204 protein-coding genes and 14 pseudogenes are annotated in these 225,345 nt (G+C 69.7%); 105 read left to right on the top strand and 113 right to left on the bottom strand.

The window, feature by feature from the left end; genetic code table 11:
• From AC5L35_RS27465 to AC5L35_RS27445, 5 genes and pseudogenes are all read left to right on the top strand, one after another.
• Window positions 1-249, top strand: a pseudogene (locus tag AC5L35_RS27465) (cytochrome ubiquinol oxidase subunit I); the annotation flags it as partial.
• A 261-nt stretch (window positions 250-510) separates the two neighbouring features.
• The gene (locus AC5L35_RS27460; RefSeq protein WP_495062590.1) at window positions 511-975 is read left to right on the top strand and encodes a hypothetical protein; all 465 of its coding nucleotides are present in this window, start codon (window positions 511-513) and stop codon (window positions 973-975) included.
• Window positions 976-1,594: 619 nt separating this feature from the next.
• A complete protein-coding gene (locus tag AC5L35_RS27455) occupies window positions 1,595-2,251 on the top strand; it encodes a TetR/AcrR family transcriptional regulator (protein ID WP_495062599.1) in 657 nt (218 codons plus the stop codon).
• Between the two features lie 1,252 nt (window positions 2,252-3,503).
• Window positions 3,504-4,040 (top strand): peptide-methionine (S)-S-oxide reductase MsrA, encoded by a 537-nt coding sequence (gene msrA, locus AC5L35_RS27450; RefSeq protein ID WP_495062589.1) that lies wholly within the window; start codon window positions 3,504-3,506, stop codon window positions 4,038-4,040.
• Window positions 4,041-4,407: 367 nt separating this feature from the next.
• Window positions 4,408-4,887 (top strand): carboxymuconolactone decarboxylase family protein, encoded by a 480-nt coding sequence (locus AC5L35_RS27445; RefSeq protein WP_495062588.1) that lies wholly within the window; start codon window positions 4,408-4,410, stop codon window positions 4,885-4,887.
• Window positions 4,888-5,256: 369 nt separating this feature from the next.
• Here AC5L35_RS27445 and AC5L35_RS27440 read toward each other — a convergent pair whose 3' ends face one another.
• The 7 genes from AC5L35_RS27440 to tal form a co-directional block, all read right to left on the bottom strand.
• Window positions 5,257-6,126 (bottom strand): alpha/beta fold hydrolase, encoded by an 870-nt coding sequence (locus AC5L35_RS27440; RefSeq protein WP_495062587.1) that lies wholly within the window; start codon window positions 6,124-6,126, stop codon window positions 5,257-5,259.
• A gap of 229 nt (window positions 6,127-6,355) precedes the next feature.
• Window positions 6,356-6,817, bottom strand: coding sequence for an OsmC family protein (locus AC5L35_RS27435; protein ID WP_495062586.1), 462 nt, complete (start codon window positions 6,815-6,817; stop codon window positions 6,356-6,358).
• A 474-nt stretch (window positions 6,818-7,291) separates the two neighbouring features.
• The gene (locus AC5L35_RS27430; protein WP_495062585.1) at window positions 7,292-8,446 is read right to left on the bottom strand and encodes an acyl-CoA dehydrogenase family protein; all 1,155 of its coding nucleotides are present in this window, start codon (window positions 8,444-8,446) and stop codon (window positions 7,292-7,294) included.
• A 413-nt stretch (window positions 8,447-8,859) separates the two neighbouring features.
• On the bottom strand, window positions 8,860-9,243 hold the full coding sequence (locus tag AC5L35_RS27425) for a cupin domain-containing protein (RefSeq protein WP_495062584.1): 384 nt from the start codon (window positions 9,241-9,243) through the stop codon (window positions 8,860-8,862).
• A 117-nt stretch (window positions 9,244-9,360) separates the two neighbouring features.
• A complete protein-coding gene (locus AC5L35_RS27420; RefSeq protein WP_495062583.1) occupies window positions 9,361-10,302 on the bottom strand; it encodes an NADP-dependent oxidoreductase in 942 nt (313 codons plus the stop codon).
• A gap of 311 nt (window positions 10,303-10,613) precedes the next feature.
• Window positions 10,614-11,207, bottom strand: coding sequence for a Dps family protein (locus tag AC5L35_RS27415; protein WP_495062582.1), 594 nt, complete (start codon window positions 11,205-11,207; stop codon window positions 10,614-10,616).
• A 100-nt stretch (window positions 11,208-11,307) separates the two neighbouring features.
• The gene (gene tal, locus AC5L35_RS27410) at window positions 11,308-12,432 is read right to left on the bottom strand and encodes a transaldolase (RefSeq protein ID WP_495062581.1); all 1,125 of its coding nucleotides are present in this window, start codon (window positions 12,430-12,432) and stop codon (window positions 11,308-11,310) included.
• A gap of 851 nt (window positions 12,433-13,283) precedes the next feature.
• Between tal and AC5L35_RS27405 the strand changes: the two are divergent.
• Window positions 13,284-13,749, top strand: a pseudogene (locus tag AC5L35_RS27405) (transposase); the annotation flags it as partial.
• Between the two features lie 145 nt (window positions 13,750-13,894).
• Here AC5L35_RS27405 and AC5L35_RS27400 read toward each other — a convergent pair.
• Window positions 13,895-14,383 (bottom strand): DUF417 family protein, encoded by a 489-nt coding sequence (locus tag AC5L35_RS27400; RefSeq protein ID WP_495062580.1) that lies wholly within the window; start codon window positions 14,381-14,383, stop codon window positions 13,895-13,897.
• A gap of 911 nt (window positions 14,384-15,294) precedes the next feature.
• On the opposite strand from AC5L35_RS27400, the gene AC5L35_RS27395 reads away from it, so the two are divergent.
• Window positions 15,295-16,065, top strand: coding sequence for an SDR family NAD(P)-dependent oxidoreductase (locus tag AC5L35_RS27395; protein WP_495062579.1), 771 nt, complete (start codon window positions 15,295-15,297; stop codon window positions 16,063-16,065).
• Between the two features lie 76 nt (window positions 16,066-16,141).
• Here AC5L35_RS27395 and AC5L35_RS27390 read toward each other — a convergent pair.
• Window positions 16,142-16,309, bottom strand: a pseudogene (locus AC5L35_RS27390) (integrase core domain-containing protein); the annotation flags it as partial.
• Between the two features lie 1,289 nt (window positions 16,310-17,598).
• On the opposite strand from AC5L35_RS27390, the gene AC5L35_RS27385 reads away from it, so the two are divergent.
• From AC5L35_RS27385 to AC5L35_RS27370, 4 genes and pseudogenes are all read left to right on the top strand, one after another.
• Window positions 17,599-17,892 (top strand): TetR family transcriptional regulator C-terminal domain-containing protein, encoded by a 294-nt coding sequence (locus tag AC5L35_RS27385; RefSeq protein WP_495062578.1) that lies wholly within the window; start codon window positions 17,599-17,601, stop codon window positions 17,890-17,892.
• Between the two features lie 490 nt (window positions 17,893-18,382).
• Window positions 18,383-19,036, top strand: coding sequence for a TetR/AcrR family transcriptional regulator (locus AC5L35_RS27380; RefSeq protein ID WP_495062577.1), 654 nt, complete (start codon window positions 18,383-18,385; stop codon window positions 19,034-19,036).
• A 752-nt stretch (window positions 19,037-19,788) separates the two neighbouring features.
• Window positions 19,789-20,370, top strand: a complete 582-nt coding sequence (msrB, locus tag AC5L35_RS27375) for a peptide-methionine (R)-S-oxide reductase MsrB (protein WP_495062598.1) — start codon at window positions 19,789-19,791, stop codon at window positions 20,368-20,370.
• Between the two features lie 20 nt (window positions 20,371-20,390).
• Window positions 20,391-20,687: pseudogene (locus AC5L35_RS27370) on the top strand (NADP-dependent oxidoreductase); the annotation flags it as partial.
• Between the two features lie 788 nt (window positions 20,688-21,475).
• Here the strand turns inward: AC5L35_RS27370 and rpsM are convergent.
• The 3 genes from rpsM to AC5L35_RS27355 form a co-directional block, all read right to left on the bottom strand.
• Window positions 21,476-21,856, bottom strand: a complete 381-nt coding sequence (gene rpsM / locus AC5L35_RS27365; RefSeq protein WP_495062576.1) for a 30S ribosomal protein S13 — start codon at window positions 21,854-21,856, stop codon at window positions 21,476-21,478.
• 597 nt (window positions 21,857-22,453) lie between these two features.
• Window positions 22,454-22,654 (bottom strand): hypothetical protein, encoded by a 201-nt coding sequence (locus tag AC5L35_RS27360; RefSeq protein WP_495062575.1) that lies wholly within the window; start codon window positions 22,652-22,654, stop codon window positions 22,454-22,456.
• Complete coding sequence (locus AC5L35_RS27355) at window positions 22,651-22,863, bottom strand: hypothetical protein (RefSeq protein ID WP_495062574.1); 213 nt, start codon at window positions 22,861-22,863, stop codon at window positions 22,651-22,653. Before AC5L35_RS27355 ends, AC5L35_RS27360 begins: the two co-directional genes overlap by 4 nt.
• 92 nt (window positions 22,864-22,955) lie before the next feature.
• Here AC5L35_RS27355 and AC5L35_RS27350 point away from each other — a divergent pair, with 92 nt between their 5' ends.
• From AC5L35_RS27350 to AC5L35_RS27335, 4 genes are all read left to right on the top strand, one after another.
• Entirely contained in the window at window positions 22,956-23,354 is a 399-nt protein-coding gene (locus AC5L35_RS27350) for a VOC family protein (protein ID WP_495062573.1), read from the top strand.
• Between the two features lie 66 nt (window positions 23,355-23,420).
• Window positions 23,421-23,762 carry a YciI family protein gene (locus AC5L35_RS27345; protein ID WP_495062572.1) on the top strand — a complete coding sequence of 114 codons (342 nt, stop codon included), beginning with the start codon at window positions 23,421-23,423 and terminating at the stop codon, window positions 23,760-23,762.
• A 13-nt stretch (window positions 23,763-23,775) separates the two neighbouring features.
• Entirely contained in the window at window positions 23,776-25,008 is a 1,233-nt protein-coding gene (locus AC5L35_RS27340; protein WP_495062571.1) for an RNA polymerase sigma factor, read from the top strand.
• Between the two features lie 588 nt (window positions 25,009-25,596).
• Window positions 25,597-26,472, top strand: coding sequence for a slipin family protein (locus AC5L35_RS27335; RefSeq protein ID WP_495062597.1), 876 nt, complete (start codon window positions 25,597-25,599; stop codon window positions 26,470-26,472).
• Between the two features lie 5 nt (window positions 26,473-26,477).
• Here AC5L35_RS27335 and AC5L35_RS27330 read toward each other — a convergent pair whose 3' ends face one another.
• Window positions 26,478-26,663 carry a DUF1707 SHOCT-like domain-containing protein gene (locus AC5L35_RS27330; RefSeq protein WP_495062570.1) on the bottom strand — a complete coding sequence of 62 codons (186 nt, stop codon included), beginning with the start codon at window positions 26,661-26,663 and terminating at the stop codon, window positions 26,478-26,480.
• Between the two features lie 334 nt (window positions 26,664-26,997).
• Between AC5L35_RS27330 and AC5L35_RS27325 the strand changes: the two genes are divergently transcribed.
• The gene (locus tag AC5L35_RS27325; protein WP_495062569.1) at window positions 26,998-28,428 is read left to right on the top strand and encodes a DUF2254 domain-containing protein; all 1,431 of its coding nucleotides are present in this window, start codon (window positions 26,998-27,000) and stop codon (window positions 28,426-28,428) included.
• Window positions 28,429-28,741: 313 nt separating this feature from the next.
• Here the strand turns inward: AC5L35_RS27325 and AC5L35_RS27320 are convergent, their stop codons facing one another.
• Window positions 28,742-28,963, bottom strand: coding sequence for a LapA family protein (locus AC5L35_RS27320; RefSeq protein ID WP_495062568.1), 222 nt, complete (start codon window positions 28,961-28,963; stop codon window positions 28,742-28,744).
• Window positions 28,964-29,320: 357 nt separating this feature from the next.
• Between AC5L35_RS27320 and AC5L35_RS27315 the strand changes: the two genes are divergently transcribed.
• Window positions 29,321-30,526 (top strand): MarP family serine protease, encoded by a 1,206-nt coding sequence (locus tag AC5L35_RS27315; RefSeq protein ID WP_495062567.1) that lies wholly within the window; start codon window positions 29,321-29,323, stop codon window positions 30,524-30,526.
• Between the two features lie 19 nt (window positions 30,527-30,545).
• On the opposite strand, the gene AC5L35_RS27310 is transcribed toward AC5L35_RS27315, so the two are convergent.
• The 3 genes from AC5L35_RS27310 to AC5L35_RS27300 form a co-directional block, all read right to left on the bottom strand.
• The gene (locus AC5L35_RS27310) at window positions 30,546-30,854 is read right to left on the bottom strand and encodes a hypothetical protein (RefSeq protein WP_495062566.1); all 309 of its coding nucleotides are present in this window, start codon (window positions 30,852-30,854) and stop codon (window positions 30,546-30,548) included.
• Window positions 30,855-31,218: 364 nt separating this feature from the next.
• A complete protein-coding gene (locus AC5L35_RS27305) occupies window positions 31,219-33,489 on the bottom strand; it encodes an MMPL family transporter (protein WP_495062565.1) in 2,271 nt (756 codons plus the stop codon).
• A complete protein-coding gene (locus AC5L35_RS27300) occupies window positions 33,482-34,117 on the bottom strand; it encodes a hypothetical protein (RefSeq protein WP_495062564.1) in 636 nt (211 codons plus the stop codon). Before AC5L35_RS27300 ends, AC5L35_RS27305 begins: the two co-directional genes overlap by 8 nt.
• 95 nt (window positions 34,118-34,212) lie before the next feature.
• Here AC5L35_RS27300 and AC5L35_RS27295 point away from each other — a divergent pair, with 95 nt between their 5' ends.
• Window positions 34,213-34,635 carry a hypothetical protein gene (locus AC5L35_RS27295; protein WP_495062563.1) on the top strand — a complete coding sequence of 141 codons (423 nt, stop codon included), beginning with the start codon at window positions 34,213-34,215 and terminating at the stop codon, window positions 34,633-34,635.
• A 35-nt stretch (window positions 34,636-34,670) separates the two neighbouring features.
• Here AC5L35_RS27295 and AC5L35_RS27290 read toward each other — a convergent pair whose 3' ends face one another.
• Both AC5L35_RS27290 and AC5L35_RS27285 read right to left on the bottom strand, forming a co-directional pair.
• On the bottom strand, window positions 34,671-35,303 hold the full coding sequence (locus AC5L35_RS27290; RefSeq protein ID WP_495062562.1) for a hypothetical protein: 633 nt from the start codon (window positions 35,301-35,303) through the stop codon (window positions 34,671-34,673).
• A 192-nt stretch (window positions 35,304-35,495) separates the two neighbouring features.
• On the bottom strand, window positions 35,496-36,092 hold the full coding sequence (locus AC5L35_RS27285; protein WP_495062561.1) for a copper chaperone PCu(A)C domain-containing protein: 597 nt from the start codon (window positions 36,090-36,092) through the stop codon (window positions 35,496-35,498).
• A 355-nt stretch (window positions 36,093-36,447) separates the two neighbouring features.
• Here AC5L35_RS27285 and AC5L35_RS27280 point away from each other — a divergent pair, with 355 nt between their 5' ends.
• The 3 genes from AC5L35_RS27280 (at window position 36,448) to AC5L35_RS27270 (ending at window position 40,233) form a co-directional block, all read left to right on the top strand.
• Complete coding sequence (locus AC5L35_RS27280) at window positions 36,448-36,675, top strand: hypothetical protein (protein ID WP_495062560.1); 228 nt, start codon at window positions 36,448-36,450, stop codon at window positions 36,673-36,675.
• Window positions 36,676-37,351: 676 nt separating this feature from the next.
• Window positions 37,352-38,398, top strand: a complete 1,047-nt coding sequence (locus AC5L35_RS27275) for a glucose 1-dehydrogenase (protein WP_495062559.1) — start codon at window positions 37,352-37,354, stop codon at window positions 38,396-38,398.
• Window positions 38,399-38,400: 2 nt separating this feature from the next.
• Window positions 38,401-40,233 (top strand): glycoside hydrolase family 15 protein, encoded by a 1,833-nt coding sequence (locus AC5L35_RS27270; RefSeq protein WP_495062558.1) that lies wholly within the window; start codon window positions 38,401-38,403, stop codon window positions 40,231-40,233.
• Window positions 40,234-40,237: 4 nt separating this feature from the next.
• On the opposite strand, the pseudogene AC5L35_RS27265 reads toward AC5L35_RS27270, so the two are convergent.
• Window positions 40,238-41,163, bottom strand: a pseudogene (locus tag AC5L35_RS27265) (NAD(P)/FAD-dependent oxidoreductase); the annotation flags it as partial.
• Between the two features lie 238 nt (window positions 41,164-41,401).
• Between AC5L35_RS27265 and AC5L35_RS27260 the strand changes: the two are divergent.
• The 3 genes from AC5L35_RS27260 to AC5L35_RS27250 all read left to right on the top strand — a co-directional run bounded on the left by AC5L35_RS27260 (window position 41,402) and on the right by AC5L35_RS27250 (window position 43,751).
• The gene (locus AC5L35_RS27260; RefSeq protein WP_495062557.1) at window positions 41,402-41,620 is read left to right on the top strand and encodes a hypothetical protein; all 219 of its coding nucleotides are present in this window, start codon (window positions 41,402-41,404) and stop codon (window positions 41,618-41,620) included.
• A gap of 62 nt (window positions 41,621-41,682) precedes the next feature.
• Window positions 41,683-42,372: a response regulator gene (locus tag AC5L35_RS27255; RefSeq protein WP_495062556.1), complete on the top strand. Its 690-nt coding sequence runs from the start codon at window positions 41,683-41,685 to the stop codon at window positions 42,370-42,372.
• Window positions 42,369-43,751: a sensor histidine kinase gene (locus AC5L35_RS27250; protein WP_495062555.1), complete on the top strand. Its 1,383-nt coding sequence runs from the start codon at window positions 42,369-42,371 to the stop codon at window positions 43,749-43,751. The genes AC5L35_RS27255 and AC5L35_RS27250 overlap by 4 nt, the downstream gene beginning before the upstream one ends.
• A gap of 260 nt (window positions 43,752-44,011) precedes the next feature.
• Here the strand turns inward: AC5L35_RS27250 and AC5L35_RS27245 are convergent, their stop codons facing one another.
• Together AC5L35_RS27245 and AC5L35_RS27240 are read right to left on the bottom strand one after the other, a co-directional pair.
• Window positions 44,012-44,344, bottom strand: coding sequence for an STAS domain-containing protein (locus AC5L35_RS27245; RefSeq protein ID WP_495062596.1), 333 nt, complete (start codon window positions 44,342-44,344; stop codon window positions 44,012-44,014).
• A 130-nt stretch (window positions 44,345-44,474) separates the two neighbouring features.
• The gene (locus AC5L35_RS27240) at window positions 44,475-46,319 is read right to left on the bottom strand and encodes a chloride channel protein (RefSeq protein WP_495062554.1); all 1,845 of its coding nucleotides are present in this window, start codon (window positions 46,317-46,319) and stop codon (window positions 44,475-44,477) included.
• Window positions 46,320-46,420: 101 nt separating this feature from the next.
• Here AC5L35_RS27240 and AC5L35_RS27235 point away from each other — a divergent pair, with 101 nt between their 5' ends.
• On the top strand, window positions 46,421-46,921 hold the full coding sequence (locus AC5L35_RS27235; RefSeq protein ID WP_495062553.1) for a MarR family winged helix-turn-helix transcriptional regulator: 501 nt from the start codon (window positions 46,421-46,423) through the stop codon (window positions 46,919-46,921).
• Window positions 46,922-46,932: 11 nt separating this feature from the next.
• Here the strand turns inward: AC5L35_RS27235 and AC5L35_RS27230 are convergent, their stop codons facing one another.
• From AC5L35_RS27230 to AC5L35_RS27220, 3 genes are all read right to left on the bottom strand, one after another.
• Window positions 46,933-48,585 carry an ABC transporter permease gene (locus tag AC5L35_RS27230; protein WP_495062552.1) on the bottom strand — a complete coding sequence of 551 codons (1,653 nt, stop codon included), beginning with the start codon at window positions 48,583-48,585 and terminating at the stop codon, window positions 46,933-46,935.
• Window positions 48,582-49,508, bottom strand: a complete 927-nt coding sequence (locus AC5L35_RS27225) for an ABC transporter ATP-binding protein (RefSeq protein WP_495062551.1) — start codon at window positions 49,506-49,508, stop codon at window positions 48,582-48,584. Before AC5L35_RS27225 ends, AC5L35_RS27230 begins: the two co-directional genes overlap by 4 nt.
• Before the next feature lie 395 nt (window positions 49,509-49,903).
• Complete coding sequence (locus AC5L35_RS27220; RefSeq protein WP_495062550.1) at window positions 49,904-51,901, bottom strand: acyltransferase family protein; 1,998 nt, start codon at window positions 51,899-51,901, stop codon at window positions 49,904-49,906.
• A gap of 238 nt (window positions 51,902-52,139) precedes the next feature.
• Here AC5L35_RS27220 and nhaA point away from each other — a divergent pair, with 238 nt between their 5' ends.
• Both nhaA and AC5L35_RS27210 read left to right on the top strand, forming a co-directional pair.
• Window positions 52,140-53,447, top strand: coding sequence for a Na+/H+ antiporter NhaA (nhaA, locus tag AC5L35_RS27215; protein WP_495062549.1), 1,308 nt, complete (start codon window positions 52,140-52,142; stop codon window positions 53,445-53,447).
• Between the two features lie 76 nt (window positions 53,448-53,523).
• Window positions 53,524-54,000: a general stress protein gene (locus AC5L35_RS27210; protein ID WP_495062548.1), complete on the top strand. Its 477-nt coding sequence runs from the start codon at window positions 53,524-53,526 to the stop codon at window positions 53,998-54,000.
• A gap of 537 nt (window positions 54,001-54,537) precedes the next feature.
• Here the strand turns inward: AC5L35_RS27210 and AC5L35_RS27205 are convergent.
• Both AC5L35_RS27205 and AC5L35_RS27200 read right to left on the bottom strand, forming a co-directional pair.
• The gene (locus tag AC5L35_RS27205) at window positions 54,538-54,729 is read right to left on the bottom strand and encodes a hypothetical protein (protein WP_495062547.1); all 192 of its coding nucleotides are present in this window, start codon (window positions 54,727-54,729) and stop codon (window positions 54,538-54,540) included.
• A 218-nt stretch (window positions 54,730-54,947) separates the two neighbouring features.
• A complete protein-coding gene (locus tag AC5L35_RS27200; RefSeq protein WP_495062546.1) occupies window positions 54,948-55,133 on the bottom strand; it encodes a hypothetical protein in 186 nt (61 codons plus the stop codon).
• 464 nt (window positions 55,134-55,597) lie between these two features.
• On the opposite strand from AC5L35_RS27200, the gene AC5L35_RS27195 reads away from it, so the two are divergent.
• From AC5L35_RS27195 to AC5L35_RS27170, 6 genes are all read left to right on the top strand, one after another.
• A complete protein-coding gene (locus tag AC5L35_RS27195; protein ID WP_495062545.1) occupies window positions 55,598-55,831 on the top strand; it encodes a hypothetical protein in 234 nt (77 codons plus the stop codon).
• A gap of 111 nt (window positions 55,832-55,942) precedes the next feature.
• The gene (locus AC5L35_RS27190; RefSeq protein WP_495062595.1) at window positions 55,943-56,497 is read left to right on the top strand and encodes a universal stress protein; all 555 of its coding nucleotides are present in this window, start codon (window positions 55,943-55,945) and stop codon (window positions 56,495-56,497) included.
• Between the two features lie 483 nt (window positions 56,498-56,980).
• Window positions 56,981-57,433, top strand: a complete 453-nt coding sequence (locus tag AC5L35_RS27185) for a TraR/DksA family transcriptional regulator (protein WP_495062544.1) — start codon at window positions 56,981-56,983, stop codon at window positions 57,431-57,433.
• 471 nt (window positions 57,434-57,904) lie between these two features.
• Window positions 57,905-58,492: an SPFH domain-containing protein gene (locus AC5L35_RS27180; RefSeq protein WP_495062543.1), complete on the top strand. Its 588-nt coding sequence runs from the start codon at window positions 57,905-57,907 to the stop codon at window positions 58,490-58,492.
• Between the two features lie 48 nt (window positions 58,493-58,540).
• Complete coding sequence (locus AC5L35_RS27175) at window positions 58,541-58,726, top strand: cation:proton antiporter regulatory subunit (protein ID WP_495062542.1); 186 nt, start codon at window positions 58,541-58,543, stop codon at window positions 58,724-58,726.
• Window positions 58,659-58,820, top strand: a complete 162-nt coding sequence (locus AC5L35_RS27170; protein ID WP_495062602.1) for a hypothetical protein — start codon at window positions 58,659-58,661, stop codon at window positions 58,818-58,820. The genes AC5L35_RS27175 and AC5L35_RS27170 overlap by 68 nt, the downstream gene beginning before the upstream one ends.
• 416 nt (window positions 58,821-59,236) lie before the next feature.
• Here AC5L35_RS27170 and AC5L35_RS27165 read toward each other — a convergent pair whose 3' ends face one another.
• Together AC5L35_RS27165 and AC5L35_RS27160 are read right to left on the bottom strand one after the other, a co-directional pair.
• A complete protein-coding gene (locus AC5L35_RS27165) occupies window positions 59,237-59,878 on the bottom strand; it encodes a trimeric intracellular cation channel family protein (protein WP_495062541.1) in 642 nt (213 codons plus the stop codon).
• A gap of 149 nt (window positions 59,879-60,027) precedes the next feature.
• The gene (locus AC5L35_RS27160; RefSeq protein WP_495062540.1) at window positions 60,028-60,591 is read right to left on the bottom strand and encodes a DODA-type extradiol aromatic ring-opening family dioxygenase; all 564 of its coding nucleotides are present in this window, start codon (window positions 60,589-60,591) and stop codon (window positions 60,028-60,030) included.
• A 271-nt stretch (window positions 60,592-60,862) separates the two neighbouring features.
• Between AC5L35_RS27160 and AC5L35_RS27155 the strand changes: the two genes are divergently transcribed.
• Window positions 60,863-62,125, top strand: a complete 1,263-nt coding sequence (locus tag AC5L35_RS27155; RefSeq protein WP_495062539.1) for an NAD(P)/FAD-dependent oxidoreductase — start codon at window positions 60,863-60,865, stop codon at window positions 62,123-62,125.
• On the opposite strand, the gene AC5L35_RS27150 is transcribed toward AC5L35_RS27155, so the two are convergent.
• From AC5L35_RS27150 to AC5L35_RS27125, 6 genes are all read right to left on the bottom strand, one after another.
• The gene (locus tag AC5L35_RS27150) at window positions 62,109-63,338 is read right to left on the bottom strand and encodes a PucR family transcriptional regulator (RefSeq protein ID WP_495062538.1); all 1,230 of its coding nucleotides are present in this window, start codon (window positions 63,336-63,338) and stop codon (window positions 62,109-62,111) included. The two genes, AC5L35_RS27155 and AC5L35_RS27150, sit on opposite strands and share 17 nt — an antisense overlap.
• Window positions 63,339-63,631: 293 nt before the next feature.
• Complete coding sequence (locus AC5L35_RS27145; protein ID WP_495062537.1) at window positions 63,632-64,849, bottom strand: PucR family transcriptional regulator; 1,218 nt, start codon at window positions 64,847-64,849, stop codon at window positions 63,632-63,634.
• 137 nt (window positions 64,850-64,986) lie between these two features.
• A complete protein-coding gene (locus AC5L35_RS27140; protein WP_495062536.1) occupies window positions 64,987-65,766 on the bottom strand; it encodes a universal stress protein in 780 nt (259 codons plus the stop codon).
• Complete coding sequence (locus AC5L35_RS27135) at window positions 65,763-66,695, bottom strand: slipin family protein (RefSeq protein ID WP_495062535.1); 933 nt, start codon at window positions 66,693-66,695, stop codon at window positions 65,763-65,765. The genes AC5L35_RS27140 and AC5L35_RS27135 overlap by 4 nt, the downstream gene beginning before the upstream one ends.
• Window positions 66,696-66,783: 88 nt before the next feature.
• A complete protein-coding gene (locus AC5L35_RS27130; RefSeq protein WP_495062534.1) occupies window positions 66,784-67,065 on the bottom strand; it encodes a DUF3040 domain-containing protein in 282 nt (93 codons plus the stop codon).
• 114 nt (window positions 67,066-67,179) lie between these two features.
• Window positions 67,180-67,635, bottom strand: a complete 456-nt coding sequence (locus AC5L35_RS27125; RefSeq protein ID WP_495062533.1) for a GreA/GreB family elongation factor — start codon at window positions 67,633-67,635, stop codon at window positions 67,180-67,182.
• A 935-nt stretch (window positions 67,636-68,570) separates the two neighbouring features.
• On the opposite strand from AC5L35_RS27125, the gene AC5L35_RS27120 reads away from it, so the two are divergent.
• From AC5L35_RS27120 to AC5L35_RS27110, 3 genes and pseudogenes are all read left to right on the top strand, one after another.
• Window positions 68,571-68,870 (top strand): DUF3040 domain-containing protein, encoded by a 300-nt coding sequence (locus AC5L35_RS27120; RefSeq protein WP_495062532.1) that lies wholly within the window; start codon window positions 68,571-68,573, stop codon window positions 68,868-68,870.
• 220 nt (window positions 68,871-69,090) lie between these two features.
• Window positions 69,091-69,306, top strand: a pseudogene (locus AC5L35_RS27115) (cytochrome ubiquinol oxidase subunit I); the annotation flags it as partial.
• A 94-nt stretch (window positions 69,307-69,400) separates the two neighbouring features.
• Entirely contained in the window at window positions 69,401-69,754 is a 354-nt protein-coding gene (locus tag AC5L35_RS27110) for a DUF488 domain-containing protein (protein ID WP_495062531.1), read from the top strand.
• Window positions 69,755-70,165: 411 nt separating this feature from the next.
• Here AC5L35_RS27110 and arfA read toward each other — a convergent pair whose 3' ends face one another.
• The 4 genes from arfA to AC5L35_RS27090 all read right to left on the bottom strand — a co-directional run bounded on the left by arfA (window position 70,166) and on the right by AC5L35_RS27090 (window position 74,960).
• Window positions 70,166-71,701: an arabinosylfuranosidase ArfA gene (arfA, locus tag AC5L35_RS27105; protein ID WP_495062530.1), complete on the bottom strand. Its 1,536-nt coding sequence runs from the start codon at window positions 71,699-71,701 to the stop codon at window positions 70,166-70,168.
• A gap of 28 nt (window positions 71,702-71,729) precedes the next feature.
• Complete coding sequence (locus AC5L35_RS27100; protein ID WP_495062529.1) at window positions 71,730-72,653, bottom strand: carbohydrate ABC transporter permease; 924 nt, start codon at window positions 72,651-72,653, stop codon at window positions 71,730-71,732.
• A complete protein-coding gene (locus AC5L35_RS27095) occupies window positions 72,650-73,585 on the bottom strand; it encodes a carbohydrate ABC transporter permease (RefSeq protein ID WP_495062528.1) in 936 nt (311 codons plus the stop codon). The genes AC5L35_RS27100 and AC5L35_RS27095 overlap by 4 nt, the downstream gene beginning before the upstream one ends.
• A gap of 73 nt (window positions 73,586-73,658) precedes the next feature.
• Window positions 73,659-74,960 (bottom strand): extracellular solute-binding protein, encoded by a 1,302-nt coding sequence (locus AC5L35_RS27090; RefSeq protein WP_495062527.1) that lies wholly within the window; start codon window positions 74,958-74,960, stop codon window positions 73,659-73,661.
• A gap of 40 nt (window positions 74,961-75,000) precedes the next feature.
• On the opposite strand from AC5L35_RS27090, the gene AC5L35_RS27085 reads away from it, so the two are divergent.
• Window positions 75,001-76,059 (top strand): LacI family DNA-binding transcriptional regulator, encoded by a 1,059-nt coding sequence (locus tag AC5L35_RS27085; RefSeq protein WP_495062526.1) that lies wholly within the window; start codon window positions 75,001-75,003, stop codon window positions 76,057-76,059.
• Between the two features lie 317 nt (window positions 76,060-76,376).
• The gene (locus tag AC5L35_RS27080) at window positions 76,377-77,534 is read left to right on the top strand and encodes a mandelate racemase/muconate lactonizing enzyme family protein (RefSeq protein WP_495062525.1); all 1,158 of its coding nucleotides are present in this window, start codon (window positions 76,377-76,379) and stop codon (window positions 77,532-77,534) included.
• Window positions 77,535-77,614: 80 nt separating this feature from the next.
• Here AC5L35_RS27080 and AC5L35_RS27075 read toward each other — a convergent pair whose 3' ends face one another.
• The 3 genes from AC5L35_RS27075 to AC5L35_RS27065 form a co-directional block, all read right to left on the bottom strand.
• On the bottom strand, window positions 77,615-78,436 hold the full coding sequence (locus tag AC5L35_RS27075) for a carbohydrate ABC transporter permease (protein WP_495062594.1): 822 nt from the start codon (window positions 78,434-78,436) through the stop codon (window positions 77,615-77,617).
• Between the two features lie 91 nt (window positions 78,437-78,527).
• On the bottom strand, window positions 78,528-79,421 hold the full coding sequence (locus tag AC5L35_RS27070; protein WP_495062524.1) for a carbohydrate ABC transporter permease: 894 nt from the start codon (window positions 79,419-79,421) through the stop codon (window positions 78,528-78,530).
• A complete protein-coding gene (locus tag AC5L35_RS27065; protein WP_495062523.1) occupies window positions 79,418-80,740 on the bottom strand; it encodes an extracellular solute-binding protein in 1,323 nt (440 codons plus the stop codon). The genes AC5L35_RS27070 and AC5L35_RS27065 overlap by 4 nt, the downstream gene beginning before the upstream one ends.
• Window positions 80,741-82,036: 1,296 nt before the next feature.
• On the opposite strand from AC5L35_RS27065, the gene AC5L35_RS27060 reads away from it, so the two are divergent.
• From AC5L35_RS27060 to AC5L35_RS27050, 3 genes are read left to right on the top strand one after another with little or no spacing between them, the layout of a single operon-like run.
• Window positions 82,037-83,002: an ABC transporter substrate-binding protein gene (locus AC5L35_RS27060; protein ID WP_495062522.1), complete on the top strand. Its 966-nt coding sequence runs from the start codon at window positions 82,037-82,039 to the stop codon at window positions 83,000-83,002.
• 5 nt (window positions 83,003-83,007) lie between these two features.
• Window positions 83,008-84,540 (top strand): sugar ABC transporter ATP-binding protein, encoded by a 1,533-nt coding sequence (locus AC5L35_RS27055; RefSeq protein WP_495062521.1) that lies wholly within the window; start codon window positions 83,008-83,010, stop codon window positions 84,538-84,540.
• Window positions 84,537-85,529 carry an ABC transporter permease subunit gene (locus AC5L35_RS27050; protein ID WP_495062520.1) on the top strand — a complete coding sequence of 331 codons (993 nt, stop codon included), beginning with the start codon at window positions 84,537-84,539 and terminating at the stop codon, window positions 85,527-85,529. Before AC5L35_RS27055 ends, AC5L35_RS27050 begins: the two co-directional genes overlap by 4 nt.
• A gap of 129 nt (window positions 85,530-85,658) precedes the next feature.
• Here the strand turns inward: AC5L35_RS27050 and AC5L35_RS27045 are convergent, their stop codons facing one another.
• From AC5L35_RS27045 to AC5L35_RS27015, 7 genes and pseudogenes are all read right to left on the bottom strand, one after another.
• Entirely contained in the window at window positions 85,659-86,912 is a 1,254-nt protein-coding gene (locus AC5L35_RS27045) for an MFS transporter (protein WP_495062519.1), read from the bottom strand.
• 62 nt (window positions 86,913-86,974) lie between these two features.
• Window positions 86,975-88,093, bottom strand: a complete 1,119-nt coding sequence (locus AC5L35_RS27040) for a mandelate racemase/muconate lactonizing enzyme family protein (RefSeq protein ID WP_495062518.1) — start codon at window positions 88,091-88,093, stop codon at window positions 86,975-86,977.
• A gap of 29 nt (window positions 88,094-88,122) precedes the next feature.
• Window positions 88,123-89,424, bottom strand: coding sequence for an MFS transporter (locus tag AC5L35_RS27035; RefSeq protein ID WP_495062517.1), 1,302 nt, complete (start codon window positions 89,422-89,424; stop codon window positions 88,123-88,125).
• 31 nt (window positions 89,425-89,455) lie between these two features.
• Window positions 89,456-90,199, bottom strand: coding sequence for an MBL fold metallo-hydrolase (locus tag AC5L35_RS27030; RefSeq protein ID WP_495062516.1), 744 nt, complete (start codon window positions 90,197-90,199; stop codon window positions 89,456-89,458).
• A 16-nt stretch (window positions 90,200-90,215) separates the two neighbouring features.
• The gene (locus AC5L35_RS27025; protein ID WP_495062515.1) at window positions 90,216-90,569 is read right to left on the bottom strand and encodes a YciI family protein; all 354 of its coding nucleotides are present in this window, start codon (window positions 90,567-90,569) and stop codon (window positions 90,216-90,218) included.
• Window positions 90,570-90,696: 127 nt separating this feature from the next.
• The gene (locus AC5L35_RS27020; RefSeq protein WP_495062593.1) at window positions 90,697-91,512 is read right to left on the bottom strand and encodes a LacI family DNA-binding transcriptional regulator; all 816 of its coding nucleotides are present in this window, start codon (window positions 91,510-91,512) and stop codon (window positions 90,697-90,699) included.
• A 48-nt stretch (window positions 91,513-91,560) separates the two neighbouring features.
• Window positions 91,561-91,719, bottom strand: a pseudogene (locus AC5L35_RS27015) (LacI family DNA-binding transcriptional regulator); the annotation flags it as partial.
• A gap of 237 nt (window positions 91,720-91,956) precedes the next feature.
• Here AC5L35_RS27015 and AC5L35_RS27010 point away from each other — a divergent pair.
• Window positions 91,957-92,292, top strand: a complete 336-nt coding sequence (locus AC5L35_RS27010) for a hypothetical protein (protein ID WP_495062514.1) — start codon at window positions 91,957-91,959, stop codon at window positions 92,290-92,292.
• Window positions 92,293-92,354: 62 nt separating this feature from the next.
• Here AC5L35_RS27010 and AC5L35_RS27005 read toward each other — a convergent pair whose 3' ends face one another.
• Together AC5L35_RS27005 and AC5L35_RS27000 are read right to left on the bottom strand one after the other, a co-directional pair.
• Window positions 92,355-92,774, bottom strand: a complete 420-nt coding sequence (locus AC5L35_RS27005; protein WP_495062513.1) for a cupin domain-containing protein — start codon at window positions 92,772-92,774, stop codon at window positions 92,355-92,357.
• A 148-nt stretch (window positions 92,775-92,922) separates the two neighbouring features.
• Window positions 92,923-93,753, bottom strand: coding sequence for an NAD-dependent epimerase/dehydratase family protein (locus AC5L35_RS27000; protein WP_495062512.1), 831 nt, complete (start codon window positions 93,751-93,753; stop codon window positions 92,923-92,925).
• An 86-nt stretch (window positions 93,754-93,839) separates the two neighbouring features.
• On the opposite strand from AC5L35_RS27000, the gene sigJ reads away from it, so the two are divergent.
• Entirely contained in the window at window positions 93,840-94,727 is an 888-nt protein-coding gene (gene sigJ, locus AC5L35_RS26995; protein ID WP_495062511.1) for an RNA polymerase sigma factor SigJ, read from the top strand.
• A gap of 170 nt (window positions 94,728-94,897) precedes the next feature.
• Window positions 94,898-95,800 carry an RNA polymerase sigma-70 factor gene (locus AC5L35_RS26990; RefSeq protein WP_495062510.1) on the top strand — a complete coding sequence of 301 codons (903 nt, stop codon included), beginning with the start codon at window positions 94,898-94,900 and terminating at the stop codon, window positions 95,798-95,800.
• 243 nt (window positions 95,801-96,043) lie between these two features.
• Here AC5L35_RS26990 and AC5L35_RS26985 read toward each other — a convergent pair whose 3' ends face one another.
• From AC5L35_RS26985 to AC5L35_RS26960, 6 genes are all read right to left on the bottom strand, one after another.
• Complete coding sequence (locus AC5L35_RS26985; RefSeq protein WP_495062509.1) at window positions 96,044-96,910, bottom strand: fumarylacetoacetate hydrolase family protein; 867 nt, start codon at window positions 96,908-96,910, stop codon at window positions 96,044-96,046.
• Window positions 96,837-97,865 carry an ABC transporter substrate-binding protein gene (locus tag AC5L35_RS26980; RefSeq protein ID WP_495062508.1) on the bottom strand — a complete coding sequence of 343 codons (1,029 nt, stop codon included), beginning with the start codon at window positions 97,863-97,865 and terminating at the stop codon, window positions 96,837-96,839. Before AC5L35_RS26980 ends, AC5L35_RS26985 begins: the two co-directional genes overlap by 74 nt.
• Before the next feature lie 48 nt (window positions 97,866-97,913).
• Entirely contained in the window at window positions 97,914-98,780 is an 867-nt protein-coding gene (locus AC5L35_RS26975; protein ID WP_495062507.1) for an ABC transporter permease, read from the bottom strand.
• A gap of 70 nt (window positions 98,781-98,850) precedes the next feature.
• On the bottom strand, window positions 98,851-99,708 hold the full coding sequence (locus tag AC5L35_RS26970) for an ABC transporter permease (RefSeq protein WP_495062506.1): 858 nt from the start codon (window positions 99,706-99,708) through the stop codon (window positions 98,851-98,853).
• Window positions 99,705-100,436 (bottom strand): ABC transporter ATP-binding protein, encoded by a 732-nt coding sequence (locus tag AC5L35_RS26965; protein ID WP_495062505.1) that lies wholly within the window; start codon window positions 100,434-100,436, stop codon window positions 99,705-99,707. The genes AC5L35_RS26970 and AC5L35_RS26965 overlap by 4 nt, the downstream gene beginning before the upstream one ends.
• Window positions 100,437-100,673: 237 nt before the next feature.
• Window positions 100,674-101,345 carry a GntR family transcriptional regulator gene (locus AC5L35_RS26960; protein WP_495062504.1) on the bottom strand — a complete coding sequence of 224 codons (672 nt, stop codon included), beginning with the start codon at window positions 101,343-101,345 and terminating at the stop codon, window positions 100,674-100,676.
• A gap of 297 nt (window positions 101,346-101,642) precedes the next feature.
• Between AC5L35_RS26960 and AC5L35_RS26955 the strand changes: the two genes are divergently transcribed.
• Complete coding sequence (locus AC5L35_RS26955; protein ID WP_495062503.1) at window positions 101,643-102,950, top strand: LLM class flavin-dependent oxidoreductase; 1,308 nt, start codon at window positions 101,643-101,645, stop codon at window positions 102,948-102,950.
• An 85-nt stretch (window positions 102,951-103,035) separates the two neighbouring features.
• Window positions 103,036-103,602: a hemerythrin domain-containing protein gene (locus tag AC5L35_RS26950; protein ID WP_495062502.1), complete on the top strand. Its 567-nt coding sequence runs from the start codon at window positions 103,036-103,038 to the stop codon at window positions 103,600-103,602.
• 179 nt (window positions 103,603-103,781) lie between these two features.
• On the opposite strand, the gene AC5L35_RS26945 is transcribed toward AC5L35_RS26950, so the two are convergent.
• The 4 genes and pseudogenes from AC5L35_RS26945 to AC5L35_RS26930 all read right to left on the bottom strand — a co-directional run bounded on the left by AC5L35_RS26945 (window position 103,782) and on the right by AC5L35_RS26930 (window position 106,634).
• Complete coding sequence (locus AC5L35_RS26945; RefSeq protein WP_495062501.1) at window positions 103,782-104,972, bottom strand: cytochrome P450 family protein; 1,191 nt, start codon at window positions 104,970-104,972, stop codon at window positions 103,782-103,784.
• 290 nt (window positions 104,973-105,262) lie between these two features.
• Window positions 105,263-105,436 (bottom strand): hypothetical protein, encoded by a 174-nt coding sequence (locus AC5L35_RS26940; protein ID WP_495062601.1) that lies wholly within the window; start codon window positions 105,434-105,436, stop codon window positions 105,263-105,265.
• A 58-nt stretch (window positions 105,437-105,494) separates the two neighbouring features.
• A pseudogene (locus AC5L35_RS26935) lies at window positions 105,495-105,662 on the bottom strand (DUF6444 domain-containing protein); the annotation flags it as partial.
• A 132-nt stretch (window positions 105,663-105,794) separates the two neighbouring features.
• Window positions 105,795-106,634, bottom strand: a complete 840-nt coding sequence (locus AC5L35_RS26930) for an oxidoreductase (protein WP_495062500.1) — start codon at window positions 106,632-106,634, stop codon at window positions 105,795-105,797.
• A 100-nt stretch (window positions 106,635-106,734) separates the two neighbouring features.
• On the opposite strand from AC5L35_RS26930, the gene AC5L35_RS26925 reads away from it, so the two are divergent.
• The 3 genes and pseudogenes from AC5L35_RS26925 to AC5L35_RS26915 all read left to right on the top strand — a co-directional run.
• Window positions 106,735-107,637 carry a LysR family transcriptional regulator gene (locus AC5L35_RS26925; RefSeq protein WP_495062499.1) on the top strand — a complete coding sequence of 301 codons (903 nt, stop codon included), beginning with the start codon at window positions 106,735-106,737 and terminating at the stop codon, window positions 107,635-107,637.
• A gap of 374 nt (window positions 107,638-108,011) precedes the next feature.
• A pseudogene (locus AC5L35_RS26920) lies at window positions 108,012-108,353 on the top strand (aldo/keto reductase); the annotation flags it as partial.
• 29 nt (window positions 108,354-108,382) lie between these two features.
• A pseudogene (locus AC5L35_RS26915) lies at window positions 108,383-108,544 on the top strand (aldo/keto reductase); the annotation flags it as partial.
• A 118-nt stretch (window positions 108,545-108,662) separates the two neighbouring features.
• Here the strand turns inward: AC5L35_RS26915 and AC5L35_RS26910 are convergent.
• Window positions 108,663-109,448 carry an IclR family transcriptional regulator gene (locus AC5L35_RS26910; RefSeq protein WP_495062498.1) on the bottom strand — a complete coding sequence of 262 codons (786 nt, stop codon included), beginning with the start codon at window positions 109,446-109,448 and terminating at the stop codon, window positions 108,663-108,665.
• Between the two features lie 117 nt (window positions 109,449-109,565).
• Here AC5L35_RS26910 and AC5L35_RS26905 point away from each other — a divergent pair, with 117 nt between their 5' ends.
• Window positions 109,566-110,504, top strand: a complete 939-nt coding sequence (locus AC5L35_RS26905; RefSeq protein ID WP_495062497.1) for an alpha/beta hydrolase fold domain-containing protein — start codon at window positions 109,566-109,568, stop codon at window positions 110,502-110,504.
• Here the strand turns inward: AC5L35_RS26905 and AC5L35_RS26900 are convergent.
• Window positions 110,492-110,686: a hypothetical protein gene (locus AC5L35_RS26900; RefSeq protein WP_495062496.1), complete on the bottom strand. Its 195-nt coding sequence runs from the start codon at window positions 110,684-110,686 to the stop codon at window positions 110,492-110,494. The two genes, AC5L35_RS26905 and AC5L35_RS26900, sit on opposite strands and share 13 nt — an antisense overlap.
• 108 nt (window positions 110,687-110,794) lie before the next feature.
• Here AC5L35_RS26900 and AC5L35_RS26895 point away from each other — a divergent pair, with 108 nt between their 5' ends.
• The 6 genes from AC5L35_RS26895 to AC5L35_RS26870 all read left to right on the top strand — a co-directional run bounded on the left by AC5L35_RS26895 (window position 110,795) and on the right by AC5L35_RS26870 (window position 116,442).
• Entirely contained in the window at window positions 110,795-111,832 is a 1,038-nt protein-coding gene (locus AC5L35_RS26895; RefSeq protein WP_495062495.1) for a methyltransferase, read from the top strand.
• A 265-nt stretch (window positions 111,833-112,097) separates the two neighbouring features.
• Window positions 112,098-112,268 (top strand): hypothetical protein, encoded by a 171-nt coding sequence (locus AC5L35_RS26890; protein ID WP_495062494.1) that lies wholly within the window; start codon window positions 112,098-112,100, stop codon window positions 112,266-112,268.
• Between the two features lie 55 nt (window positions 112,269-112,323).
• Window positions 112,324-112,545, top strand: coding sequence for a hypothetical protein (locus AC5L35_RS26885; protein ID WP_495062493.1), 222 nt, complete (start codon window positions 112,324-112,326; stop codon window positions 112,543-112,545).
• 492 nt (window positions 112,546-113,037) lie between these two features.
• Window positions 113,038-114,153 (top strand): hypothetical protein, encoded by a 1,116-nt coding sequence (locus AC5L35_RS26880; RefSeq protein ID WP_495062492.1) that lies wholly within the window; start codon window positions 113,038-113,040, stop codon window positions 114,151-114,153.
• Window positions 114,153-115,703 carry a substrate-binding domain-containing protein gene (locus AC5L35_RS26875; RefSeq protein WP_495062491.1) on the top strand — a complete coding sequence of 517 codons (1,551 nt, stop codon included), beginning with the start codon at window positions 114,153-114,155 and terminating at the stop codon, window positions 115,701-115,703. Before AC5L35_RS26880 ends, AC5L35_RS26875 begins: the two co-directional genes overlap by 1 nt.
• Entirely contained in the window at window positions 115,690-116,442 is a 753-nt protein-coding gene (locus AC5L35_RS26870) for a hypothetical protein (protein ID WP_495062490.1), read from the top strand. Before AC5L35_RS26875 ends, AC5L35_RS26870 begins: the two co-directional genes overlap by 14 nt.
• A gap of 4 nt (window positions 116,443-116,446) precedes the next feature.
• Here AC5L35_RS26870 and AC5L35_RS26865 read toward each other — a convergent pair whose 3' ends face one another.
• Together AC5L35_RS26865 and AC5L35_RS26860 are read right to left on the bottom strand one after the other, a co-directional pair.
• Window positions 116,447-116,698, bottom strand: a complete 252-nt coding sequence (locus tag AC5L35_RS26865; protein ID WP_495062489.1) for an SRPBCC family protein — start codon at window positions 116,696-116,698, stop codon at window positions 116,447-116,449.
• A gap of 234 nt (window positions 116,699-116,932) precedes the next feature.
• A pseudogene (locus AC5L35_RS26860) lies at window positions 116,933-117,110 on the bottom strand (sigma factor); the annotation flags it as partial.
• Between the two features lie 207 nt (window positions 117,111-117,317).
• On the opposite strand from AC5L35_RS26860, the gene AC5L35_RS26855 reads away from it, so the two are divergent.
• The 4 genes and pseudogenes from AC5L35_RS26855 to AC5L35_RS26840 all read left to right on the top strand — a co-directional run.
• Entirely contained in the window at window positions 117,318-118,583 is a 1,266-nt protein-coding gene (locus AC5L35_RS26855; protein ID WP_495062488.1) for an NAD(P)/FAD-dependent oxidoreductase, read from the top strand.
• 332 nt (window positions 118,584-118,915) lie between these two features.
• Complete coding sequence (locus AC5L35_RS26850) at window positions 118,916-120,139, top strand: cytochrome P450 (RefSeq protein ID WP_495062592.1); 1,224 nt, start codon at window positions 118,916-118,918, stop codon at window positions 120,137-120,139.
• A gap of 7 nt (window positions 120,140-120,146) precedes the next feature.
• Entirely contained in the window at window positions 120,147-120,344 is a 198-nt protein-coding gene (locus AC5L35_RS26845) for a ferredoxin (protein ID WP_495062487.1), read from the top strand.
• A 340-nt stretch (window positions 120,345-120,684) separates the two neighbouring features.
• Window positions 120,685-120,885: pseudogene (locus tag AC5L35_RS26840) on the top strand (transposase); the annotation flags it as partial.
• An 84-nt stretch (window positions 120,886-120,969) separates the two neighbouring features.
• Here the strand turns inward: AC5L35_RS26840 and AC5L35_RS26835 are convergent.
• From AC5L35_RS26835 to AC5L35_RS26820, 4 genes are all read right to left on the bottom strand, one after another.
• Window positions 120,970-121,182, bottom strand: a complete 213-nt coding sequence (locus tag AC5L35_RS26835; RefSeq protein WP_495062591.1) for a hypothetical protein — start codon at window positions 121,180-121,182, stop codon at window positions 120,970-120,972.
• Between the two features lie 288 nt (window positions 121,183-121,470).
• Window positions 121,471-122,547: an LLM class flavin-dependent oxidoreductase gene (locus tag AC5L35_RS26830; RefSeq protein WP_495062486.1), complete on the bottom strand. Its 1,077-nt coding sequence runs from the start codon at window positions 122,545-122,547 to the stop codon at window positions 121,471-121,473.
• Between the two features lie 114 nt (window positions 122,548-122,661).
• Entirely contained in the window at window positions 122,662-123,135 is a 474-nt protein-coding gene (locus tag AC5L35_RS26825; protein ID WP_495062485.1) for a MarR family winged helix-turn-helix transcriptional regulator, read from the bottom strand.
• Between the two features lie 596 nt (window positions 123,136-123,731).
• Window positions 123,732-124,565, bottom strand: coding sequence for a helix-turn-helix transcriptional regulator (locus AC5L35_RS26820; protein ID WP_495062484.1), 834 nt, complete (start codon window positions 124,563-124,565; stop codon window positions 123,732-123,734).
• A 301-nt stretch (window positions 124,566-124,866) separates the two neighbouring features.
• Here AC5L35_RS26820 and AC5L35_RS26815 point away from each other — a divergent pair, with 301 nt between their 5' ends.
• The 4 genes from AC5L35_RS26815 to AC5L35_RS26800 all read left to right on the top strand — a co-directional run bounded on the left by AC5L35_RS26815 (window position 124,867) and on the right by AC5L35_RS26800 (window position 130,227).
• A complete protein-coding gene (locus tag AC5L35_RS26815) occupies window positions 124,867-126,390 on the top strand; it encodes a GMC family oxidoreductase (protein ID WP_495062483.1) in 1,524 nt (507 codons plus the stop codon).
• Window positions 126,391-126,580: 190 nt separating this feature from the next.
• Complete coding sequence (locus AC5L35_RS26810; RefSeq protein ID WP_495062482.1) at window positions 126,581-128,149, top strand: AMP-binding protein; 1,569 nt, start codon at window positions 126,581-126,583, stop codon at window positions 128,147-128,149.
• Window positions 128,150-128,296: 147 nt separating this feature from the next.
• On the top strand, window positions 128,297-129,130 hold the full coding sequence (locus AC5L35_RS26805) for a crotonase/enoyl-CoA hydratase family protein (protein ID WP_495062481.1): 834 nt from the start codon (window positions 128,297-128,299) through the stop codon (window positions 129,128-129,130).
• Window positions 129,131-129,495: 365 nt separating this feature from the next.
• On the top strand, window positions 129,496-130,227 hold the full coding sequence (locus tag AC5L35_RS26800) for a TDT family transporter (protein ID WP_495062480.1): 732 nt from the start codon (window positions 129,496-129,498) through the stop codon (window positions 130,225-130,227).
• Window positions 130,228-130,434: 207 nt separating this feature from the next.
• On the opposite strand, the gene AC5L35_RS26795 is transcribed toward AC5L35_RS26800, so the two are convergent.
• Entirely contained in the window at window positions 130,435-131,055 is a 621-nt protein-coding gene (locus AC5L35_RS26795) for a hypothetical protein (protein WP_495062479.1), read from the bottom strand.
• Between the two features lie 92 nt (window positions 131,056-131,147).
• Here AC5L35_RS26795 and AC5L35_RS26790 point away from each other — a divergent pair, with 92 nt between their 5' ends.
• Window positions 131,148-131,633, top strand: a complete 486-nt coding sequence (locus AC5L35_RS26790; RefSeq protein WP_495062478.1) for a nitroreductase family deazaflavin-dependent oxidoreductase — start codon at window positions 131,148-131,150, stop codon at window positions 131,631-131,633.
• A gap of 310 nt (window positions 131,634-131,943) precedes the next feature.
• Window positions 131,944-132,234: a hypothetical protein gene (locus AC5L35_RS26785; RefSeq protein WP_495062477.1), complete on the top strand. Its 291-nt coding sequence runs from the start codon at window positions 131,944-131,946 to the stop codon at window positions 132,232-132,234.
• Window positions 132,235-132,320: 86 nt separating this feature from the next.
• Here the strand turns inward: AC5L35_RS26785 and AC5L35_RS26780 are convergent, their stop codons facing one another.
• The 9 genes and pseudogenes from AC5L35_RS26780 to AC5L35_RS26740 form a co-directional block, all read right to left on the bottom strand.
• Window positions 132,321-132,776, bottom strand: coding sequence for a hypothetical protein (locus AC5L35_RS26780; RefSeq protein WP_495062476.1), 456 nt, complete (start codon window positions 132,774-132,776; stop codon window positions 132,321-132,323).
• A gap of 917 nt (window positions 132,777-133,693) precedes the next feature.
• Window positions 133,694-134,101: an acyl-CoA thioesterase gene (locus tag AC5L35_RS26775; RefSeq protein WP_495062475.1), complete on the bottom strand. Its 408-nt coding sequence runs from the start codon at window positions 134,099-134,101 to the stop codon at window positions 133,694-133,696.
• The gene (locus tag AC5L35_RS26770) at window positions 134,098-135,690 is read right to left on the bottom strand and encodes a long-chain-fatty-acid--CoA ligase (protein ID WP_495062474.1); all 1,593 of its coding nucleotides are present in this window, start codon (window positions 135,688-135,690) and stop codon (window positions 134,098-134,100) included. The genes AC5L35_RS26775 and AC5L35_RS26770 overlap by 4 nt, the downstream gene beginning before the upstream one ends.
• A gap of 1 nt (window position 135,691) precedes the next feature.
• Window positions 135,692-137,116: a hypothetical protein gene (locus AC5L35_RS26765; RefSeq protein WP_495062473.1), complete on the bottom strand. Its 1,425-nt coding sequence runs from the start codon at window positions 137,114-137,116 to the stop codon at window positions 135,692-135,694.
• Between the two features lie 75 nt (window positions 137,117-137,191).
• Window positions 137,192-138,133, bottom strand: coding sequence for a PaaX family transcriptional regulator (locus AC5L35_RS26760; protein ID WP_495062472.1), 942 nt, complete (start codon window positions 138,131-138,133; stop codon window positions 137,192-137,194).
• 414 nt (window positions 138,134-138,547) lie between these two features.
• A complete protein-coding gene (locus AC5L35_RS26755; protein ID WP_495062471.1) occupies window positions 138,548-138,730 on the bottom strand; it encodes a YegP family protein in 183 nt (60 codons plus the stop codon).
• A gap of 581 nt (window positions 138,731-139,311) precedes the next feature.
• Window positions 139,312-139,965, bottom strand: a complete 654-nt coding sequence (locus tag AC5L35_RS26750; protein WP_495062470.1) for a response regulator — start codon at window positions 139,963-139,965, stop codon at window positions 139,312-139,314.
• Window positions 139,966-140,155: 190 nt separating this feature from the next.
• Window positions 140,156-140,500: pseudogene (locus AC5L35_RS26745) on the bottom strand (sensor histidine kinase); the annotation flags it as partial.
• Window positions 140,501-141,257: 757 nt separating this feature from the next.
• Window positions 141,258-143,906 (bottom strand): helix-turn-helix transcriptional regulator, encoded by a 2,649-nt coding sequence (locus AC5L35_RS26740; protein WP_495062469.1) that lies wholly within the window; start codon window positions 143,904-143,906, stop codon window positions 141,258-141,260.
• A gap of 109 nt (window positions 143,907-144,015) precedes the next feature.
• Here AC5L35_RS26740 and AC5L35_RS26735 point away from each other — a divergent pair, with 109 nt between their 5' ends.
• From AC5L35_RS26735 to AC5L35_RS26715, 5 genes are all read left to right on the top strand, one after another.
• Window positions 144,016-145,551, top strand: coding sequence for an MFS transporter (locus tag AC5L35_RS26735; RefSeq protein ID WP_495062468.1), 1,536 nt, complete (start codon window positions 144,016-144,018; stop codon window positions 145,549-145,551).
• A 47-nt stretch (window positions 145,552-145,598) separates the two neighbouring features.
• Window positions 145,599-146,225 (top strand): DsbA family protein, encoded by a 627-nt coding sequence (locus AC5L35_RS26730; RefSeq protein ID WP_495062467.1) that lies wholly within the window; start codon window positions 145,599-145,601, stop codon window positions 146,223-146,225.
• Window positions 146,226-146,342: 117 nt separating this feature from the next.
• Window positions 146,343-147,386, top strand: a complete 1,044-nt coding sequence (locus tag AC5L35_RS26725) for a Rieske 2Fe-2S domain-containing protein (protein WP_495062466.1) — start codon at window positions 146,343-146,345, stop codon at window positions 147,384-147,386.
• A gap of 89 nt (window positions 147,387-147,475) precedes the next feature.
• Window positions 147,476-147,775 carry a hypothetical protein gene (locus AC5L35_RS26720; RefSeq protein ID WP_495062465.1) on the top strand — a complete coding sequence of 100 codons (300 nt, stop codon included), beginning with the start codon at window positions 147,476-147,478 and terminating at the stop codon, window positions 147,773-147,775.
• Window positions 147,772-148,584, top strand: a complete 813-nt coding sequence (locus tag AC5L35_RS26715) for a hypothetical protein (RefSeq protein WP_495062464.1) — start codon at window positions 147,772-147,774, stop codon at window positions 148,582-148,584. The genes AC5L35_RS26720 and AC5L35_RS26715 overlap by 4 nt, the downstream gene beginning before the upstream one ends.
• A gap of 8 nt (window positions 148,585-148,592) precedes the next feature.
• Here the strand turns inward: AC5L35_RS26715 and AC5L35_RS26710 are convergent, their stop codons facing one another.
• From AC5L35_RS26710 to AC5L35_RS26695, 4 genes are all read right to left on the bottom strand, one after another.
• Complete coding sequence (locus tag AC5L35_RS26710) at window positions 148,593-149,582, bottom strand: alpha/beta hydrolase (protein ID WP_495062463.1); 990 nt, start codon at window positions 149,580-149,582, stop codon at window positions 148,593-148,595.
• Window positions 149,583-149,727: 145 nt separating this feature from the next.
• A complete protein-coding gene (locus tag AC5L35_RS26705) occupies window positions 149,728-150,489 on the bottom strand; it encodes a helix-turn-helix domain-containing protein (protein WP_495062462.1) in 762 nt (253 codons plus the stop codon).
• Between the two features lie 129 nt (window positions 150,490-150,618).
• The gene (locus AC5L35_RS26700) at window positions 150,619-150,774 is read right to left on the bottom strand and encodes a hypothetical protein (protein ID WP_495062461.1); all 156 of its coding nucleotides are present in this window, start codon (window positions 150,772-150,774) and stop codon (window positions 150,619-150,621) included.
• 29 nt (window positions 150,775-150,803) lie between these two features.
• A complete protein-coding gene (locus tag AC5L35_RS26695; protein ID WP_495062460.1) occupies window positions 150,804-151,565 on the bottom strand; it encodes a hypothetical protein in 762 nt (253 codons plus the stop codon).
• Between the two features lie 233 nt (window positions 151,566-151,798).
• On the opposite strand from AC5L35_RS26695, the gene AC5L35_RS26690 reads away from it, so the two are divergent.
• Window positions 151,799-152,467, top strand: a complete 669-nt coding sequence (locus tag AC5L35_RS26690; protein ID WP_495062459.1) for a DUF3159 domain-containing protein — start codon at window positions 151,799-151,801, stop codon at window positions 152,465-152,467.
• An 86-nt stretch (window positions 152,468-152,553) separates the two neighbouring features.
• Window positions 152,554-153,291, top strand: a complete 738-nt coding sequence (locus AC5L35_RS26685) for a MerR family transcriptional regulator (protein ID WP_495062458.1) — start codon at window positions 152,554-152,556, stop codon at window positions 153,289-153,291.
• Window positions 153,292-153,326: 35 nt separating this feature from the next.
• On the opposite strand, the gene AC5L35_RS26680 is transcribed toward AC5L35_RS26685, so the two are convergent.
• A complete protein-coding gene (locus AC5L35_RS26680) occupies window positions 153,327-155,261 on the bottom strand; it encodes a S9 family peptidase (RefSeq protein ID WP_495062457.1) in 1,935 nt (644 codons plus the stop codon).
• A gap of 193 nt (window positions 155,262-155,454) precedes the next feature.
• On the opposite strand from AC5L35_RS26680, the gene AC5L35_RS26675 reads away from it, so the two are divergent.
• Together AC5L35_RS26675 and AC5L35_RS26670 are read left to right on the top strand one after the other, a co-directional pair.
• Window positions 155,455-157,374: a S9 family peptidase gene (locus AC5L35_RS26675; protein ID WP_495062456.1), complete on the top strand. Its 1,920-nt coding sequence runs from the start codon at window positions 155,455-155,457 to the stop codon at window positions 157,372-157,374.
• Between the two features lie 91 nt (window positions 157,375-157,465).
• Complete coding sequence (locus tag AC5L35_RS26670; protein WP_495062455.1) at window positions 157,466-159,094, top strand: alpha/beta hydrolase; 1,629 nt, start codon at window positions 157,466-157,468, stop codon at window positions 159,092-159,094.
• An 86-nt stretch (window positions 159,095-159,180) separates the two neighbouring features.
• Here AC5L35_RS26670 and AC5L35_RS26665 read toward each other — a convergent pair whose 3' ends face one another.
• The 3 genes from AC5L35_RS26665 to AC5L35_RS26655 form a co-directional block, all read right to left on the bottom strand.
• Window positions 159,181-159,951 (bottom strand): SDR family oxidoreductase, encoded by a 771-nt coding sequence (locus AC5L35_RS26665; protein ID WP_495062454.1) that lies wholly within the window; start codon window positions 159,949-159,951, stop codon window positions 159,181-159,183.
• The gene (locus tag AC5L35_RS26660) at window positions 159,951-160,442 is read right to left on the bottom strand and encodes a VC0807 family protein (RefSeq protein WP_495062453.1); all 492 of its coding nucleotides are present in this window, start codon (window positions 160,440-160,442) and stop codon (window positions 159,951-159,953) included. The genes AC5L35_RS26665 and AC5L35_RS26660 overlap by 1 nt, the downstream gene beginning before the upstream one ends.
• Window positions 160,443-160,523: 81 nt before the next feature.
• Entirely contained in the window at window positions 160,524-161,078 is a 555-nt protein-coding gene (locus AC5L35_RS26655) for a TetR/AcrR family transcriptional regulator (RefSeq protein WP_495062452.1), read from the bottom strand.
• Between the two features lie 262 nt (window positions 161,079-161,340).
• Between AC5L35_RS26655 and AC5L35_RS26650 the strand changes: the two genes are divergently transcribed.
• Window positions 161,341-161,613, top strand: a complete 273-nt coding sequence (locus AC5L35_RS26650) for an alpha/beta fold hydrolase (RefSeq protein ID WP_495062451.1) — start codon at window positions 161,341-161,343, stop codon at window positions 161,611-161,613.
• Between the two features lie 7 nt (window positions 161,614-161,620).
• The gene (locus AC5L35_RS26645) at window positions 161,621-162,490 is read left to right on the top strand and encodes a VOC family protein (protein WP_495062450.1); all 870 of its coding nucleotides are present in this window, start codon (window positions 161,621-161,623) and stop codon (window positions 162,488-162,490) included.
• A gap of 216 nt (window positions 162,491-162,706) precedes the next feature.
• Here AC5L35_RS26645 and AC5L35_RS26640 read toward each other — a convergent pair whose 3' ends face one another.
• Window positions 162,707-162,916, bottom strand: a complete 210-nt coding sequence (locus AC5L35_RS26640; RefSeq protein ID WP_495062449.1) for a hypothetical protein — start codon at window positions 162,914-162,916, stop codon at window positions 162,707-162,709.
• Window position 162,917: 1 nt separating this feature from the next.
• Entirely contained in the window at window positions 162,918-163,511 is a 594-nt protein-coding gene (locus AC5L35_RS26635) for a hypothetical protein (protein WP_495062448.1), read from the bottom strand.
• Window positions 163,512-164,278: 767 nt separating this feature from the next.
• Here AC5L35_RS26635 and AC5L35_RS26630 point away from each other — a divergent pair.
• From AC5L35_RS26630 to AC5L35_RS26610, 5 genes are read left to right on the top strand one after another with little or no spacing between them, the layout of a single operon-like run.
• The gene (locus tag AC5L35_RS26630; protein WP_495062447.1) at window positions 164,279-164,512 is read left to right on the top strand and encodes an alpha/beta fold hydrolase; all 234 of its coding nucleotides are present in this window, start codon (window positions 164,279-164,281) and stop codon (window positions 164,510-164,512) included.
• Window positions 164,509-166,149 (top strand): FAD-dependent monooxygenase, encoded by a 1,641-nt coding sequence (locus tag AC5L35_RS26625; RefSeq protein WP_495062446.1) that lies wholly within the window; start codon window positions 164,509-164,511, stop codon window positions 166,147-166,149. The genes AC5L35_RS26630 and AC5L35_RS26625 overlap by 4 nt, the downstream gene beginning before the upstream one ends.
• A 19-nt stretch (window positions 166,150-166,168) precedes the next feature.
• Window positions 166,169-168,271 (top strand): hydantoinase/oxoprolinase family protein, encoded by a 2,103-nt coding sequence (locus AC5L35_RS26620; RefSeq protein ID WP_495062445.1) that lies wholly within the window; start codon window positions 166,169-166,171, stop codon window positions 168,269-168,271.
• An 11-nt stretch (window positions 168,272-168,282) separates the two neighbouring features.
• Window positions 168,283-170,604, top strand: a complete 2,322-nt coding sequence (locus AC5L35_RS26615) for a hydantoinase B/oxoprolinase family protein (protein ID WP_495062444.1) — start codon at window positions 168,283-168,285, stop codon at window positions 170,602-170,604.
• A gap of 57 nt (window positions 170,605-170,661) precedes the next feature.
• The gene (locus tag AC5L35_RS26610; protein WP_495062443.1) at window positions 170,662-171,408 is read left to right on the top strand and encodes a TetR/AcrR family transcriptional regulator; all 747 of its coding nucleotides are present in this window, start codon (window positions 170,662-170,664) and stop codon (window positions 171,406-171,408) included.
• A gap of 175 nt (window positions 171,409-171,583) precedes the next feature.
• Here AC5L35_RS26610 and AC5L35_RS26605 read toward each other — a convergent pair whose 3' ends face one another.
• The 4 genes from AC5L35_RS26605 to AC5L35_RS26590 all read right to left on the bottom strand — a co-directional run bounded on the left by AC5L35_RS26605 (window position 171,584) and on the right by AC5L35_RS26590 (window position 174,889).
• Window positions 171,584-171,949 (bottom strand): transglycosylase family protein, encoded by a 366-nt coding sequence (locus AC5L35_RS26605; RefSeq protein ID WP_495062442.1) that lies wholly within the window; start codon window positions 171,947-171,949, stop codon window positions 171,584-171,586.
• A gap of 546 nt (window positions 171,950-172,495) precedes the next feature.
• On the bottom strand, window positions 172,496-173,485 hold the full coding sequence (locus tag AC5L35_RS26600; RefSeq protein ID WP_495062441.1) for an LLM class flavin-dependent oxidoreductase: 990 nt from the start codon (window positions 173,483-173,485) through the stop codon (window positions 172,496-172,498).
• Window positions 173,486-173,521: 36 nt separating this feature from the next.
• Window positions 173,522-174,427 (bottom strand): SMP-30/gluconolactonase/LRE family protein, encoded by a 906-nt coding sequence (locus AC5L35_RS26595; protein WP_495062440.1) that lies wholly within the window; start codon window positions 174,425-174,427, stop codon window positions 173,522-173,524.
• A gap of 111 nt (window positions 174,428-174,538) precedes the next feature.
• Window positions 174,539-174,889 carry a hypothetical protein gene (locus AC5L35_RS26590; RefSeq protein ID WP_495062439.1) on the bottom strand — a complete coding sequence of 117 codons (351 nt, stop codon included), beginning with the start codon at window positions 174,887-174,889 and terminating at the stop codon, window positions 174,539-174,541.
• Between the two features lie 171 nt (window positions 174,890-175,060).
• Here AC5L35_RS26590 and AC5L35_RS26585 point away from each other — a divergent pair, with 171 nt between their 5' ends.
• On the top strand, window positions 175,061-176,086 hold the full coding sequence (locus AC5L35_RS26585; RefSeq protein ID WP_495062438.1) for an aldo/keto reductase: 1,026 nt from the start codon (window positions 175,061-175,063) through the stop codon (window positions 176,084-176,086).
• A 151-nt stretch (window positions 176,087-176,237) separates the two neighbouring features.
• Window positions 176,238-176,966, top strand: coding sequence for an SDR family NAD(P)-dependent oxidoreductase (locus AC5L35_RS26580; RefSeq protein WP_495062437.1), 729 nt, complete (start codon window positions 176,238-176,240; stop codon window positions 176,964-176,966).
• On the opposite strand, the gene AC5L35_RS26575 is transcribed toward AC5L35_RS26580, so the two are convergent.
• From AC5L35_RS26575 to AC5L35_RS26530, 10 genes are read right to left on the bottom strand one after another with little or no spacing between them, the layout of a single operon-like run.
• The gene (locus tag AC5L35_RS26575; RefSeq protein ID WP_495062436.1) at window positions 176,931-177,974 is read right to left on the bottom strand and encodes a beta-ketoacyl-ACP synthase III; all 1,044 of its coding nucleotides are present in this window, start codon (window positions 177,972-177,974) and stop codon (window positions 176,931-176,933) included. The two genes, AC5L35_RS26580 and AC5L35_RS26575, sit on opposite strands and share 36 nt — an antisense overlap.
• The gene (locus AC5L35_RS26570; protein ID WP_495062435.1) at window positions 177,971-179,338 is read right to left on the bottom strand and encodes an FAD-dependent oxidoreductase; all 1,368 of its coding nucleotides are present in this window, start codon (window positions 179,336-179,338) and stop codon (window positions 177,971-177,973) included. The genes AC5L35_RS26575 and AC5L35_RS26570 overlap by 4 nt, the downstream gene beginning before the upstream one ends.
• Window positions 179,335-180,999, bottom strand: a complete 1,665-nt coding sequence (locus AC5L35_RS26565) for an AMP-dependent synthetase/ligase (protein WP_495062434.1) — start codon at window positions 180,997-180,999, stop codon at window positions 179,335-179,337. Before AC5L35_RS26565 ends, AC5L35_RS26570 begins: the two co-directional genes overlap by 4 nt.
• Before the next feature lie 10 nt (window positions 181,000-181,009).
• Window positions 181,010-181,477 (bottom strand): acyl-CoA thioesterase, encoded by a 468-nt coding sequence (locus AC5L35_RS26560; protein ID WP_495062433.1) that lies wholly within the window; start codon window positions 181,475-181,477, stop codon window positions 181,010-181,012.
• A complete protein-coding gene (locus AC5L35_RS26555; protein WP_495062432.1) occupies window positions 181,474-182,385 on the bottom strand; it encodes an acyl-ACP desaturase in 912 nt (303 codons plus the stop codon). The genes AC5L35_RS26560 and AC5L35_RS26555 overlap by 4 nt, the downstream gene beginning before the upstream one ends.
• A gap of 14 nt (window positions 182,386-182,399) precedes the next feature.
• Window positions 182,400-183,254 (bottom strand): SAM-dependent methyltransferase, encoded by an 855-nt coding sequence (locus AC5L35_RS26550; RefSeq protein WP_495062431.1) that lies wholly within the window; start codon window positions 183,252-183,254, stop codon window positions 182,400-182,402.
• Window positions 183,251-183,520 carry an acyl carrier protein gene (locus AC5L35_RS26545; protein ID WP_495062430.1) on the bottom strand — a complete coding sequence of 90 codons (270 nt, stop codon included), beginning with the start codon at window positions 183,518-183,520 and terminating at the stop codon, window positions 183,251-183,253. The genes AC5L35_RS26550 and AC5L35_RS26545 overlap by 4 nt, the downstream gene beginning before the upstream one ends.
• Window positions 183,517-184,008: a PaaI family thioesterase gene (locus tag AC5L35_RS26540; protein WP_495062429.1), complete on the bottom strand. Its 492-nt coding sequence runs from the start codon at window positions 184,006-184,008 to the stop codon at window positions 183,517-183,519. The genes AC5L35_RS26545 and AC5L35_RS26540 overlap by 4 nt, the downstream gene beginning before the upstream one ends.
• Window positions 184,005-184,826, bottom strand: a complete 822-nt coding sequence (locus tag AC5L35_RS26535) for a ferritin-like domain-containing protein (protein ID WP_495062428.1) — start codon at window positions 184,824-184,826, stop codon at window positions 184,005-184,007. Before AC5L35_RS26535 ends, AC5L35_RS26540 begins: the two co-directional genes overlap by 4 nt.
• A complete protein-coding gene (locus AC5L35_RS26530) occupies window positions 184,823-186,535 on the bottom strand; it encodes an AMP-binding protein (protein ID WP_495062427.1) in 1,713 nt (570 codons plus the stop codon). Before AC5L35_RS26530 ends, AC5L35_RS26535 begins: the two co-directional genes overlap by 4 nt.
• Window positions 186,536-186,877: 342 nt before the next feature.
• On the opposite strand from AC5L35_RS26530, the gene AC5L35_RS26525 reads away from it, so the two are divergent.
• Window positions 186,878-188,008 carry a cytochrome P450 gene (locus tag AC5L35_RS26525; protein ID WP_495062426.1) on the top strand — a complete coding sequence of 377 codons (1,131 nt, stop codon included), beginning with the start codon at window positions 186,878-186,880 and terminating at the stop codon, window positions 188,006-188,008.
• An 18-nt stretch (window positions 188,009-188,026) separates the two neighbouring features.
• Here the strand turns inward: AC5L35_RS26525 and AC5L35_RS26520 are convergent, their stop codons facing one another.
• From AC5L35_RS26520 to AC5L35_RS26495, 6 genes are all read right to left on the bottom strand, one after another.
• A complete protein-coding gene (locus tag AC5L35_RS26520; protein WP_495062425.1) occupies window positions 188,027-188,854 on the bottom strand; it encodes a metallophosphoesterase in 828 nt (275 codons plus the stop codon).
• A gap of 47 nt (window positions 188,855-188,901) precedes the next feature.
• Window positions 188,902-189,777: a carbohydrate ABC transporter permease gene (locus AC5L35_RS26515; RefSeq protein WP_495062424.1), complete on the bottom strand. Its 876-nt coding sequence runs from the start codon at window positions 189,775-189,777 to the stop codon at window positions 188,902-188,904.
• A gap of 10 nt (window positions 189,778-189,787) precedes the next feature.
• Window positions 189,788-190,735, bottom strand: coding sequence for a carbohydrate ABC transporter permease (locus tag AC5L35_RS26510; RefSeq protein ID WP_495062423.1), 948 nt, complete (start codon window positions 190,733-190,735; stop codon window positions 189,788-189,790).
• 4 nt (window positions 190,736-190,739) lie between these two features.
• A complete protein-coding gene (locus tag AC5L35_RS26505; RefSeq protein WP_495062422.1) occupies window positions 190,740-192,119 on the bottom strand; it encodes an ABC transporter substrate-binding protein in 1,380 nt (459 codons plus the stop codon).
• Between the two features lie 13 nt (window positions 192,120-192,132).
• Window positions 192,133-193,296, bottom strand: a complete 1,164-nt coding sequence (locus AC5L35_RS26500) for an ABC transporter ATP-binding protein (RefSeq protein WP_495062421.1) — start codon at window positions 193,294-193,296, stop codon at window positions 192,133-192,135.
• 211 nt (window positions 193,297-193,507) lie between these two features.
• Window positions 193,508-194,458 carry a PDR/VanB family oxidoreductase gene (locus AC5L35_RS26495; protein WP_495062420.1) on the bottom strand — a complete coding sequence of 317 codons (951 nt, stop codon included), beginning with the start codon at window positions 194,456-194,458 and terminating at the stop codon, window positions 193,508-193,510.
• A gap of 240 nt (window positions 194,459-194,698) precedes the next feature.
• Here AC5L35_RS26495 and AC5L35_RS26490 point away from each other — a divergent pair, with 240 nt between their 5' ends.
• Window positions 194,699-195,640 (top strand): LysR family transcriptional regulator, encoded by a 942-nt coding sequence (locus AC5L35_RS26490; RefSeq protein ID WP_495062419.1) that lies wholly within the window; start codon window positions 194,699-194,701, stop codon window positions 195,638-195,640.
• 126 nt (window positions 195,641-195,766) lie between these two features.
• Complete coding sequence (locus AC5L35_RS26485; RefSeq protein WP_495062418.1) at window positions 195,767-196,651, top strand: MBL fold metallo-hydrolase; 885 nt, start codon at window positions 195,767-195,769, stop codon at window positions 196,649-196,651.
• Window positions 196,652-196,679: 28 nt separating this feature from the next.
• Here AC5L35_RS26485 and AC5L35_RS26480 read toward each other — a convergent pair whose 3' ends face one another.
• Window positions 196,680-197,210: a PaaI family thioesterase gene (locus tag AC5L35_RS26480; RefSeq protein ID WP_495062417.1), complete on the bottom strand. Its 531-nt coding sequence runs from the start codon at window positions 197,208-197,210 to the stop codon at window positions 196,680-196,682.
• A 270-nt stretch (window positions 197,211-197,480) separates the two neighbouring features.
• On the opposite strand from AC5L35_RS26480, the gene AC5L35_RS26475 reads away from it, so the two are divergent.
• The 11 genes from AC5L35_RS26475 to AC5L35_RS26425 all read left to right on the top strand — a co-directional run bounded on the left by AC5L35_RS26475 (window position 197,481) and on the right by AC5L35_RS26425 (window position 216,327).
• On the top strand, window positions 197,481-198,686 hold the full coding sequence (locus tag AC5L35_RS26475; protein ID WP_495062416.1) for an NAD(P)/FAD-dependent oxidoreductase: 1,206 nt from the start codon (window positions 197,481-197,483) through the stop codon (window positions 198,684-198,686).
• Entirely contained in the window at window positions 198,683-199,300 is a 618-nt protein-coding gene (locus AC5L35_RS26470; protein ID WP_495062415.1) for an SGNH/GDSL hydrolase family protein, read from the top strand. Before AC5L35_RS26475 ends, AC5L35_RS26470 begins: the two co-directional genes overlap by 4 nt.
• 112 nt (window positions 199,301-199,412) lie before the next feature.
• The gene (locus AC5L35_RS26465) at window positions 199,413-205,844 is read left to right on the top strand and encodes a beta-ketoacyl synthase N-terminal-like domain-containing protein (RefSeq protein WP_495062414.1); all 6,432 of its coding nucleotides are present in this window, start codon (window positions 199,413-199,415) and stop codon (window positions 205,842-205,844) included.
• Complete coding sequence (locus AC5L35_RS26460; RefSeq protein WP_495062413.1) at window positions 205,841-208,207, top strand: hotdog family protein; 2,367 nt, start codon at window positions 205,841-205,843, stop codon at window positions 208,205-208,207. Before AC5L35_RS26465 ends, AC5L35_RS26460 begins: the two co-directional genes overlap by 4 nt.
• Window positions 208,201-209,796: a PfaD family polyunsaturated fatty acid/polyketide biosynthesis protein gene (locus AC5L35_RS26455; protein ID WP_495062412.1), complete on the top strand. Its 1,596-nt coding sequence runs from the start codon at window positions 208,201-208,203 to the stop codon at window positions 209,794-209,796. The genes AC5L35_RS26460 and AC5L35_RS26455 overlap by 7 nt, the downstream gene beginning before the upstream one ends.
• Complete coding sequence (gene accD / locus AC5L35_RS26450; protein WP_495062411.1) at window positions 209,793-211,529, top strand: acetyl-CoA carboxylase, carboxyltransferase subunit beta; 1,737 nt, start codon at window positions 209,793-209,795, stop codon at window positions 211,527-211,529. Before AC5L35_RS26455 ends, accD begins: the two co-directional genes overlap by 4 nt.
• Window positions 211,526-212,059 (top strand): acetyl-CoA carboxylase biotin carboxyl carrier protein, encoded by a 534-nt coding sequence (locus tag AC5L35_RS26445; RefSeq protein ID WP_495062410.1) that lies wholly within the window; start codon window positions 211,526-211,528, stop codon window positions 212,057-212,059. The genes accD and AC5L35_RS26445 overlap by 4 nt, the downstream gene beginning before the upstream one ends.
• 7 nt (window positions 212,060-212,066) lie before the next feature.
• Window positions 212,067-213,434 carry an acetyl-CoA carboxylase biotin carboxylase subunit gene (locus AC5L35_RS26440; protein WP_495062409.1) on the top strand — a complete coding sequence of 456 codons (1,368 nt, stop codon included), beginning with the start codon at window positions 212,067-212,069 and terminating at the stop codon, window positions 213,432-213,434.
• Entirely contained in the window at window positions 213,431-214,678 is a 1,248-nt protein-coding gene (locus AC5L35_RS26435; protein ID WP_495062408.1) for a cytochrome P450, read from the top strand. Before AC5L35_RS26440 ends, AC5L35_RS26435 begins: the two co-directional genes overlap by 4 nt.
• Window positions 214,675-215,919, top strand: a complete 1,245-nt coding sequence (locus AC5L35_RS26430) for a cytochrome P450 (protein ID WP_495062407.1) — start codon at window positions 214,675-214,677, stop codon at window positions 215,917-215,919. Before AC5L35_RS26435 ends, AC5L35_RS26430 begins: the two co-directional genes overlap by 4 nt.
• 252 nt (window positions 215,920-216,171) lie before the next feature.
• Window positions 216,172-216,327, top strand: coding sequence for a hypothetical protein (locus AC5L35_RS26425; RefSeq protein WP_495062600.1), 156 nt, complete (start codon window positions 216,172-216,174; stop codon window positions 216,325-216,327).
• Between the two features lie 150 nt (window positions 216,328-216,477).
• Here AC5L35_RS26425 and AC5L35_RS26420 read toward each other — a convergent pair.
• Window positions 216,478-216,615: pseudogene (locus AC5L35_RS26420) on the bottom strand (hypothetical protein); the annotation flags it as partial.
• Window positions 216,616-216,799: 184 nt separating this feature from the next.
• On the opposite strand from AC5L35_RS26420, the gene AC5L35_RS26415 reads away from it, so the two are divergent.
• Window positions 216,800-217,546 carry an SDR family NAD(P)-dependent oxidoreductase gene (locus AC5L35_RS26415; RefSeq protein WP_495062406.1) on the top strand — a complete coding sequence of 249 codons (747 nt, stop codon included), beginning with the start codon at window positions 216,800-216,802 and terminating at the stop codon, window positions 217,544-217,546.
• 23 nt (window positions 217,547-217,569) lie between these two features.
• The gene (locus AC5L35_RS26410) at window positions 217,570-218,454 is read left to right on the top strand and encodes a TIGR03620 family F420-dependent LLM class oxidoreductase (RefSeq protein ID WP_495062405.1); all 885 of its coding nucleotides are present in this window, start codon (window positions 217,570-217,572) and stop codon (window positions 218,452-218,454) included.
• A gap of 59 nt (window positions 218,455-218,513) precedes the next feature.
• Here AC5L35_RS26410 and AC5L35_RS26405 read toward each other — a convergent pair whose 3' ends face one another.
• Both AC5L35_RS26405 and AC5L35_RS26400 read right to left on the bottom strand, forming a co-directional pair.
• A complete protein-coding gene (locus AC5L35_RS26405) occupies window positions 218,514-219,026 on the bottom strand; it encodes a DUF6924 domain-containing protein (protein ID WP_495062404.1) in 513 nt (170 codons plus the stop codon).
• 345 nt (window positions 219,027-219,371) lie between these two features.
• On the bottom strand, window positions 219,372-219,749 hold the full coding sequence (locus tag AC5L35_RS26400) for an aldo/keto reductase (protein ID WP_495062403.1): 378 nt from the start codon (window positions 219,747-219,749) through the stop codon (window positions 219,372-219,374).
• Window positions 219,750-220,049: 300 nt separating this feature from the next.
• On the opposite strand from AC5L35_RS26400, the gene AC5L35_RS26395 reads away from it, so the two are divergent.
• The 4 genes from AC5L35_RS26395 (at window position 220,050) to AC5L35_RS26380 (ending at window position 225,217) form a co-directional block, all read left to right on the top strand.
• Window positions 220,050-220,652, top strand: a complete 603-nt coding sequence (locus AC5L35_RS26395; RefSeq protein ID WP_495062402.1) for a CGNR zinc finger domain-containing protein — start codon at window positions 220,050-220,052, stop codon at window positions 220,650-220,652.
• A 559-nt stretch (window positions 220,653-221,211) separates the two neighbouring features.
• On the top strand, window positions 221,212-222,447 hold the full coding sequence (locus AC5L35_RS26390; protein WP_495062401.1) for a branched-chain amino acid ABC transporter substrate-binding protein: 1,236 nt from the start codon (window positions 221,212-221,214) through the stop codon (window positions 222,445-222,447).
• Window positions 222,448-222,530: 83 nt separating this feature from the next.
• A complete protein-coding gene (locus AC5L35_RS26385; RefSeq protein WP_495062400.1) occupies window positions 222,531-223,460 on the top strand; it encodes a branched-chain amino acid ABC transporter permease in 930 nt (309 codons plus the stop codon).
• Window positions 223,457-225,217 (top strand): branched-chain amino acid ABC transporter permease, encoded by a 1,761-nt coding sequence (locus AC5L35_RS26380; protein ID WP_495062399.1) that lies wholly within the window; start codon window positions 223,457-223,459, stop codon window positions 225,215-225,217. Before AC5L35_RS26385 ends, AC5L35_RS26380 begins: the two co-directional genes overlap by 4 nt.
• Window positions 225,218-225,345 lie beyond the last annotated feature (128 nt).

The raw sequence follows: 225,345 nt of genomic DNA, 5'->3' as shown, positions 1-225,345 counted from the left end.
ACCGTCGACGACCCGTGGGGCTTCGGCAACTCGCTGGAGTGGGCCACGAGCTGCCCGCCGCCGCGACACAACTTCACCGAGCTGCCGCGGATCCGCTCGGAGCGTCCGGCGTTCGAGCTGCACTACCCACACATGGTGGAGCGCTACCGCCGCGAGGCGCACGCCGGCCGCCGGGCATTGCCCTCCGAAGTAGCGGCTCAGGCCACGGCGCGGGAAACGCAACCCACCTCGGACCCGCGTTCACGCTGACGGAGAGACGCGGTGCGCGCCGCGCAATCACCAGGCTGGCGCACGGCGGTCCGGCCCCGACGCCTCTGGCGGGAGCGGCAAATCTGATCCCTGGGGCGCTACTGCGAGGATCTGGTTGCCAAATGCCGCCCGGCGGATGACATCCGCCGCACTGCGATCAATCGCATGTTCGACAGCCCTGGAGTCGTTGACCCCATCCCTGTCCCGTTGCCGACCACCTGCGCGATCACGGGACTTCACCTTACGAGTGGAGGATCTTTCTTGTCCGCCGACGAGAGCGACTGCGGAGTACGCGCCGACCTCGCGCACCTTCTGGAGCTATGGGACATGCTGCCCGCGTGGAGGCACCCTGACTACTGGAAGGAGCTCGCGGCTACGGGCTGCGCGACGGGCGAGGACTACCTGCTCGAGAAGGTACACGGGGTTCGGCACCTCGCCGAAGAATATCTGAAGTCCGATCGGAACGACCGAACGTCCTACGAGCTCCAGTACATCGGCCAACATGTGCTGTCGGTCTTCAACCGCGAGAACCAAGCCATGTTCGACGTGCTCGACAAGTTGGCACCCAGCGTCACATGCGAAGCCGGTCACTTTGGGCGGCGTTGGGCTATAGATGCGGTCGACACGGCGTGGCGTCTTTACGTGCCTGCTGCAGGGAAGTCGAACCGGGAAGAGCGTGCCCAGACGGGTAACCTGCCGCCCTGGCTTGACCATGCCGCTGACTGAGCGACGTTGCACGCAGGTTTGAGTTCGGGATGGGCGCGGCTCTGACAACCGCTACCCGGCCGAGTGCACCCCGCCGCCGCGGAGGCCCTCAACCGGATAATTGGTCAGGACGATGATCACTCAGCGCGGTGGGCCTTGAGCTCGTACGCCGGGGTGGAGATCGGTGCCGACGGACCATCGCAGATGGCCCTGGAGGTTGCCGATTCCATCCCTTGTTCGCGCGGCTCGTGAACCACGGCGCGCGAGTTCTCGTCGAGGGTAGGCGGATTCGTTATGGCCAACTCCGTGCGCGTGGTCTCACGGAGAGTGAGTTACTTGTACAGTACTGTACTGTTTGGTCCAGTTGAAGGGGTTTCGACGCCGGTCACCGATCGGAGTGCCGTGCCCCTCGCTGCCCTGCGGACGCCTCGGGCGATACCCCAGGAGCAAGTAGAACTGACGAATAACTGCAGGTCTCGGCTTTGAGATGACCGTCAACCGTTCGAATCGTCGAGCCCTGGACGGTGCATCCGAGGCGACGTGGCGCTCCGCGGACTGCCTAGTCTCTTCTGGACTAGGCAGTCCGTGATATCGTGTTCAGGGCAAAGAGTCAAGTCGTCGGGCTAGGATCACTTCCGTGATGAGTGCCAGAGCCGAGCCTCCCGCGCGGCGGCGCCTGACCGCCCGCGGTGCCCTCACCCGCGAGCGCATTGTCCGCGCCGCGGCTGATCTCATGCACGCCAACGGGGTCGCCGGCACGACCATGGACCAGGTGATCGAGGCCTCCGGCACCAGCAAGTCGCAGCTCTACCACTACTTTGACGACAAGGACGCTCTGGTCGTCGCGGTGATCAAGATGCAGACCGCGCGGGTGATGGAGCGACAAGAGCCCCACCTCGAACAATTCAGCTCACTGCAGGGCTTGCGGCGATGGCGCGATGCCATCGTTCGCTTCGTCGAGGAACGCCACGGAGCGTACGGCTGCGAGATCGGCTCGCTCGCTAGTGAGCTCGCGGATCGTTCCGAGCCGGCCCGGATCCTGATCGACGCCACATTCCGTACCTGGGAGTCGTATCTTGCTGCAGGGCTCCGCCGGATGCAGGAACGCGGCGAACTCGATACCGAGACCGACGTGGCTGCGCTCGCCACCGGGATCATGGCGGCCTACCAGGGCGGCTACCTCCTCTCGCAAGCCGGACGAAGCGCGCAGCCGATAGCGCTGGCGCTCGACCTCGCGATCCGCAATGTGGAGGCGCTCGCGCCACAGCGGAAACGCGCATCCGGCGCAGCAAGCTGATCGGTTCGGGGTCTGGACCCCTTCGACATGGCGACCTGACAGTCCAGGTTTGGTAGCGCGATTGGCGACCGGCCGAGGCAAGCCGGGCCGCCGCGCGAATCCGGTACCGCCGTTGCCGCGGATCGGCGAGGACCGCAGATGAGAACTGGCTCTGCCCTTGCGGGAGGATACGCCGGCCTTGCCCGCGGCGTGCGCGGCCTGTGGCTGCGCCGACCGGTATGACGCCAGCATGGACTGGAACGGGGTGCACCACGGGCTCGTCTCCGGCGAACTCGCGGACCGCGCGGAGCGCGCCTGGATCTTGATCAACGCCGCGTTCCGCACGTAGCGGTCTTACTTGGCGGCCGGACTGAGCCAAATGCAGAAGCGGGCGGACGTCGGCGGGCAGGCCGACCCCTCCGGGCTCGCTGCCGCGACCATGGCCGCTTTCCACGTGACTACCTGCTCTCCCAGGAGGCGCGCAGCTCGCCGCTGATGGGGGCGGCGATCGGCCGTGTCGAGGTTCGGCTGGCCCTCAGCGGCTTCGCCCCGAGGGTGGCGAGCTGAAGCTCTCACGCTCCCTGGACGCCGTCACGACCGGACTTGACAGTCCAGTAGTGCTTCGCCAATAGTCGACTGGACCAGGTCGCCGCAGGACTCTACGCGGGCGTCGGTCGGCTGCGCTGTCGGGCCGCGAAGATCGCAGATAGGAACTCAGATGGCTTGTACGAGGGGAATCGTCGCCCATCGTCGCGGCGTGCGCGACCCGCGACTGCCTCCCTTACCGAATGGCGCGGGTATGGACTGGACGGTCGGGAATGGCGAGGTCACCCCTGTGATCGACACGGCCGGGTGGAGCTTCGAGATCGACGGTCTCGGCGACAAGTCGGGTCGGAGGAGCTGGGAGGACATCCGCTTGCTGTCGGGCGCACGCCGCCGAAGTGCAGGGGCGGGACACCACGATCGTCTTCACTCGCGCTGCGCCGGACGGGCAGGTCCGCCCACCGGACGCCTCATGGCGGAGGACGTTGCATCCATATCATCAGAGCGCAAGCTGGCCTGTCCGCCTGGCCTGTGCGTCAACAGGATTACGACCTGGGCGCGACAGCGACGTACATCCCCGGATCGCTGGAGCAAGTCGGCCGACCGCGACGTACTCGTCCGCTGAGCCCGCCCCGCGGACGACCTGATCCTCGGCGTGTAGCTGACACACGTGACGCTGAGAAATCTAGCTCGACAACGCATAGGTCAACTAACTAGAAAGGAATCGACGATGACCGAGCAGCAGAAGGCAGTCCTCGCTGGGGGCTGCTTCTGGGGGATGCAGGACCTCATACGCTCCCGCCCCGGCGTGTTGGCCACCCGCGTGGGCTACACCGGTGGCAACACCCCCAACGCCACCTACCGCAACCACGGCTCGCACGCCGAGGCCATCGAGATCATCTACGACCCGTCCGCCACCACCTACCGAGACCTGCTGGAGTTCTTCTTCCAGATCCACGACCCGAGCACGAAGAACCGCCAGGGCAACGACAGAGGAGCGTCATACCGCTCGGCGATCTTCTACCTCGACGACGAGCAACGTCGCGTCGCGGAGGACACAATCGCCGACGTCGACGCCTCGGGTCTGTGGCCAGGCAAGGTGGTCACCGAGGTCACGCCGGCCGGGCCCTTCTGGGAGGCCGAGCCCGAGCACCAGGACTACCTGCTGCATTACCCCAATGGCTACACCTGCCACTTCCCGCGGCCGGGATGGCTGCTACCACGGCGCAGCGACGCAATGTCGGAGTCGGCGTCGCAGTCGTCCTGACGTTCGCGACACCCGCCGAGCCGAAGTCCGACCGTGGGCCGTGCTGCACCGCCGCATCGTGGCGGGCGACGGGGCACCGACCCTCACGTCGGCCGAATGGACCCACCGGTGGCCGCGGTTTCGCCTCTCCAGGGTTCCACAGGCGCGCCTGTGGACTGGCTTGCCGACGACGAAATGGAGCGCCTCCTCCGAGCGACCATGGAGGCAGTTCGGGCAGCGTTGCACCGGGGGATCTGGTGGGCATTGGCCCCCGACGGAGGTGCGGTGGCCCGCAGCACGGTGGCAGGCGACCAGCTGGTGGTACTCAAACGAGCAGGCCCAGGAGGCAGTTCGGAAGACGGCCGGAGAGCAGGGAGAGGACATGGGTATGAGTGACGACGTGCAGATCCACACCACGCGGCTGGATGCCACGGCCAACGCGGAGCTGATGGCACTGGCCAAGGCCGGCGCCGCCGCTTTCGGCTATACCGCGGAACTCGCCCTGAACCAGCAGCTGGCCCAGCTGCTGCGACTGCGAGTGGCCCAGATCAACAACTGCGCCTACTGCCTCAACGTGCACTACGGCGCTGCTCGCGAGGCCGGCATCCAGCAGGCAAAGATCGACTTGCTCACCACGTGGTGGGAGACAAAGCTGTTCAGCGACCCCGAACGGGCCGCGCTGCAGTACGCCGAGGCTCTCACACGCGCTGCCGACACCACGGTCGCTCGAGCGTTCCAGCAGTATCACGACGCGCTGGCCGCCTACTTCGATGAGCCCGCAATGCTTGAGATCGTGGCGGTGGTCATCAACATGAACATCTGGACCCGGCTCAAGCTCGCGGAGGGGGCGATGCCCTCGACCGGCTGAGATGCGTGGAGCGGCGCGATCCTTCGGACGAGACCGACTTGTCCCAGGCCTGCCGGCCCAGCTCGGCTGCTGGGTGCTCGGAGTCTCTGAGTCCGGGAACTACGACTGGCGAGCGCATGCACCGTCACCGAGGAACGGTGCGTCAGGGAGTAGGCGGCTCGGGCGTCTACCGGCGAATGTTCCGACCACTGCCCCTTGCCGGTGGCCGTGCGCAGACGGATGTCGTCGAGGGTGGTGGTGCCACCCTCAGTCCCTCAGCACCCTTGGCCGCACCCTCGACGGACGCTGGCCCGCGTCGCCGCTCCCTTGCGTGTCGGCGCTCTCTCCACTACATCTCCATCCGCCGCAGGTCCACCACCCACACTGGCGCTACCCGGCGCGTGCGGTCTTCCACCAATCCTGGATCGCCGCGTTCACGTCCTCAGGGCGTTCGACCTGCACCCAGTGGCCACCTCCCGGCATGACAACCGCACGAGAGGCAGGATGCTGGAAGGTCGTCTTCTCGTACGCCGCTCTGGCCGAGTTCCTGTGGATGACCAGCACGGGAACGGTGCGCCGGGCGAGGTAGTGGTCCGTCTCCGGCCGGAACGCGATCGGAGCGTGGTCCCAGAGCGCTGCGAAGCCCGCCCGGATCATCGCGGGTGACACCGAGTCCACCCGGCGGAGCACCAGGGTGCGCAGCCACTCGGGCGTCTGATCGGTGAAGCTGGCCTGGCTGAAGAACCACGACTTCACGACTTCGTCGGGGTGCTCCCCGGCCAGTTGCTCCCTCGTCCTCTCGACCCTGACGCGACCCGCCTCGTCCGCCGCGTAGGACGCGTCGAGGACAACGACACCGAGCACGTGCTTCGGCCGCTCCACCGCCATCGAGGAAGCGATCGCCCCACCGAGCGAGTGACCGACGACCAGAGCGGGCTCGCCGGCGACCTGCTCGATGACGGCCGTCAGATCATCGAGCTGCCGATCCATGTCGTACCCGTCGGCCGGCGCGGAGTGCCCGTACCCGCGCAGGTCGTAGCCGATTACGCGGAAGTTCTGCTGCAGCAACGGAATGAGCCACGAGTAGTCGATCGAGTCAGCGGTCCAGCCGTGCACGAGCACGACCGGCGTTCCGGCTCCCGTAGCCGTATAGAAAAGTGTTGAGTCACCAGTCTCGAGATAAGGCATGCCGAATTTTCCGTCTTCCGGATATGCACCTAAGGGCCGTTCGGTCGGCGGCCGCGACCGGGTTCCGAGCATGATGGCGACCCGGGTCCATACCCTGATTCGTACTCAAGTTCTCCCGCCTTTCACGCTGAGTGAAGGGGCGGTGTCCGAGCAGGTCCTCGAGCGTCAAATCCTGACGAGCATGAGAATGGACGCCAGCGTCGGAACAGTTTGTGTCATGACGTCTCCGGCACTGATCCAGCCCCCCGCAGCAGCGGACATGCAGCGCGGCGCTCGTTCCGGAGATCGGCAGGCACCTGCCTCAGGACAAGGGCGTTGTCGAGGCGGAGAGCTCACTCGGCCCGTTCGTGATGTCGGTCCGGACACTCCACGCGAACTGGAGCAGCAGGGTGACCGGGGAGTTCTCCACGATGTTGATCATGGTCTGGAAGTCCTGTTCGGGGATCTCCTCCGACAACCGGACAGTGCGATGCAGATAGCGCGACGCCCCGACCACCCTCGGCTCGTGGTACGCGACGTCCACGGTGATGTCGCCGGCGTAGTCGTACTTGCGATCCGCATAACCGCGCAGCGTGATGGCCGTACACGAGGCAAGCGCCATCATCAAGTACTCGGTCGGGGTAGGTCCCGCGCCTGGCGCACCGGCACCCGGGTCGTCGGCCAGGCCCACGAACTCTCCCGCCCGGACCTCGGTCTCGAGCCGACTGGTGGCCAGCAGCGTCGCTCGCGCGGTCGCGACGACTCGATCATTTTCCGGGCTCATGCCCGCTCCTTTCGATCGGCGACCAGCCCCGACTTCCGACTCTTCCCGGAGACCTTCGGCCATTGACGTTCGCTGCAACACAACCCTCGCGGGGGCCCTGTCGCTCTCCCACCTTGCGGCCCCACATCCAGCTTCATCCCAGCCGTTCCGGCGGCCCCGTCAGTCACCGCTATCGATTTCATTGGAATAGCTCTCTGTATCAGTCCTCGCGCCTAACGGGCGAGCATGGCGCTCGAAGGCGCGTCAGGCGCCTGCCACTCCTGGTGCCCCCTCCCCACCGCACGTGCCGGCTCCACACGGGACCAGAACGCGGCAGTGCCCTGCACCTCTGCTCGCGGGGCTCCAATTCGGCCGGCGCGCTAACCATCCACGCGGACGGACGCTGCTCATGCGTCTCCTGTCCTGGCTCAGTGGACGGCCGCCCGAAAGTGCCGCCGGGGGATCTACCCCGGCGTACGCAACGACATGACTCGGCTATAGCAGCCCGAGTGCGGAGCGGCCAATGAAGTCGTGCACCGCCTCGCTGTTGGGCGGATGGAACGCCCCGGCGCGGACATCGCGGTAGAGCCGCTCCAGCTCACCGCGCCGGTGCAGCGAGCCGGCACCGACGATCTCCATCGCCAGCTCGGTGGCCTGACGCGCAGCGCGGGTGGCGTTCTCCTTCGCCGCGAACAGCCGAGGCAAGGTCCGCTCGCCGTAGTCGACCCCCGCGGTCAGGCCCGCGGTCAGCTCGTCCAACTGCGCCGTCGCCCCCTCCAGGACCAGCTCGGCCTCCGCCGCCAGGTACTGCACGAAGGGTTTAGTAGCCACCGGCGCATCACCGGTGCTCCTGGTCGTGCGCCGCCGCGCGGTGTCCAGCGCCAGATCCAGCGCCCGGCGGCCGACGCCCAGGTAGACGTTGCCCAACATGGGCAACACCCACGGCAGGATGGCGAAGACGAACCCGTCCGGCACCGCACCCACATCGAAGATCCCGACGACCCGCTCGTGCGGAACGAACACGTTGTCCAGGTGCGTGTCGTGGCTGGCCGTCGCGCGCAAGCCGAGGGTGTCCCAGGTGGGCACGGTGCGCGCGCCCTCGCTGTCACGCGCGACGAACCCGTGGACCACCTTGGGATGCTCCGGGTCGCTGTCGTCGCGGGCGTGGATGCCCAGCCAGTCCCAGGCAGGGGAGAGGGACGTGAACACCTTGTGCCCGCTGACCCGGTAGCCGCCCGCAACCGGGACCGCCGCCGTCAACGAGTCGAACAGACCCATGTCGTTGCCGGGCTCACCGTGACCGGCAGCAAAGACCTTGCCTGCCACGATGTCTTCGACCAGCCAGTCCACCCCGGCATCCCCGGCCCGGGCGAGGTCCGCCGTCGGCCCGGTCCAGTACAGATGCATGTTGATGCCCACCCCGGTAGCCGGCGCCCAGTAGCCCAGCCGCCGCTGTTCCCGGTTGAGCTCCGCGAGATCGAGCCCCAGCCCGCCACGATCGACGGGAATGGCAGCCCGCAAGTATCCGGCCTCGCGCAGGTCTGCCAAGTCCTCAGCGAAAAAGGCGTTCTCCCGATCGTAGCCACCCGCACGCGAGTGCAACGTCTTGAGCAGATCACCGGACAACACCGGACCGGAGTCATGAAACATGACTGTCGTCTCCTTCGGTCACTGGGGATTCATTTCGGCAGCCGTGCGCGATAAGACACGCGTACGGCTGAATGCAAGCAGGACTCACAGCGTTTTTCGCAGCATCGGGCTCAGGCGGGTCGGCGGTTTTCGAGGGGGTTGGCGGCAATGCGCCCGGCCATGTCCCTCTTGCCGACCGATGCGCCGGCGACGCTGTCTGCCTTGCGCCCCGGCCTGCTCGGTCTGTCGGATTCAGCTGTCCGACGGACCATTCGCCAGTCGTCTGACCAGGGGCGTCGCTTGATCGCGGCAAGTGGCACAGACCTCAACGCCGGAACTGTCAGAAGTCGCCCTCGGCCCGGCACGTGCTCGTCGATCGCGGTGGCGGGATGTCGAGCGACGGCCGAACACGCGGATAAGTGAGGCCCTGGTGACTACCGAGTCGGCGCAGGAATCCGCAGGCTCGCCTTCTCCGCGAGCTCCTCATCGGAAACCATTGTGATCATCTCGACTCCAGGAGCGCACAGCATGACCACGACGAAGCGGCTCGTCCGGTCGGCCAGCAGGTTTGCGACCGTGTAGTGGATGACATCGCCGCCCGGTTCCCAGAAGGCCTCTCCCGCCTTGATCGGATAAGGTGCCTGACCCTCGAGCTCGAACAACATCTCCCCCTCCAGCATATAGCCGAAAACGGGGCCGGAGTGACGGTGAGGACCGAGACCGGGGTCACCCGGGGGCAGCTCGAGGACCCGGACCATCGCGGAGGAACCCTGCGCGATGAACGGCGCCACGACCTCCAGTAGATCCTGCTGGCTCATGTTGGTAGAAGTGGACATTCATCTCCTTCGTAATAGCGCTCGCCTTCGGCGTATCTCCGTCGAGTTGGCGAACTCCCCGCCGTCACATCTGCCGCCGGAGGTTCAACCACACAGAGGTCAGTCCCGGACGACCAGCACGGTCTTGCCTGGGCGAGACCTGCGGACGGCGCCGCTCTCGTAAGCGGCCCGACCCTCGGTCAGGGGAAACGTCGCGGCCACGCTGACTTTCAACTTGCCGGTGTCGATCATGTGGGCTATGCGGGCAAGGCCGTCCCGCTCCGCCGTCACGATGAAGAACTGAGCGCTGACGCCGTACTTGTCGGCCAACTCCTGCGAGGGAGGCTCCTGGAGGGTGATCAGACGCCCGCCACGACGCAGCGCCGCGAACAGGGCTTCCGGTACGTCCCGGCCGACAGCGTTGATCACGACGTCGAAGACGCCCGTCTCCGCGTCGAGCGACTCCGCGTCGGTGGTGATCACGCGCTCGGCACCCAGGCCGAGGACGTATCCCACGTCGGGGGTATGCACTGTGGATGTGACACCGGCTCCCAGCGCGGTCGCCAGCTGGGTGACGAAGGCGCCGACACCGCCGGCGCCACCGTGTACCAGCACGTGCTGGCCCGGTTGGACTGCCGCATGCTCGACGAGGGCCTGCCAGGCGGTCAGCGCCGGGAGCACGGCGGCCGCCGCGACGACGTGCGACACCGTGCGCGGCCGGGCGGCCATGCTCGTGACCGGCACGCTGACGTACTCCGCCGCGGCGCCGTCCCGGTCGAACGGCACCAGTCCGTACACCTCGTCACCGACCGAGAATCCGGTGACACCGTCGCCGACCTCGGCCACGACCCCGGAGAACTCGTGGGACGGGATGACCGGAGTGCGGTCGGCACCCCCGGAGGCCCACGTCTCGGGCCAGGCCAGTTCATCGAATGTGATCGCCGCCGCGTGGACCGCGATCAACACCTCGCCATCCTCCGGAGTCGGCCGCGGCGCCGACTCGTACACCAGCACTTCAGGACCACCCTGAGTGTGCGCCCGCATCGCCGTCATGCTTTCCATGATTCAGCCCTCCTCGTGTCCTTCGCGCGCATCCAGCATTTTGAGAACACCGAACCCTTCGCCGAACGGCGGGTCGAGTTCGGTTGCGCCACCGGGGCTGGGGCGAGTTGGGTCATGACGCCTTCTCAGGAGAGACGGTGCGGTTTCGAGGGACAACTGCCTCGACGAACGTCGCGACCGCCGCCGTACGCGGCTGCTCACGGTGCCCTGCACCGCACGCCATCGGTCGCAGGATCGGCTCCGCAACAGCGACAGCCAGGCGACGACGCCGTGCGAAGCACACCGGGGACGGAACCAGCACGATTGGACCTTCAGATGCGCACGAGAGGCGCGTCGACCAGATGCTCGGCCAGGAACCAGCACTGCAGCTCTCCGGTACGGATGACCTGCGAAACGAGCAAGTCGTTGGTTCCATCGTCGCCTAGCTCCGCGCTCTTGGCAGCCGCCTTGTGGGCGTCGATCAAGATGCGTTCATGCGCGTCGAGCAGCCGAGAGAGCATCGCCGGAACCTGCTCGACACCATCCGGCGGTCGCGGAATGCCGCTCAGCTCAGCTGCATGGCGGGGATCGCCTACCGCAACGGCACCTAGGCTCTGGATGCGTTCGGCGATCGCGTCGATAAGAGCGAGCTGCTCGTCAGCGTGCTTGTCGAGCAGGAGGTGGAGCTGGTAGAAGGTCGCACCTCGGACATTCCAGTGGCTCTTCTTGTAAAGCGCGTGAAGAATCTGAGTGTCCGCTAATGTCCGGTTGAGCTTTTCGCCCGCGTACATGCGCGCGTCATAGGACAATCCGACGGGGAACTGCTTCACGGTCCCAAACTTCTGGATCTCGCCTCCCCCGTGTTGATGCAGCCCCGGCTGGCTCGACGGTGAGACTCGATCCGTTCCGTCCTGAGTTGCGGTCATCGGTGGACCTCCTCCACATTCACGGTTCGTACTGACACTCTTTGGGAATGATCTCGTTTGGCTTCGTACACCCACCAGCGCCCAGCCACGGCGCGAGCCTTTACTCGGCCGCCGCTTCCATGGACCGCCTGACGGTCTCGTGCAGCTCCGCCCAGGAGCGGGTGAACCGATCAACGCCGTCACGTTCCAGGACCGTGAAGACTTCCGCGAGATCGACACCTGTGGCAGCTATCGCGTCGATCATCTCACGGGCCTCGGGGGCACGGCCGGTAACTGCGTCGCCGTTGTCGGCTCTCCGGAGTGAGCCGTGATCGGCAAAGGCGCTCAGCGTTGCTTCGGGCATCGTGTTCACGGTTCCGGGAACCGCGAGCTCGGTGACATACAGCGTGTCCGGGTAGGCAGGATTCTTCACGCCCGTCGAAGCCCAGAGCGGCCGCTGAACCCGAGCGCCATTTGCCGCGAGGCGCTCCCAGCGCGGACCGGCAAACGTCTCCCGGAATGCTTGATAAGCAAGTCTCGAGTTCGCGATACCGGCCATGCCCCGCAACGCGAGTGCTTCATCCGACCCGATCTGTTCGAGGCGTTTGTCCACCTCAGCGTCGACACGCGAGACGAAGAGACTCGCGACCGAGTGGACTCCGGACACAGGCGCGCCGTCGTCGAGTGCCCGCTCGAGGCCGGCGAGGTACGCCGCCATCACCTCCCGGTACCGCTCCACCGAGAAGATGAGCGTGACGTTGATGTCGATGCCAAGCGCGAGAGCTTCCGTGATGGCCGGCAGGCTCGCCCTCGTCGCAGGAATCTTCACGTAGAGATTCGGGTGGCCGACCGCTCGCATGAGGCTCACGGCCTCGAGGACCGTCTCCTCACAGTTGCCGGCCAGATCGGGGTTGACCTCGAGTGACACCCGTCCTTCCACACCGTCGCTCGCCTCCCAGACGCCGCGGAACAACTCGCAGGCCTGCTGGACATCCACGACCATGAGCTTTCGAACAGCGTCTCCGACCGTCACCCCACGCTGAGCGAGCTCCCGGATCTGCGGCGTATAGACCCCTCGGTGCGCGAGCGCAGCCGCGAAGATGGTCGGGTTGGTGGTGACACCGACGACGTGCTTGTCGTCGATGAGTCGCCGAAGATCGCCGCTGACCAGGCGATCACGCGACAGGTCGTCGAGCCAGATCGAAACACCCGCCGCGGTGAGCGCAGCAAGTCGGTCGTCTGCCACGTGAATTCCTCTCTGGACTCTGGAATCTCCGGGGGCGCTGGCCTCCGCCCTGGCATTCCGGCCGGGCTTGCGGCCGTCCACGACTTCCCCGTCGGGTACGACTCAGCGCTCCGTCGATCCACTCAGGGCGGGACGAGGCCCTCGTAGATGCAGTCGGCATCAGAACTAGACTGCTTGTTCCAGACTATGGCATCAGACAGGTGGCCTACAGGAGGCCTAACAGTGGCGCACGTCACAGCGCTCAGGCGTCCTCCAACCAGCGTGTGAGGCATCTCGGTGGCCGCGCACCCAACCCGCTCACCTGCATGAACCAGGGGACGCGGGCCTGGCCTCCCAGCAACGGTGAGGACCCGGGCATACGCCCATGGGACCGGCGACGCTCCGATTCGATCGTCCGCCCTGCTGCCGCGCTCTCCCATCCACGTCGGAGAGCGATACGTCGATGGACCATCTAGCACCAACGAAGCGGGCGGAGGGTGCTGTTGGCGTCCAGGTCTGCCGAACTGAGGTGGCGGACCCACGACCGAGCTGCTGGGGGGGCACCGCAGCGGGTCGTCCCGCTTGTCCGGATACCTATCGCCGGCTATCGCCCCATGCTGGAGGTGATCGATATGGGTCGCAGATGGACGAGAGTCGGGCGCACGTTGGCGTTGACCGTTTAGTTCAACGCTGCGCACACGACCTGGGTGGGCTGGGCGCACCGTTCGGACGGTGGCGTCGGACTCGACATGCTGGCGGCTGCTCGACCAGGCCCTCGCGCAGATCCCTGACGCGCACCGCCACGGCAGCCACCGGGACCGGCGCCGGTCTGGCCGAGCTCACCGAGCGTGCTCCCCTCCGCCGCGATGCAGGGCTACCCCGAGCGCACGAGGATCATCGTCCGCCGAGAGCACCCGCACTCCGGCGCGCAGCTGGACCTGACGGAGACCCACGACGGCTGGCGCCACACCTGCTTCGCCACCGACACCCGGTTCGGACAGCTCGCCTCCCTCGACGCCCGCCACCGCGCCCACCCCCAGGTCGAAGACCGCATCCGCACCGCGAAAGACACCGGCCTGAGCCACTCCTCATCCCGGACCTTCGCGATCAACGCCGCCTGGCTCACGGTCGTGCTGCTCGCGGTCGACCTGCTCGCCTGGACCCAACAGCTCGCCCTCAACGGGCCTCTCGCGAAAGCCGAACCCAAGACGCTGCGCTACCGGCCGCACGTCGCTGCCCGGATCACCCGCGGTCAGCGCCGGACTGGGTCCGGATCCAGCAGTCCTGGCCCTGGGCCCACCAGCTCGCGAGGCGTTCGCCCGCCTGCACGCGCTGCCCGTCCGGTGCGGACTGAGACCCGTTCCCGACCCGACGATTCATCTTGGGGCACCCGGCAGAAACAGCAAGCCCGGCACTCCCGCACGCCCGGACCCGGAAACGAACAGCAGCGCGCCCGAGAGGATCAACCAACGCCGTCTCCCCATCAGGTCGGCTGGCCCGTCGGTCCGCCGGCCGACCCGCCGGCCTGATCGTGAACAGCAACCCGATGACTACGCGACCTGCCTGCGGCCATGGCGTCACCCGCGGTCAATAACGAAGCGCCGAGGAAGACGATGTCCTTGACCAAGAACTGCCCTGCCGGAGACAATCTGGGATCCCTGTGCCGATCCTCCCACGCTTCCGGGGTCGTCACCAAGAAGCTGAGCGTCGTGGCAAACATCCCCGCCGCTGCCGCGCTACCGAGGGCGGACGCTCTACTGGAGAGCGGCTTCGCAGCGATCAGTGCGCCGATCACGATCTCAACGACGCCGATGAACCTTGCCAGTTCTCGTTCGCCGAACCTGGTCGCGAGTCGTGAGAAGGGAGGACTCCCATTGATCAGCGGACGAATGTTCTCGACCTCGAAGTCCTCGAACTTGAGCCGGCCGATCGCCGCGAGATTTAATGCAAGACCGTACCGGATGGTCGCCATTCCGATGGCCTGGCCCCTATCGACGGCCGCTCTTCGAAACTTCATGTACCTCCCCTTTCCTCGCCTTGCCGAGATATGCGAACCATATCGCCCAGAACGTTTCGTGGCGCCCTAGCGCGGATCAAAACTTGACGCTTCAGTCCTGCGGGGCGCCGACCTGCGATCGACCTCAATCTGCGTTAGTCGGATGACAGTGAACCTTGATCCGCATCCTGCGAGATCAAAGCGCCACCTTGATGCCGACGAACCGCTGGCCAACCGTATCCATCAGCTCCGGGACATCGTCCTGCCCGGGGCGCGCACGCAGCCGGTCGTGGTGACGAAATTGACGGCACCCAGGATCGTGCCCAGTCCTCCGACGACCAAGCCGATGATCCACAGGTCTGACCCCACCGCTGGGAACGGCCGTCGGGTCGGGTAGGACGAGTGAACGCGTCGCTTGGTCGCCCAGCCGACTATCGCCGCCCCGTGAACGGACTGTCAAGTCCATCACCGGGACGCGTCGGCGTCCGAGATCGATCACGCACGCCAGGCCGTCGACCGCCGTTTGTCTCTTATCTCCTGGTCTATCGCCGGTGGACGCGGGCGTCGCCGCACGCATGCTGTTGCGAACAACCTCCCGTACTGGACTTGACAGTCCTACTTCGGCTGGGTAAGAAGCTCCTGCGCGGCTTAGTCAGCATGTCGATCCTCGACGCTGGCTACTGCTGGCGTGTGGCGTGGCCGGCGGCTCATAGCTGGCATCCGGCGCCGGCACTCGCGTTGGCTGCGCAGTCACGCGGCTGGACGGGTTGCGCCGGCTGAACTAATCGACGACAGCGGCGGCACAGCACACCTGCCTTCGTTACTGGCAGTTCGTGTCGTCTGTATCTGCGCCTCGATCACGGATGGGCGCGAGGAGGGACAGGACGATGACTGAGGGGTTCGAGGGTCAGAAGCTCGTCGTAGTCGGGGGGAGCAGCGGTATGGGTCGTGCCGCCGCGCTCGATGTAGTTGCGGGCGGCGGTAGCGCCGTGATCATCGGGCGTGATCGAGGGCGCGTGGAAGACACGGTGAGAAACCTGTCGCCGGGCAAAGCATGGGGTATCACCGCCGATATCACGCGGCGCGATGAAGTGGAGAATGTGCAAAAGCAGCTATCGGGTGAACATGCGGACGCCACGCTCCTGGTGAATGCTGCCGGGTTCTTCATCCCTCGCGAATTTGTTGCCTACGACCCGGCCTTCTATGACTCTTATCTCGAGCTGAATCGTGCGCTGTTCTTTCTGACACAGACCGTGGTGAACGGAATGATCGCGGGCGGCCGGGGCGGTTCGATCGTGAACATCGGGAGCATGTGGGCGCATCAGGCGATCGGCCTCACGCCCTCGGCCGGGTACTCGATGGCCAAGGCCGGGCTCCACGCGCTCACCCACAACCTTGCGATCGAGCTCGCCTCACACGGCATTCGCGTCAACGCGGTCGCGCCGGCGGTCGTCGCCACCCCACTGTACGAAGGGTTCATCCCGCCGGAGCAGGTACAGGAGACGCTCGACAGCTTCAGCGGGCTGCATCCGCTGGGGCGTGTCGGCTCCGCGCAGGACGTCGCCTCGGCGATCACCTTCCTGTTGTCCGGCCATGCGGCCTGGGTGACCGGCGCGATTCTCAACGTCGACGGCGGGGTCATGGCGGGCCGGAACTAGGTGTACTGATCGGACAGGGTCCTCCTTGTGCGAGAGGGCGGCCAGGAGGGGGTACACCCGCCCGCACGGCCCGGCCGACGCTGCTCAACCTGGTGATCGGCGGGCGGGCTCCGCAGGCGGTGTGGGGTCGGTAGTGGCTGTACTCGTGGATCCAGCTGGGTAGGGCTTCTCGACGGTGTGACTCGTCGGCGTAGAGCCTGCGGAAGGCGCACCCGTCGACGAGTGTGCGGTGGAACCACTCGATGTTCGTCAAGTCGCCGAGCTGCTCGGCTCTGTGGCTGGTCGAGGGAGGTCGGCGTAGATCTTCTGCCGAGGTAGCGCTTCAGGTAGCGGATGATCTCTCGTTTGCTGAGGCCTTCGGCAGCGGTGTAGAGGGCGCTGTTCGCGGCGCGGTTGCCTCCTCGATGTCACCGGCAACTCTGCTACTAAGTGCTCGATGGACAGTCCCGTGAGTCTCGCTTGAGGCGGCGCCGACCCTCGCGACACAACCTCATGCCCTGTCGATTGGAGCGACGCCGGCGCGGCTGCGTCGGCTGCTGGTTGTCGGACCGGTCGGGAACCAACAGCACGATCGCCACAGCGGTCCAGCGAGCCCGGCGTGCAGACACGCCTCTGGTCTTCGAGTCCAGCATCAGTGCGCTGGTACCAGACTTGACAGTCTGAGACCTCTCGGTAATCTAGGACCAGCTGGTCCAGTCTTGAGAGGAGGCGAGGTGGCGCCGTGCGTCGACGGCTGCGCCGCAGGATGTTGCCCCCGGTCGGTGGCGCATGTGTCACACAGTGCAGTGCCGACAGTATTCATGAAGACAGCTCTCGCCTCTTGAGGTCAACGCTTGGGAGGCTTCGACTCGGCACCCAGCGAGCTGGCCGGCTATGGCCAGACCTGATCCCGTCCAGCGCCGTCCGCAGCGAGCGGTCTGGTAGTGGCGCACCCATCGCTGAGACGGATGATTTCGCATTGGCCGCCTCGTCGGCAGGGGAGAGCCGTCGTCTTCCGTCAGGGATGGCGCTGGATCGGCACAGCAGGTCTGATTCTGTGGTTGATGCAAGAGGCTTCCCTGCCTTGGCGCGCCATGCGGACAATTAAGCGGTGCGGATACCGGTCCGGCTCCCTTCGGCGGCATCGAATCTCCTCGGTGACGGCGTTGGTCGAGTGCGGCGGCCGACGAGTTGTCGTAGCGCGTCTGGTCGCGATGCTCCCGAAGGTCCACGCATGCAGTTGCCGTGCGGCACCGCTTGTCGCTCGACAGCCCTCCTGGACCCGGATTGGTTGAAAGCCACTCCTGTTCGCGGCAGGTACGGTCGGAGGGGAGTCGCCGAGCGGCAGCTCGGGACCGCCGGCCTTGCTCGGCTCATTCGCACCCTGCAGCTACAGGTCAGAGATTGGCACATGGACAACCCGGGTGATCGAGCTTGAGGTCATGGGAGTTCTTCGAGCAGGAACCGTACCCGCTGCGCCTGGACTCCCTCGAGTCACTTGGGCGCTGGCGTGACGTCGTCCTACGTAGGGTGCGGGAGCGCTATGACGACCGGGTGGGAGAGGACACCGCGGCGGGTGAGTCGGTTGGCCGTACAGACCCCGAGCGCAGCAGCTTGCCGGATGTGTCGCTTCGGACCTGGTATTTCTGTCTCGTGGCCGGCCTGAGCCGGATGCGGGAGCGGGGCGAGTTGCGGCCTGAGGCCGATCCCGCTGCGCTGGCCACGGGGATCATCGCGGCCGTTGAGGGTGGCTATTTGCTTGCCCGGGCCGCGCGGAGCGTGCGGCCGATGGAGCTCGCATTCGACATGGCTCTCGAGCATGTTCGATACTTCGCCGAGCCGGTCTGAGTGGCTTGGTTGCAACAGCAACGTGACGCGGCACCCAGGCCACTGCATGCGATAGCCAGAGCTTGATCTTGCATTAGGAAGGAGCGGCTCGCGGATTTCGCGCCCCTCCGTGTATGTCCGGTTCAGCCCGCGAGACGGCGGCGAGATGGAGCCGATCGACACCCGTCTCGACTCAACACAGCCAAAGGCAGCGGCCGGCTCGACGGTAAGCACGCGTCCGCAGCGGTCGGTCGGGTGCTGACTACCACGACGTGCATGGCGCCAGGGTCGAAGGTCACCAGGGTTGACCTCGGCCGTCCGGCGTGGTGGGGTGCGAAATCGTTGGGGGGGGTTCCCGCCGGTCGGAGGTGCGGATCCGACCCACACGCATGGGGGCCGTCCCCGCGCCCTTCGTTGGCCATGTCCACGCATCAGCGCGGACTGCTGCAGTTGGACCCAATGTTCAGAATGACTGTTCTGCTGCACCCTTTGCTTGGTAACGTCCCTTCTTGTGGCGCATTCGGACAGCGGGGGTCAGTCGCCGCGACTTACTGCGCGCGGCGCGGCCACCCGAGCGCGCATCCTGCAGGCTGCTGCAGATCTGATGCACGCCAAGGGCGTGGCTGCAACGACCTTGGATGACGTCCGAGTGGCCAGTGGCACCAGCAAGTCGCAGCTCTACCAGCATTTCAGCGACAAAGACGCCTTGGTGCGTGAGGTCATCTCATTGCAGGCCGGTCGGGTGCTTGAGCGGCAGCGTCGGCGGCTGGAGCGGTTGAGCTCCTTACGCGGGCTCGAACTCTGGCGAGACGCGATGGTGCAGCGCAACGCCCTCCGTAACGGTGCATACGGCTGTGAGCTGGGCTCACTTGTGAACGAACTCGCCGATCGGGACGAGGAGTCGCGAGTCGCGTTGGCTGCCCACCTTCGTACCTGGAAGGCCCTGCTCGCTGCCGGGCTCGCGCGGATGCGTGAGAACGGCGAGCTAGGTCCGGACGCTGATCCCGGATGGCTGGCCACGGGGATAATGGCTGCCGTGCAGGGCGGTTACCTGCTCGCGCAGGCGGAGCGCGACGTCAGGCCGATGGAGATTGCCTTAGATATGGCGCTGGACCGCGTCCGCGGGCATGCATCCGGATCGACCGCCGACGCCAACCAGATGTGACGCTCGGCTCGGCGACCGATCAAGAGGAACGGGCGTCTGCTGACCAACAATAACCGACGCTGACGCGACAGCCGCCATCGGCTCGCTGAGCCCGGTTGCCTGGCGTTCGCAGCCGCCTCGACGACGAGCGCAGCCATGTGCTCCTGGAGCCCTATGCGTCGCAAGAGGTGCCGGACGCTCATTGCGTGATCGACCACTTCAAGAATCTCGTGCAGGGCGAGATCATTCCGCGGCTCGAGACCCGCGAATTCGAAAGAATTCGACGTCACCGGGTGAGCGGCGTCCCCAGCGCGAGCAGACGATGACGATCGCGGTGTTGCACCCAAGGCCCCGCCGCGTCAGGGGGTCGGACGAGCAGTAGTCCGGCACGCCCGAAGGGCGCGCTCGAACAAAGTATGATTCTCATCATAATGGAGTGAATCGTGTCGCGGTAGGCGGCTCGCACGTTCCGCTCGATGCCGAACCGGGGCTGTGGGGCCTCGTCCAGACCCTTTGGGTCCTGTCGGCGGCCTGTTCAGGAACCCGGGCCTGGAGACGGTGACGAGGCCACCGGCGCCAACATCGTCAAGGTGGCTCTGGAGGCCCTGCTCAAGCAGATCGCGGTCGACGCCGGCCTCGAGGGCGGCGTCGCGGCGGAGGAGGTCCGCGGGTTCACCACCGGCGAGGGCCTCGACGCCCGCTACAGGCCCCTCTATAATCGGACTAGGCAGTCCAGTCGAGCTGGCTGGCTGCCTGCCACCCGGCACCAGCGGTTGCGATCAGGAGCGGGGTGCGTCTCTGGTTGGCCAGGGGCGACCCCTCATCGCGGTGCCAGCTACAGCGAAAACGGAGGAGATGACTTGGAGTCGAAGTACGGTAAATCACCAGAGGCCATCGCTCGATTGACCTCTGAGCAGTTCCGCGTCACCCAGGAGGGCGCAACCGAACGCGCCTTCAGCAATGCTTACTGGGACAACAAGGAGCCGGGCATTTATGTGGACATCGTCTCCGGGGAGCCGCTCTTTGCTTCTCTCGACAAGTACGATAGCCATACCGGCTGGCCGAGCTTCACAAAGCCGATCGTCCAGCGCAATGTGGCGGAGCGCGATGACCGGAGCTACGGGATGCGCAGGGTCGAGGTCCGATCCGCTCATGCGGACAGTCATTTGGGACACGTCTTCGACGATGGCCCGCGCGACATGGGTGGGCGCCGTTACTGCCTCAACTCCGCCGCACTCCGGTTTGTGCCCGTAGCTGACCTAGAGCGCGAAGGGTACGGTGAGTACAGCGATCTATTCGGCGCCGAAAAAGAGGGTGACACCGTGGACCCGCCGGCCGGCGTAAGTGAATCTTAGAGTCGCAGCGCTGCGAGACCGGCTATGGCACGACGGGGCTGTCGGTGGGTCAGCGGGTGCCGATCTCGGGTCTGACCGCGTGGCAGGGGTTGTTCGTGCACGGCCGCGTCCAGGTGGGGCAGAGCGTTCTCGTGCACGGTGCGGCCGGTGGAGTCGGTTCGATGGTGACGCAGCTCGCGTGTGAGGCGGGTGCCTACGTCATCGGTACCGGACGTGCTGCCGACCCTCAGACGGCGCTCGACTTCGGCGCGCAGGAGTTCGTCGACATTCAGCACGACGGGTTGGAAGACGTCGGCCGGGTCGATCTGGTGTTCGAGGGGAAGACCGTCATCCGCGTTCGCGGGTAAGGACCGGCGACGCGATCGCCGGGCGGTAGATCGGCATGGCGAGCTTGGCGTCCTGTAACCAACTGATGGAGGTCAAGCTCGTCGCCGAGATACAGCCCGCGAGTAGAGCACGCGGACCGTAACGCGGCGCTCGACGACGACATCTCATTGGACGTTCGGTCGTTGCGATCGGACGTCAAATATTCTGCGGGAGATGTCGAACCTCGGATACCTTCTCGAGCAGGCAGTCCTGACCGATCGCAGAGCCCGTGGCCGCGAGGTCCTTCCCCCGTAGTCATCAGGGTGTCGTCGGTGGGCAGGAAAGCTCCTCCACTCGCAGGGTGATGTGGCCGTGACCGCGCAGGTGTTCGGCAGCGGGACGGGGATGAACTGAACGACAACGGGGGCTGCCGATCAGATTTGCCGCTCCCGCCAGAAGCGTCGGGGCCGGACCACCGCGCGCCAGCCTGGTGATTCGGCGGCGCGCACCGCGTCTCCGTCAGCGTGAACGCGGGTCCCAATAGGTGTCCGAGAGGTGGAAGTCGAGCGGCGGCGACGCGAGCAGGACGCCCGTGAGCCCACCCAACAGGAACGTGACCAGGAAGCCCAGTTCCACAGCGTCCTGATCCAGTTCACGAACTCACGTCGCGGTGGACGGGGCGTCGCGCCAGCACTGTTCCGGTCTCACGGCCGCCATGCAACGCCGCACCCACCCCTCCGCCGCGGCCGCCCTCGAGCGGGCTACTCAGCGACGGCAGCGCAGCGGATACCGGGCGGCACTACTTCTTACCTGTCTTCTTCCTGCCGGCGACCGTCTTCTTCGGCCCCTTGCGGGTGCGGGCATTGGTCTTGGTGCGCTGGCCGCGCACCGGCAGGCCCCGGCGGTGCCGGATCCCCTGGTAAGTGCCGATCTCGATCTTGCGTCGGATGTCGGCCTGCACCTCGCGGCGCAGGTCGCCCTCGACGCGGAGGTTGGTCTCGATGTACTCGCGGAGTGCGGCGAGGTCCTCGTCGGTCAGGTCCTTCGACCGCAGATCCTTGTCGATCCCGGTGGCCTTGAGGATCTCCAGCGACCGGGTACGCCCGATGCCGAAGATGTAGGTGAGTGCGATCTCCATCCGCTTGTCACGGGGGAGGTCGACGCCGGAGAGTCGTGCCATGCGGCGATGTGCTCCTTAATCGGTTCTGTCAGGTCTGCCGAACGTCCCGCCCTGGTCCGACTCGTCTGCTCCGGGCCTCGGCTCGGAGGTGTGGGTGGACCGGGTCCGGTGGCCTGGTAGGTGCCGTTCGGCTCCTCAACGTTGCTCGCCTGTGCGGGCGGCGTGCCCCGGAGGCCGCGACGTGCGGGCCGTCAGCCCTGGCGCTGCTTTGGACGCAAGCTCATAGATCATCCGCGACGCTGCGGTGCTGAAAGTGACCATCGAGCTGCCGTAACGGATTCTCCTGATCCCACTCGCGCTCGAACGACGTGATTATCTGAGGAAAAAACCGGACTGTCAAGTCCATTGCTTGAGGCGCTGCGCCTGGTAGCGCCTGGATTGGAGCGGGTCGGCGCCTACCGGCGGCGACCTCCGCTTGCCCTGAAAGGCGAGGTGAGGCGGCTGCACCGCGGTCGAGATGCCGCTTGACCCGCGTCGGCGGGTGAAGGTCGCACGGTCCTACCTTCTGGCCTTGGCGGTCCAGACCTCAACCGAGTAGGGATGCGCTGTGCAGCCTGGACCACGGACGCCATGGGCCGTCGACGAGAGCCGTAGGTGTCATGTGCTGCCTGTGGTCAGCCCCGACCCGACGCGGGAGCGCTTCGGGCCAGCCTCCAGCGCGGTAGTCACCACGAGCTCGGCCGCTCCTCGGGCGACCTCGCTGATCATGCTCTGCAGCACTGATCCGAACGCCTGGCCGGCCTGGCACCCCAGGTCGAAGGTGCCGCAGTCGTCCGGAGCTTGCAGAGGGACGATCACGGCGTCGGTCCCAGCAGGCGATAGCCGGAGGTGTCGGCTTGGACGCTGGCGCGGGGGAGTGGAACGCGCACCTGCCAGTCCTGCCTCGACCAGCGCAGCGTGGCGTCCACCCGGGACAGCCCACCCAGCGTGCGGGCTTGCGGGGTGTCGGCCAGCAACGAGACGACGACGAACTCGCCCTGCGCCGCGGTGGTGAGCGCTCTCCACAAGATTTCTGGCGGGTGTCGTATCGGGCGTTCTCCCGAACGTCTTGCTGGTAGGGCCCGGCTCGGGTCTCCTGCTGACGACACGAGGAGTGGTGATGTCCCCGACGATGAACGCGATCGACATCGTGGTGTCCGACCTGGAAGCGACGATGGCCTTCTACCGGCGACTCGGGCTCGAGTTCGAGATCGACGCGCACATGCCCGAGCACGCCCAGTGCGACCTGCCCAACGGCCTGCATCTCATGCTCGACACCGAGAACCTCCGGGGCAAGACCATCACCGACTGGAGCCCCGCCGCCGGTGGTCCCCGCGCCTTCTTCGCCTTCGAGTTCCGCGCCCCGTCGGATGTCGACGACAAGTACGCAGAGCTGGTTCAGGCCGGTTACCGCAGGCTGCAGGAGCCGTGGGACGCCTTCTGGGGCATGCGCTACGCCACCGTGGCCGACCCGGACGGCAACGGCATCGACCTGTACGCCACCCTGCCCGCCGGCTGACCATTCACCCCGGGTCACCCCGGCCGGTACTGCCCGAAACACGTCATCCGGAGAAAGGTGAGGCGCATGAAGTACGTGCTGATGTTCATCGAGACCGAGCAGTACGCCAAGGACCTCCAGGCCATGAGTGACGGCGAGCGGGGAGCAGCCTACGAGAAGGTGGGACGGTGGTTCGCCGAACACGCCGCCACGATCACCCACCACACCCACCTCCAGCCCGCGCACACCGCCACCACGCTCCGGCTGGAGGGTGGCAGTTCCGAGATCACCGACGGCCCGTTCGTCGAGGGCAAGGAGATCGTCAGCGGGTTCGTCGAGATCGAGGTCGCCGACCTCGACGAGGCCCTCGCGGTGGCCAGGTCCTGGCCCGCCTGCCCGATCGTCGAGATCCGCCCCGCCGCCTCGTAAGTAGGACGGGGCGATGGCAGAGGCCCACGACGAGCTCGCCCGCGTCGTCCGTGACAATGCGGGCCGGCTCGCCGCATCCCTGATGCACCTGCTCGGGGACTTCGCTGCCGCCGAGGACCTTGTACAGGACGCCATCGAGACGGCGCTGCAGCGCTGGCCGGACGAGGGCATCCCCGACCGCCCCGACGCCTGGCTGTTCACGGTGGCCCGCCGCCGTGGCCTCGACGTGCTGCGTCGCGAGAGCCGCTACCGCGAGAAGCTCGCTCAGCTGCGGTGGCCGATCTCGTCCGAGCCCGACGACCGGCTTCGGCTGATCTTCACCTGCTGCCACCCGGCCCTGCCCCGACAGGCCCAGGTCGCTCTCACCCTGCGCGCCGTGTGCGGGCTCACCACCGCCCAGATCGCCGCCGCGTTCCTCGTGCCCGAGACCACCGTCGCCCAACGCATCACCCGTGCCAAACGGAAGATCGCCGACGCCGGGATCCCGTACCGCATCCCCTCCGACGCCGAGCTGCCCGCCCGGCTCGACGAGGTCCTCACCGTCGTCTACCTCCTCTTCAACGAGGGCTACCTCTCCTCCACCCCCGACGGCCCCCACTCCCGGCTGCTGGCCGAAGACGCGGAATGGCTGGCCGCCTCGCTGGCCTGGACGCTGCCCCGCGAGCCCGAGGTCCTCGGACTCCTGGCATTGATCCGCCTCCACGAAGCCCGCACCGAGGCACGATTCGACCCCCACGGCCAGCTTGTGCTGCTGCGCGACCAGGACCGCAGCCGGTGGGACCACGACGCCATTCATGCCGCCACCCAACTACTGGCCCGCGCGGCGTCCCACCACCGGCCCGGGCAGTACCAACTGCAGGCCGCGATTCTCGCGTGCCACGCCGAGGCGCAGCGCTGGGAGGACACCGACTGGGCGCAAGTCGTCGTGCTCTACGACATGCTGTTGCACGCCGCCCCCACCCCGATCATCCGCCTCAACCGCACCATCGCACTGCGCTACATCACCGGACCGGCCGCTGCGCTCACCGAACTGGAAACCCTCGCCCCGGCCCTCGAACGCCATCACCTCTACCACGCCACCCGCGCTGAGCTGCTCCGCGAACTCGGCCGCCCCCAGCAGGCTCGACTCGCCAACCAGCGAGCCCTCGAACTCACAACAAACCCCGCACAACGCAAGCTCCTGGAGCAGCGCATCGAACAACCGGGCGAGGGAAGCGCGGGCCACCTCACCAGTGGCGCCTGCTGATCCGCCGCCGATGACCCGCAGTATCGGGGAGTAGGGGTCCCGCGGTTGTTCTGGAAGGTGGCTGCTTGGATCGCGGGGCTTTGCGTGACGGCTGAGGATCTCTGTCCGCTCGTCGCGGCGGACGGTTTCCCGGTCCTCGCTCCAGTGGGCGCCCGTTCACGCGAATGGTGGATCCGCCTGGACGGCCTCGGGTCGGCCACTCCGCATGATGGCGTGCACTGCAGGCCCCCGTTCGTCCTGTGGTGAGCAGTACGGCGGGCTTCGCCGCGGTCGGCTCCGGGCCCGAGCAGCACGCCCCGGGGCGTGAAGGTCCACCGTGCGTGGCGTGCGAAGCGGACAAGACGTATCATCTGGACAGGTGCGCCGGGAAGCCTGGTCGGCAGTAGCTGGCTGTCGCGCGAAAGGTACCGGCCATGAGCACCTCGTCTCCCGTCTCTGATCGGGATGACGGACGCCGGTGTCGCCGCGGTCCGCGGCCCGGCGCGTCGTCGACACCACACGAACGAGTCCTCGCCTGGTCCTGCCGTGCTGCTTCCTGTCGAACTGGCCCGACCGGATTCACTGGAACTTCGAAGGAAGTGGGAACCAATGCTCACCACCATTCTGATCGTCGTCGTCGTGCTGGTGCTTCTGCTGCTTTCCAGCAGCGTGCGGATGGTGCAGCAGTACCAGCGGGGGGTGGTGCTGCGGTTCGGGCGGCTACTGCCCGCCGTACGCCAGCCAGGTCTGCGCTTGATGGTTCCGATCGCGGACCGGATGGTGAAGGTGCCGATCCAGACCATCGTCATGGACGTCGATCCGCAGGGCGCGATCACCAAGGACAACGTGACCCTCAGCGTCGACGCGGTGGTGTACTTCCGCGTCGCCGACCCGGTGAAGGCCGTGGTCAACGTGGAGAACTACCTCGGGGCCATCTCGCAGGTCGCCCGGACATCGTTGCGTTCGGTGATCGGGCGAGCCGACCTCGACACCTTGCTTTCGGACCGCGAACAGGTCAACGCGGAGTTGCGGGCCGTGATTGACACCCCTACCGAGGACTGGGGGATCAGTGTCGACCGTGTCGAGATCAAGGACATCGCGCTGCCCGAAGGCATGCGTCGATCGATGTCACGCCAGGCGGAGGCCGAGCGGGACCGGCGCGCCCGCGTGATCGCGGCCGATGGCGAGTTCCAGGCCTCGGCCAAGCTCGCCGATGCCGCACGCGCGATGGGTGTCCCATCGGGAGCACTCCAGCTCCGCCTCCTGCAGACTGTGAGCGACGTGGCCTCGGACAAGAACAGCACGCTGGTCATGCCGCTGCCGGTAGAGGTGCTGCGGTTCTTCGAGCAGGCCACCAGCTCGGGCGGCGACTGGACAGGCGCCGCACCGGGCGACGCTCCACTGCGGCCGGCTGCGCCCAGCGCCGACGCTTCCGGGAACGCGGTGGAGCGCCTGCGCACGGACGGCGACGGGGCCAGGCAGTAGGGCCGTCACCAGAGGTCGCGGGGAAGATCCTCGGTCAGATCATCGAGCTCGCCGCGAGTTCGTGCTGCGTAGGCCGCCTGCGTGCGTTCGTCGAACTCGACGATCGTGAGGCGCCCGTCCCGCAGCGCCCGTTCGAGCCGCCGGACGGCGATCTGCCGCTCGGCGTCCGACACGCGAAGGTCCCGTTGCACGCTCGCTCCGTCCTACTGGAATGGATCGAGGATAGTGACACCCTCGTCGACGGGCGGCCGACACCGATGGCTCCTCTGACGGCCGGCTGAATCGGGACGGTCCGAACAGTCCTTGTCACGACGCTGCTGACGGTTGTCTGACGGTTCGCGGTCACCGAGGGCGAACGGCGTACCAGCGGGTACCCACTCGACAGTGCCATCGTCAGCTGTTCGTGCCCAGCAGTTGACGCTCCGGCCGCCGGCCAGAGGTCCCCCTTCCTCTCTGGCCGGCGGCCACCTTGGCTACCGATGCAGCGCACTTGTGTATCCGGCGGCACCCGGGGTACCGGTGAACATGGCCCACGGCCCCGGGCACTCCCGCCACACACGCAGACGTGCCCCCCGCCGCGGTTCGGCGGCGTCGCTGCGAGCGCTGACAAGACTGCGGTGGATCTGGTCCTCGTTCTGGTTCATCCCGGCCCTGCTGTGCCTGGGCGCCGCGGTGCTGGCCGAGGTGCTGGTCACGACATCGGAGACCGGATCTCGACTGGATCTCGGTCCGCTCAGCCCGCTGTTCTACCGCGTCGGCCCCACCGGGAGCCGCGACCTACTGGGCGCGATCGCCGGTTCCATGCTCGCGGTCGCGGCGACCACCTTCTCCATCACCATCGCCGTGCTCGCGCTGACGTCCTCGACGTACGGGGCGAGGCTGGTGCGGAACTTCATGACGGACCGCGTCAACCAGGCGGTCCTCGGCGTCTTCGTGGCGACGTTCCTCTACTCGCTCCTCGTGCTGCGCTCCATCCGCACGGTGGACACGTCCGCCGACGGTTCCGACGGGGACACGCGGGACTTCGTCCCTCATCTCGCGGTCAACGTGGCTGTGGTCATGGCCGTCGTCTCGATCGGTTTTCTGGTCTGGTTCATCCACCACATCAGCGACTCCATCCAGGTATGGAGGCTGACGGCCCGGGTCCGCGAGGAGCTGTGGGGGACGGTGAATCGCCTCTACCCGGAGCAGATCGGAGCGGACGCCACCGACGTGGCTCACGAGGGGGCAGCTCTCCCGGCCCTCGCGGGCGGAGCTCTTGTGCATGCCAAGCGGGCTGGATACGTGGTGGGGATCAAGCGGGACGGGCTCCTGGCCGCGGCCCGCAGGCACGACGTCGCCGTCCTGCTGTCCGTTCGGCCGGGAGGGTTCTGTGTCGAGGGAACCGAACTCGCGTCGGTGCACCCCGAAGATCGTGTGGATGCGCGGGTCCTTCGCGACGTGGCGGCCACGATCACCCTTGCTGATTCGCGGAGCCCGGAGCAGGACGTCGAGTTCGCCACGCAACAGCTGGTCGAGATGGCCATCCGGGCGCTGTCTCCGGGGACCAACGATCCCTACACGGCGACGAACGCGCTCGACGGCCTCGCGTCGGGGCTCTGTCTGCTCGTGTCCCGCCGCATACCGTCGGCGGCTCGCTACGACGAGGACGGTGAGCTGCGCGTGGTCGCCCCGGCGGTCCAGCCTCGCGACCTGGTGGACCTCGTGTTCGATGCCGTCCGGGTGTACGCGCTGGAGCACCCCGCCGTCCTGCACGGCGCAGTGGATCTCGCCGATCGGATCGCCCTCGCCGGTGACCGCTGCATCGGCGACTCGCTCGTTGTCCAGCTCGACCTGCTCCTGGACGCCTACACGCGCACGGACCCGCCGCCACCCGACCTGGCCCGGCTGCGCGACCGCGTTGAACAGGTACGGCGCCGGTGCGGGTCATCCGACCGGCTGGACCCGTCGCGGTGAGCGACCGAGGTCGCCGGGACCGGAGGTTCCCCGTGTCCCGGCGACCTCGGTCGGGTGTCGGGGGTCCCGCGCCTGACGTCACCGGACGACGAACAGCAGCGTCCGGGTGGCCGGTCCAGCAGTGTTCACTTCCGGGCGATGCGGCCCGTCACCTCACGGACTCAGGACTCGGCGTCCTCTTCGTGGCGCCGTCCCGGTGTCAGGTTTCCCGCCGTTCCGCGTCAGCCGACTGACGACCGGCCGACGTTGTCGGTGTCGCATCGTCGGGCCGGTAACGGGCTGATGCCGGGCGTGATCACCGACCAGGGCAGGCTCACTGCACCCGATCCGTGCCCTTGTGCGCAGCCCGGCGTAGCTGGAGCATCCGCGCGGCGCCGGGGAGTGCCACGAGCAGCATCCCCGCGATCGCGGCGAAGAGCAGCGCGACGCCCGTCGGCAGGGCGCCGGTCCAACTCAGGAATATGATCTGCACCGGTGCTCTGTTCTGCAGGATGAAGATCAGCAGAAATATCAGCACTACCGCGGAGAGGATCATCCCGACCCAGAGTCCGCCCGTCCGGCTCCGTAAGGGTGCGTCTTTCGAGCCCCTCGGGCCCGGACCTCTCACCCGTCGGAAGGGCGATGTCTTCTCACTCATCAACACCCCGCTCCTCTCGACTCCTGAACAGGGGCGTGCAAACGGTTACCCCGCAGCGTAGGCGGCCGGGGCCGGGTCGACCCTTGCGTCGGACTTGCATTTCCCCCGGCTTCTCGGACACGCAATTCCGGAGTGTCCGTGCCGTTGCGGGCGGGCATACCGATGTGCACGGGCCGGGACATGGCGCGGCGCCGTCTGGACGTGAAGGTCGAGCGGCACGACGGCAAGCGATGCCGAGAAAGGGAAGGTGACCCTGTGGGATCCGGCGGGCTCTCTCCCAACCTGCTCGACGCGGTGCTCCTGCTGTTGCTCGCATACGTGGTGGTCCGTGGCTGGCGGCAGGGGGCGCTGTCCCAGGTCGCCGCGTTCGGCGGCTTCGTGCTCGGGCTGCTGGCCGGAGTGTGGGCGGCGCCCCGGATCGCCGGCGTGTTCGTCGCCGAACCCGGACCGGGGCCGGCCATCCTCACTCTCGGCATCCTGCTGGTCGTGGTGCTGATCGGCCAGGGCATCGGGTTGGCCGTGGGTCGGCGCCTGCGCGGAACCGCGCAGCGCGTCGGTGTCGGCAAGGTCGATCGCGGCGCGGGTGTGGCTGTCGGAGCCGCCGGGTTCGTGTTCGTCGTCTGGCTGGTGTCGAACGTGCTCGCGCAGGGACCGGTTCCCGTCCTCGCACAGCAGATTCGCGGTTCGCAGGCGGTCCAGGCCATCGACGCAGTGCTGCCACCCGCTCCTGACGTCGTCGGCCGGATCACCGCGTATCTCGATGACCAGGGCTTCCCGCAGGTGTTCACCGGTCCTGGTCGTGGGGGAATCGCTTCGTCGCCGGTCCCGGCGACGGCTGACGAAGCGGTTCGGGCAGCAGCTGCCGCTGGGCAGCCGAGCACCGTGCAGATCAGCACTGCCGGTTGCGGCGGAGTGGCCGGAGCGGGTTCCGGCTTCGTGATCCGGCCCGGGTTCGTCGTCACGAACGCGCACGTCGTCGCGGGTTTCGACCTGTTGCGGGTGAGGGACGCCGCGGGTGAGCATGCCGCGGTCGCGGTTCACGTCGATCCCGCCCTCGACCTCGCTGTGCTTGCCACCCCCGGAGTTCAGGGCCCCGCGATCGGTTGGGCGGGTGACGCCGTCACCACCGGTGCGCAGGGCGCGACGCTCGGGTTTCCCGGGGGGCAGTCCGAGATGGTGGTACGGCCGGCGACGGTGCGGGGGCGCCTCGATGCTGTGGGCCGCGACATCTATGGGAGGAGCAGGGTGGAGCGGGACATCCTTGCCCTCTCGGCTTCCGTCGAGCGTGGAGACTCGGGTGGGCCGTTCGTCACCAGTGACGGCCTCGTCGGCGGCGTCGTCTTCGCCGGTGACCCTGGCGGTGACACCGGTTACGCGCTCACAGCGGGAGAGGCCCGTCCCGTCGTCGAGGACGCGATCGTCCGCAACGAGGAGGTCGACGTCGGCGCCTGCCGCTTCTGATCCGGCGGCCAGGATCTCCTCAGAGCCATCCTCCCGGCCCGCTGTTCGGCCCGTCGGACCGGTTCCGACCCGGCTTGGCTGCCTCTCCACGGGAGACGTGCACGAGGTAGACGAACATCCCGGCGACGGCGACCAGGACGAGGACCGCGATCGATCCGGTGAGGGCGGCCAGCCCCAGGACGATCGACACCAGGACCCACAGAGGTTCCTCTGTCCCGGTGGGTGTGCTGTCGCGCCGTGACTTCAGCGCCTCGTGGTGCGCCGTGCTGTTGCTGTGCCTCTCGGGCCTCGGGTTCGGGGCCGCATCGTCGGGTTGAGCAGTCGTCATGGTCGTCACCTCCTGCCTTCCGGCATACCCGGCGGATTGCCGTCAGCGGCCAGTTCGTGCTGGATCGTCATGATGTCGTCAGGTTTCCCGAGCAGCTGATGACAGGGGGAGACGCATCCTGACGCTGCGATGTGGTGGTCGGCGGCTGCGCTCGCCTGACAGCTCAGGACCGGATGCTTCGCCCCAACCGGTTCGGGAGTCGGGCTCCCCAGCCGCGCTCACCGCTCCGGTCATCCTTCGGCGCAGTGCCGCCGACCACCTGATCCATTTCTAGCGCCGATCCGATCGTCGGACGAGAGGAAATGGACAATCGTCAGTGCTTCGTCAGGCGAGGCCTCCTCGCTTCGGTCAGAGCGCGCGGGGATCATCTCGATGGAGCGGCGCGGGAGCCTCTGAGTCGTCGTCCGGGCCAGCCGCTGGCTCTGCCGACGAGCGAGACCAACGCGGGAACGAGGAGAGAGCGGATGACGAATGCGTCGATCAGAACACCGACCGCGACGGCGAACGCGAGCTCCTCGAACGGTCCGACGGGGATCAGCGCCACCATGGCGAAGCTCGCCGCCAGGGTGACTCCGGCGGCGTTGATCGCCCGTGTGGAGCGAGGTACCGCCACCGCCACGGCCTCGCGCAGGGTGCGGTGTCGTGCCTCCTCCCAGATGTAGCCCACGCTGAAGATGTTGTAGTCGGAGCCCAGGGAGATGAGCAGCACTGCCGCGGCGAAGGGGACATAGAAGGTGAGGCCGTCACGGCCGAGGACATCCTGGAAGAACCATGTGGTCAGGCCGAGAGAAGCGCCGACGGCAAGCACACTGGTGGCGAGGAGGTAGAGCGGGGCGACGAGGGCTCGCAGGAACCAGACGAGCAGCAGCAGGTCGACCAGGATGACCGCGATCGCCACCCGCTCGAGGTCGGCCACCGCGGTGTCGACCAGGGAGAGGCCGAGCGCGGTGTCGCCTGCATAGGAGACGGTGGCGTCCGGCAGGCCCGCAGCGGCGAGCAGCGCGGGCATCCGCTCGCGGACCTCGCGCAGCCCGTCGATCGCCTCGGCGCCGAGTGGGTCGCTGTCCAGGCTCACGAGGAAGCGCACGGCGCCGCCGCCCGGTGCGGTGAAGAGCCCGAGCGCGAGGGGCAGTGGTTGGTCGCCGGGGCCGAGCACCCCGGCCACGGGCGGCTGCTCCTCCAGCAGCCGCTCGAGCTCGGCCACCTGCGCGGTGCGGCCGGCGATGCCGGGCTCCGCGACGACCAGGGCGGTCGGAGCGATGATCCCCGGCGTGAAACCCGAGGCGGCGCCTTCCGCGGCCACCCGCACCAGGTCGTCGGCCGGGAGCGCACTGATCGGGGACACCGCGGCTCGCAGCCCGGTCAGCGGCAGCGACGCGGCCAGGAGGAGCGCCAGCACCGCGGCGGTGACGGCAGCGGCCACCGGCCGCCGCCCGATGGTCCGAAGGAAGCGCGTGGGAACGGCCGTGTGCCCGGGGCTCGACGGGCCCGGTGCCGGCGGGTTGTCCGGGTCCACGGGGGTGGGGGCGGACCTGGTCGCCGGCCAGAACGTCCAGCGGCCCAGGATGGCCATCAGCGCGGGCACGACGGTCGTCGAGACGATGAGCCCGACCAGCACCGTGATCGCCAGACCCGGTCCGAAGGCCTGGAACAGGGCGGACTCGGCCACCATCAGCGTCGCCACCCCCGCGGCCACGGTCAGGCCGGCAACCATGACGATCGGCAGGTACTCCGCCACCCCCTCGCGCACGGCGTCGCGGCCGTTGCGACCCTCGCGCAGCCTCCGCTGCACACCGGACAGGAAGAAGATCGAGTAGTCCGTGCTGATCCCGAGCATCAGGGCGACGACCACCGGCTCCAGCTGGCTCGGTGCCGAGACGCCGGTGATCTCGCCGACGTACCCGATCGCCCGGTCGGCGAGCAGGTAGCCGACTGCCGCTGTGATGAGCGTGACTACCGGCGCCACCACCGAGCGGAAGTGGAGTCCGACGATGAGCGCGATCACGGCGAGCGTGGCGAGCTCCACCACCGGCAGCGACTCGGTCACGATCCGGCCCTGCGCCGCCTGCAGCGGGATGGTTCCCGTGGCGCCGACGAAGCCACCTTCTGTCTGGTCCAGGCCGGCTGCATAGTCCCGCGCGATGACGTCCTGCTCGCCGAGATTCGCCGTGGGGGCGATGAACAGGTACGTGATGATCGTCGTGTTCTGCTCGCCTGCTTCCGGGAACAGCGCCGGGAGGTTCACCAGTGGGTAGGCCAGCAGCAGTTCGCTGTCCGGTGCGCCGCCGGCGTCGAGGGTTCGTTTGTTGATCTCGAGTGCACGCAGTACCGAGTCGGCCTGGGTGAAGGCATCGAGTCCGCTGGGGTCGCGCTGCACCACGACGGTCCGGCTGAGCAGTGGCAGACCGAACCTGTCGATGGCGTCGAGCTGGGCCTGGACGGCCGGGTTCCCTCTGCCGACCAGTCCGGCCAGACCGCCCCCCGAGCTGCCGAGCCCCGGTAGCAGCATCACCGCGGCGACCGTCGCTGCCGCGATCGCGGCGAGGACGGCCCACGGAGCGGCAACCACCGCGGCGGCGAAGCGACGGGTGGCGGCGCGCCGGAGTCGGCCGCGGACAGCCGCCGGCTCATTCACGGGGTGGGCCGGCGGCAGATCCGATCCAGCCGGGGGGCAGGATCCCGAGGCGACGGAGCTCAGCCGCAGCGAGGTGCGAGTGATGGCCTCGGGCGATGTCGCGCCAGGGCTGGGCGCTGACCTGGTGCAGCTCGGGACAGGGGATGTGGTGCGCCGCAGCTCGGGCCAGGTGCTCGACGAGCGCCGGTTCGGCCGGCCCGTCGAGCATCCGGCGCAGTTGCCGGAGCTCGCGCCGGCGGGCGAGCCGCAGCGGCGCGTAGAGCAGGACGAGCGGTACGACCGGGATCGCGACGATCACGATGCCGATCAGCACACCGAGCGCCCGCAGGTCGGCCCGGACGGTGGTGGCGCTGGTGCGCACCTCGGCCGCCGTGTCCCCGATGCCAGCCGCCAACCGGCCCGCGTCGTCGCCGACGAACGGAACCTGGCCGAGGAGCCCGACCCCCTGCGCGGCCTGGTCGAGGGCGTGGGCTCCCTCCAGCAGGGCCCGGTGGATCTCGGCCAGCCCCGCCACGTACGCGCCGGTGACCGCGCCGAGTGCCGCGAACACCAGGGCCGCTACCGCTGCCGCAACGTCACACCACCACACCGCGCGCCGGCTGGGGATCAGCGTGACCTGCGACAGCACGGCACCTCCGGCTCGCGTGGACCTGCGCTGACACTGGCACGCGCCTACGCTGCCCGCCATCGGAAGAGCGCGCGCCCGCGACGGCCGGGGGACTCATGACTGACGACGGCAGCGTGATGCGTCGCTCACGCAGGCGCAGGCTCTTCCTCGGGTCGATGCTGCTCGCGGTGCTGGCAGTCGGGCTGCTGTCGGGCTATCTGCTCCGCGTGGCTACCGAGCCTGCCGCGCCCGTCGCACCCCCGAGCGTGCCGCCTGCCGCTCCCGCCGAGCTCCCGCCACCCTCCGCACCCTGCATCGCGGTGGCAGATCGTGGCGACGAACTGCTCGCCCAGCTCGACCGTGCCGCCGCGGCGATGGCCGCGCTGGACCCTGGCGCTCTCCGGACCGTGGTGGGCGAGGTGGAGCGACTGCGCACGGAGATGCGGCGGGCAGCGGAAGCGTGCGAGTCCCAGGCAAGCCGGCCACCGGCCACCGGCGCCGCGCCTCCGGTGGACGGGGCCCCGAGCGTCCCGGGCTGAGCTGCGCGGGAAGCGGGTGTCCCGCCGGGTGCCGGTCAGGACGGGTTTCCGATCGTCCTCAGCTGCCGGCAGGAGTCGGCCTGCTCGAAGGCCGGTCGTAGCCGGGGATCACCGGAGATCTCGCCCACCGCCTGTGCGCTGTTGCCCACCGAGCCCACGACGTTGCCCGCGGCGGCGACGGCCTGCCCGAGGTCGGTCACGTTGCTCGGGTCGGCTGCCTCGAGCCGCGCACGGGCGTCGGTGAGGTCCTTCCTCAGGTCGGTGACCTGGTCACGCACGTCCTGTGCGAGCGCCTCACCGCCCTCGACCGGAGGTGGACCGGCGGTGTTCACCTCCTGGAGGGCCTGTTCGCTCCGTTGCAGTGCGTCGTTGATGTACGTGAGATAGGTCTGCCGGGTCGCCGCCGCGTCGGTGAAGTCCATCGGCGGTGGGGTCCGCAGCGTGCCGACCACAGGGACGAGTGCGCTGCAGACCGTACCGGTCCACGCGACAGCCGGTTCGTCCACGGGCCCTGGCGCCATGGGTGCCGGCGCAGGTTGCGGGACCGGCGCCGGCGCGGCGGGCACGTTGTCGCCCGCGCATCCGGCGAGTGCGAGGCCGGCAGCGGCCGCCAGCGCGGCGAGCGCGCCGGCACGGGGGGCACGTCCTCGGTGCGATGCGATGTTCATGATCACTTCCTCCTGGTCGGTGCTGCCCTTGCGGCGCCCGCCATGTCGTCGTCTGCGGCTGCTGCCACAGGGTGATTGCTCTCCCGCAGCGGAATGCGTGACGACTGAGGCGTTCCCGGCCCTGGCGGCACCTACCTGGCGGTCGTGTTACGAAGGTCGCCGTTCACCCCCGGATGGGACCGGCCACGTTCCTCACGCGCCCTCGATCGGTTCGCGCCGAGGAAAGTCGGGGGTGTCGACCGGCACCTCGACGAGCACGTTCCCGGCCCGCTCGAAGCCGAACACCACCGGATAGGTCAGACCGGAACGGAGCGGCTCGCGGAGCCCGGCCAGCGCGATCAAGGCCGCGTCGTCCTCGTAGGGGACCTCCACGGAGGCCAACGGACCGGTCTGTCCCGCGGTCAGCGTCTGGTCGCCCGGGATCCTGACGCCGTCGGCGACCACGATCCCGCTGGTGGCGATCGGGCTGGACACCCGCACGAGTCGGTCGGCCTCCCGGCCTTCGTTGACGATCGTGACTGCCAGGGGAGCGATTTCCCCGACCCCGTAGACCTCGTCACCGGCCACCGGGGGGTCGAACAAGAACTCGACGTCGAGTACCGAGATGTTGCCGACCCGCCCCCCCGCGTCCGAGATCGCGGGCTGGACGGTCTGCGCGTTCTGGCCGGCACCGCACGCGGCGGCGACCGGCGAGAGGGCGAGCAGGCTCGTGACGAGCGCGATGCACGAGCGCCGTCGGACGCGGACGGAGGTAGACGTCGGATGTGAGGTTCTCAGCGGTTCGTCCATGCCTGGTGCACTACCCGCGGCAGGGCACCTGACTCCGCCGTGGACCTGACGGTGTCCTGTCAGCTGGAGCCCAGTACTCCGGGCGGGTCACCTGCCCGCAAGGTGCACCGCGACAGGGGCGGAGACCCCGTCCAGCGTCAGGTAACTGATCAGCGCCGCGAGCCCGCTGACGATGACACGGCCGCCACCCGAACTTCGGGGCGGCCCCTGATGGCATCGTCGATTCCGACCGCGTCGCGCAGGACCGTTCGGCTCGGCGCGCAGTGCCCTGCCCACGGTTTGCCGGGCGCTCGCGGGGTAGCCCGTGAACGCAGGGGCGAGTGCCCCGCTGCGGGCTGGGGGTGCCGGTGCCGACGTGGCTCGCGGGATTGTGGGCCTGGTCGCCGTCGCGGCGTTGGTTCCGGGCGCAGCAATCGCGTGGTGGGTGCGGGTCACACCGAAGATCATTGCCGGGATCATGGCCTTCGGCGCTGGAGTCCTGATCGCCGCCCTGGCGTTCGGGCTCGTCGAGGAAGCCGTCCGGCAGGGCGGCGCGACCGCCACGATCATCGGGCTCCTGCCGGGGCCGTGGTGTACGTGGTGACCAACACCCTCCTGGACCCGCGCACGGCACCGCAAGCGCTCGGCAGAACCAGCAACTCTCGGAGGAGGAGCTTGGAAGCGGCGCCGCATCGCCATCGGCGCCCTGCTCGATGGCGTCCGAGGTGGCGTCGGCACGAGCGGTAGACATTGGTGTGCCTGCGAGCGAGCCGTGCGGCAGCAATGGCGGTTGCGCCGGGCGCTCCCATCACCATCGCGGCGACGCCCACCGCATCGACGCCCTTGCCGACCAGTTCGACGACCTGTTGAAATTCCACAATTCTCCTCATGCTTCAGGCCACCGGCCGGTGTGGGCCTTGGCCAGCCGCCGGGGGAACCGTGAGGTGGGTACCCCGCCGCCTCCTGCAGCCCGATCCCGACGAGCTGCTGGCGCAGTCGAGTCCGTACTCGCTCTCGGGGAGGCCACTCGGTCGGAGCTGGGCTGCCCGAGATGCTGATGTCATTCGGTCGAGCTGGCCCGAGAGGACGAACCGCGCGACCTGAGCACAGCCCATCCTCTGATCGATGACTGCCTGTTGCGAAATGCCGGAGGCCTGCATCTACTGATCGTCAGCAAATCGTCAGGGTGCGTTCCGCTTGGCGACGCTCATTCGTTTCATCCAGTTCTCCTGTGCTCACGCATCGGGTTTCGAAGGAGCCGGGCCGGGAAATGCTCAACTGTGAAAGCACTTACTGTCGTCCCGGGCAGTCCAGACTCCACCGCCGTCCGTGAGGTTCCCGAGCCGCCGGATTCCGACGGTGCGGTACTCGTCGACACCCTTGCCGTCGGCATCTGTGGCACTGACCACGAGATCATGGCCGGTGGGTACGGGGAGGCGCCGCCGGGTGCGGACCATCTGGTGATCGGGCACGAGTCCCTCGGCCGAGTGGCCGAGGCACCGGACGGGTCGGACTTGGAGGCCGGCGACCTGGTGGTGGGGATCGTGCGCCGACCCGACCCTGTGCCGTGTGCGAACTGTGCGGTCGGGGAGTGGGACATGTGCCGCAACGGCCGCTACACCGAGCGCGGCATCAAGGGTTTGCACGGCTATGCCAGTGAGCGGTTCCGGCTGCACCCGGAGTTCGCCGTCCGCCTCGACGCGCCAGGGTTGCACAGTGTCGGGGTGCTGTTGGAGCCGACCACGGTGGTGGCGAAGGCCTGGGAGCACCTGGAGCACATCGGCCACCGGGCCGCCTGGTCTCCCCGCCGGGTTCTGGTGACGGGGGCCGGGCCCGTCGGGCTACTGGCGGCACTGCTCGGGGTCCAACGTGGCCTGGACGTGCAGGTGCTCGACCGCGTCGAGACCGGGCCGAAGCCGAAACTGGTCGCCGACCTCGGCGCCGACTACTGCACCGACGTGGCCGAGGTGGACGCGGAGGCGGACATCGTCATCGAGTGCACCGGAGCGGCTCCGCTGGTGGCGGAGGTGATGGAGCACAACGGGCACAACGCTGTCGTGTGCCTGACCGGGGTGTCGCCGACGGGGCGGTCGGTCGACCTCGACATCGGCGCCCTGAACCGGGGGATCGTACTGCAGAACGATGTGATCTTCGGGTCTGTGAACGCCAACCGCCGACACTACGAGCAGGCCGCGCGGGCGCTCGCGAGCGCGGACATCGGCTGGCTGGAGCGGATGATCACCCGCCGGTTGTCGCTGGCCCGGTTCCAAGACGCACTGGACGAGCGTGGTGACGACGTCAAGGTCGTGCTGGACATGGAGGCGTGACGGTGGCTGGCCCCATTGAGGACTATGCCCTGCTCGGGGACCTGCAGACCGCGGCGCTGGTGGGCAGGGACGGTTCGATCGACTGGCTCTGCCTGCCCCGGTTCGACTCGCCGGCCTGCTTCGCTGCGCTGCTCCACGACGAGACGGCGGGGCGCTGGTTGCTCGCCCCTGCGTCCGGAGGCCGATCGACGCGACGACGCTACCGAGGGGAATCCCTCGTCCTCGACACTGAGTGGGACACCACCGACGGCACGGTGCGGATCACCGACTGCATGCCGCCACGCGGTGAGGCGGCCGACCTCGTCCGGGTCGTCCAGGGCATCTCCGGTGCCGTACGTGTGCGGATGGAGCTGCGGCTGCGGTTCGACTACGGGCACGTCGTGCCATGGGTCCGCCGGGCCGGCCACCAGCTGGCCGCTGTCGCGGGTCCGGATGCGGTCTGGCTGCGGACGCCGGTGGAGCTGCACGGGCACGACGTGATGACCACTGCTGAGTTCGTCGTCCACGCGGGGGAGACCGTTCCGTTCGTACTCACCCACGCGGCGTCGCACCATCCGCAGCCGCGCCCGGTGGAGGCGACCGCTGCGATCGAGGGCGCTGAGGCCTACTGGTCGGAGTGGATGGCGCGGTGCACCTACCGTGGGCCCTACCCAGCCGCTGTGCGTCGCTCGCTGCTCACGCTCAAGGCACTCACCTACGCCCCTACCGGCGGTATTGCCGCCGCGGCCACCACGTCGTTGCCCGAGCAGCTCGGCGGCTCGCGGAACTGGGACTACCGGTACTGCTGGTTGCGTGACGCCACCCTCACGCTGCAGGCGCTGGTCGGTACGGGCTATCTCGAAGAGGCCACGGCCTGGCGGGACTGGCTGTTGCGCGCCGTGGCCGGTGACCCCGGGGACCTGCGCATCATGTACGGGCTCGACGGGACCCGCCGCCTGCCGGAATACCACCTGGACTGGCTCGCCGGGTACGAGGGGGCTTCACCGGTACGGGTTGGTAACGCCGCCGCGGGCCAGTTCCAGCTCGATGTGTGGGGCGAGGTCCTCGACGGGCTGCACCACGCCAGGACAGCCGGGATTCAGGGTCTCGACGCCGCGTGGGACCTGCAGCGCGCACTGCTGGACTTCCTCGAGGGCCACTGGCGGGACCCCGACGAGAGCTTGTGGGAGATGCGCGGGGGCCGGCGGCAGTTCGTGCACTCGAAGGTCATGGCGTGGGCCGGGGTCGACCGGGGCGTACGCGCAGTGGAGCAGTTCAGCCTTCCTGGCCCGGCGGACCGATGGAAGGCGCTGCGGGAGGAGATCCGTGACGAGGTGCTCGAATACGGCTTCGACACAGATCGAGGGACTTTCACCCAGTTCTACGGCAGCCGCGGCCTCGACGCGGCGCTGCTGCTCATCCCCAGGTCCGGGTTCCTGCCGTGGGACGACCCACGCGTCGTGGGAACGGTTGACGCCGTCGCCCGTGAACTCGGGCGGGACGGTCTCCTGCTGCGCTATCGGCCTGAAACAGACGACGTCGATGGGCTGCCCGGCGGCGAGGGAGCGTTCCTCGTTTGCTCCTTCTGGCTGGTCGACGCCCTTGTGGGAGCTGGCCGCGTCGACGACGCCCGTAGCCGGTTCGAGCGCTTGCTCGACCTCCGCAACGATGTTGGGCTCCTCTCCGAGGAGTACGACACCGACGCAGGCCGTCAGGTCGGCAACACCCCGCAGGCGTTCAGCCACGTCGGGCTGGTGACGAGTGCCCGGCAGCTGGCTGCCGTCATGGCGGTTCCGGACGCGGCGCCTGCGTCCGGAGCACAGGGCGCCCGCACTGTCTTCGCCCCACGGCCGTGAGCGGTCAGGTCGCACCGCCGCCTGCGGCATGCGCGACCTCTGGCGTCGACGTCTCCAACGGGACGTGGGGGGACCGGACGAGTCCCAGCTGTACGGTCTGGCGTGGAAGCAGTGCATCGAGCATCCAGTCCGCGGTGACACGTAGCCGGTTCCGGGCATCGAGACCAGGTGGTATCCGCGCGTCACCGCCTTGGCCGGGAGACCGGACAGCGGGATGTGCAACGGGTTCGCCGCAGCATCGCGCCCGCCGAGCTCGACGACGAAGCCCAGGTCGACCACGAGCCTGCCCTTCTCCGTGGGCAGGCCGACCTGTTCGACGAGCGGGTCGGGGCGTACCCCGACGCACCAGACCACCGTCCGGGTGGTCACCTGTTCGCCGGTCGTCAGCCGGACGCCGTCGGCGCAAGCCTCCTCGACCGACTCCCCGGTGCACACCTCCACGCCGCGCTGACGCAGCACCCTGTCGGCCGTCCGCGAGAGTCGCTCGTCGAGCTCGGGCAGTACTCGGGGTGCGAGGTCGAGCAGCATCCATCGCGTGCGCTCGCCGTGCAGGCTTCGGTGGGTCCGCGCGAGCGCATCGGTGAGCAGGGCGCCTTGCGCGGCGACCTCGGTGCCGGTGTAGCCGGCGCCCACGACGACGAACGTGCAGCGCGCCCTCCGCTCGCGTGGATCGCGCGCCGTTGCGGCGAGCTCGACCTGACGGGTGACGTGGTCGCGCAGGTAGAGCGCCTCCGGGATGCCGCGGAAGCCGTGCGCGTGCTCGGCTACGCCAGGGATCGGCAGGAGCTTGTTGACGCTGCCGGTGGCCAGCACGAGCCGGTCGTAGCCGATCTCGCCGCGACCTCCCTCCGGATCCGTCCAGCCGACGCGGCGTCGTTGCAGGTCGATGGCGTCGACCTCGCCCAGGACGAGCCGCGCGCCGGCCAAGGTCCCGAACAGCGGGCGCACGTGGGGTACCGACATCCGTCAGGAGATCGTCAGGATGTCCGCGTGTCGGCCCTACGAGGCGGGCCACGTGCAACTGCCCTCTCGGACGGACGGCGACCCGGTGACCCGGCGTCCGACCTGACGGTCGGCTTGCAAACCGGCTCCCGGCCCCCGGAACCGCGCCACGATGTCGCGTTTTCGGTGAGGATCGCGTGCACAGCATGCGATCAGAGGAGCTGCCATGCGTCGACACCCGAACCTGCTGGACGCCCGCCGCAGCAAGGTCGCCGAGCACCTGGCGGTCGAGTTCGACGGCCTCCTCCCGGAGGTCGCGGTCGAGGCGGAGGTCGAGGCTGCGGAACTGGAGCTGCGCGGCCAGGTCCCGGCGGGTGCATGGGAGGAGATGCTCCACCGGTTGGCTGGTCATCGGTTGCGCGAACGTGCCGGGGCGGGACGATGAGTGCCACCACAGCGCGCCACGACGGAGCTGGATCTGCTGCGCAAGGGGGAGGAGGACCGGAGGTGGGGACTCGACTCCTGCTGGTGGAGGACGACGAGCGGATCCGGTTGGCTCTCGGGCTCGCGCTCGAGGACGAGGGCTGTCAGGTGGTGGAGGCAGCGTCCGGGGAGGAAGCCCTGGAGTTGCTGTCGTCCACGAGCGTGGACGTCGTCCTGCTCGACCTCATGCTGCCCGGGGTGGACGGCCTGGAGGTCTGCCGGACCCTACGGGCACAGGGCGACCTGCCCATCATCATCGTCACGGCGAGAACCGATACGGCCGACGTGATCACCGGGTTGGAAGCCGGCGCGGACGACTACGTCAGCAAACCGCTGATCGCCAGTGAGCTCGCCGCGCGCATCCGGGCACTGCTGCGCCGCCGTCAGCCCGGGGACAGCACCGGCCGGTTGGCTCTGCGGATCGGGGAGATCGAGATCTACCCCGAGGAGGACGTCGTCCGCCGAGCGGGTACCGAGGTGCATCTGACCAGGACGGAGTTCAGACTCCTGGTTGAGCTCGCCGGGGCTGCCGGGCGGGTCGTCACGCGGGAGGAGCTGCTCAAACGTGTGTGGGGCTACGACTACTTCGGCGACACCCGTCTGTTGGACGTCCACATTCGCCGGTTGCGCCGCAAGATCGAGCGAGATCCGGACGACCCGGAGTGCGTGCTGACGGTGCGCGGACGCGGGTACAAGGCCTGCTCCGCGGGGTGAGTCGAGGAACCGGTGGAATCCGGTGGCGCAGCCTGCGCTGGCGCGTGGCCGCGGCATTCGGGTTGGGCGCACTCCTGCTCACCGGGGCCCTCGCCGCCGTGACCTGGAATCTGGCGTCGGGGTACATGCTGCAGCAGCGGGAGTCGAGCGCCACGCGACAGGCCGAGGTGAATGTTCGGCTGGTCGAGAGCTCCCTCCGTACCCACGACGAGGGACTCGAGGACCTGCTCACGGGGTTGACCACCGACTCCGACTCGACCGTGCTGCTCAGGCGCCCGCAGGGATGGCTCACCAGCGGGCGTCAGATCGATCCCGCCCTCCTGCCAGGAGCGTTGCTGCAGCTGGCGGAGGCAGGGGTCCCGGCCAGGCAGCGGCTACTCGTCGAGCGGGTGCCGGTTGCTGCGGTCGCCCTTCCGGTGAACAGCGAGAACGTCGTCTACGTCGAGCTGTTCCCGCTGTCCGAGCTGGACAGGACGTTCCGGTTCCTGAGCTCGGTGCTGGTGGCCGCCGTCGCAGCCAGCGGACTGCTGGGTATCGCGATCGGGTCGTGGGCGAGCCGACGTGCTCTGCGCCCGTTGACCGAGCTGACCGCCGCCGCATCCCGCGTGGCAGCAGGTGAGTTGTGGGCCAGGCTGCCGGAGCAGGACGACCCGGACCTCGCCCCCCTCGCATCGGCGTTCAACAACACTGCGGAGGCGCTGGAGGCCAGGGTCCGCCGCGACGCCCGGTTCGCCGGAGACGTGAGCCATGAGCTGCGGTCGCCGCTGACGACCATGGCCAACGCCGGCGAGGTGTTGCGGCGGCGCCGTGGCGAGCTCTCGGACACCGCTGACCGCGCCCTGGAGCTTCTCCTGTCCGAAGTGACCCGCTTCCAGGGGATGGTCGTGGACCTGCTGGAGATCACTCGCGAGGACCAGTACTCCATCGACGGCAGCGGGGAAGCCGTGGACCTGGGGGAGCTGGTGCGCAACGTCATCGATCCGCGGCCCGCCGCCCGGCCCGTCATCGAGGTCGATGCACCGTCACCGGTCGTGCAGGGAGATCGGCGGCGACTCGATCGTGTCGTCGCGAACCTGCTGGACAACGCCGACAAGTACGCAGGCGGCGCGGTCCGGGTGGCCGTGATGCGGCGCGGCTCCTGCGCCCGGCTCGAGGTCGACGACGCCGGATCGGGGGTTCCCGAGGAGCTTCGCGAGCAGGTGTTCGAGAGGTTCACCCGAGGTGCCCTGGCCGGGCGCCGCGGGCAGGGAGACGGCAGCGGCCTCGGCCTGGCGCTCGTGGCGCAGCACGTCCGACGCTCTGGCGGCGCGGTGTGGGTCGAGGATCGGCCGGGAGGCGGCGCGCGGTTCGTCGTCGAGCTTCCGGAGGTCGAGCGATGAGACGGCACCGGTTCGTCGTCGGGGTCCTCGTGGCGCTGCTGGGGGTAGCGGGCTGTGGGGTCACGGCCCAGTCGACGCCAGTTCCGTTGACGGAGACGTCGAGCCCGCCGGTCCTCGTCCCGACGGTCACCCACCGGCCCGGTCCGGCCCCGCAGTCGCCCCGTCGCGAGTCAGCGCCGGGACCTCCGAGTGCGTCGGACCCGTCCTCGGCAGTAGTGACCACGTCACCTCCGGCCGTGCCGTCCGAGCGGTGAGGTGAGCTACCCGGGAAGTGGTAGGTGACGCGAGTCCGGCGCCGCCTCGGAGGAGAGCAGGTCTGTGAGGTTGCTCAGTTCGATCGCCCTGCGCACCACGCCCTGCGCGCCCTGGATCACCAGCGTTCGGTTCTCGGTCCGGAGCGCCTCGCGCGTCCCCGCGAGCGCGGCCAGGCCCGCGCAGTCGAGGAAGGACGTCTCGGCGAGGTCGATCACGAGTGTCTTTCTGGTGCTGTGTGCCGCCCTGAGCAGTCGTCGCCCGAACCGTGGTGCGGTGCAGAGATCGACCTCTCCCCACACTGTCGCAGTCGTCCGATCGACCGTCGTCCGAAGCTCCACTCCGTGGCCGTCGGCGTCGTGGCAGGTCACGGTGTCCCCTCCTTCGTCGACGACTCCACCTTCCTCCGACGGAGGCTCCGGACCGGGCCGGCTCGCTGACGAAACCCTGACGATCCGCGCCCCGTGCTGCTCAGGGGCTCTCCGTGACCGCCGGGCGCGGAGGCCGGGCAACCGATGTGCGTGACGCGGATCCCCCTCGGACCCCCCGATCCGGTTCCTCAGCGGTGCACGCGGCGAGCACGTCGCGATGGTCCAACCAGCCGACGGGCGCCTCTCCGGGTGCGGGTGTGACGGGTAGGCCCGTGGCGTCGTGGTCGTGCAACGCGATGGCCGCACTGCGCAGGCTGGCGTCCGGTCGCAGCTCGGGGAGGGCGACTGCCAGGTCTCCTGCGACGGGCTCGTGGTCGGCGGCGAGGTCGAGGTCGTCGACGGCGGCCGCGGCGACCACACCGCGGTAGCCGTCCGTGTCGTGCACCGGCAGGGCGCCGTAGCGGGCGCTCCCGAGCCGGGCGACGATCTCGCGCGGGCTCGCGCCTGCATCGAGCGGCTCCGGCGGTGGCCGCATCGCATCGGCGACGGTGAGGCGTTGCAGCGGGTCGCCGGACGTCGCGGCACCGGGATCGGTGTCGGAGTCGATGTCCACGCCGCGGCGCAGCAGCTTGAGTGTGTAGATCGTGCGACCGGAGACGAGGTGACTCACGCCGGTGGCGAGGGCGACGGCCGCCATCAGCGGGAGGATGATCGAGTACTCGCCGGTGAGCTCGAAGACGATGACGAGCGCGGCGATCGGGGCGTGGCTCGCCCCGGCGAACACCGCGGCCATCCCGACCAGCCCGTAGGCCCCCGGCGCGATGTGGAGGGCGGGGAACGCCGCTTGCACGGCCAGCCCGAAGGCGGTGCCGGCCGTCGCTCCAATGAACAGGGACGGTGCGAACACTCCTCCCGAGCCGCCGATGCCGATCGTGAGACTCGTGGCCAGCATCTTGCCGATCGTCAGGACCAGCAGGAACCCGAGCGCGTAGCGGCCGGCGACGCCGGCCTGGAGGACGGGGTATCCGACGCCGTACATCTGGGGCAGGACGAGCAGCAGCGCCCCGAGCAGCAATCCGCCGACAGCGGGCCGCAGCCACTCCGGGCCGCGCCAGGCCCAGTCGCAGGCGTCCTCGACGGCGTAGAGCACGCGGGCGAACGCCCACCCGACCAGGCCGGCCAGCAGCCCGAGCGCCGCGTAGAAGAGGTACTCGAGTGGAGAGTGCAGCGCGAACGCGGGCAGCTGCAGGAACGGCGCGCTGCCGAGGATGGAGCGGGCGACCACGGCGGCGGTCACCGACGACAGCACGACGACGCCGAAGGCCTCGGCGGTGAAGGCACGCAGGATGATCTCGAGGGCGAAGAACACGCCCGCGACAGGCGCGTTGAACGTCGCGGAGATGCCGCCTGCGGCCCCGCAGGCCACGAGCAGCTGCAGCCGGTGCGGTGGCACCCGCAGCAGCTGACCGAGGGACGAGCCGATCGCCGACCCGATCTGGACGATCGGCCCTTCCCGTCCGACCGAACCTCCCGAGCCGATGCACAGTGCCGACGCCAGCGACTTGACGACCGCGACCCGCGCCGGGATCCGCCCGCCCTTGCGCGCGACCGCGTACATGACCTCGGGCACACCGTGGCCGCGCGCCTCGCGCGCGAACCGGTGCACGAGCGGACCGTAGATGAGGCCGCCGACCACGGGGGCGAGCAGCAGGAACCATGGTCCGAGCGCGGGGAGGAGCGGGTTCGGCGCCCGACCTGCTGCGCTGTAGTCGGCGTGGCCGCTGAACAGCTCGGTGAAGCCGAGGATCAGGTACCGGAAGGCCACCGCGCCGAGACCGGCGCACGCGCCGACGAGCACGGCCATGCCCACGAGGCCGGCGGGAGCGCCGCGCACCTGTTCCGGTACGGCGCGCAGGACCCACCGGCCAGGGCGATGACCTGCCATCGGAGCGAGAGCGGTGTCTTGTTGCACAGGCATATCTTTGCATCGGGCAAAGACATGGGCCGGTCGTCTGGTGCGACATCACACCGTGAGAGGCTCCGCAGGTGACCGAGTCCAGCGGAACGGAGCGCGGCTGCGACTCCGAACGTGGTGGTGAGCTCGTCGACGCGGTGATGCGCGCCAGCCGTGTTCTCGTCGCGGTCGCTGCCCGATCCCTGTCCGCCGCCGGGGACGTCAGCCTGCCCCAGTACCGCGTCCTGGTGCTGCTCGCGACCCAGGGCCCCCAGCGGGCCATCGACCTGGCCGCTGCGCTCGGGGTCAACCCGTCGTCGGCGACCCGCCTGATCGACCGGCTCGTCCGGGCCGGACTGGTGCGGCGGCAGCGACTGTCCGCCGACCGCCGGTCCTACCGGGTCGGTCTCTCGGCGGAGGGGCGGGCCCTCGTCGCCGAGGTCACGCAACGACGCCGCGCGGAGTTCGAGCGGCTGCTCGCGAGCCTGCCCGTGCACCAGCACGAGCTCGTGATCGACGCGCTGAGCGCGATCGCGGACGCGGCGGGCGAGGCCCCGGAGCGCGACCTCGCGGTCGGGCTCGGTTGGAACTGAGTCATGACGAGTTACCCGGTGAGGTCCCGGCGCGTGTAGCCGAGTACACCCAGCCCTCCGAGAACCGCGGCCACCGCGCACATCCCAGCCGCTCCCGCCCAGTCGGGGGAGGCCTGCGGAACCCCGGCGACGTGCGCGAACGGGGAGAGCCGGGACACCCACTCCGGGGCACCGCTGCTGCGCGCGAGCACGTGCAGGAGAAACCCGCCGGCAGCGGGTAGCGCCCCGACCGCGAGGACGGCGCGCGGTACCCAGCCCAGCGCGAGCACCGCGGCCCCGATGCACAGCAGCGCCACCGGGGCGACGTTGAGGGAACCGGCGAGCGCGTCCCCCACATCGAGCCGTGCTCCGACCGTGGCGGCGCCGGTCCACATCGCGAGTCCCGCCGCGGCGAGCAGCAGCACCGTGCCGGCCGTCGCCACGGCGATGTCGATGGAGACGAGCCGGATGCGGGAGACAGGTAACGCGAACAGCAGCACCGCGCGACGGCTTGTCTCGTCCGCCGCGGTGGCGGCAATCCGCGCGGCGCCGTAGAGCCCGGCAGGGATCGCGAGAAGACTGAACAGAGCTGCCGCGAACCCTTCGGCCGAGCCCAGCGCGACGAAGCCGGCGCCGGCGGCCAGTTCGGCGAACCGGGGGTTACCGGTGAGGAACTCGGTGATCGAGACGGTGAGCGTGCCGATGAGCAGGTAGTAGGCGAGCACCCCGACCGTCCACCCGATGAACGGCGGGCGGGCACGGCGCGCTGCGAATGCGCCCACCGAGCCCAGCAGTCGCGTGCGTGGGCGACGGTCGTTCGATACCTCGAACAACCCGGCCCGATTGTCGCGGCGTCCGGCGACAGTGCGCGCAGCCCCGGCCAGAAGCAGCGCGACCGCAACGAGCAGCACGAGCGGAGCGGGCCGGTCGGCCGCGTAGGGCTGCACCTCACCGAGGATTCCGAACGGCGTCACCCACCGCAGCCAGGCCAGCGTCTCGGTTCCGTCGGCGACCATCCGCATCAGCAGCGCGACGGCCAGCGCAGCGACAGACGTGCCGGTAGCGGCAGCCCGGGCGGGCAGAACCTGCGCGGCCAGCACACCGAACGCGGCGAACCAGAGCCCGATGCCCGCGATCCCGGCGCCGTGCAGCAGCCCACCCATGGCCGTGGTCCCTGCGGCCAGCAGCGCCACGGTCACGGCGGCTCCGACCGCGGCGGCCACGGCAGCCAGTACTGCGAGGTACCGGGTGACCAGGTCGGCGAGGCGTACCCGTCCGGCGAGCAGCAGGTCCCACCGGCCGGCGTCCTCCTCGCCCCGGGTGATCCGGGTGGCGACGAGCAGTGCCCAAGCGCCGACCAGGACAGCGACCGGCGTGCCCGTGCGCCACACGGTGAACCCGCCCGGGTCGTCCAGCGCGAGCGGTGGGCCGAACATGACCCGGATCGCCGGGTTCGCCGCGAGAGCTTGCAGCGCCGGGCCGTCCAGTGCCCCGGCGAAGGTGCTCTGGTACTGGACGGCGACCAGAGCGGACATCCCCGCCGCCGTGACGATCAGGACGGCGGCGCCGCGCCGGATCTGGCGCAGGACCAGAGTGGTCACCGCCGAGCGCACCGCACCCGGGGGCGCCGTGACGATGCGCGGCGCCGGGGTGGATGGCCTGTTGCCGACCGCCTCGGTGGTCATGACGCGGTCCCGCCGTAGTAGTCGAGGAAGATCTCCTCGAGGGTCGGTTCTCGCATCGCGACCGCGGTGACGTCAGCCGTGGCGAGCGCACGCAACACCGATGCGGGTGGACCGGCCAAGGAGAACCGCAACCGGGACCCACCCAGGTCCTCGACCCCGAGCACCCCGGACACCCCCGTGAGGTCCGGCGGCGGGCCGGTGAAGGAGGCTTCCACCTCGGTGCGGCGCAGCCGGCGCAGCTCGGCGATCCGGGCCACCTCGACAAGCTTTCCCTGGCGCAGGATCGCGACGCGGTCACACACGGCGTCGACCTCGGCGAGCTGGTGGGAGCTGAGGAACACCGTCTGGTTCCGCGTTCGCGCCTCGCCCACGCAGTGTCGGAACTCCCGTTCCATCAGCGGATCCAGACCGCTCGTGGGCTCGTCGAGGATCAGCAGCGGGGCCTGGGTCGCAAACGCGGCCACCAGTGCCACCTTCTGCCTGTTACCCGTGGAGTACGTCGCAGCAGGTTTGCCGAGATCAAGGTCGAACCGGTTCACGAGTTCCGCCCGGTAGGCGGGGTCGATACCGGGGCCGACCCGGCCCAACAGCTCCAGGATCTCCGCGCCGGTCAGGTTCGGCCAGAGAGCCACGTCCGCGGGCACGTAGGCCAGGTGCCGGTGGGCGCGGCGGACGTCGGCGGCGTCGACACCGAACACCTGGGCGGTACCTGCCGAGGGTCGGATCAGCCCGAGCAGCAGGCGGATCGTGGTGGACTTCCCGGCTCCGTTCGGCCCGAGGAACCCGAACACCTCGCCGGGCTCCACCGACAGCGACAGATCCGCGACCGCCGTGGTGCGGCCGAACCGCTTGGTCAACCCGGTGGTTTCGATGGCCGGCCCACGCGTAGTGCTGGATGGGCACGGGGTTGGTGCAGCGGACATGAGAAACCTCGATCTCGGACAGCCGACAACGACTGCCGACCAGGCTTCCCGGCGCACCTGAACGGGGAAGCTACTCCGCCCGCCGACTGCCCACCACCCTTCCGTAGAAAGAGCTGACCACTCTTCGGCGGACGTGATGTATATTGAGCCCGCCGGTGAAGGGAATCCGAAGTGTGGATAAGAAGAGCTTCATGCGGTGATACAATTCTTCCTTTTGGTGTGCCACCTGGTCGGTGATGTTATACTGAACCGTGCTCAGCTCTTTTTTCTGATTGCGGTAGCTATAGTCGTTGGAACGTTCTTCATGCAAGGCTGGCGAGCGGCGGTATTTGCACTTCTCGGCACCGCTATTGTCGGTGGCGGCCTGCTGCTGGTGGCTCGTCGAGGCGCTCGCCCTACCAGCCGAGGGCGGCGTGGACCTGGTCGGCGAGCAGGTCCGCCATCGACGTGCTGTAGGTGGCGGTGAGGTGGTTGTCGTCGAGGTAGACCAGCACGTTGCCGATCACCGCTGGGCAGCGGCCGGGATCGCATACGGCGTCCGCGATGTCGACGAACGTGACGTTGGACGGTAGGTCCGGTAGAGCGGTCCAGGGTGGGACCGGGGCGTAGACCTCGCTGCGGGCTATCCCGCACTCGTCCACGCTGTCGAGCCGGTTCTGGACGCAGTCGGGGATGGAGTGGTCGAAGCGGGGGTTGTCGCGCAGGGCCATGACGGGGATCCCCTGGGCGTCGAGGCGGCGCCACTGCTCCACGAACCCCTGCGGGGTCTGCTCGGTGAGGCCGGCCCGTACGTCACGGCTGGCCAGCGTGACGACGGCGTCGGGCCGCAGGGTGGTGATCTCGTCGGCGGCGGCGGCGTTCCAGGCGAGGCAGTCGGCCTCCTCGGGCACCACCTCGGACGCGGTGGAGAACGGGCAGGCGCCCCGGATGATGGTGATGAGCTGCCAGTTGTTCCGCTGCGCGATGGGGATCAGTGCGCCGGTGAGCTGCTGGGCGTGGGAGTCACCCACGACGACGATCCGCCGGGCAGGTGGCGCGGTGGTGTCCTGGCCCTCGGCGGGCTCGACGGCGGGGAGCGGTTGGCTGCACACGTCCATCGGGAACGCGGCCATCGGGGCACAGTTCCAGTGTTCGATACGAACCCAGTCCTCGAAGACCGAGACAGGCGGGGGGAGCAGCGGTGCGGGCTCGACCGCTCCGTTGAGGAGCGCGTGTGCCCCGGGATGGGCCCCGTCGCCCAGCTCCGCTGCCGACTCGCCGTGCTGGGTGCCGATGACCTGCCAGACGGCGACGAGCAGCAGCAGCACCGCCGACGTGCCGACGGCGCCGGACCAGTAGCCGGTGCGGACGCGGGAGGGGCGCTTCAGCACCGGTCGCTCCACGAGGTGGTGGGTGAGGACCGCGAGGACGACGGAGACCCCGATGACGAGTGCTCCGCCGCCCAGTCCGACCGTCTCCTCCTGGCGTGCTGCCAGGTAGAGGATCAGCACCGGCCAGTGCCACAGGTACAGCGCGTAGGAGATGTCACCGACGTACCGGGCGGGCCGGCCGGCGAGAAGTCGGTCCGCCGCGCCGGGCGCGCCGGTGTGCCCGGCCAGGAGCACGAGTGCCGCGCATCCGGTCGGCCACAGTGCCGCGAAACCGGGGAACACACTTCCCACCGGGAGCGCGATCCCACACACCACGAGCCCCAGCACGCCGGCCCAGCCGGCAGCGAGGCGAGCGCGCGCGGAGAGGACGATCCGGTCCGCATGCAGGGCGAGCAGCCCGCCCAGCGCGAACTCCCAGAGCCGGGTCAGCGTGTGGAAGTAGGCCAGCGGCTGCTGCAGCGCGGTCAGCTCCACCGAGTAGGCCAGCGACGACACGAAGACGCCCAGCAGCACGAGTGTGGTGTTTCGGCGGAACTGTTCGACGGCGCCGCGGGACGCGAGTGCCACGAGCGCGATCAGCGGCGGCCAGATCAGGAAGAACTGGCCCTGGATGGACAGGGACCAGAAGTGCTGCACGACGCTCGTCATGTTGTTGCGCGCGGCGTAGTCGACCGAGTCGGCGGCCAGCTGCCAGTTCTCCAGGTACAGCGCCGCCGCGGCAAGCTCGCGTACGGTCTGCGGCCAGCGTCCGGCGGGAAGTACCACCGCACTCGCCACGACTGTGCCGGCCAGCACGATCGCGGCGGCGGGGGTGAGTCGCATCAGCGTGCGGCTCCACCGTCGCGGAACATCCACGGCACCGCGTTCGGCCGCTCGCACCAACTGCCCGGTCAGGAGGAAGCCCGACAGCAGGAAGAACACGTCGACGCCGCCGGACACCCGGTTGATCCAGACGTGGTAGACCACGACCAGAACCACGGCCAGAGCACGTAGCCCCTGCAGCTCCGGCCGGTAGGTCGACACCGGTCTCCCGGCGGCGACGCCCCGGGAGTCCGGCAGGTCTTGCGGCGTCACACATGCCCCCCGTCGGCGATGAGCAGTCATTCTAGGAACCGTCTGCCGCGGGTATCTCCGGCGAGGAGTCGTGGCCGGCTTCGTCACTACGTCACCACATGACGCTGCGGGAGCGACTAGGGTCGTCAGCGGTGTGCCGGGAAGTCTGGTCGGCGTTTCTGTCGTCGACCCTTCCTGGAGAAGTTTCGTGGGTGTTCCCAGTCCTGCCGGTCCATCACTGCTCGGCCGCGGTAGCTGGCGCGAGGTCCGCCGCATCGGCGACATCCTCAGGACGGAGACCGTCGGTGGAGTGCTGCTGGTCGCCGCCGCAGTCCTTGCGCTGGCCTGGGCGAACTCGCCGTGGGCAGCCAGCTACCAGGCATTGAGCGCGCTGCGGGTCGGTCCGTCGGTGATCCACCTGGATCTGACGCTGGCGCAGTGGGCCGCCGACGGCCTGCTCGCGATCTTCTTCTTCGTCGCGGGGCTGGAGCTCAAGCGCGAGTTCGTCGCCGGCGATCTGCGCGACCCCCGTCGGGCCACGCTTCCGGTGGCCGCGGCCGTGGGAGGAATGGCCGCTCCCGCCCTGATCTACCTGGCGATCAACGCGAGCGCGGGAGACGGCGCACTCATCGGCTGGGCGATCCCCACCGCCACCGACATCGCGTTCGCGCTGGCCGTTCTCGCGGTGATCAGTACACACCTGCCCGCCGCGTTGCGAACCTTCCTGCTCACTCTGGCGGTTGTCGACGACCTCCTCGCGATCACGATCATCGCGGTGTTCTACACGAGCTCCCTGCAGGTGGTGCCACTCCTGCTGTCGCTGATCCCGCTCGGTCTGTTCGCCCTCCTCGTCCAGCGCCGCGTGCGCTCGTGGTGGCTGTTGCTGCCCCTGGCGGCGCTGACCTGGGTGCTGGTGCACGAGTCGGGCGTGCACGCCACGGTCGCCGGGGTGCTCCTCGGGTTCGCCGTGCCGGTCATCCGTCGCGCCGACGGGCCGGGGCCCGGGCTGGCCGAGCACTTCGAGCACCGGTTCCGTCCGTTGTCGTCAGGAGTGGCGGTGCCGGTGTTCGCGTTCTTCGCCGCCGGGGTGTCGGTCGCGGGAGCCGGCGGACTGGGGGAAACAGTCGGAGACGCGGTCACCCTGGGCATCGTCGGCGGGCTGGTTGCGGGCAAGGCCGTGGGTGTTCTCGGGTCCACCTGGCTCGTGCAGCGCTTCACCCGTGCCCAGCTTGCCGAGGGACTGAGCTGGTGGGACGTCCTCGGCTTGGCTTTGCTCGCAGGGATCGGGTTCACCGTGTCGCTGCTCATCGGGGAGCTGGCCTTCGGCGCCGGCAGCGAGCGCGACGAACACGTCAAGATCGGCGTCCTCATGGGATCGCTGATCTCCGCGCTGCTCGCCACTGTCGTGCTCCGGGTCCGGAACCGGCACTACCGCCGGATGTGCACGGAAGAGGAACGCGACACCGACGCCGACGGTGTGCCCGACGTCTACGAGGCGGACCAGGCACGCGACTGAGGGGGGTGGGGATTCGCAAGGTGATCGCATGGCAGGAGCGGCTCCGGCGTCGGCGTCGGGGAGTATCAACCGGGGCATGAACGAGACAAGAGTGATCATTGCTTCCTACGCGGACTTCGACAGAGCGCAGTGGGTCGTGGACGCTCTTGCGGATCGCGGTTTCCCGGTTGATCGGCTTGCGATCGTCGGTGCAGGTCTGAAGCTCAGGGAGCAGGGGAGAGGCCCACGCGGTCGGGGGCGGGCCATGTTGGACGGCATGGTCGCCGGAGCCGTCGTTGGCGCGATAGTCGGCTGGCTGCTCGGGTTGTTGAACCTCGTGGCTTCGTTGGCGACCGCGGTGGTTTTCGGGCTGTGGGGATTGATGCTGGGGGCTGTGTTCGGCGCCGGGTTCGGAGCGTTGGCCAGCGCGTGGGCGGGTGATGACGGATCTTCCGCTGCGCTCGTGCTCCGCGCTCAGCGCTACGATCTGCTCGCCACCCAGGACGCGGCAGCCGAGGCGTCGCGAGGGATCGAGGACCTCGAGCAAGACTCTCGGGCGGCGATCCGCTCCTGACGGGGGCGATGGCGGTGGCGTGTCGCAGACTCCGGCTGATCGGTTGTTGCCGCGGCGCCCTGGGCGCTCTGCCGGGCCGTGCAGAGGTTGTGCCGATGTCACGGGATCACGCGCGGTACGGATCCGTGACGTCAGGCGCGGGACAGCCGGGTTCCCTGGTCGTTACTCCCGCACCGATCATGATGGTCCGCGTCGGCATGCGCGTGCCGTTCTGTGGACGACCACCGGTCACTGCAATCTGGGCGGGAACGCCTTGGCCCTGGATGTCCATCGATCTGCATTGGGGACCGCGCGGGGACCACACGTCGTACGTCCGCCTGCTCGCGAGCCGCTGGAAGGGCCTCGTGCGCTCACGATGCACGCCTTTGACGTGCGTAAACGGCTACCCGCACGTCCTGGGGGTCAAGGGGTCGCAGGTTCGATCGAGAACGAGCGCCACACGGCTTCAGCCCCAGGCGACAGGCGATCCCACCAGCACAGCATCTCCGCAGGTAGAAATGCTGATGGACGGCTCCCCCGACGAAAGGGAACCGCCCATCATGCCGTCGGGACGACAGGATTCATGGTTTCTTGCTGAGTGACTATGTGAGTGACTGTCGGGTCGATGTGGGGAAACAGGTCGTCCATCGCGGTGGTGCCCTCGTCGAGCACGGCCTGCAGCTGATGGCGGTAGACCCGCTCGGTGACCGCGGTGCCGCTGTGTCCGACGAGACGGGAGATGTCCTCCATCCAGACTCCTGACGCCGAGAGCAGGGACACGAAACCGTGGCGGAGTGCGCGAGTCGCCGGCGTGATGTGACGGTCTTGGTGTCGCCGCCGGCGCGGACGGAGCGGTAGACCCCCACTGAGGGGGGTATCGGCGGGCTGGCGTCCGGACGCCCCTCGGGGTCGACCTCGCGCCAGTGCAGCGCCCGATTCTTCGGTTCGGGCGCCGGTCAGAAGCGACATCACGATGTATGCGTGGAGGGGGAATCCTCCGCTGCGGCCAGGACCGCTTCGGCTTGCTCGAAGGTCAGCGACTTCGACGGCCGCCCCTGGAGCCCGGTCGGTACGTCGCACAGGGACACCACGTTCCGCTTCACCTTGTCGCCTGCCATCGCGTGTCGCATCGTGCGGTTGAGCAGCGAGTGCATGAGCCGGAGCGTGCGCGTGCTGACCCTGCGAGATTCCGCGCTCAACCAATGGTCGACATCGTCCGCCGAGAGGTCGCGGAGCCGGTGTGCCCCGAGCGGCGCAATGATGTGCGTCTCCGGCGATGGTGTTGTAGTTCGCGGTCGTGCTCTCCGACCGGCCCACAAGTCCGAACGCGAGCCAGTCCCGCACGGCGGCGGCGGCGGTGTAGTTCGGGGCTACCGTGACTGTGGTACGTGGCCGCACACGCCGCGGCCGGCACCATACCGGCGCTTGTTGCAGGCTGTCGGCAAATCTGGCCGGGGCGAGTTGGCCGACGGCAGCGGTGCCGGCGAGCTCGCGGGTAAGGCACATTGGATTGTAAGCGGGACCGGCGCCCAGCCGGATCGGCCGGAGACAGATGCAACTCGGTGACTAGTTGCATCCGAGCGAGAAGGACGAAGATCCGATGCATTGTTTCAACTGCATGACCGCCAGCACCGACCCGTCATTCGGCGCGGGGCCGGTGGTCGCGCTGTGCGCCTACTGTGGTGCTGCAGTCTGCGACCACCACGCCCGCACCACCCGCGTGCGCCCCCCGCGGATCGGCCTGAACGCCCGGACGACGCACGGCGCCCGGCGAATCCTGTGCACGCAGTGCGCCGGTGCCGCTGCCACCGCCAGCATCACCCCGCACCCGCATGTCGCCGCTGCCCCGTGACGGCACCGGCGCGAGGCGTCAGCGCCGCGTGGTCGTTCTCGACGCCGAGGCGAAACTCACGCCCCGCCAAACCTCGCACGCTGGCACACAGGTGGAGACAGCGAGGCTGACCTGGATGAACGCGATCGAGCACGGCGCCGGCAGGTTCGACGAACCCTCGGTGGTCGTCGGGTTGACGGGACTCGCACCGCCCTGGATGCGTTTCGGTGGGCCGAGGCGCGGCTGCGCTGCCTCCCCCTGCGGATCCTGCACGCCGCACCGCATGCCGCCGGTCACGCCCGTTCGAGCGTGCGACGGGGGGCCCACGACATCCTGGCCCGCGCTTTCACCGTCGCCCGCCGCATCGAGCCCGGACTGTCCGTCGCGACCCGCATCACGGAGCGCCCACCTGTCGAGTCCCTGCTGGAGGCGGCTGAGGTCGCCCGACTCCTCGTCGTCGGCGTGGGTGGTGGGGAACGGCTGCAGGAGCTCCTCATCGGTTCGGTCGCGTTGGATGTCAGCGGGCGCGCGGGCTGTCCGGTCACCGTTGTCCGTGGCCACCGCGCGAAAGCGGGCGGGCGCCCCGTGCTCGTCGGTGTGGACACACCTGCGGTCGATGGTGCGGCGCTGGCCGTGGCCTTCGCCGACGCCCGGCACCATACCGGACGTTGTGGATCACCGGGTTGATCGTGTCCGGGCTTCCGGCACGAGGGACCGCCACGCAGCCGGATCGCAGGGGAGCGGCTGGCGGGTGGGCGAGTCGGGTTCGCGTAGCCCGTGCACGGCCGGCCGTTCACGCGCTCGCCGAGGCGAGCGCGGGTGTGAGGCGGTGCATCGTCGGTCCTGATCTTCCGCGTCGGCGAGCGTCGGAAGGTTGCCGCCGGGACCTCGCCGATGTCCATACTGCCGGTCGTAGGCAATCTGCTCCGGGCGTTCTTGGCCGGGGTCGGCCCCTGCCTTCGCACACGGGCTCACGGCAGAGTGCCGGTAGGCCCGGGTGCGCGCTGGTGCGCGCCCCGCGCGAAGACGAACGTGCGTCCGCGATCCCGACTGGAGGCGAGAATGGCTCGACCGCGTTCTGCCCACAGATCCACCCCTGCCCTGCAGACCGGCCTCCCGGAGCGGCCCCCGGATTCCCTGACGTCCCGGCTTCCCGGCCTGCGTGCCGGGTTGGAACAGCAGCGTCGCTTCCGCCTCGAACAGCTCACCACGCTCGAGGCGAACGGCGGGACGCAGGAGCGCCCGGCACGGGCCGGCCTGATCGACGGCCGGAATCAGGAAGCGGTACAGGCCATGCGTGAGGTGGATGCCCTCGTCGCGGACGGCGCTCGACGAGCACTGGCCGACATCGAGCTGGCCCTGGTTCGGATGGATACCGGGCGGTACGGCCACTGCCGATCGTGTGGCGCCCGTATTCCGCTCGTCGTGCTCGAGGTGATCCCCAAGACCACGCTGTGCCTCGCGTGCCAAGGCGGCAGCGACCGCAGCGACGGTCAGTCCAGACCCGTCGCCTCCTGCGTGAACCGGGCCCCGGCGCGGCCGGAGGCCCGCCGTCAGCGGCGGCGACGACGCGCGGTGCCAGTGGCAGCCGGGCGCGGTAAGCCGCTCGGCGGGACGCGGTGAGGCGCTACCGAGGCCCCGCCACCGGACGATGTCGGCGCGGCGGCTGACCTCTCACCCCATCCGTCCAGCCCGATCGAGCCGGCGGGGTGCCGGACCACCAGCTGTCATCAGCCGACGTAATCGCCGCGGTTTGCCAGCGTCCGGCATGCTCGGCCTCGGCGCGGTCCGCGAGGTCGAGGACAGCCGGGGGCGCGCGCGGGCGGTGGTCCCGTGACTGCCGGGTATCGGCAAGTTCGGTGGGGTCAAGTCGACCGATGGCAGCCGGTGCCGCCGGGCTCGCGGACGGGCATCGTGGGAGGTGAGTCGGACCAGGTCTCAGGGCCCTGTGGTCATTGTGCGAGCCGTGCGCGGAGTCGTCGCCTGGTCGCCGATGTCCGTCACGATGCGCCGCGTGCGGGGTCGTAGAGCCATCCGAGGAGGGTCGGGGCGCCGTCCGCGGCGGTGGGGCCGGCATTGGAGGAGACGATGGCGATGAGCGAAACCTTGCTCGCGTGGATGGTGGCGGGCGCCCTGGTCCTGGCGGTCCTTGCCGTGAACTCGTTTCGCGTCGTTCCCGCAGACGAGCGTCTCGTCCGGTTCCGGCGCGGCCGCAGGAGCCATCGATCGAAGGGTCCCGGGCTCGTGGTCGTGCTGCCTGTCATCGACCGCGGAATTCGGGTGCCGCTGGGCAGGACCTGGGCTGATGTGATGTGGCTGGAGGCCAAGACCAGGGACGGAGTGTCCGTGACGGTCAACGGCGCCGCGCTCGTCTCCGTGTTCGACCCGGGTCGGTACGCCCTTGCCACCGACTCGCCGGAGTCGGCGACCACCGACGCGTTGGAGGTCGAGATCGGGCGGTACGTCGCCGAGCGTGACCTGGTCGAGTTGCCCGAGTCGGCAGACCAGCACGACGAGCTGACGTCGAAGGTCAACGCCAGGACTCGCGAGTGGGGTGTCGAGGTCTCGCGCGTGGAATTCAGCAGGATCGAGATCCGCCTCGACGCCGACCTGATCCGCTGGGCCGAGCATCTCGCGGCCCGGGTGTCACCTGCCGCTCGGCAGCTCCGGCAGGCAGCGTGACGGGACGCCGCGTCCCGGGACCCGAAACTGCGAGAGGGAGGCAGCGAAGTGGACATCACCTACAGCACCTTTCCGGGCGTCGGCAGTGTGCACCAGTTCCGTACCCGTGCCGGGCAGTGGTTCGGCGTTCTGGCCGACCGGGCTGGGCGGCGCTCACTGCTGATCTATGACGCCGACGATCCCGACGACGCACGTCCCGGTGCAGACCATCGTCATGGAGCACGACGAGGCTGACCGGATAGCCGAGACCCTGCACAGCCGTTCCCTGCCCCACCGGCTCGCCGATGTGGAACGCCGACCGGCCGAGCTCACCGGGATGGCGCGTTGACCGGAATCGTGTCCGGCAGAACCCGGCTCCCGGTCCCGGTCCCGGGAGCGACGGGCCCTGACAACGAGACGTCATCTGCGGTGCCCTTGCCTGGGCTTTGGAGGGTTGGCCACCGCGATCATCGTGCTCGGCGCCACGCCTCCTCGCGCGGCCGGCCCGCGACACGTTGCAGGGCCCCCGTCGCGTGCTCAGCCATCGACTACCTCGCACGATGTCCGTCCGTGGCGGGCCAGGCAGGAGTGGCCGTCAGCGAAGAACGCCCCGGCAGATTGCTGAAACCCGGCAACCCGCCCGCCAGCCCCCATGGCCGCCGGTCGCGTACACCTCCGCCAGCTTCGCCCGGTCATCCAATCCCCATCCTGGACACCGGAACCCGGGTCCGGCCGTGGTCGGCACTGGCCCGGCTGGCCACCGACTCACTGCTCGTCCGGCACGCCGCGGGCACCGGGTGGGCCCGGTGCGTTGAGCTTGAAAATGACGCCGAGCATCCGGATGGCAAAGCAGATCGTGGCCGCGACCAGCGCAGCCGGCAGGCCATAGACTCCCGCGTGTATGGTGGCGACCGTGAGCGCGGCGGCGATCAGGGCCGGGATCGCGTACAGGTCGCTGTGCAGCACCGACGGGACCTGCCGGACGAGGATGTCGCGGATCGTGCCCCCGCCCACCCCGGTCACAGCACCGAGAATGATGGCCGGTCCCACGTCGAGCCCGAAGGCCATGGCCTTGCTGGCCCCGATCACCGCGAACACGCTCAATCCGACCGCGTCAAGCACGTTGATCGGCTTGTCCAGCCGGTTCAGCCGCTGGCTGAGTGCGAACGCCACCAGCCCGCCGCCAATGGCCAACGCCAGATAGCGCCAGTCGCGGAAGGTGGCCGGCGGCACGTCGCCGATCAAGACGTCGCGGATGATGCCACCGCCCAGCGCAGTGATCGCCCCGAGCGCGACGACGCCGACGATGTCGAGCCGGGCGGCCCGCACCGCGGTCAACGCGCCGTTGAGCCCGAACGCGAAGGTGCCGATCAGATCCAGCGCCAGCAACAGCGGCTCGGTTGGCATTCGCGATGTCTACTCCTGGGCGGCGCCCTGCCGCGACAGCCCGGCCTTCCCGGCGGCGCGGCGGCACCGACCCCGCTGCACCGTCCGGCGCCCCTACCAGTTCGTCTCGCAGGATCAGCGACGACCGCGGAGGACGATTGGACAGCAGGTCATATGTTCGAGGAGTCGACTGGCACCTCCGTCGGGAACGCCGGAGCGCCGGGAAGCTGACCGTCGATGGGACAGGACAGCCCCAGGGTGTAGGCGGTCATCGACAGCGACCCGTAGGCGTACCCATCCACCAGGACTTCGGTACCGCCGCCGGCGGCGCCGGCGAGGCCGGCCAAGTACAGCAGCGGAATGAAGTGGTCGGGGGTCGGTACCGCCCGCCGGTACTCGCGGTGGGCGTCCAGCGTCGCGGCCTCGGTCGGTGCATCGAGCATCACCGCCTTGGCGGCCTCGTCGAACCGTTCGGCCCGGTCGTAGCCGTCGTCGGTCATGTGACGGCTCATGCCCCTCAGGTTGTGCACCACGTTTCCGCTGGCCACGACGAGCACCCCGCGTTCCCGCAGCGCCGCCAGCTTCGCCCCCAGCTCCAGGTGGTAGTCGAACGGCTTGTTCGCGTTGATGCTCAGCTGCACGACGGGGATGTCAGCGGCCGGGAACGCGTGTGTCAGCACCGACCAGGTGCCGTGGTCGATGCCGCAGGAGTCGAGGTCCTCCCCGACCCACATCGGGTGCACCACCAGATGACGGCCTTGAACATGTTGTTCTCCATCCTCGTGGTTCTCCGGCGAAGACGGGTATCCACTGGGCCGGCCGCCATTCGGCGCCGCACCGCTCCCGTCGGGACGTGCTGGGGCCGGCCATCGCCGGGGCCGTGGCGTGCAGGCCCCTCATGTTTCCTGGCACGGCCGTCGGGTACTGCTCGTGCGCGACGGGGCGAGACGCGAGGAGGTGAGTGCTACGAACGCGACGGGTACGACGCGGCCGAGGGTGGTCATAGTGGGCGGCGGGTTCGCCGGCATCTCCGCGGTCCGCGAGCTGAGCGGCATCGACGCCGATGTACTGCTGCTCGACCGCGATCTTTACACGACGTTCCAGCCCCTCCTGTACCAGGTGGCGGCCGGCACGCTCAACGCTGGCGACATCACCTATGCGCTGCGGTCTTTCGCCGGCCGCTTCCGCAACGCCCGCTTCCGACGGGCGTGCGTCACCGGGCTGGACCCTGTGGGCCGGCGTGTGCGGCTCGACGACGGCGCCGAGGTCGGCTACGACTACCTGATCCTCGCCTGCGGGGTGACCGCCAACTTCTTCGGCATCCCCGGCGCCGCGGAGCACGCGCGCACCACCTACACCCGCGCGGCGGCGATCGAGGTCCGCGACCGGGTGCTGGGCAACCTGGAGGCCTACGCGCAGGGCCGCGAGGGTGCCGTCGAGCCGGTCGCCGTGATCGTCGGGGGTGGCCCGACCGGGGTCGAGATGGCCGGCGCACTGGCCGAGCTGTGCAACGCCGGCCTCGCGTACGCCTACCCGGAGATCGACCCGGAGCGGGTGCGTGTGGTGCTGGTCGAGATGCTCGACCACGTACTGGCGCCGTTCGACCCGACATTGCGTGAGTACGCGGCCGACGCCCTGCGCGAGCGGGGCGTGGACCTGCGGCTTGGCGTCGCGGTGAAGGAGGTCTGCCCCAACTGCGTGGTGCTCGCCGACGGCGAGCACCTGCCTTCGGCGGCCACGATCTGGGCCACCGGGGTGAAGGTCGACGACGGAGTCTCACGGTGGGGGCTGCCTCAGGGGCGCGGCGGACGGATCCAGATCGGGCCCGACCTGCGGGTGGACGGCCACCCCGACATCTTCGCCGTGGGCGATGTCGCCGCCGATCGCGACAGGCCGCTGCCGCAGCTGGCGCGTCCCGCCATCGACGGCGGCCGGCACGCCGGGGCGCAGGTCCGGCGCCTACTGGCGGGTGAACCCACCAGGGTGTTCGACTATCGGGACCGCGGTATCTCCGCGACGATCGGGCGCAGCGATGCCGTCATCCAGCTGCCGTTCGGAGTGAGGTTGCGCGGGATGGTCGCGTGGATCGGTTGGGTGGGCCTGCATGTGGTCCTGCTGATGGGTGGCCGCAACCGCCTGGCCACGATGGTCAACCTCGCCGCGCGGTACCTGACCTGGCGACGCGCGCCCAACGTCATCGTCGGGGACCCTGCCCTGATGAGCAGTGGTTCTCATTTCGGCAGGAGTCGCACTAGCGGTCCACCGTGAAGTCACGCTCCGGCCAGCCCAGCAGCCTTGCCCCGAGCACCGCGGCGTGGACGGTGAAACGTTGCGCGGGGTCCGTGGGGTCGAATCCGGTGATCGTCTTGATCCGGTCGAGGCGGTAGGTAACGGCGCGGACGGACAGGTGCAGCCTGCGCGCCGTCTCCGTGGTGACGCTGCCCGAGGCGAAGTAGGCGTCGAGGGTCGCGAGGAGTGGTTCGACCCCGCCGCGCGCGTGCACCAGCTGACCCAGCACGGACTGGACCAGGTCGGAAATAGCGGGCTGGTCGCGGAGCAGCACCCGGTAGATGAGCAGTTGCTCGGACTGGATCAGCGGGCTGTCGAGACGTAACCGCACCGCCATCGTGAGACCCTCGCGGGCTTCCTCGTAGGACCGGGCAATTCCGTACGACCCGAGATAGGGGCGACCGACCGTGACACGCCACGGCCGTCCGCGGGAACGCTCAAGCTCCTTGAGTAGGAGATCACCGAGTGTCTTCGGGCCAGTTCGTGCCCCGGCAACATCCGTGTCGGCCGGGGTGATGGCAACGATCCAGCCGTCCTTGGTGGCGACCAGGACGTCGCGGTCGCCGGCCCACCGCACGACGGCGCGCTCTACTGAGTTGATCGTCGCTTCGGTCTCGTTGAGCCGGCCCGATGGTGCGGCCAGCGCGACCTGATGCGGTCGGGTCATGTCGAGCCCGAACGGTTCTGCGCGCTCCACGAGCCGGCCGACGTCGGCGTCGCCGCGCAGCAGGTCCTCGATGAACTCGCGTCGCAGAGTCTCCTCCCACCGCACCATCTGGCGGCGGGCTTCGGTGTACGCCTCGACCAGGCGCGCGACGGCCTCGTCCACCACGTGCAGCACGGCGGCGGCCGCGGCCCGTACGACCTCGCTGTCGCGGGAGCGGACGACCGCTGGAAGTTGCTGCCACAGCCGCCGCGCCGCCGACAGGTACAGCTGCACGACACTGCCCGCCGACACGCCCAACTCGGCAGCCCGCCGCCCCATGAGCCCGACGGCATCGAGCTCGACGGCACCGGGCTTCCGACCGGAAACCGCGGCATCGGCGAGAAGCGGAAGGTAGTCGCCGAGGAGCTCGATCGGGACGTCGCCAACCTCGCGGCAGGCGCCCCGGGCGACGTCCGTCAACCACGAGTCGCCCTCGGAGCGGAGATCGCCTCCAGCGCGCCGTTGCGCGGTGTTGCTGTCGGTCACGGCGCCTCCTGCCCACACTCGGTCGGCCGGCGACAAGTCGACAAGCCCCTGACGGCTGCCTCCCGCGCCGGCGCGAGGGCCGCCCGCCGTTCGCAACCTACTCCTTGGTTCGCGGCCGGAGCCCGCGTGAACCTCGGGCCGGTTACCGCGGGATCGGGCGGCGAAAAACCGACAGCTTTCGCGCGGGACGTCCACAGCGGCGATGGAGCGTCAGGACCGCGCGGTCTGCGATCCGCCCGCCGCGGTCGAGGACGGACATCCCGTGGACCGTCTCGGGTTCGCCGGGTTCGTCTTCAGCTCAGGTCGTGCTTCGGCCAGCCCAGGAGTTTCGCCCCGAGCGCGGCGGCGTTGACGGTGAACCGCTGTGCGGGGTCGGTGGGGTCGTGGCCGGTGAGCGTTTTGATCCGGTCGAGGCGGTAGGTGACCGCGCGGACGGACAGATGAAGGCGGCGTGCGGCTTCTGTGATGACGCACCCGGCGGCGAAGTAGGCGTCGAGGGTGGTCAGGAGCGGTTCGGCTCCGCCGCGGGCGTGGACCAGCCCGCCCAACACCGTCCCGACGAGGTCGGCGATCGCGGGTTGATCGCGCAGGAGCACGCGGTAGATCAGCAGCTGCTCGGCGTGGATCACCGGCGTGTCCAGGTTCAGCCGCTCCGCCATCGTCAGTCCTTCGCGGGCTTCCTCATAGGAGCGGGCAATTCCGTACGAGCCGGGGTAGGGCCGTCCGACCGTGACACGCCATGGTCGTCCTCGGGTCGAGCGGCTCAGTTCGGCGAGCATGAGGGCGCCGAGCATGTTCGGCCCGGTTCGGGGCTTGCGCATTTCTGTGTCGGGAGGTGCGACGACAACGATCCGGCCGTCCTTCGTCGCGACGAGGACGTCGCGGTCGCCGACCTCTTGCACGATCGTGTGTTCCAGGGAGCTGATCCCGGGTGTGGCCTCGTCGAGGCGACCGGTCGGCGCGGCCAGCGCGACCTGGTGCGGGCGGATCATGTCCAGGCCGAAGGGTTCGGCCCGTTCCACGAGCCGTCCGACGTCGGCGTCGCCGCGCAGCAGGTCCTCGATGAACTCGCGGCGCAGCGTCTCCTCCCAGCGGGCCGTCTGGCGGCGGGCGTCGGCGTACCCCTCGGCCAGACTGGCAACGGCGCCGTCGACGACGCGCAGAACCGCGGCGGTGGCAACCCGCACCGCCTGGTTGTCGCGGGAGCGGACCACCATGGGCAGTTGTTGCCACAGCCGTCGGGCCGCCGAGAGGTACAGCTGGACCGCGGTGCCCGCGGACACCCCGAGTTCGGCGGCCCTCCTGCCGAGCATGCCCACCGCTTCGAGCTCGGAGGGATGTGGCTCGCGGCCTGCGATGGCGGCGTCGGCCAACAAGAGCAGGTAGTCGCCGAGCAGTTCCACCGGCGCGCCACCGGCGTCCCGGCTGGCCGACTCGGCCACCTCGTTCAGCCATGCCGGGTGACCGTTCTGCGTGTCGGCACGCGTGCGTTCCTGGTGGCGGTCGGTCACTTCTGTGCTCCCGTCCTGCTGGACGTCGGTCCCAGTGCCGAGTTTGCCCAGGCGCGGTTGGCTCGCCAACTGCTTCGGTACTCGGTCGTGGACAGAGGACCGATCCTGTGCGGGCTCACGCGGCTCGGCCGAGGCGCTCACGAGGCCCGCCCGTGATGCAGCGCTGTGGGTGGCTCTGCCGCCGTTGCGCAGTCGTGACGAACGATCGCGATCGGGCAGTGGGCGTGGTGCAGGACGGTCTGGCTGACCGAGCCGAGTACCGCACCGCGGATGGACCCACGGACCCGTGAGCCGACGACGACGAGCGCGGCACCGCGCGATGCGGTGATCAGGGACTGAGCCGGGTCGCCGGGCGCGAGTGCGGTGACGACGGGCACGTCGGTGTACTCGTCGCGCCACCGGGCGAGACCCTTTTCTGTGGCCCGGTGCGCGAGGGCCTCGGCCATCGTCGGGCTGCCGGCGGCGCTGGTGTTGTCCGCGGGGCGGACGACGACGACCGGGCAGGAGGCGTGCGCGGCGACGTGAGCGGAGACCGATCCGGCCAGCAGGCCGCGCAAGCCGGATCGACCATGGCTGCCCACGACGAGCAGCCGGGCGCCGCGGGCTTCGTCGAGCAACGTCCACCCTGCTGACCCGTGCGTCAGTCGTGTCGACACGGCGATGTCGGAGGCCACCGACCGGGCGCGGGCCGTTGCGTCCACGAGCAGCAGCTCGGCTGCGGTGCGCGCCGCGATGAGGCTGTCGATCGGCGGGACGATCCCGTCGGGGTCCGTGGGTAGCGGGGGGCGGGCAGCATGCACGACCCGCAGCGAGCGGCCTCGGGTTGCGGCCTCGGCAGCCGCCCAGTCCACCGCGTCGCCGGCGATGCCGTCGTCGTCGACTGCGACGACGACACCCTGTTCCCCGCCCCGGTTCATCGGCCGGCGACGGCGGGCACCGCCGATGCTGGCAGCGGGGTTGTGGTCGCTTGCCCGTCCATTGCGGGTGTCTCACTCGCCCGGTCGTGCTGCCGGCCTTGGACCAGGCCGTCGGTCGAGGCCGGCGCCGATGCCGCGATCGCCTCGGTCGAGGCCGCTGCTACAGCGACCTCGGGGGGAGTTGCTCGTTCGAGGAACCGCAGCAGCTCCACGGGGAAGGGCAGCACCAGGGTGGAGTTCTTCTCCGCGGCGACCTCGACCACGGTCTGCAGCAGACGCAGCTGCAACGCGGCCGGGTGTGCGGTCATCACTTCGGCGGCTTGGGCCAGTTTCTCGGAGGCCTGCAGCTCACCCTCGGCGGTGATCACCCTGGAGCGTCGTTCGCGTTCGGCCTCGGCCTGGCGCGACATGGACCGCTTCATCGACTCGGGCAGCGCGACGTCCTTGATCTCGACGCGATCGATGTGGACACCCCAGTCCAAGGCCGGGCTGTCGATCATGAGTTCCAAGCCCTGGTTGAGCCGCTCCCGGTTGGACAGGAGGTCGTCCAGGTCGCTCTTGCCGATGATCGAGCGCAGGGAGGCCTGCGCGACCTGGCCGATGGCGTGGTCGTAGTTCTGCACGTCGACGACCACCTTCACCGGGTCGATGACTCGGTAGTAGACGACGGCGTCGACCTTGACCGTGACGTTGTCGCGGGTGATGCCTTCTTGGGCAGGGATCGGCAGGGTGACGATCTGCATGTTGACCTTGTGTAGGCGATCCGCGAACGGGGCGATCAGTGCGAGCCCAGGCCCGCGGATCGCCGCGCGCAGCCGGCCGAAGCGCAGAACGACACCGCGCTCGAACTGGGTGATGACACGAACGCTCGATCCCAACAGCAGTAGGCCCACTGCCAGTGCTGCGATCAGGACATACATGATGATCATCTCGTCCTCCGATACTCCTAGCGGTTGGGTTTGCGGTGCGCTCCTCGGCGTGTGACGCCCACGGCGAGGGGTTGTGCTTCGCGACCTGTTACGGGGTGTGCCGGTTGGTGTCGGCGGACTGGTGCCGCCCAGCCCAGATGAACAATCCGGTCGAGGTCGCGACCGCCACTGCGCCCGCCAACGACCCGACGACCAGCAGGAAGACGGTGAGTAGGGCCGCGGCCACGACCATGAGGCTGACTCCCAGCTGGTGCGGATGGCGCGACAAGCGGGTCTGACCGGCCGCGAAGGCGCGGGTGAAGTCGGGATCGTCGGCCATGCATTGGCGCTCGACCTCACGCAGTGTCTTCAGCTCGTGATCACTGAGCACGGTCCACCTCCTCGAGATGGGGCACCCGCCCGGTCATATCCAGATTCCGGGCTCCGGCAAACATATCGTAACACGATACAATTGGTCGAGAGGCAGTTGTGAGCCGGACGGCATTCATGCGGTGCGCGGGCGGCGCCGCCGGTAGGGGACTGCATTCACCAGCGTGACGATCATCCTTTCGCCCCCCGGGAGCAGGTACGCACGTTGTTCCCCCGCCTTGGCCCCGCACAGTGCCGTGCCCAGCGGCGAGTCGGGCGAGTAGACCGGGAGGCCGCCTGTGGCGGATTCCTCGCGGTCGGCCATCAGGAAGGTCTCGGTGATGTCGTCGGCCTCGAAGCGCACGGTCAGCACCATGCCGGGCTCGGCGACGCCGTCATCGGGTGGCTCGTGCCCGACGGCTGCAGTGGAGATGAGTTCTTGAAGCTGCCGGATCCTGAGTGCCCGCTGTTCTCGGTCGGTCTGTCCGCGGTGTGCGCCCGTCGCCCGCTCCATCCGCAGCAGCGCGAGTTCGATCCGGGCCCGGTCGTACGTTTCCGCGGTCAGCCAGGCTCGCTGAGAGTCGATCGGCATCAGTGGTTCCTCCTTTGATCAGGGTTGGGGGGCGATGACGGGATGCGGATGGGCCCTCATCCCATGCGTCCGAGTCGGATGGACCGGCTGAAGGGGATGTCCGTGGTGTGATCGGCACGGTTGGCAGGGTGCTCGACCGGATCGTCGGCGCGTCCAGGCCGGGGCGGGACCGGGACCGACCGTCGCACGATGTGATCGGCGAGCCGCACCGCGGCGCATCGCACCGTCCCCGGCACCGACTCATCGCCGGTTTCCAACTCCTGGCTCACAGTGCTCAGGAGCTCCGCCGACAGCGGCGCCAGCTCGTCGTCGGCCGGGGCGCTCGCTGGCTCCACGCGGAGAAGCTGAACGGCCGACCAGCATGCGCGGGCATCAGCCTGGTCGATTGGTGGCCGACGAATCGGGCGAGCCATTGATTTCCTCTCTGGACGGCGGCACGCGATCGTGGGCGGTCCGCAGTGAATGACGCTGAGGCGCGAGGCGCCGACCTGAACGACCGGAACTGGTGCGATGTCCGCACAGCAAGTCGCACGATCGGCGTGTCCGAGCCCGTCACCTACAACCTTGGCTGGCGCAGGCGCCGTTGGCACTGGCTACCACCGGCCGACAACCCAGGGCGCAGCTTGCCGGTATCCGGCAGTTTCGGTGTCGGTCTCGGTCCGCGAGGACCGGACGAGTGGCGCTGCAGCCCTCACCGGCGCCCTCGCCAGCCGGCGGCGCGCGGCTGCCGGGAGTCGGCAACCGGGTGGGGGTCAAGTCGGCCGACCGCAGCCGGTGCCCCCGGCGCGTGGGCGAGGCAGGATGGGCTGAGCCTGACCGCGCCCCGGCGGGGAGTGTCATCGAACGAGGCGTGAGCGCAGTCGCCGCGTGATCGGCGATCGCGAGCCCACGCCGTGCCGGGTGCCGGGTCGAGTCGCCGTCTGAGGAGGTTCGTCATGCTCAGTGACCGGGAGCGCGAGACGCTGCGCGAGGTTCAGGACCGTTTCGTCTCCGAGGACCCGCGCTTCGCCGCATCCTTCAAAGCAGTCCGGCCAGACGCATCGATTTACTCCGTCCAATGGGTATACACCCTGCCGAGCTGGGCATATACGACCGCGATGATCGTCGCAGTGGCGTTCGGGGTGCTCATGCTGATCGCGGGGGCACCGGGGACCGCGCTGGCCTTCGCAGCGCTGGCCACAGCGATTTCCCTGCTGCGCCGTCGCCGGGACCAGACCGTCCAGCGGGGCTCGTGATGTCCTCGCTCGGGTCGGTAGTTCCCGTGCCTCCGGGTCGTCCTCTGGGCTGTTCCTGTTCGGCGGGATCACCGTGATGTCAGGCTTCCTGACCCCAGGGGGCGCACCCGATTCCGGCTGGACCGGCTACGTCCCGCTGTCCGGGCAGTGCGCTCGCCCGGCGCCGGCGCCGACCTGTGGAACACCGGCCTCATCGTCGCTGGTCTCGGCACGATCCTGAGCTACGTCCTGCCCGCCGCCGCGGCACAACTTCACCGAGCTACCGCGGATTCGCTCGGAGCGTCCGGCGTTCGAGCTGCACTACCCGCACATGGTCGAGCGGTTCCGCGAGGGGGCCCACGTTGGGGGACGGTCGGGCCACTCCAGGGCCGCTCCATCGGAAATCGCGGCCTACGCCGTGCAACACGACATCGAGGAGGGGTCCCGTGCGCAGTGACATGACCTTCGCCGAGCGTGTCTGGGAAAACGAAGGCGGACTTCTACGGCCTCCGGAGAGGGCGACGCCCTCGCAGGGTCCTACGAGTGTGCGGGTGCGCCGCATCTACGGCCCGGTGACCGAGGAGGACGGTATCCGCGTGTTGGTCGATCGTCTCTGGCCACGCGGGATGAGCCGAGCCAGAGCCGAGATCGACGAATGGTGCCGCAACATCGCTCCGTCGACCGCGCTGCGTCGCTGGTACGGCCACGACGCGCAGCGTTTCACCGAGTTCCGTTGCCGATATCGACTCGAACTCGGGACCGGTGAGCAGGCCGCCGCCCTGCTCCACCTGACCGAGCTGGCCGACGGGCTGACCTTGACGCTCCTTACCGCCAGCAGGGATCCTTCGATCAGCGAGGCCGTGGTCCTCGCGGAACTCCTCGAGCAGGGGCCGCGGTCGCGCTGATCGGTCTGACCGAGTGGAACACTGCTCGCCCTGCTGGCGCCCGGTGGCATTCCCGTCCTCGTGCTGGTCGACGCCCGAATCTCGAGGCCACTTTGCCGATATGCGGCGCTGGCCCTATCACGCTCGCCCGCTGGCGACAGCGTCCGCCAGAGTCCGGCTCCGTGCGCGGGACAGCAGGATGATCGGCAGATCGGCACCACACCGTAAGAGCGTGAGCTCCGCGAGCTCGTCAGAGGCGAGTCACACCTCGGCGACTTCACGGCCGCCTCCGCCATGACGCGCGCGGTGAACCTCGCGCGTCATGGCGGACGATGCGCGTAGCTCACCGCTGGCGGCGGCGCCCAGAAGGGTTGGCATCGACATGGGCGCTGGAGCGGCCGAGTTCTGCGGTGAACCGTCCTGGAGGGGCCATCAGACGCGGGCGAGCTGGACGACCGCCCAGGACAGCGGCGGCAGCGTCAGCCCCGCGGTGCCGTCCTCGACCTGCACGCCGTCCAGCGGCCGCAGCGCTACGTGGTCGGGGTGCTGCTCGTCGTTGGAGGTGTGCCGGTCCTGGCCCTCGGCTGCGGCGAGCACCGCGGCGTGCTGCACGCGCAGCTCCCCGAAGCCGCGCACGCCGGCCTCGACGGTGGCCGGTTCGGCCTGGTCGCGGTTGGCCAGGAACAGCGTGACGACGCCCGCCTCGGCGTCCCAGGTGCCGGACGCGTCCACGAGGTCGACGTCGCCGAACCGGGGTGTCTCGTAGCGGTCGCTGTGGACCCGGACGTCCAGGATGTCCCCGGTCGCGCGCCGGCGGACCTGCTCGAACGGGTGCGCGATCGTCTGCTTCCACGCCGGCCCGCCGGGCTCGCTGCGCAGCAGCCCGATCACGTTCACCAGCTGCGCCTGGCAGGCCACCGTGACGCGGTCGCCGTGGCGGAGCAGGGAGTTCAGCAGCGTGCCGACGACCACCGCGTCGGTGACCGAGTACTCGTCCTCGATCACCCGCGGCGCCACCTCCCACTCGCTCTCGCCCTTGGCGATCGCGGACGCACGGTGGCGCGACTGGTACCAGACGTTCCACTCGTCGAACGAGATGTCGATCCGCTTGCGGTGCTTCCCGCGGGCGCGCACGGCGTCGGCGGTGGCCACGACGGACTCGATGAAGACGTCCATGTCGCGGGCGGAGGCGAGGAAGTCGCCCGCGCTGTGCGGGCCGTCGTCGTGCTCCTGGTAGTAGGCGTGCGCGGAGATGTAGTCGACCTGGTCGTAGGTCTCCTCCAGCACCACCCGCTCCCACTCGCCGAACGTCGGCATGGCGTACTTCGAGCTGCCGCACGCGACCAGCTCGATGCTCGGGTCGACCAGCCGCATGGCGCGCGCGGTCTCGGCGGCCAGCCGGCCGTACTCGGCGGCGGTCTTGTGGCCCACCTGCCACGGGCCGTCCATCTCGTTGCCCAGGCACCACAGCTTGATGTCGAACGGATCGGCGTCGCCGTGGGCGCGGCGCAGGTCGGAGTACTTGGTGCCGCCCGGGTGGTTGGCGTACTCCAGGATGTCGCACGCCTCCTGGACGCCGCGGGTGCCCAGGTTGACCGCCATCATCGGCTCGGTACCCGCGGCGCGGGTCCAGCGGGAGAACTCGCCCAGGCCGAACTCGTTGGTCTCGATCGAGCGCCACGCCCGGTCCAGGCGCCGCGGCCGCTGGTCCTTCGGGCCGACACCGTCCTCCCAGTAGTACCCGGAGACGAAGTTGCCGCCGGGGTAGCGCACGACGGTGGGGCCGAGCTCGCGCACCAGGTCCAGAACGTCGGTGCGCAGGCCGTCCGCGTCGGCCTTCGGGTGGCCGGGCTCGTAGATGCCCGTGTAGACGCCGCGGCCCATGTGCTCGACGAACGAGCCGAACAGGCGACGGGGCACGGGGGCGATCGTGAAGTCGGGATCGATGGTCAGGCGTGCGCTGGGCAAGGCGTTCCTTCCTGGATGGTCGTGCGACTCACGTTCCGCCGAGGCCGGTGGTGGCGACCCCGCGGATGATCTGGCGCTGGAACAGCATGAACACGACGATCAGCGGCAGTCCTGCGAGGATCGCCGAGGCCATCACCTGCGCGTAGCGAACCCCGAACGCGCTCTGCACCTGCACCAGCCCCACCGGGAGCGTCATCAGGCCAGGGTCGGAGGTGATGATGAACGGCCACAGGAAGTTGTTCCACGCGTGGATGAACACGAAGATCGACACGGCGGCGAGGATCGACCGTGACAGCGGCAGCACGATCTGCAGGAAGATCCGCAGCGAGCCGGCGCCGTCAACGCGGGCAGCCTCCTCCACCTCGCGCGGGATGCCGTCGAAGAACTTCTTGAGGATGAACACCATCGCCGGCAGCACCAGCTGCGGCAGGATGATGCCGGCGTAGGTGTCGGCCAGGCCCATCGCCAGCATCTGCCGGTACAGCGGCACGATCAGGATCTGCGGCGGCACCATGATCCCCGCGATCGTCAACGCGAACAGCGCGTTGCGGCCCCGGAACCGGGTGCGGGAGAAGCCGTACGCGGCCGCCGCCGACAGCGCCACCGTCAGCACCGTGACCACGAGCGCGACCACCGTGCTGTTGACGAACCAGGTCACCAGGTTCCCGTTGGCGAGCACCGAGGCGTAGGCCTGCAGCGTGAACCCGCGCTCGGGGATGACCTCGAGCGGCACGGTGGTGGTGTCGGCCTCCTGCTTGAGCGAGGTGAGCAGCGCCCACACCAGCGGCGCCAACCAGAGCACCGCCACCACCAGCAGCGCGGTGATGATCCCGGCGCGGGCCAGTGGGGTGTAGCGCCGCACGTCCGCGGGGCCGTCGTCGGAGCGCGGACGACGGGCCCGCGGCAGGAGCGGGGTCGTGGCGGGGTTCGCGGTGTCGGGCGCGGTGGTCACAGTTCACTCCTGCGGCTGAGCCGGGCCTGGACGAGGGCGATCAGGATGATCAGCACGAAGAACATGTAGGAGATGGCCGAGGCGTAGCCCAAGCGATAGTCCACGAACCCGGTGTCGTAGACGTACTGCAGGATCGGCGTCGCCGACCCGCCCGGCCCGCCGTTGGCCTGGAACAGGATGTAGGCCTGGTCGAACAGCTTCAGCGAGGCGAGCACCTGCAGCACCACCACGAGGCCCGTCGTGCGGTTCAGCAGCGGCAGCGTGATCGAGAAGAGCCGCCGCCAGCCGCCGGCACCGTCGATCTCCGCGGCCTCGTACAGCTGCGCGGGGATCGCCTGCAGGGCGGCGAGGTAGAGCAGGAAGTTGAAGCCGACCGTCCACCAGACGGTGAGGATGACGACCGACCACAGGCCGATGTCCGGCTCGGTGAGCCATCCCACCGCCGGCAGGCCCAGCCCGGACAGGACCCCGTTGAGCAGGCCGTAGTCACCGGAGAACAGCCACTGCCAGATCAGGGCGACGGTGGCCACCGGCAGTAGGAACGGCGCGAAGTAGGCGAAGCGCCAGAACCACTGCCCGCGGACTCCGGTCTGCACCAGCAGCGCCATCACCAGCGCGACCGCCACCAGCGGGATCGTGGTGCCGATCGTGAACAGCACCGTGACGCCGAGCGTGCGCCAGACCTCGGGGTCGGAGAACAGCCGCACGTAGTTGGCCAGCCCGACGAACTGCGACTCGCTGCGCACCAGGCTGGTGTCGAAGAAGCTCAGGCCCAGGCCGTAGACCAGTGGCCACAGCACGAACGCGGCGTAGACCAGCAGGAACGGCAGGACGAACCAGATCCCGCCGCGGCCGCCGACGAGGCTGGGTCCCTTGCCGGCGGCGGTGCCCGGCGCGACGCGGTCCGGAGCGGCGACCGTCCCCGCCGTCATCCGAAGACCTCGCTACGCTCGGTCGAGGGCTGCGCCGAGTCGCTGTATCGATGGTTCACTCGCTGACGCTCGTTCACAGTGGGCTCCCGAAGGTGATCTGCTCGTCGAGCCAGCCGATCAGGTCGTCGGCGCCCTGCTCCGGTGTCAGCGCCCGGGTCGCCACCCCCTGCAGGCTCTGCCCGGCCCGCGACATCAGCGTCGACCCGGATCCGGAGAAGTAGGTCTCGGGATCGAACTCCACCACCTGCGCCGCCTCTCGGTAGTTCGAAATCGGCTGCTCCGCCCGGTACTCCGGACTCGCCGCCACCGCGGACAGCGCCGGGATGTGGCCGCCGCCCGTCGCCCAGACGAGGCTGTTGCGCAACATCGACACCGCCATGTCGTACGCCGCCGCGCGGGCAGCGGGATCGACGCTGGCCTGCGTCGGCAGCACGAAGCTGTGGCTGTCCGCCCGCACGAACGGCGTATCCCCGAACAAGGCGGGGAACTGCGTCATCGAGAACGGGATCTCCGCCTCGCGGGCCGAGGTCACCTCCCACGGTCCGACGAACAGGAACCCGGCCTGCTGGCTCGCGAAGGCCGCGGGCGCCGACTGCCCGTCGAGGGTAGGCGAGCAGATCGTCCCGTCGCACATGTCCCGCAGGAACGTCATCGCCTGGACTGCCGCGTCCCGGTCCACCTCGGCCGGCCCGCCATCGGGCAGCAGCATCTGCCCGCCGAGCTGGCGGAACAGCGACCAGAACACCATCCACACGTGGGAGCTCTCGCCGATGCCGAGCGAGATCCCGATGGAGCCGGTGACCTCGGCGGCGCGCCGGCCCGCGTCGAGCATCTGCTCGGCGCTGGTGATCGGCGCCAGCGTGCCGTCCGGGGCGAGCAGTCCGGCCCGCTCGCAGATGTCGGTGTTGTAGTAGAGGACGAGCGGGTGGGTGTCGAGTGGCAACGCCCTCAGCCGGCCGTCGACCAGCACCCGGTCCAGGACGGGCTGCGGGAACTCCTCGATGCTGACGCCCCGGGCCGCGAGCTCGTCCAGGTCCCACTCGTCGAGCAGGTCGCGCCCGAACGTCGCCAGCCGGGAGGCGTGCAGCGTGGCCAGGTCGGGCGCCCGGCCGCCCGCGCACGCCATCGCCAGCTTCGTGTAGTAGGGCGGGCCCCAGTCGAGCGTGGTGTCGGTGACGCGGACACCGGGCGCTTCGGCCCGGAAGTCGTTGACGAGCTCCACCATGAGCTCGCCGTCACTGCCTCCGAAGAAGTTCCAGTACGCCAGGTCGACGGCGCCTCCTGGGCCTCGCGCGCACGAGGACAGAACGGCAGCGCCGGCGCCGAGGGCGGTCGCGCGCAGCAGGGTGCGGCGCGAGAGGCGGTGCGTCGTCATTGACCACTCCCCTTTACATCGTGGTAATACCCTCTCCAGGGTGCCCTTGGCTGTCAAGAGCATCGCCGCAGGGGAGACTGGAACCGTGGGGACGCAACGGCGACCGGTGACGATGCGCGACGTCGCGGTCGCCGCGGGCGTATCACCGAAGACCGTCTCCAACGTCGTGAACGACTACGTCCACGTGCGCCCTGAGACCCGCACCCACGTCCAGCGCTACGTCGAGGAGCTCGGATACCGCCCGCAGGCCGTCGGCCGGCAGCTGCGCAAAGGTCGCACGGGCGCTATCGCACTGGCCGTCCCGCACGTCGACATGCCCTACTTCGCCGACCTCGCCGCCCTACTGGTCAGCGCTGCGCGCGAGCACGGGCTCACGGTCGTGGTCGAGCAGACCGACGGCAACATCGAGCGCGAGCGCCAGGTTGCCGCGGGCTCGCCCGTCCGGTTCGCCGACGCGCTGATCTTCAGTCCGCTCTCGATGCCCCCGTCCGAGCTTGCCGCGCTCCGGCACGACACCCCGATGGTGCTGCTCGGCGAGCACGGAGCGGGCGCGCAGGCCGACCGCGTCGACATCGACAGCACCGCCATCGGCCGCAGCGCCACGACCCATCTGGCGGTGTCGGGGCGTCGGCGGATCGCCGTGATCGGTCACCAGCAGGATCGGGCGAAGTCGGCGATGGAGCAGCGGATACTCGGCTACGCGCAAGCGCTCCGGGCGGCGGACCTGCCGGTGGAGCACTCGCTGATCCGGACCGTGCCGGAGTGGGACCGCCAGGACGGCTCCGACGCCGTCGACGCCCTGCTCGCCGAGCACCCGGACGTCGACGCAGTGTTCGCTGCGAACGACGTGCTCGCCATCGGCGCCTTGAGCGCCTTGCACCGCCACGGCCGCCGCGTGCCGGACGACGTCGCCCTCGTCGGCGTCGACGACGTGCCCGAGTCGCGTTTCACCACCCCCGCGCTCACCACCGTGGCGATCGACCGCGCGTTCGTGGTCGAGTCGGCGCTGGGGATGATCATCTCGCGGCTGGCCGAGCCCGACCTGCCGCCCCGCAGTGTCACCACACCGCACCGGCTGGTGGTGCGCGCGAGCAGCTGAGCGCGGCAGCCGGGTCCGCGTCCCGATGCCGTCCGGTGCACCGAGCGCAGGTGCTGATCAACGGGCTCGACGGACCGATCATGTTGCTGCAGTATCAGTGCCCGGCAGCACGCTCGGTTCGGCGGCCCTTCCCGACCTCGGTTACGGCCCCGCGATCAGCAACGTCACCTCCGTCATCCTGCTGGTCGTGTCGATCGCCCGGGGCCGTCGGTTCCGACGCGCTCTCGCTGTCGCTGTGACGGCGACGGTGTCGGTGTCGGTGTGTGTCGGTGTGTGTCGGTGTGGCGAGCCTGAGGTGTCCCCGAGTGAGGAGTGGGATGAAGATCATCGACGTGGTTCCGTGGCTGGTCGGGTCCGATGGCACGGGATGGGGCGAGTACCTGTTCGTGGAGGTGCGCACGGACGAGGGGATCAGCGGCTGGGGCGAGATCACCACGACCACGCCCACGGCCAACCGTGGCATCGCGGCAATGGTCAGGCAGGTGAAGGACCTGCTCGCGGGCGACGACCCGGCGCGTATCGAGGACACCTGGCACAAGGTCTTCCGGGCCTTCACCTACATGGGCAGCCGCGGAGCGGGCACGAACGTCACGAGCGCGATCGACATCGCGCTGTGGGACATCCGCGGCAAGGTCCTCGGCCTGCCGGTCTTCGACCTGCTCGGCGGCCGGGTCCGGGACCACCTGCTGATCTACACGCACCCGAACCAGCGCCGGTTCGGCACCCGGGAGGGGGTGGTCGAGGAGATCCGCGCGATCGTCGACTCCGGCCACACCGGCATCAAGTTCGACCCGTTCCCCCACCAACCCGGGGTGCCGCTGGCCGACGACCGCTACCTCGGGGGCGGGATGAGCCGCGCCGAGGAGCGGCAGGCCATGGAGTTGACCGCGCTCATCCGGGAGACGGCCGGCCCCGACGTCGAACTCCTCATCGATGCGCACGGCCGGTTCGACGTGCCCACCGCGATCCGGCTGGGCCAGGCACTGGACGAGGTCGGCGACATCCACTGGTACGAGGAGCCGGTGCCGCCGGAGAGCTACCATGCCCTCCAGCAGGTGCGCGAGCGTGTGCGCGTGCCGATCTCGGTCGGTGAACGCCTGCACACCCGGTGGGACTTCGTCCCGATCCTGGAGAAGGGGCTTGCCGACTTCGTCATGCCCGACGTGACCTGGACCGGCGGAATCTCGGAGCTGAAGAAGATCGCCACGATGGCCGAGGCCTACTACGTGCCGGTCTCGCCGCACGACGCGGCGGGCCCGGTCAACCTCGTGGCAGGCGGGCACGTGATGGCGACGGTGCCGAACTTCTACCGGATCGAGTCGAGCAGGCACGACCTGAGCGGCTACAACCAGTTCCTGACCACGCCTCTGGACAACAGCGGCGGTCTGCTCAGACTCCCCTCGGGACCAGGGCTGGGGCTCGACTTCGACACGGACCACATGCGCGCGAACGCACGGGACGGGTTCCACGGCTGATCCGGGAGTTGGCTACGACGGGGGCCGACGCTCCTGATCGTCAGCAGCGCTGCCCCGCACCCGGCGTCACATATTGTCCGTCACTTGGAGAAGCCGGCGGTCATCCCGGCCTGCAGGTGCCGCCGCCCGATCACGTACAGCGCGAGGATCGGCATTGTCGCGAGCACGACGGACGCCAGCACTGCGGGGACGTTGATCCCGTACTCGCCCTGGAACGCCCAGAGCGCGAGCGGGAGCACCCGCAGCTCGGAGCTCTGGGTGAGTACGAGCGGCAGCAGGAACGCGTTCCACACCTGCAGGCCCTGGTAGATCGACACCGTGATGAGTGCCGGTCGGGTCAGCGGGAACGCCAGCCGCCACATCGAGGCCCACTCGCTGGCCCCGTCCATCCGCATCGACTCGAACAGCTCGTTCGGCACGTCACGGATGAAGTTGGCCAGGATCAGCACCGTCAGCGGGATGGCGAACGCGATCGAGGGCAGGATCAGCGCGAGATGGCTGTCGTAGAGGCTCAGCCGGATGATGATCAGGTAGACCGGGATGATCACGGCCTGCAGCGGGAAGGCCAGCCCCATCAGGAAGACGGTGTTGGTGAACCGCAGGAACCGGCCGCGGCCGCCGCGGACGATCGCGAACGCCGCCATGAACGAGACCAGCACCGCGGGCACCGTCGCGCCGATGGTCACGATCACGGAGTTCGCGAAGTACCTCATGAAGTCGGCCTCGAGCACCGCCTGGTAGTTCTCCAGGGTCGGCTCGGCGGGCAGCATCGGGTTGCTCGTGTAGTAGGCCGACTGCGGTTTGAAGCTCGTGATGACGACCCAGTAGATCGGGATGATGATGATCGCGAGCAGCAGGAAGCTCGCGACGCCCGCGAGGTAGTTGGGCCGCTCCGCGGTCACGGAGCGCCGTTGCGGCGGCTGCGCCTTCCGCGGAACGGGGACGGACGCCGCCGGGCGTGTGTCGGCGGTGGCGCTGGTCGGTGCGGCCACGTCAGGCCCCTTCCATCCGGCTCTCGTTCGCGTCCTTGCCGCCAACGCGCTGGATGCCCATTGCGAGCAGCACCGCGACCACGACGATGATCAGCGCGATCACGCTCGCCGGGCCCATCATGTTGCCGCGGAACCCCCGCAGGTACATGTCGAGCGCCAGCACCCGGGTGGCGTCGCTCGGGCCCCCCAGGGTGAGCACGAAGATCAGGTCGAACAGCGTCATCGACCCCGCCACGATCAGTGTCGAAGACGTGATCAACGTGTACTTCAGCTGTGGCAGCGTGATCGAGAAGAACTGCCGCACCCGCCCGGCGCCGTCGATCCGGGCCGCCTCGTAGAGCGACGCAGGGATCTGGCGCACCGCGCCCTGGTAGATCAGCGAGTGGAACGGGATGAACTGCCAGGAGATGACGAAGACCACGGTGGCGATCGCCAGCACGGGGTCGCCCAGCCAGTTCTGCACCAGCAACGGGACCCCGAGCGAGGCACCGAGACCGAAGTTGGGGTCCAGCAGCGCCTTGTACGTGATCGCGATCGCCGCCGAGCTCAGCAGCAGAGGGGTGAAGTACAGCACCGCGAGCACCGCGCGGTAGCGCTGCCCGCCCGCGAGGAACACGCCCACGAGGATGCTCATCGGGGTCTGTACCAGCCAGGACAGGGCCATGATCAGGAACGTGACGCCGAGCGCGTGCACCAGGGCGGGGTCGGCGAGCACCGACACCCAGTTGTCGAACCCGGTGGGCGTGATCTCGCCGATGCCGTTCCAGCTGGTGAAGCTCAGTACGAGAACGCCGATGAGCGGGATGATCCCGAACGCCGTGAAGAACAGCAGCGCCGGCAGCACCAGCCAGGTGAGCGACCCGTGCTGCCGGGCACCGATCGAACCGCTGGTCACGAGGAGGGGACCGCGTTCATGTTGGTGGCGAACTGCTCCGGGGTGATCGACAGCGAGAACAGCTGCTCGATGTTGTTGAGCATCACGTCGGCGGGGCCGGGCAGCAGCGCCTGATCCCAGGAGTGCACCCACGACTGCGCCTGGGTGGCCGAGTCGTAGACGAACTTCTGGAACTGCGCGTCGGGTCCGGAGAACCTGCTGTCGACGCCGTTGACGATCGGTACGGCGCCGCTGGCGACCCATCCGTCGATGTCGGCGTCGGTGAGCAGACCGTTGGCGAAGTAGTCCCGGGCGATGGCCTTCTGCTCCTCGGAGGCCTGGGAGGACAGCGACAGGAACGAGGCCGGGTTGCCGACCCCGGTGCTCGGGTCACCCGCGCCGCCCTCGATCGCCGGGAACTGGGTCCAGCCGAGCTTGCCGCTCGAGACGAAGTCGCCGCCCTCCTCCTTCATCGAGCCGTAGGTCCAGGCGCCGTGCAGCATCATCGCGGCCCGGCCCTGGTGCAGCAGCGCCTGGTCGGCGTTGGCGTCGGCGGCGATCGACTGGAAGCCGTTGACGAACCCGCCGGCCCGGACGAGGTCCTGCACCTTCGTCAGGCCGGCGATCGCGGCCGGGTTCGACCAGGCGTTCGGCTCGCCCGCCGCGATGGCGTCGAAGACCTCGGCGCCGCCCTGGCGGTCGAACAGGAACTCCAGCCACATCATGTTGGTCCAGCGGGACTGCCCGGCGAGCGAGAACGGCGCAACACCGGCGTTGTTGAACACCGGCACGAGCGCCATGAGCTCGCCCCACGTGGTGGGCGGCTGTGCGCCGACCCGCTCGAACAGCTCCTTGTTGTAGTACATGACGATCGGCGACACCTGCTCGCACGGCACCGCGTAGATCCGCCCGTCGACCGTCGCCGCGTCGAAGGAGGTCTCGAAGCGCTTCGACTTGGCCTCGGGGTTCTGGGCGAACCAGTCGGTGAGATCGTCCACCTGGCCGTTGCGCACGTAGTCGCGCAGGCCACCGCCGCCCCACGTCCAGATGACCGTGGGCGCCTGGTTCGCGCCGACCGCGGTACGGATCCGGGTCTTGTACGCGTCGTTCTCGAAGAACGTGGCCGCGAGCTGACCGTCGGGGTGCGCGGCGTTGAAGGCGTCGACCGAGGCTTTGCGGAGGCCTTCCTGAGGCTGGCCGGTGAGGTACCAGATGCTGGCCTCACCAGCGGCAACCTGGCCCGGGCCAGTGGTTCCGCAGGAGGCCAGCGCGCTCGCACCGATCGGTGCGGCCATCGCCAGAGCCAGGAACGAACGTCGGGAAACCCGCTTCTGATCCACGTTGATCTCCGTTGCTGCGGGCCGCCTCGTTCCGGCCTCTCGAGAGGGGCCGTCGGACGACAGTGTCGGAAACTTTCGAAACAGCGATGTGCGGACCGGACCATAGTGAGAGCGCGATCACAGCGTCAAGAGTCGACCTTCCGGACAAGTTTTCCTCGAAATTCTCGACGACCGTTGCCGAGGCCGAGCCCCTGCGGGCAGCCTGGGCAGGACCCGCAGGGGCTCAGGAAGCTCGTCCGCGGTGGGCGGCGTGGTCTGGGCCTGGCTGTCATCCCCGGCACGCCGGCGAGGGCAGGCCTGGGCGGCATGGCCGCCGCGATCAGGACGGCGCCGACCTGGGAGCGGCCCAGACCGGCGAGCTCGGCGACTGGCCAGTCCTGCGTCCACTCCGGGCGCGGGCGGCGGCGGGCGACCGAGAGCAGCAGCCGGCACCGCTGATCGGCCGTTGCCAGACGGCCGGCCGCCGACCGTAGGTCGTTGAGCAGCGCCGCCGGGATCTGGCAAGCGACGGAGACGAGGAGCGCGGCCCGCTCGCCGCCATCGAGGATGTGCCTCACATGATCGCTGTGGTCGTCACTCCAACGGTTTCGCCGTGCTCGGCATTACCGCCGCACGGCGTGGGAGGCAGAGACTGTGCCGCGACCCGGATACGTCCGCAGAGACGGGGAGATGCCACGTCAGGACGGTCGTGGGCCGGGGGGATCGCGTCGGTTTCGTCATTGTCCGGTATGGGTGGAGCAAATGTGGAGCGCGGCATTGCGCCGAACTGGCCTGCGCGACGCTGAGATGCGTTGTACTGCACCACGCCAAGCAGCGAATTCTCTGTTTTCTCAGGTCAGCGCGACCTGTTGACCGTACTGGGGGTCAATGGGTCGCAGGTTCAGATCCTGTCGTCCCGACGGCATGATGGGCGGTTCCCTTTCGTCGGGGGAGCCGCCCATCAGCATTTCTACCTGCGGGAATGTGGATGCCAGGATAGCTGCGACTCGCACTCCGAATGATCTGGAGCGCGCGGCTCCGGGGACCAACTGAGGACCGCGGTCCGTTCTGCCGCGAGGGAACCGGCGTCCGCCCGGACGATCGCATCGGCGCGGTGCTCGCGGCCGTGCGGCGCAACGGCACCTGCTGGGTGGGTGGCACCGCCTGGCGCGGGCGTCGCTTCATGTGCATCGCCGACTCGAACGCGGCAACGGAGCCCAAGATCGACTGCTCGTGGCCGTGCTCCGAGCAGTCGATCTTGTCCGATGTGTGGGTTAACATCGCCTCTCGCAACGGCGCGAGCAGGGGGTACGAGCGATGAGGCTGCGGCAGCGGTTGCTGGTGGCGAGCGGATTGGTGCTGGCATGCACGGTGGCCACCGCCTGTAGCGAGGGCGACCCAGTCAGCACCGACCGTGGCGGCGAGCCCGGCGCCGGCGTCAAGACCATCGGGCTGATGGTCCAGGATCTGTCCAACCCGTTCTTCCAGTCGATGGCCAACGGCGTGCAGACCGGGGCGGAGAAGATCGGCGCCACCGTCAACGTGCAGGACGGGCGGCAGGACCTCGGCGCCCAGAACGAGCAGATCGACGCGTTCATCCAGCAGCAGACCGACGTGCTGCTGATCAACGCTGTCGACTCCGACGGTATCGGGCCAGCGGTCGAGCGGGCCAAGGCGGCCGGGATCAAGGTGGTCGCGGTCGACGTCGCCGCACGTGGTGCCGAGGCGCAGGTCACCCTGGACAACACCGCGGCCGGCAACCTCGCCTGCACCTACCTGGCCGACCAGATCGGCGGCGCAGGCAACATACTGTTGATCAACGGCACGCCGATCTCGTCGGTGCAGGACCGGGTCACCGGCTGCAAGCAGGCGCTGCAGGGCTACCCGCAGATCACGATCGTCGCCGAGCAGAACGGCGACAACGGGCGCGCGGAGGCGTTGACGATCGCCACCGACATGCTCACCGCACACCCGGACGTGAAGGGCGTATTCGGGATCAACGACCCGACGGCGTTGGGTGCCACCCTCGCCGCGCAGCAGGCCGGCCTTGGTGGCCTGGTGATCGTCGGCGTCGACGCATCCCCGGAGGCGGTGGCCGAGCTGCAGAAGCCCGACTCGATGTTCCGCGCGACCGCGGCCCAGGACCCCAACACCCAGGGCGCGATCGCGCTGGAGATGGCCCAGAAGCTGTTCGCGGGCGAGGCCCTGGAGGAGCAGTCCGTGCTCGTGCCCACCGAGATGATCACCCGGGAGAACCTGGCGCAGTACAAGGGCTGGCAGTAGGCCCGATGACCGCCCTGGTCGTCATGAAGGGCGTCACCAAGTCCTTCGGTGGCGTCCCCGCCCTACGCGGCGTCGACTTCGACCTGCGCGCCGGTGAGGTCCACGCCCTCATGGGGGAGAACGGCGCCGGCAAGTCGACGCTGATGAAGGTGCTCGCGGGTGTCCACGCCCCGGACGCAGGCACGATCCGGATCGACGGGGAGCCGGTCACGGTCTCGTCCCCGATCGAGGCGGCCGCGCTCGGGATCGCGATCATCCACCAGGAGCTCAACACCGTCCCCGACATGACGGTGGCCGAGAACCTGGCGCTGGGCGCCGAACCGCGCACGCGCTGGGGCGGCCTCGACCGCAGGCGGGTGCTGCGCGACGCCACCGACAAGCTGGCCCGCGTCCGCGCCGATATCGACCCCCGGCTGCCGATGCGCCGGCTGTCCGTCGGACACCAGCAGATGGTCGAGATCGCCCGCGCCCTCGCCGAGGACGCTCGGATCCTCGTGCTCGACGAGCCCACCGCGGCGCTGTCGGACCGGGAGGCGCGGCAGCTCTTCAGCCTGATCGACGAGATGCGGGCCGCCGGGATGGGGCTGGTCTACATCAGCCACCGGATGGAGGAGGTCTGGCAGCTCGCCGACCGGGTCACCGTTTTCCGCGACGGCCGCTCGGTCGGCACCAGCGAGAAGGCCGACATCACTCCGGAGCGGGTGGTCACCCAGATGATCGGGCGCAACGTCGAGGAGCTCTACGTCCACGACGACCGCACGCCCGGCGAGGTCGTGCTCCGCGTCGAGGGCCTCACCGACGGCGCCGGGATCGGGCCCGTCGACCTGCAGCTACGGGCCGGCGAGGTGGTAGGGATGGTCGGCCTGATCGGCGCGGGCCGCACCGAGATCGCCCGGATGATCTACGGCGCCGACCGCGCCCGGGGCGGCACCGTCGAGCTGGACGGCACGCTCCTGGACAACCGCTCTCCCGCCACCAGCATCCGCGACGGCATCGGGCTGCTCCCGGAGAGCCGCAAGGAACAGGCGCTGTTCCCGCTGATGTCGATCCGCGACAACCTCGTGGTCTCCGCGCTCGGCGGGCTCTCCCGGCTCGGGGTCCTGCGCCGCCGCGCCATCGGGGGCGCCGCCCGCCACCAGATGGACGCCCTGCGCATCCGCACCGCGCCGTGGCAGGACGTGGGGCACCTGTCCGGCGGCAACCAGCAGAAGGTGGTGCTCGGCCGCTGGCTCACCGTCGGCCCGCGCGTACTGATCCTCGACGAGCCCACCCGCGGCGTCGACATCGGCGCCAAGTACGAGATCTACCGGATCATCAATGAGCAGGTCGGGCACGGCGTCGCCGTGCTCGTGGTCTCCTCCGACCTTCCCGAGGCGCTCGGCATCAGCGACCGGGTGCTGGTGGTGCGCGGCGGCCGGATAGTCGCCGAGCTCGACCGGTCGGAGGCCACCGAGGAGGCCGTGATGCTGCACGCCACCGGGGTGGCCGGGTCCGACACAGAGGCGAGCAGCGACCAGAACGGAGGCACCCCCGCATGACCCGGACCGTCCCGACGGGCACGTCCGCGCTCGAGAAGTCCGGGCGCACCCGGCCCAGCTTCGGTCAGGTATGGGACCGCTACGGCATCATCATCGTGCTGCTCGCAATGGTCGCCCTCATGGCGGTGATCGCGCCCAACTTCTGGAGTCTCAGCAACGGCTTCAACGTCGCCCGCGCCGTCTCGATCAACGCGGTGCTGGCCGCCGGCATGACGCTCGTGATCCTCACCGGCGGCATCGACCTGTCGGTCGGGTCGATCATCGGCGTTGCCGGGGTGACGTCCGTGCTGCTGTGGAACGGCGGCACGCCCGCCCTCGTCGCCGTGCTCGGCGGGATCCTGGTCGGTGCAGCAGCCGGGATGCTCAACGGCCTGCTCGTGGCCTACCTCGCGCTGCCCGCGTTCATCGTGACGCTCGGGGCGCTCACCTACCTGCGCGGCACCGCCTACGCCCTCACCGACGGCCAGCCGTTGATCGCCGAGGGCCAGCTGGGCTTCCGCCTCCTCGGCAACGGCAACATCGCCGCGATCCCCTCGCCGGTGGTGGTCATGGTGATCACCTACCTGGCCGTGTGGTTCATCCTCGAACGCACCACGTTCGGCCGGCACGTCTACGCCGTGGGCGGCAACGTCGAGGCCGCTCGCCTCGCGGGCATCAAGGTCAAGCGCGTGCTGCTCAAGGTCTACCTGCTCGCCGGGCTCACGGCCGGCCTCGCCGGCGTCATGTTCGCTGCCCGCGTCGAGTCCGGCCAACCCCGCGCAGGCGAGGGCTACGAGCTCGACGCGATCGCCGCGGTCGTCCTCGGCGGCACCTCGCTCTTCGGCGGCCGCGGCCGGATCCACGGCACGTTCGTGGGCGCGCTCATCATCGGCGTCCTCAGCAACGGGCTCGTCCTGATGAACGTGCCGTTCTTCACCCAGCTCATCATCAAGGGCGCAGTGATCATCGTCGCCGTCGCCCTGGACAGCCTGAAGAACTGGCGCCGCTAGGACGCAGCGGAGCGGCGCAGGCGATCAGCGGGACAGAAGAAGGTGCCCCGTGACCAGGTATGACAGGGCTTGCTGAGGGCCATGTCCGCCGGGTCCCGCAGCGTCCGGGCGACGGATTGCTCGTCGTGGTCATGCTGCCTGGGCCACCGCGGCGCCGGTCGGCGGGGCCGCTGGGTTCGAGCGCGCCCGCCCGTAGAGGAGCAGCGCCAGCCCGCCGAGGATCGCCACCACGCCGAGCGCGACGAAGCCTGGCAGGTACGAGCCCGTCGCCGCGCGCAACTGCCCGACAACGAACCCGGCGACGATGCCGCCGCCGCCCGCGCCGATGCCGTTGATGATCCCCGTGGCTGGGCCGACGAGATGCGGGGGCAGGTCGGTCACCGCGATCGCCCACAGGTTCGACGTGTATGTCGCGGTGAAGTAGCCCATGCCGACGCAGATCATCAGCAGGGTGGCGACAGGACTGCCGACAAGCGGCAGGAGGCCGACGAACGCGCCTCCCACGAGCAGCCCGGACGAGGCGATGATCACGCGCTTCCCGGTGCGGTCGCTGATCGCCATCATCGGGACGGTCAGGACGAGCGAGAGCACGTACGGCAGGGCCGCGAGCAGGCCCCGGCTGCCGCCGGTGAATCCGAGCGACTCGATGACCAGCGGGATCCACAGTGTGATGCCCCAGAAAAGCATCCCGTTCGCGAAGTAGCTGAACACCAGCAGCAGGAAACGCCGACCACCGAAGTCGGAGTAGCGGATGTGCCTGCTGGTGCCCGGTTCTCGTGGGGGCACCGCGGGAGCGGCCCCCGCGGGCGCCGACCGCAGGAAGGCGACGTAGAGCGGGACCACGAGCCCGAGGCCGGCCAGGCCGGTGATCCAGAACAGGGGGCGCCACCCCAGCGCGTCGTAGAGCGGGGTGAGCAGGAAGAAGCCGAGCGCCAGCGCGGTGTACTGGCCGTAGTACTGGATGATCGCGCTGCCCTTACTCATCTCGCGCTCGGTGAACCACGCCTTGGCCACGCGGAACTGCTGGGGCCAGTAGATCCCCTCGGCGAATCCGAGGACGACGCGCAGCGCGATCAACAGCCCGATCGAGTCGACGAACCCGGCGAGCAACGTGCACGTCGAGAACACCGCGACCGTGACGACCAGAGTGAGCTTCGGGTCGATCCGGTAGGTGAGGAAGCCGCCCAGCAGGTTGGCGGCGAGGTAGCCGAACAGGAATGCCGTAAGCACCCAGCTGGACGTGTCGGCGAACGACGGTCCTGCGAAGCCCATGTCCTGGGACAGCTCCGGCAGGGCAATCGACAGGTTGGACCGGTCGAGATAGGCCACGAACAGCCCGAACATGAGGATGGCGCCGATGCGCCACCACTTGGACGATCCCACGGCGCGCTCCTCTGCGGCTCGGGTGACGGGTGATGGGGGAGCGGGAGGGACGGGACGTGTGGTCACGGCCGGTGCCGCTCGATCACGGAGCGGTCGATCTCGATACCGAGGCCCGGGCCCTCGGGCACGGTCATGGCGGGCCCGCAGGCAAGGTCGGACAGCTCGTCGCGGAAGACGTTGGGGGCTTGGTCGAGCTCCAGGTGCGGGCGTTCGCGTGCCATCGACGGGACGGCAGTGGGGAGGGCCGTCATCAGGTGCATCCCCGCGGCCACCGTGATCGACGAGCCCCACACGTGCGGCATGGTCGGGATTCCGTGCGCGCTGGCCATGCCCGCGATGAGCAGCGTCTCGCGGATGCCCCCGCAGGCCGTCGCGTCGGGCTGGAGGATGTCGACGGGCCGGCGGGCGAGGAAGTCGCGGAAGCCCCAGCGGGTGTACTCGGACTCGCCGCCGGCGATCGGGACGTCGAGCGCGGCGCGGACGTCGGCGTAGGCGCCGAGATCCTCTGGCAGCACCGGCTCCTCGAAGAACCAGAGGTCATCCTCGGCGAGCGCCCGGCCGAACCGGATCGCCTCCGTGGCGGTGAAACCGCGGTTGGCGTCCACCGCGAGCCGCACGTCCGGGCCGAGGGCGGCGCGGACCCGGCGAACCCGCCGGACATCCTCGTCGACGGGTCGACCGCCGACCTTCATCTTGAACGCGGTGTAGCCCTCGGCGAGCAGGTGCGCTGCCTCGCCTTCGAGGTCGCCGTTCCACGGGCCGGCGTAGTAGAAGGCGGAGGCGTACGCGGAGAAGGCGGCGGGTGCCGATCCGCCCAGCAGGCGGTACACCGGCATGCCGGCGAGTTTCCCGGCGATGTCCCAGAGCGCGATCTCCAGCCCGGAGATCGCCGCGATCGAGACGCCCTTGCGCCCCCATTCGCGGTTGCGGTTGTACATCGTCTCCCACAGCGCGACCTGCTCGCCCGCGTCGCGCCCGATGAGCAGCGGCGCGTAGACGGACTCGATCAGCGCGCGGTTCGCCTCGGCCGGTCCGAAGCACTCACCCCATCCGGTGACGCCCTCATCGGTGACGACCTCGACCAGGCAACTGGCCCGGACGTCCCAGAGCCACTGCGACATCCCGAACGGCTGGTCCAGGCGCTGGACCACGACGTGCGGGACGACGGCGGTGATCTTCATGCGGGTCCCTTCTCGGTTCGACGCGAGGCTCAGGCGGTCGCGACCGTCAGTGTCGGCGCGGGGTCGGCGCGGCCGATGGGGGCGCGGGTCATGGTCAACGCGACCGTGGTGCCCAGCAGGAGGAAGACTCCGGCGACGATGAACGCCGCCGTGTAGCTGTGGGTGATCTGCACGACGTATCCGGTGACGATCGGCGCGGCGAGGCCGAAGACGTTGCCGCCGACCATGGCGATGCTGTTGGCCCGGCCGGCGAGCCGGGGCGAGCGCAGCAGGTCGGCCAGCAACGCGAGGTTCATCGACACCGCGCTGGACACGCACGTCAGGGAGACGCTGATCAGCACGAGCAGCACCGCCAACGAGCTGACGAACGGCGTGAGGAGCACGACGGAGGAGACCAGGAGGAAGCCGGCAACCACGAGCCTGCGCCGTCCGGTGGCCCGCGCCTCCGTGTTCATCATGCGGTCGACGACCACGCCGAGCGCGATCCCGAGCACCATTGCCACGACGTAGGGGATCGCGGTGAACGCTCCGGACCGCAGCACCGACAGCCCGCGTGCCTGCTCCAGGTATCCGGGCAGCCAGGTGAGGAACATGTACTGGGTGTAGACGGCGGCCGACTGGATCAGCGCGACGCCCCACATACTGCGGTGCCGCAGCAGTTCGCGCACGCCGACGCGGGGGCCGTCGGATGGCGGGGGAGACTCCTGGGCAAGGCCGCGCTCGGAGAGGATCTTCTCCCGCTCGCCTGCGCCGAGCCACTTCGCCTGCGCGGGGTCACGGAACCAGACGAGCCATGCTGCGAGCCAGACGAAGCCGAGACCGCCGAGCACGCCGAACGCCGTGCGCCAGCCGTACGCGGTCACCAGGGCCGCGGCGACGATGGAGCCCAGGGCCGGGCCGGCGTAGGCCCCCGAGTTGTAGGTGGCGACGACGCGGCCCCGCTCGTCCGCGGGCGCCCATTCCTGGACGACCCGGCCGGCCGCGGGATAGGTCGTGGACTCGCCGACGCCCATCAGCAGCCGGGCACCCACGAGCGTGCCGAACCCTCTGACGACGCCGGTGAGCACGGTGGCGGCGGACCACACGGCGATGCTGATCGCGTTGGTCCACCGAGTGCCCAGCCGGTCGGTGAGGATCCCCGCCGGGATCAGACAGAGCAGGTAGGTCCACAGGAACGTGGACAGCAGCACGCCCACCTGGCCGGGGGTGAGCCCGAACTCCTGGGAGATCGGGGTGGCCGCCACCGACAGCGCGGAGCGGTCCATGTAGTTGATCGCGACCAGCAGGAACAGCAGGCCGTAGACCAACCACCTGCGCCGGGACGTCTTCATGGGTGAACCTCTTCGTTCGCTGGGTGCGGGGTCAGCCGCAGAGATCGACCGTGGTCGTCGGCTCTGCCTTGCCGGGTAGCCACGCACGGACGGCGGCCCGCAGCTCGGAGTGGGCGACGACCTCGCCGTCGCGCAAGCTGAGAAGGCGGTCGTGGCCGGGCACGAGCACCAGGGACGGGTCCGCACTCAGCATCTCGCGGACCTTCACGATGCTCCGGCGACTCTCGCCCGCATCGAGCGTCATGTCCGTGTCACCGGTCATGAGCTCGTACTCGTTCTTGACGGCGTCGCCGGTGAACAGCACCGGACCGTCCGACGTGGCGACGTGGTACGCGAAGTGGCCGGGCGTGTGGCCCGGCGTCGCGACGGCGTGCACCTGCGGGAGCGGCTCGCCGCCGTCCTCGACCCGGAGCACGTGGTCGGTGGCCGCGAGCCATTCGACGTGGAACTCGGGTAGTTCCCAGGTGCCGATCGGCTGGGCCGCGGCCCACGCCAGGTCCGGGCGCGGGACGACGACGCGGGCCTCGGGGAACAATGTGAAGTTGCAGATGTGGTCCCAGTGGCAGTGGGTGAGGACGACAGCGGTGACATCCGACCTCCGGATACCGCGCTCCTCGAGCTGCGCCAGCAGCGGTGCCCGGTACCCGTAGCCGCCGGTATCGACGAGCACTGTCTCCCCGTGTCCCCGTAGCAGGGCGACCGTGCTCCAGCCCAGGCCGCCGTGGCATGTGCTGCGTCCGGGAAAACCCTGGAACAGGATGTCCAGCTCGTACATCGCGTGCCTCCTCGCGTCAGGGGGTCGTCGGTTCTGCTTTGCCTGCTGGGGTCCCGGACGGCGCGCTGGCGTCGACGCCGTGCTCGGCGAGCGTGCGCAGGACCGCGGGCACGCCGGCGGTGGGTCGGACCTCCAGCACCTCGTAGTGCGCGAGGCCCGCGGTGACGAACGGGTCGGCCGCCGCGATCCGTTCGATCTCGGTGCGGTCACCGTCCGCGGCGAGGATGAACCCGCCCACGCGCGGCACACGCCTGCCGGCGACGAGGAACCGCCCGGCCGCGCAGTGTTCGTCGATCCACGCGCGGTGCCCCGCCTGCATGGCGTCGACCTCGCTGAGTGGAGCGCGGTACGTGGGAAGCAGGAGAAACAACGAGGACCTCACGATCGTGCGAGCAGGAGGACGGGGTGCGTGCTACCAGCGCGGCAGCAGGACCGGTGGGCCGCCCGGTTCGTGCCACGACAGGAACCGGGCGGTCTGTTGGCGGCGTTCATGCAGCTCAGCGAGCGGGTGGCGCAACTACGGACTGGCGATGCAGCAGCTGACTGGGGACGACGTGCGGTTCAGCGGCCACCGGCTTGCCATCGACGAGATCGAGCACCAGCTCGGCCGCGAGCCTCCCCATGGCCTCGACCGGCTGCCGGACGACGGTGATGGGGGGCGGGTAGAACGCCATCCAGGGCGCATCGGTGAATCCGACGACGGACAGGTCCTGCGGACAGGTGCGGCCTTCGTCCCGCATCCCGGCGAGGATCCCCTCGGTTACGGGGCCGTTGAAGCCGATGGCGGCCGTGATGTCGGGGTGGGCGCGGAGCGCCTCGGTGAACGCCGCGCGGGCACCGGGACCGGTCTGGTCCGTGTAGTGGACGAGCGGTTCGCCGCCGGCGGCGCGCATCGCCTCGCGGTGGCCCAACTCCCGCCGCTTCGTGGTGGAGGCCGCCTCGGGCCCGAGGACCGCCACGATCCGGCGGTGGCCGGCGTCGAGGAGCGCACGGGTGGCGTCCCTCATCGCCTCGTGCTCGTTGGTGACGACCGAGGGGACCTCGAGCTCGGGGAGCGTGCGGCTCACGAGCACGGAGCCGCCCAGACCGGTCAGGTCTTCGGTGGTCAGCGTGCTGTGGACGGCAGGCGCGACGAGCAGTCCGCTGGGCCGATACGAGGTCAGGAGTTCCAGCTGCTGCCGCTCGGTGGCGGGGTCGTCATCGGAGTTGAGCAGCATCAGCGTCAGGCCGCGACCGCGAAAGACGGTCTCGATCGACTTGTGCAGCGTGGCGTAGAAGGGGTTGGTGATGTCGGTGATCAGAAGGCCGACCATCGGCGTCCTGGTCGCGCGGAGGCTTCGGCCCACCGCGTTGGGGCGGTAGCCAACCGCATGGACGGCCGCAAGGACCTTCGCTCTGGTCTCCGCGCTCACGTAGCCGGTGCCCCGCAGGACACGTGACACCGTCTGTGCGCTCACTCCTGCGTGAGCGGCGACCGTCTTCACGGTGGCGCCCGCGACACCGCCGGTTAACGTTGCCATATGTTAACGTTGACACAACGTTAGTCCCGGGGCAAGCGAACGGTGGGTCCCGAGTGCGGTGTGGCCGCGGCCGTTGGTTGCAGGTGTGAAGCCAGGTCGGGAAGGCGCTGGCGCGTTCGTTGTGCGGGGCGCTGTTGACACTTGCAAACTGGTCCGGGCTCGCACGGGTAACTCCGAGGCGGCCAGCACTCGGGACAGACACGGTCCACCGCCGTGCGCGGTGACGCCGGAGCCCTCGTGACGGCCGCTGCGATCAACAACCTCGATCCCGTGTTGGCTTCGGAGGCCGGACGCGCCGACCGGATCACCTACCGGTCGACGTCCCTGGCGGGCGAGAGCATTGAGGTCAGCGCCTCGTTGCTCACCCCCAAGGGGCAGGCCCCGGAAGGCGGCTGGCCGGTGGTGTCATGGGCCCACACCACGCTCTACCGCACACTTGTCGCTCGGACCGAGAGCGCTCCTGAGCATGTCGAGGTGCGAGGCTCTACTTCGCCGGCGACGAGTACATCGACGACGACGTCGCCCGGGACCGTGAAGGACGACGATGAGCATGCGGCCAAGCGCCGATTGTGACGGCCGGCGGGCCGGGCGGAGCGTGTGAAGGCCCCTCCGGCCCACCGGAGTTGCGAGAGGTCCTACGCCTTCGCGGCGCGCGGGTCGACCACCGGGCCGGAGTGGCGGAGGTGCTTGCGCGCCTCCAGCTCCTCGGGCTCGACGAAGGTCAGCATCTCCTCGCCGGTTTTACAGACCATGACGACAACGAACTTGACCCAGGTGTCACCCGGGTTCGCAGCCTGGTAGTGGATCCGATCGCCACCGGGTTCCCAGATGGCGTCGCCGGGCCGCATGAGAACCGGAGCGTCACCTTCGAGTTCGAAGAGCATCTCGCCTTCGAGCATGTACCCGTAGACGGGGCCGGAGTGACGGTGGGCCGGGGTTCCCGGGTTGTTCGGCGGGATCGAGACGGTCACGGTCATCAGATGACCGTCTGCGGGCAGCTCCGTCATGGGGTGCTGGTCCAGGACGTCGACCTTGGTGCCGTTGATCTCCATCATGTGTTGTGCTTCCTGCCTTTCACTTCGATTCGTGCTGCGGTGTCGCAGCACCGGGACCGCGCCGCGTGCGCGGTGTCAGGGGCGGCCTCGATGGCCTCGGTCGGCCTGGTCACCTACGGGTTGGGGGCTGACGGGGCCACGGGTGAGGTCACCCGCGCAGCCGTGTGAAGGCCTCGCGCCACGTCGGGTGGGCGGGCGTCCAGCCCGCCGCCCAGGCCTTCGCATTGGAGACGGCACGGCCGACGGCGGCACCCTGCGGCAGCGGCACCGTCTGCGGGGCGGGTGCGCTGATGCCGGCCGCGTAGATCGGCAGCCACTCGGTCGCGGGGGCGGGCTCGTCGTCGACGATGTTGTAGATGCCGTCGGGCCAGCCGACGGACTGCGCCGCGGCCGCCACCGCGTCGTCGATGTGCACGAACGAGGTGATCGTGGCGGTCGCGGGATACCGCCCAGCGGTCACCGCGGCCGCGATCTGCCCGCCGGGCGCGTACCAGGTCCCGGGGCCGTAGAGCATGCCGTAGCGCAGGATGGTTGCGTGCTTGAGGCGCTGCACCAGATCCTCCATGACGGCGACGGGGTGGCCCGGGATGAGGGGCTCCTCTTCGGTGGCAGGCGCGTCGCCGTCGGAGTAGGCCCACGTGATGCTCTGAACACTCATCCGCTCGACACCCGCAGCCTCGGCCGCCGCGACGAGGTTCGCCGTGCCGTCACGGCGGAGCCGGGCATTGGCCTCCCGGTCGTTCTCGCTCAGGTCCGTGAGCTGGTGCATGACGAGTTCGGGTGCCGCATCGGCGACCGCGGCGGCGACCTGCTCCGCGTCGTAGACGTCGAAAACGACGCCGCGGGCCCCGAGATCGTTCAGTCGCGCGAGCCGGTCCTCGCGCCGTGTCGTCGCTGTTACCTCGTGGCCCGCGGCGACCAGCGCGGGAATGAGCCGGCTTCCGATCACGCCGGTTCCTCCGGCTAGGAAGATTCGCATGCCCTATTGACGATGCAGCCGACGAGAATGTGAGGCGCCTGACGATCCGGCACCCTGTTCCGTCGTAGTGTAAAAGGGGTGATCACATGACTGACCAGGAGATTGACGCCGAGGTGATCGGTGAGCGGAGGTACCTGCTGTCGCTGGCGTTCCGCATGCTGGGCACCGTTGCCGAGGCGGAGGACGCCGTCCAGGAGACCTACATCCGCTGGTACCGGATGAGCCAGGCCCAGCGTGACGCCGTGGAGGTTCCGCGTGCCTGGCTCACCCGGGTCGCGAGCCGCGTGTGCCTCGACGTGCTGGGCTCGGCCCGGGTGCGGCGGGAGCGCTACGTCGGCCCGTGGTTGCCCGAACCGGTGCCCGTTCTCGCGTTCACCGATCCGGCGGTGGACGACCCGGCGGACCGGGTCACCCTGGACGACTCGGTCAGCATGGCCCTGCTCGTGGTGCTGGAGTCCATGACCCCGGCCGAGCGGGTCGCGTTCGTGCTGCACGACGTTTTTGCGGTGACGTTCAGCGAGATCGCCGAGGTCGTGGGGCGCACGCCTGCGGCGTGTCGCCAGCTCGCCAGCTCTGCACGGCAGCGAGTGCACGGCGCTCGGGACGCCCCGGTCCCTCGCGCAGCGCACGACGCTGCAGTGCGCGCGTTCGCCGCGGCCGCGCGAGCCGGTGATCTCGCCGGGCTCGTCGCAGTGCTGGATCCGGACGTGGTCCTCCGCTCCGACGGTGGTGGCATCGTGACCGCAGCCCGCAATCCGGTCCGAAGCGCCGACAAGGTGGCCCGGTTCCTCCTCGGCGTGCTGGAGAAGAACCCGACAGCCGAGGTCCTCGACCAGGAGACGCCGGACGGTCTCGGTTTCGCCCTGTGGATCGAGGGCCGGGTGACCGCCGTCGTGACGATGGACGTCACCGGGGGCCGGGTGACGGACGTCCGCATGGTCGTCAACCCGGAAAAGCTGACGCTCTGGAACTGAGCCTGACGAAATCCGCAGCTGCGTCGTCCTTCCGGCAAGGCCCCTGAGGGAGAAGGACTCCATGACCCAGCAAGCAGGCATCGCCCAGTCCGAGGCCGACTATCGTCGCATCGGCATCCGCCCGGACGTCGTCGCGGAGTGGGAGGACGGCGCCCGCACAGACGGGCGCCGTGGGACCTTGCAGCGACGACACGGTGTTCCAGCAGCACCGGCCGGCGCTGCTCGGGCTGGCCTATCGCATGCTCGGCAGCCTCGCCGACGCCGAGGACGTCGTCCAGGAGGCCTGGCTTCGCTGGTACGGAGTTGACCGGGCGAGCATCGGGGCACCCCGCCAGTTCCTGATCACCGTGGTGTCCCGGCTGGCGATCGACCGCATCCGATCGGTGAACCGCCGTCGCGAGACCTATGTCGGTCCGTGGCTGCCCGAACCCGTGCACACCGCGGTGTCGACGCTGGAGCCGGCCGAGACAGCAGCCCAACGCGACACGCTGTCCCTGGCCACGCTACGGCTTCTGCAGAGCCTTTCCCCGCCCGAGCGGGCGGTGTTCGTCCTGCGGGAGGCCTTCGAACTGCCGTACGCGGAGATCGGTGAGATCCTCGGGCTCTCCGAGGCCTATTCCCGACAGCTGCATCGACGTGGCTCGAAACGCCTCGCGGCGGGTACGCATCGCTTCACCGCGGACCCGGCCACTCATCGCAACCTCGTGGAACGTTTCCTCGCAGCGGCACGTACGGGCGACCGCGCAGCCCTGCAGTCGCTGCTGGCTCGAGATGTGACGTTGTGGGCCGACGGAGGCGGGAAGGTGCGGGCTGCACTGCAGCCGATCCTCGGCGCCGATCGGGTCACCCGGCTGCTGGGTGTGACCATCGCCAAGCATTCCGAAGTCGACTTCCGGATCGTCGAGATCAACGGTGACCCCGCGCTGCTCATCCGCCTGAGCGAGCAGTGGCAGATCTGCTCATTCGAGATCACCGGTGACGGCCTGATCTCCGGTATCCAATGGATGTCCAATCCGGACAAGCTCCAGCGGCTCACACTCGACGTCGACCGAGTTGCCGACCAGGACCGCTGAGTCCATCGCGGAGTGGGGAGGATGGTGTCGCACACCGGGTTACCTGCCCTTCAGGGGAAGCAGGACCTCCAATTCTCCCAAGGTCTGTGCGGAGCTCGAGCCCGCGCGTCCACAGCAAGCGCCGCCGCTCTCGCCGCCAGCGGCGGCCACCACCGATGCGTTCCACCGCGTAGGTGAATTCGACGTACTCGGCCGCGCCCACACCGCGCTCCACGTCGTGTGGGTATCAGGACGCCGCGGTCCCTACCGACCGGCCGCCTCGGCCACGACCGGGTTGGAGAGCGCCCCGAGGCCTTCGACCTCAACGGTGATCGTGTTGCCGGGTTGTACCGGCCTCACCCCTTCCGGTGTGCCGCTGAGGATGACGTCGCCCGGTTCGAGTGTGGTGAACCGAGTGATGTACTCGATGAGGAAAGGGATCGGGAAGATCAGGTCCTTGGTGCGGCCGTCCTGGCGGCGTTCGCCGTCGACGGTGCAGGACACCCCGACGTCGGTGGGGTCGTACTCGGTCTCCACCCACGGGCCGATGGGGCAGAAGGTGTCGAAGCCCTTGCCCCGCGTCCATTGGCCGTCGGATTTCTGGATGTCGCGGGCGGTGATGTCGTTACCGCAGGTGTAGCCGCCGATGACGTCCCAGGCGTCGGCCGCCGCAACCGACCGGGCCTGCTTCCCGATGACGAGCACCAGTTCGGCCTCGGGATCAAGTCGCCCGGAGATCCGGGGATAGACGACCTCATCGCCCGGTCCGATCACCGCCGCCGGCGGTTTGAGGAACAGCAGTGGCTCGTCGGGCACCTTGTTGCCGAATTCCTCCGCGTGGGACCGGTAGTTGCGCCCGACGCAGAGCACGGTGCGAGGAGTGACCGGAGCCCGTAGCGTCACCTCGTGAATTGCGCCGACCGTACGCCCGGTGGAGCGTAGGTCCACGAAGGGCGTTCCCTCAGCTGCGAACACGATTCCATCGGAGAGAACCCCCCACGAGGGGGATCCTGTTGTCTCATAGCGAACGATTTTCACGGGATGTCCTTTCGTCTTGTCAGCAGTTGTTGTAGGCGTTGGTCCACAGCACGCCCTCGGCGGGATCGCTCTCGCTGGTAGTGATCTCGACATCGCGCATGGTGGCGAGAGTGGTTCGTACGGCCTCTGCCTGGAAACAGCCGTCCTGCGACAGCGCGGGCATCAGCGCGTCGAGCGTCTGGTGGATGACCGCGACATTGTCGGTTGACATCCGGTCGACGATCTCCGTAGCAGCGGCGGCCGGGTCCGCTGAGACCTGCTTCATGGCCATGTTCAGCGCCCGACTGAAGGCGCGTGCCGGCTCCGGGTTGTCCTGCGCCCATTGCCGGTTGGCCGCGAATCCGGTGTAGACGAACTCGGAGAACAGCGGCACGTCGCCTGCGGCGCCGTCGATGAGGAGGGTGCCGAAACCCTCGGCCTGCGCGACGTACGGCGTCGGAGGGGAGAGCTGGTAAGCGTCGATCTGGCGGGTCTCGAGAGCCGCTAGCAGCGAGGCGCCGTCCCCGATCGCGATGATCTCTGCATCCCGCTCGGGGTCGAGACCGGCCTGGCGCAGGTAGTAGCGCATGTACTTGTCGGTGGCCGCGCCCGGCGAGGTCACGCCGAGCCGCATGCCCTTGAGCGCGGCATAGCGCTCCTCGATGGGAGACTCCCGGCTCACTCCGCGCTCCCGCGCCATGTCCGGGTTCATCACCAGTGCGAAGGTGACGCGTCCGACGAGGTTGTGCACCATGACGAGGCTGTCCTCGCCCTCCGCGGCGAGCGTGGTGAGGTCGTCGAACCCCATGTCCGCGTACTGGGCGCTACCCGAGACCACGGCTGCGACGCCGTCCACGCCGCTCTGCAACTCGACGATCTCGACGTCGAGCCCCTCTCGCTCGAAGATTCCCTGCCGGTCGGCGACATACAGCGAGGCGAGGAACGCGCTCGGCAGCGAGGTCACTGTGATCCTCGTGAGATCGCCCGAACTGGTGTCACCCCCGCAGGCCGCGACCGGTAGCAGCAGCGCCAGTGCGCCCAAGATCGCGGACTGCCGTAGTCCTCTCACGGTCTCTCCTTGTGGCTCGGGTCGGTCGCTGGTCTCGCACGGGACGGCTCATCGGCCCCCGGTCGTGGGGGGCACGTCGATCTCTTGCTGCCAGCGCAGCGCGTTGCGCAGCGGGCGCAGCATGAGGTTCATCAGCAGCACGATCGCGCTGAGTGAGAGCACCCCGGCGATGACGCCGGCGGTGGAGAAGGTCGAGGCGGCCTCCCGGGTGAGGTAGCCGAGTCCACGGTTCGACGAGATGAACTCGCCGGTCACCGCACCGATCATCGCTGCGGGCAACGTGATCCGCAGGGCGGCCAGGATGAACGGGGTTGCGCTCGGCAGCATGACCGTTCGCAGCTGGTCACGGTTGGACGCGCCCATCACCCGCGTGACGTCGAGCAGTCCTTGTGGGACCTGCTGGAACCCGGCGACGGTGTTGATGAAGACGATGAAGAAGACGAAGTACGCGGCGATGAGGATCTTCGGGGCCATGCCGATCCCGAACCAGAGGATGAACACCGGACCCATGGCGACGGCGGGGACGGAGTAAGCCACGAGGAAATACGGCTCAACGATCCGGTAGGCGAGCCGCACCATCCCCAGCGGCCAGGCGACCAAGACGGCCGCGACCGCACCGAGCAGGTAGCCGAAGAACGCTGCCGTCACCGTGAACCGGCCGTGGTACCAGAGCTCACCGTTCGCAGCCCACTCGGCCAGCGTCTGGGCCACCGCTGACGGAGAGCTGATGTAGAAGGGCCGGAGCAGTGTCCCGGACGCGAGTTCCCACCCGACGAGCACGACGACAACGATGCCCAGGCGAGTCGCCATGAGGAACCGTCGGTGGGCGCGGCGGGCGGCCAGGTGATCGAGGCGAGTCTTGGCGAGCACCGTGACGCCTGTGGAGCTGATGGTGTCGTTGGCCGGTGCGCTCATCGCACTCCCTCGCTACGCTCGGTCGGCGCTGCGCGCAGGCACTGTGATGATGATTCGCTCGCAAGCTCGCTCATCCGTGGACCCTGGTGGTCTGCCACGGCAAGACATGGGCCTCGAACAACCGCAGCAGTGCGTTCGCGGTCATCACCACCGCGGCGATGATCAGGATGCCGGCAAAAACCGTCTCGATGTCGAATGCGCGGGAAGCGCGTGCGACCAGGTAGCCCAGCCCCTGGGTCGATGCCACGAACTCGGAGAGCACCGCGCCCTCGATCGCCCTGGTGAAGGTGATCCGGATACTGGCAACGACGGCGGGCGCCGCGGACGGCAGGACGATCTTGAGCAGGAGGTCACGCCGGCTCGCTCCGAACACCCGACAGACCTGGAGCAGACCAGGACTCACCTCGCGGATCCCGGTGACGGCGTTGACGAAGACGATGAAGTAGACGAGCAGCGCGGCCATGATGATCTTCGGTGTATAGCCCAGCCCGAACCACAGGATGAACAACGGCGCCAACGCGATCTTCGGGATCGAGTAGAAGCCGATGAGGAAGGGCTCGAACACCTCGTATCCGCGCCGGGTCTGGGCCAGGGTGAATGCGCTCAGCAGGCCGAGCCCGGCGCCGATCAGGAAGCCGAGTCCGGCCTCGGTCAGGGTGACCATGAGGTGCTCGATGATCTCACCTTCCGCGATGAGCTCACCGATCCGCGCGGCGATCGCGGCCGGATCGCTCACATAGCGGGGACTGACCAGGTATTCGATACCGAACTGCCAGAACAGCAGGATCGTGAGGCCGAGGCCGGCGGTGCCGAGCCAGAGCCGGGCACGCTCGCGGTGCCGGCGGCGGCGCTCGGCTTCGGCCGCCCTGGCCAGGACATCCTTTCCTCGATCCGTCCCGCGGTCCGCCGGTGCGACGTCGATGCTCACGTCGCGCCCCGTCCCCGCGCCTTCTCGATCTCCACGCGAATGTCGCCCCACAGCGCGTCGTGCAATTCACTGAACCCCGGCGTCTCATGGATCCGGAACGGGTCGCGAGGACGAGGCAGGTCGACGCGGTACTCGCGCTTGATCGTCCCCGGGTTGCTGGTGAACACCAGGATCCGGTCGCTCAGCGCGATCGCCTCGACGAGGTCGTGCGTCACGAACAGTACGGTCGGGTGAGAGCGCTCCCACAGCTTGAGCAGCTCGGCTTGCAGGATCACCCTGGTCTGCGCGTCGAGCGGGCCGAAAGGTTCGTCCATCAGCACGACGGCGCTCTCGTAGACCAGAGTGCGGATGATCCCGGCGCGTTTGCGCATGCCGCCGGACAGCTCGTGCGGGTAGTGGTCCTCGAATCCGCCCAGCCCGACGAGTTGGATGAAGTCATCGGCGCGCCGGCGGCGTTCGCCGCGTTCCACCCCCTGCAGTTCGAGACTCAGTTCGACGTTGCCCCGCAACGAGCGCCATGGCAGCAGGTTGTCGTCCTGGGTGATGTAGCCGACCGATGTGTTGATGCCGCGCACCGGGGAGCCGTGGTGGGCGACCGTGCCTTCCGAAGGATTCGACAGGCCGGCGAGGAGGTTGAGACAGGTGGATTTCCCGCAGCCGGACGGGCCGACCAGGCTGATGAATTCGCCGGGTTTCGCGTCGAACGTGACGTCCTGCAGGGCCAGCACCGGATCACTCCCGCGGCCCCTGGCGACGAATGCCTTGTAGACGTGGTCGAACTGGACGGCGCTGGTCGTTCCGGTCCGCGACTCTGCGGTCTGCATCCTGGCTCCTCGTCAGACGCTGGCATCCGATCGGGCGTGGTGGGACGTGAGATCGATATCCACCGCGAGGGGCATGCCGCTACCCAGGCCGTTGAGAACCGGCAGAGGAGCGCGCTGTCGCCGAGCACCTGGTGGTGGTCTTCATGCGGTGACCTCGGCGCCCGGCTGGTCGAGGGGCACATCGACGAGCGTGCGGACGGTGTCGCCCACCGAGCGTTTGTGCCAGAGCGCGAGTTTCGCCGCGCGCTTGGCATCCCGGGCGTGCAGCGCGGCCATGATCCCCTCGTGCTCGGACTGGGAGCGTGCCAGCCGCTCGGGGACCATCCGGAACACTCGCTGGAACCCGGAGTGACGCTGCCAGATGTCCATGGTGAGCTCGCGGAGCATCTCGTTGCCGCAGGCGGCGACGATGGTCTCGTGGAACTCGTGGTTGAGGTCGGAGAAGCGCGGTCCGTCATGTGCCTGGACCGCGTCGCGCATCTGCACCATCAACGCGTCGAGCGCCTCCAGTTCCGTGGCGGTGATCCGTTCCGCTGCGAGCCCGGTGGCAATGCTCTCCAGATGTCCACGGATGAAGTAGGTCTCCTCGATCTCACGTTGGGTCAATGTGGTCACTCGCGCGCCGCGGTAGGGGACCATCTCGACCAAACCGTCACGTTCCAGCATCCGTAGTGCCTCGCGGACGGGGATGTCGCTGGACTCGTACTGATTGGCAAGTTCGCGGAGCACCAGTCGCGTCCCGGACCCGAGCTCGTTTCGCAGGATCCGCTCGCGCAGCGCGCGGTAGATGGTCTGCGACTTCAGGTCAGACACGGCGGCGCCTACCGCGAGCACGAAGGGTCCGTCGGCCGACAGCCGTGGTCGAGCCGGTTGACGGGAGAGTCCTCTCGGTGATCGAAGCGGAAGGACCGTCCGTGCTGCCGGCCCGGCTTGCGCATGCGGTGAGCAAGAACGCCATGGCCGCGAGGAGAAGGGTGCGCGCTCTCATCAGATGATCTCCCGAGTCAGATCTTCCGCAGGCTTTCGCAAGAGGCCGGGCCTCGCGGATGCTCGTGTGCGCCGGGCTGCGCAGCCCGGCGTGTGACCTCGATCACGAGGAACATATCTGATATGATTCGGCCGGTCAACGACGCCGACTTCCTCGTCGGCTCCCTGCTTGGCAGGGGTGGAACGCCGCGCGGCGCGCTACAGCGGCGTCGCTCAGTGAGGGCAGGCGTCGGTCTGTCGATCTTGACGCCGCGTGGTCTGCGGCTAATGGCATGTGGCTGGAAGAGTGGAGCAAATCTGGAGCACGTGAATGCGTGTTGCATTGAGGTTCCCCCGGTAGCTTGGAGTGCTTGCTACCTGCCAGCCGGCGCAGCGGCGCACGAGCGCTTGGTCAGCTCGCCACGCGGCCCGATAGGGCGTTCTCCGCCTCCTCGCGGGTCCGCCACGATCGCCGGTAGAACGAGCTCGGTCTTGAGTGTGGAGAAGAAGTTCTCCATCAACGGTTGTCGTAGGAATCGTCGACCGATCCCATCGACGCGAGAATCCCGTGGTCGTCGATCCGGTGGGAGAACCGCAGGGACGTGTGGTTCGAATCTGCTCGCCACGGTCGCCGAGGCAGCAGACCTCGACCTCCTCGCAGTGCAGGACCACCCCTACCAGCCCACGCACCTCGACACCTGGACGTTTCTCACGGTGCTTGCGACGCGGACCCAGCGCATCGGCCTCTTCACCGACGTCGCGGACCTCCAGTTGTGGCCGCCGGCCGTCCTCGCCAAGTCCGCAGCGAGCCTCAGCATCCTCAGCGGCGGCCGCTACGACCTCGGCGTCGGCGGTGGTGGCATCCCCGACGGGATCACCGCCATGGGCGGACGACCGCGCACACCCGCCGAGACGGTGACCTTCACCGAGGAGTCGCTGCACATCCTCCGCCAGGCACTCGCCGGTGGCCCGGTCCGGCTCGTCAGCGACCAGCACTCAGTCGAGGGCTACTCGGCCTGCCCGGTGCCGCCGCGCCCACCGGCTCTCTGGCTGGGCGGGCAGCGGGAGCGGATGCTCGGCGTCGTCGGGCGAGCGAGCGACGGCTGGATCTCCCCGCTGAACATCTACGTCCCGCCCGACCGGGTACCGCTGCGTCAGCAGATCATCGACGACGCCGCGCGAGCAGCGGCCCGCGAACCGGCCGACGTCCGGCGGATCTACAACGTGATCGGCTCCATCGGCCGGGCGGCCCGCGGCCAGGGCCTCGTCGGCGACATCGGGCTGTGGGTCGACACGCTCAGTGGGTGGGCCACCGGCCGCGGCTTCGACACCTTCGTGTTCTGGCCGCTCGCCGATGCCCACGAGCAGTTGGAGGTGTTCGCCCACGAGGTCGTCCCGGGCGTGCGTACCCGCGTCGCCGAGGCCCGGCGCCGGGCCGGGGCACAACAGTGACCACGGCCGAGCCTCTCGCGGATCCCGCCCGCGATGCCGAGGACGTCCGGCTCGACAGGCCGGCCATTGGCGCTCCTGAAGTCGGATGGCAACGTCGATGAAGCATGTGAAGGGCGCACGCGGGCAGCATTTGTTCGACGAGCTCCGATGGGTGCACGACGGCATCCGTCGCGATCTGCGGACCTGCCGCGCGCTGGCGGAGAAGGTACGGGACGGGGCGGGCCCGACCCTGGTCCGGGACGGCGTCCGGGCCCTGCGGACGAACGGCCCGCTGTGGCAGCTGCGGATGAACTGCCTGAGCTACTGCGCTCACGTGCACATGCACCACGGCGCCGAGGACGCCCTGCTCTCTCCCGGGCTGCGTCGCGTGGAGCCCGGGCTCGGCCCGGTGATCGAGAGGCTCGAGGCCGATCATCGGATCGTCTCCGACATCCTCGACCGCATCGAGGAGGCAGCGAACGACCTCGGCGGGCGCGACGTCGCGACGCGCACCGAACTTGCTGGCTGGCCTCGAGTACCAGTAGGGCCGGCGAACTGTCCCCGCCCCCGGAGGGCGGAAGTTCCGACGTGCCCATGTGATGCCGTACCTGACCGGCGGGGTTACGGCAGAACTGCGGTCGTCCGGGCCACGTCGCGGAGCGGCACGAGGTAGGTGCGGGTCTACATGAGCAACAGCGCACATCCGATCTCGGTGAACACCTCTTCGTGGTCGTCGTCCCTACTCCCCGGCGTGGGTGCAGACCGTAATTCCGGAGGGTGCGCGAGCACGCCTTTCTCGACTTCGAAATCGAGAGCTTTCCCCCGTCCGCAGTGATCGTCGGCGAGAACCCGTTACCGCTCAGATGCTGGGTGCACGTCCACGTGATCCCGCGCCGGCCTGCCGGTGAACACGGGAATGGACAGCGGGCCATGGGTGACGATCGACGGCGAGTAGGAGATCTCCGTAAGGTTAATGGCCTCCTTCAGGTCGGGCAGCTTCCCGAAAAGCGTCGACAGCCCGACGGTTCCCTCCAGTCGTGCGAGTGGCGCTCCGAGGCACATGTGGACGCCGTGGCCGAAGGCCAGGTGACGCTTTTCCTTCCGTGCGATGTTGAACGACGCGGCGTCGGGTCCGTAGAAGTCGTAGTCCAGCGCGGATCCCTCGTTGCTCACAAGGATCGCATCGCCCTGAGGAATGGTGACCCCGGCGATCTCGACGTCCCGAAGCGAGTAGCGGAACACCGCGTTGGTGACGGGGGGGTTGTGACGCATGGTCTCCTCCACCACGTCTCCCCATAGCCCCTCCGCCAGTGCCCGGTCGAGTTGTTCCCGATGTTCGAGCAGGTTGATGATCGCGTGTCCGAGGAGATGGACCGTGGTCTCGTGACCGGCGAAGAGAAACAGGAAGAGAGAGTCCGCCAGCTCCTTTTCCGACAGCACGTCGTCATTGTCACGCGCGTTGACCAGCGCAGCCGTGAGGTCGTCAGTGGGGTGGAGGCGCTTGTCCGCAACGAGTTCCGTCAGGTATGCGTAGATGTCACGTTGCGCGGCTTGAGCCGCCTCGGGAGCACTGCTGGGCGAGAAGATCGTTTCTGTCCAGCCGCGAACGTCGTTCCGCCGTGCCACGGGAACGCCGAACAGTTCGCATATCACCTCCATCGGCAGCTGCACGTTGAACGCCTGGACGATGTCCAGCACGTCACCTCCGGCGCCGTCTCGGATCATCTTGTCCACGAGCCGTTCGGAGATCTCCTCGATCCGGGGCCTGAGCGCCTCCACTCGGGACCTGGTGAAAGCCTTGACACCCAGGCTGCGCAGCCTGCGGTGGGCGTGACCGTCCTGCACCAACATGTGCTCGCCTAGGACCAGTGCCAGGAAAGGCCAGTCCGCGGGCACTTCGCCCTCGCGCAGGGCGCGCCAGTGCGACGGGTTCTTCCCGTACAGCTTGTCGTCGTTGCCGAGCACGTTGCGGACGGCCGCCCGCGTCGTCACCGCCCAGGCGATCACGCCCCCGGGCAGCTCCACCTGGACGACCGGCGCCACTTCACGGAATCGCACCGGGATTCGAGACAATATGTCACCGAGCGAGGGAAGCTGCGAAGATGGGCTAGTCACGATAACTCCCGAACTGTCTGATGTCGCTCTGTTGTCATGCGCAACGGGTGCCGCTTGCGGCAGGGGCCTCGACGGTCACGACGTGAGAGTGCTTCGACGCAATGCCGTCAGCGAGTCCCAGCGGGCTCGTGAAGTCGCCCGAAAATAGTAAGAATTCAGAAGGAATGCCGCTGATCGGTGACGGTGGGTGAGGCTTGCTGGTCAGGTGCGAGCGTGCCTCACACGCATCGGCAGCGCTGAGCCCGATGCTCGGTCACGGTCACCGCGCTCAGGGGGATGTCACGAACCGGGCGGCATTCGAAGCCGACACTGTCGCTCTGGCTCAACTCGCTGCCGCAGCCACTGCAGGCCGCCGGGATGTGCTCCTCGGTGACGTCGGGTTCGGCGACCACGGCCAGACCGGATCCGCCGTTGCGGGGCTGACGGCCCCGCCTGCGGCTGCTTCTCCGGACGGCCGAAGGTGTCCGACGAAGGCGGCATCGAGGAGTTCCCCGAGTTACGGCTGATCCTCCGCTCCAACTCCGCCACGCGTGCCGTCAACCGCTCATCCGCTTGTCCGAGAGGCTTGTTGGCCGCGGCCAACTTCTCGTTCTGCCGCTGGAGCAGCCCGACCAGCACGAGGAGATCCTCGCGTGACGAGGACTCCAACCCCAACGACGTGACCAGGGATCCTGCCGCACCGACCCACAGTCACGTCGTCAAGCAGTCAGCACACACACGACCTTCTGAAGGCTTACGGGCCAGTGCCGGTCAGGACACCGTGGTCGAACGGCTGAGCGTCTCCCAGGTGGTGACCTCGGCCAGCAGGGACTCGTGGTGGCCACGCAGCCCGTCGACCGCGTCTTCGCCGAGCAGGAAGTGCAGGGGCGGGTTCTTCGCCTCGAGCACCTCGAGGATCGCCGCAGCGCCCTTCGCCGGGTCGTTCGGCTCCTGTCCCACGACGTCCTTGACCATCCGCCGCAGCTCTCCCGAGGTCGCGTGGTAGGCCGGGTTCTCGGGGGTCCACTGCAGGCTGGTGCTGAACTGCGTGCGGAACATCCCTGGTTCCACCACCATGACCCGGATGCCCAGGGGGGCCAGTTCGAGCGACAGCGCCTCGCCCAGAGCCACGAGCGCGTGCTTGGTGGCGTTGTAGCCGCTCAGGCCCGGGTAGGTGATCAGGCCGCCGACAGAGCTCATCACCACGATCGTGCCGTTCGCCTGCTCGCGCATCACGGGGAGGACGGCCTGGGTCAGCTCCACAGCACCGAAGAAGTTGACGTCGAACATGTCGCGCATGTGCTTGACCGAGGTTTCCTCGACGGCGCCGATTGCGCTGACCCCGGCGTTGTTGACCAGGACGTCGATGCGGCCGAAGACGGCCAGCGTCGCGTCGACCGCGGCCCGGATGGATGCCGCGTCCGTGACGTCCAGTGCCGCTGTGCTGATCTGCTCGCCCCCGGCCTGGGCGAGGTCGGCGAGAGTCTCCGGGCGGCGTGCGGTGGCCATCACGCGGTCGCCGGCTGCCAGTGCGGCCAGCACGATCTCCCGGCCGAACCCGCTCGAGCAGCCCGAAATCAGCCAGACTCGGCCCGGTGTGTCGTTCGTCATTCCCGTTCCTTTCGAGGTGGTATTCGCCGAGATCGATGGTTGTCCCGGGACCCCGTCGCCGTCCAACACCGGCTACCTGTCGCAGTTGTAGCCTTTTCCTGTGACCCCTGATCTTCGGCAACTGCGGTATTTCGTTGCCGTCGCGGAGGAGTCCAGCTACACGCGCGCTGCCGAGCGGCTCACGATCAGCCAGCAGTCGCTGTCCCAGCAGATCACCCTGCTGGAACGGATGTTGGGGGTGAAGCTCTTCGACCGCGACACCCGAGGCACGGGCCTGACAGCGGTCGGCGCGCTGTTCCTCCCCGAGGCCCGCGCGGTGCTCGCCCGAGCTGAGGAAGCCGTCGACGTCGTGGCCCGAGCCGCACGCGGCGAGATCGGCAGCCTCTGCCTCGCCTTCCTCGCGACCACGACGAACTACCTGCTCCCACCGGTGGTGCGAGCCGTACGACGACAACTTCCCGAACTCCGGCTGACCACGCAGGAGACGACGATCGCGCCTCTGGTCGAGGGGCTGTTCAAAGGACGCTTCGACGTCGCGTTCACCCGGCCTCCGCTGGTGGACGGGCTGGAGACCAGGACGCTGGTCAGCGAGCCGGTGTGCGCGGTCCTGCCCGAGGGCCATCCGCTCGCCGGTCGTTCCGAGCTGACCCTGGGTGAGCTGGCCGGCGAGCGCTGGGTTCTGACCCCGCGCAGCTCGTGGGATCCGTGGCACCAGGCGTTCGACTCGTCCTTCCGCGCGGCCGGGTTCACCCCCGACGTGGTCCAGCGGGACGCGAGCGTGCAAGGCTTGCTCGGCCTCGTGGCGGCCGGCGTCGGGGTGACGCGGCTGGCCCGGTCGGCGAGCAGCCTCCGTCGCACCGGTGTGGTGTTCGTGCCGCTGGCCGGGGAGTTCGTCCCCACCGAGATGGTCTGGATGGCCGGCAACACGACGCCCGCTCTGCACGCTCTGCTGGACGTGGTCACCGACGTGGCCGCCGCCACCGACCTCACCGAGTCCGGCTGACCGGCCGGGCACGGGTCCGCCGTGCGATCACTGCTCAGACAGCCGGCAGGCCGGGCAGCACCTTCTCCAGGGTGATCGAGAAGTCACGCACACGTCGCGGAGCAAAGCCTTGTCTGCCAGTACTCGATCAGGGCGGGAGCCGGGTCGGCCGGGTCTGTCGCGGCCGACCGCGACCTGGTCGAGCAGCTGGAGTAGTTGCGGGTTGTCCCCGGTCTGTCCGGGAGCGAGGGGCGCTGGCAGGCCGCTGCCGGCGCCAGCTCTGCGACGTCGTTGTCGCCAGTGGTACCGCTGCATCGGAACTCGGCAGGTGGCGCGTGCCGGTATTCGGCACGATGCGTTGAGCGGGGGCGCCGACGCCTGGTTGCGTCGAGTCCATGAGTGAGAGAAACGACCGGGCGAGCGCCCGGGTGACGCTCGGGCACTCGGACATCGGCATGCTTCCGATCGGACTTGGCTGCATGACGATGTCGCAGTCCTACGGCGACGCCGACCGTGACGACAGCATCGCGACCGTGCGCGAGGCGATCGAGCTCGGCGTGGGCATGTTCGATACCGCGGACGTCTACGGTGCGGCCGACGCCGCGTTCGGTGCTCCGGTCAAGGGCTTCGGGCACAACGAAGAGCTGATCGGGGAGGCGATCGCCGGCCGTCGAGACGAGGTGGTCGTGGCGACCAAGTTCGCCGTGCAGATGAGCGCCGGGGGCGCCGTGCGCCTCGTCGGCGATCCTGCATATGTCGCCGAGGCGTGCGAGGCCAGCCTGCGGCGGCTGCGCACACCGATCACATCGACCTGTACTACTGCCACCGACAGGACCCGTCCGTCCCGATCGCGGAGACGGTCGGCGCGATGGGTGAGCTGGTCCCGCAGGGCAAGGTGCGTGCGATCGGGCACTGTGAGCTGTCGGTCGAGCAGCTGCGCCGCGCTCATGCCACCTTCCCCCTCTCAGCGCTGCAGATCGCGTTGAGCGCGGACGAGATCGCGGAGCTGAGCGCGCTCTTCGACCCCGCGCGCGTTCCGGCGGGCGCTACCCCGAAACCGGACGCGGCTGAGCCAGCGCCCGCCGCAGCTCGGGCGCTGCGGCCGCCCCGGCGTTGCGCACGTGCTCTGCGTAGCGGGCCGCGGCCGGATCGGCGCTCGCGTACGTGATCGACAACGCGGCGACGACCGCCCCGCCCGGGCCGCGGAGAGGCACGGCGACGGCGCTCACGCCGGTCCGGGCCTCGTCGGCGTCGGACGCGATGCCGGCCGAGCGGATCCCGGCCAGCTGGTCCAGCAGCGTCGCCGGGTCGGTTGCAGTGCGCGGGGTGAATGCCCTGAGCCGGGCGGCCCGCAGGGTGCTCTCGGCGTCGCGGTCGTAGGCGAGCAGCGCCTTTCCGATCGCGACACCGTGTGCGGCGAACCGGTTGCCCGGGCAGGGACGGTTGGGCGCCTGACGGTGCCCGAAGATCTTCGTCAAGTAGACGACCTCGGATCCGTCCAGCACGGCGACGTGCACGGTCTGCCCGGTGAGCGCGAAGAGGTCCGCCGTGTACGGGACGAGCGCGTTACGGACGAAGTCGAGCTGGGGCGCCAGCGCGTCGCGACCTAGTTGGCGCACGACGCTCCCTACGCGGTAGGCGGTGCCGACCCGCTCGACCATCCCGGCGCGCTCGAGCGCGCCCAGCACCCGGAACGCAGTGGACTTCGTGAGCTTCGCGCGTCGAGCCAGCTCGCTGACCCCGACACCAGCCCGCTCGTCGTCGAGCGCAGCGAGCAGGTCGGCCGCCTTCTCGATGACGGCCCGCTCGTCGCGCTCGATGTGGTGAGTCATGGGCTCCATGGTAGGTAGCGCCCCGGTACAGCTCATCCCGCGTGCGTCCCTATCTGCCAGTTTGATCCGAATTCCCACTTAGCGCGGTTTTCGCCACCTCGCGATTGGAGGATTGCAGTGCTCAGCATTGACAACGAACTTTCCAGGGCAGTCGGCGCGATCAGAGCCGCTGATCCAGGAACGCTCTTAGTCGTCGGTGACTGGAAGACCCGGAGGGCGAATATTGATGCTCGCTATGCTGGACTCGACGCTGCCGCGGTTCACGACGAGCGCACCGAATCAGTTGATTTCACCGTGCCGACACCGGACGGGCACTCGGTCCCGCTGCGCCTGTACAAGCCATCGAACGTGCCGAACGTCCTCCTTGTCTACGTCCACGGTGGTGGTCTCATCGCCGGAAGCGTCGACGCATACGATAACGTCTGTCGCCGATACGCGGCAGAGGCCGGGGTAGCAGTAGTCGCGGTCGATTACCGACTGGCCCCCGAATCGCCATTTCCGGCAGCCCTCGAGGACTGCATCGCAGCGGTCGATTGGGCGATCGTAACCGCGCGGGAGCGCGTTTCTGGGGCCCGCGTCGCGATCATGGGCGACTCCGCCGGCGGTGGTCTTGCGGCCGCGACGGCGCTCGAGTGTCGCGACCAGGAGATCGGGCCCCTGGCAGCCCAGATCCTTGTCTATCCCATGCTCGATGACCGCACCACCCACGCTCCTCCCGATGTCGAGCCATTCCTGACATGGTCGGTCGCCGACAACATCACCGGCTGGCAGGCCTACCTCGGTGACAAGTACGGCACCGACGGCACGCCTGCTTCCGCTTCGGTCGCCCGTGCCGACTGGCTCTACGACCTGCCGATGGCCTATCTCGAGGTCGGACAGCTGGATCTCTTCTGTGTGGAGACCGTCGCCCACGCGACACGACTCATGGAGCATGGCGTGGCGGTGCACCTATCGGTAATCCCAGGTGCGTTCCACGGCTTCGACCAGATCGCACCCGACTCCCGGTTGGCGCGAAACGCCTTCGCTGATCGTGTCGCCTTCCTTCAGAGCCTGTGACGTGGCCGGCCCGGTGTGAACCGCCCGCGGAACCACTCGGGGTCGGGCAGATCGCTGCCGCAAAGCTCCTCGAGCCGGATGCTGAGGTCCACCAGGTCGCCGCTGACCGGGACCGTCCCCTGGGTGGCGGCCCGGACGTCCGCGTCGCGGATCCGTGCAAGCAGGGCAACCCCGTCGATCACGGTTCCCACGCTCCGAACTCGCAGCGCCGCGGAACATCACTTGGCTGCCGTCCACTCCGAAGTGAGGATGAGGTGACTGCCTGCCGCAGGCGGGAAAGGAGCCCATCCATGTCGGAGGTTGACCCGAGCGACGACGTGCTGGCGCAGGCGTCGCGGCTGCTCGAGATCGTGAACGGCAGTTGGATGACACAGGCGACCCGCGTGGCCGCCGAGCTGGGTGTCCCCGACCTGCTTGCCGAGGGGCCCCGCTCCGCCGGGGACCTCGCCACGGCGACGCACACGCACGCCCCGTCCCTCTACCGGTTGCTGCGCGCGCTCGCCACGCTGGACATCTGCCGCGAGCGTGAGGACGGCACATTCGAGCTGACACCGATGGGTGCGCTGCTCCGGAGCGACGCGGAGGGCTCACTCCGCTCCTGGACGATCTATTGGGGGCGAGAGGTCTGGACCGAGTGGGGACACCTGCTCGACAGCGTCACCACCGGCCGCAGCGCCCGTGAGACCGTCAGTGGGACGTCGCACTTCGACCCCCTGCGCGAGAACCCTGCCCGCGCCGCGATCTTCAACGCCGCGATGGCCGAGCACACCCGCCTGACCACCCGCGGAATCGTCTCCGGCTACGAGTTCGCTGAGAAGTCCCGGATCGTCGACGTCGGCGGCGGGTACGGGGAACTGCTCGCAGCCGTCCTGACAGCCAATCCCACCGTCGACGGCGTTTTGTTCGATCTTCCGCATGCGATCGAGAATGCCCGTCCGTACCTGGAGAGATGCGGCGTGGTCGGCCGCTGCACCCTCCTGTCGGGCAACTTCTTCGAGGAAGTGCCCGCGGATGCCGACGCCTACATGCTCAAGAACGTCCTGCACGACTGGGACGACGAACAAAGCCATGACGTCCTCGCCACCTGCCGGCGGGCCATGACCGGCTCGTCGAAGCTCCTGGTGATCGAGCGGCTCGTTCCCGCGACGATGCAGCCGGAGCCGGAGCACCGCCTGCTCGCCCGCGCCGACCTGCACATGCTGGTCGCACACGCTGCACTGGAGCGCACGGAGTCGCATTTCCGGGAACTGCTCGGATCGGCAGGCTTCACGATCAGCCGGGTGCTGCCGCTGGCCATGGGCTACAGCCTGATCGAGGCCGTCCCGTAGGCACTCGACACCTTCTTCTTACGTTTCCGTGACGACGGATCGTCGTCGGACGATTCAGTGCATGAATCCGGGCCCGGGTCGAACTCGCCATCAGTACGTTCATGCCGGTGTCAAGGTTCAGGTGACAGACAACACCGGCTGAATCGCCGAGATCGGGCCGGAGGGTGTGGGCCGCGGGCCTAGACTTCCGGCAGGACGGCACGGACGCCGTGCTCGTCACGATCTCCGGCCGGTCGATGAGCACCTGGGACTGCGGCTCTGCCAGGTGTACCGGCCGGATCGGATCGCGGTGGTAGAAGCTCCGGCGCTGACCGAGGCCGATGTGGGCCTGACGGATGGCGACGCGCTCACGCGCATCGGCGACGCAGCCGACCTGGCAGGGACGCCGGGCTACCGGGCTTTGCCGCTGTGTTCGAAGGCATTGATGTGGCGCTGACGCCCGGTTCCACGCTCGTCCCCATCCTCGGCAAGCTGATCAAGGACTGATGAAGATGCAGATGACCTACCTCGGCAATCGGACCGAAGGCATCGTCGGCAAGCTGGTTGGACGAAACAAGGAAGGCCACCTCTACGAGGCTGTGCGCACCGAGTACATGTCCTTCTCCAACCAGACGATCGTGAGCTTCGAGTTGCTCACCGCCGATGACCTGCGCTCGGCGAAGCGGAGTGGGCTCGGAGAGGTGATCGTCCTCCCGGAAGCACTGGCGTCGTAGGCGCCGGAGCGGATCCCGCCGGCCGGACCGGGGCGACGAGCAGCACGCCCGGATCAGGTCCACCAACGTCGAGGCCGTGCGCGTCCTGTCCCGACCAGGGGGAGGCGCAGGTTCAAATCCCGTCGTCCCGACGGCATGATGGGCGGTTCCCTTTCGTCGGGGGAGCCGCCCATCAGCATTTCTACCTGCGGAAACTTGCCGGAGCCGGGTTCCCCGCCGCAGAGCAGGTTGGTTGCGGTACACCCACCGTCGAGCACCGCCGCGGCGGGCGAGAATTCCGCCGAACGGGGGAGCGCCGTACTGCGTAACAGGTAGCATCGATCTTGCGACTGTGCGTATGACGTTGCGCGACTGACCTGCGGGGGAACGAACAGGGTGTCCGCATCCGAACCGACGGCATCTGAACCACTGGCGTTCGAACCGGCGTTGAGGGTGTGTCCTCGGCCTGCCCCGTTCTACCGGCGGCGCTCGTTCCTGTGGCGATTCGTTCCCGTGTCGGTGCTCGCGATCGTCGGGATCGTCGCGCTGATCGCGTCGGGGACGGTGGCCCTCCCGTTCCAGCGGCTGGTGACGCTTGTGGGCGTCGGCGGTTCCAAGATCGAGTACCTCGACGACCCCGTTGTTCGTGCCCAGCTCCTGCGTCATCACATGGCGGTGCGGTTGACTGCGCTCGGATCCCGTGAGGCGGCGCGGGTGCCGCTCGACGGCGTCGACTTCGTGTTCCCGTCGGGTCAGCCCGCCGCGGAGCTGGTCGCCGAGCGCCGGGTCGCTGCCCTGGAGTACTCCTCACCCCACCGGGTCTTCGTGAGTCCCATCGTGCTTGCCACCTACCGCGAGTACGCGGAGACGCTGCGGGCGGCGGGGGTCACGAGACCGCAGGCGAACCAGGACCCGGAGCACCCGTTCTACTACGACCTCGACCTCGCCGGGTTCCTCGAGCTGGCGCGGGACGGCCGGTCCTGGGACGCGCTGGGCATCGGCACGTGGGGCTTCACGAACGGCAACACCGTTCTCGCGCAGACCACCGACGTGTGCGCGGCCAACAGTGCGGCCACCTATCTCGGGCTGGTCGCCTACGTCACCCGCGGTGGCGTGCCCGTGACGGTGCAGGACGCGGTCGATCTGGCGCTCCAGATCAAACCGATGTTCCGCGAGCAGGGCCTGCCCACACGCAATCCCGACGGGATCTACTTCGTCCCCGAGGGGCGGGGGATCCTCCCGATCGTCGTGATCTACGAGCACCAGTACCTCGCCTACCAGTTGCAGCGCGTCGACAGAGGCGGAGAGCCGGACCAGGACCGCGTGCTGCTCTACCCGGACGTCGAGTTCCAGAGCGAGCCGACGATGGTGGCGCTCAACGCGGATGGCAAGTCGCTGGCAGAACTCCTGGGCACGGACTCGGTGCTGCGCAGGCGGGCGCTGGAACTGGGCTATCGAGTGCTCGACCCGAGCCTCGAGGACTCCAGCGCGGAACTGCCGCGGTTCCTCGCCGAGCGAGGGGTGCCCGCGCCGGCGATCTCGACCAGCTACACCCGGGGGCTGTTGCCGGACGTGCCGATGCTGGAGGCGATGATCACGACCGTCGGCGACTGCCGGCCGATGCCGTGATGATCTCGACGATCGTGCGTCCGCTGGCCGCGCTCTTCGCGGCGCTCGCCGTGCTGTCCGGTTGCACCGCGACCACGCAGGCTCCGGTCACGCTGCGGGTGCTGGCGACACCCGAGCTGGCCGACCTGGCGCCCCTGCTGCCCGACCTCCGAGCGGACACCGGCGTCGACCTGCAGCTCGACATGGACCACGGGCTCGACGCGGTCGGCGCGCTCCGGCCCGGCCGGTACCGGCACGACGCGGCCTGGCTGTCGTCCGACCGCTACTTCCAGCTCGAGCTCACTGCCTCGGGCTACACCGGGCCGCGGCCGCCGAGCACGTCGATCATGATGTCACCGGTGGTCGTCGGGATGAAGCGCGCCGCGGCCGAGCGGCTGCGGGCCGGCGGGCCGATCTCGTGGGCCGACATCGCCGCGAGCGCGGCGGCGGGCGAGCTACGGTTCGGAATGGCTGAGCCGCGGCGCTCGGGGAGTGGGCTCGCAGCACTCGTCGGGGTGGCCACGGCGGCCGCTGACACAAGGCACGCGCTGCAGCTGGAGGACGTCACCTGCGACCGCGTCCGCGGCCTTCTCGCCGGGCACGCACTGCGTGCCGACACGTCCGCTGCGCTCGTCGACGGCTTCATCACTCGCGAGTCTGAGCTGGACGCGCTGGTGGCGCCGGAGTCCACGCTGTTGTCACTCAACGGCAGCGGTCGGCTGGCGGAGCCGCTGGAGATCGTGTACCCGGCCGACGGGATCATCCAGTCCGACTTCCCGTTCCTGCTTCTGGACCCGGCGCAGCGCGACGCGTACGACCGGGTCGTCGACTGGCTGCTGACGGAGCCGGTGCAGCGGCGAATCATGGATCAGACCGCGCGACGGCCGATCGCCCCGAACATTCCGCGCCCGCCGCAGCTGCCAGTGACAACGGGCAACGCGCTGTACTTCCCGGACCGCCTGGAGGTCGTCGACGCGCTGCTCGCAGAATACGAGGCGATCGGCACCCAGCCGCCTGCCCATGTGATCTTCGTACTCGATTTCTCCGGCTCGATGCGGGGCGACCGGATCGCGGCCCTGCGCGCGGCGTTCGTCCAGCTGAGCGGTGAAGGGGAGGCGTCGTTCGTGGGGGTCCACGCGGGGGAGCGGATCACCATGGTCCGCTTCGGCGGCGAGGTTCTCGCGGAGCGCGACTTCGCCGCCGGCGACCCCGCCGAGCTGGCGGCACTGCGCGAGTTCGTCGACGTGGATTCCTTCGACGGTCGAACGGCGGTCTGGAGCGCCACCGAGCACGCGTTCGGCATTGCGGCGCGGGTGCTCGCCACGGACGCCGCCCGGCCCGTGTCGATCGTCCTGATGACCGACGGGATCAACAACGCCGGGCTCACCGCCGACGAGTTCCTGGCGCGCCTCGGTGTTCCGGGTCGGCCACCCGTGCCGGTCTTCACCATCCGATTCGGCGAGGCTGACGCGGCCGAGCTGGCCAGGGTCGCGACGGCCACCGGCGGCCGGTCGGTCGACGCCGACATCGACCTCACCACCGCGTTCGAGGACCTCCGTGGCTGTCGTTGACGAGTCGTGGCTGGCCGCGTGGTGGGCGTGGCTGCTGGTGTGGGGTGCCACGGCGGCGCTGCTCGCGGCATCGGTGGCCATCGTGTTCCGCTACCGGACCTACTACAGGTCCCCGCCCCGCCAGGACATCTGCGTCTACCTCGACGCCGGCTCCGTCATGGACCTCTACCACCGGTACGGAGGCGTCTACGCGGCGGCGCTGAGCCGTCAGGTGGAGAAGAGGGTCAGCAGGAGCCGGAGGTTCGCGGGGTCGGCCAACCTCGACCCGCTGAGCGTAGACGCAGAACGCGGTGTCACCAGCGAGGTCTTCGAGAGGTACGTGGTCAACGACTCGCCGATCTCCATCATCTCGATCGTCCTCGGGGTCCTGGACAAGGCGCACGACATCGTCGACGTGAACCTGATCAGCCAGGAGGTGGAGGCGAGCGATGCGTTGGACAAGGCATTCAATCGTCGACCGCTGACTGCGCACGTCCGTCTCGGTCGGATCAACGCCTTCCTGTTGATCCAGGGCGAGTTCCGGGTCGTCGACCGGACCGCCAAGGCCATCACGCTCGAGGCCCCTTTCGGTGAGCCGGCCGATCCCGGCCAGGGGCCACAGGTCCGACTCGTCTGCGCGGCGGCCGGCCTGCGCACGGACGAGCTCTTCTCCGGGACATTTCGGTGCCTCGGCCGAGGCGCGAGTTGGGACGCGGCGACACAGACGCTGGAGGTGCGTCCTATCGCGGTCTTCCACTGACCACTCACACGGGGAGACCTGCGAGGAGGACGTGAGAAGGCGTCGTGATCGTCGTGCCGCCTGCTGTCGGCTCCAGATCGACTACTGTGCGATAGTCCTTGATCGAGAAGTTGAAGGCGTCCTCGTAGGCGATGCGCCGGCCATCCACGAGCTCGGTCAGTCGCTCGCCCGTGACGACCCGGCCCGTGCGGAAGGCGCGGACGGTCCCGACGGCGTCACGGCCGCCCGGGTCGAGTCCGGTTGAGCGCGCTTCCACCAGTTAGTCCAGTCCGGAGGACCATTGCGGCCAGCTACGTCCGTCGATCAGTAGGCCCCAGACGGTGGCGACGGGGGCCGACCTCGTCGCGCTGACGTGGTAATGCTGCATCGCAGTGAACTCCTGAGTGGGATTCTCGGTGGGGCCCGCAGCTCGGGGCGTCGTCCAGGCGGGCGGTGTGCATCGGTCAGGAGCGGATCTGCGCGGCGCCGCCCCCATGTCCACCTTCAGTCACCGCAGCCAGGTCTCCTGCAGGACGTCTTCGGCGTCGGCAGCCGATCCGAGCATCTCGTGGGCGACGGTGAAGAGCAGGTTTGCGGTGTGCGACGAACGCCTCGGTGGCGGAGCCTATCCGGCCGCCACCGGCGAGCGGTTCGGCTGCGCCCGGTGTTGGCTCGCCGCGCTCGTTCATAGTCGGCTCCTGCCTGTTCGCTCTCGAACGGTGCTCCATCCACAGACGCCGGCCCGCACCGCTGTGTGACACGTGTGATCGGTGACGCACGTCGCAGGAACGCGCTGTCACAGAGTCCGGGTCGCCGGCGCCTCATGGTCGTCAGGACGCAGCGCGGACGATCCGTGCGGCGCGCAACTCCACGAGTGATCGCCTTGGTCCTGTCGCGTGGAGACCACCGCCCGACCGCCAAAGCAAGCCAACCGACAGGAGCAACACATGACGCACCGCATCGTCGTGCTCGGCGCCGGCTATGCCGGGTCCTACGTGGCCGGAAACCTGGCCCGCCGGCTGTCCCCGGCGGACACCGAGGTCACCGTCGTCAACGCTGAGCCGGACTTCGTCGAGCGGCTGCGGCTGCACCAGCTCGCGGCCGGCCAGGATATCGAGGCTCGGAAGCTCGCCGACGTCTTCGCGGGCACGGGGATACGGCTGCGCCTGGCCCGTGTCACCGCCGTCGATCCCGAGCGCCGGGTCGTCGCCGTGGACGACGCCGCCGGCGGCGGCAAGCTCGGCTACGACACGCTTCTCTACGCGCTCGGCAGCCACGCCGCCGACTGCGGTGTCCCCGGCGTGGCCGAGCACGCCTTCCACGTCACCGGCCGGCCCTCGGCGCTGCGCCTGCGCGAGCGCCTCGACAGCCTGGGCGGGCGGGTCGAAGGCGGGAGTGTGCTGGTGGTCGGCGACGGGTTGACCGGCATCGAAACCGCCACCGAGCTCGCCGAATCCCGGCCCGGCTTGTCGGTGGCGCTGGTGGCCCGCGGCGAGCTGGGAGCCCGGCTCTCCGCTGGAGCCCGCAGCCACCTGCGCCGGGCCTGCGACCGGCTGAGCATCACCGTCTGGGAGCACACCAGCGTCGAAGCCGTCGAAGCGACCCGGGTGCTGTGCGCCGACGGCACCGCCCTGGCGTCCGATGCAACAGTGTGGACGGCCGGGTTCGCGGTCAACCCCATCGCCGCCGCCAGCGGGCTGGAGGTCACCGAGAACGGTCAGATCGTCGTCGATCGCACCATGCGGTCGGTCTCGCACCCGAACGTCTACGCCGCCGGCGACAGCGCCTACGCCATCGGCGACAACGGCCGACCGCTGCCGATGTCCTGCGCTTCGGCCGGCTACACCGGCCGCCAGGCCATGGACGCGATCGTGGGACGCCTGACCGGCCGCAAGATTGCGAACACGAAGATGGCCTACCACGGCAACCACATCAGCCTCGGGCGGCGGGACGGGATCCTGCAGATGGTCGACGACGAAGCGCAAGCAACGCCGAAGTATGTGGGCGGCCGGAAAGCCGCGCGGATCAAGGCGGGAATCCTCACGATGTCGCTGTGGGCCACCTCGCACCCGACCTTCGGCCTGCCCAAGCGCCCGCGCCGCCTGGCCACCGCGCCGGATGGGTCAGCCGAGAACGCGGTCGTGTCAACCACTCAGCCTTGATCATTCGCCGCGGTTGCGAGCGCTCTTGTCGGCCCCATCGTCGAGGGTCTCGTTGATCGTGTTGTCACGGTGCGGGTCAGGCTCGGGACCCGACCCTCGCGTCGGGTAGCGCCGGGTTCCACGGGCCGGGCAGATGCAGGGGTCGGGGACACCGACATGTTGATCCCCGTCAGGTCGATGAGGCAGGGCGAGCGCGGTGAGCAGGCAGGTGGCCAGGGGTGTGCTCCCGGGGCAGGTCTCGGGGATGCGGATCTCGCGACGCTGGACGTCACGGTGGCCTCCCGATTGCGCACGCGCAGAAATCAGATCGATCCATTACCTGGAGGTCATCCATGACGAAGAGTGTCGCCGGCGAACTCGCCGGCCTGGAACTGCCGGTTGAGCGGGGCTGCCCGTTCGCCCCGCCCGCCGCCTACGAGCGACTGCGCGAACAAGCGGGGATCAACAAGGTTCGCCTGACCAGCGGCGGCGAAGCGTGGTGGGTGTCCGGGCATGAGGAAGGCCGTGCCGTCCTCACCGACGGTCGCTTCTCCTCCGACAAGCGCAAAGACGGCTTCCCGCTCTTCACCCTCGATGCGGCGACCCTTCAGCAGCTCCGCAACCAGCCGCCGTTGATGCTCGGCATGGACGGCGCAGAACACTCCGCGGCCCGCCGTGCAGTGATCGGCGAGTTCACCGTGAGGCGCCTGGCCGCGCTACGCCCGCGGATCCAGGACATCGTTGACCGGTTCATCGACGACATGCTGGCCGCCAACCAGCGGCCGGTCGACCTGGTGCAGGCGCTCTCCCTGCCCGTGCCCTCCCTCGTGATCTGCGAACTGCTCGGCGTCCCCTACACCGACCACGACCTCTTCCAAAGCCGCACCGCCATGATGGTGCGCCCGACCTCGCTGGAAGACCGCCAGCGAGCCGTCGCCGAACTGCGCGCCTACATCGATGACCTGGTCACCTGCAAGGAGTCGAAGCCCGACGACGACCTGCTCAGCCGACAGATCGCCCGACAACGCCAGGTGGGCATCCTCGACCACGCGGGCCTGGTGAGCCTCGCCTTCTTGTTGCTGACCGCCGGACACGAGACCACGGCGAACATGATCTCGCTCGGCGTGGTCGGGCTGATTTCCCATCCGGAGCAACTGGCCATGGTCAAGGCCGACTCGGGCAAGACGCCCATGGCCGTGGAGGAACTGCTGCGCTACTTCACCATCGCCGACGGGGTCACCTCCCGGGTGGCCGCCGAAGATGTGGAGATCGGCGGAGTCCACATCAAGGCCGGCGAGGGCGTCATCGTCTCGATGCTGTCGGCCAACTGGGACCCGGCGGCGTTCAAGGATCCGGCCGAACTGGATGTCGAGCGCGGGGCCCGCCACCACCTCGCCTTCGGATTCGGCCCGCACCAGTGCCTCGGCCAGAATCTGGCCCGGATGGAGCTGCAGACCGTCTTCGACACGCTGTTCCGCCGCATCCCCACCCTGCGGCTCGCCGCACCGGCCGAGGACCTACGGTTCAAGACCGACGCCGCCGTCTACGGCGTTCACGAACTCCCGGTCACCTGGTGAGCAGGACATGATGCGGATCAAAGCGGACACCGGCCTGTCCGTCGGCTCCGGCCAGTGCGTCCTGACCGAGCCGGCCGTCTTTGACCAAGGCGCCGACGGCATCGTGGCCCTGCTGACTGATCACCCCGACGACCACAGCGCCGCACAGGCGCGCCACGCCGTCACCCTGTGTCCATCCCGAGCCCTGTCCATCCTGCCGGAGTAAGCACAATCCGGGGGGCGACGGCGTGGGCCGTCAACGTTTACTCCTCGGGTGCCTCGTCGGCGATTTCCCAAGACGTGGCGGTTCGATCACGGCTGGCCACGGCGTTGCGTCAGCTCCGCCAGTCGCCTCGAGGTCGTCACCAGGTCGCCGACGAAGAGCTCACCACCGCTCCGGCATCGACCACTCTCGGTTCGACCGCTGAGGATCGGCCCCGCCGCGTGAGCCGGCGACCTCGACGGCACGGATCAAGGGACTGTTCGACGAACGCTGTAGCTGGTCCGACACGCCGAGCGGAGCTCGGGGAAGGACCAGCTATGACCGACACGATCGAGCCTGTGCCGGCGCGAAGGTCTCGAAAGACACGATCTCCCGGATCACCGACAAGGTCCTTGACGAACCGGGGAGTGGCAGAGTTCGGCCGCTCGATGCGGTCTATCCGGTGCTGTTCATCGACGCGATCCACGTCAGGGTCCGCGACGGGCAGGTGACCAACCGGCCCTTATGTCGTCATCAGGTGACTGTGGACGGCCATCGCGACATTCGCCAGCGACCGTAGCTCCGGGAGAGCAGGCCGATGCCGCCGCCCTGAGGTAGCCCACGACGCCGACGGACGGCGCTGCACCGTTCAGGGGAGCGAGGCCGTGTTCTGCGGCCGCTTCGACGACGCTGCTCCATCGCACTCCGCCGCCGATACGTGCAGTGCGGGCGCGCCCGGGTCTATATCCAAGCCATTGATCCGACGAGTGCTGAGCAGTAGCGCGCCAGCAGCGGGCCGCATCGGAGCGTGCCCGGTCGACTGGACCGCGACCGGCAGGTCGCGCCGTGCCGCGAACTGCACTGCTGTGCTGACGTCCGCTACCGACGTCACGCCGACGACCGCGGTGGCCAGTTCCCATGGGAAGTCAACGTATCTCCTTGATTCGAATGGCCGGTCGTCGTCGGACGATGAGCTGAGAGCCAGCCCGGGACTGCGGAAGGCCTCAGAAGTTGGGAGCTGTGCCCGAAGGTGCTCAGCTGCGTTCAGTAGCGGTTTCGACGGCAGCGTCGGTGCCCACGGAGGCGACACAGGCCGTCGAGCCAGCGTTCGGTGGAGGCACGCACGTCGGCGAGGTGTGCCGCCGAACCGTCACGTTTCTGCCAGCAGTTCTCGCACCCGGGGTGCCACCTTCGTGCCGAAGAGCTCGATGTTGGTCATGAGCTTGTCGTGTCGGAGTCCGCCGATGCCGTACTTGAGGTCGAACCGTGTGGCGCCGAGCACGGTCATGTTCTTCGCGATCTTCCGGGCGACGGTCTCGGGTGAGCCGATGTAGAGCGCGCCGTCCGGGCTGGCGTCCTGCGTGTAGGACGCTTTGCTGGGAATGCGGAACCCGCGGGTCTTGCTGACGCGGGTGAGTACCTCGATGTAGTGCGGCCAGAAGTCTTCGAGCGCCTGCTCGTCAGTGTGTGCGACATGGCCGGGTGAGTGAATCCCGATCGATCTGCTCGGCTGGTCGAACCGCTGTAGAGCCTCGGCGAACAGTTGCGAGTACGGCGCGAAGCGCTGGGGTTGGCCGCCGATGATCGCGAGCATCAGCGAGAACCCGTAGCGCGCGGCGCGGATGACGGACTGCGGGCTACCGCCGACCCCGATCCAGACCGGGAGGGGGCCCGACTCGAGGTGCGGCACCACGTCCTGGTCCACGAGCGCCGCGCGGGTGTTGCCTCGCCAGGAGACCGGCCCGCCCGCGACGAGCTCGGCGAAGAGGTTCGTCTTCTCCTCGAACAGCTCCTCGTAGTCCTTGAGCTCGTAGCCGAAGAGCGGGAAGGAGTCGACGCTGGAGCCGCGGCCCAGGATCACCTCGGCGCGGCCGCTGGACACCGCGTCGAGTGTTGAGTATCGCTGGAACACCCGGACGGGATCGTCCGAGCTCAGCACGGTGACGGCCGATCCGAGCCGGATCCGTCGGGTGCGCCCCGCGACCGCGGCCAATACGACGTCGGCGGCGGAGAGTGGCATGTCCGCGGTGTGGTGCTCCCCGACACCGAAGAAGTCGAGTTCCACGGCCTCGGCCTGCACACCTTCCTCGACGAGGTTGCGGATCGTCTGCGCGTGCGAGAGATACTCGCCCTGCTCGTCCCGCATGACGTCGCCGAAGGTGTTGAGACCGAGGCGGATGGGGAGCCGTGGCTCGGGCGAGGGTTCGGGTCCGGCATTCAAGATCATCGTCTCCAACGGTGGTTCCTGGATGTGCTGCCGCGCCGGTCTGGACGGTCGCGCTCCTCCTCTACGGTGTCCAGCGCTGCGATCCGGTGACTGGCCCGTTGTGCACGGCGTCGGTCATTGCCTGTCGCTGTCGCGGTCGAGGTGCCGCCGGAGGGAGTCGAGGATCTCTGACAGCGCGTCGATCTGCTCGGCTGTCAACGCGTCGGCGAAGTGCCGCTTGATCGCCCGAAGGTGCGGCGCCGAGGCGCGGCGGAACGCGTGGGCTCCCTCGGGTGTCAGTGAAATCGCGGTGCCGCGGCCGTCGGTGCGGCAATCGTCGCGCTGAACTAGACCACGTTGTTCCATTCGCCCGAGATGGTGCGAGAGCCGGCTTCGCTCCCAGTCGATCGTGGCAGCGAGCTGCGACGATCGAAGCCGGCGCCCGTCGGCCTCGGAGAGTGCGAGCAGCACTGTGTAGTCGGCCGGCGAGAGGTCCGTCTCCTGCAGTTGGGCTCCGAGTCGGCGCCGCAGGTCCGCGGTGGTGTCCAGCAGTGCCCGCCACGTCCGGAGCTCCCCGGGCGTCATGTGGAGTCGGGTGTGCTCGGCCATCTCGCTCCTTTCGTTGACATGTCAACTGTAGCGCAGTCGGTGACACGTCAATGAGCTCGAGGCAGTGCGCTGACTCACGTGCTCGTGGGGAAGGTCTTGCCGTCGGCCTCTGAGCCACAGCGATGGCCGGGCTCCCGTCGCGCCTTGCCGGATGAGCGGAGGAGCCCGGACTCATCGACTGCAGTTGGACGTTGACGGGCGGTGTTCCCGACGCCGGCGTGAAGTGACCCCCGTGGCCGGACTGGTGTGCCCGGTGTTCTCCGGAGTCGGGTAGCTGGGATTTTGGCCATCGCGCCCCTTCCCGGAGCGGTGTGTGGGCAGGCGATACTCGCCCCTCAGCCCGCGAAGTCCGGCACGTGACCAGCTGTGGGTAACCGACATCACTGAGCACCACACCCGCTCTGCTGCGCGGTAGTGCTCGACGTCTACGCCCGCCGCGTGGTCGGGAGCGACACCTCCCCGACCTCAGCGCTGTCCGGTCGGCACCTGCGTCGTTGCTGCCCCGACCGACCCCGAGGGCCGACTTCGGACGGGATGGCTATGAACCCGCACGTCGGCATGGCCGCCGGGTGACGAGGCGCGTCGACAGGCACTGTCTACGGCTCGCCCAGTGTGAACTCTCGGAAGGCTGTCCCGAACCGGCTGGCGTCTCGGGGAATCATGAGGAAGAGTGATTGCTCCGGTGCCGAGTGCAACGTCAACAGTTCGTTGGTGAATTCAAGCCGACCTGCAGTGGGGTGGTTCAACGTCTTTCCCGGGGGGAGTTCTCCGGCAACGCGGTGCTCAGCCCAGACCTCGCGGAACAGCTCGGACTCCGCGGAATGTTTCGTCACCAGTTCGTGCAGTTGTCGGTTTCCGGGACGGCGGCTCGCTGTTAGCCGTAGAATACCGATCATCGCAGCGCTCGTCTGCTCCCAGTCGTCGCCGTAGAGCGCCTGGGTCTCGGGTGTGAGCATCCATTGAATGCCGGAGCGCTCACACGTGGGCATCAACGTGAAGTCGCCGAGCAGGAAACGCGCTGCGTCGTTCGCTGCGAGGATGTCGGTGTACGGTCCGCAGAGTACGGCGGGGGTGTCGCCGAGGGCCTCGACAACTCGTCTGGTCCGGGGATCCACGGCGTTCTCGGGCGGGCCGGCGCTGATCGATCTCGAGTCCCCTGCGTCGGCGAGAGCGAACAGGTGCCTCCGCTCGTCCTGTGTGAGCTGCAGCACCTGCGCCACGGCGTCGAGCAGAGATGGTGAGGCGGTCCGCTGCCGCCCCTGTTCGAGACGCGCGTAGTAGTCCGGACTCACACCGACCAGTACGGCCAGTTCTTCCCTTCGCAGGCCTGGCACCCGGCGACGGCGGGTTGGCCGCAGTCCGATGTCCGCTGGGTCGAGCCGGGCTCGGCGCGTCCGAAGAAAGGTTCCGAGCTCGGCGTTCCGGTTCATGGTCACCCCGCTGGCTACGGCTACGCTCATCATCCACACCAACAGGCTGTCTTCGCTGGATATTTCTGATCGTGCCAGGTGGTGGCCCTTGAGATCACCTTGCCCTCTCGTCGCGGACAAAGGCGACATAGCCCTATTTATCGGCCAGGTGGGACTGTGGGCGCGCGGACACCTCGGCGGGAAACGGCAGACTTTCGCTCCGCACGCCTGGACCGGGTTGATGTCGGCGCAGGGTGGACCTCGGACACCCAGGCTTCACATGCCTATATAACCGGCGCCAACCGCGTGTTTCCTCGTCCGCATGAGGTCGACAGGGAAGACCTACGACTACATCGTCGTGGGGGCCGGGACAGCCGGGAGTGTGCTTGCCGCGCGGCTGTCCGAAGACGTCGACGCGCGTGTGCTCCTGGTGGAAGCCGGGGGCCGCGACCCACAGGAGCTCACCTCAGTCCCCCCGGCATGGCCTGACCTGCTGGGGACGGCGGCGAACTGGGGCGAGAGCACAGCCGTCCAGTCGGCGACCGGAACGCGCCTGGCGTTCCCGCGCGGGCGTGGTCTGGGTGGATCCTCGGCCATCAACGCCATGCTCTTCCTCCGTGGTCATCGGTCCAGCTATGACGCGTGGGAGGCGGCCGGGGCAAAGGGGTGGGGCTTCGATGATCTCTTGCCCTTCCTGCGTCGAAGCGAGCGCGCGGAGGGACGTGACCCAGCCGCGCGTGGAGTAACCGGGCCGGTGCCGGTCGGGCCGGCCGATCCGGGTCACCCCATCGCGGAGGCCGTCCTGGCCGGGGCCGTGGAACTCGGTCATCCGGCGGCAACCGACATCAGCAGTGGGCTGGAGGAAGGGTTCGGCCGGACCGATCTGACCATTGCCGACGGTGCCCGGATCAGCGCCTTGGACGCCTACCTGGCACCAGCGATGAGCCGTCCCAACCTTGACGTGGTCACCGACGCCTCCGTACATCGGGTGACGGTGGCAGGCGGGAGGGCCACCGGCATCGAATACAGCATCGGCGGCGCGACGTCCCAGGTGTGGTGCCCCGGGGAGATCCTGCTCACTGCAGGATCCATCGGCTCTGCGCAGCTGCTGCTGCAGTCGGGCATCGGTCCTCGGGCCCACCTGAGCGAGGTCGGGGTCGAGACCGTACTGGACCTGCCGGGGGTTGGGTCGAACCTGCACGACCACCCCATGGTCACCGTCGTCTACCACGCGGCCCGGCCGATTCCCGCCGCGAGGAACAACCACGGCGAGGTGGTCGGGCTCGTCCGAAGCGACGCCGCTGTGCGGGCACCGGACCTGCAGATCCTCGCAGTGGACTTTCCGATGCGCGCGGCCTCGCTCGCCGGCCCCGACCAGGGCTACGCCATCGCCTTCTCCCACATGGCGCCTCTCAGTCGTGGCTCGGTCCGGCTGACCGCCGCTGGTCCCGCAGCGGGCCCCATCATCGACCCGAACTACTACGGCGATCCCCGGGACCTGGAGGTCATGGCCGCCGGACTTCGTATCGCCCGCGAAATCGGCCGAGCCTCCGCGCTTGCCCCTTGGTGCCGTGCCGAGGCGCTCCCCGGCCCGGACGTGCACGACCACCACAGCGTGCGTGCCTTCCTTCGCGCCAACCTGCTGCCCTACTTCCACCCTGTTGGGACCTGCCGAATCGGCGACGACGACGGTGCCGTGGTCGACTCCGACCTTCGGGTACGCGGGATCAGCGGGCTCAGGGTCGCCGATGCATCGGTGATGCCGTCCATCGTCTCCGCCAACACGAACGCCACCGTCTACGGGATCGCCGAACGCGCCGCCGGTCTCGTCTCGGCCGCAGCCTGACCGACGGCGGACCGACGTGCATCGCTCGGCAGCCCGACTTGGTGGCGGCCGTCGACAGGGTCTGGCCCGGCGGGCCCCAGATCATCGCCGAAATAACAATCGAGACCGGCTGCGGCAGCAAGCAGTCTGTGTGGCCGAACCATTCTTTGGCGTCCACCGACGAACCCGCTGGCCACTGTGAGGAGAGCTGATGATATACAGCAGTGCCCTGCCCGATGTCGAGATTCCCGACGTCACACTGTCCGAATACGTCCTCGGTCGGGCCCGCGAGCGCGGCGCGAGAACGGCGCTGGTCGACGCGACGTCCGGGGAGCGGCTGACCTATCGAGCCCTGGCTGATGGCGTCGATGCGACCGCGGGCGCCCTGTTTCACAAAGGTGTCGGATCCGGCGACGTGGTCGCCTTGATCAGCCACAACCAGCCCCTCTATGCGGTGGGGTTGTACGGGGTGCTCGCGACGGGCGCGGCAATCACCCCGATGAACCCGATCTCGACGACCGACGAGCTGGTCAAGCAGCTGGTCGCGTCGAAGGCCGTAGTGATCATGGCATCTGAGCAAGCGGCGACCCAGGCGGCAATGGCAGCTGACATCGTGGGGATCGAGCACCGAATCGTGTTCGGCGAGGCTGAGGGGTTCACGCCGTTCGCCGAGCTGCTCGCGGATCGTCGAGGTTGTCCCCGCTTGGCACTGGATCCTCGCAGCTCGCTCGCGGTGCTGCCCTTCTCCAGTGGGACCACGGGCCTGTCCAAGGGAGTCATGCTCACCCACCGAAACCTGGTGGCCAACATCGAGCAGAACGGCGCGGGCTGGCAGGTCGCGGAGAACGACATCCTGGCTGCAGTGCTGCCGTTCTTCCACATCTACGGCTTCACGGTCGTGCTGAACGCTGCGCTGCGCGCCGGCGCGACAATCGTGACGCTGCCTCGCTACAACCTCCACACGTACCTGCGCATGGTGCAGGACCACCAGGTCACCCGGACCTATCTGGCACCCCCGATGGTGCTCGCCCTGGCCACCGCGCCCGCAGTCGACAACTATGACCTTTCCTCGCTCCGGCTCGGGATCTGCGGCGCAGCCCCACTCGACGTCGACCTGACCAGGCGGGCCGAGGCCCGGCTGGGCTGTCTGATCCGTCAGGGCTACGGCATGACCGAGGCGAGCCCGACCATCAATCTGGTGCCCGACGCCGAGTTCGAGACCATACCGGCCGGTTCCGTCGGCCGGCTGGTGCCTTCTACCGAAGCCCGCCTGGTGGATCCGGCCACCGGCGCCGACGTTGCACGTGGTGAACCCGGGGAGCTGTGGATCCGAGGTCCGCAGGTGATGGCTGGATACCTGGACAACCCAGAATCCACCACCGAGACGCTCGTCGACGGCGGTTGGCTGCGTACCGGTGACATCGTACGGATCGACGATGCGGGGATCTATTGGGTCGTCGACAGGCTCAAGGAACTCATCAAGTACAAGGGATACCAGGTCGCACCGGCCGAGCTCGAGGCGCTGCTGCTCACCCATCCCGACGTGCTCGACGCCGGCGTGATCGGCGTGCCGCACCACGAAGGCGGTGAGGCACCCAGGGCGTTCGTGGTCACCTCGAGGCCGATCTCAGCAGAATCGCTCATGGCCTGGGTGGCCGAACGGGTCGCACCCTACAAGAAGGTGCGCAGCATCGAGTTCATCGAGCAGATCCCGAAGTCGCCGAGTGGAAAGATCCTCCGCCGGTCGCTCGCCACGCGACCCGGGTCAGCCCAGAAGTAGGAGATCAGGGAAGCGGCCTATCTGTGCACCTCGCGGGATATGTCCGCCGGCTCCGGTGAGGCAACTCGGACCAGACATCTGTCCGCAGTCAACGCATCTGTCAGACGCCGGAAAGTCACTCGGCCACTCGAATAGAAGGGAAGGTTCATGACCAGCGCAGAAAACCGGCAGGACGCCGCCGCAGCCGACGATCAGGTGCGGGCGCTGCTGCCGCCGTCGCTGCAGGTGGAGCGGCGTGGCCCGGATGGTGTCATCGCGGTATTGCGCCTGGCCCGGTCGGCCAAGCGCAACGCGCTCGATACCCGGACCGTGCTAGGCCTCGAGACGTTCTTCTCCATTCTGCCGGCCGAGGTCCGGGTTGTGGTTCTCGATGCAGAGGGGGACCATTTCTCTGCGGGGCTCGACCTGTCGGAAATCGCCGAGCGCGACACCTTCGCCGCTGTTGAGCACTCGCAGATGTGGCATCGCGCATTCGAGCGCATCGAGCGCGGTCGTGTCCCCGTTGTCGCTGTGCTGAAGGGCGCGGTGATCGGTGGTGGGCTCGAATTGGCCTGCGCCGCGCACATCCGGGTGGCCGAGCCGAGCGCCTTCTACGCGCTGCCCGAGGGGCAGCGGGGGCTGTTCGTCGGGGGCGGTGGATCGGTGCGCCTGCCGCGGCTGATCGGCGTGCACAGGATGGTCGACATGATGCTCACGGGGCGTGTGCTCGACGCGGGGGAGGGGCACGCCCTCGGCTTGTCCCAATATCTGGCCGGACCGGGGGAGGGGCTCGCGGCAGCGCTGGAGATGGCCTGCCGAATCGCGACCGGCTCGCCGGTCACGACGTTCGCGGTACTGCAGGCGCTGCCCCGGATCGCCGAGGCCAATTCGTCGGACGGGTACCTCCTTGAATCACTGATGGCGGCCGTCGCCGCCGGTACCACCGATGCCAAGGATCGCGTACAGGCGTTCCTACAGGGCCGGGCACGGAAGGTGGGGTGAATGATCGGATGCACAAGGCTGGTTCGGAACCAGGCGTTCACCCGCCGGACGCATCGGCACCGGTTCGATCCCCATGCAGTTCCCGTACCTTGCAGCTGCGGCCGAGCACCAGCCATTCAGCCGCGAAATAGAACGCATGTCCACCGGCTGGACGCGAGCCGATTCGCGCTCAGCCCTTCGCGCGGCGTGGCACCCGAGATCGAAAGCGTGGGAGCGGGCGATCAGCTCTACGCGGACTTGCTGACCGGCCGTGTGCGGTTCCGCATGGTCTTCGTGTCATGACTCCAGCACGAGTGTCCGCGATGACCAATAGCGTGCGACCGGGCAAGACGACTAGGGCGCACCGCGTCAGTGAGCCTGCCACGGTGGCGATTCTCGCGTTCGGTGCTTTGGGCGCTCCGCTCGGTCTCGCGGGTCTGCTGGTCTCCTGGGGCGCGGCCGAACGAGCATTAGGTATGCAGGAACCGCTGTCCGAGCTCTTTACCGCGGCTGCGCTGGGCCTGTGGACGACCTACGCTGTACGCTGGATTATCCAGCCCGGTCGGCACCGTCGCTCTGCGGTCGCTGACCGCTCGTACCGGTTCCTCGGCCCGTTCGCCGCCATTCTTCCCACGATTGGCATCCTTCCGCTCGTCACGGGACCTTTCGTGATCAGCGTGGGCATGAATGAGCTAGGAGCACGTGGGATGGCGCTGGGCATCTTCGGTGGGGGGGTGTTCTTCTGGACCCTTGTCGGCGCGATGGCCGCTGCCCACTCACTGAATGCTGAAGCTTTGCTGCCCGACCAGCTGCCACTGCATGTCGCGCTTCTCGCTGCACCGGGTATCGCCTATGTTGCCTGGGGGAACTTGAACCCGGGGCCGGTTGACCTGATCGGGCAAGCACTGACGGGCGTGCTCGCCGCGATGGTGTTAGTCCAGGTCATGCTTCTCAACAACTATGCAAGGCTCTCCGGCCGCGGGCGACCTGAACGTCGGCGAGGTGTATCCGATCATGAGCGGGATCCGGATGGCGATCGGGGTCAACCATCTAATCGCGATCGTGGTCGATGTAACGATCGGAGAGGTTGGCCAAGATCATGTGGCGACACCGTCTGAGTGATCGTTGGTGGGGGGATCTTCTGGGTTGGCGTGGAGCTGTCTGACAGCGTCCACAGGATTCTCGTGATCCTTGCTGACGCGGTTACGGGCTGGGCGTCACAGCCGGTTCGCGTCGCGGTGGCGGTGTGGACGACAGTTCCGAGGCACCGTCATCCACGGCGACAAGGGGTCAGGCCGGCGCACCCGGGGGTGGGGGCGGGCCGGTCACTGCCCGACGCCTGCTCCTGACCCGAGGGGTGGGGCCAGGCCGCGCGCATGCGGTCTGGCCCCGTGGTCGGACCGGAGTGGAGGCGCTGTCACGCCACGCCGGGGAACTCGTCGGCGACCGGGATGGCCGCGCCACACGCCACGAGTCCGGCGACGCCGACTCAGCCGGCCGCGACCCGCGCACGCGGCGAGAGCGCGATCCGGTCGATGGTGAGGGCGTGCAGGCCGCCGAGGGCGAACTCCCACAGGCGGGCGGGGGGTGTGGAAGTACGCGAGGGGCTGGTTCGTGATCGTCGGCTCCACCGAGTACACCGGGGAGGCGGAGAACAGGCTTGTCAGCACGGCGGTCAGCCGGGGACGCAGCGGGGCCGGGGAAGCGGCGGAGCTGACCGCCACGACGGCGACCAGGAGCGGCCAGACGAGGAAGACCTGGCCCTGGATGGACAGTGACCAGAAGTGCTGCACGACGCTGGTCATGTTGGTGCGGGCGGCGTAGTCGACCGAGTCAGCGGCGAGTTGCCAGTTCTCGGCGAAGAGCGCCGAGGCGGCGATCTCCCGGATCGTCTGCGCCCAGCGTCCGTGGGGCAGCACGGCGATGCTCAGTAGTGCCGTGGCCACGAGCACCCCAGCTGCCTCCGGGATCAGGCTCGTCGGTCACCTCGATATCGGGGAATCTCAAGGCTGTGTGAGGAGCCACTAGGGTGCCTGGAATGAGTTCATACGACCCTGCACGTCCCACGCCCACGATGGATCTGAGTGTTCTCGACGACGCGAGCTGGTTGTACGACCAGAGCCAGCTTCTGGCAACAGTCGACGCCGCCGGAACGACCGACAGCATCTCCGTCACGTCGGGCGGCACCACTACGCGGCGCATCATTCTGGTGACACGCGGCGCGAAGAGCGGTGAGACGCGTCGGACGCCGCTGGTCCGGATCGAATACGACGGCCGATACCTGCTCGTCGCCTCGAAGGGCGGCGCGGCGAAGAACCCGGCCTGGTATCACAACATCAAGGCGAACCCGGACGTCCAGATCCAGGACGGAACGGCTACCGCGAACTATTTCGCGCGCGAGATCGCTCTCGACGAGAGGGCCGCATGGTGGAGCCGGGCCGTCAAGGAATGGGCATTCTTCGCCGAGTATCAGCAGAAGACGCCGCGCCTGATCCCCCTCCTTGAGCTCACTCCCGTCGACTGACGCCGACCGGCACTGCGCCCCGCTTTCGCAAAGAACCCAACTTTACGCAACCTCGTCGCCGGATTGGGGTTTCCTGTCGGAGCGGGCCTGCCACCGTGCGCGAGCCTCGACTGGCGTCGGAGTTGTGACCGGGTTCATCGGCATCTTCATCGCTCGCGCGATGGGAAGCCCGACCGCCACCAACTGCTGCGGCCGCGCAAGGATTGAGTCGCCGGGCCGATGACGCCATGCACCCCTGGTGGGGCGCGCAGGGGAGGCGGGAACTCCACCACGGCCCGTGCCGCTGAACCAACACCGACCAGGAGGCCCCGTGGCGTTCGCCACCACCCAAGACATTCGCGCAGCTGTGGCCAACGGCGGGCCCATCTCCGTTCCGGTGCACGTCGGCATCGGCGAGGGCGACGACCGGTGGGAGATCGGGCAGCTTGACGTCGCGCTCGTCGTGAGCGCCACGCCCGACCCTGGCGACCCGGCGACTGCTGTGCCAGCTCGCGGCGCCACCGACGAACCGGTCGCCGAGCAGATCGCCGTGCTGTTGGACGCCGCGGCCGCACGGCTCCGCGAGCCCGACGGCGACGATAAGGAGGATGGGCCGGTTTAGAGTCAGTGGCAGCCTCGATTAGCCCTGACTTGGGAGCTACTCCTGCTTTCTTCGGATCTTGCAATGCGGCTGTGGCCACTAGCTCCTCAGCTATCCGGGCTGCCTTGTTTCATATTTCTCTGAACGCGAAAGACGTCAGCGGTTGGGCTGCGAGGGCAGCAACTTTGTGCCAAGGTCAGCCCGGCAAGGCTGACCAGATCTATGATGACCGCAGCTGAAGACAGCGGTCCTCCGAGAGGAGTCGGCAGTCCGAACGGATCGTGCAGGAGCGTGCCGAAGGTAGTGGGTATGAACAGTGCTCCGAGCAATGTGACGGGCACAAACAGCTGTAACGGTACAAGGAGCGCGGACAGTGCGAGGATCATCCCGCCAAGCGCGCTGAGCAGAAAGGCAAACCCCACCACTGGGATGTCGCTGCGCCCCAGAAACAGGAGATCTACGTGCATCGCGGTTGCCCCCAGCAGTGATGCTGCTGTCGCTATGCGACTCGTTGTAATGAGGACGCGGGTTCGGTTGCGCAGAGCAGGAAGCTGGCCGGTCATGGCTCGGAGGACTCCTTAGCGCGTTCCCGCTCCACTGTCGCCGCATACTTCGAATCATGTGGAGGTATCAATGGTCGACCTTGTTGATGGAGGTTTCCGGCGATTGCCGAAAGAGATCCGCCCCGGGTCGGTTCGTTCAACGTCGGAGGTGGTGTGGGCGGGTGGGCCCCTCGTGCCCACCCGCCCACGGCGGGCCGCTGCATGCAGCAGTCCCCGCCGCGCCGGCCGCCGTCAGCTCCGCCTCGCCGTGCTTCAGGACGAGACGCAGCGCCCGCAACACGCGGTGAGTCCGACGACGTCCACGAGGGTTCGAGCACCTCGCTCGATCACCACGAAGAGACCTCATAGCGGCGGCTTGTGCTCCCCGTGCTGGCCGCCGGCCTCGCGCGGCCACATATCCCGGCGACTATGACCGGATAATTCGAGGAGCTCAGCACGCCCGGACGCGCGGGCCGCTGGTTGAGCGCCACGGTTGCGCCGGCGTGCGGCAGCTGTAGTTCGAGCGGGATCTTTTGTCGACGCCGGTCTGGATGCGGTCCGGGCCGGCGGCCGAGTGGAACGCTAGGAAGCCGTGTGTGTGCCTGGTCAATCCGATCCGGCACAGCGTCGATTGTCTCGGTCATCGGTGATCCTTCCCGCGAGCTGGACTTGGCGTGTCGGACCGGGGATCGGGGTCGGCCTCGTGGTGGCGCGGTGCGGTGCTTCATTTATCACACTCCTGTTCCGCGCTGGCTGCGCGGGCCTCGGGACTCGAAGCCCATTTGGAAAGTGACAGCATCGGTGCTCTCTATTATCTGGGATGGGTCTGTCAGAAGTGGGGAGGCCGATCGACGTCGCCAAACACCTGCCCCCTTAAGGATGTGACGAGTTACGGGCGGGGAGGAGCGGCCTCCGCGACGTCGTGGTCGACTGGGATTTCAGTTGATTCCTAGACCGGCGCGGAGGTTGTCCGGCCACGGTACGGGACGTCCGTCTTCTCCGGCATGGATAACGGTGTGTCGGCCTTCCACGCATAGCTCGTCACCGCGTACGAGGTGCCAGCCGAAGGTGACCGAGCTGCGCCCGGTTTTCTCGACGCCGAGGCGGATCTCGAACTCGTCGTCGAACTCAAGAGCGCGGTGGTAGACGGCTTCGGTGGAGCGTCGTGGGTAGGGCCCTGCTTCGCTGCGTTGCCGGCCGAGTCGGCGCAGGAGTGCGTGTTCGGCGAGTTCGGCCCAGCGGAAGGGCGCAGTCCAGTGGATTCGGCCGCCGGCGTCGGTGTCGACCCAGTTGACACGCAGGTGTTCGGTGTGGAGGACGTCGAACGGACACGCGGGAGCGATCATTGGTCAGTTCCGGTCGGGGTGGTGAAGGTGCGCCGCAGGGCGACCTTGTCGAATTTGCCGACGGCTGTCTTGGGCAGTGCCTCGACGATCTCGATGCGTTCGGGCAGCCACCAGCGGGCCAGGTGCGGGGCGACGAATTCCCGCAGCTCGTCGGGTGTTGCCGAGGTGGATGTGTGGAAGGCGACGACGGCGAGGGGGCGTTCTCCCCACTTGTCGTCGTCGACGCCGATGACCGCGGCCTCGGCCACTGCGGGGTGGGCCATAAGGGCGCTCTCCAGGGTGGGAGTAGAGATCCACTCACCGCCGGACTTGACGACGTCCTTGGTGCGGTCGGCGATCTTGACGTAGCCGCCAGAGGCGATGGTGACGATGTCTCCGGTGCGAAACCAGCCGTCGTCGGTCCACTGGCGGGCGCTGGCGTCCGGTGCGTCGAGGTAGCCGGTGGCGACCCAGGGGCCGTGGATCTCCAGCTCGCCGAGGGATGTCCCGTCCCAGGGGACGAGGCCGGCGTCACCGCGGGCGCGGATCTCGACGAACGGCATGGGTCGGCCTTGGGTGAGCCGGTGACGGAGCTGCTCGGCGGGCGGCGCGTCCTGAAGCTCGGCGGCGAGTTCGGCGATGACTCCCATCATCAACTCGGTCATGCCCCAGGTGTGTACGAGGTTGAGACCGTGCCGCTCCGTGTAGCCGGTGATCATCGACGGCGGGGCTGTCGAGCCGCCGGAGAGGATCGAGCGAAGTGCGGTCAGGTCGTAGCGTCCGGGCTCGGCATCGAGGGCCTGCAGTACGCCCATCCAGACGGTCGGCACGCCGCCGGTGAGCGTGACGCGCTCGGTGTGGAAGAGTTCGAGCAGGCTGGCTGGGTCGAGGAAGCGCCCGGGCAGGACGAGCTTGGCCCCGAGCAGCGCGGCCGTGTAGGGCCAGCCCCAGGCGAGAGCGTGATACATCGGCACCACGGGCAGCAGAACGTCTGTGTCGCGGATCCCGAGCCAGCCGGGCAGGGCGCTGGACAGGGCGTGCACGGCCACAGCCCGATGCGAGACCTCGACGCCCTTCGGCCTCCCGGTCGTCCCGCTGGTGAAGGCGATCAACGCCGTGCTCGTCTCGTCCAGCGGCCCGGGCCGCCACTGCGGGTCACCACTGTCGAGGAGCTGTTCGTAATCGAGGAGGTCCGCGGGGCCGTTCCCGATCACGACCACCCGCTGAAACGGGGTGCGCCCGCGAATCTGCTCATAGAGCGGCAGGAACCCCTCGTCGATCACCAGGATCTCGTCCCGAGCGTGGTCAGCGATGTAGGCGACGTCGTCGGCGTGCAGGCGCGGATTGAGCGGGTGCAGCGCAAGGCCGGCGAGCGGGCCGGCGAAGTACAGCTCAAGGTGCTGACGGTGGCTCGAGCAGAGGGTCGCGACGCGGGAGCCTGGGGCCAGCCCGAGCCCGAGCAGCGCCGAGGCGAGCTGCCGGGCACGGCGGCCGATCTCGGCCCAAGTCGTCCTGTGCAGGGATCGGTCTGGTTCGCGTGAGACGACCGGCCGGTCGGGCGTGAACTGCTCGGCCCGGCGCAGCATCGTGGCGATGGTCAGATCGTGCATCTCATCTCCCCGCCAGCTGAGGGGTGGCCGTGACATCGCCACGGCGGTGCCGGGGAAGGAAGGGCTGCTCGACCACGGTCGCTCGGATGCGCCAGGTCGGCTCCCCGGAGATCCCGCCGGCTGCGGGCCCGCCCCAGTCGACGGTGACCTCCGATCCGATCGGCTGGTCACGGTCGAGGCGGGCGTTGCTGATCATCCGACGCAGGGTGGGGCTGTAGGTCCACGCGCTGGCCCAGCCGATCTGCTCGCCGTCGACCCGGGTGCGGAGGTAGGACATGCGGAACTGCCCCCACGGCAGATCGGGCGGCGGAGGGGCAGCGCCGTCACGGAACTGCGCGGCGAACAGGTCGCCGACGTCGTCGGGGCTCCACAGCAGGCCGCGGAACAGCCGCGCCGGCCCGCCCCGATTGGCCTCGCGGACCAGCACGTCTCGTCCGGGGAAGTCACGTGCGTGGCCGTCGCGGTCGACGTCAACGGTGTAGCCCCAGCCAACCTCGGCCGGGGTCACGAGATGTTCGGTCAGGTCCTGGTCGAACACCTCGAACTCTTCGCGGGCAATCCAGAGCTTTGCGAATCGCGGAAGCCGGGTGCGGTCGAAGCGATCCGGCAGGAAGTCGCGGATGATCGTCGGCATGTTCGACTCGGTGTGGCCGATGAGTTGCGCCTTGAACCCGAGCTCGCGCAGCCCGACCGCCGCTCCTGCCTCGCGCACCGCCCGCCAGAGCTCATGCGCTCGTCCGGTCGTCGTTTCCATCAGCAGCTCGTAGCCGATCTCGCCGGTCACGCCCTGGCGCTGCACGATGAGCTCAGTGTCGGCGAACTCGATCCGCCGCCACCGAGAGAAGCGCAAGTCGTGGAAGTCCTCGCCGGTGACCTGCTCGAGCACCTCGAGCGATCGTGGCCCCTGCAGCGCAAAGCACGACCAGTCGGGCGTCTGGTCTTCGAGGTGGACGTCCAGATTGAGACGCTCCCGCTGCACGGCGAGCCAGAACTGAGCCCCGGACTGCGTGAACAGGTAGTCCTGCTCGCCCAGTTTCAAGGCCAGGCCTTCGATGGCGATCCGGCCGTCAGCACTGGTCATCGGGGTGAACAGAGTCTGTCCCACCTCGCATCGGCTCGGGTCCTTCACCGAGATCCGGTCGAGGAAGGCGGTGGCATCCCGACCGGTGATCCGGACCTTGTTCAGCCAGCTCCAGTCGCCGATCACCGCACTGGTCCGCAGCGCCCGGTTCTCCCGCCACCAGCGGGTGTACTCGTAGCCGATCAGGAAACCGCCGTTGAGGTGGGCCCAGGTGCTGCTGACATTGGTCTCGTCCTGGGCCGGCGCCCCCGGCGATCCGAGGTAGGACCGCTCCTGGAACGCGAGCTTCCGGTACTGGTTCGCCAGCCGGTACTGCTCACGTACGTCCGCGTGCTCCAACGCCACCACTCGTTCCGTCGCTCGGTGTTCGGGACCCCCTCAATGCTAGAAACAAAGGTCGACGACCGACAACAGGCCTGTCTAGCGAAGGTGGGGCACTGCCTGTTCGCACAGATGGAGGGCGTCGCTGGATGTGTGATGCGCGGCGTACTCGGCGAGGGCGGCGTCGTGGGCGCCGAGGAGGGCGCGGATCCGCTCTGCCGCGGCGTGGCCGAGCCCGTCGTAGATCTCCGCGAACAGTCGGCGTGCCCGAGGCTGCGGCCAGCCGAGGGGGAGCAGCGCACCTGGAAGCTCGGGGTCGACGCCGGGAAATTCACGCCAGGCGTCGATCAGAGCGGTCCGGAAGATCAGAGCTTCCCGGTCGGCCACCTGGTCGGCCCGCATCTGCTCGGCTACTCCCTCGAACGCGTGCACGAACTCCTCGTAGCGACGGCTGAGCGCCTCGAGATTCCAGGCGCGTGTGGGTGTGCCGCCGGGTACCAGGTCCGATGCGTGGCCCACGATGACCGTGGCGAGCTCGACGTCCAACTCGGCGAGCAGGTGGGCCGCGGCGCGGTCGCGTTCACCGGGAGCGACCCAGACGCCGTCGAACAGCGAAGCGAAGCCCTCCCAACCGAGCCGGATGCGCAGGGTGCTGCGGACCGCACGATTCTCCTCGGGGATCGAGAAGGCGACGAGCGTCCAGTGTCCATCCCACGCTTCGGTCCGGTCACCGAAGGTGAAGATCCGGAGCGTGCCTTCGTGCAGCGTCCGCATCGCCACCGGGCTCAGTGCGTAGGTCGTCCGACGCCCCTGCCTGCCCACAGTGAGAAGGCCCTTACGCGACATCCGGCTCAGCGCGGCCCGCGTATTCGCCTCCGAGATCCCGAACGCGGCGAGCAGGTCCACGAGCGCGGTCGAGGGCAGCGGGTCGTAGCGAGGGAACCAGTAGTCGCCGAGCAGGGTGAGCAGGAGATGTTGAGGCCCGGACGCCGCGGCGACCTCCGACATTCGGCGCTCGAGAGGCCCGGCGGGACTACGCATCGCTTCAGATTAACTAAGCGCGTCACCGGTCCGCAGCCTGATGTACAACCGGCTACCTGTGACACCGGTGGCGGGACACCAGCAGCGCGGCGGCGCTCGACAATCTCCAGGCCGTTGGTGCCTACAACGTCACCAGCCGGCCAACCGGTCGATCAACTGCTCGTCGACAGCATCCAGAGCATTCACCACGTGAGGGTCTCCGGCAGCAGCTCGAGGGGCGGCATGGCCGACTCCTCAACCACGTCATCAGTCATCGGTGCTACCTCCATGATCAGGGATTACACCGATCGTCTTGCAGTCCCAGGGAACAGGCTGCGATCGACCATGGCGCCAGTCGTATCAGCTGTGCTGGACGGGGGCGGCTGGTGTCCGCGGGCGCCTCGGGGTGAGGCGCCCACACAGTTTCGCTGTTTGTCAGGACTCGCTTTGGACGACGGGTGCCCCGGTGGCGGCCTTGACGACTGATTCGCAGCCCTTCAACGCCGCGGCCTTCGTCGCGTAGGCCTCTCCGGTCGCCACGACCTGGCCGTTGCTGGCCTTGAGGCGGAAGCGGTACTTCCCGGATCGATCTTGGTAGACCTCGAACTTTCCTGCCATGGTGATCCTTTCCGTGCTCGTGGGGTGAAAATATGGATGGGCAGAACGCTAGCGTGATTGTGACGGTTCGATTATCGCCTCATTGGGGGCTTCTGGCCGACACCCGTGGATGAGCGTCTCGTCCAAGTTTTCTCTTCACGGCGCAGCCAGGTGCGGGTTGAATGGCGCGGTCCCGGGCGATCACCGACTGGAAAGGCGTGTCCTCGCCTGTTGCGGAGCCGGCGTAGGTAACGCCGGACGGCCAGTTCCCCGCCCTGGGAGCCGGGCTCCGTGATCTTGCGGAACAGTCCGGGCCGCCCATCAGCATTTCCGCCTGCGGAAACGGCTGCGTAGACGATCTTGTGGCGCGTGTTTGGTGATCGTGGCGGCGGCCATCGCCGTCGTCGGTGCACGGTCGGCTGAAGCAGATCCGGAGCATGGCGTGCGGGCCGCGGTCTGGTGTACGCATCTCTCTGCTGTGTCTGGGGGGCATGCCGCGTCAGGCAGGTGCGTTGGTGAGCGGCGTCGGGCATCGGGTGAGGAATGGCGTGTCGAGGTGGTGGGCAAGCCGCTGACGGGCCTTCCGACGGCTGCCGTGGACGTCACCGTTCCACGATGCCGTGCTCGTAGGCGTAGATCGCTGCGTGCACGCGGGTGCGGAGTCCCAGCTTGGTGAGAATCCTGGCCACGTGGGTCTTGACCGTGCCCTCCTCGATCCACAGCGCGGCGGCGATCTCCGCGTTGCTCGACCCGGCTGCGAGGTGCAGGAGCACCTCGCGTTCGCGGGCGGTGAGCCGGTCGAGGTCGGGTCCGGCGGCGGTCGGGCTCAACGCGGCGAAGCGCTGCACGAGCCGCGGCGTCACCTTCGGGTCGATGATCCCGTGACCGCCGGCGGCGGCTCGGACCGCGTCGACCAGCAACTGCGGACGCGTGTCCTTCAGGACGAAGCCGACCGCGCCCGCCTGCAGGGCGCCGAACAGGTACTCGTCCAGGTCGAATGTCGTCATCGCGACGACGGTCGGCCGGTGTGGGGCCGTCGGGTCGGTGAGCCTGCGGACAGCGGCGATGCCGTCCATCCGTGGCATGCGGATGTCGATCACGACGATGTCCGGCCGGTGCACCTGCGCCGCGTGCACGGCCTCGCCGCCGTCACCGGCCTCGCTGACGACCTCCATGTCCGGTTCGGCGTCGAGCACGAGGCGCAGCGCCTCCCGGACCGCCTCCTGGTCGTCGACGATCAGCACTCGCACCGTCATGCGCCGGCCTCTGGCACGGGCAGCACCGCCACGACCATCCAGCCGTGCGGCTCACGCGCCTCGATCCGCAGCGATCCGCCGAGCGCGTGGACACGCTCACGCATCCCGCGCAGGCGTGGCCGGCGGTGGCGTGCTCCAGCGGGCCGGCTCGTCCGTCGTCGGTGACGGTGATGGTGATCTCGCGCGGTCGGCGCCCGATCCGGATGTCGATCCGCGTCGCCCCGGCATGCCGGACCGCGTTCGTCACGGCCTCCTGCAGAACCCGGTACCCGGACTGCGCGACGGCAGGGGAGAGCCGGACGTCGGGGTCGTCGTCGGTGACACCGATCGGGCACTCGGCAGTGGTGAGTCGCCGGGCCAGCGCCTGGACACCGGCCCGCCCGGCCAGCGTCGGCGCGGCACGCAGGTCGTCGAGCAGGCGACGGACGTCGGTGAGCGCGGCCGCCGCGAGACCGTCGATCGTCGCGAGGGCGGTGCCGGCAACGGGTGGCACGTCGTCGCTGCGCAGCACATGCCGGGCCGCGCCCGCCTGCATGCGGATCGCAGTGAGGTGATGACTGACGGCGTCGTGCACGTCGCGGGCCACGCGGCCGTTCTCCCGACACCGGCCCCGGCGCCGCTCGTCGCCGTGCCACCGGATCGTGCCGCGTTCACGGACTACGCGGCGAGCAACGAGCGGTTCACCCGCGACTGCGGGGCGGCCCTCGGCCCGCTGCGCGACGCGCTCGATGCCTGGCAGGTGGCCCACGACATGGATGCACTGCGCACCGTGCTCGACGAAGACGAGCTCACCTACGTCGGCAACTCCTACGGCACCGTGTACGGCCACACGAGACACCGCTGCTCTCACCCATGCCACGGGGGTCGAACACGACGACGTCGAACCACTGCGTCAGGTCCGCGACCATTGGCGCGAGCCGCGGCAGCGCGAAGAGCACGGGGTTCGGCCCGCCCGGGTTCATGAGCAACGTCCCGATCCTGGTGGCGGGGTCCCGCGCGGGGAAGCGACCGAGCCCGACCGTGACCCGGTCCGAAGCGTCAGGTTGTCGCCAGTCGGCCGGCACGCTCACCGAGCCACAGCTCAGGCCCTCGAAACAGTCCGCCCACTGCACCGACTGCCCCGCGACCTCGGTCTCGATCGGTGGTGCGCTGCTCGCGCCGGCGCAGCCGGTCGCCACGAGGAGCACTGCGCTCAGCGCCGACGTCATGACCCACGATCTCCGCACGCGCCCCAGGCTGGCGCGTCCGACGACTGCAGGTCGTCTGCCTTTCGGCAGACATTCCGCAGCCGGTTATCCGACCAGGTCGAGCGTGGCCAGCTCGCCCCGGGAAGCCACGCCCAGCTTGGGGTAGGCGTTGTAGAGGTGGTAGCCGACGGTCCTGGGGCTGAGGAACATGTGAGCGCCGATGTCCTTGTTGGTCAGCCCCGTGGCGGCCAGCCGGACCACCTGAAGCTCCTGGGGTGTGAGACGGCCCAGGAGGTCCGTTTCCTGCTGGGAGGCGGCGCGGCTCTCGCCTGTCGCGCGCAGCTCGCTGTCGGCCCGGCCGGCCCAGGGGGTGGCACCGAGCCGCTGGAAGGTCTCCACAGCGGAACGCAGGTGCGCGCGGGCGTCGACGCGGCGGTGTGCGCGGCGCAGCCACTCGCCGTAGTGAAGCTGCGTGCGTGCGTGCTCGAACGGCGCGGCACCGAGGAGCAGGGCGCGCTGGTAGTGGTGCTCCGCCTGTCGTTCATCGGCCAGCAGCGCCCGGCAGCGTGACACGATCGCCTCGATCGCGGGCTGCCGGATGTGGCCGGCCCAGTCCGCGAAGCGGGCGAACGCCCTGTCCGCCGACTCGGGTCGGCCCGTGCGAACCGCGACCTCCACGTGGTCGGCGAGCCACGACCCCGGGACCGCTTGTTCGACGGGGTGGTCGGCGAGCCGGTCAGCGGCCACGTCGTAGTGGCCGAGGCCCAGCTCCAGCATGATCAGGCTCCACTCGGCCTCGTGCCTGAGGTCCGGGAGATCCACGGTGTCCGTGGTTGCCGTCAGCTCGGCATGCCGTTCCTCCTCGCCGGCAATCGCTGCCAGCCGCGCCAGCACCGCCGCCAGGTGCGCCCGGATTCTGAGCTGGCCGGTGTCCTCGGCGACACGCATGCCTTCCTGCCCGCTGGCACATGCCTCGCGATGCCTGCCGAGGTTCAACTGGCTGCTCGACAGGGCCAGCAGCGCGTGCGGCAGGACACCGATCGCTCCTCGGGAGCGGCACTCCTGCTCGACGGCGAAGGCGCGGCGCAGTGCGGTCTGGTCGTCACGCAGGAAGGAGGTCAGGCACGCCGCCCACACGGCGGCCCGCAATGAGCTCGCCGGTACCTCCCCGTCGAGCTCATGCACAGCAGCCGCCCACTGCGCCACGTCCGTCGAGGCCAGACGGGACATGGCACGTGCGCGCCGTCCCTCAGGAAGCGTCTCGGCGTGGTCCGCGGCCTGCTCGGCTGCCACAGCATCGCCCGCGACCCAGGCCGACCCCGCGGCTTGGACCAGCATGCGCCCAGCGGTGTCGGGGGCCACCTCGACCAAGGACAGCGCAGCGTCGAACAGGATCGAGTGCGACTTGTGCAGGTCTCCTTGCAGGTCGGCGACCATGGCCCGGACCTCGGCCACGCTGCCCAGCGAGACCGGTTCGGTGAGATGGAGACTGGCCTGTTCCGCCAGCGAGCCCGCGTGCTCGAGCCGCCCGGCGTCCAGAGCCGCCTGCGCCGCCGCTGCCAGCCTGCGGCCCTGGTCTCGCGGATCGGGGCTGAGGGCAGCAGCGCGCTCATAGGCCGCAGCCAGCGCGGCGTAGCCACCCCGATCCCGCGCGCGTTGGGCGCTTCTCTCCAGCGAAGCGGCGACGTGCTCGTCGGGCCCGGTCGTTGCCGCAGCAAGGTGCCAGGCTGCCCGATCGTCCTCCAGGCTCGCGGCGAGAGCGCGGTGTGCAGCGAATCGCCTCGAAGCCGGTGCGCCGTGATAGACCGCGGAGCGGATCAGAGGATGGCGGAACATCAGCCGGTCCTCGTGCAGCCGGACGAAGCCGTGGTGCTCCGCGGACTCCAGATCCGCGACGGCGGCACCGAGGTGGGCCGCCGCAGTGAACACGGTGGCCGGATCACCGCTGTCGTCGGCCGCGATCACCAGCAGGAGCGTCCGGGTCCGTTCCGGCAGGTGGCTGATCCGGTCGGCGAAGGCCTGCTCGATCCTGCTGGTCGTCGAGACCGCCGGATACGGCGAGGTCGACCGGCCGTGGCGATGCGCGGTGGTGAGCTCCAGCAGGGCCAGCGGGTTGCCCTCGGCCTCGCGGAGGACATGTGCCCGCCGGTGCTGGTCGAGGTCTGCGGCATACAGGGCCAGCACTTCGGCCGCGGCCGTACCGTCCAGTCGAGACAGTCGCAGCTCCGCCAACCCGGGCGCGGGAAATTCCGGGGCATGCAGGTCACGCGCGGCGAACAGGATCGCCACCCGCTCGGCCTCGAGGCGACGCGCGGCGAACAGCAAGGCCTCCGTCGAGGACTGGTCCAACCAGTGGGCGTCGTCGATCAGGCACAGCAGGGGTTGCTCTTCCGCCAGGTCCGCGAGCAACGTGAGTACTGCCAGACCCACCATGAAGCGATCGCCTCCGGCGGCCGACCCCAGACCGAGCGCCGCCCGCAACGCCTGCCGCTGCTCTGCCGGAAGGCAGTCGAGGCTGCCGGTGAACCTGCGCAACAGCTGGTGCAGGCCGGCGAAGGGCAACGTGCTCTCGAACTCGACCCCGGCACCGCGCACCACCCGCATGCCGGTGGCGGTCGCAGCAGCATGGTCCAGAAGTGCCGACTTCCCGATGCCCGCTTCACCCCGGATCACCAGCACGCCGCTGCGGCCGGAACGGGCATCGACGAGCAGCTGATCGACGGCGGCCGTTTCCGCGCCCCGCCCCATCAGCATGCCCGAAATCCTACTGATCAGGCAGTTGTCGACCAGGGCGACGGGGCGACCGCACCCCAGTCATCCGACAGAGGCCCCACCCGTCGGGCCGCTCCTAACGTCGCTGCCCATGGACGCCGACAACGCGCAGGTCACGGCCGCTCCCCGAGCGGGCAGGAGGGAATGGGTCGGCCTGGCGGTGCTGGCCCTGCCGACACTGCTCATCGCGATGGACATGACCGTGTTGCACCTGGCGGTTCCAGCACTGAGTGCCGACCTGCAGCCGAGCACCGCACAACTGCTGTGGATCCTCGACATCTACGGATTCCTGGTCGCGGGCCTGCTCATCACCATGGGAACGCTCGGTGACCGCATCGGACGGCGCAGGCTCCTGCTGGTCGGAGCGGCTGCCTTCGCCGTCGCTTCGGTGCTGGCCGCCCTGTCCACCAGCGCCGAGATGCTGATCGCGACCCGGGCGCTGCTCGGCATCGCCGGCGCGACGCTGATGCCCTCCACGCTCTCCCTGATCCGCACCATGTTCCACGACGCGTCACAGCGCACGGTCGCCATCAGTGTCTGGATGACCTGCTTCGCGGTCGGCGGTGCGCTGGGCCCCCTGGCCGGCGGTTTCCTGCTCGACTACTTCTGGTGGGGGTCGGCGTTCCTGATCGGCGTTCCGGTCATGGCGATCCTGCTCGTGCTCGGCCCCGTGCTGCTGCCCGAGCACCGTGACCATGAGGCAGGCCGGCTGGACCTGGCCAGCGTCGCGCTGTCACTGGTGGCGGTGCTCTCGGCGGTCTACGGACTCAAGCTGGTGGCCGAGGACGGCGTCGGTTGGCCGCCATTTGCTCTCGTGGTGATGGGGCTGGCCGCCGGGTTCGTCTTCATCCGCCGTCAGGGCAGGCTTGCCGACCCGCTGCTCGATCTCGGGCTGTTCCGCGAACGCGCCTTCAGCGCCTCCGCCGCTCTGCTCACCGTCGGCATTCTCGTGATGGCCGGCTCACAGCTGTTCACGCTGCAGTACCTCCAGCTCGTGAACGGGCTCTCCCCGCTGCAGGCCGGCCTCTGGTCGCTGCCCAACGCGGCCGGTCTGATGGCCGGTGCCATGACCGCTCCGGCACTGGCGGCCACGCTGCGCCCTGGTTTCGTCATCGCCGGAGGGCTGCTCATCGCGGCCGTCGGTCTCGGGATGCTCGTGCTGGTCGGCACGACCGCCGGGTTGAGCATCCTGGTCACGGCATCGGCGGTGATGGGTCTGGGTCTGGGTCCGATGGCGGCCCTCGGCACCGACCTGATCGTCGGGGCGGCCCCGCCGGAGCGCGCCGGTGCGGCGTCCGCGATCTCCGAGACGAGCACCGAACTCGGAGCCGGGCTGGGCATCGCGGTGCTGGGCAGCATCGGCTTCGGCGTCTACCGCAGCCGGATCGCCGACACCATGCCGATCGGCGTACACGACGAGGCCGCGCGCGAATCGCTCGGCGGCGCGGTGGCGGTGGCCCGCGAACTCTCCGGCCAGGCGGGGGCGGAACTGCTCTCCGTCGCCCGTGCGGCGTTCGTCCACGGACTGCACGTGACGGCGGTCGTCGGCGCCGCCGTCGCCGTCGGCCTCGCGGTACTGGCAGCAACGCTGCTGCGGGACGTCCGGCCCGGATCCGGCGAGCACTGAAGCGAGCGGAACCAATCGTGATCACTGAGATGAAGGAGAGTCACCACATGGAGCGGACCGAGCCCACGAGCGTCCACGTCGAGATCGTCCTTGACGTCATCTGCGCGGCTTCCTACCTCGCGTTCGTCCGGCTGGAGCGGGCGATCGAGAAGATGCGGGCCGATGGCGGAAAGGTCGACGTGGTCGTGAGGCCATTCCGGCTCGCCCCCGACGCGGACTTCGACGGAGAGCCCCTGTTGGAGGTGCTGACCGCCAAGTTCGGCGAGCACGTGGTGGCAGAGACACAGCAGGCGGCGGCCGACGCGATGCGAGACGGGGTGACCCTGGACTACCAACGGGCGGTGGCCGCCGACACCTTCGAGGCACACCGTCTCATCGCCTCGGCCGCGGCCCGCGGACTGACCGAGCCCATGGTCGAGCGGCTGTTCAGAGCGCATTTCACCGACGGACTGAACATCGCCGACCCCGGCGTCCTGGAGCGGCTGGCCGCCGAGATCGGGGTCGACAGGAACGACGCGACAGCTGACGAGGTGCACGCCGCGCTCGCCGGCGTCCGTGGGCGGGGCATCCGTTCCGTACCGCGGATCTCCTTGAACGACAGCTCCACGATGGTCGGAGCACGGCCCGAGAAGTCCTACTTCCACGCTTTGCACACCGCAGGCGCCCGAAGCTGAGCACGCAGTCGTCCGCTCCGTGTGACTCGTCACCATCGTCCGATCGCGTTCCGTGTCCGCCGCTGATCCGCGACAGTGATCGCGGACCCGCCCGACGACGTGATGGGGGATCACGACATGAACGACCTGTACTCCCGCGACGCCCTGCGCACCGCCTTCCGGCACAACTGGTTCGTCGTCGCGCGGTCGCAGGACATCGGCACCCCGCAACCGGCACAGCTGTTGGACCAGCGGCTCGTGGTCTTCCGGGACGCCGGCGGCCAGGCCAGGGTGCTGGACCGCCGCTGCATCCACCGGGGTGCCGACCTCGCCGCGGGCGCGGTCCGCGGCGACACGCTCCGGTGCCCGTACCACGGCTGGGAGTTCGAGGGCAGCACCGGACGCTGCTCACACATCCCGGCGCTCGCCGACCCCGCACGCATCCCGGTGAACGCCGCCGTGGCCGCCTACCCCGTGATCGAGCGCTTCGGACACGTGTGGACGTGCCTCGACGAGCCCGTCTTCGACCTGCCCCACCCGCCGGAGGTCGCGGACCTCACCCTGGAGTGGCGCGCCGCGGCGCCGATCCCCGCCGAGTGCGGCTTCATGGCGGCGGTGGAGAACTTCCGGGACATGGCGCACTTCCCGTTCGTCCACGGCCCGTCGATGGGTGAGGTGGACCCTGTGGTGCCCGACCTCGACGTGCGGCGCGACGGCCGTGAGGTGCACGTGTCCTACTACTACCCGCAGGTGGCCGGGTCGGACTTCTCCGGCACCGGTGACGCGTGGATGCACTACCACTCGTACGCGCCCGGCATCGCCACGATCCTGTACGACTTCGGCGCGCGCACCGGCAAGCGCTACCTCGTCGACTTCCCCTCGCCCGTGAGCCACGACCGCTGCGTGATCTATTGGGCGGTCGCCACCGATGCGGGGTTCACGGGCGGCTCGGTCGACCGGATCCTGGAGATCGAGACGAAGGTGTTCGACGAGGACACCCCGATCCTGGAGGGCCTGGTGCCGAAGGAGGTGCCGCTGGCGCACGAGGCCGAGGAGGTCTCCTGCGCCGCGGACCTCTACACACTGCAGTACCGCCGGGCCACCAAGTGGGTCGTTCAGGAGATCACCAGGGCGCGGCAGGCCGTCGCCGGGCCGGCGGCGCGGCCGCGGGCCGGGCACTGACCCTCGGGACGGCCGCCGGGCGGAGGCCCCCTCAGCGAACTACCGGCCATCCTCGCCGCGCCAGCCACAGCGTGTCCCGGACGGCTTCGATGCCGTCGGAGTGCGTGTCCGGGGCGATGCGCGGGCCGGTCCGTCGGGTCCGCCGGACGCTCCGCCGCTGGAGAACTCGGACTTTCTACGACTACTTCGGCATCCTCTGGACGTTCGGCACCGACGATGTGCGGACGCCTGACCTGGCACGCTACGGAGCTGTGGACTGCTCGGGTTTCGTCCGGCTCGCGTTGGCCGATCGGGCCACCGACCGGCGGATCGACCATGTGGCGATCTACCTGGGCCGCGACGACGACGGGCACTACGCGCGCGCGTTCTGGGCGGCGACGCGCCTGTGAGCCGGACCCGTGCCGCGGTGGCAGTGCTCGAGCAGCGGGTGCACGACTTCACCAGGCAGCTCACGCCGCGGGGGCCCTACCGTCCGCCCGATCCGGCGGAGCGGGACGCGGTGCTCGGCGCCATCGCGGCGCTGGTCCCCACGGGGCCGGCCGCCGGTGGCGAGACCCGCGACGCCCACCGGGTCCTGCGGGACGCGGGGTTCATCGTCGAGGTCGCACAGGACGCGGCAGGATGCGGGTTCCTCCTGGTGCGTAGCGATCCGAACTCGTCGCGGTCCTGGGGGCTGATCGCGCTCCAGCTCGGCCGGGCCCCGCGACTGCTCGTGGAGGTGCCCCACCCGAACTCGGACTACAACACCGAGAATGTCGGGCTGGCGGTGCTCGCGATCGTGCCGGACGCGGTGTACATCGAGGCCGGGGCACACCGCAGGGCAGCGGGCGGGCGCGCGGTGGCACACGAGGAGGACTCGCTGTTCCACGCGCTCGCCGTGGACCTGAACGGCCGGATGCGGCTGCCGCAGCTACAGCTGCACGGCTTCGGTGTGCGCGACGACCTGGACGAGGACGTGGTGCTCGGTCCGGGCGATGCGCACCCGGCCGTGCAGGAGCTCGCCAACCGCCTGGAGGACGCGGGCCTGTCGGTGTGCCGGTCGTGGGTGCAGCGCTGCCCCGGGCTGGAGGGCTCGACGAATGTGCAGCGTCGGGCCGCGGCGCGGTACGGGCTGCCGTTCGCGCACGTCGAGATGAGCGCGTCCACACGGATGCGACCGGAGTCGGTGGCGCGAGCGCTCGCCACGCCGGCCGGCTGAGCCGCCGGTCATTCAGGCGCGGGGTCCGGTCCCGGTTGGCTCCGCTGAGCCGGGTGCAGGTGGCCGCGCAGGAAGGCGAGGATCTCCTGGCGTGCGGGGCGGGCGGCCGGTACGACGCCGGGGGTGCTGAGGAAACTGTGGGTGGCCTTCGGGTAGTGGATCAGACGGGCGTCGGTGCCGTCCTCGCGGAGCCGTTCGACGTATCGCTGTCCGTGGTCGGCCAGTGGATCCAGGGCCGCTGTGACGACGAGGGTCGGCGGTAGATCGGCGAGGTGCTCGTACTTGAGCGGAGACACGCTGCGTGGGTCGAGAGTGGGCGGCAGGCTCAGCTTGCGGCCCGCGCGCAGTCGAGCCAAGGGAAGCGTGGGGTTCTCGGCGTTCTCGATGATCGAGGGATAGTCGGTCATGGTCTCGGTCCAGTCCGTGCTCGGATAGTTGAGCACCTGGGAACGCAGCGGTGGGCCGTCCTTCCGGGCGCGCAGCGCGATGAGCGCGGCGATCATCCCGCCGACGCTCTCGCCCATGACCGCGACGGCGTCGGGATCGATACCCCGGTCGATCCCGTCTTCGACAAGCCGGACGAGGGTGTCATAGCCATCGTCCACCGGCTGGGGCAGCGGGTGTTGCGGGGCCAGCCGGTACTCCACCGATACGACCACCGCCGGGCAACGGGCCGCGAGGTGGCTGTTGAGCCAGTCGTTCTGCGCGGCGGTACCCGCGATGAAACCTCCACCGTGGAACGAGACGATCAGTGGTAGCGCCTGGTCTGCGTCCTTCGGGCGGTGTATCCGCAGCATCAGGCGGCGGCCAGGGAGATCGACCGTGGATTCCTCGATGCGGGCGCGTCTGTCCGGCAAGCCGGTGATGATCCGTGCTGCACGTGAGGACCCCGCGCGGTTGGCCTTGTCGCGCGCGGCGATCACCTGGTCATGGGTCATGACCTCCCAGTCCTGGGTGTCCTTGAGAATGCGGGTGCCCAGTGGAGTTTTGCCTCTCATGGTCAGCTTGTCTCCCACCGTCCGTCAGTGGCTCGAAAGCCAACGCGCGCCGTCACAGATGACTGCCAGCATCACCGGCGTATCACCGGGTGTCTTGGAGAATTGTTCCGTTCGGGCGGTCAGCGCCCATGAGCGCCGACTCGGGTCAGATCCTGGGTGCCTGCTCCTGCGCAGTCCATGCGACGTCGTCGACCGCGAGCCATGGCGCGGCGGCAACGGCCGTGGCCGTCAGGCCGGCAAAGGCCATGACATCCCGGCACAGGTGGGACTGATCGACGAAGCCGCTCTCTGCCGCCACCGCGGCGGCGCTGTGCCCTGCAGCGAGACGGTGCACCGCGTGATCGAAACGGACCAGCGTCGCAGCACGCTTAGGACTGAGACCGATCTGTGTGCGGAATCGGGACCATAACCGCTTACGACTCCATCCCACCTCGGTCGCCAACCGCTCGACCCTGACCCGCCCACGGCTCGACAAGATCTGTGCCCAGATGAAGGCGACCTCCGGATCCACCGCCCGGCCTGCCTCCTGTCGTCGCGCGAGCGCTGCCTCCATGATCGCGAACCGGCTTTCCCACGACCCGGCAGCGTGCAGTTGCTCCCGGGTCCGCGCGGCGTCGCGCCCCCAGAACTCCTCGAGGGTGACCACGGTCCCGCCCAATCCCGGCGAGCCACCGAGCACCGCGTGCGCGACCACCGGCGACAGGCGCACTTGGAGCAGGTCGATATCGCTGCCGCACCCTCGAACGGTGCCAGGGCCCAGACCGACGACGACGTTGCCTCGCTGCCGCTCACCGCCAATGCCGTCGACGAGCAGCGCGTCGCCGAAATCGATGAATACCGTAAGCGCTGGGTACGGGACCAGTTGAAGCTCGACCGGACCTTCCGCTCGACCGCGGAATCCGGCCATGCTGACCCCTGCCATGTGGCTCGGCGCCGGTGGGACCGAGACGTCTACGTCAACCCCGGCAACACGAACCGACTCGACGGGTCGCATGCAGCCATGCTACTGGCGCTGATCGTGTCGGCCGGTGCACAACTACGACACGAGTTCGGCGATGGTGATCTCGCGCGGTACCGAACCTGCTGGTCGAGCGACGCCGCCGGCGCGGATCGTCATCGCAAGCCGGTCGCCTGCGAGTTGATGGTCGCGTTGCGCCTTGGCGCCCGTGAGGTCGCTGCGGTGCTCGGACACCGGCGTCGGCCGCAGGCGAGGTTCGCCGGTCAGTCGGCCATCCACGTGCTCTTGAGTCGGAGCGCGCGGTCGGTGGCCGCCAGGGCCCCGGCGGCCGGAAGGGCGAACTTCGCCCACGCAGGCAGCTGGATCGGTGGGGTGAACGTGCCGAGATACTGGGCGACGACCTCGATCCGCGTGATCTGCTCCACGGCGAGGGAGAGGGTTGCCGCGAGTCCCACCAGCAGCACGACGAGGCCCACGGCGCCGATGACCGCGCTCGTGCGGGGGAACCGCCGGTGGAACCGCGCCCGCAGACCCTCCGGGGAACGCGGGTGCGGGCTCAACGCCTGTTCGCGGCCGTCGTCACCGACGTAGTGCATGCGTTTGACCCCGTACAGGCTGGTCGCCACCTCGATGACGCCGCCGGGCACCGGGAAGGCCAGCGGGACATTGCCACGCAGTACCTGGACGCCGTCGCGGTAGAGCGACGCCGGGCACTTCTTCGTCGTGCTGTCAGCCAGGTGCCGGACGTCGACCGCGAAGGCGTGGTGCCCCGTCCGGTCGGCGAGCTCGACGGAGAACAGGGAGCGGGAGAACAGCTGCCAGAGGCGATACGGCCGCAGCAGGCTCCCGTCACCGGGCTTGGCCTTCGACAGCTGCCGGCGCCGCTTGTACCTCGTGAACTGGAACAGGGCGTTGCCGTTCATGGGGACCTCTTGTCGCGTCGGGGGGCCACGGACGTCCGGGTCGTCGCCCGCACGGGCGCCGACGAGGGCGAGCGACGGCGCGCTCGTGACCGGACATGACATCGAGCAGACACCGTGCCCCTGCGGCACACTCAAGCCAGCAACATCTCCGCACCGACCGGTGCGTATGTGGCCTCCGAGGGGCGTAACCCGGGTGGCGACCGCGTCGACCTCGCGGGAGGTCCGGCGACGGCGGCGAGCGGGACGTAGTCGTGGCGTCTGCCACACCGGGTTGAGTGTGCCGCGGCGGCACGGCCTTTCCTGAACGCCCACAGACGCGGACTCAGGAGAATGGAATGCACAGCACCGACCAGAACGACGGCACGACCGGTCCGAACCCGGCCGCTCCGGCGCAGGTAGGCGGCAGGCCCCCATCACCGCTCGAACAGGTGGGCGGCCCGATGGGTTTCGTCTACTCGACCATCCCGGTCGTCGTCTTCATCACGGCCACCGCGTTCCTGCCGCTGCTGATGACGATCATCGTGTCGGTCTCCGTCGCATTGGCGATCACCGGCTACCGGCTCCTGCGCGGCGAGCGCTTCACCATGGCGATCGGTGGGCTGCTCGGCGTCGTCATCGCAGCCGGCATCGTCGCGCTCACCGGCTCGGCGCGCGACTTCTTCGTGCTCGGGATCTGGGTGGCTCTGGCCGGCTTCGTCGCCACGTTCGGCTCGTTGCTGGGCCGCCGACCGCTGACCGGCGTCTTGTGGAACCTCCTCCACGGCGGCACCTACGCCTGGCGGGACGACCGCCGGGTGCTGCGCGCCCACGACGTCGCCACGCTGGCCGCAGCCGCGGTGTTCGGTGCCCGGTACGGCGTGCAGCATTGGCTCTACGAGAGCGACTACACTGGCTGGCTGGCGTTCGCCAGGATCGCGATGGGCACGCCGCTGACCGTCCTGGCCGCGCTGGTCGTCGTCTGGGCCTTTCGGCGGAGCAGCAAGCGGCTGGTCACGCCCGCCTGACGGCCGGCTCGCGACCGGAGCCCCCCGCGCTCGTCGCCCCTCATCGGACTTGACCATGCCGTTACGGCATGGTGTGGACTGGGGTCATGTCCTGGAGCACCCGCGAGATCGCCGAACTCGCCGGGACCAGCCCGCGGGCGGTCCGGCACTACCACGACGTGGGGTTGCTGCCCGAACCCGAGCGGCGCTCCAACGGTTACAAGCAGTACGGCGTCGCCCACATCGTCCGGCTGCTGCGCATCAAGCGCCTGGTCGATCTGGGGTTCTCGCTGTCCCGGATCGCCGAGATGGGCGAGGACGACCACCACCCCGCCGACGCCCTGCGGGCCCTCGACGCCGAACTGGCCGAGACGATCGAGCGGTTGCAGCGGGCCCGCGTCGACCTCGGCCTGATCCTGCGCCACCACGCGCCGGTCGACCTGCCCGCCGACTTCGCCCCGGCCGGTGTGGCCGAGATGTCGGAGGCCGACCGGTCGCTCGTGGCGGTCATGAGTCGGGTCATGGGCCCGCAGCGCCTGGAGGCCTATGCCGAGATGCTGCGCAGCGCGACCGCCGACCCGACCGACGGCGAGTTCGACTCGCTGCCCGCCGATGCCGACGACGCGACGCGGCAGAGCCTGGCCGAACGCATGGCTCCGCACATCCGCAGGATCCAGGCCGAGCACCCGGAGATGGCGGCGCCGTACGCCGACGATCCGCGTGGGCCGCGGTTCGTCGCCGCGATCGCGGCGGCCGCGATGCAGGAGCTGTACAGCCCGGCCCAGATCGACGTCTTCCGCCGGGTGCAGGCGTTGTTGACGAGCGATCGGGAGGGGCGAAGCTGACGCCCGCCCGTTCCGTGCCGCCGACCGTCCCCGAATCAGCCGATGTCAGACCCCGCCCGGCGGCCACCGAGGTGCTCGGCGAAGTGCCGTTCGACGGCGCTGTAGAGCCGGGTCCGGTTCTCCGGGTTCTCGAAGCCATGGCCCTCGTCGTCGGCCAGCAGGTACTCGACCGGGACGCCGCGCTCGCGCAGCGAGGCGACGATGTTGTCGGACTCGGCCTGCACGACACGGACGTCGTTGGCGCCCTGGGCGACCAACAGGGGGGTGCGGATCCGGTCGACCATGGTGATCGGCGAGCGGCTGAGCATGTCGGCCTCCTGCTCTCCGATCTCCGGGTCGCCGACGTAGCGGTACCAGTTGTTGACGTTCAGCGGGCGGGTGAACGGCGGCAGGGTGCGCAGGAAGTTGGCGAGGTCGGAGATGCCGACGTAGTCGACGGCGGCGGCGAAGTAGTCGGGGGTGACGGTGACGCCGACGAGCGCGGCGTAGCCGCCGTAGGACCCGCCGTAGATGCCGATGCGGTCGGGGTCGGCGTAGCCCTGGGCGACGGCCCAGTCCGCGGCGTCGATCAGGTCGTCGTGCATGGCTCGCGCGAACTCGCCGATCGCGGCGGTGACGTGGCGGCGGCCGTAACCGATGGAGCCGCGGAAGTTGACCTGCAGCACGGCGTAGCCCCGGTTGGCCAGGAACTGCACCTCCGGGTGGTAGCCCCACGTGTCGTGCGCCCACGGCCCGCCGTGCACCAGCAGCACGAGCGGCAGACCCTGCGGCTCGATGCCGACCGGGAGCGTGAGGAACGCGTGCAGCGGCAGCCCGTCGCGGGCCGGGAATCCCACCGCCGTCATCGGTGCCATCGCGGCGGGGTCGAGGGACGGCCGTGGGCGGAACAGCATCCGGGCCTCGCCGGTCGTGTGGTCGTAGAACCAGGTGACGCCCGGGTCGCGGTCGTGGACGAACGTCGCGACCCAGCGCTGCTCGGACTCGTCGGACGACAGTGTGCCGAGCACCCCGTCGGACAGCGCTGCGAGCCGGGCGTACACCTCGGCGAACCGCGGATCGACGACCTCGACGTGCGGCCTGGCGCCGACGAAGCGCGCGGCGAGCACCTCTCCGGTGCGCCTGCTGGTGTACACCGTGGGCGGCAGCACGCCGGGCAGCATCATGCCGAGGATGTCGAGATCGTGCCCCTCGACGGCGGCGACCAGGGTCTCCTCGCCGGTCTGCCGGTCGATACGGACCAGTCGCAGGTCGTCGGAGTCCTGGAACGACCCGACGAGCAGCCCCTTCCCGTCGGCGGTGACGATCTGCGGGTGGACGCCCATCGGGTGCTCCGCGCCGCCCGTGCGGCGCAGCAGCCGCTTCTGCCCGGTCGCGGTGTCGACCGCGGAGAACTCGACGGTCCCGTCCTGCGCCAGCGCCGTGTGGAAGGCCGGTCCGCCGTCCCGGTCGAGCAGGACGCTGCCGGTCGGGTCGTCCTGTTCGAGGTGCAGGACCGTCTCGCCGGTGCCGACGTCGATCCGGAAGATGTCGAAGAAGATCGGCCGCTGGTTCATCCAGACCAGGACGGTGCCCGGGGCAGGCGGGTACGGCTCCATGCCTGCCACGCGCGATCCCGGAGCCAGCGGGGTCAGGTCGACCGCGGGCTGCTCGGGCGCGTCGAGGTCGACGCGGTGCAGGTGCCAGTCCTCGTTCCCGTCGACGTCCTGCAGGTACAGCAGCCACCGCGGGTCGTCGGTCCACTGGTAGGTGGTGATCCCGCGCCGGGTGTCATGCGTGACGGGGACAGCGTCGTCGTGGGTGTCGTCGATCCCGCGCACCCACACGTTGCGGCGGCCCCGGTGCGGGGCCAGGTAGGCGATCCGGGTGCCGTCCGGGGAGATGGACGGGACGGCGAACTCCGGGTCGCCGAAGAACTCCTCGATGTCGATCAGGTCGGGCAGCGGCTCTCGGGGCGGCGGTGCGATGGTCATCGGTTCTCCCGTGGTGGTGCAGGTCGTGGCGAGTCGCACGAGACACCGTGCCGCTGCGGCCGGGTCAACCCGTTGCGCGGGTCGCGACGCGCCGGTTGTGGTGAACCGCCGCATGATCGGCGCCGCCGGGCTTGAGTATGACGCGACGGCACGGTGTCCGATGGGTGCAGGCATCGATGAACGGAGCAGAGAGATGACCGTGACCGGACGTCCGACCGAACAGCAGCCTGCGCTGATCGATATCGAGACGCTGTTCGCTGACCTGCAGTTCTCCAGCCCGTCGATCTCACCGGACGGCACGCGCATCGCCTACCTCGCGCCCCACCGCGGGCGGCGCAACGTCTGGGTTCGCGGCATCGACCAGTCCCATCCCGACGCCGTCCCCGTCACCCAGGACACCCGCCGCGGGATCACCAGCTACCACTGGACCGATGACCCGCGTTGGCTGCTGTACCTGCAGGACGTCGACGGCAACGAGGACTGGCACCTGTACCGGGTCGACCTCGACGCGCCGGACGAGCCGGCCGTCGACCTGACCCCGCTCGATCCCGGGTCGCGCGTGTTCGCCGTCGACGCCGAGACGACGGTGCCCGGTACCGCCATCCTCTGGATGAACCCTCGACCGCTCTACGTCGACGTGTTCCGCATCGACCTGTCCACCGGCCGGACCACCCCGCTGGTCGAGCGCACCGACCCGGCCGAGTTCTTCCTCCTCGACCGCGCCGGCAGGGCGACCTGGTTCCTGTCGAAGAGCGGCGACGGCACCCACGAGGTCTTCGCGGTCGACCGCGACACCGGCGAGCGGCGACTGCTGCACCGCCTCGGCGGCCCGGAACACCCGATCGGCGTGTTCCTCTTCCCGCTGCCCGACGACAGCGGCGCCCTGCTCGGCGACTACCACGACTCCGACGACCTGCGCCTGGTGCGCCTGGACCGCGACACCGGCGAGCGGACCGTCGTCGCCGCCGTGGACGGGCACAGCCTGGACACTCTCAGCGCCGTCGCCGACACCCTGCCGCCGACCGTGTTCGCCAGCAGGCGCACCGGGGAGGTCATCGCCGCTCGCTTCACCGGCGACCGGCCGCAGGTTGTGCCGATCGACCCGCACTTCGCCGAGGTCCAGGCCGCCCTCGAACGGCTCTCCGACGGCGTGCTGGGCTGGGTGAGCTCCGACCGCAGCGAGCAGCGCTGGGTGGCCACCTTCATCCATGACCGCGAACCCGCGACGACGTGGTTCTACGACCACACCACCGGCGAGTCCCGCCTGCTGTTCCGCGACGAGCGTCTGGACCCGGCTGCCCTCGCATCGACGACCGCGGTCCGGTTCCCGGCCCGCGACGGCCTGCCGCTGCACGGGTTCCTCACCCTGCCCGTCGGCGCCCCGCCGCGGCACCTGCCACTGGTGCTGCTCGTCCACGGTGGACCGTGGATGCACGACACCTGGGGCTACAACGCGGCCGTGCAGTTCCTGGCCAACCGCGGCTACGCCGTGCTGAAGGTCAACTTCCGGGGCTCGACCGGCTACGGGCGACGGCATCTGACCGCGGCGATCGGCGAGTTCGCCGCCGCGATGCACGACGACCTGATCGACGCCGTCGACTGGGCGATCGCCCGGGGCTACGCCGACCCGGACCGCGTCGGCATCGTCGGCGGTTCCTACGGCGGCTACGCCGCACTCGTCGGGGTCACCGTCACACCGGAGAAGTTCGCCGCCGCGGTCGACTACGTCGGCATCTCCGACCTCGCGAGCTTCCTGTCGACCCTGCCCCCGTTCGTCCGGGCCAACATGACCAACAACTGGATCGCCTACGTGGGCGACCCCGACGACCCCGAGCAGTTGGCCGACATGCGCCGTCGATCGCCCATCACCATGGTCGACCGGATCCGCACCCCGCTGCTCGTCGCCCAGGGCGCCAACGACGTCCGCGTCGTCCAGGCCGAGTCCGACAACATCGTCGCCCCGCTGCGCGCACGCGGGGTCCCTGTCGAGTACCTCGTCGCCGACGACGAAGGACACGGTTTCGAGAACCCGGAGAACCAGGTCATGCTCTTCCGCGCGATCGAGAGGCACCTCGCCGCCCACCTCGGCGGCCGCAGCGCAGAGACCACCTGACCGACGCGGTAGTGGCCCGGCCATCCACGCGAGGTCGGAATCCTGCCAACTACTGACGTGTGACATGAGCACCACGCGAGGAGTAAGCATCATGCTGCCCAGAGGGCGGACCGTATCCCGATGTGCCGCGGCTGTCGCCGCCGCCGTGCTGGTCCTGACCGGGTGCGCCGGTGGGGCGGCCGGCTCCGGTGCGACATCGCCGGGGCCGGACTTCCGTGTTTCCACTGCGGCGCCTGCCCCCGATCCGATCGCCTGGAACGAGTGCGGACCGAACCTCGACTGCGCCACCGTCGAGGTGCCGCTGGAGTACACCGAGCCCGCCGGCGCGCAGATCCCGCTCGCGGTCATGCGGCACCGGGCCACCGACCCGACGCAGCGCATCGGCAGCCTGTTCTTCAACCCGGGCGGGCCGGGGGTCGGCGCCACGGACACGCTGCGGAACCTGCCCGCCACCGCGGGCGCCCCCGGCACGTTCTCGCCCGACCTGCTCGCCCGGTTCGACGTCATCGCCGTGGACCCCCGCGGCGTCGGCCGGTCCGGTGCCGTCCGCTGCCTCACCGACGAGCAGCGCGCCGAGGCCCTGAGCACCGAATCCGACCCGGCCGTCCCCGGGGGCAAGCCGCTGCCGGAGTTGCTCGCCGACGCCACCACGTTCACCGACGGTTGTGCGGCGCACCAGAGCGTCGAGTTCCTGGCCGGCCTGTCCACCGACAACGTCGCCCGCGACATGGACCAGGTCCGGGCCGCGCTCGGCGAGGACCAGATCACCTACTACGGCCTCTCCTACGGCACCGTGGTCGGCCCCATGTACGCCACGCTCTTCCCGGACCGCGTCCGCGAGATGGTGCTCGACGCGCCCGTCGACACCGGGCTCTGGTTCGGCGACTCGCTCGAGTTCCTCAACGAGGTCGCCGTGGCCAGCGAGGAGACGCTGAACGCATGGTTCGAGACCTGCCGCACCGAGGGAGCGGCAGTGTGCCCGTTCGGCGGTGGTGACCCGGACGGGGCGTTCGACGCGCTGATCGTCCAGTTGGAAGCGCAGCCGCTGCAGGTGGCGCCGGTCGAGGGCGTCACGTCGGGCGGCGCGCTCGATGGTGCCATGGCGCTCGAGGCCGCCCGGGGCCTTGCAGGCGACCAGGCCGGCTGGCCCGCGCTCACCTCGGCCCTGCTGGGCGCGCAGAACGGTGACGGCAGGCTGCTGCATTTCCTGTGGACGAGCATCGCGGTCTCGCCTTTCGGGGTCCCGACCGCGACGCACGAGGTCCACACCGCGGTGCGCTGCGCCGACTGGCAGACGCCGACCGACATCGCCGCGCACACGGCCGCTGCCACCGAGGTCGTCGCGGAGGCCGAGCGGATCGGCACCCGGGCCGCCTACAGCGCGCTGAACTGTGCGCTGTGGCCCGCGCCGAACAAGGACCGCGTCACCGAGCCGCTCACGGGCGCGGGCGCGCCACCAGTACTGGTGGTCGGCGGCCGGCTGGACCCCGTCACCCCACACCACTGGGCGGAGTCCATGGCCGAGACCCTGGACTCCGCCGTCCTGCTCACGCGAGAGGGCGTCGGTCACGGCTCCTACGGCACCGTGCCGTGTGTCGATGCCGCGGTGGACGCCACCCTGATCAACGGCGTGCTGCCCGCCGACGGCACCGTCTGCAACCTGGAACGGCCAGGCACCACCGCCTCTGCCGCCTTCGCGACCGGAGGGACGGTGAACTGAGAGCGACGCACCGCCGCTCGTGTCTCAGCCATGCCGAGTCCGACCGCGCTTGCGGTCCGCGATTCGAGGGGATCTCCCGCTGGGGGTCACGCTCGCCACTGACGGTCACCCAGCAATGCCGCTTCGGCGCCCCCGTCGGCGAAGATCACCTGACCGGTGACGAAGCGGTTCTCGGGGCTCGCCAGCCAGTTGATGAGGTGGCCGACCCATTCCGGTCGGCCCGGGAAGCCGCCGAGGGATTGTGGTGCGGCTGCCTCGACGGCAGTCCGCACCTCGTCGTCGGTGAGGATCCAGGCGGCGGCCGGGGTGTCCACGACGCCGGGGGCGACCGCGTTGAGCGGGATGCCGGCGCCCGCCCATTCGGGCGTGGGGGCGGTCCGTCGTACCCATCCGTTGAGTGCGCGTTTGGCGATGCCGTAGGCGGCATCGCGCAGCGAGGGTTCGGTGTCCACCAGGGCGGTCGCGGTGGCTTCGTCGCCGTCCGCGCAGGCCTGCAGGACCCGTTCGTCCGCGGGTGTCAGCGATGAGGTCGACGACACGGCGACGGCCCGGGGGGCCTCGCTGCGGGCCAGCAGGGGACGCAGCCCTTCGAGCGTCGCGACCGTGCCGAAGTAGTTCGTCTCGAGGAGCCCGGTCCGGCCGCCGCCGGCGACCGCCAGCACCGCGTCGATGTACCCCCACTTCGCCACCTGATCGACCAGCGACCGGCGCCCGGCAGGCGTCGACAGATCGGCGATGACGTCGGCGTCGTTCAGGTCGCAGCCGATGACCCTGGCACCTTGCTCGCGAAGGATCGACGCGGTGGCGGCGCCGATTCCGGAAGCCGAGCCGGTGACGACGTACCGCCGCCCGCTCATCAACCGTCCTGGTCGGGGTGGTCGTCGGTAGGTGCGGTCCGCAGATGCGGTGTGCCCTTGCGCCTGAAGTACAGCTGACTGATCACCTCTGCGAGGACGATCAGCGCCACGAGTTTGAGCGCACCGATCAGCGGGACGCTGTCGATCGGCATCGTGTAGGCCAGTACCACTGTGCTCGCGGCGTCCAGCAGCAATGCGAGACCCCAGATCATCGTGCTCACGTGCACCACCCGCCGAAAGGCAGGCGTGTCACGCCACGCGGCGTTGATCTGTTCGCGCACCGTGCCGCCGGTGAAGGTCCGCAGGGCGTACAGGTAGTACGGGGTCCGTCGGAGCGTCAGCAGGATCCAGATGGCCGCCACGGCGGTGATCCAGCCGTCGCGCGCCAACAGGGTCCTCGGGCTGCCGGTCAGGAACGACAACGCAACGCTGAGCAGCAGGACGGTCATGACGAGGCCGGCGAGCATGTCGATCCGCCGTTTCGTGACCACCGAGTGAACCGGTGACTCTGCGGTCAACAGTGGTCGGGTGGCACGGGCCGGCCGACTGGTGACGTCCGGTCCGGCGCGGCGTCAGCTCCTGGCCTGCATGCCGCCGAGCAGGATCTCTGCGAGCTCGGACGCGTAGTCGCGGGGATCGATGTCGGGATGGTCGTCGAGGTACGCGAGCATGATGTCGATCGAGCCCTGGTAGGTGACCGCCATGACTCTGGGGTCGAAGTCGCGGAGGCTGCCCTCGGCCTGGCCGCGACGAAACAGCGCTTCCTGCCCGAGGTAGGTGTCCTCGTAGAAGTCGGCAACCACCCGTTCTGCGCCGTCGGGCCGGTGCAGGTTGTGCACGATGCGGTTGAGCGCGATCAGTTCGTCCCGGTGGGTCAGGATCTGCGAGGCGGCCTGGCGCAGGGCGGCACGGATGACGTCCGGCACGGGCTGGTCCAGGTCGAGCGTGTCGACGATGCGTTGCCGCATGGTCTCCATCGTCGCCTTCGCCGTGGCTTCCATCAGGTTGTCCTTGCCGGTGAAGTACCGCCAGACCAACCCCTTGGCGACATCGGCGCGCGCGGCTATCCGGGTCAACGACGCGCCCTCGTAGCCGTGGTCGACAACCTCCTGGATCGCCGCCGCCATGATCTGCTTCCGTCGCTGATCTTCACTGAGGCGTTGGCGCGGGCCGCGCGACGGGCGGGAGGTGGACGTCATGGCAGCGACGACTCCGACACAGGCTTCGCATCCACGACGGACACGCTACTGACCATGAATGGGTTCACGGCCGGCTGACCTCGGACCTGCACCGATGGTGCGCCGTCGGCTCTGTCGTTCTCGGCTTGATCACGCGACGCGAAGTCATATAGTGAGCGTTACATACAGGACGAGTGGTGGAGTGGCAGACATGGTCGATGTCGGGGACGCCGATCTGGCGTACGCAGCGTTCGGTATCGGCAGTCCGGTCCTGAGGCCGTTGATCTTCCACGCGGTTGACGGCGTGTGCTGCGCGACGAAGGCACTCGGGATCGACCGAGCCCATCTGGCGGGCAACTCCTCTGGCGGCGGCGTTGCAGTGCGAATCGCCATGACCCACCAGTACGAGCGTGCACCCGGGTTCGACCAGATCGTTCGTGAGTTCCTGCAGAGCGGAGCCGCTGCCGCCAAGTCGGAGGAGTGACGTCGCCATGGGTATCCGCAAGCTGGGCTACGTCGGCCTCAACGTCGCCGACGTCGACGCATGGGTCACCTTGTTCGAGCGCACGCTGGGCGTCGGGATCACGCCTGCCACGATCGGTACGCAAGAAGTGGCCTTGGTCGAGCTCGACGAGTTCAAGTACCGCCTCGCCCTGCATCCTTCCGAGCAGGACAGCCCGCGAGAGGTGGGGTGGATCGTCGACTCCCTCCACGAGCTCGACAGAGTTACCCGACGGCTGACCGAGGGAGGCTTCACCGTTCAGGAGGGAGCTGCGGACGAGACCGAACTGCGTGGCGCCACTCATCTCCGCTGGTTCACCGACCCGGTCGGGTACCGCGTGGAGTTGGCGGTCGGGGAGGCCAAGGTGCGCACCCGCCCGGGCCGCCCGGCCGACGCGCGTCCCGGGGTCACCGGTCTCGGCCACCTCGTCCTGGCCGGCCCCGAGCTCGACGAGCTCCGCGAGCTCTACGAGTCCGTGCTCGAGTTCAGGCTGACCGACTATCGCGCTCCTGGCCTGTACTTCCTCCGCTGCAACACGACACACCACAGCATTGCGCTGGCGCGCGCGGAGACACCGTCCATCCACCACCTCGAGATCGAACACGGCTCGATCGACGACGTCGGACGCGCCTACGACCGGGCCCGGGCCAACGACGTACCGATCTCGATCAGCCTCGGCCGACACATGAACGACAAGGCGATCTCGTTCTACATCAAGAATCCCAGCGGGTTCCACCTCGAGATCGGATGCGATGGCATCGAGGTGGGCGAGGGCTGGATTCCCCACGATTTCGGCGTCTCCGACGTCTGGGGGCATCATCACACTGACGCCAATCCCTTCGCGTCCCCCGCGTCGTGACGAGCGGGCGTGCCACCGGAGTTGGCCAGTTCGCCGTTCCCGTCCGGGGTGAGGAAGGCGCATCCGCAAACCACGGCCAGCTGGGCCCCCCTCGAACCCAGCTGGCCGCTCAGCCGTCGGGCGGGTCGTCCATCGGCCGTACCCGATCACCGCGTCGACGCCTGGCTTCAGCTGCCACCGCTCGCCCAGCGGTCCTCCTGCAAAATCGGGAGTAGGTCAGAGCGATGGGAGATCGCGACCGCATTCTCCGAGTTGAGGTTTGCCATCCTGGCCGGCGTTCGGGAGGGAAACCTCAACGATGGCCACGCTCAATCTGCCCCGCGCCACCCGATCGGCGACATTGTTCCCGACCGGGCCCGCGCCGATCACAATGACGTCGAACATGCCGGTGCCCATCCCGACATCGGAGTTGGTGGTGGTGTTCATGTCAGTTCTCTTTTGCGGCGCGGCCGAGGCGCAGCGCCGAAACAAGGAAGAAGATCCCGCCGAGCGCGGCGTAGCCGGCGACGTTGGTCAGCGTTGCCCCCTGAGTGGAAGCCTGTAAGAAGAACGACGTCCCCGCGAGCACGGAGATTGCCCCGCTGGCGACCATCGCCCACTGGCCCCCCAGCTTGCGGCGGCTGAGAGCCACGACTAGCTGAACGATCCCCGCGACGACAGCCCACACGCCCCACACCTGCAGGACCGCCGAGACGCGGTCCGTGATCGCGACCGCCGAGACGCCGGACATGACCGCGACGACCAGGCCGATGGCCGTGAGCGAACTGATCGCGATGTTCACATACAGGCCCAGCGCCGATCCGCTCGCCCGGGACGAGCGGGCGTCGACGACCGCGGCGGCCACATCGAACAGCGGGTACAGCACGATCAGCGTCGCACTCAGCGGCCCGATGCTCGACCCGACCACGAACATCAAGCCGGCCCAGACGATCGCGAAGCCGAAACGAACAAAGTACAACGTTCGAAGTGTGGACACGTTTCCCGTTCGGCTCGAAACGGTAGCGGCGGTAGCGGCGGTCATGATGATCCTTTCAGCTGATGGATGACGACAAGTGCGGTTCATCGGATGAAGTGGGGCTAGCGGAGAAATTGGCTCCGATGGCCGGGGCGACGATCTGTGTCGCTGGTGGTCTCTTCCCGAGTTGGATAGACGAACCAGGAAGTCCATCGAACGTAGGCACATTCCCGCGTCGATTTCATTCATGGCAAGTGAATGCGATGTAGGCCACTGGAAGCGCGGGCCAGGCGGGCGTGAGGGACTGAGTCCTCGGACATTGTCCTGGGGCCGAGCACGCCGGATCTGTCCATCCTGTTCGGCGAGTCGGGAGGCCGACCGACTGGTCGTCATGCGGGACGGTGCGAGGTCGGTGGTTACCTCGGCCTCGATCCGGCGTCCCGCCTCGACGCGATCATCGGCGCCGGGCGTGTGCTGATCGACGCACCGGGAACGGGTGCGGAACGTCCGCCGGGCTCGGCCCGGACCCAGGTCGCGATCGGAGGCACTGTGGCGCCATGAAGGGCCGCGTCCCTCGACAGTGCTCTCGTGACCGGCCACCTGTGCGGGAACAGTCGAGGGGAGGCGCGGGCCATTTCGATCTTGTAGAGTGAACGTTCCATACAGCCGATCGTATCCCTCGCCCGGCGCGTTCGTCCACATCAGCTGGCCGGGCTCGCCTGCGCAGGTCACATCGCCGGATATTGCTGTAGCGTGCGTTCCATACAGGAGGTGGCGGTGTCAGGAATTTCGGAGGTGGCCCGATCCTGGTCGCCGACGAGCGCACCCACCGCGTGCTCCTCGACGACGTCGCCGGCGCACCGCGCGTCGACCCGGCGACCGCGCGCAGCCCGGTCCTCGCCCTGCACGGGGAGTGCGACCGGGTGAGCCCGGTCGACGTCTCGGCGAGTCCGGTCGATGCTCTGCCCTGCGGGCGCCTCGAGGTCATGGCGGCCGCGGGCCGTTGGATCCACGTTGATCGGCCGGACGAGTTCTGCACCCTGGTGGGGGAGTTCCTGATCGCATGACCTGCGGAGTCAGCAGTCACGAGATCCGCGTCGGTGTTCTCATCGTCGGCGCCGGACCCACGGGCCTGACCCTTGCCATCGACCTCGCGCGACGCGGTGTGCCGTGCCACGTCGTGGAGGCGGCGATCGAGCAGCCCGTGAACCCTCGGTGCAACACGACGTCCGCGCGGTCGATGGAGATCTTCCGGCGGCTGGGGATCGCCGACGAGATCCGGCGCTCCGGCTTGCCCGAGGACTACCCGAGCTCGGTGCAGTACCGGACGACCCTGCGAGGCGACGAGATCTTCCGCCTCGACCTGCCGTCGGCCGCCGAGGTGCTGGCGGGTGTCGGCAGGGACGGTTGGCCTACCCCGGAGCCGCAGCACCGGATCTCGCAGCTGTTCCTGGAACCGATCCTTGAGCGGCACGCCCGCGGGCTGCCCGGGCTGACCCTCGAGCGCGGGGCGCGGCTGGTCGAGCTGCGCCGGCGTGCGGACCATGTCGAGGCGGTCGTCGAATCCGGCGGGTACGAGGGCGCTACCCGGGTTCTGCGCTGCGACTACGTGGTCGGCTGCGACGGCGCCCACAGCGCCGTGCGCCGGCAGCTGGGGATCCACTACGAGGGCGTCGACGCGATCCAGAGGTTCGTCTCGACGTTCGTGCGCTCGCCCGAGCTGGGTCGGCTGGCCGCCCGCGACCGGGCCTGGACGTACTGGACGTACGGGGGCAGGCTCGCCTCCCTGATCGCGATCGACGGGGGCGAGCTGTGGCTCAACCACGTCGCCTTCCCGCCCGACCACGACACCGACGGCGAGGACCCCGAGCAGCTCCTGCGAGAGGCCGTCGGCGGCCCCGTCGAGCACGAGGTCCTCGGCGTCGTGCGCTGGACGGGCCGCCAGCTGGTGGCCGAGCGGTACCGGGACGGTCGGACATTCCTGGCAGGCGACGCCGCCCACATCTGGATCCCCGTCGCGGGGTTCGGGATGAACGCCGGCATCCAGGACGCGGCCACCTTGGGCTGGATGCTGGCGGCGGTGCACCACGGCTGGGCACCGCCGGACCTGCTGGACGCCTACGCGTCGGAACGCAAGCCGGTGGGCGAGCAGTTCGCCGGTGCGGTGGCCTCGGCCGCGCAGGCGTCCCTCGCGGACGTCTCACCCGACATCCACCTGCCGGGCCCGGAGGGGGAGCGCGCACGCGCAGCGCTCGCCGACCGGCTCGCAGTGACCGAGCCGCACCGGTACTCGCCCGACGGTTTCAGCTTCGGCTACCACTACGCGGGCTCGCCGCTGGTGGTCGGAGGCGAGGAGCAGGCCGTCATCAGCATGGGCGGCTACCAGGAGCGGGCGCGGGTGGGATTCCGGCTGCCGCACGCATGGCTCTCCGGCGACCGGTCGGTGCTCGACGTGCTCGGACCCGATTTCACCCTCCTGCGGACCGACACCGGCGTCGACGACGAGTCCTGGGTCGAGGCGTCCCGGAAGCTGAACATCCCCCTCACCGTGGTCGACCTGCCCGGACAGTGGCCGGACCGCTATCCGGCCGCGCTCCTGCTCGTGCGCCCGGACCAGCACGTCGCCTGGATGGGCGGGGCGGACGCACGTCCGACGGAACTCCTGCAGACAGTCACCGGCCGCGTCGCCGCCCGCCGGCCTTAGAGATCACCAGGGGAAGCACATGCCGTACGCACTGGGCATCGACGTCGGTGGGACGTTCACCGATGCCGTCGCCTCCGACGGTGCCGGCCGGATCGTGTCGGCCAAGACACCGACGACTCCTCCGCAGCGGGAGGTGGGCGTCATGCGCGCGATCGAGGAGCTCGCCGCCGAGCTGGGCATCGGCGTCGGCGAGCTGCTCTCGCAGACCGACTACATCGCCCACGGCACGACGGCGTCGATCAACGCTCTCGTCCAGGGGACGGTGGCCGACGTCGGGCTGATCGCCACGAAGGGGCACCGGGACGCGATCTACATCATGAACGCCGAGGGCCGCACGCTCGGACGCTCGGCCCACGAGATCCAGGACACCCTGCGCCGGCGCAAGCCGGCGCCACTGATCCCGAAGTACCGCGCCCTCGAGGTCACCGAGCGGCTCGACCACGCCGGCAAGGTCCTGGTCCCCCTCGAAGAGGACGAGGTCCGCAGCGTCGCGCGGACCCTGGTGGAGCAGGGTGTCGAGGCGATCGCCGTCTGCCTGCTGTGGTCGTTCAAGAACGGCGCCCACGAGCGGCGGATCCGCGAGCTGATCCACGAGCTCGCGCCCGGCATGTACGTGACGCTCTCCTGCGAGGTCAGCCCGCGCATCCGCGAGTTCGCTCGTGCCTCCACGACGATCATGAACGCGCAGATCGGGCCCCGCCTGCGGACCTACCTGACGCCGCTGCAGAAGCAGCTGGAGGAGGGCGGGCTCAAGGGCCCCCTCCTGGTGATGCAGAGCGAGGGCGGGACCATCACGGCCGACCGCGCGCCGGAGCACGCCATCACGACGATCGGGTCCGTCCTGTCCGGTGGTGTGATCGGCGGGATGCGGCTGGCCGCGCAGCTCGGGCATCGCAACGTCATCACCACCGATGTCGGCGGCACGACGTTCCTGGCCGGGCTGATCGTCGACGGCGAGCCGGTCATGGCGCCCGGTTCCGTCGTCAACCAGTTCCCGATCAACGCCGCGACCATTCGCGTGCACACCATCGGTTCGGGCGGCGGCGCGCTCGCGTCCGTCGACGCCGGCGGGAACCTGCGTCTCGGCCCACAGAGTGCCGAGGCCGTCCCCGGCCCCGCCTGCTACGCAGGCGGCGGTACCCGACCCACGAACACCGACGCCAACCTGGTCCTCGGCATCCTCACCGAGCGCGGACTGCTCGGCGGGCGCAAACCTCTCCGGAAGGACCTGGCCCGGGAGGCGATCCGCACGCACGTGGCCGAACCGCTCGGCCTCACGGTCGAGGAGGCCGCCATCGCCGTCCACGAAGTGCAGAACGCGCAGGCGGGAGACCTCCTGCGCCGGGCCGTCGTGCAGGCGGGCCACGACCCCCGCGACTTCGTCGTCTACGCCTTCGGCGGTGCCGGTCCCGCTCACTGTGCCGGCTATTGCCAGGACCTGGGGGTCGGTGAGGTCGTCGTGCCGCTCGGGCCCGTCGCGTCCGCCTTCTCGGCCTATGGGCTCGCGGCCTCAGACGTCGCCCTGAGCGCTGAGTTCTCCGATCCGTCGGCCTTCCCGGTCGACCACAGCATGCTCGAGGCCCACTACGCCCGGCTCGAGGCCGATCTGCTGCGCGCGCTCGACCGGCAGAAGGTCACGTTCCACGACGTGGCGCTCCGACGCGAGGTCGACCTGCGCTACTCGATGCAGGTCAACGAGCTCGCGGTGACACTTCCGGACACAACGTGTACCGAACGCACCGGCGACGAGATCATCAAGCGTTTCGAGGAACAGTACGAGCGCATCAACGGATCCGGTGCCGGCTACCGCGAGGCCGGCGTGCAGGCGATCACCTACCGCATGCGGGCCAAGGCGAGCCTCGGCTTCCCCGTGGTGCTGCCGGACGTCGGAAGGGCCGACGGCCCTGATCCCGCCGAGGCGTTCCTCGAGGAACGCTCCGTCTGCCTCGACTCGCAGATCGGGTTCGTACCCACCCCCGTCTACGACTACGCCGGGCTACGCGCGGACCACGAGATCACCGGGCCGGCGATCGTCGACGTCCCGACCACGGTGGTCGTGGTCCCCGCCGACGTGACCGGGCGCGTCGACCACCTCGGCAACCTCGTGCTGCGCTACCGATGAGGACGGCTCTCATGGCATCGACGATCCCCGGGGCGGACGAGTTCACCAGCCGCCCCCTCCCACGCGCGGAGCTGCTGGCGCAGGTTTCGCCCGCCCTGCCGCTGCACCAGATCGACGACGAGCAGGCCGAGCAGGTCGAGGCCCTGACCTACGAGGTCGTGCGGCACCGACTGTGGGCGATCACCCAGGAGATGGGGGAGACGCTGCGGCGGATGTCGGGCTCGCACGTCGTCACGGAGTCGAACGACTTCAACTTCTCCATCTGCGACGAGCTCGGAGAGCAGGTCCAGGTCGGCACCTACAACATCGGCCTCATCGGCTCCATGGACCTGGCCATCACCTGGACGCTGCGCAACCGCAGTGACAACCCGGGCATCGCCGAGGGCGACATGTTCCTGTGCAACGACCCGTGGATCGGCGGGGGGCTGCACCAGAACGACGCAGCGATCCTGGCGCCGATCTTCCACGAGGGCGAGCTCTTCGGGTGGACGACGGCCATCGCCCACCAGGTCGACCTGGGTGGCCCGCGCCCGGGCTCCTTCAGCCCTTCGGCCCAGGACGTGTTCGGGGAGGCTCTCCCCACGCCACCGATCAAGGTCGTCCGGGGTGGGGTGCTGCAACGCGACGTCGCCGATGCCTGGGTGCGCCGCTCGCGGCTCCCGCACATGGTCGGGCTGGACCTAAGGGCCAAGGTCGCGGCCAACAAGAACGCGGCCGAGCAGATCCTCCGTCTCATCGGCAAGTACGGCGCCGACACCGTCAAGGCCGTGATGCGCCGCATGACGGACGACGCCGAGCGCCGCCTGCGGGCCAAGCTCACGACCCTGCCGGACGGTACCTGGACCGCGGTGGGCTACCAGGAGCAGTCGCAGACCGGCGACCGCGGTCTGCACGCCATCAAGGTGGCGATGACGAAGGAGCAGGACCGGCTCGTCTTCGACTTCCGTGGGACCGCCGAGCAGACCGGTGTCATCAACTGCCCCTACCCGGGGCTGCGCGCGGGGATCGTCTTCACCGTGCTGCCACTGCTGGCGGGCGACGTCCCGTGGGCCGCGGGCGGGCTCATGCGCTGCTTCGAGATCATCACCGATGAGGACACCATCACCAACGCCTCGTTCCCGGCTGCAGTGGGCAAGGGACCCTTCGGACCGGCGTGGGGCGCGGGCAACCTCGTCGCTGAGGTGCTGGCCAAGATGCTCGACGCCGAACCCGCGCACCGCACCGACGTGCAGTCGATCTGCAACGGCACCACCGACCTGTGCGTGGTGTCCGGAGTGGACGTCCGTGGCGGCGGCAGCAAGGGTTTCGTGTCGCCCGTCTTCGACGTCATGGCCGGCGGCTACGGGGCCCAGGTGCACCACGACGGCGTCGACACCGGCGGCCGGCTCATCATCCCCTCCGCGCGGGCCCCCGACGTCGAGATGACCGAGTACCTCTACCCGCTCGTCGCGCTGTGGCGTCGCGAGCAGCCCGACTCCGGTGGGCCGGGCCGGCAGCGGGGAGGGATGAGCGGCTCGGTCTGCTACGTGCAGCACCCGGACCAGGCCGGGACGATGTCACTGGTCGTCTCCGGGACCGGCAAGGTCGCCAACCAGAACGTCGGCCTCGCCGGCGGCTATCCGGGCAACTCCCAGCTCGACCTGGTCGTGCGCGGGGTCGGCGTGCCCCAGCTCGCCGGCGCGACGGCCATTCCCGCCTCCCTGGACGAGCTCGGCGGCGAGATCGAGGTACTGCCCTGCGAGGGGGAGTCGAACCTCGACCCCGGCGACGCGCTGTTCCTGCACTGGCAGGCGGGCGGGGGCTACGGTGACCCGCTCCTCCGCCCCGCCGAGAGCGTGGGTGACGACGTTGCGCAGGTCCGCGTCTCGGCCGAAGCCGCGCGGGACGTCTACGGCGTCGTCCTCCGGGACGACGGCGAGGTGGACGTGTCGGCGACCGCCGAGACCCGCGAGAAGCTGCGGCGCGCCCGCGGAACCGGCTCGGGCCTGGCCGACGTGCCACCGACGCCGATCGGCGCGCCCGACCTGACCGATGTCCGCCGGCTCGACGACAACCTCGCCGTCCTGGAATCGCCGGAGGGAAGAACCGTCCTGTGCACCCACTGCGGCACGGAACACGGCCTTCTCGCCGGGGGTGCCTTCGTCTCCGCGCTGGCCCGCCGCGATGCTGTCCCGACCGTCGCCGGCCCCCACGTCTGGCCCGACCCGGCGGTGTATGTCGACGCGGACGTCGTCTTCCGACAGCTGTTCTGCCCGGGCTGCCTGACCGCCGTCTACTCCCGTGTCGTCCCCGTCGACCACCCGCTCCCGGATGACGACTACCGGGCCTGGTGACGATCCGCTCGTCGGTCGTCCGCGCCGGCCACATCCCGCCAACCCGAATCGATAGGAGTGATTTTGCAGAATCCGGGGGAGCACCACGCAGGGGTGGCGCCAGCTGCGACAGCCCCTGCGCAGAGCCGTCCCTATCATGGCCCTGTGGTGAGGGGAACGAATTCCGCGTCGTCTGCTGTCGGTTCGAGCAGCCGCGACGTCATCCTGGACGCAGCTCGAACCCTCATCACCAGTAGAGGCTACGACGGCATGACGGTCTCGGACCTGTGCGCGCAGTCCGGGCTGCCGCCCAGTTCGGTCTACTACCACTTCGGGAACAAGCTAGGCGTCCTGGCCGCGCTGCTGGAGCGCACATTCGACGAGTTGCACGCTTTGTTCCCCAACCCGTCGTCGTTCGAGGACCGGGAGCCGATAGATCGCCTCGAGGCGTGGTTCTCAGCTGCGTGCGACTCGCTCGATCGGCGGCCGGACTACCTCCGCCTCCTGCTGGCCGTCAGTGTCGGCCCGCACAAGGACTCCGAGACGGTGAGCGGCACCGTGCGTCGCATCCGCGACTACGCCCACGCGTCCTGGGTGGAGGCACTCACTCCCATCTTCGCGCCGGACGGGGACGGCAACGACGAGAATCTTGTCGATCAGCTGGCCGTGCTCGGGCGGGCCATGACCGACGGGTTGTCGGTGACCAACAGCCTGGACGGGGCGACATTCAGCTCACACGTCGCTCCGTTCGTCTCCCTGATCCGCGGACTTGCAGCCCAGCGTGGCCGCGAGCGGGGGGCGACTCCTGAGGGCGCAGTCCAGTGACGATCGCCCGCAGGGCAGTCCAGTGACGATCGCCCTCAGGCAGACCGAGGCGCCGGATCGGTCACGCACCTCCGAGATCAGCTGATCTGCCCGGGCTCGCCCGAACCCGCCCGACGCCCGATCAGGAGCGGCGAGGGCAGGGACGAGCGGAGCCCGGGCAGGGGCACGCGTCGGCTCAGCGGAGGCCGAGCTTGCTGGAGCACACCGGCCACGCCTTCCAGCCCTGCCCGGCGAGGACGCGCTCGGCGACGGCGATCTGCTGCTCACGGCTGGCCTGGTGGGGCATGCCCTGGCCACCGAACCCTCGCCAGGTGCTCATCGTGAACTGCAGCCCACCGAAGAAACCGTTTCCGCTGTTGATCTTCCAGTTGCCGGTGCTCTCGCACTGGGCGAGCCTGTCCCACACGGAAGCGGACGCAGCGGGGGCAGCGGGGGCAGCATTGGCGGTTCCGGCGATGGCGAGTGGGACGCCGAGCGCGACCGTGCCGGCCAGGGTGAGACGTAGCAGGGTTCGGCCCATGCGGGACTTGGGGGAATTCATTGTGATTTCTCCATGGCACACCCCGAGACGTACCTGCTCGTCGGCAGATTAATAGTTGCCCGGCAAACGGGGTCCGGGTGCTTTCTCGAGTCGTGGGGTCGTGGGGTCGACTCGAACAATTGTCGTCTCGGCCAGTCCCAATGCGGGATCGACGGACCGGAACCGGGGACTGGGGGCGGTGCGACGGTTCCGGGATGTATTTCTCGTCGCCCCTCGTCGGGCGACTGCCATGGGACATTACGAGTTCGAGCCGCATGATCGCCGGGTGGCCAATGTCACATGGTCAAGACATGGAGTCGCCGATCCGGCGTATCGCCTGGTGACAGCGGGGAAGTGCTGAATTGATCACGATTGGCGGAATATCTTCATTCCGAAACTAGTGGCTTGGCGCACACGTGTCGTTACCCCGGATCTTTCGGGGTTTCTTCGGTGCGTGATCGAGACCGGTGCGAATTGCCCGTACGCGAGCGCGGTCCGACCGGCCGGTCGGCCGGTCGGCCGGTCGGCCGGGACGACATGCCGACAACTTCGGAGCGAAGGTCGCCGTCAGGCGGTCGCTGCGTCGAGGAACCTTTCGAGCTCGGCACGGGGGTCGGGCCCGCATGGTTGGAACACGATCTCGGTGACGCCCTTCGAGGCGAACTCGTCGAGGCGATGCCGGACCTGATCGCGAGTTCCGCTGATCGTCACGTCCCGGAGCATCGCGTGACCACCGGCGTCCCATGCCGCTTGATCGGCTTCACCGATCTCGACGCAGTGGCCCGTGTGAACCGCGAGGTGCCGTCGATCGTCCGGAGTCCGGTTCACCACGTCCATCCACTCCCCGCCGCCCGGCAGGTCATGCACGGCAGCAGGCCCCCCGAACTCGTAGGCGCCGTGATAGGCCAGTGCCCACCCCGGTCCAGCGGCGAGTCGCGCGTGTTCGGAGTCGGTGGCCTCTCCCTCGTCGAGCACCGTGCCCCACACGAGGTTGGGCACCCACGAGTACTCGTTGATGAACTCGGGCAGCTGAAGGGTCACGTACAGCCCGTCGCCGAGTTCCTTGGCCACCTTGTGGCCCTTGGGCCCCAGCGCGCCGACCAGGATGGGGACGTCGACCGGGCGTGCGGGCGCATGCCCATCGGGATGCAGCATCTGCATCTGCGCCCCCTCCCACTCCACGACCTCGCCCTGCAACAGCCCGCGGTACGCGCGGATGTACGACTCCATGTAGGCCCATGTGACTGCGCCGTACCCCATTGCGCGGCGGCCACTGAACCCCGTGCCGAAGGCGATCGAGACGCGACCCGGAGCCAGCGCGGCGAGGGTGGCCGTCGCTGCGGCATTGACCATCGGGTGTCGCAGGCTGGGAACGAGCACACCCGGGCCGAGACCGATCCGCTCGGTGCGTTCAGCGGCCAGCGCCAGGATCATCCACACGTCCGGGCTCTGCTGGGGCGTGTCATAGACCCACGCTCGCGCGTATCCCAGTTGCTCGGCCAGGGCAATGTTGTCAGGGGAATCGAGTGCGGTCGGAAAAGCGCAGGACACCTCCATGAGGAGCCTCCATTCCATGAGCGGCGGGGTCGACGATCAGGGCAACTCGGCGTGGGGAACTTCCACGCGGACGGCCATGAGCCGCGCCTCGCGAACCGGCCGGCGTTCGTGCTCGGGAAAGGACGGAGCAGTGCACAGGAAGAGGGTGCAGCCATCGTCGCCGCCGAGCATGCAGGCGAAGACCCCGAGCCCGGTCGAGATCTCGTCGAGGATCTCGCCGCCCTCCTGCACCCGGATCACGCGGGCGTTGAGGGCGTCAGCCACCCAGATCGCACCCTCCGCGTCTGCGCAGATGCCATCCGGAACGACCTGGAGCTGCTCCAGCGCCTCTCCGACGTCCTCGGTGTGCGGCGGCTCGCCGAACTGGGCCCACACGCGCCGATTGCTCAGCCCGCCGTCGTCCGCGATGTCGAACGCTGTCAGCCGCCCGGCGAACGTCTCCGCGACGACCAGTACGTTCCCGCCGAGGATCACCATGCCGTTGGGAAAACACAGGTCGTCGGCCACAGTGGCCACGGTCCCGTCCGCGTCGACTCGCGTGAGCGTGGTGTGACGCAACGGGGCTCCACCCATGAGGTCGAAGCCGAAGTTGCCCACGAAGGCACGTCCGCGATCGTCGACGACCATGTCGTTGAGCATCCCCGAGACCGCGCCGGACAGATCGGCGTGCTCGGTGAGCGACCCTGACTCATCGCGCACCAGGACGCGATGATCACGCATCGACACGATGAGCGCGCGTCCGCCGGGGAGGAAGCCGATCCCGGCAGGCTGGCGCGGCACCTCGGCCACGACCTCGACGTGACCACGACCGTCGGTCGACACGACCTGGTTGGTGTAGAAGTCGGAGACCCACAGCCGGCCGTCGTGCCACCGCGGACACTCCAGGAAGGAGTATCCGTCGAGCACGACCGTCAGCTCACGAGTCGGCGCACCTTGTTCCATCGTGACCTCGAATCCGTTTGTCGTCGTTGGCAAACCGGAAGCGCTGCGTCCACCGGACCGTCCGTGGCCGCATTGGATCAGTATGGCTGAGACGTACGCAGGTGGTGTCCGTCAGCTGCGGGAGTCGTCCAGGTACTGCAGGAGCTCGTGGGCGGCGAGCTCGATGTCCTTGTGGCCCCACTCCGCGGCGCGATAATGGCAGGAGATGATCCCCATCCGATGGATGCGCGTGTAGTCGCCGAGGACGAAGGCGTAGCGGCGCTTGGTGTCGTCGGCTGCGCCGTCGGTGAGGCCGAGATGCCAGGCGCCGTACTCGTCCCAGGTGTGGGTCTTGAGGTAGCGAGTGCCGTCGGCGGCGGAGGGCTGGACGTCTCCCCACCGGCTTCGGAGGACGTAGCGGCGGGCGTCGATGAGGTGGTGGGCGTGGTCGACCGCGGCGTCATTGACCCGGTACTTCGGCATGCGCTGATGGTGGCGTAGCAGGCCTGTTCGTGCAGGATCGCTGTCGCGGCTCGGGCCTCGGCCGCTCACTCCGCCGCGTGGTGTGGATCACCCACCACCGGCCGGCCCGGGCGACAGGATGTGCGGGTGGGTCGCGATCCCCGGCGACGGCCCCTCATGGAGGACAGCGGAATGGAATATCGCACGCTCGGCGGCACCGGAACCATCGTGTCGTCCCTGTGCCTGGGCACCATGACGTTCGGCAACGAGAGCACCGAGGAGGTGTCACACGCGCAGCTGGACCGGTTCGTGGAACGGGGAGGCAACTTCGTCGACACCGCCAACGTCTACTCCCGGGGCGTCTCGGAGGAGATCGTCGGGCGCTGGTTGACGAAGCGCCCGGAGGTCCGTGACCAGGTCGTCATCGCGACGAAGGGCCGCTTCCCGATGGGGGAGGGGCCCAACGACGTCGGCCTGAGCCGGGTGGGGCTCACCCGTGCTCTGGAGGCGAGTCTCCGGCGGCTGCAGGTCGATTCCATCGATCTCTACCAGGCGCACGCGTGGGATGCGTTGACTCCGCTGGAGGAGACGCTCCGGTTCTTCGACGACGCCGTGCGAGCCGGCAAGATCCGTTACGCCGGAGTGAGCAACTTCCTCGGGTGGCAGCTGCAGAAGGCCGCGATGCTCACCGGGTTCCTCGGCCTGGCCCCGATCGTCACACTGCAGCCGCAGTACAACCTCCTGGTCCGCGAGATCGAGTTCGAGCTCACCGACGTCTGCGAGAGCGAGAACATCGGCATCCTGCCGTGGTCTCCGTTGGCCGGGGGCTGGCTGACCGGTAAGTACCGCCGTGACGAGGTCCCGACGGGTCCCAGCCGGCTCGGCGACGACCCCGAGCGGGGGATGGAGGCCTACACGCCGCGCAACGCACAGGAGCGGACGTGGCAGGTCATCGACGCCGTCGGCAAGATCGCCGAGTCGCGCGGGGTGTCGATGGCGCAGGTCGCACTGGCCTGGACCGCCGACCGGCCCGCGGTCACCTCGGTGATCCTCGGCGCCCGTACGGTCGAGCAGCTCGACGACAACCTGGCCGCGGCCGGTCTGCACCTGTCCGACGATGAGACCCAACTGTTGGACGAGGCCAGCGACCCGATCGTCGGCGACTACCCGTACGGGTTGCCGGGGCGCAGGCAGCGCGCCAACGGGCGGAAGCTCTGACACCTCGGAGCCGCTGACGGCAGCGGGAGCTGCTCGCGCCTGGTGCGGCTGTCCTGCACGCTTGCGGATTATTGTCTGACAAGCATACGGTCGGACGTCAGCGCCGCCGCAACGTCGGCGGCGCCGATCCTCGAGCTAGGAGCGGAATCCAATGGTGGATCGTCTGAAGGACAAGGTCGCGCTCATCACCGGTGCAGCCCGCGGTCAGGGCCGTGAGATGGCCGAGTTGTTCATGCGCGAGGGTGCGACGGCCGTCGTGTCGGGCGACGTCCTCGACGCGGCCGACACCGAGGACAGCAAGGTCACCTTCGTGACGATGGATGTCACGCAGCCCGATCAGTGGAAGTCCGTCGTGGCCGACATCGTGGCCGAGCACGGACGCATCGACATCCTGATCAACAACGCCGCGGTGTGCGAGTACGAGCCGATCCTCGAGACGACGGACGAGCAGTACGACCGGGTGCTCGACATCGACCTGAAGAGCATCTTCCTCGGCATGCGCGAGGTGCTGCCGCACATGATCCGGCAGCAGGCGGGCTCGATCATCAACGTCTCGTCCATCTGGGGCCTGGCCGGCGTGCCCAACTCGTACGCCTACCAGGCCGCCAAGGGCGCGATCCTCAACGTCAGCAAGAACGTCGCGGCCACCCACGGCCAGGACGGGGTGCGCTGCAACTCCCTCCACCCCGGCTACATCCTCTCGCCGATGAACGAGCACCAGGCCCCCGAGATCAATGAGGCGCTGATCGCGGGCACCGTGCTCAAGCGACCGGGCGTGCCGATCGAGACCGCGTACGCGGCGTTGTTCCTCGCCAGCGACGAGGCCAGCTACATCACCGGCACCTCACTCGTCGTCGACGGCGGTTACCTCGCGCCCTGATCCGACGATCAGCGGAAGCTCCGGCCACACCAAGGCAGCTGATCCCCAGGTCGCACCGCCGCCGAAGGCGGCGAGCGCGAGCTTGTGGCCGGCCCGCAGGTCCCCGGCTGCTGCCGCTTCGGCCAGAGCGATCGGGATCGACGCGGCGGCGGTGTTGCCGACCCGGTCGAGGTTGACGAGGGTGCGTTCGGCGGGGATGCCGAGCCGGGCTGCGGTGGCCTCGAGGATGCGCAGGTTGGCCTGGTGGCCGACGAACCAGTCGACGTCCCGCACCGACCAGCCGACTCTGGAGAGCACGGTGGCGGTGGAGGCAGTCATGTGCGCGACGGCGTGCCGGTAGACGGCCTGGCCCTGCATGGCGAAGAAGCCGTCCGCCGGGTCCGGGCTGGTGGGCAGCCTCGACCCACCACTGCGGACCTGGATCAGCTGCTCCAGGCTCCCGTCGCTCCCGAGTTCGACGTCGAGAATGCCGCCGCCGGGCTCCGCGCGCAGCACCACCGCGCCCGCCCCGTCACCGAACAGGAACGCGGTGGCCCGGTCGGTGGGGTCCACGATCGTCGAGAAAGTGTCCACGCCGATCAGGAGGGCCGAGCCTGCTGCCCCGGACCGGAGCATGCCGGTGGTCACCGCGAGCCCGTAGACGAACCCGGAGCAGACGGCGTTCAGATCGAACGCGGGAACCGCGCCGAGCCCGAGCCGGCTGCTGACGGTGGGCGCAGAAGCGGGGCAGGGATGGTCCGGCGTCGTGGTCGCGAGGACCACGAGGTCGACCGCGTGCATCCCGGCCGAAGCCAGCGCCTTGGCTCCCGCCTCGACGGCGAGGTCGGATGTCGCCGTCCCGGGGTCGACGACGTGCCGCTGCCGGATGCCCGTGCGGGTCCTGATCCACTCGTCGGAGGTGTCGAGGTGCTGGGACAGCTCGGCGTTCGTGACCACGCGCGGGGGCAGGGCGTGACCGATGCCGGCCACCGCGACACCGCGGCCGGCCTGCTCGGCGCCACCCCTCATCGTGTCCTCGATCCGGTGTGTTCCCGCAGTGGAGGCAGCGGGGCCGTCGCGCCGGGTCGGAGCACGGCGGCCAGGACGGGTGGTGCGAGGAGGCTCGCCGGCGGATCCACCAGGTTGGCCACCCGCAGGAACGCGCGCGCGACGGCCGGATTCCGGTGGGCGACGAGCTGCACGCGGCGGACGTAGGTGTCCAGCACCCGGGCGAGCAGCGGCCGCGAGCCGTCGACCTCGGGAAGGGCGAGGTCGGACCGGGTGGCGATGTCCCACACCCTCCGGCAGACGGGCGCGAGCGCTCTGTAGTAGTGCCCGGCGTCGAGGGGGCCGGGCGCGGCGAGCCGCTCCCGCAGGACCAGCACCTGCTGGGCGGCGAGCGACATGCCCTGCGCGTAGAGCGGGTTGACGCTGCACACGGCGTCACCGATCGCCACGACGCCCGCGGTGAAGGTGGGCAGCTTGTCGTAGCGCCGCCACCGGGACCCGCGGAACCGGAACGGCACCGGGTCGGTGAGGGGCTCGGCGTCCGCGATCAGTTCTGCGACGTCGGGGACGGGCAGAGTTGCTGCCCACGCCGTGAACCCGTCGGCGTCGGCGGGCGGTGCATCACCGAGGATTCCGGCGAGGGTCACCAGCCACCGGTCACCCTCCACGGCGACGGCACCGCCGCCGCGGGAGCGAGGGATCGTGGACACGATGACGCTGAGCCGGCCGCCGAGCTGGTCCGTGCGGCGCCGGTAGATCCGGGTGGCGTAGCCGAGGTCGACGTCGACGCGGTCCTCGACGGGTGCAGGCTCGCCCAGGGCGGTGAGCCAGGCCGACAGCCGGGAGGTGCGCCCCGAGGCGTCGACGACCAACCGGGCGCCGATCGTCTGCTCGCCGCCGGCCGTCCGGCGCACCCGCACCCCGCCCACGGCGCCGTCGGGACCACGGACGAGGCCCACCGCGGTGGCGGGTGGGGCGAACGCGACTCCGGGAAGGGCGACCGTGCGGGCCCGCAGCACCTGCTCCAGCAAGGGCCGGGTGGACAGCACCGAGCGCAGTCCGGTGGACGTGGCGTGGAGTCGGCGCCCGTGCAGGTACCAGCGCGTGTCGCGAAGCGGTTCGCCGTCCGGCGCGCCCGCGGCCACCAGCTCCTCGGTGATCCCCGGGTGCACGTCCTCGATGATCCGTCGGCCGCCGTCGAGCAGTCCGTGCAGGTGCGCACCCTGCGGCACCCCGCGCCGCACCACGCCGTCGGTGGTGTCGGCGTCCCGCTCCACGACGGTCACGCTGTCGAACGCGTCGCTGAGCACCCTGGCCGACAGGAGTCCGGCGATCCCGGCGCCCAGCACCACGGCGTGGCCCCGTCCCGCGGCTGTCCTGGTCACGGGTACAGCCCTTCGACCTGGGCCCGGAACGCGTCCTCGATGACGTCGCGGCGCATCTTGAGCGTCGGTGTCAGGTGTCCGGCCGCGACCGTGAAGTCCTCCGTCAGGACGGCGAAGCGGCGGATCGACTCGGCTCGCGACGCGATCTCGTTGGCGGCATCGACGGCGCGCGTGAGCTCGGCGCGCAGCTTGGGGTCGGCGACGAGCGAGGCCGGATCGGCGGCCCTGCGGTGGCGTCGCGCCCATGCCAGCACCGCGGTGTGGTCCAGGGCCAGCAACGCGGTGACGTAGGGACGGCCCTCGGCCACGACCATGGCGCTCGCGACGAGCGGGTGCAGCCGAAGCCGGTCCTCCATGGGCACGGGCGCCACGTTCTTGCCGCCGGTGGTCACGAGGATCTCCTTGCGCCGCCCCGTGATCCGCAGGAACCCGTCGGGGTCGAGCGCGGCGAGGTCTCCGGTGTGCAGCCACCCGTCAGCGGACGCGTGCGGGTCGGGCCAGTAACCGGGGGAGACCTGCCTGCCGCGGACGAGCAGCTCACCGTCCTCGGCGATCGCGACGGTCGTGCCCGGCACCGGACGGCCCACCGTCCCGATCCGGTTGGTCGCGGGGATGTTGACCGATACGGCGGTGGCCGACTCCGTGAGCCCGTAGGCCTGCAGGACGGTGACGCCGTGGCCGGCGAAGAACTCGGCGATCGGCGCGTCGAGCCGGGCGCCCCCGCAGATGACGTGGCGCAACGCCGTGCCGAGCATCGGATGCCGACCCGGAGGTCCGCCTGCCGCGACGATGCCCTTGCGCAGCTTCTCCAGCGCGTACGGCACGACGGCGAGCCAGGTCGGCTCGAACGCGGCGAGCTGACCGACCATCTCCGGCACACCGGGGGCGAGCGCGGTGCGGGAACCGCTGTAGAGGCCCGCCTGCAGGACCGTGCGTCCGAAGACATGGGCGAGCGGGAGCCCGACGATGGTCGCGGGCTGTCCTGCGCCCCGGTCGGCGAACAGCTCCGTGCAGTGCTCGACCACCGCCGCGGCGGCCGTGAACAGGTTGCGGTGGGTGAGGACGCAGCCCTTGGGCAGAGCCGTCGTTCCCGAGGTGTAGACGATGCTCGCGACGGAGGAGGCGCGGACCGCGGCCCGCGCCGCGGTGGGGTCGGCGGGCGCCACGGCCCCCCAGCCGTCGGGATCGCGGTCCGGCTCGACGAGCCCGTCGAGCGACAACACCGCGACCTCACCGGGGACATCCCCCTCGCGCCCGTCCTCGGCCAGGCAGGCGCTCGCCCCGCCGTCCGTGAGGATGTGGCGCATCTGCGCGGGCGACGACGTCGGGAAGATCGGCACGGTGATCAGGCCGACCAGCGCGGCGGCCAGGTCGGCGACCGCCCACGCATAGCTCGTGCGGCCGAGGATCGCCACCCGGTCGCCGGGGCGCAGGCCCCGGCCGAGCAGCCGGCCCGCGGCGGCGGCGACGTCCTCGTGCAGCTGCGTCCAGGTCCGGTCCACCCATCCGTCGGGCCCGAGCCGGGACAGCGCCACCGCATCGGGGTCGCGGGCGAGCCCGAGGTCGAGCAGGTGGGCCAGGCCGACGTCGTCGGGCAGGTCGGGGCCGCCCGGGTTCGTGCTGCTCGCGACGGCGCGGGTGGCCCGCAGGGAGGTACTCATCACTGCCGCCTCAGACGCCGAGCAGCTCGGGCGCGTCGGCCAGCTCACGCAGCCGCTCACGCGGATGCTCCACCAGCCGGCGCCGGCCCAGGTCGAGCAGCCCGGCGACGCTGGTGACCTCGGCGGCGAGCACTCCGTCCGTCCGGGTCACACGCTGGACGATGCGCGCGGTCTTGCGCTCGCCCCAGTGGAACTCGCAGCCGACGTCGACGACGTCTCCGTAGCGCAGCTCGTGCCGGTAGCTGATCGTGGTCTCCAGCATCGCGGGCATGACGCCTGCGGTGAGCAGGCGGTCGACCGTGAGCCCCGCCTCCGCCAGGCACTCCCAGCGGGCCTGCTCCGCGTACTGCATGTACACGGTGTGCGCGACGTGGCCGAGCGCGTCGATCTCGTAGCCGCGCACGGCGAAGCGGGACAGGTGAGGGTGCTCCGCACCGGCAGGCTGCTGCGGAGCGGCGGTCTCGGTGTCAGCGGTCATCGCGTGCCTCCGGTCGGAATGGCGAGGGTGCGGCAGGAGTCGACGAAGCGGACGAGCTCGTCGAGCGGGTCGGTGCGGACGTCGACGGCGCGGTCGATCACGGAGATGAGGTGTTCGTAGGCGTCGGTGTGGTCGTAGCGGGCCACGTCGGCGATCCGAAGGGCCCATCGCCAGTAGCCGCGGACCGTGCCGGCCAGGGGCATCCGGAAGTCGGCGATCACGTCGCGGACCGGCCCGACGACGCGGTCACCGTGCACGCGCAGGTACCTGGTCACCACGTCGGCGAAGAACGTGAAGTGGCGGGCCTCGTCCCGTGAGAGCCGCGTGAGCAGGTCGGCGAGCACCGGATCGCTGACGTCCGCACGCAGCTGCTGGTAGTAGATCTGTGTCGCCTTCTCCTGCACGAGTGCATAGGTGAAGAACTGCACGGGGTGCTCGAACGGCAGGGTGAACGGCGCCCGCCCGTACCCGGTGAGGTCGGCGCGCAGCGCATCACGCTCGCGCATCCCGGCCGCCCGCTGGTAGCGGGCCAGCGCGCGGGCGTGCGTGTCCTCCTCGGCGGCCCACCGCACCGTGAAGTGGTAGAGCTCGCGGTGGTGGGTGAAGACGTCGGGGTCGACGCGGGAGTCCAGCGGGAAATGGCGGTGGTAGATGTCGAAGTAGCCGGGCAGGTGGTCCTCGATCACCGTGACGAACTCGACGGCCGAGCGCTGGCCGTCGGTGAGGCGGTCGGCGTCCGCCGATGCCCAGTCGAGGCTTCGCTCGGCGTCCCAGCGCCGCTCGGGTGGCAGAGCGGCGAGGAAGGTGTCCACCGCCTCGCCGAGCTGCTCGGTGGTGATCAGCTCCGCGCTCCAGCGCTCCGGCTCGCGATGCGCAGCGGCCGGCTGGTCCTCGCCGCGCTGTGACACTGATTCAGGCTCGCTCATCGCCCGTTCCGCAGCGTCAGGCCGTAGTGCTTCGTGGTGAAGCCCCAGCCGGCGTTGGCGATCTCCAGGTAGTGGGTGAGCCGCGCGGCCAGGCCGTCCTCCAGGGCGTCCAGCCGGTCGGCGGTCGCGGCCACGTTCGCGATCCAGGCGTCGATGGTGCGCCGGTAGTGGTCGGTGAGGTCGTCGACGGCCACCACCGAGAAGCCGGCCGTCTCCGCCGCCGCCACCAGCTCCGACAGCGGCCGCAGGCGGCCGTTGCCGAAGATCGTGTTCCGGACGAAGTCCGTGCCCGGTCGGGCGTCGAACTCGGCCTGGACCGCCGGGGTGCGGAAGCAGCTCTCGGAGACGTAGAAGCGGCCACCGCGGCGCAGCAACCGGCGGGTGCGCGTGAACACCGCAGGCAGGTCGGGCATGTGGATCACGGACCCGAGCGCGGCCGCGGCATCGAAGCTGCCGGCGGGCGCGTCGAACTCCTCGAACACGCCGTGGTGCACCCGGACACGGTCGACGAGGCCGCGGCCCGTCGCCACGGCTACGATGTGGTCGCGCTGCCGGGCCGCGGGCGTGACGGCGGTGACCGTGCAGTCGTAGCGACCCGCCATGAACAGCGTGAGAGCGCCCCAGCCGCACCCGACGTCGAGCACGCGCTCGCCGTCGCTGATGCCGACGCGGTCGGCGACGAACCGGAGCTTGTGCCGCTGGGCGGCGGCGAGGCCGTCGCCGTCCCGGAGGTACAGCCCGGAGCTGTACTTGCGCATCGGGTCGAGGAACTGCTCGAACACGGCCGGGTCGAGATCGTAGTGCTGGTTCGTCGCGTGGGCGCCACCCTCGGCAGCGACCGTCGCCGTCACGACGGGCCGCCCTCGAGAGCGGCGGACACCACGTCGCTGACCTGCTCGACGGTGCTGACCCCGAAGACGTCCTCGTCCTCCAGTTCGATGTCGTAGCGCTGCTCGATCTTCGCGATGATCCGCAGGACCTTGATCGAGTCGGCGCCCTCGACCGTCCGCAGGTCGGTGTCGGTGCGCAGGTCGTCGGCGGCGACTCCGAGCACCTCGGCGACGATCTCGACGACGGAGCCGGTGATCTCGGCACGGGCGATTTCGGACGTGGTCATGTCGGGTCCTCTCCTCGGGGGCTGGTGCGGGGAAGCCCGGCGTCGTCGGCGGGCACCGGCCGGTAGCCGGCGGTGGCGGTGGCCATGAGCTCGCCGTGCACGTCACGGACCTCGGCCCGGCCCGCGATCGCAGCGTCCGGGGCGCCGGTGATCCAGGCGTGGCAGCTGTAGCGGCCGCCGACGGCGACGACGCCGACGTAGCGCATGCGCAGGCTGGTGGTCACCGCCACCGTTCCGTGGCGCAGCACCACGAGGTTGCCCATCGCCTCGTCGCAGACCAGCGCGACGATCCCGCCGTGCAGGACCCCCGGATAGGACTCGAAGCGCCGGTCCAGGCACAGGTCCGTGACGATGCCGCCGTCGGTGCCGGGGCGGAAGCGCAGGCCGAGACCGACGGGGTTGGCCTGCGCGCAGCCGAAGCAGTGGGAGTCGGCGCGTCCGGCCCACGGCAGCGTCAGCTCGGCCTGATGCTCTGCGAGATCCGTCATCCGAGAGCCCCCGCCAGCGCCCGGCGCACCTTGCCGTTGCTGCTCAGGTCGAGCCCGGTGAGACTGCCGAAGGTCTTGCGGATCTTGCCCTGCAGCTCGTCCAGCTCGCCCTGGGCGGCCATCCGGTCGAGGAACAGCCGGAAGCCGGTGTCGATCGTCTCGTGCCCGGAGAGTGCGTCGAGACCCGACTTGAACACGCTCACGGGGTGCTTGATCTTCTCGTCGGCGGTGTAGAAGTACAGGGTCTCCAGGACGGAGGCGAGCTCCTCGGGGTGCGCAGCGAGGCGGGCGGCGGCGAAGTGCCGGAACTCGCGCGCGTGTCCCGCCTCGTCCCGGCTGGCACGCAGCAGCAGGTCGGCCAGCACCGGTTCCTGCACCCATGCCGACACCGAGCGGTACACGTGGTTGACGGTCAGCTCGGAGATGATGTTGGTGGCGAGCGTGGCCGACCGCGTGCTGCCCGGCTCGTAGGGCGCCCGCATGGCCGCCACCGCCCGCGAGTCGACGCTCTCTCCGACGGCCTGCAGATACGAGCTGAACCCGTAGTGGTGCTGCACCTCCTGGTATCCCCAGATCACCGCGAAGGCTGAGAAGTCGTAGTCGTCGATGAACTCGTTCATGAATCCGTGCACCGCCGCGATCACGTTCGACTCGCCCATCACGGCGCTCTTCACGAGCGTGATGTACTCCGGTCGCACAAGACTGCGGTCGATGTCGGCGAGCGCGATCTCGGAGAAGCGCCAGTGGCTCCGGTCGTAGTGTCGGAACACTCCGAGGCTGTGCATCTCCTGCATCGTGGGGACGGTCTCGGTCGTCATCTCTTCACCGTGTCCTCGGTCCGGAGCGCGGCGCGCATATCGAGCCGGCGCAGTTTTCCGCTGGTGGTTCGGGGAATGGCGCGGGGCGCCACCAGATGAACGGCGATGCCGGGCGCGTCCGCGACCGCGGCCACCCGCTCGCGCAACCGCCGGACGAGATCCGCCCGGACGTGGTCGTCGGTGACGGTCGTCTCGGCGACGAGGACGATCCGCTCGCGGTCCTGCGGCCCGTCGGCGAACGCGACGCATCGTCCCTTGTGGACGCCAGGCACCTGCCGGGCCGCGTCCTCGACGTCGAGCGGGTACACGTTCCGCCCGGCGACCGTGATCATCTCCTTGAGGCGACCCGTGAAGAACAGTTCGCCGCGACGCAGGTAGCCCAGGTCCCCGCTGCGCAGCCACCCGTCGGCGGTGAACAGGTCCCTGCTGTCGGCCCCGGCGAGGTAGCCGGTCGTCGCCATGGCGCCGCGCAGCTGGATCTCGCCGACCACACCGTCCGGCCGGACGCGGTCGCCGTCGGCGATCCGGACCTGCATGTCGGCGACCGCCCGTCCCAGACCCACGAGACCGCGGGCGCCCGATGCCTCGGCCGCCACCGGGACGGCTTCACCGCGCTCCGCGAGCGCGTCGCGGTCCACCCACTCGATCAGCGGGGCCCGACCCGGTGGCGGCAGCGTGGCCACCAGCGTCACCTCGGCCATGCCGTACGCGGGCACCATGGTCGGAGCCCGGAAGCCGGCCGGAGCGAACCTCTCCAGGAACGCGGCCACCGATGCGGGCGCCACCGCCTCGGCCCCGTTGAACGCCACCCGCCACGCCGACAGGTCCAGCCCGGCGGCATCCGCCGGCGGCACGGCCGCCACCAGCGCGTCGTAGCCGAAGTTCGGCATCGTGGCGATCGTGCCCCTGACCTGGGCGAACTGTGCCAACCACCGTCCGGGGCGGCGAACGAACCCGGCCGGGGACCACAGGTGCAGCGGGATCCCCCGGAACAGCCCGGTCAGCGCACCGAAGAGGCCCATGTCGTGGAAGAGGGGCAGCCACGAGCCGTGCACGTCGTCCGGCCCGAGCCGGATGCCGGCGGTGATGGCACGGGCGCAGTGCCAGACGTTCGCATGGCTGAGTACGACCCCCTTCGGGGCGGCCGTGCTGCCGGAGGTGAACTGGACGATCGCTGCCGCCGAGGTGTCGACGGCAGCGGGTGCCGTGCCGTCGGGGACGTCCTGGGCGAGGAGTTCTGCACTGTCGAGGACGGCCGGCCCGCCGAGGTGAGCGAGCGCGGGGCGCATCCGGGCCGCGATGCGGTGTGAGAGCACGACGTGGGTCATCCCGGCGGCCTCGACCACCCGCTGGGTGCGGCGGACGTAGTCGGCGAGATCGGTGCCCATCGGCAGGGCGAGCGGCGCGGCGGCGGCCCCGGCGCGGACGATGCCGAAGAGGGACTGCAGGAACTCCGGTGCGTTCGGGGAGAGGATCCCGACCCGGTCGCCCGGCCGGACGCCCCGCCGGACGAGCGCAGCGGACACCACCCGGGACGCCGTGGCCAACTCGGCGTAGCGCAGCCGCTCGAACTCGTCGGGGAAGTGCACCTGCTGTCCGGGATGCTGCGCGGCCACGAGGTCCAGCGCGTCGTGCAGCGTCAGGGGAGTGGTGCGGTCGGGATCGCAGGGCGTCGGACCGGTCGTCGCCAGATATGGCGCTGTCGGCATCTCGTCCTCGCTGCTCGGGCTTGCTCGGGCGGTTCGCACAGCTTTTCCGCTGTCGAGCACACCTCCGATCGGCATACCGGTCAAGCGCGGCGCACTCCAATTCATCGCGCCATCGCTGACGCCAATCGCCGATTGTTCACCGATGCCGTCCGCGCCCAGATTTCACGAGCGATTCACTATCCGGACAAACACGCGTACCGCTTGACCGGGAGAAGCTGGTCGCCTCTTTGCAGCGCCGACCACCGACGACGAGGAAGTGTGATGAGCGCTACTGCGAGTCCGCCCGTGTTCGATGCCTTCGCCCCTGAGCACCGAGCCGATCCCTATCCGCGCTATGCGATTGTGCGAGAGGCTGTCCCGTTCCTCGACAGCGGATTCGGCGTCGAGTTCGTGACCCGCCACGCGGAGTGCAGCGCAGTGCTGAGCGAGACGCTGTGGAGCCACCGCGATGAGGCCGAGCTCTTCCACCCCGACGCCGATCGCACCGATCTGCCCACGTCGTTCCTGTGGATGGACCCGCCCGACCACACGCGGCTGCGGGGCCTCGTCAGCAAGGCCTTCACCCCGAAGCGGGTGGTCGAGCTGCGCCCGCGGATCCTCGAGCTGGTCACGGGCATGCTCGACGCCGCGCTGGCCGCGGACGAGGTGGAGGCCATCGAGGCGATCGCCTACCCGCTGCCCCTGATCGTCATCTGCGAGCTGCTCGGTGTGCCGGACGCCGACCAGTCGATGGTCCACCGTCTCGGGCCGGGGCTCGCCCGCGGCTTCGACCCCGACCCGGTGCTCTCACCGGAGGAGCGCCGGGCGCGGGACGAGGGCTCCCGCGAGCTGATCGCCTACTTCCGTGCGCTGATCGCCGAGCGCCTGCGCGACCCGCGCGACGACCTCGTGAGCGCGCTCGGTGCCGTCCACGAGCGGGGCGACACGCTCACTGAGCACGAGATGCTCACCACCTGCATCACGCTGCTCATCGCCGGTCACGAGACCACGGTCAACATGGTCGGCAACGGTCTGCTCGCGCTGATGCGCAACCCTGCGCAGCTGGCCCTGCTGCGGGAGCGTCCCGAGCTCGCCGGGCCCGCCGTGGACGAGATCCTGCGGTACGACTCGCCGGTGCACATGACGACGCGCACCGCCCGGCAGGACCTCGTCGTCGGCGGCCGTACGTTTCGGGAAGGCGAGAACGTCTGCGTCCTGGTCGGCTCGGCCAACCGGGATCCGCGCGCCTACGACCGGCCCGACGAGTTCGACGTGACCCGGTACGCGAGTGGCACCGCGACACCGCGGCACCTGGGCTTCGCGCTCGGCATCCACTACTGCATGGGCGCGGCGCTGGCCCGGCTGGAGGGTGAGGTCCTCCTGGCCGAGCTCGCGCGCCGGGTCCGCACGCTGGAACAGGCGGGGGAACCGGTCTACCGGCCCAACCTGCTCATCCGCGGGCTGCGCGAGCTGCCGCTGCGGTTCACGGCCTGACGTGTGCCGGCGGTGCCGCTACGGGGTGAGGGTCCGAGCATCGGCGGCGGCCGTCAGAGCCGCGGCATCGGTGTCGACGAGCACCGCGGCGCCGTCGAGCGGCTCGGCGGCGGCCACCACGGCGTCGGCGTAGACGTCGATCCGGCTCAGAGCCACTCCCGCCCGGCCGCGCGCCCGGCCGGGCGGGGACAGCAGCTCCGCGCGGTGCGCCGTCGCCGGCCCGATCCACACCGGCACCCCGGCCAGCGCGGAGGCGCCGGCGTGGTGGGTGTGCCCGCACAGCACCATCCGCACGTCCGTTCCGGTGACGACCCGGGCCAGCCCAGCGGGGTCCTGCAGGTCGTTGCCGCGCATCGGGGCGAACGCGGTGGGCACGGGTGGGTGGTGCACCACGAGCAGGGTGCCCAGCGGTGCCGGCTCGGCCAGCTCAGCCGAGAGCCACGCGAGCTGCGCCGGTTCGAGGACGCCGTGGTGGTGGCCGGGCACCGTGCTGTCGAGCGCCACGATCCGCAGCCCGCCGATCCGGAGCACGTGGTCGTACGGCTCCGTGGTGGGTGCGGCGCCGAGCAGGCCGGCCCGCAGCGCCGCACGGTCGTCGTGGTTGCCCATCGCGTACACCAGCGGCGCGCCGATCCGCTGCGCTGCCGGCTCGACGAGCGCCCGCAGCGCGCGGTACGCCGCCGGGTCCCCGCTGTCGGTCAGGTCGCCGGAGAGCACCAGGGCCGCCACGTCGACGTCCGCGTTCTCGACGGTCTCCACGGCGGCGGCCACCGCGGCGAGTGGGTCGACGCCCCCGCGCAGGCGTCGTCCGGGTGCCACGACGTGCAGGTCGCTGAGCTGGATCACGGTCGCGACGGGAGAAGTCCCGACATCGTTCGCAGGCACGGCGCCGCTCACTTCAACCCGGAGCGCACGAAGCCGTTGACGATCTGGCGCTGGAGTACGAGGTAGAGCACCAGCACCGGCAGGCATGCCATCCCGGCGGTGGCCATCATCGGTCCCCAGTCGTTGCCCTCGGTGCCCATGAAGCTGCGCAGCCCCAGTTGCAGCACCGCGTTGGAGCGCTGCAGCACGAGCGCGGGCCAGAAGTACTCGTTCCAGGCGTTGACGAAGAGCAGGATCCCCAGCGCCGCCAGCGCGGGCCGCAGGTTCGGCACGACCACCGTCCACAGTGTCGACCACGACCCGCGCCCGTCCAGCCTGGCGGCCTCGAGCAGCTCGGTGGGAAAGGCCTGCACGTGCTGGCGCAGCAGGATCACGCCGAGGGCGGTGCAGAGCGAGGGGAGCACGACACCCGCGATCGTGTTGAGCACGCCGAGCTGGGAGAGCAGGACGTAGTTCGGCAGCATCGTCACCTGGAACGGGACGAGCCACGTCGCGACGAAGGCCAGGTAGAGCAGCGCCTTGCCGCGGAACTCCCAGGCGGCGAACGCGTACGCGGCGAGCAGCCCGGTGAGCAGCTGACCGAGTGCGATCAGCACGGCCATCACCGTGGTGTTCAGCAGCAGCCCGCCGATGTCGAGGACCCGGAACGCGTCGACGTAGCTCTGCGCCGACAGTGGCCACGGCAGCGCCGCGAGCGAGTAGATGTCCTGCGGGGCGCGCAGCGAGGTCGCGTAGAGCCAGTAGATCGGGAAGGCGCAGAGCACTCCGAGCATGCCGAGTGCCAGGTGCCCGCCGACGGTGCGGGTGCGGGAGTGCGTGCCGACCGGCTCGTCGGCGGGCGCGGCCCGTTCGAGTGCGGCGGCGCGCTCGGCGATGACGGCCATGGGGCTCCTGTCAGTTGTCGTGGAAGGTGACCCGGTCCGAGAGCGCCACCAGCCCGGCGGCGATCACCCCGAAGCCGATGAAGAAGATGACGCCGGCTGCTGCGCCCAGCCCCGCGTCGAACGAGTGGAAGCCGTAGTCCCAGAGCAGGTAGTAGACGTTGGTGGTGGCCCCTGCCGGACCGCCGTTGGTGAGGGCGTCGATCAGCGGGAAGCTCCACTGGGCCGACAGCAGCACCGTCATCAGCACCAGGAACACCAGCGTGGGGGAGAGCAGCGGCAGCGTGATCCAGCGGGTGATCTGCCCGTGGGTCGCGCCGTCGAGCGCGGCGGCACCCGCGTAGTCGTCGGAGATCCCGGCCAGGCCGGCCGCGACCACGAGTACCGCGAACCCCAGTACGTGCCAGCCGGTGATCACGATGATCGCGAGCTGGGCGGGGCCCGGTTCCTGTAGCCAGTTGGTGGTGGTCCCGAGGACCTGGTTGATCGCCCCGGAGCGCGGGTCGAGCAGCCACTGCCACACCGCCGCGCCCGCCACCGGAGCGATGAGCAGCGGGGCGAACACGAGCGCCTGGTAGACCACTGCGGCCCGGCCCCGGACCCGCCTGGCCAGCAGCCCGACGGCCACCGGCACGACGACCGTGAACGGAAGCAGCCCGAGGACGAGCACCACCGTGCGCCAGATCGACGAGCCGAACTCCGGCAGTGTGAACAGCCGCTCGTAGTTCTCGAACCCGACGGGAACCATCGGCGTGGTGGGCAAGAGGTTCCAGGAGAAGAACGACAGCTGCCCGGTCTGGACCAGCGGGCGGTAGACCCAGATCCCCAGCAGTACGAGTCCGGGCGCGAGGTACAGGTACGGCACCAGCGAGCGTCCCGCCCGGCGCAGCCTCGCGGAGCGGGACGGCGGAAGGACGGCCCGCACCACGAGCGGGGCGGGCGCGTCCAGCTCGACGAACACCGCCTCAGCCGCCGGAGGGCAGGAGCGCTGCCTGCCGGTCGGCCGCGGCGGACAGCGTGGCCTGCGGGTCGGCGCCCTGCAGCACCACCTGCTCGACGGCCTGCATCATGCCGTCCCGGACCTGCAGATAGTCGTTGCCGGGGAAGGACACCCACGGCTCCATGGCGTCCATCTGCTGCAGGTTGGTGCGGACGAGCGGGTTCTTCGCGGCCCAGTCCTGCAGCCCGGCGGGATCGTCGACGAGCCCGGTGCGCAGCGGCAGGTACCCGATCTTGCTCGAGATCTGGACGTAGGCCTCGTCGCTGGTCAGGAACCGGATCAGCTCCCACGCGGCGCGCTGCTTGGCGGGGTCGGCGGAGAGGACGAACAGTGCGGCTCCGGAGTTCGTGGGCACCACGGGCTTGCCCGTGAATGCGGGGACGCCGGTTCCGCGCAGCTCCCAGCCACCGCCCTGCGCGCCCTTGGTGAACGTGCCCTGCAGCGCGCTCGACTCGAGGATCATGCCGAGGTCGCCGCGCGCGAACCCCTCCACGGCCTGCTGCTGGGTGAGCTTCGGCGCCGCGCCGGAGGTGACGAGGTCCTGCAGCATCGTGACGGCTTCGACGGCCGGGGGGTCGGCGAACTCCAGCCGGGTGCGGTCCTCGCTGATCACCCGGCCGCCGTTCGAACGGATCACGCTCTGCAGGCACCAGTCCTTCGCCGTCTCCGTGACGCAGTCGACGTAGGCGCCGTCCTTGCCGGTGACCTGGGCGATGCGCTGCCCGGCCGCCTTCACCTCGGCCCACGTGGTGGGCGGGGCTGCCGGGTCGAGCCCGGCCTGCCGGAAGAGGGAGGTGTTGTAGAACAGGACCGGGGTGGAGAACACGAACGGGATGCCGTAGGTCTTGCCGTCGTAGTCGGCGAGCTCGCGCGCCTTGGGCGCGAAGGGGTGCCCGTCCTCGTAGTTGGCCGCCACGACGTCGGCTCCGACCAGGTCGTCGAGCGGCTTGGCGCCGAGCTGGTTGACGGTGAAGTCCAGGTCGCTGAAGCCGAGCTGCGCCACGTCGGGCGGCGCGCCCGTGGCCAGCTGGGCCTGGACGCTCGAGACGGTGTCGTTGGCCGGGTTCGAGCTGTTGCCCTGCGGCTTCTGGCCCGTCACGGTGATGGTGGGGTGCTGCTGGTGGAAGGCGTCGAGCAGCGCGGTGAACGTGTCGCTCCAGGCGCCGGCCTGACCGAAGTTGTAGCTCTCCAGCACGATCGACACCTGCTGGCCGGGCGCGAGCTCCGGGGCCCTCGCCACGGCTGATGCCGCCGGGGTCGCCGGGGCCGTGCTGCCCAGACCGCAGGCCGTCAGCGCCAGCGCCGTCGCGGCGGCGACGGCGGGCAGGGCGAGTGATCTCTTCACGGGGTTGTGCTCCTCAGCTGGGTGAGACGGCGGACAGATCGGGGACGTGCGCGGGCACGTCAGCGGTGCCGGTGGAGGCGGGGCGCCGGACGAGCCGGCGCCCGCTGGCGGGATCGAAGAGGTGCACTCGCTCGGGCGCGGTCGTGAGGGTCACGGGATCGCCGGCCGTCAGCCCGAGCGGCCGAGGGCCGCGCACCGGCAACCGGGCGTCGCCGACCAGGCAGTGCGCGACCTCCTCGCTGCCGAGGTTCTCCACCAGCCGGACGGTGCCGCGGAGCAGCGCGGCACCGGGCCGGGGCGCTGCGGTGGGTTCGGCGAGGAGGAGGTGCTCGGCGCGGATACCGAGGACGACCTCGCGGCCGGCGTCCTCCGGGTCCGCCACCCCCAGCGGGATGTCCACGTCGGGGGCCAGCACCCGCAGGCTCCCGTCGACGCGTTCGAGCCGCCCGGGCAGCAGACCCATGGCCGGCGATCCGAGGAACCCGGCGACGAAGACGGAGGCGGGCTCGTCGTAGACCTGCGCCGCCGTGCCGACCTGCTCCAACCGACCCGCGTTCAGCACCGCGATCCGGGTGGCCATGGTCATCGCCTCCACCTGGTCGTGGGTGACGTGCACGAACGTCGAGCCCAGCCGGCTGTGCAGCTCCGTGAGCTCGGCGCGGGTCGCGGTGCGCAACGTGGCGTCCAGGTTGGACAGTGGCTCGTCGAGCAGGAAGGCCCCGGGATCGCGGACCAGCGCCCGCGCCAGCGCCACCCGCTGGCGTTGGCCGCCGGAGAGCTCGCGTGGCCTGCGGTGCAGCAGTTCCTCGAGTCCGAGCACGCGCGCGACGGTCTCGACGCGGGAGGCGACCTCGGGTCGTGGACGGCGCCGGGCCCGGAGCGGGAAACCGATGTTGCGGGCGACGGTCAGGTGCGGGTACAGCGCGTAGCTCTGGAACACCATGGCGAGGTCACGGTCGCGGGGCGGAGTGGCCGTGATGTCGCGACCGTCGAGCAGGATCCGGCCCGCCGACGGCGGGGTCAGCCCCGCGAGCATCCGCAGCAGCGTCGACTTGCCGCAGCCGCTGGGCCCGAGGAGAACGAGGAAGTCACCGTCGGGGACATCGAGGTCGACGTGGTCGACGGCGGTGACGGCGCCGAAGCGGCGGGTCAGCCCTTCGATCTGGATCCGACTCACGGGCGGGGCGTCCTTCCTGGCCGATCGGCGCACCACGAGATCGCGGTGCGCGCGGCGGGATGCCAGCACGGCTGCGTGGAGGCGAGATGAACGTCAGGTCCCGACATCCGATCGGGGCACCGTTTCCAGGGGTGATGAGCTGCGACGATCGGCAGTTGCACTGTGCCGATCCGCGGTGCCGATCGACGTCCGCGCGAGGTCGGCAGCCCGGTCACAGGTCGAGCTCGAGCACCGGCGTGAGCGACCGCGAGACGCAGACCATCATCGACGCCCCCGCGGCTCGCTCGTCCTCGTCGAGCACGGAGTCGCGGTGGTCCGGCCGGCCTGCGAGCACCGTCGTCTCGCAGGTACCGCACGTGCCCTCGCGGCAGGAGTCGAGCACAGCTGCGCCCGCGGCCTGCACCACGGCGAGCACCGACTCGTCCGCCGCCACGTGCACCGTTCGGCCGGACCGGCGCAGCAGCACCTCGAACGCCGCCGGGCCGGCCGCGTCCTCCACGGGACGCGGTGCGAACCGCTCGACGTGCAGCCGCGGGCCTCCGCACCGCTGCTCCACGGCCCGCAGGAGCGGCTCCGGGCCGCAGCAGTACACGAGGGCTCCGGACGGAGCGGTGGCCAGCGCCCCGTCCAGGTCGAGCAGACCTGTCTCGTCCTGCGGACGGACGTCGACGCACGATCCGTACCGCGCGAGCTCCTCCCGGTACGCCATGGACCCGCGGCAGCGACCGCCGTAGAGCAGGCGCCAGTCGGCCCCGGCAGCCTCGGCCGCCGCGATCATCGGCAGGAGCGCCGTGATGCCGATCCCGCCCGCGACGAACAGGTAGGCAGACGCAGGCCGGAGCGGGAAGTTGTTGCGCGGCCCGCGCACGCGCAGGAGGTCCCCGGCCCGGACGCGGTCGTGCACGAGGGCGGAGCCGCCGCGGCCGCCGGGCTGCCGCAGCACGGCCACACGCCAGCGCGTGCTGTCCTCCGGGTCCCCGCACAGCGAGTACTGCCGCACCAGACCAGGGCCGAGCAGCAGGTCGATGTGCGCTCCCGGCGACCACGCCGGCAGCGGGCGACCCGCAGGCGCGGTGAGGACCAGCTCCCTGACCCCGTCGGCGACGGTGCGGACGCTGCGGACGCGCGCGTCCAGAACGGGTTCGGTGCGGGTATCGGTCATCGTCGGTCCTCGGATCGGCGGCGACCCGACCGTAGGGTCGGGCACTCGCGCCCGAGGGCGGTGAGAGCGGACGTCGATCGCGCGATCGGGGACGGCGGCGGGATGTCACCGCCGTGCCGTCGGGAGGTCCCCTGACGGGCCTGTCCGCGTCACGCACTGTTCGTGCAGCCACCACCGGCTGATCCGCTCAACCTTCACAAAAGACCCCTAACGTGGTCGTCTCAGGGGGAGGGGCTGGCGATGGAATTCCGGTACCTGGTGTCGTTCCTGGCGATCGCCGAGGAGCTCCACTTCGGACGGGCGGCAGCCCGGCTGCACCTCGCGCAGCCGTCATTGAGCCAGCAGTTGCAACGGCTGGAGCGGGAGGTCGGCGTCGAGCTGGTCAGCCGCACATCACACGAGGTCCGGCTGACTCCAGCCGGGGAGGCGTTCCGCAAGGAGGCCGAGCGGCTCGTCGGACAGGCGGCACGGGCCGTGGAGGCGGCGAAGGCGGCTGCGCAGGGAAGGTCGGGCACCGTCAGCGTCGGGTTCAACTTCCCGGCCGGACTGAGCGTGCTGCCGCCCACACTGGCCCGGCTCGCCGCCGACCACCCGAAGGTGCAGGCGCAGCTGTGGGAGCGACGCAGCGGCCCGCAGGTCGAGGCGCTGCTGAACGACGAGCTCGACGTCGGGTTCGTCTACGGGCGGCCACGGACGGCGCAGCTGGAGTCCCGGGAGCTGCTCTCGTTGCCGGTGGTCGCCGTGGTGGCTCCGCGCCACCCGTGGGCGCGCCGGGAGTCGATCTCGATGCTCGAGCTGGGGGAGCGGCCGTGCGTGCTGTTCCGGCGCGGGCAGAGCCCGGCCATGCACGACGCGATCGTGCACGCCGCTGCGCGGGCCGGCACCGAGCTCGTCGTCGCCGAGGAGGTGGACGATCCGCTGGCGACGGCGGTGGTGGTGGCCGCCCGTCCGCTCCTCGGTTTCGCGTCGGCGGCACGAGCCGTGCGCGCGGGCTCGCAGGGGCTCGTCGCCGTGGCACTGACGGGACCGGTGCCCCGGCTGAACCTGTACGCGGCCTGGCGGGCCGGCGACACCTCACCGGTGCTCGCAGCCTTTCTGACCAGCCTTGCTGCCTCGGGGCCCTTCACGTGGCGCGAACCGGACCCGGAGCCCGGCTCGGACCGGCTGTCGCCCGCGTCGTAGCGAGACGATTGCGATCCCCGATCGTCTGTTTGCGAACTGCTCATTGCCCCATCCGCGCAGCTTTCCGCATCGTCGTTCCGCGATCGGCGACCTGCCGTCGCCGGAACGACGGAGGGACTCCCGCGCATGCAGCTCACCGTGCTCGGCTGCCGGTCGGGCATGCCCGCCGACGGCCAGCCCAGCTCCGGCTACCTGGTCGAGGCCGGGCCGACAACTCTTCTGCTGGACTGCGGGCCGGGCATCGTCACCGCCCTGTCCGCCGTCACCGCACCCGCCGCGCTCGACGCCGTGGTGATCAGCCACCTGCACCTGGACCACTGCTACGACCTGCTGCCGCTGGGCAAGGCACTCCTGCACGCCCGGGCCCGGCGGGTGCTGGCCGAGCTACCGGACGCTGATCCCTTCACAGCGCTGCAGAGCCTGGACCAGAGCGCCCCCGGCGTCCCGCTGTACGTCCCGGAGGGTGGCCGCGCCGTGCTCGACCGGCTCGCGGAGCTTTTCCCGGTCGCGACGTTCCCGCTGCTCGACCGGGCCTTCGACATCGCCTTCGACGTGCGCGAGTACCAGCCGGGTGACGTCGTGGAGGTGGGCGGATGCCGGCTCTCGATGCACCTGCTGCGGCACACCGCGCCCAACTGCGGCGTGCGGATCGAGACCCCCACCGGCAGCCTCGCCTACACGGGGGACACCGGTCTCGCCGCCGGGCTGGGGCCGCTGAGTCACGGCGTCGACCTGCTGCTCGCCGAGGCCACGCTGGACCACACCGACACCGGACCGCACGGGCATCTCTCCGCGGCCGACGCCGGCACGGTCGCGGCCACCAACGGTGTGGGAGAGTTGGTGCTCACGCATTTCACCACGGCAGATGCCGCGGTACTCGCAGCGCGCCGTGCCGCCGCCGCTGCGGTGTTCGTCGGGCCGGTCCGGCTCGCGGCACCGGGCAGGCGGTTCCCGGTGTCGCCCGCGCTGCCGCCCGCTCCCCGCCTCCCGGCGGCGGTCCCCGGTCAGTAACCGGCCGAGCGGACCGCAGCGCTCCACCTCACGCTGCCGCGATCCAGGCCACGTAGTCGAGCTCAACGCGGGCCACGAGCAGGCCGGCGTCGTCGTGCAGCAGGGCCGTGCCGGTCAGCTCGAACCGCTCGGCCGACCGGCGGGCCAGGACCTCGGTCACCACCTGCTGGTCGACGGTGGCGCGGGCGCGGATCCGGCCGCTCGCGGGTTTGAGGAAGCCGACCTTGCTCTCGCGCAGCACGAACCGCTGCACCTGCAGCACGCGCGGAGCCATCGCCCCGGAGAACGCCCCGGCCCCGGCCACCTCGGCGGCGAGGAACAGCGCGCCGGCATGGACCGTGCCGAAGTGGTTGAGCAGCTCGTCGCGGACCGGAAGCTCGGCGACGGCGTGCTCGCGGCTGAGCTCGGTGATCCGGACGCCGACGAAGTTGTTGAACGGCACCATCGAGTCGACGACGGTCCGCAGCCGGTCGAGGTCGATCACGTCGGTGCCCGCCGCCGCGAGCCGAGCGGATTCGGCAGCGACGACGGATGTCAGTGGGTTCGGGTCGGGAGACATGGCCGCTATTAGTGCCGGGAAATGTGGACAGGGGATGAACAAGATATTCACCGGTGTCGAAAGAAAAGCGTCCGGACTGCTTCGGATGAGTTGCTGATAAGGGTCGGGGATGGGGCGATAGCGCTGCCGCATCGCCGAGCTCCGCGCATTGACACGAATTCTATCGGCCCCGTAGACCTGTAGGTGCCACCCGGGTAGAGCGATCCGATCCGCACTGACGCACTCGTGATCGTCCGGTGATCATTCCCCGATCGAGGAGTAGACGTCGCCATGTACGACGCCATCATCGTCGGTGCCCGCTGCGCCGGTTCGCCGCTCGCCATGCTGCTCGCCCGGCAAGGGCACCGCGTGCTCGTGCTCGACCGCACCGCACTGCCGGCCGACACCGTCTCCACGCACTACCTGCAGCAGTACGGGCTGTCGCGGTTGCAGCGCTGGGGTCTGCTCGACGAGGTGCTCGCCACCGGCGTCGCACCGATCACGAACATGACCGTGTCCTTCGGCGACTCGGTGATCTCCGGCTTCGCCGCCCCCATCGACGGGATCACGGCCACGATCGCTCCGCGCCGTACGGTGCTCGACCCGATCCTGCTGCGCGCGGCCGAGCGAGCCGGCGCCGAGGTGCGGCTCGGCTTCACCGTCACCGAGCTGGTGTTCGCCGACGGCGCGGTCGTCGGCGTCCGTGGGACGGACGACGCGGGCCGGACCGTCGAGGAACGGGCCACCGTCGTGATCGGCGCCGACGGCAGCGGCTCCTTCGTGGCCGACGCCGTCGGCGCGGACCGCTACAACGTCGTCCCGGCCGCGTGCTTCATCTACTACAGCTACTGGGACGGCCTGGACGTCCAGTTCCACAGCCGGATCGGGGAGCGCCAGCAGTTCGGTGCGTGGCCCACGAACGACGGTCAGACCCTCGTGGCGATCATGCGCAGACGCGAGACGTTCTCCGACTTCCGCCGCGACGTGGACGGGAACTTTTACGAGACCATCCGCCGGATCGACAGCGGGATGGCAGAGCAGGTGGCGAGCGGCACGCAGCTCGAGCGCTATCGCGCCATCCGCTACCCGGACAACTTCTACCGCGTGAGCCAGGGGCCGGGCTGGGCGCTCGTCGGCGATGCCGGCTACCACAAGGACCCGTTCACCGGGAAGGGCATCAGCGACGCCTTCGTGCACGCCGAGCTGCTCGCCGACCGCCTGCACGAAGGTCTGACGGGCGGGCGGCCGATGGCCGAGGCGCTGGCCGACTACCAGCGCGAACGCGACGCCGAGAGCCGATCCGGCTACGACTTCACGTGCATGATCTCCGAGCTGGAGCTCGCGCCGGCGCTGCAGGCGCTCGTGGCCGCCGTCAGCGTCGACGCGGCGGCGACCGAGCAGTTCTACACGATGGTCGGCGGTGGCATCACCGGCGAGGAGTTCTTCGCCCCCACCAATGTCGCGTCGATCATGGCTCGGGCCGGAGTGGCGGCGTGAGCGGCGGGGCCCGGCGCGAGTACGCGATGGTGGTGCTCGGCGACAGCTTCGCCGAGGGACGCGGCGACCCCCGCCCGGACGGAACTTTCGTCGGCTGGGTGCCGCGGGTGGCGCGGCTGCTCGGGATCGAGGAGACCGCCGTGCTGAACCTCGGTGCCTTCGGGGCGACGACGCAGGACGTCGTCGATGCCCAGCTCCCGGCCGTCGCCGACGTGAACACGCCACTGCTCGGCGTGGCCGTCGGCGGCAACGACCTGGTGCGCGCCTACGACCGTGACGGGATGCGGGCGAACCTGCGCACGATCTTCGAGACGGTGACGACGGTGCCGGGCCGGACCGTCTTCACCCACGACTACCCCGACATCCCCGGGCGCATCCCGGGTCTCCCCGTGGCGACGGTGACCCTGCTGCGCGAGCGGTTCATCGACGCGAACGAGCATCTCGCGCAGCTGTGCGACGAGCTGGGTGTGCGGCGCTACGCGCTGGCCACCGCCGACCTCACCGACGACCCGTCGATGTGGTACCCGGACGGGATCCACCCGTCGGCGGTCGGCCACCGCACGATCGCGGTGGAGATCGCGGCGATGCTGGCCGGCGCGGACGTGCGGCGGTAAAAGGCCCTCCACCGGCCGGCAGAAACTCCGGTGCCGACGTCGTCACTACTGCCGTTCGAAGATTCATGAAAATGCACCGCGTCTTGTCGAGAAGTGCAGCAGAGAGGTTCCAGTGAACGACGCGAGCGCACGGACGGAACGCAAGCTGGCCGCCGAGCCCCTTGCCATCGTGGGTATGGCGGGACTGTTCCCGATGGCCCGGAACTATCGTGAGTACTGGCAGAACATCGTCGACGCGGCCGACTGCACATCCGAGGTCCCGCACACGCACTGGCGTCCCGAGGACTACTACGATCCGGAGCCTTCGACGGACCCGTCGCGGCCCGACACCACCTACTGCACCCGCGGCGGTTTCCTGCCCCCGACGGAGTTCTCGCCGGGTGAGTTCGGGATGCCGCCGAACCAGCTCGAGGTGACGACCACCGTCCAGCTGCTCAGCCTCATCGTTGCGCGAGACGTGCTCCGCGACGCCGGCGCGCCCGGCTCGGACTGGTACGACCCCGTCCGTACCGGTGTGGTTCTCGGCGTCACCGGGCCGATGCCCCTGACCCACCCGATGGCGGCGCGCCTGGAGACACCGGTGCTCAAGGAGGTCGTGCGCAGCTGCGGTCTCACCGACGCGGATGCGGAGGCCATTGCCGAGAAGTACCTCCTCGCGTTCCCGCCGTGGGAGGAGAACACCTTCCCCGGCCTGCTGGGCAACGTCACGGCGGGCCGCATCGCCAACCGCCTGGACCTCGGCGGGATGAACTGTGCGGTCGACACCGCCTGCGCCAGCTCGCTGTCGGCGCTGCGGCTCGCGGCGAGCGAGCTCGTCGACGGCAGGGCCGACCTCATGATCGTCGGTGGCTGCGACACCGAGAACACGATCTTCGGCTTCATGTGCTTCTCCCGCACCCAGGCCCTGTCGAGGTCGGGGCGGATCAAACCCTTCGACGACACCGCGGACGGCACGCTGGTCGGCGAGGGCATCGGGATGCTGGCGGTCAAGCGGCTCGCCGACGCCCGCCGTGACGGTGACCGCGTCTACGCCGTCGTCCGCGGAATCGGCTCGTCGAGCGACGGCCGTTACGGGAGCATCTACGCCCCGCGTGCGTCCGGCCAGGAGCTCGCACTGCGGCGCGCGTACGCCGACGCCGACTGCTCGCCGGCGACCGTCGAGCTCTTCGAGGGTCACGCCACGGGCACCGCGGTGGGTGACCGGACCGAGCTCACCGCGCTGGGCTCCGTGCTGGGCGCGGCCACCGGCGAGGCAGGCTACGCCGCGATCGGCAGCGTCAAGTCGCAGATCGGGCACACCAAGGGTGCCGCGGGTACGGCCAGCCTGATGAAGCTCGCGCTGGGGCTGCACCACAAGGTGCTGCCACCGACGATCAACGTCGAGACCCCGAACCGGGCGCTCGATGCGGCGAGCCCGCTCTACATCAACACCCGGACCCGCCCGTGGATCCGTGACCCGCGCCGCCCGCAGCGCCGGGCCGCCGCCTCCGCCATGGGGTTCGGCGGGATCAACTTCCACGTCGTGCTCGAGGAGGCCGACACCGGCCGCGAGGCCGCGCGCACGATGCACCGCACAGCCCGCGCCCACCTCTGGCACGCGCCCTCGCCCGACGCGCTGCTCACCCTGCTCCGCGGGGACACCCCGCCGATGGACGGCCCGGTGCCGCCCGACCACGCTCGGATCGGCTTCGTCTCGGTCACCGACGACGATGCCGCGCTGCTGCGCTCGCTCTCCGCCGACACCCTGGCCGCGTCGCAGGAGGCGGAGGCATGGTCGCACGCGCGTGGCATCCACTACCGGCGCGGTGCGCTCGGCGACCTGAAGGTCGCGGCGCTGTTCGCCGGACAGGGCAGCCAGTACGTCGACATGGGACTGCGCGCCGCGTGCGATCTCCCCCCGGTCGGGGCGGCGTTCGATGCCGCCAACGCCGAGTTCGGCGACGCCGAGGAGACCCTCGCCGCCGTCGTGTTCCCGCCGCCGACGTTCGCTGCCGATCCCGTGGCCCGCACCGAGGAGCGGGAGTCGTCGTTGCGGCGCACCGAGTACGCGCAGCCCGCGATCGGCGCGCTCGCCGCAGGCCAGTTCCGCGTCCTGCACGAGCTGGGCCTGCGCTGCGATGCGTTCCTCGGGCACAGCTTCGGTGAGCTCACCGCGCTCTGGGCGGCAGGCGCCGTCGCCGGCGAGGACTTCTTCCGACTCGCCCGCGCCCGCGGCAGGGCGATGGCCCCACCGGCCGACCGCACGGGCTACGACCCCGGTGCGATGGCGGCGGTGTCGGCCGGCCGCGCCGAGGTCGAAGCCCTCCTGGCCGAGCACCCCGGGGTCACGGTCTGCAACGACAACGCTCCCGACCAGGTCGTCGTCGGCGGTTCGACGGCCGCGGTGACCGCCCTGCTCGATGCGCTCGCATCGCGGGGTCCCGCCGCACGGCTGCTCCCGGTGGCGGCCGCCTTCCACACCGACGCCGTCGGGCACGCGGTCGAGGCGTTCCGCGCCGCACTCGCCGACGTCGTGATCGGGCGCCCGGCCGGGACCCTGGTGAGCAACACCGCGGGCGCGGTCTACGGCGCCGACCCCGAGGCCAACCGTGCGGTCCTCGCCGAGCAACTGCGCCGCCCGGTCGAGTTCGCCGCCGGGCTGCACGCGCTGGCAGCGGACGGGGTGACCGCCTTCGTCGAGTTCGGACCGAAACAGGTGCTCACGGGGCTGGTGCGGCGCGGGCTCGGCAACCGCGAGGTGGTGTCGATCCCGACCGACGCCGGTCCGTCCGGCGACTCCGCCGCCGCCCTGCTGGGCGCCGCCGTCCAGCTCGCGGTGCTCGGGGCCCCGCTGACCGGGCTGAACCGGTACGCCGCGGACACGTTCGACGAGGTGGCCCCCCAGGGCATGACGGTGAGCCTGACCGGCACGACCCACCGGCCCGCCGTGCGCACCGAGGTCTACCGGGCCGCGTTGCGGGACGGGTACCGGGTGAGCGGCCCGGCAACGGCCGACCCGGTTCCGGCCGCGCCGGCCGCCACCCCGTCGGAGAACGGCGCGGCAGTACCCGCGTCGGTCATGGTTCCGGGGGTGGCGAACGCGGCCGGTACGGTTCTCCCGACCCCACCCGACCGGCCCGACCTGGCCGCCCACATGGACCTGCACACGCACTACCTCGACAGCCAGCTCCGGATCACCGAGGGGTTGGTCGACGTCCTGCGTCGGCAGCCGGCCGGCAGCACCCTCGACCCCGGTGTGCGCGACGCCGTCGAAGCGGTGACGGACGCGGCGGTGTCGATCAGCCGCGGCCACGTCCGGGCCAACGAGGTGCTCGCCTCCCTGGCCGCACTCGACGGTGGCTCGTCCGCCCCTGCGTTCGGTCACAGCGCGTCCCCGGGCACTGTGGCCGGGACCCTCGGCGCCGCCCCCGGCGCGGCGCCCGCCCTCCCGAGCGGTGCTCCCTCGTCCAACGGCCACACCGCCCCCGCAACGCCCACCCGAGAGTCCGCAGGTTTCGACGCCGACGCGTTCAGCCCCCCGCCCACCCCGGAGCCGTCCGCTGTGGACGGCAGCGTGGTCCGGGCCGCGCTGTTGGAGGTGGTGGCGGAGAAGACGGGCTATCCGGTCGAGATGGTCGATCCGGGGATGGATCTGGAAGCGGATCTGGGGATCGACTCGATCAAGCGGGTGCAGATCCTGGGTGCGGTGGCCGAGCGGGTGCCGGGTGTGGCGTCGGTGGGTCCGGAGCAGCTCGCGGAGCTGCGGTCGGTGGACGACATCGTCGGTGTCCTGGCGGGCGCGGCGCTGCCGACCGCCCCGGTACCCGGTGTGGACGCAGCAGGAGTCCGGGCCGCGCTGCTGCAGGTGGTGGCGGAGAAGACGGGCTATCCGGCGGAGATGGTCGATCCGGGGATGGATCTGGAAGCGGATCTGGGGATCGACTCGATCAAGCGGGTGCAGATCCTGGGTGCGGTGGCCGAGCGGGTGCCGGGTGTGGCGTCGGTGGGTCCGGAGCAGCTCGCGGAGCTGCGGTCGGTCGACGACATCGTCGGCGTCCTGGCTCCGTCCGGCGGCGCGCTCGCTGCGCCTGTCGCCCGTCCCGACGGCGAGCCGCCGGATGTCGGCATCGCGCCTGCGGTCGAGGTGCCGCAGGTGGAAGCTCGCCAGCGCCGGGCCGAGATCACGCTGGTCCCGCTACCGGTACCCGACCGGCTCGACCGCGCCTACGGTGACGCGCCCGGCGCGCTCGTCGTCGAGATCGGGGGTCCCGCACCCGCCCACCTCACTGCAGCGCTCGAGCAGCGGGGCTGGACCGTCCGCCGCGTGACGCGCCCGCGCGCAGACAGCTGGGCAGGCTGGGACGGGGACGCCACGGTGTCAGCCGTCGCCGCCGCGGCCGGCGCGGGACGCCTCGACGCGTGCCTGGTGATCCTCGCCGGCGGCGCCGCCGCCGAGTGCGCGCTCGCGGACGCCGTGCTCGTCGCCGCGGGCGTCACCACCGCGCTCGCGCACACTGCGGAAGCGGGCACGCGCGCCGCGTTCGTCACGCTGACCCGGCTCGACGGCGGCCTCGGCCACCGCGGCCGGGCCACCCCGGACGACGCGCCGCTCGGTGGCGTGACGGGCCTGGTCAAGACCCTGGCCAGGGAAGCACCCGGCGTGTTCGCCCGCGCAGTGGACGTCGACCCCGATCTGGACGACGCCGCGCTGACCGACGTCCTTCTCGCCGAGCTCCACGACCCCGCGATGCTCCCCGAGGTCGGCGTGGACGCCGCTCGCGGTCGCTGGGCACCGGTCCTCGCCGACCGGGAACCCGCAGGCGCCGACCCGGCGGCACCGGCCGTCGATGCCGCCGACGTCCTGCTGGTCACCGGCGGGGCCCGGGGCGTCACCGCACGGTGCGCCGTCGCGCTCGCCGCCCGCAGCCGGGCGGAGTTCCTGTTGCTCGGTCGCACCCCGCTCGTTGACACGGATCCGGAGTGGGCAGCCGGCGTTCCCGACGCGGGGCTGAAGCCGGCCCTCATCGCCGACCTCCGTGCGGCCGAGGGAGCCTTCTCCCCCCGCGACGTCGAACAGCGGGTAGCGGCGGTGCGGGCCGGGCGGGAGGTCCGGGCGACCCTCGACGACATCCGCGCGGCCGGTGGCACGGCCCGCTACCTCACCGCGGACGTCACCGACGCCGACGCCGTGCGCACCGCACTGGGTGCCGACGCCGCACGCGTCACCGGTCTCGTGCATGGGGCCGGCGCACTTGCCGATGCCGCGCTGCCCGCCAAGACGCCGGGCGCCGTGCGCTCCGTCCTCGCGCCGAAGCTGACCGGTCTGCGCGCGGTCCTCGCGGCGCTGGGCGGCCCGCCGCGGCACGTGCTGCTCTTCGGATCGGTCGCCGGGGTGCTGGGTAACCCGGGGCAGGCCGACTACGCCGCGGCCAACGAGGCGCTCGACCGCGTCGCGGCCGCACTCGTGACCGAGGGACGACACGTCACGTGCGTGCACTGGGGCGCATGGGACGGCGGGATGGTCACCCCCGAGCTCAAGGAGATCTTCGCTGCCCGCGGTGTCGCGCTGCTGGATGCCGCCACCGGTGCGGCCGCGTTCGTCGAGCAGTTCGCCACCACCCGGGCGGCGCAGCGCAGCGTGCTCGTCGGCCCGGCGGGGGCGCTCGCCCCCGCCGACCTGCGGGGCGCCGGAGCGGCGGTCCTGCGCCGCGATGTCTTCCCGCTGACCCGTGATCCCGTGGTGGGCGACCACCGGGTCGGCGCCCACCCCGTGCTGCCGGTCGCCGCTGCCCTCGGCTGGATGTTGCGCGGTGTGGAGCAGCGGCACCGCGACCTGGTCGCCGTCGGCTGCCGTGACGTGGAGGTGCACCGCGGGATCGTGCTCGACGGCACCGAGCCGGCCGAGCTGGAGCTGCACCTCGACGCCGGGCGGGTCGACGACGGACGGGTCGTGGTCCGCGCGGCGGTGCGCAGCGCGGGGCCGGACGGCCGCCCGCAACCGCACTTCGGTGCGACGGTCGTGCTCGCCCCGCCGTCGCCGAGCCCGGCACCGCCGGAGGAGCCGCCGAGGTGGCGGCTCGGCGAGGGACCCGAGGACGGGCTCGACGTGTACGCCGCCGCCGACCTGTTCCACGGCCCGCTGCTGCAGGGCGTCCGGCGGCTGGTCGAGCGCACCCCCACGCGGCTCGTCGCGGAGTGCCGCCTGCCCGACACGCCACTCGACGACGGCGGCTGGGCGTCGGCCCGGCACAGCCCGGTGCTCGGCGACGTCGTGCTGCAGGCGGCCTGTGTCCTCGGGGTCTGGTACCTCGACGCGGGCTGCCTGCCGCTGTCGGTGGGCCGGGTCGACCTGTACGCGCCACTGCCGGCGGACACCCCGTTCGTCCTCGTCGTGGACGACCTCCGGCCCGGGACGGGCGGCGTGACCGTCGATGTCACGGCACACGGAGCCGACGGGACGGTGCTGCAGCGCTGGAGCGACATCACGGCCGTCAGCACTCCCGAGATGCGGGCGAAGTTCACCGAAGCCGTGCAGCGGCGTGCGACCGGGGAGGCAGGGCGATGACCGCGGAGCTGGACGTCCTGAGCTTCGACGGCAGGCCGTTCGACGCCCTCGCCGCTCTGCAGCCGGTGGCTCCCCATCCGCAGGAGGCGGACGGCCGCACCCCTCAGGAGGCGCCCGAGCTGACCACCTCCGCCCTGAGCACTCACGACCGGGCCACTCACGATCCGGCCGCGCTCGCCGCCGGGATCGTGGCCGAGCTGCGGGCCGAGCTGCTCGGCGCTCACCGGGCGGCCATGGACGTCCAGGTCCGGTGGCAGGAGCGGGCGCTCGCCGCTCTCGGGCAGGCCACCTCGGCCACCCCACCCTCGCCTGCTGACCCGGTTCGGACCGGTCCCACCACAGTGGACGGTCGCACGGAAGCGCCGTCCGCTGTCGCCTCGCCCTCCCCGGGTTCGGGGGAGTGGACCCCGGCAGCGCTGCTCGCAGCCGTCGCGGCGCGGTTCGGTGACGGTCCGCGGGCCGGCGGGACGCTGCGCCTCACCCTGACCTGGGACGGCGATCTGCCCCGCAATGGCGAGCAGGTGCTGGTGAGTGGCGACGGCAGCGGAACACCCTTCGGGGCGGTCGTACGGGCAGGAGAGCGGCCGGTGCTGCGGGTGGCGGGACCGACCGTCCCCGCTGCCGCGGCGCCCGCGCCCGCCGTGGCGGCGGCCCCGGCCACCTTCCGCCCGGAGGGCGCGCTGGAGCCGCTCGCCGCGACCCCGGTCGGCCACCTCGGGCCGGCGGAGATCGAACAGCTCACCGCAGGACGAGCCGGGGTGGTCTTCGGCGCGCGTCACGACCAGCAGGCCCCCCTGCTCGCGCCCGGGTCGCTGCGCGCGGTCACCGAGCTGCGGCCGGGTGGTCCGGTCGGGGTCGGTGTCCTACGTGGAGCCTGCGCGGTGCCGGCCGGGGACACCGACGTGCTGGCCGTGGCCTGGCAGGCCGGTTCGGTGCTCGCGCTGTGGCTGGGGCTGCAGCTGTGTGTACCGGAACCGCGGTTCCAGCCCGTCGGCACGTGCGGGGTCGAGCTGTTCGACACGATCGGAGTTCTCGAGGCGGAGATCGTCGCCGAGATCACCGGGGCAGATCTGGTGCCGCGCCCGTGGCTGCGGCTGGACGCCGAGATCCGGGCCGGTGAGCGGGTGCTCGCCCGCGTGAGCGGACTGACGATCGTCGTCCGGGAGGCGCCCGGCGTCCCGCTGGGCACCCGGAGCGGCGGTCAGCCGCCGGCGCGCCCCGTGCGGCGCGGGATCACCGGCGACCTCGCCATCGTCGACGAGCTGGCGCTCGCCACCGCCTCGGTGGGCGACCTCGGTCCGGCACTGGGCCCCGAGTTCACCCGCTACGCCCAGCGCCGCGCCACTCGCCCGCCCGCGGGCGGGCTGCGGCTGGTCGGCCGGGTGATGGCCGTGCAGGGAACCCGTGGCGACCTCTCCGGTGGCGCGATCGGCGAGACGGAGTTCGACTCGCCTGCGGACGCCTGGTACTACGGCGCGGCGCCGAGCCCGGCCGTCCCGAACGTCGTGCTGATGGAGACCTCGCTGCAGTCGGCGTTGCTGCTCGGCTACCACCTCGGGGCCACGCTCGTCGATCCCGAGCAGGACTACAGCCTCCGCAACCTCGACGGCTCCGCCACCCTCCACCGGGAGGTGGACCTGCGGGGACGCACGATCCGGCAGCGCTCGACGCTGCTGAGCACCACGGTGCTCAGCGGCGCCGTCCTGCAGGGATTCCGCTATGCGCTGTGGCTCGACGGTGAGGATCGCGACGCCGTCGACCCCTTCTACTCCGGGCAGTCGCTGTTCGGTTTCTTCACCGCCACCGCGCTGGCCAACCAGACCGGTCTGGACAACGGCGCGTCGGTGCCGAACTGGCTGGAGGAACGGCCGGGAACCCCGGTTCGGGTCGTCGACGTCGACACCGGTGCGTCCGGGCCGCTGCACCTGGTGGACCGGATAGAGGTCGTCGACGGCGGCGGGCGGCACGGCGCCGGTTATCTGCGCGCCGTACGACCTGTCGAGGAAAAGGACTGGTTCTTCGCCCGGCACTTCCATCTCGACCCCGTCATGCCCGGCTCGCTCGGCATCGAGGCCGTGGTGCAGGCGCTGCAGCAGTGGCTCCTCGACACCGGTGCCACCGCGGGTCTCACCGACCCGGAGTTCGTCGTGCCCGCCGCCGTCGAGCTGACCTGGCGCTACCGCGGTCAGATACTCGCCGGCGACGGCGCGATGACCCTCGAGGTGCACGTCCGCGAGGTGCAGCGCCGACCCGGCCGCGTCCGCGTGATCGCCGACGCGAGCCTGTGGAAACCGGGCCTGCGGATCTACGAACTCAGCGGTATCGCCGCCGAGGCCCGCGAGAGGGGAGCCCAGCCGTGGTGACGCCGACCGTGCTCGACATCGCCACGCTGAGCCGCGACGACAGGCTCGCCAGGACGCCCGACGCCGCGTACGGGGTGCTCGCCGACCTCGACCAGCCCGTGTACGTCATCCGCGACGCCACGGGGCTGGGGCTGACCGGCGACGGCGGCGTCGCACGCAGAACCGGGTCGGTGGTGCTCGCCGCCGTGCCCCCACTGCCGCCACGACAGCTCGGGGCCGCGAGTTTCCGGCACGACCACGGCGTCGAGCTGGCCTACCAGGCCGGCGCGATGGCGCACGGGCTGGCCTCGCCGGAGATGGTCGCGACGCTCGCCCGCCGCGGTGTGCTCGGCTCGTTCGGGGCCGCGGGCCTGGTGGCGGCGAAGGTGGATGCCGGCCTGGCGTGGATCGCCCGGGAGGCTGCGGGCGGACCGTTCGCCTGCAACCTCATCCACAGCCCCAGCGAGCCGGCCATGGAGCGCTCGACCGTCGACCTCTGCCTGCGCCACGGCGTGCGCTGCGTCGAGGCGTCGGCGTTCCTGGAGCTGACCCCGGAGGTGGTCCGGTACCGCGCTCTCGGGCTCACCGCCGGCCCGGACGGCAGGCCACGCATCGGCCACCGGGTGATCGCCAAGGTCTCCCGCGCCGAGGTGGCCGAGCTGTTCCTGCGTCCCGCGCCGGAGCCGCTGCTGCGTGGGCTCGTCGAGGGCCGCAGGATCACCGCCGAGCAGGCGCGGCTGGCCGCGCGTGTCCCGATGGCCGACGACGTCACCGCAGAGGCCGACTCCGGTGGGCACACCGACCGTCGCCCGATGCCCGTGCTGCTCGGGGAGATCCTGCGGGTACGGGACGCGATCTGCGTCGAGCACGGATTCCTGGTCCGCGTGGGCGCGGCGGGCGGCATCGGCACCCCCACCGCGGCCGCGGCGGCCTTCGCGATGGGCGCGGACTACGTGGTCACGGGTTCGGTGAACCAGGCCTGCGTCGAGTCGGGCCAGTCGTCCGCGGTGAAGGATCTGCTCGGCGCGGCCGGGGTCACCGACTGCGACATGGCGCCGTCGTCGGACATGTTCGAGCTGGGTGTCGACGTGCAGGTGCTGCGGCGCGGGACGATGTTCCCGGCCCGCGCGCGGCGGCTCTTCGAGCTCTACCGCCGCCACGACGGCATCGAGGACATCCCCGCCGACGAACGCGCGAACCTCGAGCGCACGATCTTCCGCCGCGGGCTCGACGAGGTGTGGGCCGACACCGTGGCCTACTTCGCCGAGCGCGACCCCGACCAGATCGCCCGGGCCGAAGGCCACCCCAAGCGGCGGATGGCCCTGGTCTTCCGCTGGTACCTCGGCCTCTCCTCCGGGTGGGCCGCCGCGGGGGTCCCCGACCGGGTCGCGGACTACCAGGTGTGGTGCGGCGCCGCGATGGGCGCCTGCAACGCCTGGCTGCGTGGCACTCCGCTCGAACCGGTGCCGCGCCGCACCGTCACCGCACTCGCGCACCACATCATGCGCGGCGCGGCGTACCAGTCCCGCCTGGCGGCCTTGCGCTCCAGCGGGGTCTCCCTGCCGGCGCGCTGCTCGACCTACCGCCCCTCCGAGGAAGGCCCCCGATGACCCAGACCCTCCCGGATCCCGCACTCGTGGCCCGGACCGCGTCTCCCGGCGCGCCACTGGGCAGCCCCGTCGACTGGACGGTCTGCCCGGGCTGCGCGGCGATGGTCTATCTCAAGCGCATGAACCGCGGCTCCGGGGTCTGCCCCGAGTGCGGGCACCACACCCCATTGACAGCACCGCAACGCCTCGCCCAGCTCCTCGACGACGGCAGCACCGACCTGCTCGACATCGCCGTGCCCGACGCCGACCCGCTCGGCTTCGTCGACTCCCGGCCCTACCCGGACCGGCTGCGCGACGCCCGGCGTCGCACCGGCCTCGCCGAGGGCGTGCTGTGCGCGCGCGGCCGGATCGAGGACAGGCCGGTGGTCGTCGCGGTGATGGACTTCCGGTTCCTGGGCGGGAGCCTCGGCGCGGCCGTCGGTGAGGCGATCACTCTCGCCTGCGAGGTGGCGCTGGCCGAACGGACCCCGCTGCTGCTCGTCAGCGCGTCCGGCGGGGCGCGGATGCAGGAGGGCGTAGTCGCCCTGATGCAGATGGCCAAGACCAGCCAGGCGCTGCGGCAGCTCGACGAGGCCGGGGTGCTGACCGTCTCCCTCGTGACGGACCCGACGTTCGGCGGGGTGGCCGCGTCGTTCGCGACGCTCTGCGACGTGATCGTGGCGGAACCCGGCGCCCGACTCGGGTTCGCTGGGCCGCGGGTGATCGCGCAGACGATCGGGGAGACGTTGCCCGCGGGCTTCCAGACCGCGGAGTACCTGCTGGAGCACGGGATCGTCGACCGGATCGCGCCGCGGGCCGAGCTGCGCACCGTGCTCGGCAGGCTTCTCCGCGTCGCGGCGCGACCCGCAGCAGCGGCCGGCGGCGCGTCGCCGCTGCGATCCCCGTTGGTCCGTGACCCCGACATGCTGTCCGAGCGGCATCCGTGGGAGGCCGTGCGTGCTGCCCGCCGTCTCGGCCGGCCCACCACGCTGGACTACGCGGCGTTGCTTCTCGACGACTTCACCGAGCTGCACGGCGACCGCAGGGCTGCCGACTGCCCCGCGATGGTCTGCGGGCTGGGCCTGCTGGACGGGACCCCGGTCGCGCTCGCCGGTACGCAGAAGGGCCGGACGGCGGCCGAGCTGGCCCGTCGCAACTTCGGGATGCCGACGCCGGCCGGGTACCGCAAGGCCGCCCGCGTGATGCGGCTCGCCGCGAAGCTCGGGCTGCCGCTGGTCACCCTCGTCGACACGGCAGGCGCCTTCCCGGGCGTCGCGGCCGAGGAGCAGGGCCAGGCCGTCGCGATCGCGGAGAACCTGCGGTTGCTGTCGGGCCTGCCCGTGCCGGTGGTCGCCGTGGTCACCGGGGAGGGCGGTAGCGGCGGGGCGCTCGCGCTCGCCGTCGCCGACGTCGTTCTCATGTGCGCGGATGCCGTCTACTCGGTGATCACGCCGGAGGGCTGCGCCTCGATCCTGTGGAAGGACGCCGCAGCGGCTCCGCGGGCGGCTGCCGCGCTGCGGGTGGACGCCCGCTCGTTGCTGCGCCTGGGCATCGTCGAAGGGGTGGTGCCCGAGGCGGACCACGGCGACCACGTCACCGCGGCGCAGATCCTCTCCGATGTCCTGCGCGAGACGCTGCCGCCGCTGACCGCGCTGACCACCGCCGAACGGATCGAACGGCGCCACGCCCGCTTCCGCGCGTTCGGCTCCGCCCGTCCGGCCGCCGCGGAACCTGTCCGGCGGGACTCCGCATGACCACCACGGTGGACGTTCCGGGCGGGCGTCCCGGCGGCGACCTGGGGTCCGTCCTGACGGTGCTGCGGGAGCACGCGGTGGCGCTCGCCGCGTCCGGGCCACAGCCGCCGTCGCGGGTTCGGGTGGAGGTGGCAGGTGTCGTGGTCGAGCTCGGGTGGCCGGCGGGCGAGATCACTGCCCGGCCTGCCGTCACCGGATCGCCCCCGCCGCCGGCGCCTGCCCCGCTACCGGCGCCCGACCCTCCGCCCGAGCCCGCACACAACGGCACGGCCCCGCGGGCGGCCCCGGTCGGGCATCACATCACCGCGCCGACCGTGGGCGTCTTCTACCGCTCACCCGAGCCGGGCGCGGCCCCGTTCGTGCAGGAGGGCGATGCCGTGGAGTCCGGGCAGCAGGTGGCGATCATCGAGGCGATGAAGTTGATGATCCCGGTTCAGGCCGACCGGGGCGGGCGGGTGGCGGCGGTGCTGGGTGCCGACGCCGAAGCCGTGGAGTTCGGGCAGCCGCTGTTCGTGCTCGAGACGTCGTGAGGTCGTCGTGACCACGGTGCTGGTGGCGAATCGCGGCGAGATCGCGCTGCGGGTGCTGCGCACCTGTCGTGAGCTGGGGCTCCGGACGGTCGCGGTCTACTCGACCGCGGACGCGGGCTCGGCTGCCGTGCGCTACGCCGACCGCGCCGTCTGCATCGGGCCGGGCCCGGCGCGACGCAGCTACAACCACATCCCGGCGATCATCGAGGCCGCCCGGATGACCGGGGCCGACATGATCCACCCAGGCTACGGGTTCCTCTCGGAGAACCCGGATCTCGCCGAGGTGTGTGCCGCCGAGGGGATCACGTTCGTCGGGCCGCCCGCCGCGGTCATGGAGCGGCTCGGCGACAAGGCACTGGCGAGGGCGGCAATGGTCGCGGCCGGCCTGCCGCTGCTCCCGGGCAGTGCCGAAGCACTGGACGATCCCGGCGACGCCGCTGCGCTCGCGGAGGAGATCGGGTATCCCGTGATCATCAAGGCTGCGGCCGGCGGCGGTGGGCGCGGCATGGCCGTCGTGCGTGACAGCGCCGCCTTCCCGGACACCTACCGCCGCACCCGGGCCGGGGCGAAGGCCGTGTTCGGCGACTCGCGTGTCTACGTGGAGCGCTACCTGGACTCCGCGCGGCACGTGGAGGTGCAGGTGCTGTGCGACGCGTACGGCGCAGGCGTGCACCTCGGCGCTCGGGACTGCTCGGTGCAGCGGCGCCACCAGAAGCTCGTGGAGGAGACTCCGGCGCCGGGCCTGCCGGCCGCGACGGTCCGTGCGATGGGGGAGGCGGCGGTCCGCGGCGTGCTCTCGGCCGGGTACGTGGGTGCGGGCACCGTGGAGTTCCTGGTCGACGGGCAGGGGCAGTTCTCCTTCATGGAGGTCAACTGCCGGTTGCAGGTCGAGCACCCGGTCACGGAGATGGTCACCGGGCTGGACCTGGTGGCCGAACAGCTCCGCATCGCCGCAGGCGAGCCGTTGGGCTACCACCAGGACGACGTGCGGCTGTGGGGAGCCGCGGTCGAGTGCCGGATCAACGCGGAGGATCCCGAGCGCGACTTCGCACCCACCCCGGCCGTCGTGGAACAGTTCGAACCTCCGGGCGGCCCGTTCGTCCGCGTCGACACCCACGTGTCTGCCGGCTACCGGATCCCGCCCGACTACGACTCGCTGCTGGCGAAGGTGGTGGTCTGGGGCGAGGACCGCGATGCCGCCCTGCGCCGCATGGACCGCGCGCTGGCCGAGCTGCACATCACCGGTGACCGGTTGGCCACCACCACGGCGTTCCTGCGCTCGGTGCTGGCCCACCCCGAGTTCGCCGCCGGAGAGCACGACACCGCACTGCTCGACCGCATGCGCGTCCCAGCCAACGAACGGAGCCCGGCATGACCACGACCTCCGCGCCCAGCGGACCGAGTGTCGTCGAACAGGCGGTGCTCGACGCCTTCGCGCCGTCCACGCGGCGCGACCCGTACCGCGCCTACGAGGTGCTGCGCGCCGCGGGCCCGTTCGTTCCCGGACCGCTCGGCACCCAGCTCGTCACCCGGTACGCCGACTGCGACGCGATCCTGCAGGACCCCGCCTGGAGCCACGCCGAGGAGCCCGACCTGCTGCATCCGGCGAGCGACGTCGAGCTGCCCGGGTCGTTCCTCTGGATGGAGCCACCGGACCACACCCGGCTGCGCCGGCTGGTGAGCGCCGCGTTCACCCCACGCCGGATCGAGGGCATGCGCGTCCACGCCGAGCGGATCGTCGACCGCCTGCTCGGCACCGCTCTGGCGGCCGGCGAGACCGACCTCATCGAGTCGCTGGCCTACCCGCTTCCGCTGACGATGGTGTGCGACCTGCTGGGTGTGCCCGCGGACGCGCACGCCGACGTCCGGCGCATGTCGGCAGGCATCGCCCGCGGGCTCGACCCGGACGCACTGCTCTCTCCCGAGGAGCTCGCCGCCCGCACCACCGCGGTGCACGACTTCGCCGCGTTCTTCGGCGAGCTGGTCGCCCAGCGCCGAGCGCACCCACGCGAGGACCTGATCACCGCTCTGGCGCAGGTCGAGGCCGACGGGGACGTGCTCTCGCCGCAGGAGATGCTCGGAACCCTGCTCATTCTCGTGGTGGCAGGCCACGAGACCACCGTCAACCTCATCGGCAACGGCATGCTCGCCCTGCTGCGCCGCCCCGACCAGCTCGCGCTGCTGCGCCGCGATCCCCGGCTCGCCGTCCCCGCCGTCGACGAGGTGCTGCGCTTCGACCCTCCGGTACACCTCACCACCCGCACCGCGCGGGCCGAGGTGACCGTGGCCGGACGGACGTTCGCGCCCGGCGACGCCGTCATCGTGCTGATCGGCTCGGCCAACCGTGACCCCGACGCGTTCCCCGGTGCGGCCGAGCTGTCCCTCACCCGCTACGCCGCGCGTCCTCGCCCGAACCGGCACCTGGCCTTCGGTCTCGGCCTGCACTACTGCATCGGCGCCTCGCTGGCCCGGCTCGAGATGGAGGTCGTGCTGCGCGCCGTCGCGGCCCGTGTCGCCGGCATCGACCTCCTCGTCGACGACCCGCCGTACCGCCCCAACCTCGTCGTGCGTGGCATGGCCGAGCTGCCCGTGCGCCTCACGAACGGAGACCCCCGATGACCCCGCCGACGAAGGCCCTCGTCGAGTTCGACGCGTTCGAGCCGCAGCACCACGCCGATCCCTACCCGAGCTACGCGCGCGTCCGGGAGGCCACGCCCGCGTGCCCGCTGCTGCTCGGGGACGTCCCGGTCACCGTGTTCACCCGGTACGAGGAGTGCGCCGCGGTGTTGCAGAGCCCGGACTGGGGCCACGGGTACGCGGCCGGTATCAGCCCCTTCCGCGAGCAGGGCGCGCTCATCCCGGGCTCGTTCGTGCGGATGGACCCGCCGGATCACACGCGGTTCCGCGCGCTGGTCAACAAGGCGTTCACTCCCCGCACCGTCGCGACGCTGACACCGCTCGTCGAGCGGGTCGTCGACGAGCTGCTCGACACGGCCTTGGAGCAGGCCCGCAGCACCGGACGGCTCGACGTCATCAACGACCTGGCCGTCCCGCTCGCCCTCGCGATGATCGGCGGGCGCGTGCTCGGTGTGCCGGAGGCCGACCGGCCCGTTCTGCGCGAGTGGGAGCTCGCCATCGCACGGGGAACGGATCCGGACGAGCTGCTTCCGCCGGGGGCCGTGGTCGCGCGGGGCCTCGCCGCGCGTGAGTGCGCCGGCTACTTCCAACGCCTCGTGGCGCGGCGCCGCACCGAGCCGGCGGACGACCTGCTCAGCGAGCTCATCCGGGTGGAGGAGCGCGGCGACACCCTCACCGAGCCGGAGCTGGTGGGCATCTGCCTGCTGCTCCTGGTCGCGGGCATGGAGACGTCGATCAATCTCGTCGGCAACGCGGTGCTCGCGCTGCTGCGCCACCCCGACCAGCAGGCACTGCTGCGGGCCCGGCCCGAGCTGATGGCGTCCACGATCGACGAGGCGCTGCGCTACGACGCCCCGACCCAGTTCACGATCCGCGTGGCCCTCGCCGACACCGACGTCGCAGGACGCTCGTTCGCCCGCGGCGACGGAGTGGTCGTCGTGACCGCGTCAGCGGGCCGGGACGGCGCGGTCTACACCAACCCGGACCGGTTCGACATCACCCGCTTCCACGGACCGCGCCCGGCGCGCCGGCACCTCGGCTTCAGTCTCGGGCTGCATTTCTGCGTCGGCGCCCCGCTCGCCCGGGTGGAGGCGGACGCCGCGATCGGCGGCCTGCTGCGACGCGTGCCGGGCCTCGCGCTCACGGAGGATGTACCGCCCGACTACCTACCCAGCCTGATCCACCGGGGCCTGCGGGCGCTGCCGGTGGTGGTCGACGGCTGACATGCCGTCGTCAGCCGCCGGTGTGTGGTGGCGCGGCGGGTAGGTGCACCGTGACGCGGAGCCCTCCCTCGGCCCGGGGGGTGAGGGTGAGGGTGAGGGTGAGGGTGAGGGTTCCGGCGAACACGCGCTACTGCGCGCGCTCGGGCTCACCCGCAGGAAGCTGCGGCGGATGCTGGCGGCCGAGGCGGCGCTGCTGTCGGTGGTGCCACGCTGCTCGGCGTCGGCTTCGCCTGGGTCGCCTACGCGACGGTCGTGCGGCGCGGCCTCACCCGCGCCACCATGCAGATCTCCTGGCCGTCACCCGGCGCCGTCGTCCTCATCGCCGCCCTGGCCGGACTGCTCGCCGCTGTTCTGCCGGGACGCCGGGCTGCCCGGGTGACTCCGGCCGCGGGGCTGTCCCTCGACTGACACCCGCGTCCATCGCTGGCGGGCGACTGATGAAGGCCACGCTGCCGCCGGCGGAGAGAACGAACTGACCACTGACAGAGATCGCGGCCCGCGACGGCCGACCAGATCAGCGCTGCCCGAAGCACTGCACCGATCCCCGGTACGCACCGAGATCGTCAGCTGCCCGTCGATCTGAGCATTGGTCAACCCCTCGGCGGCCAGCTCGACCACTCGCGTCTCGCGGCGAGTCAGCCGCAAACCGGCCTCGTCGACACCTCGGATCGGGGGAGCGGTGCCGCCCTGCGCCATCTGGCCGGGATACGGGTTCTTGACCGATCGGTCCACCATGGGTATCGTGTACCGAGCGGTCAAGAACTCCGCGGGCGGGTACCCCAGGCTCGTCCCGCTCCCGGCGCGTGGGGACCACCGGTGCCGGTACCGCACTCCACGTTCACCCCTGCGGCAAAGCTGCACCTCTGGAAATGGGAAGCACATGGGAAAGCTGGACAACAAGGTAGCGATCGTGACCGGCGGGTCGCGGGGTATCGGGGCGGCGTCGGCGCGGGCATTGGCCGACGAGGGAGCCGACGTCGCGATCAGCTACTCGTCCTCGGCGGATCAGGCCAAGGCCGTGGTTGCCGACCTGGAGGCCAGGGGAGTGCGCACGGCGGCGTTCCAGGCCGACCAGGCGGACCCGGTGCAGGCGGCGGGCCTCATCCATCGCGTGGTGGAGCACTTCGGGAAGCTGGACATCCTGGTCAACAACGCCGCTGTGACCGTCGCCGCCCCGATCGACAGCGAGCTCGCCGACGAGGCAGCCTTCGACCGCCAGCTCGCCATCAACTACACCAGCGTTGTGGCCGCGATCAGGGCGGCGTTCCCGCTGCTTCCCGAGGGCGGACGGATCGTCAGCATCAGCTCGGGCGTGGGAACGCGGGTGGGCTTCTCCGGGATGACCGACTACGCCGGAGCCAAGTCGGCGCTCGAGGGCTACAGCCGGGGCGCTGCACGTGACCTGGCCCACCGGGGCATCACGGTCAACGTCGTCCAGGCCGGATTCGTGGACACCGCGATGAACCCCGCCGACGGCCCGTACGCAGCGGCGTTCCTCCCGACCACCGCGATGGGGCGCTACGGCAGGCCGGAGGAGCTCGCTGCGGGCGTCGTCTTCCTCGCGAGCCCGCAGGCCTCGTACGTCACTGGCGCGGTGCTGAGGATCGACGGCGGATACGGCGCATAGTCCCATTCGGCGTGATCAAAACTATGACGAGCACGGACGGGGTGGATGTCATGAACTTGGGGCGAACCGGAATTTGGAGCATCGAGCTGCGGATGGCGGATCCGGGGCAGATCACAGATGCGGCGGCCGAGCTCGATGACCTGGGGTGGGGTGCATTGTGGATCCCGGGCCTGGGCGGCGGGGAGATCCTCGACGACTCGGAGCGGTTGCTGCAGGCCACCCGGAACACGAAAGTCGCGGTCGGAGTGCTGAGCATCTGGCGGCACCGGGCCGCCGAAATGGCAGCCGGAAACGAACAGCTGCAGGAAAGGTATGACCGACGTCTGATCCTTGGATTCGGCGTCAGCGATCCGGCTGCCGCGCAGAGCGCAGGACACGCCTACCGACCGCTGTCTGACATGGGTGCCTACCTCGACGAGCTCGACCAGGCTCCCTCTCCGGTGCGTGCAGAAGAACGCGTCATCGCTGCCCTCGGCCCCAAAATGCTGGAGCTGGCAGCACAGCGCGCGGCCGGTGTTCATCCCTTCATGGTCACCCCGGAATACTCGGCCAAGGCCAGGGACCAGCTCGGGAACGGCCCGCTCCTCGCCCCCTATCAGGCAGTCGTGCTGGAACGTGACCCGGACAAGGCGCGCGCCGCCGCCCGGAATTTCCTTGGCATGTTTCTCTCCATGGACAGCTACGCCCGGAACCTGCGCCGCCAGGGGTTCACCGAGGAGGACCTGGCCGATGGCGGCAGCGACCGGCTCATCGACGCAGTCGTGGCGTGGGGTGATCTGGAGGACATCGGAAACCGCGTGCGTGCACACCACGAAGCCGGCGCCGATCACGTCTGTTTGCATGTGCTGGGCGCCGGTTCTGACCTGCCCCTGCCAGAATGGCGTGAACTGGCTGTGCTGACCGGCTGAACCGCGTCGACGTGGGCCAAGGCTGAGGTCGCCGTGGCATGGTGGATTCGGTGTGGACGCTAGAAGCCGTGGAACACCCCGTCCGCGGACACGTTGTCGGCGAAGTTGGCCCAGTCGAGGTTCGCCAGGGACAGGTTGTTCTCCACCGACCACAGGTGGGTGACCACCACCCGGAACTCGGCTCGCGGTACCTCGTTCAGGAAGGCGTACTCGGGCTCGCGGTAGGGCACCGGCACGACTAGGAGGGGATGCCCGGTTGCAGCCAGTGCATCCGCGTCGGCGACGAAGAAGAAGGCGGGGCCGTCGAACGGTTCCGGGACCAGGTCACGGAGCTGGGCTGCGGTCAGATCCCGGTATGCCTCGTCGTCGACGATGTCGACAACGGCCAGGAAATCGTCCTCCGACGGAGTCCGGACGCCGGCGCACAAGGCTTCCCAGGATCGCTCGTCGCTGAAGTCGGTACGTATGAGAAGTGCGCACCCGGGAGACCGCAGCGGACGGGGCGGTGCAGGGTCGGGAGAAGTCACGGCGGCACAGTAGCCGTGGTCACCGAGGGTGACTCGACACCGCATGGGCATCGCCGTACTCGGACGACTACGAGGACACGGTGGCCCGCAACATGCGGGAGCAGCAGGCAGACGCCTGCCCGCCGATCGCGAACCCGCTGCCGGTCGTCGACGGCTACGACGTCGTCCTGACCGGCAGCGGCCTGTGGACCCCTCAGGCTTCCGGGATCTCCCGGCCGAAGGTCTCGAGGGTGACCGCGTCCGGCTCGGGGCCCCCGCGCACGCCCGGGTCGAGGGCGTCGATGGCGGCCAGCTCGTCCGCGGTGAGGTCGACGTCGAAGACGTCGAAGTTCTCGGCGATCCGGCTCGGCTTGGTCGACTTCGGGATCGCGGAGCGCCCTCCTGCAGGTGTCAGCGCAGCATCACCTGGGCCGGGATCTTGCCGTGGGCTTCGGCGATGTCGGCCATGGTGGGGTCCTCGAGGCTGCTGGTGTGCCGGCCCTGGCGGTAGAAGGTGATGCCGCCGATGGGGGACCAGGCCTCGGAGAGGATTCCGTGCTCGGCGTCGGTAGCGCGGACCTCGGGCTGCGAGAAGTACGGGTGCACGTCGATCAGGTTGACCGCGGGCACGACGCTGGTGATCTTCAGCAGCTCGTCGATGTGATCGGTCATGAAGTTGGACACGCCGATCGCTCGCACCCGGCCGTCCTCGAGCAGCTTCTGGAGGGCGCGATACGCGTCGATCGTCAGGTCGAAGCGGCTCGGCAGCGCCTGGTGGAGGATGAGCACGCTCGGCGTAGGTCCGGCCTCCGGGCCGGTGGAAGCGGTCGGGATCCGCCGCGCCGATGGTCGACCCGGCGATGAGGCACGACGACGGCGTCGAACGTGCCCTCGGCGTCGAGGTTCATCGTGGCAGTCGCCTTGACCGGGCGTCCCGCGACCACGGCGGCGTACTCCTCCTCGTGGTACTCGCCGTGGCCGGTACAGCGTCCCTCCCCTTGAGCACGCCGTTCATGACCGGTCCTTGCGGCGTGACGTAAGCGACCTAGGCATGGGCGTGACATCTCTGTCGTTGGCTAGACTCCCTGCGTGGCGTCCGCAAGCAGCAGGTACGGCGTTGATCCCGGTCCGGAGGGTGCTGGGCTGGTCCAGGAGCTGCTCAACACCTTCGCCGGTGGAAAGACGCCCGAACCCGACCTGCTGGGCGCCGGTGAGTCCGCTGCCGCCTGGGTCGAGTCGGTGCCCGCGTTGGCAGCGCTTGACCTCACCGGACTCCAGGCGGACCGAGCAGGCCTGCGGTCCCTGCGCGAGCTGCGTGACCAACTGCGGCAGACAGTCGCTCGGGAGGTGGACGCGAGCGATCCGGATGCCTCGGGGGCCGTCGGCCGGCGGTGGGCCGGCTCCGTCGAAGTCGTGTTGGAGCCGGGGGGACGCACCGAGCTCCGGCCCCGGGGCAGCGGGTGGGAACGCGCTGTTGCCCTGACGCTGGTACAAGCGCATCTGGCTCAGCTCGACGGGACATGGCAGCGGCTCAAGGTCTGCCGCAACCCGCGCTGCAAAGTCGCATTTTATGACCATTCCCGCAACAGGAGTGGGGTCTGGCACGACGTCCGTGTCTGCGGCAATGCCGCGAACCTGCGGGCGTCCCGCGCCCGGAAGCGACTCAACGCGCCGGCGGCTGCGGACTCGTAGAAGCGTCAGCGCGAGTCCGGAGGGGTCAGGCGGTTTGCGCCACAATTTGCGCACGATGGACGCCTCACGTCCACTTCGACGCTTTCTGCGGGGTCTGCCCTCCCCGAAGCAGTGGTGAGCAAGATCGGGAAGAAAACGAGTTTGTGGGCGGAGTGGACCATGGGCTTGACAGTCTCATGCGGTCACGGTAACTATAATCGGGCTCGGGGATTCGCGATGACGCAAAGTCCACGTGCGACGCCCGTCGCGCAACTTGAGCGCCGACCGATCAGTTTCAACTGCAGCACTATTCGGACATAAGCGCTCGAACGGATAGCGTCGCAGTGCGCCAAATAGTGTCGCTGTACTTTCCGATAGTGGACATTTCGACTCAAGCGGTACGCACTGTATGTTTCGATTGGCGTGGCGACGAGCGCCGGTCGTTGCTCATGCGGTGCCGGCGATCTCTCCCGAGGTCGGACCCTGTACCTGCGCGTACCGGGACGTGCCCAAGTAAATCCCCTGTGGATTGTCCGTCGTGCGCGGATCTGCGCCAAGAGATGAATTGGAGACGACTGGAGTGAAGCGAACCGGAAAGGTTGTTTGGGCCGGCGTGATCTTGGCCGGGGTGGTGCTGCTTCCGGCGTGCGGCACCAACCAGTCGAGTAGCAGTGCTGCCGGCGGGTCATCGTGCGACACCTCTAAGGGATCCCTGGTCATCGGCTTGATCGCGCCGCTGTCCGGCGGGCTGTCGGCGATCGGTCTGGGGATGAAGAACTCGGCCGACCTGGCGGTCCGTCAGGCGAATGAGAAGTGCGTGGTCCCGGGTTATCGGCTGGCGTTCCAGCCGGACGATGATCAGGGAACTCCGCAGGTTGCGGCGCAGGCGGCTACCGAGCTGGCCTCCGACCCGAACATCGCAGCCGTGGTGGGTACCTACAACTCGTCGACCGCGCAGTCCGTTGCCCCGATCCTTGAGCAGCAGAACATCGTCGAGGTGTCGGCAGGTAACACCGACCCGGTACTGACGATGGGGCCCCAGGCTGCCACTGCGCCCAAACGCCAGTTCCCCACGTACTTCCGGCTGGCCACCACGGACCTGCTGCAGGGGCCGTTCGGCGCGCAGTACCTCGTGCAGGAGGCGGGCAAGAAGAGGATCGCGGTCATCGACGACGGTAAGACCTACGGTGTCGGACTCACGGAGAACTTCGTGAAAGAGGCGAAACAGCTCGGCGCCGACGTCGTTGCCCAGGAGAGGGTGGGAGAAAAAGACGCCGACTTCTCCAGCGTGATCACCAAGATTCGTCCGATGAACCCGGATGCGGTGTACTACGGTGGTGAGTACCCCGTGGCCGGGCCGTTGTCGAAGCAGCTCGCTGATGCGGGGCTGTCGATTCCGGTGATGGGTGGTGACGGAATTGCCGACAAGCAGTTCGTCACCCTCGGTGGCCGGCAGGGCGACTTGGCTACCGGCATCGGAGCACCGGTGGAGAGCCTGCCGAGCGCCAAGGCATTCACCGACGCATACGCGGCAGCGGGCTACTCCGATTCGTACAGTGCCTACGGACCGCTGACCTACGACTCCACGAACGTGATCATCAACGCCCTGGCGAAGGTCGTGAAAAATGGAGATTTCACCAGCTCCCGCCGTCAGGAGTTGATTGACGCGGTCCAGCAGACGAATCTCGACGGCGCCAGTGGCAAGGTGTCGTTCGACCAGTACGGCGACACCACCAACAAGGTGCTCACGGTGTACACCGTGCAAGGGGACAACTTCGCGCCAGTGCAGACGGGAACGTTCACCGAGCCGCACTGATGAGGTCACGCCGGCACTGGTGAACTGGTGTGCCGAGGGTGGGGCCCGACTCCACCCTCGGCGCTCGTGGAGGGACCATCCGCTTGCTGTCCACGCTGCTGTCCCAGATCGTCAACGGACTGGTGCTCGGTTCCCTGATCGGACTGATCGCACTCGGCTACACGATGGTCTACGGCATCATCCAACTGATCAACTTCGCTCATGGCGAGATCTTCATGGTCGGCGCCTATGGCGGGTTGGCGATGTTCACCTACCTGCTTCCCACGTTCGTCCAGCAGCGTTGGTACTTGGCGTTGCCGCTCTTGTTGGTCGCCGGTGCCGCTGTCGCGATGGGTGTGGCGGTGGCGATGGAACGTTTCGCCTATCGGCCTCTGCGTCATGCGCCGCGGTTGGCGCCGCTGATCACCGCGTTGGGTGTCTCGGTGGCGTTGCAGGAGGCGGTGCGGGTGTTCTACCCGGGAGCGACATCGGCGATCCCGTTCCCGACCATCTTCGTGCCGGGAACGTGGATGATCCCGATCGCTGACGGCGTGCCGATCAAGTATTCCGGGATGCTGCTGATCGTGGTCTCGCTGGCATTGGCGGTCGGGCTGCAGTTGTTCATCGAGCGGTCCCGGACGGGTCGGGCGATGCGTGCCACGTCGCAGGATCGGGATGTGGCCCGGCTCATGGGTATCGACCCGGACCGGGTGATCGTGTTGACGTTCGTGCTGGGCGGTGCGCTGGCAGGCGTCGGGGGCGTCTTGTACGGGGGCTACCTGAACAACATCAACATCGATATGGGGTTCCAGAACGGGATCTTCGCGTTCACCGCGGCCGTGTTGGGTGGGATCGGGAGCATCCCCGGCGCGATGGTCGGCGGGTTGGTGATCGGATTGATCAAGTCGTTGGGTGGGCAGTACCTTCCCGGCGGCTCGGCGTATGACTACGTGTGGATCTTCGTGGTGCTCATCGCGGTGCTGGTGTTCCGGCCGCAGGGCTTCTTCGGGGAGACCGAGAGAGTGCGGGCATGACCACGGCGGAGAAGCCGGCGGAGCCCGTGACCTCGGTGGCGCCCTCGTCCCGTCGGTTGCCCCCGTTCGCGCGTTCTGCCGCGGTGTTGTGTATCGCGGGCGGGCTGCTCACGCTCGTCGGCGCGCTGTTGCCGTGGGCGACATTCGTGCTGAACGCGGGCCCGTACCCGGAGAGGTCGACGCTCGAGCTCTTCAGTGCACCCTTCGCCGTCACGGGTTTCCGGCTGCATCTGGCGCTGTTCGGGATCGCTGCGATCGTCATCTCGCTGGTCAGGGTCCCCGGCCGGGGGCGCATCCTGCGGGCACTCGGCTGGGCCGCGGTGTCGGTCGCGGTGGTCAACGGGCTCTACATCACCGTCGAGGGCGGCGGTCTGGGGGCGATCACCGCCGCAGCGGGCGGGGCTGTCGCGCTCGGCCCGGTCGCGGCCCTGATCGGCGGGGTCCTGCTGCTTCTGGGCGCTAGGGCGAGCGGCCTCACGCGGGCGCCGGTCCGGCAGTGGCGCTTCAACCGCTGGGTGGAGTGGCCGATCCTGCTGGTCACGTACGGGCTGTTGCTTCTGCTGGTGTCGGCGGTGTTGACCAGTGGTGGGCAGGGCAGCGCGGCGAACGTCTATTCGGGTGCGGTGTTCCTGTCGTTCCTGGGTGCGGTCGGTGGGCTGTTCGGGGCGTTGCACGCCTCGGGTCTGCTGACCTGGGTGGGCGCGGTGTCGGAGCGCCACCGCGTGTTCAGCGTGGCGGTGTTGCTGCTCGCTGCGTTGCTGTTGCCTCTGACCGGGGCGGGTAGTGAGTACTGGCTGACGGTGTCGGCGAACATCGGGGTGTATGCGGCCACGGCGATCGGGCTGAACATCGTGGTGGGTCTGGCCGGCCTGCTGGACCTGGGGTACGTCGCGTTCCTGGGTATCGGGGCGTTCGTGGCGGCGAACCTGTCGGGCGCTGCGGCGTCTCAGGTCGGGATCGAGTTGCCGTTCCCGTTGGTGATGGTGATCTCGGCGGTGGTGGCGGGGATCTTCGGTGCGATCGTGGGGTCGCCGACGTTGCGGGTGCGTGGGGACTACCTGGCGATCGTGACGTTGGCGTTCGGTGAGATCTTCGTGCGGTCGGCGCAGAACAACATCGGTGGGTTGACCGGCGGGTCGAACGCGATCCCGGGCATTCCGCCGGTGTCGCTGTTCGGCAATGATTTCAATGATGCGGTGGTCATCGGCGGGCTGCGGTTGGCGCCGGGTGTCCTGTACTACGTGTTGATCGTGTTGATCGTGGCCGCGGTCATGCTGGTGTTCGCGAACTTGAAGAACTCGCGGCTGGGCCGGGCGTGGATCGCGATCCGGGAGGATGAGGACGCGGCCCGGGCGATGGGGATCCGGACGGGTCCGATCAAGATCCTGGCGTTCTTGATCGGGGCGACGTTGGCGGGGTTCGCGGGGGCGTTCTTCGCACACAAGACCGCGACGGTGTCGTATGAGAGTTTCCGGTTCCTGGAGTCGGTGACGTTGCTGGCTGCGGTGATTCTGGGGGGGATGGGGACGATCCCGGGTGCGGTGGTGGGGGCGTCGATGCTGTTCGTGTTGCCGGAGAAGCTGCGGGAGTTCTCGGACTACCGGTTGTTGTTGTTCGGGATCGCCCTGATTCTGATCATGCGGTTCCGGCCGCAGGGGTTGGTGCCCGACCGGCACCGCCGCGCCGAACTCGTGCCCGAGACCGAACCTGCGACGAGTCCCAGAGCGGACAGGGTCCGCGCGACGGGCGATGTCTGAGCCGATGATCCTGCGAGCGTCCGGGCTGACGATGCAATTCGGTGGACTAGCGGCGCTGAACGAGGTGTCGTTCGGTCTCGCCGAGGGTGAGATCATCGGCCTGATCGGGCCGAACGGGGCGGGTAAGA

The sequence above is a fragment of the Pseudonocardia sp. OZ21 genome (assembly GCF_059359135.1).
The sequence above is the reverse complement of the archived record's forward strand: the minus strand, read 5'-3'. Positions and strand labels throughout refer to the sequence as shown.

Coding starts and splice junctions, on each gene's coding strand:
- AC5L35_RS27455 (WP_495062599.1), top strand. CDS start 1,595: ATGAGTGCCAGAGCCGAGCCTCCCGCGCGGCGGCGCCTGACCGCCCGC.
- msrA (WP_495062589.1), top strand. CDS start 3,504: ATGACCGAGCAGCAGAAGGCAGTCCTCGCTGGGGGCTGCTTCTGGGGG.
- AC5L35_RS27445 (WP_495062588.1), top strand. CDS start 4,408: ATGAGTGACGACGTGCAGATCCACACCACGCGGCTGGATGCCACGGCC.
- AC5L35_RS27440 (WP_495062587.1), bottom strand. CDS start 6,126: ATGCTCGGAACCCGGTCGCGGCCGCCGACCGAACGGCCCTTAGGTGCA.
- AC5L35_RS27435 (WP_495062586.1), bottom strand. CDS start 6,817: ATGAGCCCGGAAAATGATCGAGTCGTCGCGACCGCGCGAGCGACGCTG.
- AC5L35_RS27430 (WP_495062585.1), bottom strand. CDS start 8,446: ATGTTTCATGACTCCGGTCCGGTGTTGTCCGGTGATCTGCTCAAGACG.
- AC5L35_RS27425 (WP_495062584.1), bottom strand. CDS start 9,243: ATGAGCCAGCAGGATCTACTGGAGGTCGTGGCGCCGTTCATCGCGCAG.
- AC5L35_RS27420 (WP_495062583.1), bottom strand. CDS start 10,302: ATGGAAAGCATGACGGCGATGCGGGCGCACACTCAGGGTGGTCCTGAA.
- AC5L35_RS27415 (WP_495062582.1), bottom strand. CDS start 11,207: ATGACCGCAACTCAGGACGGAACGGATCGAGTCTCACCGTCGAGCCAG.
- AC5L35_RS27400 (WP_495062580.1), bottom strand. CDS start 14,383: ATGGCGACCATCCGGTACGGTCTTGCATTAAATCTCGCGGCGATCGGC.
- AC5L35_RS27395 (WP_495062579.1), top strand. CDS start 15,295: ATGACTGAGGGGTTCGAGGGTCAGAAGCTCGTCGTAGTCGGGGGGAGC.
- rpsM (WP_495062576.1), bottom strand. CDS start 21,856: ATGGCACGACTCTCCGGCGTCGACCTCCCCCGTGACAAGCGGATGGAG.
- AC5L35_RS27350 (WP_495062573.1), top strand. CDS start 22,956: ATGTCCCCGACGATGAACGCGATCGACATCGTGGTGTCCGACCTGGAA.
- AC5L35_RS27345 (WP_495062572.1), top strand. CDS start 23,421: ATGAAGTACGTGCTGATGTTCATCGAGACCGAGCAGTACGCCAAGGAC.
- AC5L35_RS27340 (WP_495062571.1), top strand. CDS start 23,776: ATGGCAGAGGCCCACGACGAGCTCGCCCGCGTCGTCCGTGACAATGCG.
- AC5L35_RS27335 (WP_495062597.1), top strand. CDS start 25,597: ATGCTCACCACCATTCTGATCGTCGTCGTCGTGCTGGTGCTTCTGCTG.
- AC5L35_RS27325 (WP_495062569.1), top strand. CDS start 26,998: ATGGCCCACGGCCCCGGGCACTCCCGCCACACACGCAGACGTGCCCCC.
- AC5L35_RS27320 (WP_495062568.1), bottom strand. CDS start 28,963: ATGATCCTCTCCGCGGTAGTGCTGATATTTCTGCTGATCTTCATCCTG.
- AC5L35_RS27310 (WP_495062566.1), bottom strand. CDS start 30,854: ATGACGACTGCTCAACCCGACGATGCGGCCCCGAACCCGAGGCCCGAG.
- AC5L35_RS27295 (WP_495062563.1), top strand. CDS start 34,213: ATGACTGACGACGGCAGCGTGATGCGTCGCTCACGCAGGCGCAGGCTC.
- AC5L35_RS27290 (WP_495062562.1), bottom strand. CDS start 35,303: ATGAACATCGCATCGCACCGAGGACGTGCCCCCCGTGCCGGCGCGCTC.
- AC5L35_RS27285 (WP_495062561.1), bottom strand. CDS start 36,092: ATGGACGAACCGCTGAGAACCTCACATCCGACGTCTACCTCCGTCCGC.
- AC5L35_RS27260 (WP_495062557.1), top strand. CDS start 41,402: ATGCGTCGACACCCGAACCTGCTGGACGCCCGCCGCAGCAAGGTCGCC.
- AC5L35_RS27240 (WP_495062554.1), bottom strand. CDS start 46,319: ATGGCAGGTCATCGCCCTGGCCGGTGGGTCCTGCGCGCCGTACCGGAA.
- AC5L35_RS27230 (WP_495062552.1), bottom strand. CDS start 48,585: ATGACCACCGAGGCGGTCGGCAACAGGCCATCCACCCCGGCGCCGCGC.
- AC5L35_RS27225 (WP_495062551.1), bottom strand. CDS start 49,508: ATGTCCGCTGCACCAACCCCGTGCCCATCCAGCACTACGCGTGGGCCG.
- AC5L35_RS27210 (WP_495062548.1), top strand. CDS start 53,524: ATGAACGAGACAAGAGTGATCATTGCTTCCTACGCGGACTTCGACAGA.
- AC5L35_RS27205 (WP_495062547.1), bottom strand. CDS start 54,729: ATGGAGGACATCTCCCGTCTCGTCGGACACAGCGGCACCGCGGTCACC.
- AC5L35_RS27200 (WP_495062546.1), bottom strand. CDS start 55,133: ATGCACTCGCTGCTCAACCGCACGATGCGACACGCGATGGCAGGCGAC.
- AC5L35_RS27195 (WP_495062545.1), top strand. CDS start 55,598: ATGACCGCCAGCACCGACCCGTCATTCGGCGCGGGGCCGGTGGTCGCG.
- AC5L35_RS27180 (WP_495062543.1), top strand. CDS start 57,905: ATGAGCGAAACCTTGCTCGCGTGGATGGTGGCGGGCGCCCTGGTCCTG.
- AC5L35_RS27170 (WP_495062602.1), top strand. CDS start 58,659: ATGACGCCGACGATCCCGACGACGCACGTCCCGGTGCAGACCATCGTC.
- AC5L35_RS27165 (WP_495062541.1), bottom strand. CDS start 59,878: ATGCCAACCGAGCCGCTGTTGCTGGCGCTGGATCTGATCGGCACCTTC.
- AC5L35_RS27160 (WP_495062540.1), bottom strand. CDS start 60,591: ATGTGGGTCGGGGAGGACCTCGACTCCTGCGGCATCGACCACGGCACC.
- AC5L35_RS27140 (WP_495062536.1), bottom strand. CDS start 65,766: ATGAACCGGGGCGGGGAACAGGGTGTCGTCGTCGCAGTCGACGACGAC.
- AC5L35_RS27135 (WP_495062535.1), bottom strand. CDS start 66,695: ATGATCATCATGTATGTCCTGATCGCAGCACTGGCAGTGGGCCTACTG.
- AC5L35_RS27125 (WP_495062533.1), bottom strand. CDS start 67,635: ATGCCGATCGACTCTCAGCGAGCCTGGCTGACCGCGGAAACGTACGAC.
- AC5L35_RS27120 (WP_495062532.1), top strand. CDS start 68,571: ATGCTCAGTGACCGGGAGCGCGAGACGCTGCGCGAGGTTCAGGACCGT.
- AC5L35_RS27095 (WP_495062528.1), bottom strand. CDS start 73,585: ATGACGGCGGGGACGGTCGCCGCTCCGGACCGCGTCGCGCCGGGCACC.
- AC5L35_RS27090 (WP_495062527.1), bottom strand. CDS start 74,960: ATGACGACGCACCGCCTCTCGCGCCGCACCCTGCTGCGCGCGACCGCC.
- AC5L35_RS27080 (WP_495062525.1), top strand. CDS start 76,377: ATGAAGATCATCGACGTGGTTCCGTGGCTGGTCGGGTCCGATGGCACG.
- AC5L35_RS27060 (WP_495062522.1), top strand. CDS start 82,037: ATGAGGCTGCGGCAGCGGTTGCTGGTGGCGAGCGGATTGGTGCTGGCA.
- AC5L35_RS27055 (WP_495062521.1), top strand. CDS start 83,008: ATGACCGCCCTGGTCGTCATGAAGGGCGTCACCAAGTCCTTCGGTGGC.
- AC5L35_RS27050 (WP_495062520.1), top strand. CDS start 84,537: ATGACCCGGACCGTCCCGACGGGCACGTCCGCGCTCGAGAAGTCCGGG.
- AC5L35_RS27040 (WP_495062518.1), bottom strand. CDS start 88,093: ATGAAGATCACCGCCGTCGTCCCGCACGTCGTGGTCCAGCGCCTGGAC.
- AC5L35_RS27035 (WP_495062517.1), bottom strand. CDS start 89,424: ATGAAGACGTCCCGGCGCAGGTGGTTGGTCTACGGCCTGCTGTTCCTG.
- AC5L35_RS27030 (WP_495062516.1), bottom strand. CDS start 90,199: ATGTACGAGCTGGACATCCTGTTCCAGGGTTTTCCCGGACGCAGCACA.
- AC5L35_RS27020 (WP_495062593.1), bottom strand. CDS start 91,512: ATGGTCGGCCTTCTGATCACCGACATCACCAACCCCTTCTACGCCACG.
- AC5L35_RS27005 (WP_495062513.1), bottom strand. CDS start 92,774: ATGATGGAGATCAACGGCACCAAGGTCGACGTCCTGGACCAGCACCCC.
- AC5L35_RS27000 (WP_495062512.1), bottom strand. CDS start 93,753: ATGCGAATCTTCCTAGCCGGAGGAACCGGCGTGATCGGAAGCCGGCTC.
- sigJ (WP_495062511.1), top strand. CDS start 93,840: ATGACTGACCAGGAGATTGACGCCGAGGTGATCGGTGAGCGGAGGTAC.
- AC5L35_RS26985 (WP_495062509.1), bottom strand. CDS start 96,910: ATGTCGAGATCACTACCAGCGAGAGCGATCCCGCCGAGGGCGTGCTGT.
- AC5L35_RS26975 (WP_495062507.1), bottom strand. CDS start 98,780: ATGAGCGCACCGGCCAACGACACCATCAGCTCCACAGGCGTCACGGTG.
- AC5L35_RS26955 (WP_495062503.1), top strand. CDS start 101,643: ATGATTCGGCCGGTCAACGACGCCGACTTCCTCGTCGGCTCCCTGCTT.
- AC5L35_RS26950 (WP_495062502.1), top strand. CDS start 103,036: ATGGCAACGTCGATGAAGCATGTGAAGGGCGCACGCGGGCAGCATTTG.
- AC5L35_RS26930 (WP_495062500.1), bottom strand. CDS start 106,634: ATGACGAACGACACACCGGGCCGAGTCTGGCTGATTTCGGGCTGCTCG.
- AC5L35_RS26910 (WP_495062498.1), bottom strand. CDS start 109,448: ATGACTCACCACATCGAGCGCGACGAGCGGGCCGTCATCGAGAAGGCG.
- AC5L35_RS26895 (WP_495062495.1), top strand. CDS start 110,795: ATGTCGGAGGTTGACCCGAGCGACGACGTGCTGGCGCAGGCGTCGCGG.
- AC5L35_RS26885 (WP_495062493.1), top strand. CDS start 112,324: ATGCAGATGACCTACCTCGGCAATCGGACCGAAGGCATCGTCGGCAAG.
- AC5L35_RS26875 (WP_495062491.1), top strand. CDS start 114,153: ATGATCTCGACGATCGTGCGTCCGCTGGCCGCGCTCTTCGCGGCGCTC.
- AC5L35_RS26850 (WP_495062592.1), top strand. CDS start 118,916: ATGACGAAGAGTGTCGCCGGCGAACTCGCCGGCCTGGAACTGCCGGTT.
- AC5L35_RS26845 (WP_495062487.1), top strand. CDS start 120,147: ATGATGCGGATCAAAGCGGACACCGGCCTGTCCGTCGGCTCCGGCCAG.
- AC5L35_RS26830 (WP_495062486.1), bottom strand. CDS start 122,547: ATGATCTTGAATGCCGGACCCGAACCCTCGCCCGAGCCACGGCTCCCC.
- AC5L35_RS26825 (WP_495062485.1), bottom strand. CDS start 123,135: ATGGCCGAGCACACCCGACTCCACATGACGCCCGGGGAGCTCCGGACG.
- AC5L35_RS26820 (WP_495062484.1), bottom strand. CDS start 124,565: ATGAACCGGAACGCCGAGCTCGGAACCTTTCTTCGGACGCGCCGAGCC.
- AC5L35_RS26815 (WP_495062483.1), top strand. CDS start 124,867: ATGAGGTCGACAGGGAAGACCTACGACTACATCGTCGTGGGGGCCGGG.
- AC5L35_RS26810 (WP_495062482.1), top strand. CDS start 126,581: ATGATATACAGCAGTGCCCTGCCCGATGTCGAGATTCCCGACGTCACA.
- AC5L35_RS26805 (WP_495062481.1), top strand. CDS start 128,297: ATGACCAGCGCAGAAAACCGGCAGGACGCCGCCGCAGCCGACGATCAG.
- AC5L35_RS26790 (WP_495062478.1), top strand. CDS start 131,148: ATGAGTTCATACGACCCTGCACGTCCCACGCCCACGATGGATCTGAGT.
- AC5L35_RS26780 (WP_495062476.1), bottom strand. CDS start 132,776: ATGACCGGCCAGCTTCCTGCTCTGCGCAACCGAACCCGCGTCCTCATT.
- AC5L35_RS26775 (WP_495062475.1), bottom strand. CDS start 134,101: ATGATCGCTCCCGCGTGTCCGTTCGACGTCCTCCACACCGAACACCTG.
- AC5L35_RS26770 (WP_495062474.1), bottom strand. CDS start 135,690: ATGCACGATCTGACCATCGCCACGATGCTGCGCCGGGCCGAGCAGTTC.
- AC5L35_RS26760 (WP_495062472.1), bottom strand. CDS start 138,133: ATGCGTAGTCCCGCCGGGCCTCTCGAGCGCCGAATGTCGGAGGTCGCC.
- AC5L35_RS26755 (WP_495062471.1), bottom strand. CDS start 138,730: ATGGCAGGAAAGTTCGAGGTCTACCAAGATCGATCCGGGAAGTACCGC.
- AC5L35_RS26750 (WP_495062470.1), bottom strand. CDS start 139,965: ATGACGGTGCGAGTGCTGATCGTCGACGACCAGGAGGCGGTCCGGGAG.
- AC5L35_RS26740 (WP_495062469.1), bottom strand. CDS start 143,906: ATGCTGATGGGGCGGGGCGCGGAAACGGCCGCCGTCGATCAGCTGCTC.
- AC5L35_RS26735 (WP_495062468.1), top strand. CDS start 144,016: ATGGACGCCGACAACGCGCAGGTCACGGCCGCTCCCCGAGCGGGCAGG.
- AC5L35_RS26730 (WP_495062467.1), top strand. CDS start 145,599: ATGGAGCGGACCGAGCCCACGAGCGTCCACGTCGAGATCGTCCTTGAC.
- AC5L35_RS26725 (WP_495062466.1), top strand. CDS start 146,343: ATGAACGACCTGTACTCCCGCGACGCCCTGCGCACCGCCTTCCGGCAC.
- AC5L35_RS26720 (WP_495062465.1), top strand. CDS start 147,476: ATGCCGTCGGAGTGCGTGTCCGGGGCGATGCGCGGGCCGGTCCGTCGG.
- AC5L35_RS26710 (WP_495062463.1), bottom strand. CDS start 149,582: ATGAGAGGCAAAACTCCACTGGGCACCCGCATTCTCAAGGACACCCAG.
- AC5L35_RS26705 (WP_495062462.1), bottom strand. CDS start 150,489: ATGGCCGGATTCCGCGGTCGAGCGGAAGGTCCGGTCGAGCTTCAACTG.
- AC5L35_RS26695 (WP_495062460.1), bottom strand. CDS start 151,565: ATGTCATGTCCGGTCACGAGCGCGCCGTCGCTCGCCCTCGTCGGCGCC.
- AC5L35_RS26690 (WP_495062459.1), top strand. CDS start 151,799: ATGCACAGCACCGACCAGAACGACGGCACGACCGGTCCGAACCCGGCC.
- AC5L35_RS26685 (WP_495062458.1), top strand. CDS start 152,554: ATGTCCTGGAGCACCCGCGAGATCGCCGAACTCGCCGGGACCAGCCCG.
- AC5L35_RS26680 (WP_495062457.1), bottom strand. CDS start 155,261: ATGACCATCGCACCGCCGCCCCGAGAGCCGCTGCCCGACCTGATCGAC.
- AC5L35_RS26675 (WP_495062456.1), top strand. CDS start 155,455: ATGACCGTGACCGGACGTCCGACCGAACAGCAGCCTGCGCTGATCGAT.
- AC5L35_RS26670 (WP_495062455.1), top strand. CDS start 157,466: ATGCTGCCCAGAGGGCGGACCGTATCCCGATGTGCCGCGGCTGTCGCC.
- AC5L35_RS26665 (WP_495062454.1), bottom strand. CDS start 159,951: ATGAGCGGGCGGCGGTACGTCGTCACCGGCTCGGCTTCCGGAATCGGC.
- AC5L35_RS26655 (WP_495062452.1), bottom strand. CDS start 161,078: ATGGCGGCGGCGATCCAGGAGGTTGTCGACCACGGCTACGAGGGCGCG.
- AC5L35_RS26650 (WP_495062451.1), top strand. CDS start 161,341: ATGGTCGATGTCGGGGACGCCGATCTGGCGTACGCAGCGTTCGGTATC.
- AC5L35_RS26645 (WP_495062450.1), top strand. CDS start 161,621: ATGGGTATCCGCAAGCTGGGCTACGTCGGCCTCAACGTCGCCGACGTC.
- AC5L35_RS26640 (WP_495062449.1), bottom strand. CDS start 162,916: ATGAACACCACCACCAACTCCGATGTCGGGATGGGCACCGGCATGTTC.
- AC5L35_RS26635 (WP_495062448.1), bottom strand. CDS start 163,511: ATGACCGCCGCTACCGCCGCTACCGTTTCGAGCCGAACGGGAAACGTG.
- AC5L35_RS26625 (WP_495062446.1), top strand. CDS start 164,509: ATGACCTGCGGAGTCAGCAGTCACGAGATCCGCGTCGGTGTTCTCATC.
- AC5L35_RS26620 (WP_495062445.1), top strand. CDS start 166,169: ATGCCGTACGCACTGGGCATCGACGTCGGTGGGACGTTCACCGATGCC.
- AC5L35_RS26615 (WP_495062444.1), top strand. CDS start 168,283: ATGGCATCGACGATCCCCGGGGCGGACGAGTTCACCAGCCGCCCCCTC.
- AC5L35_RS26605 (WP_495062442.1), bottom strand. CDS start 171,949: ATGAATTCCCCCAAGTCCCGCATGGGCCGAACCCTGCTACGTCTCACC.
- AC5L35_RS26600 (WP_495062441.1), bottom strand. CDS start 173,485: ATGGAGGTGTCCTGCGCTTTTCCGACCGCACTCGATTCCCCTGACAAC.
- AC5L35_RS26595 (WP_495062440.1), bottom strand. CDS start 174,427: ATGGAACAAGGTGCGCCGACTCGTGAGCTGACGGTCGTGCTCGACGGA.
- AC5L35_RS26590 (WP_495062439.1), bottom strand. CDS start 174,889: ATGCCGAAGTACCGGGTCAATGACGCCGCGGTCGACCACGCCCACCAC.
- AC5L35_RS26585 (WP_495062438.1), top strand. CDS start 175,061: ATGGAATATCGCACGCTCGGCGGCACCGGAACCATCGTGTCGTCCCTG.
- AC5L35_RS26580 (WP_495062437.1), top strand. CDS start 176,238: ATGGTGGATCGTCTGAAGGACAAGGTCGCGCTCATCACCGGTGCAGCC.
- AC5L35_RS26575 (WP_495062436.1), bottom strand. CDS start 177,974: ATGAGGGGTGGCGCCGAGCAGGCCGGCCGCGGTGTCGCGGTGGCCGGC.
- AC5L35_RS26565 (WP_495062434.1), bottom strand. CDS start 180,999: ATGAGTACCTCCCTGCGGGCCACCCGCGCCGTCGCGAGCAGCACGAAC.
- AC5L35_RS26560 (WP_495062433.1), bottom strand. CDS start 181,477: ATGACCGCTGACACCGAGACCGCCGCTCCGCAGCAGCCTGCCGGTGCG.
- AC5L35_RS26545 (WP_495062430.1), bottom strand. CDS start 183,520: ATGACCACGTCCGAAATCGCCCGTGCCGAGATCACCGGCTCCGTCGTC.
- AC5L35_RS26540 (WP_495062429.1), bottom strand. CDS start 184,008: ATGACGGATCTCGCAGAGCATCAGGCCGAGCTGACGCTGCCGTGGGCC.
- AC5L35_RS26535 (WP_495062428.1), bottom strand. CDS start 184,826: ATGACGACCGAGACCGTCCCCACGATGCAGGAGATGCACAGCCTCGGA.
- AC5L35_RS26530 (WP_495062427.1), bottom strand. CDS start 186,535: ATGCCGACAGCGCCATATCTGGCGACGACCGGTCCGACGCCCTGCGAT.
- AC5L35_RS26515 (WP_495062424.1), bottom strand. CDS start 189,777: ATGGCCGTCATCGCCGAGCGCGCCGCCGCACTCGAACGGGCCGCGCCC.
- AC5L35_RS26495 (WP_495062420.1), bottom strand. CDS start 194,458: ATGACCGATACCCGCACCGAACCCGTTCTGGACGCGCGCGTCCGCAGC.
- AC5L35_RS26490 (WP_495062419.1), top strand. CDS start 194,699: ATGGAATTCCGGTACCTGGTGTCGTTCCTGGCGATCGCCGAGGAGCTC.
- AC5L35_RS26485 (WP_495062418.1), top strand. CDS start 195,767: ATGCAGCTCACCGTGCTCGGCTGCCGGTCGGGCATGCCCGCCGACGGC.
- AC5L35_RS26480 (WP_495062417.1), bottom strand. CDS start 197,210: ATGTCTCCCGACCCGAACCCACTGACATCCGTCGTCGCTGCCGAATCC.
- AC5L35_RS26475 (WP_495062416.1), top strand. CDS start 197,481: ATGTACGACGCCATCATCGTCGGTGCCCGCTGCGCCGGTTCGCCGCTC.
- AC5L35_RS26460 (WP_495062413.1), top strand. CDS start 205,841: ATGACCGCGGAGCTGGACGTCCTGAGCTTCGACGGCAGGCCGTTCGAC.
- accD (WP_495062411.1), top strand. CDS start 209,793: ATGACCCAGACCCTCCCGGATCCCGCACTCGTGGCCCGGACCGCGTCT.
- AC5L35_RS26445 (WP_495062410.1), top strand. CDS start 211,526: ATGACCACCACGGTGGACGTTCCGGGCGGGCGTCCCGGCGGCGACCTG.
- AC5L35_RS26435 (WP_495062408.1), top strand. CDS start 213,431: ATGACCACGACCTCCGCGCCCAGCGGACCGAGTGTCGTCGAACAGGCG.
- AC5L35_RS26430 (WP_495062407.1), top strand. CDS start 214,675: ATGACCCCGCCGACGAAGGCCCTCGTCGAGTTCGACGCGTTCGAGCCG.
- AC5L35_RS26415 (WP_495062406.1), top strand. CDS start 216,800: ATGGGAAAGCTGGACAACAAGGTAGCGATCGTGACCGGCGGGTCGCGG.
- AC5L35_RS26410 (WP_495062405.1), top strand. CDS start 217,570: ATGACGAGCACGGACGGGGTGGATGTCATGAACTTGGGGCGAACCGGA.
- AC5L35_RS26405 (WP_495062404.1), bottom strand. CDS start 219,026: ATGCGGTGTCGAGTCACCCTCGGTGACCACGGCTACTGTGCCGCCGTG.
- AC5L35_RS26380 (WP_495062399.1), top strand. CDS start 223,457: ATGACCACGGCGGAGAAGCCGGCGGAGCCCGTGACCTCGGTGGCGCCC.